We start from the raw sequence: 175,568 nt of genomic DNA on the forward strand, positions 1-175,568 counted from the left end.
TGAACGCCTCGTTGAGGCTGGAGCCGCCGCGCACCTGCTCCAGCGGCCCCTGGGCGACGATGTGGCCGCCGCTCATCACCGACACCCAGTCGCACAGCCGCTCGACGAGGTCCATGACGTGGCTGGAGAAGATGACCGTCGAGCCGGAGGCGGTGAAGCGCCGCAGCACCTCGGTCAGGGTGTTGGAGCTGACCGGGTCGACCCCTTCGAACGGCTCGTCGAGGAAGAGCACGGACGGGTTGTGCAGCAGCGCCGCGGCCAGCCCGATCTTCTTGCGCATGCCGGTGGAGTAGTCGACGACGAGCTTGTCGGCGGCCCCGGTGAGGTCCATCACGTCGAGCAGCTCGCCCGTGCGCTGCTCGACGTCGGCCTTGGGGATGCCGCGCAGCCGGCCGTTGTAGAGCAGCAGCTCGCGGCCCGACAGCCGCTCGAACAGCCGCAGCCCCTCGGGCAGCACGCCGATGCGCGCCTTGACGGCGACCGGGTCGCGCCAGACGTCGAACCCGTCGATCGCGGCCTGGCCGCCGTCGGGCCGCAGCAGGCCCGTGATCATGCTCAGCGTGGTCGTCTTGCCGGCCCCGTTGGGACCGACCAGACCCGCGAAGCTGCCCGCCGGGACCACGAGGTCGACCCCGGCCACCGCGACCTGGGCGCCGTAGCGCTTGTACAGGCCGTGGGAGCGAACCGCATCCGTCATGGATCCACTCTAGGAGGACGGGTTAGCCTAACGCGCATGAGCGCAGCCGCCGATCCCATGCCGGAGATGCCGGACATCCACACCACCGCGGGCAAGATCGCCGACCTGGAGCGAAGGCTCGACGAGGCCGTGCACGCCGGATCGTCGTCGGCGGTGGACAAACAGCACGCCAAGGGCAAGATGACCGCGCGCGAGCGGGTGCTCGCGCTGCTCGACGAGGGCTCGTTCGTGGAGTTCGACGAGTTCGCCCGCCACCGGTCCACGATGTTCGGGCTGGAGAAGCGGCGGCCGTACGGCGACGGCGTCATCACCGGCCACGGCACGATCGACGGCCGCCAGGTCTGCGTGTTCTCCCAGGACGTCACGGTCTTCGGCGGCTCACTCGGCGAGGTGTACGGCGAGAAGATCGTCAAGGTGATCGACCTGGCGCTGAAGACCGGCTGCCCGATCATCGGCATCAACGAGGGCGGCGGCGCGCGCATCCAGGAGGGCGTGGTCGCGCTCGGCCTGTACGCGGAGATCTTCAAGCGGAACGTGCACGCCTCCGGCGTGATCCCGCAGATCTCGCTCATCATGGGCGCCGCGGCCGGCGGCCACGTCTACTCGCCCGCCCTGACCGACTTCGTGGTGATGGTGGACCAGACGTCCCACATGTTCATCACGGGGCCCGACGTGATCAAGACGGTGACCGGCGAGGAGGTCACGTTCGAGGAGCTGGGCGGGGCCCGCGCGCACAACACCAAGTCGGGCGTGGCCCACTACCAGGCCGCCGACGAAGAGGACGCCCTCGACTACGTCAAGGCGCTGCTGTCCTACCTGCCCTCCAACAACCTGGACGAGCCCCCGGCCTTCGCCGCCGCCGCCGACCTGGAGCCCGACCCCGAGCTCGACCTGGTGATCCCCGACTCCCCCAACCAGCCGTACGACATGCACCAGGTGATCGAGCACGTGCTCGACGACGGGGAGTTCCTGGAGGTCCACGCGCTGTTCGCGCCGAACATCGTGGTCGGCTACGGCCGCGTGGACGGCCAGCCGGTCGGGGTCGTCGCCAACCAACCCATGCATTTCGCCGGATGTCTGGATATCGACGCCTCCGAGAAGGCCGCCAGATTTATTCGAACTTGTGATGCCTTTAATATTCCGATCCTGACTTTTGTTGATGTACCGGGATTCCTCCCCGGCACCGATCAGGAATGGAACGGAATCATCCGCCGCGGCGCCAAGCTCCTGTACGCCTACGCCGAGGCCACGGTCCCGCTGGTCACGGTCATCACCCGCAAGGCGTACGGCGGCGCGTACGACGTCATGGGCTCCAAGCACCTCGGCGCGGACGTCAACCTCGCCTGGCCCACCGCCCAGATCGCGGTCATGGGCGCCCAGGGCGCGGTCAACATCCTCTACCGGCGCGAACTGGCGGCCTCCGACGACCCCGACGCCGAGCGCGCCCGGCTCGTCACCGAGTACGAGGACACTTTGGCCAATCCGTACATCGCGGCCGAACGCGGCTATGTGGACTCGGTGATTCGGCCGTCCGAAACCCGGCCCCAAGTTGTCCGGGCACTTCGCGCGCTGCGTAACAAGAGAGCCTCGCTGCCGCCGAAGAAGCATGGGAACATTCCTCTATGAGCGACCACCTGCGCATAGTCCGCGGCGACGCCACGCCCGAGGAGATCGCGGCCGTGGTGGCCGTGCTCGCCACGCGGCGGAGCTCGTACGCCGAACCCGAGAGACCCCGTAGACAAACATGGCGAAACCCCGCCAGAGGTATGCGTAACCCTGGCGCGCCGGGGAAGGCGGCTTGGCGGATGAGCGCACTACCCTAGATAGATCCCGGGAATCGGGTGTCAAGTTCCCCGGGAGTTGGGACTATCTAGAGAAAGTAGGCGTATATAGTCAGCCGATCAACTAACACCGCGGCCTGGAGGACGACATGGCCATCCCAGACCTCATGCCGCATCCTGTGGCAGCCAAGTACGCCGTCCTAGTGGATGTCGGTTATCTCTACGCTGCGGCAGGTGAGGTGCTGCTCGGCGCGAAGGAACGCAAGGAATATCGGGTGGCCGCCGATGAGCTCATCCAGAGTCTACAGAAACATGCAGAGGAACGTATTTCCGGCGAACTTCTGCGGATCTATTGGTATGACGCCGCCCGCGACCGTGTGCCGACCGTCGACCAGCGAGTCATCGCCCAGCTTCCGTGGGTCAAGGTGCGCCTCGGCAACCTCAACGCTCGCGGCCAGCAGAAGGGCGTCGACGCGCAGATCAGGAGCGACCTGGAGGCTCTCGCCCGGCATCACGCGGTGACCGACACGATCCTGCTGGCGGGCGATGAGGACATGGTTCCGGCGGTCGAGGCGGCGCAGGCGTACGGCGTGCGCATCCACCTGTGGGGCGTCGAGCCGCCCTACGGCACCAACCAGGCCGAGCGCCTGGTGTGGGAGTCCGACACGGTGGAGGTGATCTCCGCCGATTTCCTGAGACCCTTTTTCAGTCGCGCTCCGCAGCCGGTTCCGGTCACCCCGCCCGCCGCGGCTCCCTCGCCCGCCCAGGTGTTCGCCGGGCGCGCGCCGGTCAAGCCGCACGCCAAGCCCGGCCAGGTCGCCAAGCTGGGGCCCAGCCGTCCGCGCGTGGAGGACGTCGGCGAGCACGTCGCCCAGAAGTGGATACTCACCCGCGGCCGCGACAACATCCGCGACCTGCTGCCCGGCCCGATACTGCCGACGGTGATCGACACCGAGCTGCTGATCGAGGCGGAGAAGGAGCTCGGGCACTCGCTGCGGCCCTACCCGGAGGCCCGGGTCTGGCTGCGTGACGGGTTCTGGGCGCGCGTCTACCGGGAGTTCGATCTGGGGGTGGGGGTCTCCTCCAAGTAGAGCAGCGTCTCGGCGACCGCCGTACGGGCGTAGAGCACGTACCGGCCGGTTCGGTGCGCGGTGCACAGGCCGGCCTTGCGCAGCGCGGTCAAGTGCTGGTTGACGCCGGGCTCGGAGAGCCCGGCGCGCTGCGCGAGGTCGCGCGTCGAGGCGGGCTGGTCCAGCTCGGCCAGCAGCCGGGCGCGCGTCCTGCCGAGCACGGCGGCCAGCGCCTCTGGCGGGTCCAGCTCGCGGCGCTCCCAGAGCGTCGCGATGCCGCGCGGCGCGTAGCGCACGGTCGGCTGGTACGGCGGCGTCGTGACCGACAGCACCCGCGGCCAGGCGAACACGCACGGCACCAGCAGCAGCCCGAGCCCTCTCAGTGACCGGCGGCCGGACACGTACAGATGCTCCAGCCGCAGCGTGCCGTCGTCCCAGGTGACGGCGTCGTCGAGGTCGGCCAGCATGCGCTGGGCGCCGCCCTCGGCCAGCAGCCGGGCGCGGTGCAGGATCTCGCCCTCCAGCAGCGACCTGATCCGCGGCCAGTACGGCGCCATCGCCGCCTCCCAGTAGCCGGCCACCTCCGCGGCCAGGCGTTCGAGGCCCTGTTCCGGGTCGTCGTAGAGGGCCTGCACCCGTTTCGTCCGGGGACCGCCGATGTGGTCCAGATCTGTGCGGACCCGGGCCGCCGCGCCCCGCATCGTGGCGAGCTCCAGCTCCAGGTCCGGCATGGACGTCGAGGGCGGGGTGCAGGTGAAGCCCGCGATCGAGACGGTGGGCACCGGGACCAGGTCCGACAGCAGCCGCCAGTCCACGTCCTGGAGGCGGCGGCGAACCTGGTCGGCCCAGGGGCGCAGGAGCGGGTGCGCGGCCGGGTTCTTCACCACGCGCGCGCTGGCCACGACCTCGCCGAGTGGGGAGACGGCGAAGCGGATGTTGGCGAGGTCGTGGGCGGTGAACGTCAGGTCGAGGGTCATTGAATTTGCTTGTCACTTAATCGATAGCGGCCTTGCCCGACATTTCAGCATCCTGCCGACATGTCAGCAACCTTGGTGGAAGCTCCGCTCCTGCGGCTTCGCGCGTTCCGCAACCTGTTCGTCGCCGGCGCGATCAGCCAGCTCGGCAGCCAGATCACCTACGTCGCCCTCCCCCTGCTCGCCGTGACCGCCCTCGGGGCGGGCGCGGGCGAGCTCGGGCTGCTCTCGGCGCTCGCCACGCTCACGGCCCTGGTGATCGGGCTGCCCGCAGGGGCCTGGGTGGACCGCGTCCGGCGGCGCCGCCTGATGATCGCGATGGACGCCGCCCGTGCCGTGGCGCTGCTGTCGGTGCCGGTGACCTGGTGGGCCGGGACGTTGTCCATGGCGCAGCTCTACGTGGTGACGGTGCTCGTGGGCGCGGGGTCGCTGCTGTTCGACGTGGCGTCCATGAGCATCGTGCCGGGGCTGGTCGGGCGCGAGCGGCTGACGTCGGCGAACTCGCTGCTCGTGGGCACGGCCGCGGGCATGGACGTCGCCGGGCGCAGCCTTGCCGGGGTGCTGGCCCAGGTCGCGGGCGCGCCGCTGGCCGTGCTGCTGGACGCGCTCAGCTACCTGTGGTCGGCGGCCTGGCTGCGCGGCGTCCCGGAACCGGCCCTCGCGCGGGACGGCTCGGCGGAGGCCGCGGAGTCCCTGCGGGCCCGGATCGCGGAGGGCGTGCGGTTCATCCTCGGCAACCGGGTGCTGGTCGCGGCCCTGGTCCAGGGCACGATGGCGAACCTGGCGTTCCCGCTCTGCTCGGTCCTGCTGCCGGTGCTCGTCGTCGGGCGGCTCGGGTATCCGGAGTGGGTGCTCGGGGCGTACCTGGCGGTGGGCGGGCTCGGCGTGCTCGCCGGGTCGTCGTCGGCCCATCTGCTCGGCCGGCGCTTCGGCACGGGCCGCGCGGTGTGGCTGGTCAGCCTGGCCACCGCCCCGGCCGCGCTGGTGATCCCGCTCCTCGACGCCGGGCCGTGGCTGTGGGCCGCGGCGGCGGCCTGGTTCGTGCTGACGTTCCGTACCGGGGTGAACAACGTGCTGCTGGTGAGCATGCGGCAGCGCGTCACGCCGGACCACCTGCTCGGCCGGATGACGGCCACCATGCGGCTGCTGCTGATGGGCGCGGTCGGCCTCGGCGGGCTGCTGGCCGGGCTGCTGGGCGAGGTGTGGGGGGTGCGCGCGCCGCTCTGGGCGGGTGCGGTGATCATGGCCGTGAGCTGGCTGCCGATCCACTTCTCAGCCCTTCGCCGATCAGGTCCGAATACCGCCGATCGGCCGTACTGACCTGCTGACCTGCGTTTTCACGGTGAGGTCCGATTTCCGCCGGTCGGCACCCGCGGCCCGCGCATAGTCTCGGGGGCATGTCACCCCTAGAGCTCGACTTCGACTCCTGTTACCGGGCGGTCTCCGCCAGGGACTCCCGGTTCGACGGGCGCTTCTACACCGCGGTGACGACCACGCGCATCTACTGCCGGCCGATCTGCCCGGCGCGTACCCCGTCCTCCAGGAACGTGCGCTTCTACCGGCACGCGGCCTCGGCCGAGGCGGCCGGGTTCCGGCCGTGCAAGCGCTGCCGTCCCGAGCTGTCGCCCGGCGATCCCGGCTGGGACCTGCGCGGCGACCTCATCGGCCGGGCCCTGCGGCTGATCGACGACGGAGCCGCCGACGAGCGCGGCGTGGCCGGGCTGGCCCGGCGGCTGCACATCACCGAACGCCACCTGCACCGGCTGTTCGTGGCCGAGCTGGGCGTCGGGCCGCTGGCCGTGGCCCGGACGAAGCGGCTGCTGCTGGCCAAGCAGCTCCTGACGGAGACCGGGCTGCCGGTCACCGAGGTGGCGTTCGCGGCCGGGTTCGGCAGCGTGCGGCAGTTCAACGCCACGATGCGGGAGACGTACGGCTTCACGCCGAGCGAGCTGCGCGCCACGGCCGGACGTCCGGCGGCGCCGCCCGAGCCCGAGGCCGCCGGGCCGGTCACGCTGCGGCTGCGGCTGCACCGCCGCGAGCCGTACGACGTGGCGGGCGTGTTCGGGTTCCTGACCTCGCGCGCCATCCCCGGCCTTGAGGTCGCGGGCCCGGAGTCGTACTCCAGGGTCGTGCCGGGCGGGACGATCACGCTCACCCCCCGGCCGGACCACATCGCGCTCGACGTGGCCCTGGCCGACACCCGGCAGCTCGCCCGCATCGTCGCCCGCTGCCGCCGCCTGCTCGACCTGGACGCCGACCCCGACGCCATCGCCGAGGCGCTCGGCCAGACCTCGCTGGCCCCGCTCGTCGCGGCGCGGCCCGGACTGCGCGTGCCGGGCACGTTCGACGGCTTCGAGCTGGCCGTACGCGCGGTGGTCGGCCAGCAGATCTCGGTGGCCGGAGCCCGTACGCTGCTCGGCCGCATCGTCGCCAGGACCGGCGGTCCCCTCTTCCCCACCGCGGCCGAGCTGCGGGAGGCCGACCTGACGGGCCTCGGCCTGACCAACCGCAGGATCGCCACCCTCGCCGACCTGGCGGGCCGGGTCGCCGACGGCGACATCGACCTCGACGGCGGCCAGGACCCGGCCGAGGCCGTGTCCGAGCTGCTGAAGGTGCCCGGCATCGGCCCCTGGACCGCCAGCTACATCGCGCTGCGGGCGCTGCGCGACCCCGACGCCTGGCCCACGGGCGACCTCGTGCTGAACAAGCGCATGGCCGCCCTGGGCATCCCCGACGACCACATCGAACGGTGGCGGCCCTGGCGGGCCTACGCCGCCCTGCACCTCTGGAGCTCTTCATGATCACCGCCCAGGTCCTGCCGACGCCGATCGGCCCGCTCTCGCTGCTCACCCGCGAGGGAGTCCTCGTCGCGGGCGGCTTCACGGCCGACCCGGCGGAGATGTTCGTCCGCCTCACCCCGGCCCTTCAGTCGGAGGGCCTCGATGTGGTGGACGACCTCGGCGCCCCCGCCGAAGCCGTCCGTGCCTACTTCGACGGCGACCTCGACGCCCTGGACGCCGTCCCGGTCTCGCAGCCCGGCTCCCCCACCCGCAAGCGCCTGCACGAAGCGCTGCGCGAGGTCCGCGCGGGGACGACGGTCTCGTACGCCGAGCTGGCCCAGGCCGCCGGGCTGCCCCGTACCGCCGCCCGCGCCGCCGGCTCCGCCTGCGCCCAGAACCTCATCGCCCCCTTCGTCCCCTGCCACCGCGTCCTGCCCAGCACGGGCGGCTACGGCGGTTACTACTACGGCGTCCCGGTCAAGGAATGGCTCCTCGCCCACGAAAGCGGACAAAACCCCAACTCCCAGTAATTGCCCGAGGTCGCCATCGACAAATTCCTGGAGTTCACTATGGCCATGGGAACACGCGAGCCTAAGAGCAAGTGGGTCCGCCAGTGGGTCGCCGAGAGCAAGGCCGAAGGCGAGGCCCTCGGTGAGGCCAGAGGCGAGGCCCGAGGCGAGGCCCGAGGCGAGGCCAAGGCGATCCTGCGGATCCTGGGGGCACGCGGCATCACGGTGCCGGAGGAGACGGCCGAGCGGATCGGTGAGTGCACCGACCTCGACCTTCTCGGGAGATGGATCGACAGGGCCATCACCGTCGAGACCGCAGAAGAGCTCTTCGACGTGAGCTGAGCACCGCACAGGGCCGACGCGACGATCTCGCGTCGGCCCTGTGCGCGTCCGCGGGGCGATGAGGGGCCGCCGGCGGACGGCTGGCGGCATAGAATGGGGTTCATGCGACGTTAGACGGCGTAGGCATCATTTGCATACGCCTACTAATCGTCGACACGAGCACGAGGAGGGGGTCCCATGCCTCTGGCCGACGACGCCGTGGAAGCGCGTGCCCAGGGGTGGCGCACCCTCGCCGCCCTGCACGCCAAGATCGAGGACAGGCTGGAGAAGGCGCTGCAGAAGGCGCACGGCCTGAGCGTGAGCGAGTACACGGTGCTCGACGTCCTGGCCCGCCAGGACGGCTGGCACATGCGCATGCAGCAGCTCGCCCGCGCGGTCGTGCTCAGCCAGAGCGCCACGACCCGGCTGGTCACCCGGCTGGAGAAGCGCGGCCTGCTCAAGCGCTACCTGTGCGAGGACGACCGGCGCGGCATCTACTCCGAGGTCACCCCCGGCGGCCGCGACCTGCTGACCGCCGCGGGCCCGACGCACGACAGCGTGCTGAAGGAGGTGCTGGCGGAGGCGGCCGGGCAGCCCGAGCTGGCACCGCTGGCCGCGGTGATCGCCTAGCCCGGCACCGGCTCGCCCTCCCGTCAGGGCTTCACGTTGCTCTGGATCTCGCCGACCGGCACGTCCCGGGTCGCCCCCGCCTCGACCGGCGCGAACTGGAACGGCACCGCGTCACCCGTCGTCTCCACCGGCCATGACGTGGTGACGGTGAGCCGGTACGCCTCGCGCGGCTGGTCGATCGAGGCCCGAAGGTAACGCACGCCGCAGGTGAACGAGGCCCCCTTGGCGTACGGGCGTCCGGCCGCCCCGCAGCCCTCCTCGTGCACCTCCGCCCGGTCCTTCGTGGTGCCCGGGTCGATCTTGATGCTCTTCAGCGTGGCCACCACGGTCACGCTCATGACGCCCGGGATCTCCGCGGTCACCGATCTGCGCCGCTCGCCCAGGCCCTCCAGCCAGACCCAGGTGGGCAGGTTGACGAAGCTCTTGGCGTCGGGGCTCAGTTTGATCGTGGGCTCGGGCACGGTCAGGGACGCCCTGGCGATCTCGGCGAGCTCCCGGATCGTGATCCCGGCGGGCGGCGTCGTGCCCGGCGGCACGAACACGAACGGGTCGAGCGCCGCGAAGCAGACCTGGCCCTTCGGGTCGGAGGCGTCGTACGCCGGGCCCCACCAGCGTCCGTCCTTGCCGACCTTGTCCTTGAACTGCTTGAGGAACTCCTGGAACCCCTCCTCGGAGGCGTCCTTGGTGTACCTGAACCAGTAGTCGCGCAGGCCCTCCTGCGACTTCAGCATCTCGGCGCCCGTCATGCCGGGCTCGTACCAGCAGGGGCGTTTGAGGACGTATCCGTCCGTGTTGCCGCCCTTGGCGCCGTTGCCGGAGATGACGATCCTGGAGTTGCGCAGCTCGATCCCTCTGGTCCGGCCGTGCTCGATGGGGCTGCCGGCCGTCTCGCCGGGGTCGTCGAGCTGGCCCAGCAGCATCAGGGCCGCGGTGGCCAGCGAGATCACGCGGTTCATCGCGCGCACCCTTCCTTGTCATAGAGGAATTCCCGGATCCGCCACACGCCGTCGTCGCCGCGGTGCGCGAGGGCCCTCTGGAGGTAGGGGGCGCGCATGATGGAGGGCTGGGGCGAGACGGCCTCGCCGCTGCTCGCGCTGATCACGCGGGCCTTCGACTCGTCCACGCAGGTGTCGATCTGCGCGCCCTTGTCCAGCACCTTCGTGACCCGCAGGCCGTACAGTCTGGCGACGCCCTGCACCCTTCTGTCCTCCTCGGTGTACCGGCGTACTCCGTCATACGCCTGGCGCACCGCCTGGAGTTCGAGATCCAGATCCTTCAGGTATCGATCGCTTCCGGAGACCATCACCTTGCGGGAGGCGAGGTACCAGTCGGTGATCACCCGCATGAGCGGGTCACGCCGGGCGGGCCAGTCGATGTCGACCCGCAGCTTCCCGCCGCCGACCTCGACCGTCTCGACGCCGGGCGCGTCCGCGGAGGGCCGCGCCGTCGTGGTCGCCGTCGCGGGCGCCGCCGCCGTCGCGGTCGCCGCGCTGGTCCCGGACGGACCCGGCTGCGGCGTGTACGGCCGCTCGGCCTGCCCGCACCCCGCCGCCAGCAGGACGAGCGCGATCATCGTCATACGTCTCATGCGGACGACTCCCTCACCACGTGGATGCGCCACGAGGGCAGCAGTTCCTCGATCAACGCCTCGGTCTCCGGGGCCATCCCGCCGCCGTACGGGTGGGAGGCGGCCCTGCGGGTCAGCACCTCGACCACGGCCCGCATGCGGACGGCGTCGCCGGTGGCGGAGGTGGCCCGCAGCAGGTCGCGCCAGAGCCCCTCGTCGTCGGTCGCCAGCAGCAACGCCGCGCGGACGGCCGCCACCGCCGCGTCCGGCTCGTCCTGGGCCAGCCGCAGCTCGCACAGCCGGTGGGCCGCGTCGGCCACGCCGGCCGCGACGTCGTACTCCAGGTCGTCGGCCGCCAGCCAGGCGTACCGGCCGGACGGGCGGTTGGCCAGGAGCGGGCCGCGTACCAGGCCGAGCGCCTTCTCCAGCAGGACGGTGCGGGCCGTCGGGTCGTGCTGGGAGCGGCGGACCAGCTCGCGGAACAGGGCCCAGTCCGTACGGACCTCGGGGCCGAGCCTGAGCCGCCCGGCCTCGTCGACGTGCAGGTGCTCGGGGCCGAGCCAGTCGGCGACGCGGGCGATGGTGGCGTCCCTGACCATGGTCTGGACGCCGCGCGGCCACAACACGCCCCCGAGCACGACGGGGTGCACGCCGCCGGGGTGCGTGGCCAGGTAGATCAGCAGCTCGGTGGCCAGCGCCATGCGGCCCTCTTCGAGGGGCGCGAGCCCGGCGATCTCGATCGGGCCGAGCATCCTGATCTCGACGGCGGGCGGGTGCAGGCCCTCCAGCGGCTCGGCCTCGGGGTAGGTCTCGCCGTCGAGCCGTCCGGCGGTGCGGAAGAGGTCGATCAGCGCCTTGTAGTGGCGGCGCGGCAGGAGCTGGGCCTCGACCTCGAAGCCCAGCTCGGCGATGCGCGCCTTGCCGTCGTCGCCGATTTCCAGCGTCCAGGTGGCGTGCGGGACGTCGCCGGCCAGGACGTACCCTGCGGTGTCCCGGCGGGCCAGCAGCGCCAGGCGGCGGGCCTCCTCGTGCGTGGGCGCCACGGCCGACAGCAGGTAGTGGGCGTCGCGCGGGCTGCCGGAGACGCGTCCGGTCAGCACCTCCCGGCGCGGCGCGGCGGTCGCCTCCAGCTCGGGCAGCACCTCGGCCAGGCTGCCGACGGCCCTGATCCGGTCGGGGGCGATGGCGGTCAGCTCCTCGCCGAACCCGACGAGCGTGATGCGCATGCGGTCGGACCAGCGGTTGGTGGCCAGCTCGACGGCGAGTGCGGCCAGCGCCGCGGTGGTCTGCGGGCCGCGGATGTTGATCAGGCCCTGCGCGGCCTCCAGGTCGATCAGCACCCGGCCGCTCGCGTCCGTGCCGATCGAGACCAGCCCCGGGTACGGCGCGCCGCCCGCCTGCTCCTCCAGCAGCCGGCCTTCGTGGGCGGGCAGGCGCCACACCTGGCCGCCGTCCTGGGCCGTCCACGGCTCGGGCGGGTCGTCGTCCGGCGGGTGGATCCACAGGTCGAGCGTGCGCGGGGACAGGTGAGCGCCGTAGACGGTGGGCGGGGTGCGGTGCTGGGCGGCCAGCTCGGCGCCGAGCAGCCGCAGCCCGATGTCGAGGATGCGCGCGCCCGGCGCGTCGCCGCCCAGCCTGAGCGCGACCTCGGCCTGGGCGGCGTCGTCGCGCGGCCGGACGATCCGGCGTCCGAACGCCCTGCGCCACAACTGCTCCCGCCGCCTCCTGGCCAGCAGGGCCAGCAGCCCGGCGGCGGCCAGCGAGGCCCCGGCCAGGTAGTCGATCAGGTCGAGGCTCTGGGCCTGCCTGATGGTGATCTCGGGCTGGTCCTGCCGGACGTCGGGCTTGCGGTGCCTGGCCTGGTCCTTCTCGCTCTTCTCGGCGGTCTTGCCCTCCGTGGCCTTCTTGGCGGCGTGGTGGCGGGCGTCGGGCTGGGCGCGGGTGTGGGCCACGCCGGGGTGCTCGCGCAGCGTCTGCTCGCGGGACTGGCCGGCCGGGACGATGTGCACGTTCCTGGCGTCGTCCGGCATGTCGAGCACCCAGCCGGGCCTGATCAGGTCGGCCATGCGCAGACGGGTGCCGTCCGGCTGCTCCTTGGCCTGGTTGAGTCGGTAAATTTCGGGATATCGGCGGCCGTCTCCCAGGCACTTCTCCGCGATCTCCCACAGGCTCTCGTGGTGCCTCCCGTGCGGGGGCTGCACGACGTACACCTTCTTGGTCTTGTGGGTCTCCAGCGTCTGCTCGACGATCGGCGCGGAGTAGGCGACCGCGGTCACCGGCGGCGCGGCGGGCGGCGCGGCCATCCGCGCGATGGGCGCGATCATGGCCCCGGCCGTGAACAGCAGCAGCACCGCGCCGACGAGCTTGTTGGCCAGCGCCTGCGTGCCGCCCGACAGCGGTACGCGGGCGGGCATCCCGACCCTTCGGACGCCTGCGTACACCTCGACCAGCACGCACACGAAGAGCTGGAACCAGGCCAGCCACACCAGCAGCACCAGGACGGCCTGGATCGTGCTCGGCCCGGCCTCGGCGGTGAAGAACCGCAGGTCGAGCATCTCGGACGTGACCGGCGGCCCGGCGAACCTGAGCAGCGCGTACGGCACCCCGCCCACCAGCGCCACCAGCGCCACCAGCGCCGCGAGCCCGGCGAGCACGTCGCCGAAGGTCCGCCTGGCCGGGATGCGCGCAGGCGGCCGCCTGGGCTGGTGCCGCCCCGGGGGGCGCGCCGGCTCCCGCGTCGGCTCTCGCGTCGGCATCGCCGCTCCCTTCTTCCGTCCAGCGTCCTGCCTCGTGCGTTGCCCCGGCCACCGAGTGGCGGGAATCGGTCTACCTGGCTTCCGGGGCGGCCGTGGCCTCGCCGTTCATCTCCGAGCCCGGGAACCCGAGCGCCCCGAGGAAGAACGCCTCCCACCGCACCGAGACGCTGACCGTCACCCGGTCCTGCTGGACCGAGCAGGAGCCGCGGGCCACGCCGTCGCCGCCCTGGGCCGCGACGATCTCGTCGGCCCTGGCGCAGACCTGCCCCTCGTCCAGCAGGGCGACCTCGCCGCCGGTGCGCAGGCGGTCGACGTCGATCTTGTCCGCGCCCGCCCGCGCGGCCTGCTCGGCGACGTCGGCGGCGCGCAGCCGGGCGTTGATCGCCGCGCCGCCGTCGACCAGCAGCCCGGCCAGGAGGAACACCACGACCGAGAAGAGCACGGTGAAGACCGACATGGACCCCCGCTCCCCCGCCTTCACGGCTCCCTCCTGACGAGCTGCTCAAGGGGCACCACGGCGGTGCCCGTCAGCCGCTTGGTGCCGCCGAACCCGAGGAAGCCGAGGTCGAGCTCGCAGGTCACCTCCGCCTGGACCTGGCCGCCCGCCTCCCAGGTGGATCCGTCCAGGTTCACGGCGGTGGCGCCGCACTTGTCGTCCAGTGAGCTCTTGGCGGTGCTCTCCGCCGCGGCGCCGGCGTCGTCGAAGCTCCGCTGCACGGACGCGGCCCGCGCGGCGTCCCTGGCCGCGCCGTTGACCCGCCCCTGCGTCTCCACCAGCACCCCCGCCCCGACCAGGAACATGAGGAACAGCAGGAAGACGGGGGCGAGCATCACCGTCTCCACGGCCATCGAGCCGCGCTCGCCCGGCTTCATCGGCAGTCATCACCGCCGTTGTCGGGACGGAAGCACTCGATCGGCCCGCCCGCGGTCGCCGTGATCGTGAACGTGAGCGGCGGCAGCAGCGGCACGACCTGCACGGCGCTGCCCGTGACCGTGACGAAGCGCTGGTCGGGGTCGCGCTCGGAGGTGGTGGCCGCGGCGTTCTCCAGCAGCCGCGGGCCGACCGCCTTGACGATGTCGGTGGCCTTCGCCGTGGCCGCGCCCTGCCAGTCGCCCGAGTCGAACGGCGCCGACCTGGCCACCCGCGCGCCTTCCCTGGCCGCCGCCTCGGCGATCTGGCGTCCGTGGAACCAGAGCGCGACCTGCACGACGAGGAGCGCGACCGCGAGGATGACCGGCATCAGCAACGCCAGCTCGATCACGGTCGCGCCCCGCTCACGAGTCTCCGCCACCACCGCCGCCGCCACCGCCGAACGTGCCCTGGATCTCGCTGGACTTCTGCTCGACCAGGGTCTTGATCAGCGTGGCCAGCCCGAGCGCGACGCCCGCGATGATGGCCGTGATGATCACCCATTCGACGGCGGAGGCGCCCCTGCTGGGCGCGGTGCGGGCGCGCTGGATCCGCACCCCCAGGTAGGCGGTGAGATAGACGATCCATGGATGGTTCATCAGGCCCCCAACATCTTCATCGCGGCGGGAAAACTGAGAAAGATCACGAAACCGGCGCACAGGAGGAGCTGGGCCACGAGCATCGACTGCGAACGCTCGCCCGCGCGTCCCTCGATCTCGGCCAGTTCGCGCCGGCGCAGGGTGGCGGCTCTGGCGGTGAGCGAGGCGCGCACCTTGGCGCCGTCGTCGGCCACCAGGCCGAGCGCGGCCGACAGGTCGCGCAGCTCGTCGACGTTGATCTCCTCGCCGAGCTGGCCGAGCGCCTGCCACGGGGTGATGCCGACGATCCGGGCGCCGCCGAGCGCGTCGCGGATGCGGCCCATCGCCCAGTTGGGCTGCTCGCCGCTGACCGACACGGCCATCATCAGCGCCTCGGGGACGCCGCGCCCGCCCGCCAGGTTCATCGAGACCAGGTCGAGGAAGGCGCCCACGACGTGCCGGAAGTCGCGCCGCATGGCAGCGGCCTCCTTGCGGATCTGCAGGTCGGGCAGGAAGAAGAAGAGCAGCGCCACGAGCACGGCCGACCAGAACGGCACCGTGAACGACACGCCCCACCCCATGAGCGCCAGCCAGCCGAGCAGGATCGGGAAGGCCAGCAGGCCGCTCGCGGCGAGCAGCACCTTGGTGGCCAGGAACGCCTCGAACGAGCGTCCGAGCAGGGCCAGGTCGGACTTGACCGAGCGGGCCTCCCAGCCGCGGGCGCCGTAGAGGCGGGCCAGGCGGGCGCCGAGACCGCGGCGGAAGGCGCTGACCTCCTCCTCGGGCAGCAGGAGCTGGATGCGCGGGGCGTCGGCGTCCTCGCGCACGGCGTCGAGCGCCAGCAGCCGCGCCACCAGCCCGGGACGGGCCGGGAACAAGGCGCGTACCAGCACGAACAGGCCGAGGCCGAGCACCGCCCCGGCCAGCACGCCCTCAACCATGACCGCCTCCCATCAGCAGCCGGGTCGGCTTGTCGAACCTGGCCAGCCGCCGCATCCACGCGAACCCGGCGCCGAACAGGCCGCCGACGACCACGAGCACGGCCTGGCCGAGGGCGGAGCCGTACTCGCTGACGTAGGAGGGGTTGAACAGGATGAGCAGCCCGGCGAAGACCAGCGCCGTGATCACCACGATTTGCACGCTGCGCCTGGTCGCACGGCGTTCGGCCTCGACGCGGCGGCGCATGTCGAGCTCCTCGCGGGCCGAGACGGCCAGCGCGCCGAGCACGTCGCGCAGGCCGGGGCCGCGCAGCCGGGAGTTGAGGATGAGCGCGGCGATCACCAGGTCGGCCGAGGGGTCGTCGAGCTCGTCGGCGAAGCGGGACAGCGCCTCCGGCAGCGCCATCCGGGTGTGCAGGCGGTCGACCATGGCCCGCAGGTGGGGCCGGAGCGTGGGCGCGGCGGCCCTGATCGAGGACGGGATGGCCTGCTCCAGCCCGGCCGCCCCGGCGATGGTGTCGCGCAGCGACTCGGTCCAGGCGGCCAGCCCTTCCAGGCGGCGCATGGCGGCGCGCTCCTCGGCCGCGCCGCCGGACAGTCCGCGCCAGGCGAACACCAGCAGCACCGTGCCCACCGCCATGACCGGCCAGCCCGTGACCACCAGGACCAGGCCGGCGGACACCGCGGCGACGGCGGTGCGGGTGGTCAGCATCTTGACGAGCGGGCGTCTGGGCTGGGACGGACGGCGGCGCAGGCCGTACAGGGCCAGGAAGAACAGGAAGAGGCCGCCGCCGGCGGCCGCGCCCGCCACCATCGCGAGCGGGTCGAGGTCGAACGCCATCCTCACCAGCCTCCCGGGTTGTAGCCGTGGGCGACGAGCTCCTCCAGGCACGAGACCGGCGCGTGCGGGACGCCCGCGCCGTCGGGACCGGGCGCGAACACCTCGCTCGACAGCACGCGGCCGTCGCAGCCGTTGACCTCGCGGATGCTGGAGACGTAGCGGCGCAGGGTGCCGCCGACGTGGTAGTCGTTCCGCTTCTCGATGAAGACGACGAAGTCGATCGCGCCCGCGATGAGCATGTGGGTGGCGTCGATGGGCAGGCGCTCGGCGGCCTGGAGGGCGTAGGTGGCGATGCGGTTGAAGACCTCCATGCTGGAGTTGGCGTGGATCGTCGACAGCGAGCCGTCGTTGCCCTGGGTCATCGCGTTGAGCATGGTGACGATCTCGTCGCCCAGCACCTCGCCGACGATGACGCGGCTGGGGTTCATCCGCAGCGAGCGCCTGACCAGCTCGGCCATGGAGATCTCGCCCTGGCCCTCGGAGTTGGGCAGGCGCTGCTCGAAGGCGACCACGTTGGGGTGGAGCTCGGGGAACTGGTCGAGGCCCAGCTCAAGAGCGCGTTCGACGGTGATCAGCCGCTCGCTGGGCGGGATCTCGTTGGCCAGCGCCCGCAGCAGGGTGGTCTTGCCGGCGTTGGTGGACCCGGCGATCATGAGGTTCTTGCGGGCCGCGACGGCGGCCGTCAGGAACCTTCCGATCTCCGGGCTGATCGTGCCGTTGCCGGTCAGGTCGGACAGGAAGACCTTGCCGAGGCGGGAGCGGCGGATCGACACGGCCGGGCGCACGGTGACGTCCATGACCGCGCTCAGCCGGGAGCCGTCGGGCAGCCGCAGGTCGAGCTGGGGGTTGGCGGTGTCGAACGGCCTGCTGGACAGCCCGGAGTAGGCCGCCAGGATCTGGATCAGCTCGACCAGCTCGTCGTCGGACTCGGCGACCGGGTCGTGCATGAGCTCCTGGCCGTCGGCGTAGCTGACGAACACGCGGTCGCAGCCGTTGATGTCGATGTTCTCGACCTCGGGGTCGTCGAGCAGCGGCTGGAGGCGGCCGACGCCGAACAGGGCGGCGTGGATGCCGGCCGCGAGGGCCTCCTCCTCCTCGATGGTGGGCGGCGTGCGGCCGAGGCCGATCTCGTTGCGCGCGTGCTCCTCCAGCACCTGCGAGATCAGCGCCCTGGCGAACTGGCGCTCGTCCTCGCCGGACATCGGCGGGACGCCGCTCGCCTGGTCGATGCGGCGCTGCTGGGCCAGCCGGTCGCCGACCTCCTGGCGGAACCGCTTGACGAGCGAGTGGTCGATCATCGGTGGCTCACCAGCCTCGCGGCGAGGTCGCGGGCCGTGCGGATGAGCAGGGACCGGTCGAGCCGGCCGCCCCACTGCCCGCGCAGCAGCTCGGCGCCCTTCGGGTCGTGGGCCAGCCCGTGGACGAACTGGACGATGGGTCCGACGATCCTGCGCACGTCCTCGATCGAGGCCCGGTAGTTGCGCGGGTCGGCGATCACGACGACGCCGTGCGCCTTGGTGATCTGGAGGCGTTCGCGCAGGTGGGCGACGTGGTCGAGGGTCGCCCTGGTGAGCAGGAGCACCTGCTCGGCCTCGGCGAGGAGGTCGGCGAGCTGCGGGTGGGAGCCCAGGCGGCCGCAGTCGGCGATCACGTCGGCGTCGGGGATGGCGGCCAGCGACCTGCCCAGCGGGCCCCAGAGCCAGGTGAGCCCCGCCGCCTGCTCGCCGTGGGTCAGCCCGGCCAGCACGTCGAGCCCGCCGATGATCTTCTGCGTGTGCTGGTGGATCTGGGCGGGTTCGAGGCCCCTGCGGGCGGTCGCGCCGAGCGTGAGCAGGCCCTTGCCCGGGTTGAGCACGCCGCCGTCGGCGGCGGGCAGCCGGTAGGCGAGGTCGCCGCCGGCCGGGTCGCACTCGGCCAGCAGCACGGGCCGCGGCCACACCGCCGCGAGGGCGGTGGCCGCGGTGGTCACGCCGGGCGCGCCCTTGTCGGCGGCCAGAACGATCAGCGCCACGTCAGCGCGCTCCCGGGAGCTCGGCCACCGCGATCTCTCCGCTGGAGGCATAGGCGAGTATTTGCGGTGAGTCCGACGAATCGACGATCACGGTGATCTGCCCGGAATTACCGCCGGTCCGGTTCTTGTCGCCGGCGCTGAACACGAGCGCGCTCTCGGCGAGTACGCGACTTTGCCCCTGAGCCGTCCGGTTCGGCACGTACACGACCTGGACGCGGTCGCCCTGTTCAATGCCGGCGGGCATTTGGCCGGGTTTGAGGGCGAGACCGACGGTGGCCTTTCCCGGGCCCAGTTCGTCGCTGGCCTTGCTGCCCATCCGGTTGGTCAGCAGGGTGCCCGGCAGGATCGTGACCGCGGCGAAGCTGCTGGTCACCTCCGAGCGCCGGGACCAGGGGACGTAGTCGACGCCCGTGTCCGAGGCGATCTTGACCTCTTCGAGCATTCCGTCGTCGAACTTCTGGCCCGCTCCGACCTGCTGGGTGATCCTGATGGCGGAGACGCGGTCGCCGCTGCGCAGCACGAGCAGCGTGGTGGCCAGCGCTCCGCCGAGTATGAGCAGGACCGCCAGCGCGGCGAGGGCCGGCTTGCGTTCGCGTGGGGGCACGGGGAGCTTGCGCGAGGCCGGGCCGGACAACCCCGCCGCCGCGTTGTCGGCGGCAGGTTTTTCACTGGTCCTCATGGGTGGGGGGCTCCCATTGTGAAATGCGGAATTCACGCCCATTATGTGGGGCGCCCGGGTGAGGCGTGGGCGGAATGCGAGGACCCATGCTTGTTTCGCAGGTGGCACGATGTCAACCCGGAATAATCGATGCCTATTGTCTCTACCACGTTGACTAATACCGATTTATCAGCATGCTGGTCACAGTTTTATCTTGAGTCGCAGTAATCACAGCTTTTTCAGGCTTGATCGTGACGGTCGGCGCGCGGGTCATCCACAGAACCGCGTTCTCATGCCGGTGGCGTCAACCGGGACGCCTACTCTCGCTTCTGGCGCTACCTTGGCGCCCGAGGTCGAGCGAGGAGACGGCACATGCGGATCATGCTCACCGTGCTCGGCGAGCAGGGCGACCGTGACGTCGTGATCGACGGCGACGGCGGCGCCACTGTGGCCGGGGTGACCGAGGCGCTGAGCGGGCGCACGTCCATGGCGAAGGTCGTCCACCTGCCGCGGACGCGTGCGCCCTACGGCCTGGCGCCCGAGGCCGGTGGGCGGGGCGCGGCCGAGACGCGCATCCCCCGTCCGCGCGTCCCCGACCGGCTCGACGTCCCCGCCGCCCTTCCCGGCGACTCCGGGGCGCTGCTCTGGCGTGACGGGCGTCCGCTCGATCCGCGGGCACCGGCGGCGGCCGTGCTGCGCGACGGCGACAAGGTCACGCTCGACCCGCGCCTGGCCCGCGCCACCGTGGTCGAGGAGCCCGGCGGGGTGGCCGAGATCCGCGTGATCGGCGGCCCGGCGGCGGGGGCGGTCCACCGGCTGGGGCTGGGCGTGCACGTCATCGGGTCCGACCCGACCTGCGCGATGGCCGTCGCCGATCCCCTCCTGGCCGCCGAGGCCGTCGCCGTGCGCGTGACGCCTGACGCGATCACCGTCGAGCGGGCGCACCGGCAGAGCTCGGGGCAGACCTCCAGGCTGAAGCTGAAGGGGCGGTGGGCCGAGGAGGTCGCCGAGCTGACCGCGCGGGTCGCCGAGCGGGAGGCGGCCGAGCTCGCCGCCGAGCAGGGCGACATGCCCGAGCTCGACGGCAGGGCGCTCACCGGGCCCGCCGAGTGGCCCGACCAGGCGGTGCTGACCTGCGGGTCCTCCGTGTTCGTGCTGACCTCCATCGAGCCGAAGGACGCCCACCTCGCTCCCAGGGGGGAGGGCGGCCTCGCCTACAACCGGCCGCCCAGGCTGCGCCGCCCCGAGCCGGAGCGCAGGTTCGTCAAGCCCAAGGAGCCGACCAGGTCCGAGGGCATGCGGCTGCAGTTGCTGGCCGCGCTCCTGCCCGCCGTGCTCGGCGTGACGCTGGCGTTCGCCCTGCACGCCCCCTACTACCTGCTCGTCGCCCTGATGACGCCGATCATCATGATCGGCCAGTGGTTCAGCGACCGTCGCCACGGCAGGAAGAAGCACAAGCAGGCGCTCAAGGAGTTCGGCGAACGCGTCCGGGCCTACGACGAGGAGGTGGAGCGGGCCAGGGCCGCCGACGAGGCCGCGCGCAGGTCCGACGCGCCCGACCCGGCCCAGGTCCTGCTCACGGCGACCGGGCCGCGCCGGCGTCTGTGGGAGCGCCGCAGCCACGACGCCGACTCGCTGCGGCTGCGCGTCGGCCTCGCCGACCTGCCCGCCAACCTCGACCTGTCGGAGGAGCAGGGCGGCCCGATCGAGCCGCCGCTCTGCCGCGCCGTGCCGGTGGCGCTGGCCATGCGCCGGCTCGGCGTCGCCGGCGTCACCGGCCCGCGCGGGGCCGCGACCAGCCTGGCCGGCTGGCTGATCGCCCAGGCCGCCACCCTGCACAGCCCGCGCGACCTGGCCATCGTGGTCGTGTCCGCGCGCGCCGACGGCGAACGCCGCTGGGGCTGGACCCGCTGGCTGCCGCACTGCGCCCCGCGATCGGGCGAAGACTGCGTGGCCCTGGTCGGCACCGACCCCGAGTCGGCCGCCCGCCGCGTCGCCGAGCTGGCCGCGCTCATCGACGAGCGCCAGAACACCGCCATCCCCGAGTTCGGCAAGATCCCCACAGGCTGGGACGATCTGGGCGGCCCCGAGAAGCCCAGCTTCTCCTCCTACGACGTCCGTCCCCACGACGTCCTGGTGATCCTCGACGGCGCCCAGATCCTGCGCGGCCTGCCCAACATGCCCCAGGTCCTGCGGCAGGGCCCCCGGTCCGGGGTGTTCACCCTCGCCATCGACGACGACCAGCGGCTGCTGCCCGAGGAGTGCCAGACGGTGGCGGCGTGCGGCTCCGACGGCCTCGTCCGCCTGCTCGGCGGGGGGCTCGACGTGATCGGGCCGGTGCTGGGCGACCTCGTCTCGTCCGCCTGGTGCGACCGGCTGGCCAGGGCCCTGTCCCCCATCCGCGACGTGAGCCGGGACGATCCGTCGGGCAACCTGCCCGGAGCCGTCCGCCTGCTCGACCTGATGGGCATGCCCGACCCGTCCGGCAAGGAACTGGCCGCCCGCTGGCGGGCCCGCGGCACGACCGAGGCGCTGATCGGCGTCGGCCCCGACGGCCCGTTCTCGGTCGACCTCAAGCTCGACGGTCCCCACGGGCTGATCGCCGGCACCACCGGGGCGGGCAAGTCCGAGCTGCTCCAGACGCTGATCTGCTCGCTGGCGGTGGCCAACCGGCCCGACCAGCTCACGTTCGTGCTGATCGACTACAAGGGCGGCGCGGCCTTCAAGGAGTGCGTACGCCTGCCGCACACCGTCGGCATGGTCAGCGACCTCGACGGGCACCTGACCCAGCGGGCCCTCGACTCGCTGGCGGCCGAGATCCGGCGCAGGGAACGCCTGCTGCTGGCGGCGGGCGCCAAGGACATCGACGACTACGCCGGCCAGGCCCCCATGCCGCGCCTGGTGCTGATCATCGACGAGTTCGCCGCGCTGGTGGCCGAGCTGCCCGACTTCGTGGCCGGCCTGGTGGACATCGCGCGGCGGGGCCGTTCGCTGGGCATCCACCTGATCCTGGCCACCCAGCGGCCGGCCGGCGTGGTCACGCCCGACATCCAGGCCAACACCTCGCTGCGGATCGCGCTGCGGGTGACCGAGCCCGCCGAGTCCACCGACGTCATCGACCTGCCCGACGCGGCCGCGATCTCCAAGTCCACCCCTGGCCGGTGTTACGTGCGGTCGGGGGTGGGGGCGGCGATCGCCGTCCAGACAGCCAGGGTGGGCGGGCGCAGCCCCGCGCGGGTTCCGTCCGCCGGGGGGCCGGCCGGGCGGGTGCGGGTGCTCGACGTGGACTGGCGCTCGCTCGGCAGGCCGCTGCCGCCGCCTCCGGAGCCGGCCGAGGAGTCGGCGGACACCGATCTCGGCCTGGTCGCCGACGCGCTCGTCGAGGCGGGGCGGTTGGCGGGCGTCCCGGCCCAGCCGAGCCCGTGGCTCGACCCCCTGCCCACCCACCTGGTGCTCGACCTGCCCGACAACCCGCCCTCGCCCGCCTCGCCGGAGGGGGCCGGCGGCGGGTTCGAGGAGGTGGCGCCGCTGGCGTTCGGGGTGACCGACCGTCCGTGGCGGCAGGATCGGTGCCCGCTGGCGCTCGACCTGGCCGACGGCGGCCACCTGCTGATCGCGGGCTCCCCGCGGAGCGGCCGCTCGACGGCGTTGCGGACCATCGCGGGCGCCATCGCGGCCCATACGTCGCCCGCCGACGTGCACGTCCACGCGGTGGACTGCGGCTCGGGGGCGCTCCTGCCCGTCATGGCGATGCCCCACTGCGGCGCCGTCGTCACCCGCGACCAGATCGAACGCGTGGAGCGGCTGCTCGGCCGCCTGCGCGCCGAGGTGGGCCGCCGCCAGCAACTGCTGGCCGAGGCGGGCCACGCCTCGCTGGCCGAATACCGCCAGGCCGGTCACCGCCTGCCGTGGCTGGTGTTCATGCTCGACCGCTGGGAGGGCTTCGTCGCCGCGTTCGAGAGCTACGACTACGGCCGCCTGATCGAAGCCCTGCTCCAGCTCCTGCGCGAGGGCCCGGCCGTGGGGTTGCGCGCGGTGGTCACCAGCGACCGGTCCGGCCTGCTCGGCCAGGTCTCGACGGTCTTCGACGACCGCCTGCTGCTGCGCCTGTCCGACACGTCCGACTACGGGCTGGCCGGGTTCCCGATGAAGGGCCTGCCCGCGTCCATGCCTCCGGGGCGCGCCCTGTCGCTGGGCGAGCACGGCATCACCGAACACCACATCGCCCTCCTCTCCGCCGACCCCGCGGGCCCCGCCCAGGTCGCCGCCCTGCAGGCCCTGGCCCGCAGCGCGACCCCGCAGGCCGCGGGGCACGGGGGGCGCGGGGAGCGCGGCGGGCGGCGCGGGGAGGGCGAACAGCCGCTGCGCGTCGACGCGCTGCCGATGCGGGTCACCGCGTCCCAGACGATGGACCTCGATCCGGCGTTCACTCCTCCGTCACCGCTGTGGGCGCTGGTCGGCGCGGGTGGGGACGCGCTCACCCCGCTCGGCGTCGACCTGCTGGCCCACGGGCCGGGCGCGGTGATCGCGGGGCCGTCGCGGTCGGGGCGGTCGTCCGTCCTGGTGACGGCGGCGCGGTCGCTCATCGCCGCCGGCACGCCGGTCGTCGCCGTGGCTCCCCGACGGAGCCCGCTGCGCGACCTGGCGGACGCCGTGGCCGTCCTCGACGGGAACGCCGCCAACCTCCCCGAACTGGTCGCCGACCTGGGCCAGTACGTCGTGGTCGTGGACGACGCCGAACTGGTCGACCCGGACTCACCGCTGGGCACGTCCTTGGAGGAGGTCCTCCGCTCGGGCAGGGACGGCGATCACGGCCTGCTGATCGCCGGCTCCACCGGTGACCTGGCGGTCGCCTATCGCGGCTTCGTGGCCGAGACCCGCAAGTCGCGTACGGGCGTGCTGCTGTCTGTCCAGGGCCCGACCGACGGCGACCTGTTCAGCATCCGACTGCCCCGCGGGGCGGGCGGCGGCCCTCCCGGACGCGGCCTCCTGGTCACCACCGGCAACATCACCCCCATCCAAACAGCCCTCCCAGACACCCCCTGACCCACCCACCGAACCATCCACCCGTGTGAGCCGCCCTGGCGACGGTGGCCATCCCGGTGTCTGGGGATCAAGCTCATCGGACAGGAAGGCGTACCTGCCTGAGATTCCCGCCCCTCCAACCCGGGCCCGACCGGCGGTGATTGACGTTCGGAATCAGGTCCATCGGAGGGGGCGTGTACTCGCGTACCCGTTTCGGGCCAGCCTTGCCGAGACCAACCGCGGGTGAGTCACACAGGTCTGGCGGCCCTTGTCTGACCTCCAGGATGGGCGCGCTCGTCGGACGGGAGGTGGTACAGGCCCGTGCCGCTCTGCGCCGGTCTTCCTGGTTCCCGACGCGTACGGCCGCGGGGATGCGGTGGGTGGGGTCAGGAGTCGTCGGCGGGGAGGGTGTACATGCGGACGAACAGGGGGCGGGCGTCGGGTGGGGCCTCGTCCGCGGGGTGGCTGTATTTCAGGAGGAGGGCCACGTAGGCGTCGTGGAACTCCCTGAGCTCGTCCTTGGTCATGCGGGCGAGGCCCCGGGAGCCCTTCACCCAGTCGGGGTCGGTCTGGAAGGCGGCGGGGACGCGGTCCAGCAGGGCGCGGTCCTCCTCCAGCCCGATCCGGTGGAACTCGGTCAGGACCGCCTGGTCCTCCGGGCCGAGGTCGCCGGGGTCGGGGAGGCGGATGTCCCTGGGGAGTTCGGCGCGGCGCCACCAGCGTTCGCGGCCGGAGGAGCGTTCGGGGATCTCCTCGATGAAGCCGTACTTCTCCAGTTGGCGCAGGTGGTAGCTGGTGGTGCCGGTCTTGGCGCCGAGCAGCTCGCCGAGGGTGGTGGAGGTGGCCGGGCCGTGGATGTTCAGGTGGGTCAGCATGCGGCGGCGCATGGGATGGGCCAGGGCCTTGAGCCGGTCGGGATCGTGGAGCACCAGGGGCTCGTCGTCCTTCATGAGGAGCAGGCTAGTCCTTGAGGACGATATCTGCAGACATGTCTTTGCCGAGACCTCTCTGCAGACTACTGTCGGCAGTATGCGAAACGTCTTCACGGCCTCTGCCGCCGTCTCCCTCAGCGCCGTCGCCGGCGTCCTGTTATGGCTCAGTACGCCCGGACTGGGTCGTGCCACCCCCGCCGCCGACCTCACGTCGAGCACCGCAACGACAGCCGATCTCGTTCGGAAGGCCGCAACGGTGGGTGAGGGACGGCGCGCCGCTGGGGCTGGGTCGGGCCTACCCGATAGCGCAGGCCCGGTGGCTCCGAGCGGCCTCGCGGCTCTTGCTGGCCCGCCGGTTCCAGGCAGCCTTGCGGCTCCCCGTGGCCTGGTGGCTCCCGGTGGTCTCGCGGTTCCGGGTGACCTGACGGTCCATGAGGTGACGTTCCGCGGCAGCGGCGGGCTGGAGTTGCACGGCAGCGTGATCAGCCCGGCCGTCAGCGCGATCAGCCCCTCAGGCGCCGGCAGCGCGGCCCAGTCCGGCAGTACGCCCCAGGTCGGAGGTATAGCCCAGATCGGAGATGCGGCCCAGGTCGACCTTAAGGGCCAGTCTGGAAACACGGTCCAGGTCGAAGGCCCGGCCGGGGAGGGGCGGAGTGGCGCGGCAGGGGAGGGCTCGAAGGGGGCGGGCGGGCAGGGTCGGAACAGCGCAACCGGAGAGAGCCGGGACAACCCGTCTGGGGAGGGCTGGAACGGCCCAGGCGGGCGGAGCTCGAACGTTGCCCGTGGGCGGGTTGGGGTTGTGTTGGTGCATGGGGCGGGGACGGGGACGTCTCGGGAGAAGCTGCTGGGTGAGGCCGTCGCCTTCGCCCGGCAGGGCCTGACGGTGCTGATCTACGACAAGCGCTCGGTCGGCTATTCGCTGTTCCATCGGTCGTACGCGCAACTCGCTGACGACGCGCTCGGCGCGGTCGCGGCGCTGCGCAAGGAGCCTGGGGTCGATCCTGGCAAGGTCGGCATCTGGGGACTCAGCGAGGGCGGGTGGGTGGCGCCGCTCGCCGCCTCGAAGTCCAAGAACATCGCGTTCGTGGTGGTGGTCGGGGCCAACGCGTTACAGCCCCTGCGGCAGCAGACGTGGGCCGTGGCGGCCGGGTTGCGCAAGGCGGGGGTCGGCGGGTCGCTGGTCGATCACGCCGAGCCGAAGCTGTACCGGGTGATCGCGGACGGGGACATGTTCCCCGAGCCCTACTACGATCCCGAGCCGGTCCTGGCCGCGGTGCGGCAGCCGGTGCTGGCGATCTGGGGCGTCCACGACCTGCTGACCCCGCCCCGCGAGACGCCGCCGCTGTTCCGCGCGGCGTTGGAGAAGGGCGGCAACAGGCGGTACACGTTCCGGTTCTTCGAGAAGGCCGATCATGCTGCTCATCTGACTCCGGACGGCGGCGTCACGCGTCTGCCCGAGCTTGCTCCCGGGTACGCCGAGCTGGTGGGCGGCTGGGTGGCGAAGGCGACCTCGGGTCAGGCTCCGGTCGCGGAGGTGTCGGGTCCTGCACCCGTCCAGGCGGACGACTCCGTCGGGACGCCGCCTCCCGCGTGGTGGGAGTCGGCCTTCGCGCAGACGGCGGTCCTGGTGCTGTTCGTGGTCGGGTTCGCCGGATACCCGACGGTCGCCGTGATCCGCCGGATCCGCCGGATCCTCCGGCGCGGCGCGGCCCGGGGCACGCCGGGCAAGGGGACGGCAGGCAAGGGCACACCAGGCACGCAGATGGCGGGCAAGGGGGCTGTGGCGGCTCGGGTGGTCAGTGCTGGGGGGCTTGCGGTGGCGGTCGGCGGGTTCGTCTACCTGTTCTATCTGATGTCCACCGGCGGGAAGCTGGCCGCGCCCGGGCCGATGCTCCTCGGCAGGCCGCTCGTCTGGCTGGCGCTGCAGGCCGTGGCGGTGGCCACCGTCGTGGCGACGGTGCCGGCGGCGCGCAGGTGGCGGCGGGAACGCGCGACCGGCGAGCGGGTACGGCTGGGCCTGCTCGTCGCGGCGGGTGTGGCCTTCGTTCCGTGGGCGTTCTATTGGGGTTTGCTACTTCCGTAGAGGTTCATGACACAAGAGCGTTCTATGCTGATCCCTGCGATACGGGGAGAGGTGAGATGCAGACCCGGAAGGACCTCTACCAGGCTCATCGGCTGATGCAGCAGCGCCTGGGCATGGCGTTGCTGCAGGCTGAGCCCGATGTGCCGGAGACGCCCATGCGGCGGCTCAACGTCGCGATGTTCTGCGGCGTGCTCGTGGGCGTGCTCATCGCGGCGGTGTTCGGGATCTGGGGGCTGCTCAAGCCCGGCGGGGCGACGAACCTGACCGAGGCCGGCCAGCTCCTGGTCGAGGAGGAGACCGGCGCCACCTACGTCTACAGCCAGGAGCAGGCGCGGCTGCTGCCGACGGCGAACTACGTCTCGGCGCTGCTGCTGCTCGACGCGACCGACTTCAAGGTGCGCAACGTCTCGGCCGCGTCGCTGGCGACGCTGCCGCGCGGGCCGCTGGTGGGCATCGCGGGCGCGCCGGACAGCCTTCCGGCCCGCGAGAAGCTGGTGAAGGGCCCGTGGTCGGCCTGCGTGACCGAGCCGGCGCAGGCCGCCGGGGCGCGGGGGCCGTACGTCACGCTGGTGGGCGGGCAGGACGTCGGCGGGACCCCTGTGGGCGGCGACGCGCTGGTCGTCACGGACGGCCAGCAGGGCTGGGTGGTCTGGAACGACCGGCGCATGAAGGTGACCGAAACGGGGGTGCGCGCGCTCAACGCGCATCCCAGAAGAGTGCCCTCCACCTGGATCAACGCGATCCCGCCCGGCCCCGACTTCATGCCACCGGCCTTCGCCGGCCTGGGCCGGCGCGCCGTCGCCCCCGGGGGCGGCAGGGGGGCGATCGGTCAGGTCTACACCGTGAAGGGCATGGGCGGGGCTCCCGACCGCTGGTACGTGCTGCTCGCCGACGGGCTCGCCCCCGTCAACCTCACCCAGGCGACGCTGCTGCTCGCCGACCCGAGGACCAAGGCCGCGTACGGCAGGCGCGCCGCCGTCCCGCTGGAGATCGACGCCGCCACGGCGAACGGCAGGGCCTCCCGCCAGAGCCTCACGGTCGGCGGCCTGCCGACGAGCCTGCCCAGAACGATCACGTCCTCGGCGGCGCTGTGCGCGGTGTACGCCGACACGCAGAACGGCTCCGCGCAGGCGAAGATCACGGTCGGCGCGACGATGACCATCCCCGTGCCCGCGGCCCGGAGCGACCAGGAGCACTTCGACCAGGTGCTGCTGCCCGCCGGCGGCGCGGCGCTGGGCGGCCTGCTGCCCGGGGACGGCCAGAAGGCGTTCATGCAGACCTACTTCCTGCTCACCGACCAGGGCAGGAAGTTCCCGCTGCAGACCGGGGACCAGATCAACAAGCTGGGGTACGGCGCCGAGGACGTCACGCCGGTGCCCTACAACCTCGTCCACCTGATCCCGGAGGGGCCGGCGCTCGATCCGGCGGCGGCGCGCTCACCGGTGCAGGTCACGGCCCAGTGAGCCACGCCCCGGCCCGCCACCGGGCCGGGGCGGCCTGACCCGGGACAGCGGGCCGGAGCAGCGAACCAGAGCAGCGGGCCGGGACAGCGGGCCGGAGCAGCGGGCTGGAGCAGCCGGACGAGGTGCGGGTCAGGGTCAGGGTCAGATGAGGCCGCCGGCCGACATGCCGGGCATGCTCGGCATGCCGCCGTTCTTGCGCTGCAGCGAACCGGGCCTCTCCTCCCCGTTGCTGACGTACTCAAGGTCGCTGGGCCCGAAGTCGGCATGCGGGCGGCCCTTGTCGATGACCTGGGTCATCGTGGCGCACAGGCCGTTCACGGCGACCAGGATGCCCGCGAGCATGGCGGCGGACTTGACGTTCTTGCCGACGATGCCCCTGAGGATCTGGGCGAGCGCGATCAGGATGCCGTTGATCTGCCCCCGCATCACCACGGCGACGAAGATCGGGACGATGAAGGTCAGCCATTTCGCGGCGGCGAGGGCCGTCGTGATCGCGGCCACCAGACAGGCGACGTAGACGGCGTAGTGGTAGAGCGTGGCGATCGTGTCCATGCCGCTGGAGACGTTCTCGAAGTAGGTCGACGCCGCCGTCACCTGCTTGGCGAAGGCGTCCGCGGACGACTTGAACGTCTCCCAGGCCGGCCCCGTCCAGTACTCCTTGGTGGCGACCTCCTCGGAGAGCTTGACGACCGCTTCGCCGATGGCCTGGAAGTTCATCCCGTCCTTGCCGTCGACGGGCGCGAGCCAGTCCAGGGCCGCCTTCGCCACGGCGCCGGGGTTGGACACGAGGGTGCCGACCATGATCGCGACATTCCTGGCCAGCGGATAGTCGAACAGCACCACGGCGTTCGCGGCCACCACACCGGCCGCGGCGAGGATCAGCCAGCGGTCTTCTTCGTATGCCATGTCGTCTTCCTTCTCACTCGCCGAGGACCGGCGGCGCGATGTCCATGTCGTCGAGCCAGTCGTTCTCGTCGCCGCGCACGTACTCCGGCTTGTCCCGCTCGCGGTTCTGCTCGTTGCCGGCCGCGCCGCCCGACATGGGCATGAACGGCATGCCCGACATGCCGGCCGCGCCGGCGCCGCGCAGGCCGCCGGCGGCCGCTCCCGCGCCCGTGGTGGTCCCGCCGGGGCTCGACGAGCCGCCGTAGCCGCCCGCCGTGGGGTAATCGATGGGACGGCCGTTCAGGTTGCCGGTGCTGGGAATGGCGGAGTTCAGGGCGTTGGGGTCCAGACCGGACAGCTTGGTCTGGGACGGGTCCGGGAGCGCGTTCTTGAGGTCCGGGACGCCGGTGTTGTGGTTGAGCTGGTCCTCGATGGACGGCGTCTTGGGCAGGTTCGCGTTGATGGCGTTGGGGTCGGGCAGGTTGTGGTCGGGGAGCTTGTTGTCCGGCAGCTTGTTGTCCGGGAGCTTGTCGTCCGGCAGCTTGTCGTCGGGGAGCTTGTCCTCGGGGAACTTCTTGTCCGGCAGCTTGTCGTCAGGGAGCTTGTAGTCCTGCAGCTTGTCGTCGGGGAACTTCTTGTCCGACAGCTTGTCGTCGGGCAGGTTCATCGGCGGCAGGCCGCCGCCGGGGCCGCCGCCCAGCTTGCTCGGATCGATGCCGCCGCCGGGGGGCGTGCCGTCGCCGTACTCCTTGATCAGGCCGTCGTTGTCCTTGTCGACCTTCTCGTAGTTCTTCTCCAGCTTCTCCAGCGCCGTCTTGTAGTCCTTCAGGACGGTCCTGGCCATGGCGACCGTGTCGCTCGCGCCGTTCTTGATCTGCTCGTGGGCGTAGGAGAGGCCGAGGCCGACGATGCCGAACCCGGGGGATTCGACGTGGATCCCCTTCGTGTTCGTCTCGATCTTGCCCATGCCCGGTTCCTGGTCGGCGATGTCGCTGCCCAGTTTGCTGATCTTCTTGTCGGTGAACCGGATCGTGGCCCCGCCGAGGCCCGCCGGGGATAGTCCCAGGCTGGCGGCGGAGTTCTCCCCTGCGCCCATCTGACCCTCCCTGTCCGAAAACTGCGTTTTGCACAGTCCTGGCTACGATATCGACAAATATCAACTTTTAGCGTGAACACTTTGCGAATGATCTAGACTGGCCGTTGATCAGGATGGCAGCCTTTCCCACATGCGGATCAAGACCCTGATTGTGGGCGTGTGCGGCATCGCCGCGCTCCCCCTCACCGGTACGAGCGCGGCCGCCGCCAGCGCCGCCGTCGTCCACCAGCTTCCGTTCCCGTGCGGCGAGACCTGGACCGGCGACAGCAACGACAGCAGCGCGCACACCGGCGGCTACGAGATCGACTTCAACGGCTCGTACAACGACGGCAACGCCGACATGGGCCGTACCGTGGTGGCCTCGGCGGCCGGCAAGGTGATCATGTCGGAGTACCGGACCGCCGACGGCTTCGGCAACGTGGTCAAGATCCGGCACGCCGACGGCAGCGTCTCGCTGTACGCCCACATGAAGAAGCGCACGGTCTCCGCGGGCGCGAACGTCGCGCAGGGCCAGCAGATCGGCCAGGTGGGCAACACCTCGGCCAAGTACAAGGGCATCATCGCCCACCTGCACTACGAGCAGCGCACGTCGTCGGGCACGATCGTGGCGGCCAGGTTCAACGGCACCACCTTCGGCTACAGCCACCAGACGCTGAAGTCCAACAACTGCCAGGGCGGCGGCGGCACGCCCGCGCCCGCGAACCCGGGCAAGCCCAGCACCGGCGGCGGCGGCAACCCGTACTCGGCCGAGCAGGTCTGCGGCGCGGGCTACAAGCAGATCGACTCCGCGCCGCTCGGCAACCAGGGCCGGGTCGTCCTGCTGTACTCGGCCTCCACGGGCCAGAACTGCGTCACCACGCTGCGCAACAGCGGCTCGGGCAAGGCGGCCGTGCGGGCCTACCTGGAGGTCAAGGGCAAGGCCAGGAGCACCGACGCGGGCAGCTACCAGTACTACGCCGGTCCGGTCCGGGCCAAGGCCCTGCGTACCTGCGTGAAGTGGGGCGGCGCGATCGGCGCGAACGCCTACGACAGCCCCTTCGAGCACTGCGACTGACGCGACCGCGCGTCCATGAGCGGGGCGGCGCCTCCGGGCGCCCCCCGCACCCGCCTTCCCCGCGCGGGGAAGGGCCTGCGGGCAGGCAGGGGGCCGCGCGCCAAGAGCGGGCCGGTCGCGAGGATCGGCCCGCGGGCGCGGTGCGGCGGCTCCGGGCGCCGGGCGAGCGCGCAGTGCGGCCTCAGGCGAGCGTGCTCGGCGTGGTGCCCTCCGGGCCGCCCCACACGTCGTCGTCCTCGGCGAGCCAGGTCGAGTTCTCGCTGTCGTGCTTCTCGCCGCTCTCGCCGCCACGAGCGGGCATTCCGCCCATCATGCCGGGAGAGACGAACCCCGCGCCGCCGCCGGCGCCGCGCATGGCGGCGCCCGCCGCCCCGCCCTCGCCCGCTCCGAGGCCGCCTCCGGCTCCCGATCCCACGCCGCCGCCGTAGGGCGAGCCGCCCGTGGTCGTCGAGGGGTAGGCGCCGTTGGGCATGCCCGACAGGGACGGGTCGTACCCGGCCAGCTTCGTGGTGCCGTCGCCGGTGCCCGACGGCAGGCCGGCGGTCGAAGTCGTCGGCGCGGCGCCCAGCGAGGCGCCGTTCAGGGCCGAGGTGTCGGCCCCGCCGTACGGGTTGTCCCCCGCGTCGTAGCCCTGGATGCCGCCGACGTTCACGCCGGAGCCGTTCGTGCCGGAGCCGTCGGGATAGTGGACCGCCGGGTAGGCGCCCGCTCCCCCGTCACCCGGCATCTTGCCGTCGATGTACCCGGGGCCGCCCGGCACCGCGTCAGGACCGAACGAGGAGACGGGGATGTTGCCCGCCCCGCCCTTGCCGTTCAGGTCCGGCGCGCCCGGCACGCCTCCGCCGCCGGTGTTGAAGTCCGGCAGCTCGGGGACGCTCGGGTCCGGCAGCGCGGTCTGGACCTCGACGGGCAACTGCTTGTAGTGCTCGACGATGCGCTCGTTGACCTTCTTGAGGTGCTCGACGGCCCGCTTGTCGCCCCGGTAGAACCGGTAGAACGGCACCCGCCCGGCCCAGTCGACGTCGCGGTCCGTGCGCGAGTCGTGGTCCATCGACTCGACCACGTTGGCCTGCGCCCATTGCAGCGTCTCGCCGTACCCGTGGACCGGGCGGCCCATCTCGCCGAGCTTCCTGGCCAGCTCGCGCACGCTGGCGTGCAGCGTCTGGAGCTGCTTCTGCGTCTCGACGGCGGCCGGGCCCGTGTAGTTCTCGGCCAGTTCGGCCGCCTTGGTCTTCAGGTCGCCGGCGAAGCCGTTCAGCAGCGTCTCGGCCCGCGTGTAGTAGAGGCCGGCGAGCTTCACCGACTCCGGGTCGGTGGCGTCGATCCAGTCCTTGACCTTGTCGAGCGTGTCGCTGAACAGGCTGCCCATGAACGACACGTCCGGGGTGGAGGTGTCGACCGGGCCGGTGTTGTAGACGAGCTTGAACGTCTGCTTCTTGGGTTCGGCCATGGGTGTCAGGCCTCCCGCCGCGCGGCGGCTTCCTCGGTCGCCTGCTCGGCGCCGCCGGACGCCTTCGAGATGTCGAGCAGCGCCTCCACCGTGCTGTCGCCCTGCCCGACCATGGCGGCGTACAGGCCGCTGGTGGAGCCGGGCTCGCCGATCAGCTGGGAGTAGGCCGAGTTGACCGCCAGCGCGAAGTGCATGGCGGCCGGCCACTCGCCCATCTGGTTCTGGCTGAGCGCGCAGTAGCGCTGGAGGTCGGGCAGCGAGCCGGCGCCCTCGGGCAGCTTCGGCCCGGGGGTCGGCTGCCCCGGCGCGGTCAGGTACTGCGTCACCGGCGGGAGCGTGGGTGTCTTCAGCTTCTTGAGCAGCTCGCCCAGCTCGCCGGCGATGCGCTTGATCTCCGTGCGGTTGGTGTAGTTGTCCTTGTCCCCGTCGAGGCCGGGCCAGTTGGGGTCCAGTTCGAGCGCCATGGCCGCCTCCTTAGCCGATCACCGGTGAGATGGAGCCCTCGTGGTGGCTCCACACGTCGTTGTCCTCCTTCAGGAGGGTCGAGGTCTCGACCTGTCCCTCCTCGGGCGCCGCTCCGGCGCCGCCGCCGAACGGCATGAACGGCATGCCGGCGCCGCCCATCGCGCCCGTCCTGGCCGCCGCCGCGGGCGCGCTGCCCTGGACGTACGAGCCGGGGCCGCCGATCACCGCGGGCGTCCCCGCCGACGGCGAGGGGTAGGCGGGCTGGGTCACGAGCGGCTGGTTCGGGGTGCCGGGGTACCCGGGGGTGGTGGTCGGGTGGTACCCGGCGGTCTCGGTGGCGCGCGGGTCGCGGACGTCCACGTCCTGCGACTGGGTGGCGCGGTCGCCGGTGGTGTTGTTGTCGAGCACGGGCGGCGTGGTGCCGTCGCCGGTGGTGGCCGAGCCGCCGGTCCCCGATCCGGTGTCCTGGCCGCCCGGCCGGTCGGAGCCGGGGGTGTCCGTCCCGGGGGTGTCCGGCCGGTCGGTGCCCGGGTTGTCGCCGCCGGGGCTCTGGTCCCCTGGGCGGGGGTCGGTGCCGTTGCCGCCGTCGTGGCCGCCGGTGCCGCCGGTCCCGTCGCCGCCCGAGCCGCCTGACCCGCCCGACCCTCCGGAGCCGCCGTGCGTGCCGGAGCCGGTCGAGCCGCCCGTGCCGCCGCTGTCATGGCCGCCGCCGGTCCAGTACGCGCCCTTCCGGTACGGCGAGAGGTCGGTGAGCGGCATGTCCCGTTCGGGAGCCGGCGCCTCGGCGGGCTTCACCTCGGGCAGCTCGACGACGACGCTCTCCGGGATCTGGAAGTCGTACAGGTCGACGATGTGGTTGTTGAGCTTCTCCAGCGCCCGCCGGGCCACGTCGGCCTGCATCTCGGCGGGCGACTTGGTGGGGCCCGGCGCGGGCTCCGGCACGTGGTGCGAGGTCAGGGGCCCGAGCACCGGCGGCGTGTACGACGGCGACGGCGTCGCGGACGGCGGCTTCGGCGCCGCGCCCGGCGAGGGCGCGGGGACCGCCGTCTTCTGGTTCTTGGCGGCCTCGACCTCTTCGATCGCCTTGGGCAGGTAGTCGCGCCCGTAGAGGATCAGCGCCTCGGACATCTTGTCCATGGCCTCGGCGATCTCGTGCCCGGAGGCGTTGAGCAGCTGGAGCGCCCGCTGCGCCTGGGCGGAGGTGTCCGACCGCCAGGCGCCGGACAGATCCTTGCCGATCTGGGGCAGCGCGTCGGCCACCCCGCGGATGACCTTGGCCACCTGCTTGTAGGACAGGCCCCGGTCGTGCACCTCCATGGCGGAGGTGGCCTTGAGCCATCCCTCGATCTGCTCCCGCGACGCGGTGACCGGCTCGCTCTTCGGCCGCCGGGAATTGTCACGGATGTCGACCTTGCGCTCAGCCAACGCTGCTCACTCTCGGACCGGGTTCGTCTTGGCGTAACTGTCGGCGCTGTCCCTGATCGCCTTGACCAGTTTCTGGCAGCACTCGACGTAGTCCTGGTACAGGGCGGTCAGCAGCGCTCCGCGGCCCTCCATCGACACCTGGCCACCGGGGTCCGCGCCGGTGCTGCCGACGCTGTGCGCGAGGGCGCTGGCCGCCGGCCACCGCCCGATGTGCTCCTCGCCCAGCGCGAAGTACCTCGTGAGGGTCTCCACCGAGCCGGTGACGCCGTCCCTGTTGCCGCCGGCGCCCTGCGTGAGCGCCAGGGCGATCTCCAGGTCGTCGGCGATGGCCCGCATCTTGCCCACGTTGTAGTAGAGCTCGGCGTCGGTGTCGTCGAGCCCAGGCCACGGTTCGGGTTCGAGCCCGGCCATGATCCTCCCCCTAACCCGGCTCGGCCACCGTGCGGGTGGCCGAGCAACAAACGTCAGCCGTCGTACCAGATGGACTTGTTGCGGTTCTCGGCCGCGCGGTAGTTCTCGTTCGCGATCTGGACGGCCTTCTGCAGCTCGTCCAGCTGCCCGCGCATCTGGGCGGCCGCGGCCTGCCACTTCTGCTCGTGCTGCCGGAAGAACTGCTCGGCGCCCTCCGGGCCCTCCCAATGGCCGGCCAGGTCGTTCTTCAGCCGGGTCATCAGGTCTTCGGTGGCCTTCTCGAAGGAACCGACGATCTTGACGAAGTCGCCCTGGGCGAGCTCCATGTGCCCAAAGTTGACTTTGGTGAAGTCGAGCTCAGCGGACACCGCGGTCCCCCTCCTACTTGATGTCGACGTTGATCAGGGACTCGACGCGGCCCATACCGGCCTGGACGTCCTGGTCGGCCGCGGAGTAGACGACCGCGTTGACGCCCATCTTGTCGGCGATCCCCTCCAGGTCGGTCCGTACGTTCCGCATGGAGTTGTCCCAGTTGATCATGGCGTTCTTGAACCGGGCCGCCGCCGGGCCGAGCCATCCGGTGTTGAGGAGACCGTTGGCGGTCGTCTCAACCGACACCCTCAGACCCTCGATGTACTGGGCGGTGTCCACCACGTGGCCAGAGGCCACCTTGATCTGGCTCGGGCTTGCCCCAAAGAATTCGGACACTCGTCACCTCCGTAACGATCATTTCGGTCGCTTACCCATATAAGCACCAAAGCCCCCAGGAGTAACAGCGGGCTCAATGGCCAAGATGTAACAACTTCTCGACATGTCAGCAAACGCCCTGGTCAATCACAGGTCCAGTTCGCGGCGGATTCTGTCGAGTTCTCCCATAACGTCATCGAAGGCCCGTTCGTAGCTGGCCTCGGCCTTCCGGACCTCGCGCAGCGCCCGGTCGGGGTTCTCCAGCATGCGCATCGGGTTGCCGTGCACGCCGAACAGCTCGGTCAACAGCGCGTCGGCCTGCCGTTGCAGGTCGGCGGTCGCCGCCGCGACGGCGTCCTTGATCCGCTCCGACAGCTCGGCCGCGCTCAGCCGCATCGCCTTCGGATGGATGTCCAGGGTGCGCAGGCCCTCCTGGGCGTACTCGACGACGATCAGGTGCCCTTCGTCCTCTCCCCTGCCCACCAGGTCGGACATGGCCTTCTGCAGCTCCTCGGACTTGCTGAGCTGCTCGTCCATGGTGTTCAGGAGCCGGTCCATGTCGATGTTGCCGAAGTCCCCGAAATCCGTCACCGACACCATCCCTCCCATAGGGCACATCCGTGCGAGTTAACCACAATCAGGGCTCCCTCATGGTCACTTCGGGCGGAGCCGGCTAACCGGCCAGGCCGCGTACCCAGGCGTAGACCTCCAGCACCCCGAGCGCGAGCGGCACCAGCGCGACGATCAGCGCCCATTCGGTGATGTCGGCGGCCCTGCCCCAGAACGGCGAGGGCCTGCCGCCGGGCAGCCACACGCCCATGCCGACGACCACCATGGCCGCCCACAGCAGCCCGAGCACCACGGCCACCGAGGCCACGCCGCCCACGCCGATCCCGACGGACACGGCCACCGCGCCGAGCGCGGCCAGCCCGACCAGCAGCAGCCACAGCCGCTGCCCGACGCCCTGGAACACCCGGGCCCGCATGATCTGCGTGAACGCCAGCACCAGGGACATCGCCACCGAGATCCACCGGCCGTCCGCGACGAACAGCGCGTGCGCCCCGGCCCCGACCAGCGCGACGCCGACGACCATGCCGGTCGCGTACCGCCGCGCCGCGCCGGTGCGCTCCAGCACCGAGGCGCTGTCGAGCCGCTGGTTGTCGCCGCGCAGCTCCTCGGCGTTGGTGGGCATGACCGGCAGCGGCACGCGGGCCAGCCGGAACGACAACACGGGCACCAGCGGACTGAGCGCCATCACGACGGCCGCGCCCACGGCCGCCACGCCCGCGGGCGACGCCCCGGTCACCATGACGACGGCCGCGCAGACCGCGCCGGTCATCGAGGCGATGGCCGTGCCGAGGAAGCCCGGCACGCCGTCCGCGATCGCGGTGCCGCCGAGCGTGGCCACCAGCGCGGTGCAGGCCAGGGCCCCGAGGAGTTGCGGCGCGCCGACGGTCATCAGCCCGCCGCCGGCCGCCGGGGCCAGCAGCCCGGCCAGGAACGCGTACGGGAGGGCGGCGTAGCCGATCAGCGCGCCGGAGGCCGAGTCGCCGACCGCCCGCGAGATGGCCATCCCCACGCCGACGACCAGCAGCGCGAGCGACCCGGCCACGATCGCGGTCACCATCGGGGTCAGGCCGCCGAAGGCCAGCGCCACGGCGCCGGCGACGAGCAGCCCGCAGGCCGCCCCGCCGCCGAGCCCGCGGGTCAGGTCGGGCGACCACTTGCCCTTGCCCTCGCGCACGCCGGTGGCGACCACGTCGGCGACGTCGTCGAACCTGGTCGGCGGCAGCGACACCGCGCGCGGGCGCAGGTAGAGGATCTCGCCGTCCAGCACGCCCAGCGCGCCGAGGCTCTGTCCCAGGTCGAAGGGCGGGCCACCGAGCCGCTGAAGCGTCCAGCCGGGCGCGGTGGCGATGTCGCCGCCCAGCTCGCCCATGGCTCTGAGCAGCCCCGGAAGGACGTGCGGCAGCGGGATGTCGGCGGGCAGTGCCAGGTCGGCCTTCCTGCGCGGCCCTACCACCGTCACGTGGCACAGCGGCGGGAGCGGAGCGGGCACCTGGTGCAACGCGCCCTGCTGTGGAGGGGGGATTTCGGCCAGCGATGTCACAAACACAACATAGCGAGACAGAGTTAACTCAGACCTCAACTCGGACGTTCGGCACATCTGGTAAGAAGGTTCTTCCGAGCACCAGAAGGGCCTGTCACAAGGGTGAGCATCGTCGTAGTACGGCGCCCGGAGCGCCGCCCCAGCCCGAAGCCGCCGCGCGGTGAGATCCTGCTGGAGTCCCCACCGGAGATCCCCGAGGTCCAGTCGCAAGGCATGATGGCGGTGCTGACGTACCTGCCGATGGTGGCGGGCGCGGCGGCGATGGGCCTGATGTTCACCGCCGGGGGCACCAACGCCAACCCCATCATGTACGTCGCCAGCGGCCTGTTCGCGTTCTCGATGGTCGGCATGACGGTCGGCCAGATGGGCCGCCAGGCCGGCGAGCGCAAGGCCCGGCTCAACGGCGCCCGCCGCGACTACTTCCGCTACCTGGCGCAGATCCGCAAGAAGGTGCGCAAGGCCGCCATCCAGCAGCGCGAGGCCCTGGAGTGGAGCGGCCCGGCCCCCGACACCCTGTGGTGGACCGCGATGGGCCCGCGCCTGTGGGAGCGCCGCCCCCGCGACGAGGACTTCAGCACCGTACGCCTCGGCACCGGCATCCAGAAGCTGGCCGTCCAGCTCATCCCCCCGGACTCCAAGCCGGTCGAGGACCTGGACGCCCTGTCGGCCGGCGCGCTGCGCCGCTTCATCCGCACCCACTCGACCGTCGAACGCCTCCCGGTCGCCGTCGCACTGCACTCCTTCGCCCGCATCAAGCTGGACGGCGACCCCGCCCTGGTCCGCGACCTGGTCCGGGCCATGATCGCGCAGATGGCCGTCTTCCACTCCCCCGACGACATGCGGATCATGGTGTGCGCGAGCAAGGAGTGGATGAGCCACTGGGAATGGGTCAAGTGGCTGCCGCACGCGCTGCACCCCGAGGAGACCGACGGCGCCGGCCAGGTCAGGCTCATGGCCGAGAACCTGGCCCAGCTCGACCGCCTGGTGGGCGCGGAGCTGAAGGAGCGGGCCCGCTTCAAGCCGGGCGCCTCGCCGGACGCGCTGCCGTACCACGTGCTCATCCTGGACGGCGGGCACGTGCCGCAGGACTCGCAGCTCGGCGCGGACGCCATCGACGGCGTCACCGTGATCGACCTGTCGAACTCGGCCGGGACCGTCGAGGAGCGCAGCACGCTGCGGCTGCGCATCGACGCGGCCGGCTTCCACATGGTCAAGCTGGACCACGCCGGCCGCGAGAACACCAACCGGCTCGGCGACCCCGACGCGCTGGACTACCTGCGCGCCGAGGGGCTGGCCCGCCAGCTCGCGCCGCTGCGCGCCTCCACGGCCAAGGGCGGCGACGCCCAGGACGTGCTGGCGGTGAACACGACGCTGACCGAGCTGCTCGGCGTCGGCGACCCGACCCGGCTGGAGCCGTCGGTGACCTGGCGGCCCCGCGCGGGCCGGAACCGGCTGCGGGTGCCGATCGGCCTCGGCGCCGACGGCCGGCTGGTCGAGCTGGACATCAAGGAGTCCGCCCAGGGCGGCATGGGCCCGCACGGCCTGGTGATCGGCGCGACCGGCTCGGGCAAGAGCGAGCTGCTGCGCACGCTGGTGCTCGGCCTGGCGGTCACGCACTCCTCGGAGATCCTCAACTTCGTGCTCGTGGACTTCAAGGGCGGCGCGACCTTCCTCGGCCTGGACGGCCTCTCGCACGTCTCCGCGGTCATCACGAACCTGGAGGACGAGCTGCCGCTCGTGGACCGCATGCACGACGCCCTGCACGGCGAGATGGTCCGCCGCCAGGAGCTGCTGCGCGCGGCCGGCAACTACGCCTCCCTGCGCGACTACGAGAAGGCCCGCGAGCAGGGCGCCAACCTGCGCCCGCTGCCCACGCTGTTCGTCATCCTGGACGAGTTCAGCGAGCTGCTGACGGCCAAGCCCGAGTTCATCGACCTGTTCGTGATGATCGGCCGGCTCGGGCGCTCGCTCGGCGTGCACCTGCTGCTGGCCTCGCAGCGGCTGGAGGAGGGACGGCTGCGCGGGCTCGACACGCACCTTTCGTACCGGATCGGTCTGCGGACGTTCTCGGCCATGGAGAGCCGGGTCGTGCTGGGGGTGGCCGACGCCTACGAGCTGCCGTCCGCGCCGGGCAACGGGTACCTGAAGTTCGACACCACCGGCATGACCCGCTTCAAGGCCGCGTACGTGTCCGGCCCCCACCAGGTCGACCCGCGGCACGTCGCCACCACCGACGGCTCGGTGACGGTCCGGGAGATCGTCGAGTACGGCCCGGACTTCGTGCCCGTCCCGATGGTGGAGGAGCAGCCCGAGGACCCCGCGGCGCAGGAGGAGAGCAACAAGGCGCAGCAGAGCCTCCTGGACATCGTCGTCGGCCGCCTGGTGGGCCAGGGGCCGCCCGCGCACCGCATCTGGCTGCCGCCGCTGGCCGAGCCGCCCACGCTGGCGCACCTGCTGCCGCCGCTGTCGGTCACGCCCGAGCTGGGGCTGTCCACGGCCGGGTGGACCGGCCGCGGGCGGTTGCAGGCCGTGGTGGGGATCATCGACCGGCCGTTCGAGCAGCGGCGGGACCCGTACTGGCTGGACCTGTCCGGCGCGGCCGGGCACGTGGGCGTGGCCGGCGGCCCGCAGAGCGGCAAGAGCACGGTGCTGCGCACGCTGATCACCAGCATGGCGCTCACGCACACCCCCCGCGAGGTGCAGTTCTACTGCCTGGACTTCGGCGGCGGCGCGCTGGCCTCCCTGGAGGGGCTGCCGCACGTCGGCGGCGTGGCCTCCAGGCTGGACGCCGACCGGGTGCGCCGCACGGTGGCCGAGATCGCCTCCATCCTGCGCGACCGGGAGCGGGAGTTCACCGAGAACGGCGTCGACTCCATGAGCACCTACCGCAGGCGGGTCGCCGACGGCTCGCTCCAGGGCGACGGCTGGGGCGACATCTTCCTCGTCGTGGACGGCTGGCTGACGATCCGCCAGGACTTCGAGGCCCTGGAGCCGGTCATCACCGACCTGGCGGCGCGCGGCCTCGGCTACGGCATCCACGTGGTGGCGGCCACCGGCAAGTGGTCGGAGTTCCGGCCCGGCATCCGGGACCTGTTCGGCACGCGGGTGGAGCTCAAGCTCGGCGACGCGTACGAGTCGGAGATCAACAGGAAGAAGTCGCTGGCCGTGCCGGAAGGCGTGCCAGGACGCGGCCTGACCAAGGACGGCCTGCACTTCCTCGGCGCGCTGCCCAGGATCGACGGCGTGCAGGACTCCGACGACCTGGCCGCCGGCCTCCAGGGCCTGGTCCAGGCCATCGGGGACTCCTGGCAGGGCCCGCCCGCCAAGCAGGTCAGGCTGCTGCCGTCGGTGCTGCCCGCCGCGTCGCTGCCGGGCGTGGAGGAGACCGGCAAGTCGCGGATCGCGATCGGCGTGGACGAGGCCGCCCTCGCGCCCGTCCTGATCGACTTCGACGCCGACCCGCACTTCGTCGTCGTCGGCGACACCGAGAGCGGCAAGTCCAACATGCTCAAGGTGATCGCCGAGAACGTCGTCGCCCGGCACACGCCGCGCGAGGCCATGATGATCGTGATCGACTACCGCCGGTCGCTGCTGGACACGGCGGTCAGCGAGAACCGCATCGGCTACGCCGCCTCCAGCGCCGCCGCGCTCGAACTGGTCAACGACGCCCGCAACGCCCTGCTCAAGCGCCTGCCGCCGGCCAACCTCACGCCCGAGCAGCTGCGCGCCCGCGACTGGTGGAAGGGCTCCGACCTGTACATCGTGGTCGACGACTACGACCTGGTGGCCACGTCCAACAACCCGCTGCTGCCGCTGGTCGAGCTGCTGCCGCAGGCCCGTGACATCGGACTGCACCTGATCATGTCGCGGGCCATGGGCGGCCTGGGCCGGGCCATGTTCGACCCGGTGATCCAGCGCATCAAGGACATGGCCAGCCCCGCGGTGATCCTGTCCGGCAGCAGGGACGAGGGCTTCCTGTTCGGCAACGTACGCGCCCAGCCGCAGCCTCCGGGACGCGGCTTCGTGGTGGACAGAAGGTTCGGCTCGCGGCTGGCGCAGACGGCGTTCTGGCCACCGGCGGAGGAGGAGTGATGGCAGGACTGGACATCCACTTCGAGGCCCTGGACGACTGCCGCATCGCGGCCAAGACCGTCGCGGGCAAGTTCGGCGACCTGGCGGAGAGCTACCCCGCCGGCGCCGCCGACTCCTCGATCTTCGGCAAGCTGGCCGACTCCGCGGCCCTCGCCACCGCCGTGGACCAGGTGGAGAGCGTCGCCGACCGCGAGTTCGGCAAGGCCAAGAGCCTCGTCCAGAGCGTCGAACGGGCCCTGGACCTGGTGGAGAGCAACGTGCGGAAGGCGAACTCCCCGGCATGAGCGCACCGGAGGCGATCAACGCCCTGCCCGGCGGTCCCACGCTGGCCGCGCTGGCCGCGCAGGTGAGCGGCGACCCGGGCGCGATCCGCGGCATCGCCAAGCGCTGGCGTACGGCCGCGGGCAAGGTGCTCGCCGACTCCGGCGAGCTCGGCAGCGCCGTCACCACCGTGGACCTGGCCTGGGAGGGCGACTCGGCGGACGCGTTCGTCCGCTACATGGGGGACTACGGCAGGGCCGGGCAGGGCCTGCACGACGCGCTCAACTCCTGCGCCGACGCGCTCGACGCCGCCGCCGGCGTGCTGGAGAGCTCCCAGCGCCAGGTGGACGGCATCTGCGACCGCCTGCTCACCCGTGTCCAGAACTACCGGACGGCCAACCCCGACGCCAAGCAGGAGGACCTGGACGCCGAGATCGGCCGCCTGGTGCGCGAGGAGACCGAGAACGCCAGGAAACCGGTCAAGGACGCCAAGGACGCCGTCACCGACGCCAAGAACGCCATCGGCACGGCGCTGGGCGAGCGCGCGACGACCTTCGCCAAGATCAAGGCGGCGGGCGACCAGGAGTTCGTGCCGGACGCCGGGCACCGGTTCGACTGGCGGCGTACCCAGAGCTACACCTCGCCCTATTCGGGCACCGGCGGCAGCCCCGTCATCGGCGGCTACGGCCCGAGCGGCCCGCCCCCTCCCGCGGGCGGCGGCCCGGCGCCCACGGGCAGGGTGAAGCAGTGGATCGAGGAGGCCGTCGGCATCCTCAAGGAGCAGGGCTACCCGGTCGAGAAGATGAACGTCGACGACATCTGGATGATCATCCAGCACGAGTCCGGCGGGAACCCGCACGCGATCAACCTGTGGGACTCCAACGCCGCCGCCGGCCACCCCTCCAAGGGCCTCATGCAGACGATCGACCCGACCTTCAACGCCCACGCCCTGGACGGCCACCGGGACATCTACAACCCGGTGGACAACATCATCGCGGGCGTGCGCTACTCGATCGAGCGCTACGGCAGTGTGTCCGCGGTGCCGGGGGTCGTCGGCATGAAGACCGGCTCCGGCTACCGCGGATACTGAACCCTGGAGCCGTTCGGATCTCGGGCCGTCGCGCCGCAGGATCCCGGGACCGGGCCTCGCCCGCCCAGCGGTGAGCGAGGCTCGGTCGAGGACCGTTCTTCGCCGGCGAGGTCTTCACACGCCACGCCCGACGGCCCTGGTAGGGCCGTCGGGCGTGGCGCGGGTGATCCTGCCGATCTCCACTCCGTACGGGGCCTAGCCGCAGTTCGCCCAGTCGGCGCTGGTGCTGCCCGAGCCCGCGCTACCGGCGTAACGCACGCACTTGCCCTTGGCGGCGAGCTTCACCGGGCCGGCGTAGTACTCGTAGTTGCCGCGGTCGGTGCTGCTCGTGCCGCCCTGCACCTCCAGGGTCGCGCTGACCGGGGTCGCCTTGCCGACGTCGGGGCCGGACTTCAGGGTGACCACGCAGTTCTGACCGGTGCTGCTGTTGTAGAGCTGGTACGTCGTGCCGCCGGCGAACGGGGCCGACCGCTGCACCACGAAACCGGATCCGCAGACCTGGACCGGCGTGTAGGGGTTCGGCTTCGACGTGGCCGGAGGCGTGGACGTCTTCGTGGGCTCCGGCTCCTGGGTGGGCTTCTGCGTGGGCGGCTCCGGCGCCTGCGTGGGCTTCTGCGTCGGGGTCGGGGTCTGGGTCGGCTGCTGCGTGACCGTCGGGGTGGGCGTCGCAGTGGGCGTGGCGGTGGGCGTGCCGGTGGCCGTCGGGGTGGGCGACGGCGTCGGCTCCTCGGTCGGCCTGTCCGTGGGCTTCCCGGTCGGCTTGTCCGTGGGCTTGCCGGTCGGCTTCTGGGTGGGCGTCTCGGTCGGCTGCTGCGTCTGCGTCGCGGACGGGGTCGGCGTGACCGTCTTGGTGACCGTGGCCGTCGGCTCGGGCTCCTTGGTGGTCTTCCGCTCCTGCGCGGTCGGCTGGATCGTCGGGACCGTCAGCTGCTGGGCCGCCGTCGGGGTCGGCACCGTGGTCAGCACCGGCACCTGCGGGGTGTCGGCGGAGGTGTCGTCGTCCGGCAGCACCAGCGGGCCCACGCCGTCGTCGTCGGGGGACGGCGTGGTCGCCCAGGGGGCGGTGACCTCGGGCTGGGGCTGCGTGGGCACGGCGGTGACCGCCTTCTGGGCCGCCGCCGCCTCGCCCGAGGAGGGCGAGGCCGAGCCCGCCGCGGCGGCGGGCTCGAAGGTGACGTTGGAGGAGTAGCGGCTCGCGCCCCACAGGCCGATCGCCGACAGCAGCATGACCGCGACCACACCGGCGACCAGGCCGAGGGGGAACGGCTTGCGCGCCGGTCCGGTGCTGCCCGCACCGGCCATCGCGGGCTGGGCCGACTCCACGGACGGGCTCTGCGGTCCGGACGGCGGCCCCCAGGCGGCCTGCACAGGCACCGGCGGGTACTGCACCGGGACGCCCTGCACCGGCTCGTCGTTCACGGGAAGGTGCTGCATCGGGCCGGGTTGCATGGGGCCGGGCTGCATGGGGCCGGGCTGCATGGGCTCATGCCCCATCGGGCCCTGCGGCGGCACACCGGGCACGAACGGGCCGGGCTGCATCGGGTCGTGCGCCATCGGACCGTTCGGGATCGGCCCGTTGAAGATCGGGCCGTTCAGGACAGGACCGTTCGCCATCGGGCCGTTCGGGATCGGGCCGTTCGGGATCGGCGCGCCTTCGATGGCCAGGGGCAGCACCGGGGGCTGGCCCGGCATCGGGGGCTGGCCCGGCATCGGGGGCTGGCCGTCGATCAGGGTGACGAGGTCCGCCGGGTCGGACGGCGGCATCTGGGACGGCGGCATCTGCGACAGCGGCCCCTGCACGGGCACGCCCTCGATCGGCGCCTCCGGCATGGGAGCCTTGTCGTCCCCCAGCAGGCGCAGCAGCGCCGTGTAGGTCGTGGGCCGGCCGGACACGTCCTTGGACAGCGCCGCGAGGACGGTCTGGCGCAGCGGCTCGGGCAGCCCGCCCACCTCGGGCTCGTCCGTGAGCACGGCGTGCGCGTCCTGGCCGAACGGCGCGGAGCCGGTGGCGGCGAACACCACGGTCGCCGCCCAGGCGAAGACGTCGGCGTAGGGCCCGTACTGCAGGCCGTTGAGCTGCTCGGGGGCGCGGTAGCCGATCTCGCCGGCCGGGTCGCCGATCTCGATGTCGGTGACGCGCAGACCCTCGCCGGTGAGGATCACGTTGTTCGGGGTGAGTCCGCGGTGCGCGAATCCGGCCAGGTGCACCGCGGTCAGCGCGGTGAGCATGCCGACCGCCACGCGTTCGAGCGCGTCGCCGGTCAGGGGGCCGTCGGCGGCGACGGTCTCGGCCAGCGAACGTCCCTCGACGTGCTCACGTACGACGTAGAGCAGGCCGTCCTGGACGCCTGCGTCGAGCGTGCGGGCCACGTACGAGCTGGACACCCGGCTGACGTCCTTGAGCCGGGTCACGAAGTCCGGGTCGGCCGCGGGGTCCACGGTCAGCGTCTTGATGGCGACCGGATCGGCGTCCTCGGACTCCTTGCCCAGATGAACGGCGCCACGCGGGCCCTGTCCCAACAGGCTCACGATCTCGTGATCGCCGATCCGCTCCGGTACTGCTGCCTGGGGGGAGTCCTTCTCCACCATGACCGTCCTTTCAGGAGTCCGTCATGATCAGAGACATTTAACCAAATAAGCCCCATAAGCATCAGCAGTTTCGGGCGCCCACTCTTACAGTTAACCGTCAATTCTCCCGATATCCGGCGACGAGCCGGGACGCCAGCGCCGCCTGCGTCCCATGGGCACGAACACCCAGGCCGCCAGCACCAGCCCGACCAGCGAGAACCCGCCCGCCGCGACCACCGTCGCGACCTCCATCGACCGCTCGTCCGGCGGCACGGCCTTGCGCACGACGGTCGCGGGCAGCGGCGGCGGCACCGGCGGCGCCACGGCCACCTGCTCCGACGGCAGCACCGCGGTCACCGCGAGCAGCGGGTTCACCATCCCGGCGCCGGTGCCCGTCCCGGACGCGCCGTCGGCGGTCAGCGTGATGCGCCTGCGCACCTGAAGCTGCGTCAGCCCGGGATGCCGCGCGCGGACGAGCGCCACCACGCCCGTCACGTACGGGGCGGCGTAACTGGTGCCCTTCAGCGCGGACTGGTACCCCTTGAGCGGCCAGGTCGAGCTGACCCCCTCTCCCGGGCCGAGCACGGCGACCGCGTTGGGGTTGGAGAACGTCGAGCGCCCGCCGTCCGGGGTCGCCGAGCCCACAGACAGCACCCCGTCGTAGGCGGCGGGGTAGGACGGGGTCGACGTGCCGTCGTCCTTGGTGAGGTTGCCGGCGGCGGCGACGATCACCACGTCCCGCTCCAGCGCGTAGTCGACGGCCGCCTTCAGGTCGGGGGTGTCGGGGGCGTCGATGGAGAGGTTGATGACGTCGGCGTGCTCGTCCACGGCCGTCTTGATGGCCTTGGCCAGCAGGCCCACGTCACCCCTGTCACCGGCGACCTGCTTGATCGACAGCAGGTCGACGCCGGGGGCGACGCCGTGGAAGGGGATGTCCTTGCGCGGCAGGGCGGCGATGATCCCGGCGACCGCCGTGCCGTGGCCGACGCAGTCGCGGAAGCCGGTGTTGGTGAGATCGGCCTTGCCGCTCAGCCGGATCTGCGGGTGGGTCTCGTCCACGCCGCTGTCGATGACGGCGACCGTGACGCCCCGGCCCGTGGTCAGCGGCCACACCTTCTCCGCGTTGACCCGCCGCTGCGCCCAGGTCTCGGCGATCGCCATGGTGGCCTTCTTGGGCGTGCACCTCACGGGCGCGGCCTGCGCCGGCGCCGCCGCGAACTGCAGGGCGAGCACGCTCGCCGCCAAGGCGCGACCAATCATGGAGAAAGAGCGTAGCCTGCCCGATCCGGGAGGAAAGCTCCCCTCAGGACGGAAGAAGCCCCGGCGGCGGGCCAGGGCCCCTGTCCGTGCTCACTGCGTGGCGGACTCGATGTTCGTCCTGTACGTGTTGATGACCCGCGACGCCTCGCCCAGTTCCTGGTTCATCCGCACGAAGGCCGCGCGGTAGCTCTGCCAGGCGTCTTTGAACTTATTGGCCCCGGGGCCCGTCCAGGCGGTGCCGACCTTGGCCGCCTCACGATCGAGCGCGGTCATGATGTTGTTGAGCGCCTCGGACTGCTGGGTGAACTGGCTGGCCATCTGCTGCATTTCCGCGGGGTTGCCGCCGAGCATACTCTGGCTCATGCATACCTCCTGGGACTGGTGAAAGCGCCCTCACCATAAAGCGGCCCACCACCCGTCGCCCCCGTTATGCCGAGCGGCTATGGTCGTCCAGAGGATTATTCGGATCTAAGGAGTGATCCGCTCATGCGCGAGGTCGTGGTGACGGGTGGCGGCACCGGGATCGGTTACGCCGTCGCGGAGGCGTTCGCCGCCCTCGGCGACCGCGTCACGATCACCGGCCGGCGCGAGCACGTGCTGAAGGAGGCCGCCGCGCGGCTGGGGGCGGCGTACGTGCCGTTCGACGCCGCGAGCCCGGCCGCCGTCCAGGGCGCGCTCGGCAGCCTGCCCTCCCACGTGGACGTCCTGGTCAACAACGCCGGGGGCAACACGAACCTGGAACGCGAGCAGTCCGGCGACCTGGCGGACGTCGCCGAGGCGTGGTGGGCCAACCTCAACGCCAACCTGCTGTCCGCCGTGCTGGTCACGACCGCGCTCGCGCCGCGCATGGGCGAGGGCGGCCGGATCGTCTCCATCGGCTCGATCGCCGCGCGCGGCACCGGGTCCGGCTCGTACGGCGCCGCCAAGGCCGCCGTCGAGTCCTGGACCGCCGACCTGGCCGCCGAGCTGGGCCCGCGGGGCATCACCGCCAACGTCGTGGCGCCCGGCCTGGTGATGGAGACCGAGTTCTTCCGCGGCAGGCTCACGGAGGAGAGCGTCAGGGCCCGCGTGCGGAACACGCGTAACGGCCGCCCTGGCACCCCCTCCGACGTGGCCGATACCGTTCTCTTTCTGGCGTCCGCGGGAGCCGGGCACATGACGGGGCAGGTGCTGCATCTGAACGGCGGCGCGTACCTCGGCCGCTGAGCACTCACGAGGACCACGAGGAAGGGACGAAGGTCGGTGCGGAAGGTTCTGATCGCCAATCGCGGCGAGATCGCCGTACGGGTGGCCCGCGCGTGCACGGACGCGGGGATCGGCAGCGTGGCCGTCTACGCCGACCAAGACATCGACGCCCTGCACGTCAGGGTGGCCGACGAGGCGTACGCGCTGGGCGGGCAGTCCCCCGCCGAGACCTACCTCGACATCGCCAAGCTGCTCGACGTCGCCGCGCGCTCCGGCGCCGACGCGGTCCATCCCGGCTACGGCTTCCTGGCCGAGAACGCCTCGTTCGCGCAGGCCGTCATCGACGCCGGTCTCACCTGGATCGGGCCGCCCCCGGCCGCCATCGCGGCGCTGGGCGACAAGGTGCAGGCCAGGCACATCGCGCAGAAGGTCGGCGCGCCGCTGGTGGCCGGCACCAAGGACCCGGTCTCCGGCGCCGAGGAGGTCGTGGCGTTCGCTGAGCAGCACGGGCTGCCGATCGCGATCAAGGCCGCGTACGGCGGCGGCGGCCGCGGCATCAAGGTCGCGCGCAGGCTGGAGGAGGTCGCCGAGCTGTACGAGTCCGCCGTGCGCGAGGCCGTGGCCGCCTTCGGCAGGGGCGAGTGCTTCGTGGAGCGCTACCTCGACCGTCCCCGGCACGTCGAGACCCAGTGCCTGGCCGACCGCGCGGGCAACGTGGTCGTGGTCAGCACCCGCGACTGCTCCCTCCAGCGCCGCCACCAGAAGCTGGTGGAGGAGGCGCCCGCGCCGTTCCTGTCGCCGGAGCAGATCGACATCCTCTACACCAGCTCCAAGGCCATCCTGAAGGAGGCCGGCTACGTCGGCGCCGGCACCTGCGAGTTCCTCGTCGGCCAGGACGGCACGATCTCCTTCCTGGAGGTCAACACCCGCCTGCAGGTCGAGCACCCGGTGAGCGAGGAGGTCGCGGGCGTCGACCTGGTGCGCGAGATGTTCCGGATCGCCGACGGCGAGCTCCTGGGCTACGACGACCCGGCCCTGCGCGGCCACTCGATCGAGTTCCGGATCAACGCCGAGGACGCCGGCCGCAACTTCCTGCCCGCCCCCGGCACGCTGACCGCCATGCGCGCCCCGGCCGGGCCCGGCGTCCGCCTCGACGCGGGTTACGAGGCCGGGATGACGGTGCCGCAGACGTTCGACTCGCTGGTGGCCAAGCTGATCGTCACCGGGCGCACCCGTCACGAGGCCCTCGACCGGGCCCGGCGGGCGCTGGCCGAGTTCGAGATCGACGGCATGCCGACCGTGCTGCCCTTCCACCGGGCGGTCGTGACCGACCCGGCGTTCACGTCCGAGCCGTTCGCCGTGCACACGCGGTGGATCGAGACCGAGTGGGACAACCCGGTCGAGCCGTACGCGGGCGAGGTGGCCGCGACTCCGGCCGCCCCGGCGGCGCGGGAGACGGTGACGGTCGAGGTCGGCGGCAAGCGCCTTGAGGTGGTGCTCCCGGCCGGGCTCGGCATGGCCGGGCCCGCGCCCGCCGCGGCCAAGGCGCCGCGGCGCTCCGGCGGCGCGCGGAAGCACGCGACGGCCGGCGGCGACGCGCTGGTCAGCCCGATGCAGGGCACGATCGTCAAGGTCGTCGCGACCGACGGCGACGTGGTGAGCGAGGGCGACACGGTGGTCGTGCTGGAGGCCATGAAGATGGAGCAGCCGCTGACGGCCCACAAGTCGGGCACCGTCACGGGCCTGTCGGCCGCCGTCGGCCAGACCGTCACGTCGGGCGCCACGATCTGCGAGATCAAGGACGCCTGAGCCCGCTCCCCTGTGCCGGTGCGCCGTCGCGGGCAGGTAACGTGCCCAGTGAGGAACTTTGCCGACCGCCCGTTCGTCCTCATGGGCGAAGGAGGCTTGCTGCCAATGACCCATTCGCTGCGCCGAGCAGGGGCCGCGATCGCGGCTCTGATCGCCGGGCTGTTCGTCGTTCTTGCGCTGTCCCCTGCCGCCAACGCGGCGGCGCCACCTGACGCACAAACCGTGGTGCAAAACTGGAAGAAGGCCCCGCTCTACGTGGTGTCGGGCTCCCCCTTGAGCTCCAGCCAGCAGAGTGACATCAACGACGCGCTGAAGGACGCCGACAGCAAGATCTACGCTGTCGCGCTGCCCGACGGCACCTTTGACAACTCGACCGTGGGGCCGTACCTCTCGTCCCTGGGCAAGGCGCTGGTCGAGGCCGGTCGTCCCAAGGTGACAGTGGTGGTGTTCGACGGCGAGACGATGTTCGCCGGGTCCAACGCCCTGCGGAACAACCTCGCCGGCCAGCTGGTCAAGCTCTCGGTGAACGCCAACTCGGGCGACATCGTCGCGGGCGTGAAGGACTTCGCCAACCGGGTCGACGCGGCGGGCAAGAACGACCGCAGCGGCGCCCTCAGCCCCAGCAGCCAGGCCAACCCCGGCGCCGGCGGCCAGTTCGCGCTGGTGGCCCTGCTCGGCCTGCTGGTGGTCGGCGGCGGCGGCTACTTCCTCTACTCCAAGAACAAGAAGAAGAAGCGCGCCATCCAGGAGGCCAAGGACCTCGCCGCGGTCAAGCAGACCGTGGAGGAGGACGTCACCAAGCTGGGTGAGGAGATCACCGAGCTCGACACCGACGTCACCCTGGCCGGCCAGGGCGGCGGGCACATCACCGAGTGGCAGCAGGCGCTCGACTCCTACGAGAAGGCCAAGGTCCAGCTCAACGCGGTCCAGCGGCCCGACCAGGTCCGCGAGGTCACCCAGACCCTTGAGGACGGCCGTTACGCGCTGGCCGTGGTGAAGGCCAAGGTCAACAACCAGCCGATCCCCGAGCGGCGCGCCCCCTGCTTCTTCAACCCGCAGCACGGCCCGTCGGCCCGTGACGTGCGCTGGGCCCCGCCCGGCGGCGCGGTGCGCGACGTCCCGGCCTGCAAGATGGACGCCGAGGCCGTCGAGCGCGGCTTCGACCCGCAGATGCGCGAGGTCATGGTCGACGGTCACCGTCGCCCCTACTACGACGCGGGCCCGGCCTACCAGCCGTACGCCTACGGCTACTACGGCGGCTTCGGCGACATCATGACCGGCATGTTCATCGGCACGATGATGGGCAGCATGTTCCACGGCGGCTGGGGCGGCGGCGGCTACGGCGCCGGCTACGCCGAGGGCTACCAGGACGGCGGCGGAGGCGACCTCGGCGGCGGTGACTTCGGCGGCGGAGGCGACTTCGGCGGCGGAGGCGGCGGCTGGGGCGACTTCGGCGGCGGAGGCGACTTCGGCGGTGGCGACTTCGGCGGCGGCGACTGGTAAACCCTGCGCCGACCCTGACGGGCGCGCCCTCCCTTTCCGGAGGGCGCGCCCTTTTCGCGTTCCGGCTCGCGGGCCGCGCCGAGTCCGGTCAGGGGATCCGGCCTGGTTCGTCCACCACGCCTGCCGCCAGGTCGGCGCTGGCGTAGAACGTGCCCTTGCGGGCCAGCACCTCGCCGTGGAGGACCTCGTCCTCAAGGGTGTCCACGCGCCTGCCGAGGAAACGGTAGGTCGCGGAGTCCAGCACCAGGTACGACCGCGAGACGATCCGGCCCTGCGCGTCCCGCGTCGATCCCCCGGGGACGGAGCCGGCGGGCTCGTAGGCGATGCCGATCCCCGCCCGGCCCGCCGCGTCCCGCACGCCGAGGTCCACCCGCACCCCGGGCAGCTCGGCCAGCGCGCGGAAGATGGCGGCCTCGACCTTCGGCGGCATGGGGACGCCCGCGTCGAGGTAGACCGACAGCACGCGGAACGCCCGCGCGTCCGGATGTTCGGGCTCCGCGCCCTTCGGCAGGGTCGACCAGTGCCGGTCGCCCCTGACGTGATCCAGCAGCGCGGCGGGGTCGGTGGGGAGGTCGGCGAGCTTGGCCGCGTACTGGCGGGGGGTCAGGTCGTCGTCGTCCGGTTCGGGGGTGATGTCCTGGAAGCCCAGGGCGCCACCGTTCTGGCGGACCGCCTGGCGGGTGCCGTCGTACCGGGTCCAGTACTCCTGGACCGTGCCCTGCTCCTCGCCGGGCTGCTTGACCAGTTCCTTCCGGTACAACCACTGGTCGGGGCGCGGCTCTTGGTGCTTGCGGCGTCCCTCGGCCACCAGGGCGGCTTGGCGCAGCACCGTCTCGGCGCGTACCGGCATGGTGGTCACGGCGTTCGGCGGGGGCGGGGCCGGGGTGCGGGAACCGTTCACCGCCACGAGCACGGCGGCGGCGACCGTCGCGGCGGCCAGCAACGACGGCACCGCCCAGAACCGGCGCCTCTTCCGGGCCGGGACCGGAGCCGGGGTTGACGCCGGGGCGAGGGCTCGGGCGCGCACGGCGCGCAGGCGGTCGGCGTCGGGTTCGGGGGCGTCCGCACGCAGCTCGCGCAGGAGCGTGAGGTCATCGTCCACGGCCGGGGTCCTCCTCGTCGGTGTCGTGGCTGGCTGAGGGCGCGGCGTCGCGGACGGCCGGTGGGGCGGCGTCGCGGACGGCTGAGGGCGCGGCGTCGCGGGCCGTCGGCGGGGCGGGGTCGTGGAGGGCTGACGGGTCGATGCCGCCCAGGGCAGCGCGGGTCTTCCTCCTGGCGCGGTGCAGGCGCGAACGCACGGTCCCGATCGGGACGCCGAGCGCGCGGGCGACCTCCTCGTAGCTGAGGTCCGCCCAGGCGATCATCAGCAGCACCTCGCGGTCCTGCTGCGACAGCGTCGCGAGCGCCCCCGCCAGCTCGCGGTGCGCCGCCCCGGCCGACACGCGGGCCGCCACCCTGTCGGCGTAGCTCTCGGCCACCGCGTCGAGGCCCGTCCTGGCCAGGGCCCGGTAGGCCCTGATCTCGGTACGGCGGTGCTTGCCGATCAGGTTGGCGGCGATGCCGTACAGCCAGGGACGGGCGTCGCGGTGGGCGGTGTCGTAGCGGGCGAGACGGCGGAAGGCGTCCAGGAACGTCTCGGCCACGATGTCGTCGGCCAGCGAATCGCCCAGGCGGCGGGTGACGTATCTGTGGAGCGCGGGGGCGTGCCGGTCGTACAACGCCGAGAAGGCGGCGGGGTCGTTGCGGGCACGTCTGATCACCTCCGCGTCGTCCACCTCGGTGTCCTGCGTCAAACTCTCGGCTCCGTTCTTCGGGCTGAACACCCCCTTTCACCCGACAGGACGGATCCGGTTCTCGCGTGAGCCCTCCAAGGGCTTCGCCAATGGGCGGCGCTTCGCGCGACATGGGCTCAGACTGCGTCCATGCGGGGCAGGCCCCCACACCCCCGCGGGGCCCTACCTGTCCCCGCACCCCTCGGACGAACCCGGCTGCTAAGCGGCAGACGCCTGCTCTCAGAGGTTGAACTCGCCCTGGCTGGCGCCGTGCAGGAACGCCTTCCACTCCGCGGGAGTGAAGATCAGCGCCGGGCCATGCGGGTTCTTGCTGTCACGGACGGCGATGATCCCGGGGAGGTTGGTCGCGACCTCGACACACTGTCCTGTGTCGGCGCTGGCGCTGGACTTGCGCCATTACGCATCATCAAGGTTCAGCTGGCCCATTTGGCTATCGCACCCTCTATCGCCTGTCGAGTGACGTTCTTCGGCTGTGCGTGCGCTCTGATGTTGTCATACCTCCGTTTCAAACGCGCGACTGCGTCATGGTCGCCTGACACCTGCCCGGACAGCAGCGAGTCCGCCGAGACCACCTCGGAGCCGTCGCGCAAGCGCGCCAGCGCGAACGCGCTCACCATGCCGGCTGTGCAGCCAGCCGTGTGCGAGAGCATCTGAACAGTGATCTGAGGATGCTCGGTGAGCTCCAGCAGATGACGCAGTTGCCCGACCAGGACACCGGCCCCGCCGAAGGGCCGATGGAGCACTCCTTCCTCGATGACTGCGAGAAGGGATGGCGGGTTGGCTGCCTGGAAGATGCCGATGCGCTGTATTCGCGCCTGGACCTGCTCTTCCACCTGCTCCGGTGGCCCTGTACCCGCGAAGACAGCGCGAGCGTAGTCCACCGTCTGGAGCATGCCGGGGATCACGAGCGGATCCCGCGAGTACATGATGACGGCCTGCGGTTCGATCTCCTCGACCCAGCGTGCGAACCAGCCCAGCGCGGGCGACTGGGAGATGCGTTCGTGGAGGCCGGTGAAATGGCCGTCGGCGCCGAACGCCTTGTCCACCTCGCGCGCGAATTCCAGCGTGGGAGCCCGTCGGCCTTTCTCGACATGACTGACGAGTGATTCGTGGCAGAGAATGCGTAGCGCAAGTGCGGATTGCGTCATTCCAGCCGCTTTACGGCGGTCCGCGAGGTCGCGGGCGAAACGCGCTCTGGGTGACAGATGGTCGCCGACGCCGAGGGGCATGGCGTCTCCGCAGGTCAAGAGCAAGATAATTGCCTTTCGGCAGGCTACTGCGACCCCCTTCCGGCAATCCGATGAATGACAGGCGTCGCTGCTTGTCGGGCAGGTTTCGCGGGGTGTGGGCGCCGCGCGATCGCGTGCTCGTACTGGATCCGGGCGACAACGTTTTCGTCGCGCCACCAACGGTTCCGGGCCTCCGGTGCATTCAGGGTGAATGCATGACGCTGGGCCACGATGAGCGCGGACGGTTCGGCGTTTGGCTGGACGACGTCGATCCGCTGGTTCGGGACGACGCGCTCACGGTCGTCTCGGAACTGGCGCCCAACGCGGTCAGGCATGTGCTGCCCGGCCCCGGACGTGACCGGGTCGCGGTGCTGCTCGGGGTCGTGGTCGGAGCCGGGTTCGTACGGCTCGAAGTGGTCGCCCCAGGGGACGGCAGAGCGAGAACCGCGCTCCGGCCCTCTGGACGCAGGGTCCTTGCGCGAGTCAGGAGCGGCCCGCACGGCCACCGCGTCGTATGGGCCGACCTGGAAAGGACCGCGCCTAGCGGACCACCCGGTACGTCAGATGGGTGACCAGGGCGGTGCCCGTGGGCGGGGCGGCGGGGGTGAGGGTGATGTCGCCGGCGTCGGCCAGGAGGCGTTCGCCGCGGCCGAGGATCACCGGCGCGACGTGCAGCCGGAGCTCGTCGATGAGGCCGGCGGCCAGGTACTGGTTGACGGTGGCGGCGCCGCCGGCGATGGCGATGTCACGGTCCCCCGCGGCCTCCTGCGCCATGGCGAAGGCGGCCTCGATGCCGTCCGTGACGAAGAAGAACGTCGTGCCGCCCTTCATGGGCAGCGGCTCGCGCGGGTGGTGGGTGAGGACGAACACCGGCGCGTGGTACGGCGGCTCCTCCCCCCACCAGCCGGTCCAGTTCGGGTCGAAGGCGCCGCGGCCGGGGTCGAACATGTTGCGGCCCATGATGAACGCCCCGGCCGCCGTGATGGCCTCGATGACCTCGGCGTGCTTCTCGGGCTCCTCGAACATCCACTCGTGCAGCCGGTCGCCCACGCCGTCGCCGAACGGCTGCTCCAGGCTCTGGTTCGGCCCCGCCACGTAGCCGTCGACGGACATCCCCATGTCGCACGTGACCTTGCTCATCCTGGTTCGTCTCCTGTTGTCCGTGGCGCCCGTCCGGCGCCTTCACCAGGGAGTCGGAGCCGACACCGGGCTCTCTACACGGTGAGCGGAAATTTCCTGGAACGGGGTGGGAGGAGTCGAATCGGAGGAGGTCGGGTAGGTTCGGCGGTTAGGAAAGTTTCCTAATTGAGGAGTTGCCCATGAGACTCGCCGTGATCGGGGGCGGTTCGACCTACACCCCCGAGCTCATCGACGGCTTCGCCAGGCTGCGCGACGAGCTGCCGCTCACCGAGATCGCCCTGATCGACCCGGACGCCACGCGGCTCGACCTGGTGGCGGGCGTGTCCCGCAGAATGTTGCGCAGGGCCGGGCACCCGGCGAAGGTGATCGCCACCGCCGACGTGGCCGCGGGCGTGGCGGGCGCGGACGCCGTGCTCTTCCAGCTCAGGGTGGGCGGCCAGGCCGCCCGGAACGTGGACGAGACGCTGCCGCTGGAGTGCGGCTGCGTCGGCCAGGAGACGACGGGCGCGGGCGGGCTCGCCAAGGCCCTGCGCACGGTCCCGGTCGTGCTGGAACTGGCCGAGCAGGTACGCGCCCACGCCCCCGGCGCCTGGATCGTCGACTTCACCAACCCGGTCGGCATCGTCACCAGGGCGCTGCTGGACGCCGGGCACCGCTCGATCGGCCTGTGCAACGTGGCCATCGGGTTCCAGCGCCGCTTCGCCCGGCACCTCGGCGTGCCGCCGGAGCGGGTCGCGCTCGGCCACGTCGGGCTCAACCACCTGACGTGGGAGCGGTCGGTCGTGGTGGACGGCGTGGACGTGCTGCCGCGGCTGCTCGCCGAGCACGGGCAGGAGCTGGCCGACGACATCGGCCTGCCGGTCGGGCTGCTGCGCAGGCTCCAGGTGGTCCCGTCCTACTACCTGCGCTACTTCTACGCCCACGACCTGGTGGTGGGCGAGCAGCGGGCCAAGCCGTCGCGCGCGGCCGAGGTCGCGGCGATGGAGCAGCAACTGCTGGAGCTGTACGCGGACCCGGCCGTGGACACCAAGCCGGACCTGCTGGACAAGCGGGGCGGCGCCTACTACTCCGAGGCCGCCGTCGCGCTGATCGCCTCGCTGCTCGGCGACCGGGGCGACGTCCAGGTGGTCAACGCCCGCAACGACGGGACGCTGCCGTTCCTGCGCGACGAGGCGGTCATCGAGGTCCCGGCCAGGGTCTCGGCGTCCGGGGCTGCGCCGCTGCCGGTCGATCCGGTGGAGCCGCTGTACGCGGGCCTGATCGCCAACGTCTCGGCGTACGAGGAGCTGGCGCTCGACGCGGCGCTGCACGGCGGCGCGGACCGGGTGCGCAACGCGCTGCTGGCCCATCCGCTGATCGGCCAGGAGGCCATTGCCGACGAGCTGACCGGCCTGCTGCTGGCGGCGAACGAGCGGTACCTGCCATGGTGATCATCGCCGTGGACGCGGGCAACAGCAAGACGCACGTCGTCGTGCTCTCGGGCGACGGCACGATCCTGGCCCAGGGCGACGGCGGGCCGTTCGAGCCGCAGACGGTCGGCGTCCCAGCGGCCGTGGACGTCGTGGAGGAGGCCGTGCGGCGGGCGCTCGGACCGGCGGCCGCTCCCCCGTACGCCGACCAGCTCTACGCCTACCTGGCCGGGGCCGACCTGCCGGTGGAGGAGGAGGCGCTCGCGGCCGAGTTCCGCGCCCGCGGGATGGCGGCCGACGTCGTCGTGGGCAACGACAGCTTCGCGCTGCTGCGTTCGGGGGCGTCCGGGCCCAGCGGCGTCGCGGTGGTGTGCGGCGCGGGCATCAACGCGGTCGGCGTCTCGCCCACGGGCGGGGTGGCCCGCTTCCCCGCGCTCGGCCGGATCAGCGGCGACTGGGGCGGTGGCGGCGGCCTGGCCGAGGAGGCGTTGTGGCACGCCATCCGCGCCGAGGACGGCCGGGGCGCGCCGACCGCCCTCGCCGGCCTGATCAAGGAGCACTTCGGCACGCGGACGGTCGAGGAGGTGGTGCTCGGGGTGCATTTCGGGCAGATCCAGCGGCATCACCTGACCGCGCTCGCGCCGAAGGTGTTCGAGGCCGCCGCGTCGGCTGACGCCATCGCGTTCGAGCTGGTCAGCCGGCTGGCCGACGAGATCGTGGTGATGGCCGAGGTGTGCCTGCGCCGCCTGGACCTGCTGGAGACGCCGACGGAGGTCGTGCTGGGCGGCGGCGTGCTGCACGCGCGCATCCCGCTGCTGGTCGCGATGCTGGAGGAGCGGTTCGCCGTACGGGCCCCGCTGGCCAAGCAGGTGATCCCGGACCAGCCGCCGATCGTCGGGGCCGCGCTGAACGGCCTGGACCGCATCGGGGCCTCCGAGGAGGCCAAGGCCCGTCTCCGAGCGCAGTTTCAGAAGGTCCGGGCAGCGCTCTGAGAGTCCGAGCGCCGTTCTAGAGAGGTATTGACGCACGTAGGGCGGTAAGTCTAGAGTCAGCCGCCAACCGTCTGGAAGGTATCCGGACGGTTGGCGGTCAAGGAGGCCACCCATGTCCACCACCCCCAGCCGACGTGAGGTTCTTCGACGTATCGGACTCACCGCCCTGACGGCGGGCCCTGGCGCGGGGCTGCTCGCCGCGTGCGCCACCGGACGCTCCGCCGCTCCGGCCGCCTCCACCTCGGCCGCGCCCACCTCGGCCGCCAACCCCCTCGGCGTGGACGCCGCCAGGCAGCTGGAAGTCGTGATCTTCAGCGGCGGCAACGGCGACGGCTACGCGACCGGCCTGCACGAGGCCCTCTACAGCAAGGCGTACAAGACCGCCAAGATCAAGCATGTGCCCACCCAGAAGGTCGGCACGCAACTGCGCCCCCGCTTCATCAGCGGCGACGCGCCCGACGTGGTCAACAACTCTGGCCCCGACGCCCTCGACCTGCAGTCGCTCGTCGCCGAAGGGCACCTCGCCGACCTGACGCCGCTGTTCGAGGCCACCTCCCTGGCGGACCCGGCCAAGAAGGTGCGCGACACCCTGGTCGGCGGCGTCTACGAGAACTCGCTGATCGACGGCGTGCCCCGGGTGCTGCAGTACACGGTCGCCCACCGCGCCCTGTGGTACAACGCCAAGCTGTTCGACCAGCGCGGCTGGCAGGCGCCGAAGACGTGGGCGGAGTTCAACGCCCTCGGCGAGGAGGCCAAGAAGGCGGGCATCGCGCTGTTCGCCTACCCGGGCCAGGTCGGCCCCTTCTACCAGCTCTGGAACCTGGTCTACAGCGCCGCCAAGGTCGGCGGCAACAAGGTGATCGTCGACATCGACAACCTCGCCGACGGCGCCTGGCAGGCCGAGCCCGTACGGCAGGCCGTCGCGGCGTGGGCGCAGGTGCAGCGCGACTTCGGCGACAAGGCGTACTTCGGGCTCGACCACACCCAGACGCAGGTCAAGCACCTGCAGGACAAGGTGCTGTTCTACCCCTGCGGCTCCTGGCTGGAGAACGAGATGGCCAAGGACCGCCCGGCCTCCTTCGAGTACGCGATCGCCCCGGTGCCCAGCATCACCGCGGCCGACGCGATGCCGTACGAGGCGATCATGATCGGGGTGAGCGAGGCGTTCTTCGTAGCGGCCAAGGGCAGAAACCCGCAGGGCGGGCTGGAGTACCTGCGCCTGATGCTGTCGCGGGAGGGCGCGCGCGGCTACACCGAGCTGACCAGGAACCTCACCGTCGTCAACGGCGTCGTGGACGGCCTCGACCTGACCTCGGCCGTGCGCAGCGCGGCCAGGGCCCAGGAGGCGGCCGGGACGAACATCATCACCGACGCCCGCTTCGAGGGCTGGTACAAGGAGCTGTTCGACCACGGGCAGGTCCAGACCAACTCGGTGATGTCCGGACGCATCACCCCCGAGCAGTTCTGCGCGAACATGCAGAAGAAGGCCGACGAGCTCAAGGCCGACTCCGCGATCGCCAAGCAGACCAGGAGCGTCTGAGCGATGAGGCGGCACGGCTTCGTCGCGGGCTTCCTCGCCCTGCCCGTGGTCCTCTACGCGGTCTTCGTGATCAGCCCGTACGTCCAGGCGTTCCAGATCGCGCTGACCGACTGGCGCGGGGTGTCGGCGAACCTGAACTTCGTCGGCCTGGACAACTTCCGGCGGATGCTCGGCAACGACACGTTCTGGCAGGCGGTCCGCAACCACGCGGTCCTGCTGGTCACGCTGCCGCTGGTGACCGTCGCGCTCGCGCTGGTCTTCGCGTACCTGCTCGGCGACTCGGCGGGCACGCCGGGGGCCCGGGTCTACCGGGTGATCTTCTTCCTGCCGCAGGTGCTGGCGGTCGCGGTGGTCGGGGTGCTGTTCAAGGCCGTCTACCGGCCGGACGCGAGCGGCGTGCTGAACGGCGCGCTGGCGAAGCTGGGCGTCGAGCCGGTCGGCTGGCTGACCGACCAGAACCTGGCGCTGTGGTCGATCATCGCGGTGATGGTGTGGCAGGCGGTCGGCTTCTACGTCGTGCTGTTCTCGGCCGGGATGGCGGCCATCCCGAAGGACGTGTTCGAGGCGGCCGCCCTCGACGGCGCCGGGCGGCTGCGCACGTTCTTCTCCATCACGCTGCCCCTGGTGTGGGACACCGTCCAGGTGGCCTGGGTCTATCTGGGGATCGCCGCGTTCGACGGGTTCGCGCTGGTCAACGTCCTGTCGGTGGAGCAGGGCGGGCCGGACGGCGCGACCACCGTGCTGGCCACGGAGATCTACAAGAACGCCTTCTCCTACTCCCGGTTCGGCTACGCCTCGGCCATGGGCGTGGCGCTGTTCTTCCTGACCCTCACCTTCGCCGCGCTGACGTTGCGCGTGACCCGCCGCCAGAAGGTCGTCTACTGAAATGTTCCGAAAAATCAGCATCCAGGCTGTTCTTGGCCTCTGGGCGCTGCTCATCGTCGCCCCGCTGCTGTGGACCCTGCTGGCCTCCTTCAAGAGCAACGCCGAGATCTTCGGCGACGCCCTGCAACTGCCCGGCGAGCTGCGCTGGGACAACTGGGCGCGGGCCTGGGAGCGGGCCAGCATCGGCCGCTACCTGCTCAACACGGTCATCGTGGTCTTCTTCGGCGTGGCCGGGACGATGCTGCTCAGCTCGATGGCCGCGTACGTGCTGGCCCGCTACCGCTTCCCGGGCAACCGGCTGGTCTACTTCCTGTTCGTCTCCGGCATGGCCTTCCCGGTCTTCCTGGCGCTCGTGCCGCTGTTCTTCGTGGTGGACGGGCTCGGGCTGCTCAACAGCCACGTCGGCCTGGTCCTGGTCTACATCGCCTACTCGCTGCCGTTCACGGTGTTCTTCCTGACGTCCTTCTTCAGGGCGCTGCCGGACGCGGTGGCCGAGGCGGCGATGATCGACGGAGCCTCGCACACCCGCACGTTCTTCCAGGTCATGCTGCCCATGGCCCGCCCGGCGCTGGTCAGCCTGACCATCTTCAACGTGCTCGGCCAGTGGAACCAGTACCTCATCCCGCTGGTCCTGCTGCCCGGCGACAAGAGCCTGTGGGTCATCACCCAGGGCGTGGCCGACATCTCCACCATCGCCGGGTACGAGGCCGACTGGCCCGGACTGTTCGCCGCGCTCAGCATGACGGTGCTTCCGGTCGTGCTGATCTATATCGTCTTCCAGCGACATATCCAGTCCGGGCTGACCTCAGGAGCGCTGAAGTAGGAATGTCTTCAGGAAACCCCACCGTCTTCCGCACGCTCAACGAGCGCGCCGCGCTCACCCTGCTCCTTGAGCACGGCGGCCTCACCCGCGCCGAGCTGGAACTGCACACGGGCCTGTCCAAGGCGTCGGCGGCCGAGGTGCTGCGCAGGCTGGAGAACAGCGGGCTGGCCAGGAAGGCCGGCCTCAAGCCGGGCAACGCCGGGCCGGCCGCGCAGATGTGGCAGCTCGACGGCTCCGCCGCGCGCGTCGCGGGGGTCGATCTCACCACGAGCTCGATGGAGGTGTCGGTCGCCGACCTGACCGGCCGGGTGCTCGGCACCCATCGCGCCGAGGCGACCGGCGACGCCCGGCGGCTGCTGGCCGAGACGGTCCGCGCGGCCGGCTTCGAGCTGGACGAGCTCGACCAGGTCGTGGTGGGCGTGCCGGGCGTGGTGGAGGCCGACGGGCGGCGGCTGCGTCAGGCCGTGCAGCTGTCGGGCTGGTCCGGCCTGGACGACCTGCCGGCCAACGTGCGCCTGGAGAACGACGTCAACCTGGTCGCCATCCGCGAGCTCCAGGAGCACGACGACAGCAGTTTCGTGCTGTTCTGGGTGGGCGGCGGGGTCGGCGCGGGGGTCGTGCTCGACGGCGCGCTCTGGCGGGGCGTCACCGGGCGCGGCGGCGAGGTCGGCTCGGTCATCGTGCCCGACCCGGTCACCACCGGCCGCCGCTACGGGCCGGACGGCGGTCCGCTCGGCGCGCTGCTCGGCGCCGAGCCGCTGGCCGCGCTGGCGCAGGCGCACGGCCTGTCCGGCGACCCCGCGCTCACCGCCGTGAGCCGGACGCTGGCCGAGGCCCCGCAGGGCTTCCTCGACGACGCCGCCGCGCGGGTGGCGCTCGGCGTGACGGCCGCGATCGGGGTGCTGGACCCGGGCCTGGTCGTGCTGGCCGGGCCCCTGTGCGTCGCGGGAGGCGAGCCGCTCAGGGCGCGGGTCGCCGACCGTCTGGCCTCGACGCCGCTGGTGCCGGCGACCGTCGCCCTCAGCGCCGTCCGCGGCAACGCCGTGCTCGGCGGCGCTCTCTGCTACGCCCTGGACCTGACCCGCGATCGGGTCTTCCAAGCCGGTACGGCCGGTCGTACCGGTGAAGCCAACCCCTAAGGACGCACATGTTGAGAACCCTCGTGATCGCCGCTCATCCCGACGAGCCCGAGATCTACGCGGGCGGCACGGCCGCGCTGCTGGCCCGGGCCGGCCACGCGGTGAAGTTTCTGACGCTCACCAACGGCGACGCCGGGCACCACGAGCTGGAGCGCGGCCCGCTGGCGCGCCGCCGCGCCGAGGAGGCGTGGCGCGCGGCCGACGCGCTGGGCGTGGTGGACTACGAGATCTTCGACGTGCACGACGGCATGCTGGAACCCACCGTCGAGCTGCGGTTGCGGGTGCTGGCGCAGATCCGCGCCTGGCGGCCCGACCTGGTGATCGCCCTGCACGCCGACGGCGGCGGCCACCCCGACAACCGGGCCGCCGGGCAACTGGCCGCGCACGCGGTCGAGTTCGCGATGACGCGCAACCTGGAGGTGGGCAAGCCGGCCCTGAAGCGCATGCCGGTGTGCCTGCTGATGACGGACTACGCCTCCGCCCCCGTGCACCGGCCCGACGTGGTGGTGGACGTGTCCTCGGCGCTGACGGCCAAGCTCGACGCGTGCCTGGCCCACGCCTCCCAGTTCCTGGAGTTCGCGCCGTGGCAGCGGGGCTTCCTGGACCAGGCTCCCCCGCCCGGTGACGTGGCCGCCGGACGGGCGTTCGTGCTCGAACACTGGGCGGAGTTCCTGAAGGAGGAGACCTTCCAGTTCGCCGGTTACGGCAGGAAGGCCGACCGGGAGGAGATCGGCCGCCTGCTCGCCGGGGCCGCCGTCCCGGCCGCGTAGCCGCCCGGCGTCAGCCGGTGTAGTTCTTGCCGGGGGGCCTGCCGGGGATCGGCTTGGCTATGGCGGCGACGGGGATGAAGAAGCAGATCTGGCTGATCGCCAGGACGAGCGTCCACAGGGCCTTGTCGTCGTAGTGGGCGGCCGCCCTGGCGTACAGCTCGTCGGGGACGCGTTCCCCTGCCGGGTTCGCGGCGAGGACGGCCTCCACCAGCTCCAGCGCCACCCGTTCGGCGCCGGAGAAGTAGGGGGCGTCCCGCCACGACGCCACGGCGGCCAGGCGCTCGTCCGGCTCCCCCGCCCGGCGCAGCAGGTCGGCCTGCCGGACCGTGTGGTACGTGCTGCCGGCGATCTGCCCGGCGCGCAGCTGCACCAGGCCGACGGTGCTCCCCGGGATCGCACCGTTGCGGGTGGCCCTGGTCATGGCCATGGCGATCTCTCCCAGCTCGGGGAAGAACCTGGAGGGATCGGGCAGACGCGACTGGAGGTTCTCCTGCTCGGTCGTCGTGGACATCGGCTCCCCTTCTTCTGCGGTCGGGTCTCGGCGGTCCGACGACGCAGCGTCCGGGAATGTGAGGGTCAGGCCGCCGTCCAGGGGTGGAGTTTGTCGGGGTTGCGCACCGCCCACAGCCGGTTGATCCGGCCCTGCGCCACGTCGAACGCCACGACCATCACGGTGACGCCGTCGCGCTGGGCCACCAGGCCGGGGCGGCCGTTGACGGTGCGCTCCAGCAGCGTCATGGCCGGCGCCCTGGTGGCGATCTCGACGGCGTAGCGGGCCACCCGTGCGGCGCCCTCGATCGGCCGCGGCACGGCGCTGACCACGCCGCCGCCGTCGGCGACGCCGACCACGCCGGGGTCGAGCAGGGCGATGAGGGCGTCGATGTCCTTGGCCTCCCACGCCTGCTTGAACTCGCGGACGATGCCGGCCTGCCGGGCCGCCGGCGTCGCCGAGGTCCGCGCGGCGTCGATGCGGTGCCGGGCGGAGGAGGCCAGCTTGCGGCAGGCGGCCGGGGTGCGGCCGACGATCTCGGCCACCTCGGCGAAGGGGTAGCGGAAGACGTCGTGCAGGACGAACGCCACCCGCTCGGCCGGCGTCATCGACTCCAGCACGACGAGGAAGGCCATGTTGACCGACTCGTCCAGGGTCACCCGGTCGGCCGGGTCGTCGCCGGCCCATTCCGTGCGGTCGGGCAGCGGCTCGGGGATCCACTCGCCCACGTAGCGCTCGCGGCGGGCGCGGGCCGAGCCGAGCACGTCCAGGCAGATGCGGCCGGCGACCCTGGTCAGCCAGGCGCCCGGCGACTCGATGGCCTCCCGCTGGCCGGGGGACATGGCGTACCAGCGGGTGTAGGTCTCCTGGACGACGTCCTCGGCGTCGGCCAGCGAGCCGAGGAGGCGGTAGGCGAGGTTGACGAGCTGCCGGCGCTCGCTCATGATCGCGTCCAGGCCGGGGTCGGGTGCGGTGGTCATGATGTGGACGACTCCCTTAGTCGCTTTTGCCCTAGTGTGTCCGACGAGACGGCGCCCCCGGATGTGAGGTCACCGCGCCACCTCACATTTCCGGCGGTCACGTCGTCGGACTTCTCGAAGGCAAGCCCCGCGAGCGGACCGCCGTCCCGGCGGTCGAGGAGTACCCCATGTTGCTACGTGTCGCGATCATCCTGCAGACCCTGGCTCTGTTCGCCGCGCCGGTCACCGCCGGGCTGCTGTTGTCGGTGCCCAACGGGCAGCCGATGCACAGCGCCGCCGCGTACACGGTGTTCGTCGTGGCGGTGCTGCACCTGGTGGCCGCGATCCTGGCGTGGCGGCCGGGCGGCGGCCCGCCGAAGCCGATCATGCACGCGGCCGGGTTCCTGGTGCTGGTCAGCGCCCAGGTCGCGCTGGGCATCGCGCAGGTGACGGCCCTGCACGTGCCGCTGGGCGTGCTGCTGTTCGCCGGCAGCGTGCTTCAGCTCAGCCGGGTCTGGACGGCGCGGTCCAGCGACCGGGACAGCCGCACGCTCTCCTCCGTGTAGCCGAGAGCTGCGTAGAACCGGCGGGCGGTGACGTTGGCGGCGCCCGTCTCCAGGGTGAGGTGGCGCAGCCCCTGCTCGCGGGCCCAGTCCTCGGCCGCCGCCATGAGCCGGCGGCCCAGCCCCGCGCGGACGGCGTCCGGGGCGACGGCCAGCTCGCCGACGTAGGCGTCCTCGTCGCCGGTGAAGTGCCGCTGCCGGTCCACCGAGACGACGCCGACGACCCGGGAGCCGCGCACGGCGACGAAGACCGCTCCCCGTCGTTCCTGCGCCGCGGCGACGGACCCGGCGAGCCACCGCTCCGCCGCCCGTACGGCCGCGCCGGGGTCCCGCCAGGCCGCGACCCCCTCCGCCAGCCGCGGAGCCAGCGCCAGCACCCCCGGCCGGTCCTCCTCGCGGAAGGGCCGGATGCGGACGTGCGCCTGAGCCATGTCCTCCATGCCGAGCAGCATGACAGGCCGGACCGGCGGGAAAAAAGGGCTCACCGCGCCGCCCGTCGCCTCAGCGCGGGTCGCCGGTGAGGATCCAGAGGTGGCCGAACGGGTCGCGGAGGCGGCCGGAGCGCAGGCCGTAGGGCCGGTTCTCGATCGGCACGACCGTCCGCGCGCCCTGGGCGGTCATGCGCTCGCCGACGGCGTCCGGGTCGCCGACGACGATCTCCAGGAGCACCGGGGAGCCGCCCAGGTCGTCCGGCGAGAGCCAGCCCCAGTCGGCGACGGCGGGCGAGACCCGGAACGCGGCGCCGCCGAGGCGGTGCTCGATGACGGTGGGCCGCCCGTCGTCGCCCGGTGCGGCGCGGAACACCTCCTCGGCATCCAGGGTGTCCCGGTAGAAGGCGGAGGCCCGGTCGGGGTCGGGCACGATGAGGCGGGGAACGAAGTGCAGGTCCATGCGGCCATCGTGGCGGCGCGCGGCGACCGGGGTCTTGAACATATGGGCACGGACCACGACGGACGCCGGGCTCGGGCATCAGTGGGGGGCCGGGCGGGCGGGCCTGGGCGTCAGTGCGGGGCCGGGGAAGGCCGGGCGGGCGGGCCTTCGGCGCGTAGCCATTCGGTGGGCGTGCAACCGGCCATGGCGCGCCACTCCCTGGTCAGGTGCGCCTGGTCGGCGAAGCCCGAGGCGGCGGCCACCTCGGCGAGCGCCGTCCGTCCGGAGCGCGCGGCGGCCACGAGCCGGCGCCGGGCGGCCTCGAAGCGGACGAGCCGCTGGTACTCCTTCGGCGTCACCCCGAACTCGTCGCGCACCGCCCCGCTCAGGTGGCGCCGCGAGCACCCGAGGAGCCGGGCGGCCTCCTCGACCCGGGCCGTCCCGGACAGGGCCGCGAGCGTGGCCCGCGAGGTGCGCCGGGCGGCGCGGTCGCCGTGGCGGGCCAGCCCCGCGAGCAGGCGGTGTTCGACCAGGGCGCGGCGCTGGGCCCAGGACCGGCAGCCCGCCAGCCGCTCCGGCAGGTCGGCCAGCGCCGGGACGACGTCGGCGAGGTCGGCCACCTCCCCGGCCAGCGCCGCGGCGGGGACCCCGAGCAGGGCGGCGGCGCCCGGCGGGGTGAGCGTCAGCCACACCCCGCGCGTGCCTCCCCGCTGCCGCAGCTCGGCCGCGTCGAGGTGCAGCCCGGCCACGGCGGCCCGCAGCCGCCGCCCCGGCCCCGGCCGGCCGAGCCAGGCGATGTCGACCGGGCCGTCCTCGGGGATCGTGACCGACAGCGTGGACGACGGCAGCCCGCGATGCACCCCGCCCGAACCGGGCCCGAGGTCGTAGGCGGCCAGCGTCGTCACGTACGGCGACAACGCGGCGGGCATTCCATCGGCGCTCACCCCGCCACGGTACGTCCCGCCGGCCGCGCGCCGGTCCCCAGGTCCGGCGCGCGGGTGACGGGCGGGCCGGTCGGGGTAGCGGCCAGGGCATGCACACACTCGTCAAGGGACTGATCGCGGGAGCGGCGGGCACCACGGCGCTCAACACCGTCTCCTACCTGGACATGCTCGTCCGGGCGCGGGCCGCGAGCAGCACGCCGCGGCAGGCCGTGGCGAAGCTGTCCGACCTGGCGCACGCCGACCTCGGCGACGGCGACAGGGCCGCCAACCGCACGGAGGCGCTGGGCTCGCTCATGGGGTACGCGACCGGCGTCGCCTCGGCCATCGCCTACGGCTTCCTGTCGGGACGGCGCAGGTCGTGGCCGGTCGGGGTGCTGGCGCTCACCGCCCTGGCCATGTCCGGCTCGAACGTGCCGCTGACGTTGCTCGACGTCACCCATCCGAGCGAGTGGCCGGCGGGCGCGTGGGTGTCCGACGTCGTCCCGCACCTGGCGTACGGGATCACGGCGTACGCGGCGTACGAGCTGATGCGCTGACCTGGGCGCATCCGGCGGATTCTGTCGGTGGCGCCGGGCATGATCGAGCCGTCCGACCGCGTCCGCACGGAAATGGAGATCAGGTTGTCCCCGACGCATCCGCAGGTGATCGGCCACGCCTTCCTCAAGGCCCTCTACGACGACGGCTACTACCCCGACCACGTCGTCGACAAGGGCAGGGCCGTCCTGCTGCGCCTGTGCGAACGCGTCGAGACCGAGCGGCCCGGCGACCTGGCCTCCCTCTACGCGCTGACGCACGCCGCCACGGAGGAGTTCAACGCGCTCGACGAGGAGTTCCACGAGGCCGGCAGCGAGATCGAGACCGTCGCGCGCGAGGCGATCGCCGAGGAGTTCTGGTTCGTGGCCACCACCTACGGCTTCCCGGAGGCCGACGTCGAGGAGCTGATCGCCACCCGCGAGTGGTGAGGCGTCAAACCCGGGTGGTGAGCCGGGCGTAGGCGGCGGGCGGCATGCCGACGGCGGCCGTGAAGTCGCGGGTCAGGTGGGCCTGGTCGGTGTAGCCCAGCTCGGCGGCGAGGGTGGCGAGCGTGGCGAGGTCGAGGCCCTGCTGCACGCGTTCGGCGGCCTCGTGCAGCCGGAAGCGGCGGATCACCCATTTGGGGCCGATACCGACATAGTCCCGGAACAGCCGTTGCAGCGAGCGCACCGACCGGCCGGCTCGGGCGGCCAGCTCGTCGACCCTGGTCACGGTCACGTCGTGCTCGGCCAGCGCCACCAGCGCCGCGGCCTCCTCGGCCAGCGGGTCCGGCGCCGGCCCGAGCGCCAGCAGGAACGCCTCCACCAGCGCGATGGCGGCGTCCGGGCCGGGCTCGGCCAGCACGCCCTCGACCAGCGCAGGGCCGGCGGCCGGGAACATCTCGCCGATCTCCACGAACCGGCCGGTGAGCTCGGACACCGGGCCGCCGAGGAGCGTCCGGAAGCCGCCGGGGCGGAAGCGGGTGCCGAGCGCGCGGCCGGTGCCCCGCATCGTGTACGAGAACCCGCCGTCGATCACCCCCGCGATCCGGTGGAAGTCCTCGACGATCGTCATGTTCACGGTCGGGTGCGACAGGATGCGCTGCTCGTACGGCTCGGCGAGGCCGGTCCAGGTGACGACCCAGAAGTGGTCGACGTACGCCGCCAGCTCCGGCGACGGCGCCCGGCGCGCGAAGTCGAAGGCGGCCAGCCCCGCGTAGGGGTCGACCCAGCCGCGCTGTCGCGTTTCTACAAGCCGCGCCCGAGGCAGGCGGGACATCATGTCTGCCATGGAAGACATGATGCCGCTGATGACGCGTGCCACCCACCGGACCGCCGGCCTGGTGGCCGCGGTGCGGCCCGAGCAGTTCGGGTCCCCGACGCCGTGCGCGGAGTTCGACGTCAAGGCGCTGGTCGGCCACCTGGAGTGGGTGGCGGAGATGTTCGCGTCGCTGGCGCACGGCGGGGAGCGCACCGAGCAGGGCCCGTACGCGGGCGACTTCCCCGAGCGCGCCGAGCGCATGCTGGCCGCCTGGTCGCGGCCGCAGGCGTGGGAGGGCGCCTGCGCCGCGCTGGGCGGCCTGCCGATGACCATGGTGGCCCACATGTGGCTGGTCGACATGGTCGTGCACGGCTGGGACCTGGCCAGGGCCACCGGCCAGGCGTACGAGCCGGACGCCGAGGCCGTCGCCCGCGCGCTGGGGTTCACGGAGCAGTCGGTGGAGATGGGCCGGCAGAAGGGGGCGTTCGGGCCGCCGGTGGCGGTGCCGAACGACGCCCCGCCGTTCGACCGGCTGCTCGGGCTGATCGGCCGCGACCCGGCCTGGAAGCCCTGACCGGCGTACCCGATCAGGGAACACCGGGTCAGCGGGCGGCGGGAACGGGCCGCACGCCCTCCCCGACGGGCACGGCCCGCCGCCGGGCGGCGAAGAGCGCCGCGGCGATGTACAGAACCTGCTCCGGGACGCGCTCCCACAGCGGCGTGGCCTCCCCGCCCGCGAAGGGCACCTCGGAGACCGCCGCGTAGACGTTCGCCGGGAGCAGGCCGACGAACAGCAGGGCCAGGCAGATCCCGGCCGCCCGGCGGGTGGCGGGCAGCACCAGCCCGATGGCCGCGGCCAGCTCCAGCACGCCGGTCAGGTAGACCATGGCGGCGGGGAATGGCACGAAGGGCGGCACCATGCGCACCAGGTCGCCGTGGTTCGGCATGAAGGTCACCCCTTCGGGGACGAAGTGCGCGCTTCCCGTCATGACCAACATGACGGCCAGCCCGTGCGCCGCGGACGCCTGCCACGTGCCGAACCGCCGCACGCCGAGCGCGCCCAGCAGCCGGAAGCCCAGCGTGGCCGCCAAGAGAACGATCACCGTCACCGGAGCACCCCATTAGATAGTACCGTTATCCGAACTTGGATAACGATACTATCTAATATGAACGCAGGCAAGCGCGGACGCCAAGAAGCCGTGCGGGTCAGGACGACCCGCACGGCTTCGCGCGCGTTGGGAAGGGGACGGCTAGATGCCGATGGCGGCCTCGGGCTGCATGAGGCGGCGGGCCGCCTCGGTGATCGAGCCCGACAGCGACGGGTAGACCGCGAACGAGTGGGCGACCTGGTCGACCGTCAGCCGCTGCTGGACGGCCAGCGACACGGCGAGGATCAGCTCCGAGGCGCGCGGGGCAACGACCACGCCGCCGAGCACGATGCCGGTGTGGGGGCGGCAGAACAGCTTGACGAAGCCGTCGTTGAAGCCCTGCATCTTGGCCCGCGCGTTGGTGGCCAGCGGCAGCTTGACCACGTTCGCGTCGATCTCGCCCGCCTCGATCGAGCGCTGCGCCACGCCGACGGCCGCGATCTCGGGGTCGGTGAAGATGTTGGAGGCCACCGTGGCCAGCCGCAGCGGCTGGACGGCCTCGCCCAGCGCGTGCCACACGGCGATACGGCCCTGCATGGCGGCGACCGAGGCCAGCATGAGCACGCCGGTGCAGTCGCCGGCCGCGTAGACGCCGGGCGCGGAGGTGCGCGAGACCTTGTCGACCTTGACGAAGCCGTTGCGGTCGAGCTGCACGCCGGCCTCCTCCAGGCCGATGCCGCCGGTGTTGGGGACCATGCCGACCGTCATCAGCGCATGCGAGCCCTCGGCCGTGCGGCCGTCCTCCAGGGTCACCACCACGCCGTCGGCCGTGCGCTTGACGGAGGAGGCGCGCGAGCGGCCCATGACGTTCATGCCGCGCCGCCGGTAGACCTCTTCCAGGACCTCGGCGCCGTCGGCGTCCTCGTTGGGCATCATCCGGTCGCGGCTGGAGACCAGCGTGACCTCCGCGCCGAGCGAGCGGTAGGCGCCGGCGAACTCCGCGCCGGTCACGCCGGAGCCGACCACGATCAGGTGCTCGGGCAGCTCCTCCAGGTCGTAGAGCTGCCGCCAGGTGAGGATGCGCTCGCCGTCGGGCTCGGCCCCCGGCAGCACGCGCGGCGTCGCGCCGGTGGCCACGAGCACCACGTCGGCCCTGATCGTACGGTCGCCCGCGCGCACGACCTGCGGATCGACCAGCCGCCCCCGGGCCTTGATGATCTCGACGCCCTCGGCCTCGACCCGGGTCGCGATGTCGGCCGACTGGGCCTGGGCCAGCTCCTTGACCCGCTTGTTGACCAGCGGCAGGTCGACGCCCACCACGCCGGCGTCGCCGTCGGGGCCGCCCGAGAACGACACGCCGAGCGAGGGCGCGTCGAGAAGGGCCTGCTTGCGGACGGAGGTGGCGATCAGCGTCTTGGACGGCACGCAGTCGGTGAGCACGCAGGCCCCGCCCGGCCCGTCCTGCTCGACCATCGTGACCTGTGCGCCTAGTTGGGCGGCCACCAGCGCCGCTTCGTAGCCGCCCGGCCCGCCACCAATGATCACGATCCTCGTCACGTGTCCCATTCTCCCGCACGTGCCCCCGGAAGCCGCAACCGGCCCATGACGGGACCACGTTCCGGCGGACATGGGGGACACATGGGCCTTCCGTGCCCGGCTTGATGGACCGACACGCCGGGTCAGCGTGGCAGGATGGCGCGGTAGCTGGATGACGAGCGGCACCCGGCGAGAGGGGTGGATCGTGGCGTGGCTTTCGGATCAATCAGGGAAGCCGAATGATCTACGGCTTTACGGCTCCTACGGGATGAACATGGACCCCGAGCAGATGGCCATGCGCGCCCCGCACTCCCCGATCTGGGGTGTCGGCTGGCTGACGGGGTGGCGGCTGACCTTCGGGCGCACCGACAGCAAGTGGGAGAGCTCGCTCGCCACCATCGTGGAGGATCCCGACGAGCACGTCTTCGTCGTGCTCTACGACGTGCCCGAGTGGGAGGAGACCTCGCTCGACCAGTGGGAGGGCGCGGTCCGCGGGGCCTACCACAAGGTGCGGCTGCGGGTGCAGACCCTCGACGGCGAGGTCGTCGCCTGGTTCTACGTGCTCGACGGCTACGAGGGCGGCCTGCCCTCGGCCCGCTACCTGTGCAACCTGGCCGACGCGGCCGAGCGCGCGGGCGCCCCCGACGACTACGTCAAGGAGCTTCGGGAGCGCCCCTGCACCTCGGCGCCCTAGCGGAGCGGCTCGTCCTTGGTCTCGCGCAGCACGAAGACGTACACGAGCGTGGAGATCAGCGCCAGGGCGGACATGTACCACGGGAACATCCCCGGGTTGCCGGCCTTCTGCAGCGCGGTGCCGATCAGCGGCGCGGTGCCGCCGAAGATCGCCACGGTCAGCGAGTACGGGAACCCGGCCCCCGCCGCCCGCACCCGGGTCGGGAACAGCTCCGAGTTCACCGCGGCCGAGACCGAGGTGAAGCAGCCCAGGAACACCATGCCGATCATCTGCACGACGAGCAGGCTGGCGAAGGAGTCGGTGAGCAGGCCGAGCAGCGGCACCGGCAGGATCAGGAACCCGAGCCCGAACGCGATCAGCATCGGCTTGCGCCCGATCTTGTCCGACAGCAGGCCGAGCAGCGGCTGCAGCAGCATGAAGAACACCAGCGAGATCGTGCCGACCTGGAGCGACTCGGCCTTGTCGAACGAGACGGTGATCTGCGCGTAGGTGGGCAGGAAGCTGGTCCAGGTGTAGTAGGCGACGGTGCCCGCGATCGTGATGCCGACGATGGTGAGCGCCGACTTCGGGTGGTGCTTGAGGAACTCGAACATGCCCGGCCGCTTGACCTCGCCCCGCTGGATCTCCTCGGCGACCGCCGAGGTCTCGTCGGCGCCCTTGCGGATCCACAGGCCGACCAGGCTGAGCAGCGCGCCCACCAGGAACGGGATGCGCCAGCCGTAGGAGCTCATGTCCTCCTTGACCAGCGTCGAGGTGAGCACCGCGGCCAGGCCGGAGGCGATGAGCTGGCCGATGGTGGTGCTGACGTACTGGAAGGAGGAGAACAGGCCGCGGCGGCGCGGCGGGGCCGACTCGACGAGGAACGTGGTGGCGGCGGCGAACTCACCGCCCACCGACAGGCCCTGGATCAGCCGGGCCAGCGTCAGGATGACCGGCGACAGCAGGCCCACGGCCTCGTAGGTGGGGGTCAGGCCGAGCAGCAGCGAGCCGCCGCCCATCAGGATGATGGTGAAGGTCATCGCGGACTTGCGGCCGTACCGGTCGGCGAACGCGCCCACCAGCAGGCCGCCGAGGGGCCGCATGAAGAAGCCCACCGCGAACACCGCGAACGAGCTCAGCAACGGCACCAGGCTGTTGCCGGAGCTGTCGGGGAAGATCTGCGCCGAGAAGACCGTGGCCAGGAACGTGTAGGCGTACCAGTCGTACCACTCGACCACGTTGCCGATGCTGGCCGCCATGAGCTGACGGACCCTGCTCTTCGGTATGCCGAGCGGCGATTGCGCGACGGGGGAGGTCGACACGGCATGTGCTCCTTTTGCTGACACCTGGAGTGATGGCTTACTGTGCATTCGGAAGACCGAAACAGTCAAATGTCTGGGCAATTATTTACAAACCCGACACGGAAGCGGTTGCAGGTGGACGTTCTCGACCGGCGGCTCGTGGCCGCGCTGCAGGTGAGCCCGCGCGCCTCGTGGGGCGAGATCGGCAGGGTGATCGGCGAGCACGAACGCACGGTCGCCCGCCGCCTCCAGCGGCTCATCTCCGACGGCGTCGTCCGCGTCACGGCGATCTACGACGACCTGCGCACCGGCCACGGCCGCCCGGCGCACCTGCACGTCCAGGTGCGGCCCGGCACGGCGGCCCAGGTGGCCAGATCGCTCACCGACCGGCGCGACACGCGGTCGGTCTACGCGCTGACCGGGGCCGCCGACCTGGCCTGCGAGCTGGTGCCGCCGTCCCGGCAGGACCTGCACACCATCCTGGCCCACGACATCAGCGAGATTGACGGCGTGCTCCAGACGCAGACCCAGGTCGTGCTGCACACGTTCACCACCGTGGCCGAGTGGCACGCGCCCTTCCTCACCGAGCGGGAGGTGGCCGAGCTGCGCCCCGCGCCGCCGCCCCCCGACCTGCCCGACGAGGACGGCCTGTCGCCGCTGGAGCAGGAGATCGCCGAGCTGCTGGCGGCCGACGGCCGGGCCGCCTTCACCACGATCGCCGAACGGCTCGACCTGTCCGTGCCGACCGCGCGCCGGCGGGTCGGCTCGCTCATCGACCGGCGGTTACTGCTGCCGCGCGCCGAGGTCGAGCCCGCGCTGCTCGGGCTGGAGGTCGAGGCCATGCTCTGGCTGAAGGTGCGGCCGTACGGGCTGGGCGAGACCGGCCGGCGCCTGGCCGAGCACCCCAACGTGCGTTACTGCGCCGCCACCTCGGGCACCCACTCCCTCATCGTGCAGGTGGCGGTGGCCCACGAGGCGGACCTCTATCGTTTCATGACCGACGTGCTCGGCCGGCTCGACGAGATCACCGACAGCGACCTCACCCTCATCACCCGCGCCTTCAAGCGCGGCCACCTGCACAAGTCCGGACTGCTCACCCTGGAGAAGACGCCATGACACCTGCCGAGAACGAAGTCGCCGACCTGTGCGTGGAGCTGATCCGCGTCGACAGCAGCAACTACGGGGACGGCAGCGGCCCCGGCGAGCGGGCCGCGGCCGAGGTCGTCATGGCCAGGCTGGACGAGGTCGGCATCGAGGCGACGTACGTCGAGAGCGAGCCGGGCCGCGGCAACGTGGTCACCCGCGTCGAGGGCACAGACCCGTCGCTGCCCGCGCTGCTCGTCCACGGCCACCTCGACGTGGTGCCCGCCAACGCCGCCGACTGGTCGGTCGACCCCTTCGCCGGCGAGGTCAAGGACGGCTACATCTGGGGCCGCGGCGCCGTGGACATGAAGGACATGGACGCGATGATGCTGGCCGTGCTGCGCCAGATGAAGCGCGAGGGACGCCGTCCGCGCCGCGACATCGTCTTCGCCTGGGTCGCCGACGAGGAGGCCGGCGGCGTGTACGGCGCCAAGTACCTCACGGCCAACAACCGCGAGCTGTTCGAGGGCGTCACCGAGTCCATCAGCGAGGTCGGCGGCTACTCGCTGGAGGTCGACCCGTCGCTGCGGCTGTACCTGATCGAGACCGCCCAGAAGGGCCTGGCCTGGATGAAGCTGGTCGCCGACGGCACCGCAGGTCACGGCTCGATGCTCAACTCCGACAACGCGGTCACCGAGGTCGCCAAGGCCGTGGCCCGGCTCGGCGGGCACGAGTGGCCGCTCACCTACACGCCGACCGTGCGCCAGTTCCTCACCGAGGTCGCCGACGCCTTCGGCCTGCCGTTCGACGAGGACGACCCGGCCCCGCTGCTGGACAGGCTCGGCCCGCTGGTGCGGTTCGTCGGCGCGACGCTGCGCCACACCACCAACCCGACCCAGCTCGACGCCGGCTACAAGTCGAACGTCATCCCCGGCCAGGCCACCGCCGTCGTGGACGGGCGCTTCCTGCCCGGCTTCGAGGAGGAGTTCTTCAAGACCGTCGACTCGCTGATCGGGCCGAACGTGCGCCGCGAGTTCGTGCACCACGACATCGCGCTGGAGACGACGTTCGACGGCGCGCTGGTCGAGTCGATGATCGCGGCGCTGAAGGCCGAGGACCCGACCGCGCGGGCGGTGCCGTACTGCATGTCGGGCGGCACCGACAACAAGACCTTCTTCGCCGACCTCGGCGTGCGCGGGTTCGGGTTCGTGCCGCTGCGGCTGCCCGGCGACATGGACTTCGCCTCGATGTTCCACGGCGTGGACGAGCGGGTGCCGGTGGACGCGCTGCAGTTCGGGGTGCGGGTTCTGGACAGGCTGCTCCTAAACTACTGAGATGTGAGCAACGACGCATACACCCTGGCCGTAGAGGCCGCCGCCGCCCTGACCGGCGCGGCCGGCCTCGACACCTTCGACGTGGCCCTCGTCATGGGGTCGGGGTGGGTCCCCGCCGCCGACGCGATCGGGCAGACCGTGGCCGAGATCCCGTTCACCGATCTGCCCGGCTTCCGCGCCCCCGCCGTGGCCGGGCACGGCGGCAAGATCCGCGTCGTGCGCACACCGTCCGGGCGGCACGCGCTGGTCTTCCTCGGCCGCACGCACCTGTACGAGGGCCTCGGCGTCGACGCGGTCGTCCACGGCGTGCGCACGGCGGCCGCGGCGGGCGTGCGCACGGTCGTGCTAACCAACGCGGCGGGCGGCCTGCGGCCGGAGACCCAGAACGTCGGCGACCCGGTGCTGATCAGCGACCACATCAACCTGACCGGCGCCAACCCGATCACCGGCACCACCTTCATCGACCTCACCGAGGTCTACTCGCGCCGCCTGCGCGCCCTGGTCCGCGAGATCGACCCGACCCTGGCCGACGGCGTCTACGTGGCCTTCCGCGGCCCGACGTACGAGACGCCGGCGGAGATCCGGATGCTGCGCACGCTCGGCGGCGACCTGGTGGGCATGTCCACCGTGCTGGAGGCCATCGCCGCCCGCGAGGCGAACCTGGAGGTGCTCGGCGTCTCCCTGGTCACCAACCCGGGGGCGGGCCTGTCCGGCGAGCCGCTCAACCATGAGGAGGTCCTGGAGGTGGGCCGCGCCACGGCCGCCCGCATGGGCGTGCTGCTGTCCAAGGTGGTGGACCGCCTGTGACCGCCGGCGACGACCGGGTCCCGCCGGAGGCCGAGGGGGACGTGCCGCTCCCGCCCGTGGACGCCGACCTGCTGCGCCGCGCCCGCCAGTGGCTGGCCCAGGACCCCGACCCCGACACCCGGGCCGAGCTGTCCGACCTCCTGGAGGACGACGACCTGCCCGCCCTTCGCGAGCGCTTCCAGGCCAAGCTGGAGTTCGGCACCGCCGGCCTGCGCGGCGAGCTGGGCGCGGGCCCCAACCGGATGAACCGGGTCACCGTCATGCGCGCAGCCGCCGGTCTGGCCGGCGTGCTCGGCGCCGGCAAGCACGTCGTGATCGGCTACGACGCCCGGCACAAGTCCGACGTGTTCGCCAGGGACACCGCCGCCGTCCTGACCGGCGCGGGGCTGCACGTGTCGTTGCTGCCGCGCCCGCTGCCCACGCCGGTGCTGGCCTTCGCCGTACGCCATCTCGGAGCCGACGCGGGCGTGACGGTCACCGCCAGCCACAACCCGCCCAGGGACAACGGCTACAAGGTCTACTGGGGTGACGGCTCGCAGATCGTGCCGCCGGTCGACCGGGAGATCTCGGCCGCCATCGAGGCGGTGGGCCGGGTCGACCAGCTCCCCCTCGACGGTCCGGGCACCCTCACCGAGCTGGGCGAGGACATCGTCGACGACTACATCGACGCGGTGACCGCCCTGCCGCTGGGCGAGGCGCGCGAGCTGCGGGTGGCGTACACGCCGCTGCACGGGGTGGGCTCGGGGACGCTGACGGGGGCCTTCCTCGCGGCGGGCTTCGAGACGCCGATGGCCGTGGAGGAGCAGCGCAACCCCGACCCCGACTTCCCGACGGTGGCCTTCCCCAACCCGGAGGAGCCGGGGGCGATGGACCTGGCGGTCGCGCTGGCCGCCAAGCTCGGCTCCGACCTGGTGCTCGCCAACGACCCCGACGCCGACCGGTGCGCGGTCGGCGTGCCGCTGCCCGACGGCACGTGCCGCATGCTGACCGGCGACGAGGTCGGCGGCCTGCTGGCCGAGCACGTGATCACGCACACCACCGGCGACCGGCTGGTGGCCACCACGATCGTCTCCTCGACCCTGCTGAGCAAGATCGCGCAGGCCCACGGCGTGCGCTACGGCGAGACGCTGACCGGGTTCAAGTGGATCGTCAAGGCGGGCGAGGGCCTGGTCTTCGGCTACGAGGAGGCCATCGGCTACTGCGTCGGCTCCGACGCCGGTCTGCCGGTCCACGACAAGGACGGCATCGGCGCGGCCCTGACCGTGGCCGCCGTCGCCGCCGCCGCCAAGCGCGCCGGCCGCACGCTGCTGGACCTGCTCGACGACCAGGCCGTCCGGTACGGCCTGCACGCGACGTCCCAGCTCAGCTTCCGGGTCGCCGACCTGTCGCTGATCTCCGGCGCGATGGACCGCCTGCGCGCCGCCCCGCCCGCCTCGCTGGGCGACCACACGGTCGAGGCCGTGGACGACCTGAGCCGCGGCGACGGCGGCCTGCCCCCGACCGAGGGCCTGCGCTTCCACCTGTCGGACGGCGGCCGCGTCGTGGTCCGCCCGTCGGGCACCGAGCCCAAGCTGAAGTGCTATCTGGAGGTCGTGGTGCCGGTGACCGGCGAGGTGGCGCAGGTCCGCGCGTCCGCCGCCCGCGACCTCGACGCCCTCAAGGCCGACCTGACCGCCTGCCTGGGCCTGTAAGACCGGTGGGCCCGCGCCGCGGGCCCACCGCCCGGTCACATGTCGGCGCCCGCCGAGAACATGATCGGCCGGACCTCGATCGCCAGGCCCTCGATCTGGCTGTCGGGGATCATCCCGGCCAGCTCGATCGCGCGCTCGCGGCTCTCGCAGTCGACGATGTAGTAGCCGCCCATGTACTCCTTGGCCTCCAGGAAGGGGCCGTCGGTCACGGCCGGCAGGCCGTTGCGGGTGCGGACGACGGCGCTGGTGGACGGGTCGCCGAGCGCCTGCGTGCCGATCATCTCGCCCGACTCCTGGATCGTCTTCATGAACGCGCCGTGGCCGCTCATGATCAGCTCGCGCTGCTCCTCGGTCAGGGTGTCCATGACCTGCTGGTTCACCTGCATGATCAACAGAAACTTCATCGTCTCTCCTCGTGGTCGGGCGAGTCCCGTCGTGCTGGGGTCGGAGCCGGCGCGTCCTTCTCGACATGCCCCGCGAAACTTTTCCGGAAAGCACGTCGAGCGCGCGAGCCGGGCTCCGACCTCCTGGTGAAACCGACGACACCAGGAGGCTGCCGACATGCCGCATCTCACCGAGACCGCCGCCGAGCCCAGGGCCGGGCGGCGCGAATGGGCCGGGCTGGCGGTGCTCGCCCTGCCCACCCTGCTCGTCGCGGTCGACATCAACGCGCTGTTCCTGGCGCTGCCCCGGCTGAGCGTGGAGCTGGGGGCGAGCGCCGTCCAGCAGTTGTGGATCATCGACATCTACGGGTTCATGGTCGCCGGGCTGGTGATCACGATGGGCGGCCTCGGCGACCGCATCGGCCGCCGCCGGCTCCTGCTGATCGGCGCGGCGGCCTTCGGCGTCGCCTCCCTCGTGGCGGCGTACGCGGTCAGCCCCGCCATGCTGATCGCCGCCCGTACGGTGCTGGGCGTCGCCGGCGCCACGCTCATGCCCTCCACGCTCGCGCTCATCACCAACATGTTCCGCGACGCCCGGCAGCGCGGCACGGCCATCGCCGCCTGGGCCACCTGCCAGTTCGCCGGGGCCGCGCTCGGGCCGGTCGTCGGCGGGCTGCTGCTGGAGCACTTCTGGTGGGGGTCGGTGTTCCTGATGGTCGTCCCCGTGATCGCGGTGCTGCTCGTGGGCGGCGTGCTGCTGCTGCCGGAGTTCCGCGACCCGGACGGCGGCCGCATGGACCTGGCCAGCGTCGCGCTGTCGATGCTGGCGATCCTGCCGGTGGTCTGGGGCGTCAAGGAGCTGGCCGCCTCGTCGGCGTCGGCCGGGCCCGGCGCGCCGCTGGCGGCCGTCGTGGTCGGTCTCGCGTTCGGGGCGGCGTTCGTACGGCGGCAGCTCACGCTCGACGCTCCCCTGCTCAACCTGCGCCTGTTCGCCCAGCGTCCGCTCACCCTGATCCTGACCGCGCTCGTGCTGGCGGGCATCGCCATGGCGGGCACCGGGCTCCTGGTCACCCAGTACCTGCAGTCGGTGCTGGGATACACCCCGGCGCAGTCGGCGCTGTGGTTCGCGCCGATGGGGCTCGGCGTCGCGCTGGGGACCACGCTGACCCCGGCCCTCACCCGCCGCGTCGCTCCGCGCGCCGCCGTCATGGGCGGCCTGGCGCTGTCGGCCGCCGGGGCGGCGCTGCTCACGCAGGCCGAGGCCCGGCTGCCGGTGGTGATCACCGCGATCACCGTGCTGGCGCTGGGCACCGGCCCGCTGTTCGCCCTGGGCACGGGGATCGTGGTCGGCTCGGTGCCGCCGGAGAAGGCCGGGTCGGCGGCCTCGCTGGCCGAGTCGGGCAACTTCCTCGGCGGGACGCTCGGCCTGGCCCTGCTCGGCACGGTCGCCGCGGCCGTCTACCACCACGCCCTGCCCGCGCACGTGCCGGACGCGGCCAGGGAGACCCTGGCGGGCGCGGCGGCGGTGGCCGGGACGCTCGCCCCGGCCCAGGCCGCCGAACTGCTGGCGGCCAGTCACGCCGCGTTCTTCAGCGGGATCGTGGCGATCGGCCTGGCGGGCGCGGCCCTGTTCGTGCTGGCCGCGCTGCTGACCTCGCTGCTGCCCCGCGCGAACGCGGCGTGACGGCCGGCTCAGGCCAGGCGGAACTGCAGGTCGATGTCCCAGTTGTTCAGGTCGGGCTCGATCCGCGGGTCCGTCTGGTAGAGCTCCAGGCGGCAGCCCCAGTGCTCGGTGCCGTCCTTCTCGGTCATGTCCCAGGTCAGGCCCTGCTCGGCGGCCCACGTCAGCACCGACTCGATGACGCCGGAGAGCTGGTCGGGGTGGCCGTGGTGGGACTCGGTGACGAAGCGGCCCGCGGGCAGCGTGCCCGCGTGGAACTCGCCCCCGCCCTCCGCCGGGTCGGTGACGGGCGCCGTGACGGGCACGCCCGCCTCCACCACCAGCCGGTCCGCCGGCAGGTCGATGCTGTGGTACCGGAAGAACGGGGCTCCGGCCATCGTGTGCCCGCGCTCGGCGAGCCAGCCGATCATCTCGGCGATCCGGTCTCCGACGAGGCCGAAGCTGGTCATCGTGATGGTCTTGGTGATCCCGAGGTAAGGACGCTCGGGAAGTTCGACGATCTGTGGCATGTGTCTGTCCTCCTTCACCTGTCAGTACGGAGCGGCTGCCCGAAACTCATCGGCAGGCCGGAGAACGGCACGAGCCGGGGATCGAGAAAGGTGGTCATGCCGGTGACGACCCCGCCGCCGATCTCCAGGACTACCAGGGCGAACGCCTGCCCGTCCCGGTACTGGGCGAAGGCGGGCGCGCCGTTCGCCCAGGCCGGCAGCAGGCGGGTGCCCTCGCAGGGCGCTCCGGCGGCCAGCAGGACCGTCCTGGCCGCCTCCCGGCCGCGCAGCCACCACGCGAACGGCGGCATCGACATCGTCGCGTCCTCGTGCAGCAAGGAGACCAGGGCGTCCACGTCGTACCGCTCGAAGGCGGAGACGTAGCGGTCGAGCAGCCTGCCGTCGACCTCGGCGTCCTCCGGGGCGACCGCGGGGAGCCGGGCGCGGGCCCGCTGCAACGCGCTGTTCACGGACGCGACGCTCACCCCCAGCAGCCCCGCCGCCTCGGCGGCCTGCCACTTCAGCACGTCGCGCAGGATGAGCACGGCCCGCTGCCGCGGCGGCAGCCGTTGCAGCGCGGCCACGAACGCCAGCCGCACGCTCTCCCTGGCCACCGCCAGCTCCGCCGGGTCGGCCGGCAGCACGCGCCCGTCGGGCACCGGCCACACCCAGGCGTCGCCGGGCAGCGGATCGCCGAGCGGGTCGCCGGGACGCGCCGCCGGCCCGAGGTCCATCGCCCGCGCCCGCCGCTGCGGCCCGCGCAGCATGTCCAGGCAGACGGACGTGGCGAGCCGGAACAACCACGGGCGCAACGGCCCCCGCCCGGGCTCGTACGTGCGCCACGCCCTGACGAACGTCTCCTGCACCGCGTCCTCGGCCTCGAAGCCCGAGCCGAGCATCCGGTAGCAGTAGCCGGTCAGCTCGACCCGATGGTGTTCCAGCTCGGTCGCCTCCACTAGACCGGGGCCACCTCGATCTGCAGCTCGTGCACCCATTCCGCGCGGTCCTCCGGGCAGTGCAGCGACACCTCTCTCGCCAGGGCGAGCGAGCGGTAGCCGTTCTCCTCGATCCAGTGGGCCAGGGCCTGGAAGGTCGGCCCGACGGCCTCCATCGGGCCGTGGTGGATGATCGTGGCCGCCGTGCCGATCGCGGGCAGGTCCCTGATCTCGAAGTCGTGGCGGGGGTCGGGGTCCACGTTGACCGGCACGCAGGCGTGGACCATGACCGAGCCGTCGTCCTCCTGGCGGTAGTAGGCCAGGCCGGGGCCGACCACCCGGACGTCGGCCCGCTCCACGCGGGCGCAGATCTCCTCGAACAGCGGCCCGATCACCGGGCCGACGTCCTCGCCCTCGTAGCTGGCCGCCCTGGCGCCGAGCTGCGCGACCCGGACCGGGCCGACCTTCTTCAGCACGACTTCCGCGGTTCTCATGTGCCCCTCCGTCTCGATGCTGCGGAGTCTCGCCTCGACGCCGCGCAGCCTGGCCAGGTCGTCGCTGATCCGGGCCTCCAGCTGGGCGCGGCGCAGCCGTACCATGCCGTGCAGCTCCTCGGTGCTGACCTTCTCGTCCAGGATCGTGCGGACCTGTTCCAGCGTGAAGCCGAGGTCCTTGATGGCGACGATCCGGTTGAGCCTGGCCAGTTGGGCGGCCTGGTAGGACCGGTAACCGGTGACCGGGTCCACGTGCGCGGGGCGCAGCAGGCCGATGGCGTCGTAGTGGCGGAGCATGCGTACGGACACGAGCCCCAGCCGAGCGAAATCTCCGATGCTGAACATGTCGGGTCCAGAAGTAGGGGCTCACACGGTGTCAGAGTCAACCTATGGCGATTTCTAGGGACATGGGGTATTTTCCGACGTACAAGCAACCGAACGTTCGTTAGGTCACCATGGACGTGGACGCACTGCTCCGGATCAGGACGGCCGCGGTGCGGCTCTTCGCCCAGCAGGGTTACGCCGCCACCGGCATCAGAGACCTGGCCAGGGCGGTGAACCTGACCAACGCCGGCGTCTACCACCACGTCCACAGCAAGGAAGCCCTGCTGGCCGACCTCATGCGGACCGGCCTGCAAGGGCTGATCGACTCCACCACCCGCGTCCTGGACGGGGCCACGCGTCCCGCCGACCGCCTCGCCCTGCTGATCACCTCGCTCACCGCCCTGCACGCGCTCACCCCCCTGACCAGCCGCGTCATGGACGGCGAGCTCCGCTCCCTGACCCCGGGCTCGCCCGCGCACACCGAGGTCATCGCCCTGCGCGACGCCTACGAGAGCCACTGGAAGAGCGCCCTGGCCGACGGCGTCGCCGAAGGCGTCTTCCACGTCGCCGACCAGAGACTGACCCGCCTCGCCCTCATGTCCATGTGCACCGGCACCAGCGAGTGGTACCGCCCCGACGGGGACTCGACGCTGGAGCAGGTGTGCGCGGAGTTCGTCACGATCGGCCTGGCCGCCGTACGCGCCGCCGGCCCGGTCGTGGCGCCCCTCGATCGACGCCTGCTGCCCGTCTTCCCGTGGGAGCCGCCGGATGCACACCACGATCCCCGACCTGCTGAGGCACGCCGCTAGCACGTACGGCGAGCGCGAGTTCCTCCGTTTCCCCGCTTCCTCACCCGCCCTCCCGGCGGCCTCGCTGAGCTTCGCCGAGGCCGACGCCGTCTCCGACCGCCTGGCCCGCGCGCTGGCCGGCCAGGGGGTACGCCCCGGCGACCGGGTGGCCGTCATGCTGGACAACGAGCCGTGGTGGCCGTTGAGCTGGTTCGCCGTGCTGAAGGCGGGGGCGGTCACCGTCCCCGTGAACGTGCGGTACCAGGCCGCCGACCTGGAGCACGTCCTGCGCGACTCCGGCGCGGTCGCCACCCTGACCGGCGCGGAACACGCCGCGCGCGTGCCGGGCGTGGTACACCTCGTGGACGAGCTGACGGACGGCCCACCTCTCGACATATCCCTCAGCGCGGACAATGTCGCCAATTTTCAGTACACGTCGGGGACGACGGGCTTCCCCAAAGCCTGCCTGCTCACCCACGACTACTGGCTCAGGACCGCCCGCGTCGTCGCCGACCTCGTACGCCTGCGCGACGACGACGTCCTGCTGATCGCCCAGGCGTACTCGTACATGGACCCGCAGTGGACCACCCTGGTCTGCCTGCTCGGCGGCATCCCGCAGGTGGTGCTCCCCCGCTTCTCCGCCTCGGGCTTCTGGCCCGCCGTCCGGGAGCACGGCGCGACCCTCACGTACGTGCTGGGCACCATGCCCCTGCTCATGCACAAGCAGCCGCCGAGCCCCCTCGACCGCGACAACCGGATGCGGCTCGTGCTCTGCTCGGGCATCGCCCCCGGCCTGCACCGCGCGTTCGAGGAGCGCTGGGGCGCGCCCTGGCGCGAGCTGTACGGCTCCACCGAGAGCGGCTGCGACCTGATGGCCGCCCCGGACACCCACGACACCGTCGGCACCGGCGCGCTCGGCACGCCGCCGCCCGGCAAGGAGGTCCGGCTCGACGAGGAGACGGGCGAGATCCTGGTCCGCGGCACGCCCATGATGACCGGCTACTGGAACCACCCCGAGGCCACCGCGCACGCCTTCCGCGGCGGCTGGTACCACACCGGCGACCTCGGCGTCCGCGACGCGCGAGGCCGCATCCGGCACGCAGGGCGGCTGAAGGACATGGTCCGCAGGGGCGGTGAGAACATCTCGTGCGCCGAGGTCGAGAGCGTGCTCGCCGGGCATCCCGCGGTCCTGTCCGCGGCCCTGGTGCCCATCCCCGACGACCTCTTCGGCGAGCTGCCCAAGGCGTTCCTCCAGCTCCGCCCCGGGCACGCCGCCGACGCCCGCACGGCCGCCGCCGTCATCGCCCACGCCAGGGAACGCCTGGCCCGCTTCAAGGTGCCGGCGTACGTGGAGTTCGTGGAGTCGTTCACGCTCACCCCGTCGGCCCGCATCGAGAAGCGCCACCTGCTCCGCCCCGGCCGCGACCAGCGCGCCGCCCCCGCCATCCCCACGGAGGACCCGGCATGATCGACGTGACTGTACGCGACGAGGTGGCCCTGATCACCCTCGCCCGCCCCGAGAAGCTGAACGCCCTGACCGCCGGCATGCGCAAGGAGCTGGCCGCGGCCGTCCGCGCGCACGGCCGCACCGCCAGGGGCATCGTGGTGACCGGCGCCGGCCGGGCGTTCTCGGCGGGCGAGGACATCGCCGAGGCGGCGGGCAAGCCGCTGGAGGCGGAGGTCGAGTCGTTCCACGACATGACCAGGGCCGTGCTGGAGACCCGGGTGCCGGTGGTCGCCGCGGTCAACGGCCTGGCCGTCGGCGGCGCCGCCGAGTGGACGCTCTGCTTCGACGCCCGCGTCGGCGCCCCGGCCGCCGAGTACTTCTTCCCCGAGAACCACCTCGGCCTGTCGATCTCGAACGCCGCCAGCCATCTGCTGCTCCGGCTGGCCGGCGGCCGGGCGCTGCGGCTGGTGCTGGACTCGGCCCGGCTGAGCGCCGCCGACGCGCTGGCGGCCGGGCTGCTGGACGAGCTCGTGCCCGCCGGGGAACTGGTGGAGACGGCGATCGCGCGGGTGCGCCACTGGACCCGTCCGGGCGCCGCCACCGCCGTGCACCTGGGGCTGCTGCGCCCGTCGCCGGCCGAGGTCGAACGCGCCTTCGAGGCCGAGACCGTGGCCGCCCGTCAGGTGGAGCAGTCCGGCTTGGCCCAGGCAGGCATGACCCGCTTCCTGACCCGCCGAACCCCCTGACCTGCCGCCCCCGCTGACCCGCCGAACCCCTGACCAGCCGCACCCGCTGAGTCCCCGAGCCCCAGATCCGCCGCCCCCCGCCCCGCCGGGCCCACTGCGTCCGGCCGGGGGGCGGTCAGGCGATGACGATGGCGGCCACGATCAGGGCGACCGCGACCACGAGGACGGCGATCGAGTCGTAGGACCAGGTGACCTTGACCGGGCCCGCCGGTTCCGAGCGGCGGTGGGCTGCCTCGGCGCGGTCGCGGATCTGGTCGCCCACGAAGTCGGCGTGGGTCTTGCCGGTGAACGCCTCGGCGGCGGCCTGCTCGGCCTTGCTGACCGTGGCCTCGACCCGGAACCGGCCGCCCCGCTGGGGCTTGGGCACGCCGCGCCGCTGCGCCCTGGACCGCTCTCTGGCGCTGCTCATGGGCGTCCACAACCGCAGCACCTGCTCGTCGGCGCCCTCGCCGCCGTAACGGACGGCGATGGAGTGGGTGACCGTCACCTCGCCCACGGACGCCCACGGCAGGAACGTCGTGCGCAGCGGGTTGCGGGCCAGCAGCCCCTCCTCGCCGACCACGGTGGCGGGCCGGACGGCGATCGCGTAGACGAGCGCCGTCATCGCCCCGAGCACGGCCAGCGCCACCATGGACGGCTTGCCGTTGTAGTGGGCCGTCAGGTCCCAGACGTTGAACGCCACGAAGACCAGCCAGGCGCAGCCCAGCACGAACCCGGTCTTGGACCGGTAGGTGTGCTTCACGGCTGCCACTTGATCTGCGCGAACCCCGGCTTGATCACGCCGTTGATCAGCGCCAGCCGCTCGTCGAACGGGAGGAAGGCCGACTTCATCGCGTTGACCGTGAACCACTGGAGGTCGTCCCAGCCGTAGCCGAACGCCTCGGCCAGCTTGGCGAACTCCAGGGACACGCTCGTCGAGCTCATCAGCCGGTTGTCGGTGTTGACGGTGACCCGGAAGTGCAGCCTGCGCAGCAGCCCGATGGGGTGCTCGGCGATCGAGTCGGCGGCCCCGGTCTGGAGGTTGGACGTGGGGCACATCTCCAGCGGGATGCGCTTGTCGCGCACGTACGCCGCCAGCCGCCCCAGCTTGGCCGACCCGTCGCCGGCCACGGTGATGTCGTCGATGATCCGGACGCCGTGGCCCAGCCGGTCGGCGCCGCACCACTGGATGGCCTGCCAGATCGACGGCAGCCCGAACGCCTCGCCGGCGTGGATCGTGAAGTGCGCGTTCTCCCGCTGGAGGTATTCGAAGGCGTCGAGGTGCCGGGTGGGCGGGTAGCCCGCCTCGGCCCCGGCGATGTCGAACCCCACGACGCCGACGTCGCGGTAGCGCACGGCCAGCTCGGCGATCTCCATCGAGCGGGCCATGTGGCGCATCGCGGTCAGCAGCGTGCCGACCCGGATGCCGCGCCCCTGCGAGCCCAGCGTGAATCCTTCGAGCACCGCCTCCACCACCTGGTCGAGGCTCAGCCCCATGGTGGTGTGCTGCTCGGGCGCGAAGCGCACCTCGGCGTAGACCACGCCGTCGTCGGCGAGGTCGCGGGCGCACTCGGCGGCCACCCGGACCAGGGATTCGCGGGTCTGCATGACCGCGACCGTGTGGTCGAAGGTCTCCAGGTAGCGCTCCAGCGACCCGGAGTCGGCGGCCTCCTCGAACCACAGGCGCAGATTGTCGGGGTCGGTGGAGGGCAGCCGCCCGTAGTCGATCTCCCGTGCCAGCTCGACGATCGTCTCGGCGCGCAGCCCGCCGTCGAGGTGATCGTGCAGCAACACCTTGGGAGCCTGCCGGATCTTGTCAAGCGTGGGGCTCATCTGGCCATGATATGAGCACACTCCTCCGCCGCCGCACACGTCGCGCCCGCCTGTGGACAACCCTTCCGGCGCACCCGCGAGCGGCGCCCCGTCAGTCGCGGCCGGCGCTCTCCGGCGTGAAGGCGGGCAGGCACACGGCGACGTACTCGGCGCCGTCGGGGCCCACGCTGTAGCGCACCTTCTCCCCCGGCGAGGTGACCACCGACTGGCCCGCGCCGACCTCGACCGTGCCGCCGTCGTGCTCGACCAGCAGGCTGCCGCGCAGGACCACGGTGTACTCGGTGAACGACGGGGTCTGGGCGGGCTCGGCCCAGCCGGGCGGGGCGGTCATGTGGGCGATCGAGACCTGCTCGTCGCCGCTGTTGACGCGCCCCACGTGCTCGTCGATGATCTTGCCGCCGGGGACGGGGATGCGGGTCGGGCCCTCGATCTTTCTCACCACGGGCTTCAGTGTGCCACGTCGAGCACCAGCCGGCTCGGCGCGGACTGCTCCTTCACCCGGAAGCCGGCCCGGCGGGCGAGCGCCAGGCCGACGCCCACGCGCCCCTCGAAGTCGCCGGTCCTGACGACGTGGGAGACGTTCCTGAGGCCGGCCCGGTAGACGGGCCCGCCCTTCCAGGTGGGGTAGCCGTCGTCGTCGTGCGCGTTGGCGGGGAAGAGGGTGAGCTGCAGGTACGCGCCGCCGTGGACGCCCATGGGCTCGCCGGAGCCGTCCTGGAGGAACTCGTCCACCCATTTCACCTTGTATCCGGGGATGTCGCCCTTGAGGTCGATCACCACCCGGTCGTAGCCGTCGTGGGTCGCGTACCGGACGCCGGTCACCACGGCCGGGTCGAGGCCGTCGCGCTCGACGTCCACCTCGGCGGTGCTGGTGGGGACGTCCGAGGGGGCGCTGCGGGGCGTGGAAGTGCCGGGACCGGTGTCCGCCGGGGTGTCCAGCCGGGCGGACTGCGAGGAGGTGCCGCACGCGGTCAGCACGGCGAGGCAGGCGAGCGGGACGGCGAGGCGAAGACGCGACGACCGGTCGCCGGCCGGGGATGACGGGCGCATGCCCGGTAGATGCCCAGCCCACGGGCCTGCAAGCGGCCTGGCGGCGGATCGGCCCGGGTTTCCCGGGCACTTCCGCGCAGCCGGGACTGCCTCTACGCTGATCAACCTCCAAGGAGTCATACAAGTGAGCAAATCCCACGACTTATCGCCTTTTCTGGCGTCTTTTGGGCCCTCTTTCGCTCGGACGGCCTACCTGCTGACGGGCGACGCGGACCAGGCCCGCGAGCTGGCCACCGCGGCCCTCGTCGCGTCCTGCCGCCGGTGGTCCGCGATCCGCTACCACCGCCCGTCCGACGCGGTGCTGCGCGAGCTGTACGGACGGTTCCTGGGCGCGACGGGCGCGCCCTGGCCGATCCCGGAGGGCCATGTGCTCGCCGGGCTCGCCCCGCGGACCCGCGCGGCCGTCGTCGTCACCTTCCACGACGGACTGAGCCTGCCGCACGCGGCCCAGGTCACGGGCCTGTGGGTCGGCGCGCTGGACGACGAGCTGCGACGGGCCCGCACCCAGCTCCGAGCCACCCACCCGACCCTGTTCGACAACCCCCTGGACCTGCCGGAGGACCCCGCGACACCGTCCGAGGACGGCGACCGGCCGGGAAACGGCGCGACGTCCGCCTCCCCCTGGACGCTCGGCCCCGCTCCCGGGCCCGCCGCCCCGGCGGCGGGCGCCCAGGACGCCGCCCCCGGGGATCCGGCCCTGCGGGCCGCCCTGCTCGGCCTGGCCGCCGGGATGCCGCCCGCCGACCTCGCCGAGACCGTCCTGCGCCGGGTCACGGCGCGGCGCAGGATCCGGGCGTCGGCGTGGACGGTCGCCTCCCTCGGCCTGGTCGCCGCCGTGGTCGCCACGATCGCCGCGGGACTGTCCGCGCTGGCCGACTGCATGGACGAGGCGACGGCCCGCTCCCCCTTCGACCCCGGGACGCGGGCCCCCGGCCAGGAGATCCGCGCCCCGCTGCCCGCCGCGCTCCCCGACCCGGTCCGCTTCGCCTTCCCGGGCTACTGCCGCGACGCCGACGCCGACGTACGCGACCCGCAGCCGTGCGGCCAGTGGGTGCTCACGACCCGCTCGGGCGCGGAATGGCGGCTGCCGAAGGCGCGGGCCGGCTACGACCCGGCCACCGGCGCGTCCATGCCGCTGGCACTCAGCCAGGACGGCCACCGGCTCGCCTACCAGAACCCGCAGGGCCGTTACCTGGTCCACGACCTGCCCACGGGCGTGGTCAAGCGCATCGACGCCACGGCCGGGGACGGCGAGGCGCACATCAGCTCCTCCCCGGACGGCCGCTACTTCGCGCTGTCCTTCGGCGACGCCGACGACAGCGCGGTGCTCGACTTCCGCACGGGCACGACCCGCACGGTACGCGGCGCGGACGTCGAGATCCTGGCCGTCCACGACGACGGCACGCGGGTGGTCGCCGAGCGCCGGGACACCACCTCCGTCCCGGGCCACGCCTCCGTCAGCACGCTCAGGCTGGACGGCGCGGGCGCCCGCGCGAAGGGCTTCCGGATCGACCCCGCCCTCATCGAGCACGGCGCCGCGCTCGCCCCCGACGGCCGCTCCCTGGCCCTGGTGACGGCCGACGACCGGCTGGTCACCATGGACGCCCGCACCGGCCGCGTCAGCGGCCCCCGCCCCCGCCTGGACGTCGACGGCCTCGAAGTGATCAGGGTGGAGCGCTGGCTGAGCCGCGACAAGGTCCTCGTGCGCCTGTGGGACGAGGAGGACGTCTACCTGGTCCAGGTGGACGTGCGCACCGGCGAGAGCGCCGACCTCGGCGACTCGGCGACGGAGTGGATCGACTACTCCGACCCGATCGGCGCCCTGGAGAACTGAGGAAGAGGGCCCCGCCCCCGGCGGAACCCTCTTCCCGGCGGAACGAGGATCAGACGGCCTCGAAGACCTTCACGTCCTCCGCCTCGACCGCGGCGGCCTTGCGCGAGCGCAGCCCGGTGGCCGAGATCACCAGCCCGACCAGGGCCAGCACCAGCGCGACCACGATCGCCGAGCGCAGCGCGCCGATCGACAGCGTCTCGCCGCCCGAGGTCAGCACGGCGGTCACCACGGCCAGCACGATCGCGCCGCCGACCTGGCCGGAGGTGTTGAGCAGGCCGGAGGCCAGGCCCTGCTCGTCGTCGTCCACGCCGTTGGTGGCCTGGATGTTCAGCGAGGGGAAGGACAGGGCGAACGCGATGCCCAGCAGGACCATGCCGGGGAGCACCAGGCCGCCCAGGCTCGGCGTCTCGTCGATGCCGAGGAAGATCGCGTAACCGCCGGCCAGGGCCGCGGCGCCGATGACGATCAGCTTGCCGGTGCCGAACCTGTCGGCGAAGTCGCCCATCTTGGTCGAGCTGACCGCGACGAGCAGGCCCGCGGGCAGGAACGCCAGGGCCGTGCCGAGCGCCGACCAGTGCAGCAGGTTCTGGAAGTACTGCATGGCCACGAACTGGAAGGCCACGTACGAACCCATGAGGATGAGCAGCCCCAGGTTGGCCCGGACGATGTGGCCGGAGCGCAGGATGCCGAGCCGCACCAGCGGGTGCTTCATCCGCAGCTCGGTGAGGACGAACAGGCCGAGCAGCACCGCGACGGCCACCAGCGAGCCGATCGTCTGGAAGGAGGCCCAACCGGCCTCGGGAGCCTGCACGACGGTGAAGACCAGCAGCAGCATCGAGGCGGTGATCAGCACGGCGCCGACGAGGTCGTGGCCGCCCTCGGCCCGCTCCTCCCGGCCCTTCGGCAGCACCTTCAACGCGGCGATCAGCGCGATGATCGCGACCGGCACCGGCATGAGGAGCGTCCACCGCCAGCCGATCTCGGTCAGCAGGCCGGAGAGCACGAGGCCGAGCGAGTAGCCGCTCGCGCCGCAGGCGGTGAAGATGCTCAACGCCTTGTTGCGCTCCGGGCCCTCGGGAAACGTGGTGGTGATGATCGACAAGGCGGCGGGCGCGGTGAACGCGGCGGCCACACCCTTGACGAACCGGGCGGCGATCAGCAGGCCCCCGTCGTCCACGACACCACCCAGCAACGACGCGACGGCGAAGACGCCCAGAGCGACCAGGAACACCCTGCGCCGCCCGAGCAGGTCGGCGGTCCTGCCCCCGAGCAACAGAAGACCGCCATAGCCGAGCACGTAGCCGCTGACCACCCACTGCAGGGAAGACGTGCTGAGGCCCAGATCGTGCTGGATGGCCGGCAGGGCGACACCGACCATGGAGACGTCAAGGGCGTCAAGGAAGATCACTGCACAGAGCACGGCGAGCGCGCCCCAACGGGATGAGGAAGAGGACATGAGTCAGAACAATACATGCGTCAGCATCTAATGCAAGTGCATTTAATGCCGTTGCATGAATCTTCGCGAGATGGTAACCTCCGCGACATGGACGAGGAGTTCGTGGTCGAGACCTGGCATTACGTCCTGGCCAAACACGCGAAGGCCATGTGCGCGCTGGAGCGGGAGCTGGGCGAGCGGCACGGCCTCGGGCCCAGCGAGTTCGAGGTGCTCGACCGGATCGTCCACCACGACAGGAAGCTGCGCATCCAGGAGCTCTGCGAAGAGGTCCACCTGAGCCAGAGCGCCCTGTCCAGGGTCGTGGCCAGGCTGGAGAAGAGCGGGTTCGTCACCCGCGGCACGTGCGACTCCGACCGCCGGGGCGTGTTCGTCTGCATCACCGACGAGGGGCGCGCCCGCTACACCGAGGCGCTGCCCACGCAGCGCGCCGTCCTCGCGGGCGTCTTCACCGACGTGCCCGAGGTCCCCGCCGTCACCACCTAGCCGGTACGAGGCCGGGAAAGGCGGCGGCGGCCGTCCCCGGGCAGGGTCCGGCCGCCGCGCATGAGTGCTTCCGGCGGTCAGCCGATGCGGTCGATGACCAGGGGCAGCAGCTCGCGCCCCGACTCGGCGACCTCGTAGCCGCCCGACAGCGCGTCCAGCGCCCGCTCGAACCTGGCGGTCTCGTCGGCGTGCAGCGTCATCAGCGGCTGGCCCTCGCGCACCAGGTCGCCGGGCTTGGCGTGCAGCACGATCCCGGCCCCGAACGACACCGGGTCCTCCTTGCGCGCCCGTCCGGCGCCGAGCCGCCAGGCGGCCAGCCCCACGGCGTACGCGTCGAGGTGGGCCAGCACGCCGGACGACGGCGCCGCGACCGTCATGGTCTCGGCCGCCCGCGGCAGGACCGCGTCGGGGTTGCCGCCCTGGGCGGAGATCATCCGCCGCCACGCGTCCATGGCCGAGCCGTCGCGCAGCGCGTCGGCCGGGTCCTTGCCGGAGACCCCGGCCGCCGCCAGCATCTCGCGCGCCAGCCGTACGGTCAGCTCGACCACGTCGGACGGCCCGCCGCCGGCCAGCACCTCGATCGACTCCTCGACCTCCAGCGCGTTGCCCACCGCGCGGCCGAGCGGCCGGTCCATGGCCGTCAGCAGGGCGACCGTGCGCACGCCCGCGTCGCTCCCGAGCGCGACCATGGTCTCGGCCAGCTCGCGGGCGCTCTCGGTCGTCTTCATGAACGCCCCGGAGCCCACCTTCACGTCGAGCACCAGCGAGCCGGTGCCCTCGGCGATCTTCTTCGACATGATCGACGAGGCGATCAGCGGGATCGACTCGACGGTGCCGGTGACGTCGCGCAGCGCGTAGAGCTTCTTGTCGGCCGGGGCCAGCCCGGAGCCCGCCGCGCAGACCACCGCGCCGGCCGTGCGCAGGACGTGCAGCATCTGCTCGTTGGAGAGCGAGGCCAGCCAGCCCGGCACGGACTCCAGCTTGTCCAGGGTGCCGCCGGTGTGCCCGAGCCCGCGCCCGGACAGCTGCGGCACGTACGCCCCGCACGCCGCCACCAGGGGCGCCAGCGGCAGCGTGATCTTGTCGCCGACGCCGCCCGTGGAGTGCTTGTCGGCCGTGGGCCGGTCGAGCATCGACCAGTCCATGCGTTCGCCCGACCGGATCATGGCCTGCGTCCAGTCGGCGATCTCGCGCCGGTTCATGCCGTTGAGCAGGATGGCCATGGCCAGGGCGGACATCTGCTCGTCGGCCACGTCACCGCGGGTGTAGGCGGCGATCACCCAGTCGATCTGGGCGGTGGTGAGCTCGCCGCCGTCGCGCTTGGCGCGGATGACCTCGATGGCGTCCATGGTCACGAGCTCCTGCTGAGGTCGTCGGGGCCGAACGCGTACGGCAGGATCTGCGCCATGCGCTTGGGGCCGTCGACGGTCTCGACCAGCAGGTCCTCACCGCCGAACTCGTACAGGAGCTGACGGCAGCGCCCGCACGGCATGAGCAGCTCGCCGTGGCCGTCGACGCAGGTGAAGGCCACCAGCCGGCCGCCGCCCGACATCTGCAGCGCCGAGACCAGCCCGCACTCGGCGCACAGGCCGAGCCCGTAGGAGGCGTTCTCGACGTTGCAGCCGGTGACGATCCGGCCGTCGTCGACGACCGCCGCCGCCCCCACCGGGAACTTGGAGTACGGCGCGTAGGCGTTGCGCATGGCCGTGGCGGCCTCGGCGCGCAGGCCGTCCCAATCGATGTTCAATGTTGATCCCCCCGACGGAAGCGTACGCCGTCGGCCTTGGGCATCCGCAGACGCTGCGAGGCGACCAGGAGCACGAGCAGCGTGAGCACGTGTGGCGTGATGAAGACGAACTCGCCCGGCAGCGTCTCCACGGTCCGCCAGAGCCAGAACAGCAGGAGCGCGCCGACCGCCGCGGCGGCGATCACGGTGTAGTCCTTGACGCCCCTGGCCACGATCTCGGCCGGCTGGCTCGGCGCGACCAGCCTGCGGATCTGCAGCGCGATGTAGACCACCAGCAGCAGCGCGCCGAACAGGAAGAACGTGGTGACCGCGTTGGCCTCGCCGGAGCTGCGCAGTTGCAGGCCGCTGGCGTAGCCGAACAGGGACGAGCCGGCCGCGAGCCCGCCGGGCCGCCAGTTGCCGAAGATCATGGCCGCCAGGCCGATGAAGCCGCGTCCCTGTGTCTGGCCCTCGACGTACTTGTTGGAGACGAAGACCAGGAACACGCCGCCGAGCCCGGCGAACGCGCCGGAGACGACGACCGCGAGGTACTTGATCCGGTAGACGTTCACGCCCAGCGACTCGGCCGCCCACGGGTTCTCCCCCGCCGACCGCAGCCGCAGCCCGAACGACGTGCGCCACAGCACCAGGTACGTCACCGGCAGCAGCAGCACGGCCAGGATGATCAGCGCGTTCACGTCGTGGGTGAGCCCGCGCAGGATGCCGGCCAGGTCGGAGAGCAGGAACCAGTGGGTGCTCTCCAGCTTGCCGAGCAGGTCGGGGCCGTCCGACAGCACGGGCAGGCTCACCTCGGGCGCACCCGAGCTGATCGCCGGCGAGGTGGTGATGCCGGCGCCCTTCGCGCTGGCCGAGGTGCCCTCGCCGTAGAGGACCTCGGACAGGAAGCGGGTGATGCCGGGGCCGAGCAGGTTGATGGCGACGCCGCTGATGATGTGGTCGACGCCGAACGTGACGGTCGCGATGGCGTGGATCAGCCCGCCGAGCGCGCCGCCGAGCAGCCCGGCTACCAGCGCGGCCACGGCGCCCCACTGGTATCCGGCCCAGCCGGCGAACCAGGTGCCGAGCACCATCATGCCTTCGAGGCCGATGTTGACCACGCCGGCCCGCTCGGCCCACAGGCCGCCGAGACCGGCCAGGCCGATCGGCACCGCGAGCAGCAGCGCCGCGTTGAACGTGCCGGAGGAGGTCAGGTCGTCCTGGCCGGAGATGATCCGCACCAGCGACAGCAGCAGGATGAGCGCGGCGACGCCGAGCAGCGCCACATGGTATTTGCCGACCCTGCTCATGCTGCCACCTCAACCGGTCTGTTCGTGTCGAGCTGCCGGGCGGCCCGCTGCTCCTCAAGCCGCATGGCGATGCGGTTGGTCACCTCGTTCGCGATGACCACCAGCAGGACGATGACGCCCTGGATGATCGTGATGACCGACGACGGCACGTCCGCGATCTGCAGCGCGCCCTGCGCCCGGTCGAGGAAGGCGAACAGCAGCGCGGCGATCGCGATGCCGACGGGCTTGTTCCTGCCCAGCAGCGCCACCGCGATGCCGAGGAAGCCGAGGCCGGCGGTGAAGTTGGAGTTGAAGGCGCCCTTGTCGCCGAGGATCTCGGGCAGGCCGATGAGCCCCGCGATCGCGCCGGACAGCACCATGGCCGCGATGACCATCTTCTTCGGGTTGACGCCCGAGGCGAAGGCGGCCGGCCCGTTGAGCCCGCTGGCCTTGACGTTGAAGCCGAAGCGGGTGCGCTCCAGCACGACCCAGACCACCAGGCCGAGCACGACGGCCACGAGCAGGAAGCCCCACACGCCGCCGCCGCGGGTGGGCGCCAGCAGCCCGAACCAGTCGAAGACGAAGTTCAGGTTGGGGAACATGGCCGACTCGGGGAGCTGCGGCGTGGTCGTGGTGAGCTGGCCGGCGGCCCGCTCGCCCGTGAACGGCCCGCGGACCAGGTAGGAGGAGAGAGCGATCGCGACGTAGTTGAGCATGATCGTGGAGATCACCTCGTTCACGCCGCGGGTCACCTTCATCACCGCGGGGATCAGCGCGTACGCGCCGCCGACGACGGCCGCGACGACGATGATCACCAGGATCTGGATCGGCTTCGGCGCGGTGAACGTCGAGCCGACGAAGGCCGCGCAGATGGCCGCGATGCGGTACTGGCCCTCGACGCCGATGTTGAACAGGTTCATGCGGAAGCCGACGGCCACCGCCAGACCCGCGATGAACAGCGGCACCGCCCGGTTGAGGAACGCCGCGATGCCGTTGGACACCGACCGCTCGGTCTCGCCGAAGTTGAAGAAGGCGGCGAACGCGTCGATCGGGCTGGCGCCCGCCGCGGTGATCGCCACGCTGGAGATCGCGATCGCCAGGACGATGGCGACGACGGCGCCTGCGACGGTGAGCAGCGCCCGGTTGAGCCCGGCGGGCATCACGTCTCCTCAGTGCCGGCGATGGCGCCGGTCATGTAGCCGCCAAGCCGCTCGGGCGTGACGTCGGAAGGATCGAGTTCGGCCACGAGCCGGCCGCGCAGGATGACCCTGATCGTGTCGGACAGGCCGATCAGCTCGTCGAGGTCGGCCGAGATCAGCAGCACGGCCAGGCCGGCGGCCCGCGCGTTGCGCAGGTGGTCCCAGATGGCGGCCTGGGCGCCGACGTCCACGCCGCGGGTGGGGTGAGCGGCGATGAGGAACGAGGGCTCGCCGCTCATCTCGCGTCCGACGATCAGCTTCTGCTGGTTGCCGCCGGACAGGGCCAGGGCCAGGGTGTCCACGCTGGGGGTGCGCACGTCGTACTCCTTGACGATGCGCTCGGTGTCGGCCTTGGAGGCGCGGCGGTCGACCCAGATGCCGCTGCGCGCCGGTGGCCTGGTCTGGTGGCCGAGCACCCGGTTCTCCCACAGGGACGCCTCCAGCAGCAGGCCCTGCCGGTGGCGGTCCTCGGGGATGTAGCCGATGCCGGCCTCCCTGCGCTTCAGCGTGGACCAGGCGCTGATGTCCACGCCGCCGAGGGTGATCGTGCCGTGGGCGGGACGCATGCCCATGATCGCCTCGATCAGCTCGGACTGCCCGTTGCCCTCGACGCCGGCGATGCCCAGGATCTGGCCCGCGTGGATGTCGAAGGAGACGTCGTCGAGGATCAGGCGCTTGCCCTCTTCGCGCAGCTTGTCGACGTACAGGTCGACGGAGGTGCCCCGGGGGACGGGACGGAAGCCGTCGGCCTCCATCGTCAGCCGCGACACGCTCAGCGTGACGCTCTCGCGCACGGTGGACTCGCGGGTCTCCGGCGTGGGCAGCTCGCTGCCGACCATCAGCTCGGCGAGCCGGCGGGCGGTCACCTCGGCGGGGTTGACGCTGGCGACGGTGGTGCCGCGGCGGATCACGGTGATCGCGTCGGCGATGTTGAGCACCTCGTCGAGCTTGTGCGAGATGAAGATGACGGTCAGGCCCTCGGCCTTGAGCTCGCGCAGGTTCTCGAACAGCTCCTCGACCTCCTGCGGCACGAGGACCGCCGTCGGCTCGTCGAGGATGAGGATGCGGGCGCCGCGGTAGAGGACCTTGAGGATCTCCACCCGCTGGCGGTCGCCGACGCCGAGGTCCTCCACCAGCGCGTCGGGGTCGACGCGCAGGCCGTGGCTGCTGGCCAGCTCGGCGATGCGGGCCCGCGCCCTGCCGGTGTCGAGCACGCCGGCCCTGGTGGGCTCGGCGCCGAGGACGATGTTCTCCAGCACGGTGAAGTTGTCGGCCAGCATGAAGTGCTGGTGGACCATGCCGATGCCGACGTCGATGGCGTCGCTGGGGGTGCGGAAGCTGACCTCCCGGCCGTTGACCCTGATCGTGCCTTCGTCCGGCTTCTGCATGCCGTAGAGGATCTTCATCAGGGTCGACTTGCCCGCGCCGTTCTCCCCGACGATCGCGTGGACCGTGCCGGGTTCGACGGTGATGCGGATGTCGTGGTTGGCGACGACGCCGGGGAAACGCTTGGTGATGCCCTCCAGCTCTACGGCGGGCTGCACCGCGGCGAGGGTGTCCGAGCTCATTTCGCCTCTCCTAGAGCATGGGGGGCGGACGGGGCGGATAGCCAGAAGGCCCGAAGTGGGGACTCCGGGCCCTCGGTCGTCCGTTCCTACCCAGATTACGGCTTGGACGGAACCGTGATTTTGCCGTCGACGATGTCCTTCTTGGCAGCGTCGAGCTTGTCCTTGATGTCGTCGATCTCGCCACCGGTGGTGGACAGGCCCACACCGTCGACCTTGAGGTCGTAGACGGTGTTGCTGCCGCCCTTGGCGCCGCCCTGGAAGGCCTTGACGAACTCGAAGACGCCGACGTCCACGCGCTTGAGCATCGAGGTCATGATGACCGACTGGAGGTCGGTCTCCTTGACCGTCTGGCGCTGGTCGGAGTCGACGCCGATGGCCTTCTTCTTGGCCGCGGCCGCCGCCTGGAACACGCCGAGGCCGGAGTCGCCGGCGGCGTGGTAGACGATGTCCGCGCCGTCCTGGTACATCTTCTCGGCCGCGACCTTGCCCTTGTCGGGGGCCTTGAAGCCGGAGAAGTCACCGTCGGGGGTGAGGTACTTGATGTCGATCTTGATGTCCGACTTGACGGACTTGGCGCCCATCACGAAGCCCGCCTGGAACTTCTTGATCAGGTCGTTCTCGACGCCGCCCACGAAGCCGACGTGGCCGGCCTTCGACTTGGTCGCGGCCGCGACGCCCGCCAGGTAGGAGCCCTGCTCCTCGGCGAACAGCAGGCCGGTCACGTTCGGGCCGTTGGAGGCCGAGTCGACGACGGCGAACTGCACGTCGGGGTACTCGGCGGCGGTCTTCTTGATGTCGTCGCCGTAGGCGAAGCCGACACCGATGATGGGGTTGTAGCCCGCGTCCGCGAGCTGGCGCAGCAGGTCGCCGCGGTTGGAGCCGTCAGCGGCCGGGCTGAGCTCCTTGATGTCGGCGTTCAGCTCCGTCTTGGCCTTCTCCAGGCCGGCGTAGGCGGCGTCGTTGAACGACTTGTCGCCACGGCCGCCGACGTCGAACGCCAGGCCGACCTTCAGGCCGCCCTTGGGGGCCTCGCTGCTCGCGCCGGAGCTCGGCTGCGTGCTCGCCGAAGTGCCGCCACCATCGCCGCCGCCGCAGGCCGCGGCCGACATGAGCATGACGCCGGCTACCGAGCCGACGGCAATCCTGCTGAATCGCTTGCCGAGCAAGGCGACTCCTTCCATTTCCTCGCCGTCGAACTTCATCGCAGGCGCGAAGAAACGTACGGCACCTGCACGGAAGATAGTTGCTTGACCAGGGCAGACCAAACCGGCACACAGGGTCGCAACCGCTCCGTTATCGACATCAAGCGCGTCCGTGACCTGAATCTGGGTTCAGGCACTTGGGACGGCACCCGGAAAGTTTTGCCCAAGTTTGGTATGGAAGGGCCCCTTGCCGAGCGGTCGATCATGGCAGAGATTCCGATCAACGGTGGAAATTTCGTATCGGAGCCCCGTATGCAGCCTTGGAAGACACTGGCCGTCCCGCTGGTCGCCATTCTCGCCGTGACCTTGGGCGGACCCGCCCCGGCGACGGCCGCCACCCCTGCCCTCAAGATCGAGAACAACGCCACCCAGCCCGTCTTCTCCCGCGCCGACGCCGTCAAGCAGACGGTCTTCGTCGAGGTGGCCGGGACCGACAGCGACGACGACGGGCAGCCCGACCGCGTCGCCATGGACATCCTGCGCCCCAAGGAGACCGACCAGGGCCTCAAGGTCCCGGTGATCATGGAGGCCAGCCCCTACTACGCCCCCGGCAACGACGTGCCCAACCACCCGGTGGACGTCGACGCGAACGGCAACCCGCTGCCCACCCTGAAGTCCCCGTCGAACAAGCTCGCCCCCGAGCCCTTCGACGGCTACTACGACAACTACTTCGTGCCCCGCGGCTACGCCATCGCCCTGGTGGAGAACGTCGGCAGCGCCCGCGCCACCGGCTGCCCGTCCTCCGGCGACCGGAACGAGACCGCCGGCCCGAAGGCCGCCATCGACTGGCTGAACGGCCGCGCCCGCGGCTTCGACGCCGCCGGCAACGAGGTCAGCGCCACCTGGTCCACCGGCAAGGTCGGCATGATCGGCGTCTCCTACAACGGCACGCTGCCCAACGCCGTCGCCTCGACCGGCGTCGAGGGCCTGAAGACGATCGTGCCGATCGCCGCCATCTCCAGCTGGTACGACTACTACCGGGCCAACGGCGGCGTCCTGGCCCCCGGCGGCTACCAGGGCGAGGACCTCGACGTCCTGGCCAAGTTCGTGCTGACCAGGGACAGGGGCTTCGAGGTCTGCGGCGCCAGGATGGACGCGCTGACCGCGGGCCAGGACCGGATCACCGGCGACTACGGCCCCCTCTGGGACGCCCGCAACTACCTCAACGACGTGGACAAGGTGAAGGCCAGCGTCTTCCTCGTGCACGGGCTCAACGACTGGAACGTCAAGACCAAGCAGTTCGCCCAATGGTGGTACGCCCTGGCCGAGCGGCACGTGCCGCGCAAGATCTGGCTGCACCAGGGCACCCACATGAACCCCTTCAACCTGCGCACCGCCGAGTGGCTGCGCCAGTTGCACGGCTGGTTCGACTACTGGCTCCAGGGCATCGACTCGGGCATCATGCGCGAGCCGCAGGCCGACGTGGAGATCGGCGTCGGCGAGTGGCAGCAGCACGCCTCCTGGCCGCTGCCCGGGGCCACCACGGTCGCGCTGCACCCGGCCGCCGGCGAACGTCTCGGCCTGCTGCCCCGGCCGCTGTCGCGCGCGGAGTCCTTCGTGGACCAGAGCGCGCGGACGGCCGAGCAACTGGTGGAGGCGACCGGGCCGGACCCGAACCGGCTGGCGTACCGGACCGGCGAGCTGCCCGCCGACGTGCGCATCTCCGGCACCCCGACGGTCTCGGTACGGGCCTCGTTCAAGGACGGCGCCTCGCCGTACCTGACGGCGTTGCTGGTGGACTACGGCACCGACGTGCGCCCGGACGGCACCCTGCTGTCGACCGGCCAGACCTACTGCTACGGCGAGGGCGTCCCGGGTGACACGGGCTGCACGACGCTGCGGCGGCTGGGCACGGCGACGACCGCGTACAAGATCGTCTCCAGGGGGTGGCTGGACGTGCGCAACCGCCACCGCGCCGACCGCACCGAACCGCTGCGCCCCGGCAAGGAGTACACCTTCACCTGGGACTTCCAGCCCAAGGACTACCTGTTCAAGAAGGGCCACCGGCTGGGCCTGGTGATCATCTCGACCGACCGCGACTACACCCTGCGCTATCCGGCGGGCACCCGGGTCACCGTGTCGCCGGGGCACTCGTCCCTGCGGCTGCCGGTGGTGTTCGGCCGGCTCGCCTGAACCGCCGACGGCCCGCCGCGCGACGCGGCGGGCCGTTCGCTGCGGCGCTCAGGCCATGGCGTTGCTGATGGAGTCGATCGGGCCGACGTCCCACAGCGCGGTCAGCGCGGTGGCGGCCATCACCCGCACGCCCATCGCGATCGCCTTCTCGTCGACGTCGAAGGTGCCCTGGTGGATGTCGTACGTGACGCCGTCGGGCGAGCGCGTGCCCAGCCGGGCGAAGGCGCCGGGGATCGACTCCAGGTACCAGGCGAAGTCCTCGCCGCCGAGCGACTGCTGGGTGGGCACCACCGCGCCGGCGCCGAGCGCCCGCTCGGCCGCCTCGGCCAGCATCTCGACGCTGACCTCGTCGTTGACGACCGGCGGCACGCCGCGCGTGTAGTCCATCACGGCCTCGACGCCGTACGCGCCGGCGACGGACTCCAGCAGGGCCTTGATCAGGTCGGGGGCGGCGTGCCAGGCGTTCTCGTCGAGGCAGCGGATCGTGCCCTCGGCGATGCCGTCGTCGGGGATCGCGTTGGCCGCCGAGCCCGCCTCGACCCGGCCCCAGACGAGGCTGAGCGAGGAGCGCGGGTCGATCCGGCGGGACAGCGCGGCGGGCAGCTCGGTGAGGATCTTGGCCAGGGCGAAGACCAGGTCGGCCGTCAGGTGGGGACGGGCGGTGTGGCCGCCGGGGCCGGAGACCCTGACGACGATCTTGTCGCAGGCCGACGTGATCGGGCCGCTCCGCAGGCCGAGCTGGCCGACGTCGACGCGCGGGTCGCAGTGGAGGCCGAAGATGCGGTCGACGCCGCTGATGCCGCCGTGGGCCATGACCTCAAGGGCGCCGCCGGGCAGCTCCTCGGCGGGCTGGAAGATCAGCCGGACCCGGCCGGGCAGCAGCCCCGCCGCGGCCTGCTGGGCCAGGAAGAGCGCGGTGCCGAGCAGGACGGTGGTGTGCACGTCGTGACCGCAGGCGTGGCACGCGCCGGGGACGGTGGAGCGGTAGGGCACGTCCTTCTCGTCCTGGAGCGGCAGCGCGTCGATGTCGGCCCGCAGCGCGACCGTGGGCCCGTCGCCGCTGCCCACGTCGCAGATGAGGCCGGTGCCGCGCGGCAGCACCGACGGCGTCAGCCCCGCGGCGGTCAGCCGGTCGGCGATGCGCTGGGTCGTGCGGTATTCGGCGAAGGCGAGCTCAGGATGCATGTGAAGGTCGCGACGGAACGCCACCAGCTCCTGCTCGATCTCCGCCAGGAACGCGTCCAGCTCTCCCCGCAGCTCACGTCCCCGCATATGTCACCATCCATCCCGTCGAGGCCGCGCGTCCCACGCACGGACGGCGGCTCATGACGCTCTCGAAAAATTCCATCCTGCGGCAGCCACCTGGTTGAGGCGGCCGCTCGGCGAAAGAAAGCCACACCCGTAGGTTTCGGTGCGAGATCGTCAGCACGGGCTTCGCGTTCATCGGTCGCAGCAGCCCGGGTGCACGGCGGTAAGCCGTGAGCCCGGTGGCGATGCTTCTGACTTTATCGCTCCCGTGCGCCTTCGCGCCGACAGATACACCAAAAGTTGGCCGACGGCATGCCCGTAACCGCAGGTGGTCACGTTCCGCACATGCCTGCCTGATCCGGAAAATAGTCACAAGGGATCATTAGATGGTGACCCGATGTCGCCACTTCCAAACGTGCTCACCGATTTCGAATCCTGTCACCTTCTGTCATGGTCATGACACTTTGGCGCTTGCTGCATTTGTGAAGAATGCGTGTTTCACTCGCTATATGATCACTAATATCCCGTTCGGGGAGAAGTATGCCGGGTTGAGCATCTTCGAGCCGAGCGAGGGGACCCTGGTGGTCGTACCCTCGCTCTCCCTGCCGCAGGACGAGCTGCGCCGCATCACGGCAGCCCGGTCGTACGAGGAGCGCCTGCTCTTCCTCCTCCTGACGCTCCGGGAACCCGGGGTCAAGGTGATCTACCTCTCCTCCGCGCCGATCGATCCCGACATCATCGACTACTACCTCGGCTTCCTCCCCGACCCGGACGACGCCGCCAAGCGCCTGGAGCTCATCAGTCTCGACGAGCCCTGGTCGCAACCCCTCACCCGGACGCTGCTGCGCCGACCCGACGTCCTCGAACGGTTACGGTCGGCGATCGACGCCGACGCCTGGCTGGTGCCGTTCGTCCTCAGCGAGACCGAGGAGGAGCTGGCCGCGTCACTCAACGTCCCCATCTACGGCCCCGCCACCGCGCTGGCCTACTACGGCTCCAAGAGCGGCGCCCGCGAGGTCGGGCACGAGGCCGGCGTGCCCATGGCGCGCGGTTTCGGCGACGTGCACAGCATCATCGCGATCGACGAGGCCATCGACTCGCTGCCGGGCGAGCGGGTGATCGTCAAGCTCAACGACGGCTACTCCGGCCTCGGCAACGCCATCGTCGACAAGGCCGACCGCTCGCTGACCCGATTTTCGGCGGCCGGGGAGACCTGGACGAGCTTCACGACGAAGATCAGGGAGCGCGGCGCGGTGGTGGAGGAGTTCATCGAACATCGCCCGCTCTACTACCCGAGCGCCCTGGCCCGAATCACGCCAGGCGGGCACGCGGCCGTCCTGGCCACCCACGACCAGGTGCTCGGCGGCCCCAACAACGACGTCTACCAGGGCTGCACGTTCCCCGCCGCCCCCGAGTACCGGCACGAGGTGGGCGAGTCGGCCGGGCGCATCGCCGCCATCCTGGCCGAGCGGGGCGTGGTCGGCCTGTTCGGCATGGACTTCTTCGCCCTCAAGGCCGACGCCGGGTACGCCGCGCTGCTGTGCGAGATCAACCTGCGCATCGGCGGCACGACGCACCCGTACGGCGCGGTGGTGCTGACGACCGGCGCCAGGTACGACCCGGCCACCGGCCTGCTCATGGCCGGGGACCAGCCGAAGTACTACACCGCGACCGACAACTGCTCCTCCTCCTGCCTGCGTGGCCGCACGCCGGGCGAGGTCATGCGCACCGCCCGGCGGCTCGGGATCGGCTTCGACGCCGACCGGCGCACGGGCAACGTCTTCCACCTGCTCGGCGCCATCCCCGAGTACGGCAAGCTTGGCTTCACCTCCATCGGCGACTCGCGCGAGGAGGCCGACGAGCTGCACGCGCTCACCCGCCGCCTTCTCTGCGACGCCTGATCCCCGCCTCCCGCAGTCCGCGCCACCCGATCACCGCCAGCACCGCACCGAGGATCACGTTGACCCCGATCAGGATCCCGTGCACGACGTAGAAGCCGGTGGGATGCCCGTCGGCCAAGTTAAACCCGAGGTTGATCCACTCGACGATCATGAACACGCCGAGGATGACGAGGAAACCGGCGATCTTTGGTGACATGGTCATCTCTCCAGTATCGAAGGCGGATCATCCGGGGAATGTGTCGCCACATGGGCATTCACACGGAGCTACGCTGAGACCGCCATGTGGACGAAATTTGTGCCGGTTACGGCACTTCTCGCCGCGGTCACGCTCACGAGCGGGACCGCATCCGCCGCCCCGGCGACACCCGTCGGCGGTGACGCGCTGGGAAGCCGTGGGCTGGTGCAACCCCAAGGCGTCAAGGCGCCTCCCAAGAGCAAGGCTACTTCCTACGTCATCGCGGACGTGGAGACGGGTCAGGTGCTCGCCGCGAAGGACGCGCACGGCCGCTACCTGCCGGCGAGCACGCTCAAGACGCTCACGGCGCTGACGCTGCTGCCGAAGCTGGACAAGAACCGCAGGGTCCGGCCGAGCCAGAACGCCTGCAACCAGGAGGGCACGGCGGTCGGGCTGACGCCCAAGATGACGTACAAGGTCGACGACCTGTTCCGGGCGCTGATGATGTCGTCCGGCAACGACGCGGCCATGGCCCTGGCCGAGACGAACGGCGGCGTGGCCCAGACCATGCGCGACATGAACGCCGAGGCCAGGCGGCTCCAGGCGTACGACACGGTGGCCAAGACGCCGAGCGGCCTCGACAAACCCGGGCAGAGCAGCTCGGCGTACGACTTGGCGCTCATCGCCCGCGCCGGCCTCGCAAACCCCGATTTCCGGCGATATATCAGTACAAAGACGGCCAAGTTTCCGGCGCCCAAGGACTACTACGAGATCAGCAACCACAACAAGCTGCTCTGGCGCTACCAGGGCATGATCGGCGTCAAGAACGGCTGGACGTCCAAGGCGCAGGGCAGCTTCGTCGGCGCGGCCACCCGCGGCGGCCACACGATCCTCGTCACGATCATGCGGCACGAGGGCTACTTCTGGGACGAGGTGGCCAAGCTGCTCGACTGGGGCTTCACGGTCAGGGGCAAGGCGACCCCCGTCGGGCAGCTCGTCGAGCCGGTGCCCGACCAGGTGCGGGCCGCGCCGCAGGCGTCGGCGCCGGGGTCGAGGGTGACGCCGGCCGCCCAGCCGCCGCTGCTGGACACGGCGGCCTCCAAGCAGACCGACTCCACCCGGACGGTCGGCTCGGCCGTCATCGGCGGCGGCCTGCTGTTCGGGCTGGTCTGGCTCGGCTTCGGCATCCGCCGCAAGCGCAACAGGTCCCGCCTCTGACCCCAGGCGTCGCGTCGGGGCCCGGTCAGGGCTCCGAGGTCGGGTGCGGGGTCGTGCCCCTGCACTCGGGGCCGGCCGCCTGGTCCGGGTCGGCCGCCGGCACCTCCAGCGGATCGCCGAGCGACGGGATCGGCGACGGGGACGGCGGCGGGCACAACCCCGTGGTGGACGTCCACGCGGCGGCCAGCAGCACGAGCCTGGCCGAGAAGTTCATCCACACCAGCAACCCCACGATGGCGGCGAACGCGCCGTAGACGGGGTTGCTGAGCGTGGTGCTGAGCAGCAGGCTCGCCACCTGCTTGAGCAGCCCGAACCCGATCGCGCCGAGCAGCGCGCCCCTGACGATGACCTTGAACGGCTCGGCAGGCTTGGCAACCCAGCCGAGCAGGATCACGAACAGCACCCAGTCGGCCACGACGCTCGCCAGCACCACGAAGATCCGGAACCCCTCGGTGCTGAGCAGCGAGTTGTCGCCGAAGACGTGGTCGAGCACCTTGTCCGTGACCGTGGTCGCGGCCCCGGACACCAGCGTGGAGACGACCAGCGTCGCCCCGAGCAGGATGACCGAGATCAGGTCGCGCAGCTTGCCCAGGAAGAAGTTCGGGGGCGGCACCGTGGTCATCGACATCTCGCGCAGCGCCGCGCGCAGCGCGTCCATCGCGCCGAGCCCGGCGTACAGGAGGCCGAGGAGGCCGATGATGCCCGCCGTCGTCCTGGCGCCGGCGATCTGCTCCAGGTTGAGGTCGGCCGCCATGCCGGGGAGCCGTTCGGTGATGGCGGTCTCCAGCGCCTCCCTGGTCGCGCTGCTGGCGTCGAGGGTGAAGCCGAGCACCGCGTACCCGAGCGCGAGCAGCGGGAAGAAGGACAGGAACGAGAAGTAGGTGACCGAGCCGGCCAGCCGGTCGCCGCCCTGGAGCTGGTAGCGGCGCACGGCCCTGACCAGGTGGTCGATCCACAGCCTGCGGACCCGCCAGTGGTCGAGCGTCGTCCGGCCCCAGGCGCGCAGCGACGCGATCCGCTCGTTCAGACTCGTCATCACGCCCTCACCCCCCGCCGGAGGCGGACGATCACCTCGTCACGGCGTCGGCCGATTCTGCCAGTGACGCGAGGACCGCCGCCAGATCCTGATGGAGCATCTGCCCATCTCGCTTGACGACACGCCCGCCGACCAGCACGGTTTCCACGACGCCGGGGTCGGCGTTGAGCACGACGGCGGCGATCGGGTCGTGCGCCGCCGCCATGCCGAGGGTGTCGGTGCGCAGCAGTTGCAGGTCGGCCTGCTTGCCCGGCCGCAGCGAGCCGACGACGTCGCCCAGGCCCACCACCTCGGCCCCCTCGACGGTGGCCATGCGCAGCACGTCGCGGGTGGTGAAGCCAGTGCCGCCGCCGTCCGGCCGGCCGCGCTCCAGCAGGTACGCCGCCCGCATCAGGCTGAACATGTCGCCCGGCGCGCAGCTCACCGTGTCGATGCCGAGCCCGGTCGGGGCGCCCGCCGCCCTGGCCCGCCCGCTGACCGGGTAGCCGAGGCCGAGCGTCATCTCGTCGACCGGCGAGACCGACACGTTGCCGCCGCCGGCCGCGACGCGCTTGAGGTCGTCGTCGGTGTAGCTGTTGGCGTGCACGAACGTGGTCCGCGGCCCGAGCAGGCCGTTCGCCTCCAGGAACGCCAGGCCGCGGGCGGCCTGGTCCGGGCCGCCGACGCCCATGTGCACGGTGACCGGCAGGTCGAGCTCGCGGGCCAGCCGCCATTCGGCCAGCGCGTGTTCCTCCGCCACGATCTCCGGCCCGAGCGCGGCGACGACCATGGTGACCAGGCCGCCGCCCGCGCCGAAGTGCTCCTCGTACACCCTCAGGCCCTCGCGGACGAGCCCGCCCGGCTCGCCCCCGTGGCACCAGCCGAGCACGGCCCTGATCCCCGACTCGCGCAGCGCCCGCACGGTGGCCTCGGTGTGGGCGGGCGAGAGCTGGATGTGGGACCAGTCGAGCAAGGTGGTGATGCCGGTGTCGAGGCACTCCAGCGCGCCGGCGAGGTTGCCCGCGTAGACGTCGGCCGGGCGGTGGGCGGGGGCCAGCTCGCCGAGCACGCGGCTCAGGTAGCCGTCGAAGGCGACGTCGGGGGCGACCGCCCTGATGCCGGCCTGCCAGGTGTGCCGGTGGGTGTCGACGAACCCGGGCAGCACGATCCGCCCGGTCGCGTCGATCACCTCGGCGCCCGGGACGTCGGGCAGGCCGGGGCCCACCTCGGCGAGCACGCCGTCCTCGACGCGCACGTCGACCTGGCCGAGCACCACGGGCTCTGGCTCGGTGTCGATCACGGTGCCGTTCTTGATCAGTAGCGTCGTTGTCATGGCGAAAAGCTTAATGAGAAGCTTTTCAGAAAGCAATCTGCCGATGGGTATTCTCGATGGCGTGAAACCGGATGAGATCGACGCGATGGTGCCGCGCTGGGTGGAGTCCGGGCTGTCGTCGTCGCTGATCGCCGGTCTGGAGCTGAGCAAGCGCCTGTCCAGGCTGCACCTGGTCTTCGAGCAGGCGATCAAGGCGGAGCTGGCAGAGCTGGGGCTGACCTACGCCGAGTTCGACGTGCTGGCCGCGCTCGCCCGTACGCCCGCGCCGCACCGGATGAAGCCGAGCGAGCTGTCCAAGGCGCTGCTGCTCACCTCGGGGGGCACCAGCAACGTGCTCCAGCGGCTGACCGCGGCGGGCTACGTCGAGCGGGAGGCCAACGCGGGCGACGCGCGCAGCCGGTGGGTGCAGCTCACGGCCGAGGGGCATCGGGTGGCCCTGGCGGCCCTCGACGCCTCCTCGCGGGCGCACGAGGAGGTGCTGGCCGGGGTGCCGGAGCAGGACGTCAGAGCCGCCGCCGACGCCCTGCGCGAGGTGCTCGCCCCCGTCGGCCGCCGCCGCTTCCGCTGACCCGCCGCCCCGCTCTCGCCGGCCACTGCCGCTTCCGCCGGCCCGCAGACCCGCCCAGCGCGCCCGCCGGACGCGGCCGTCAGGTCGCGCGCAGGGCGTCAGGTCGCGCGCAGGGCGTGGCGGTCGGCCCAGGAGCGGATCGCCGCCGCGATGGCCTCCGGCTGGTCCTCCGGGGCGTGGTGACCGGCCGGGCCCAGGTGCTCGATCTCCAGGGCCGAGATCGTGCGGGCGCACCAGTCGAGCACCTCGCCCTGGATCAGCAGGGTCGGCGAGGAGTCGAAGGTGAGCAGCAGCTTGGGCACCTCGTCGCTGTTCGCCAGCCACTTGTCGTAGCGCTCGACGGCCTCGGCCACGTCGGCCGGGTCGCCGTCGAGCGGGATCGAGCGCGCCCACTGCAGCAGCGGCCGGCGGCTCTCCCTGGTCGCGTACGCCTCCAGGTACGGCCGCAGCTCCTCCTCGCTCAGCGGGTTCAGCACCCCGCCCGTGTACGCCGTCCGCACCAGGAAGTCGTCGTCGAGCACCAGCCGCTCCCCCGCCTCGCTCCTGATCAGCTCGCTGCGGGCACGCGGGCCCTCGCCCAGCTCGCTCCAGCTCATCGGCCGCACGATGGTCTCGAAGAAGGCCACCCCGCGGACCCGGTCCGGATGCCGCGCCGCCCAGTCGAAGGCCAGCGCGCCGCCCCAGTCGTGGCCGACCAGCACGACGTCCTCCAGGCCGAGCCGGTCGAACCAGGCGTCGAGGTAGCGGGCGTGGTCGGTGAAACGGTAGGCGAGGTCGGGCCGTCCCGAGCGGCCCATGCCGATCAGGTCGGGCGCGAGCAACCGGCCGGGCCCCACCCCGGGCAGCACGTTGCGCCACAGGTGGGAGGAGTTGGGGTTGCCGTGCAGGAAGACGATCGGCACGCCCTCCCCCCGGTCCTCGTAGTACATGGTCGAGTCCAGCACCTCGGCGACAGGCATGACACGTCTCTTTCGTTCGTAGCACTAACGTTTATGTCACTAACGAACTTACATCGTTAGTGCGACTAACGCAACGGGATAGGATCACCGGCATGAGCCACGACATGTCCGACGCCTCCGACCGGGCCGCCCCCGCCCGCCTGCGCGGCCTGCCGAGCCGGCTGCTGGCCCACGTCGCGATGCAGGCCGACCGGCTGGTCAGCGACCGGCTCGCGGGCGCCGACGCGCGCAAGTGGCACTACGCGGTGCTGGTCGCGCTGCGCGAGTCCGGCCCGGCCAGCCAGGCCGAGCTGAGCCGGCTCACCGGCATCTACCGCAGCGACATGGTCGCGCTGCTCAACGAGCTGGCCGAGCGCGGCCTCGTCGAGCGCGCGCCCGACCCCGCCGACCGCCGGCGCAACGTCATCTCCATGACCGAGCTCGGCCGCGACCGGCTCACCCGGCTCGACGGGCTGGTGGACGACGTCCAGGACGAGCTGCTCGCGCCCCTGACCGGCCCCGAGCGCGACCAGCTCGTCGGGCTGCTCGGACGGCTGCGCGACCACCACTCCCGATCGCCTCAATGTTGGGCAAAGACTGGTAAAAGCCGAGGCGTGGGAGCTTGCCGACATACCTCCTGACCAGGGGGAACGCATGGCAGGGCCGCTCCGGTGACCCTAGCCTGTGCTGTGTCGGGACCGAGCCAGGAGGCGTCACCCCCATGACCGAAATCAGCACCGGGCAGATGGTGCGGCTCCAGCGCGAACGAAGGGGCATGAGCACGACCGCGCTGGCGACCCAGTCCGGCTGCACCACCCGGCACATCGAGCTGATCGAACACGGCAAGCGCACCCCGTCGCTGCCCCTTCTCCGCGAGATCGCCAAGGTCCTCGGCGTACGGACCGCCGTGCTCCTGGGCGAGACCCCCCGCGACTCCCACGAGCCCAGCAGGCCGCAGATCCGCGACATCGAGCGCGCCCTGTTCGCCTGCCGCGCCGGCGAGCCCGACCTCGAACCGCCCGACGCCGAGCAGCTGACCGAACGCGTGGCGGCGGCGCGCAACGCCTGGTTCACCTCGGCCCGCCGGTACTCGATCCTGATGGCCGCGCTGCCCTCGCTGGTCTCCGACGCCGAGAGCCTGGCGGCCGAGCGCACCCCCGCGGCCTACCGGACGGCGACGGACGCGTACATGCTGGCCAGGGGGGTGCTCAAGCACCTGCAGCGGGTGGATCTCGCGCACCTGGCCGCCGACCGGGCCATGCGTTACGCCGAGGAGTCGGCCGACCCGCTGATGCTCGCCTGGGCCCACTGGAACCTCGGCCAGTCGATGCTCTCCGACGACATGCACCAGATCGCCCACGACGTGGCCCGGCGCGGCATCGAGATCCTCGACCCCCATGTGGCCGGCGGCGACGTACGGCACATCAAGGCCCTCGGCGCGCTGCACCTGCTGGCCGCCATCAGCGCGGCCAGGGGCGGCGACGACGAGCAGGCCAGGGAGACCGTGCGCGGCGTCGCCACCCGGCTCGCCGAGCGCGCCGACGACCACTCCGACGCCTACGACCTGGCCTTCTTCGGCCCCACCAACGTCGCCATCCACATGGCCAGCATCGAGAACGACACCGGCCGCCCCGAGGCCGTGCTGCGGCTGGCCGACGACATCGACATCCGCAGGACCCCGTCCATCGAGCGGCGCACCACGCATCTGTGCCACGTCGCCCGCGCCTGCGAAGACCTGGGCGACGACGCCGCGAGCCTGGTCTACCTGCTGCGGATCGAGCGCGAGAGCCCCGAGGAGCTCGACCACAAGCTGCTGCTGCGGGAGATGGTGCGCTCGCTGGTGCGCCGGGCGCGGCCGTCGTGGGCGCCGGAGGTGCGCTTCCTCGCCGAACGCCACAACATCGACGTGTGAGGCCGTCCACCGAACTCTGAGTTCGCTGCGGCCGAACCGGGAGATCTGTCGCCGCGGTTCGTCACCGAGCGGGTCCGGGGTGGCACTGTGCGTCCATGACCACAACGCCGAGTGCTGACGTCGTCATGGAACGCCTGCTGGAGGAGGCCATGCGCGAGTTCCCCGGCTGGGCGTTCAGCCGGGGGCGGTCGGGATGGACCGCCGTGTCGGGCGGTGTGCGGCTGACCGGCCGGAGCCTGGCCGCGCTCCGCGCCCGCCTGCGCGTACGGCCACTCGACCGGCGCCTGTGACGACCGGAGGAAGGGCGGCCGACCCGCCGCCCTTCCCGCGTCACAGCTTGGGCAGGAAGCCCACCCGGTCGCGGACCTCGGCCATCGTCCGGCGGGCGACGGCGGCCGCGCGCTCGGCGCCGACGGCCAGCAGGCGGTCGAGCTCGGCCTCGTCGGCCAGCAGCTTCTCCGTGCGCTCCCGGATCGGCGTGAACGTCTCCACGACCGCCTCGGCGACGTCCTTCTTGAACGTGCCGTAGCCCTGGCCCTCGTAGCGGGCGACCAGGTCGGGGATGGGCGTGCCGGTCAGCGCCGACTGGATGCGCAGCAGGTTGGAGATGCCCGGCTTGTTCTCCTCGTCGAACAGCACCTCCGAGCCCGTGTCGGTCACCGCGCGCATGACCTTCTTGCGCAGCGGCCCCGGCTGCTCCAGCACGTCGAGGATGCCCGCCGGGCTGGAGGACGACTTCGACATCTTCGCCGTCGGGTCCTGGAGGTCGGTGATCTTCTCGACCTCCTTGAGGATGAACGGGTCGGGCAGCGTGAACGTGTCGCCGAAGCGGTGGTTGAAGCGCTGGCCCAGGTCGCGGGTGAGCTCCAGGTGCTGCTTCTGGTCGGCCCCCACCGGGACGGCGTTGGCCTGGTAGAGCAGGATGTCGGCGGCCTGCAGGATCGGGTAGGTGAACAGCCCGACGCTGGCCGCGCTCTCGCCGAACTTGGCCGACTTGTCCTTGAACTGCGTCATCCGGGCAGCCTCGCCCATGCCGGTGAGGCAGATCAGGATCCAGGCGAGCTCGGTGTGCTCGCGCACGTGCGACTGCACGAAGACGGTCGAGCGCTCGGCGTCGAGGCCGGCGGCGAAGAGCTGCGCGGCGGCCACCCGGCTGCGCCTGCGCAGTGCGGCGGGCTCGGTCGGCACGGTGATCGCGTGCAGATCGACCACGCAGTAGAAGGCGTCGTGGGTCTCCTGCATGGTGACCCACTGACGGACCGCACCCAGGTAGTTGCCCAGGTGGAATGAGTCCGCGGTGGGCTGGATGCCGGAGAGAACACGAGGTCTGGCCATAGCAGGCAATTGTGTCAGGAATCCTGGTCGGGCGGCGACTCGGCGGCGGCCCGGCGTTTCACCCGCACCCGCGCTATCCGGCGGCCGTCCAGCTCGGTGACGGTCAGCTCGAAGCCCTGGATCTCCACCTGCTCGCCGGCCGCGGGCACGTGCCCCAGCATGGCCATCACGAACCCGCCCAGCGTCTCGTACGGGCCGTCGGGCAGCCGTACGCCGGTCTCGCCGGCGAAGTCGTTGAGGTTGGTCAGGCCGTCGATCTCGATCTCGCCGGCGGGCAGGACGACGACGTCCTCCTCGACGTCGTACTCGTCCCTGATGTCGCCGATCAGCTCCTCGACCAGGTCCTCCATGGTGACGATGCCGGCGGTGCCGCCGTACTCGTCGACCACGATGGCCAGGTGCTGGCCCTCGTCGCGCATCTCGTTCAGGGTGCTCAGCAGGCGCTTGGAGGCGGGCACGAACTTGGCGGGCCGGATCGGCACGACCGCGCTGATGGGCTCCGTACGCCCGATCAGCTGGGGGTCGAGCAGGTCGCGCACGTGCACGAAACCGATGACCTCGTCGTATGAGTCCCGGTAGACGGGGAAGCGGGAGTGCGGGAGCGCGGCGGCCAGGTTCGCGGCCTCGGCCAGCGGCGTCTCGGCGTCCATGAACTCGACCTCGGTGCGGGGCAGCATGACCTCGCGGAGCTGGCGCTTGCCGGCGGCGAACACCTCGGCGATGAGCTTGCGCTCGTCGGCGGTGAGCTCGGCGTGCCCGACGACCATGTCGCGCAGCTCCTCGGTGGTGACCTCCTCGCGGTCGGCCTCCGGGTTGCCGCCGAGCAGCCGGACGACCAGGTCGGTCGACTTCGACAACATCCAGATGACCGGGCGCGACAGGGCGGCGATCCGGTCGAGGAAGGGCGCGACGAACAGCGACAGCCCTTCGGTGCGCTGGAGGGCCAGCCGCTTGGGGGCCAGCTCGCCGAGCACCAGGGAGACGTACGAGATGGCCAGCGTCACCAGCACGAGCCCGAGCACGGGCGCGACCGCCTGCGGCACCCCCCAGCGTTCGAGCACCGGGACGAGCTCCATCCCGAGCCGGTCGGCGCCGAAGGCGGCCGAGAGCATCGTGGCGACGGTCACCCCGATCTGCACCGCCGACAGGAAACGGTTGGGGTCGCGGGCGAGCTTGGCCACGCGCTCGCCCCTCCGGCCGCGCTCGGCGAGCTTGCGGACCTGGCTCTCGCGCAGGGAGACCATCGCGATCTCCGCGCCCGCGAAGAACCCGCCGACCAGGATGAAGAGCAGGACCAGGGCGATGTTCGCCGCGAGGGTGTCAAACATGGTGGTTGGCAGCGTACTCGGCGGGTTTCCCGCGTATGCTGAACGGCAAGCCGTACAAAATCAAACATATGTAAACAGGAGTACACATGAGGCTGTTGGTCACCGGAGGCGCCGGGTACGTCGGCAGCGTCGTCGCCGCGCAGCTCGTCGAGGCGGGGCACGAGGTGACCGTGCTCGACGACCTGTCCACGGGCCACGAGGACGCGGTGCCCGAGGGCGCCCGGTTCGTGCGCGAGTCGATCACGAACGCCCACGACGCGCTCGACGGCATGGACGCCGTGCTGCACTTCGCGGCCAAGTCCCTGGTGGGCGAGTCGGTGCAGAAGCCGGGCCTGTACTGGGCCGCCAATCTCGGCGGCACGCTGGCCCTGCTCGACGCGATGCGCGACAAGGGCGTGCGCCGGATCGTCTTCTCCTCCACGGCGGCCACGTACGGCGAGCCCGAGCGCTCCCCCATCGAGGAGGACGACCCGACGCGCCCGACCAACCCCTACGGCGCCTCCAAGCTGGCCGTGGACACCGCCCTGAGCGCTTATGCGGGCGTCCGCGGGCTCGGCGCGGTGAGCCTGCGCTACTTCAACGTGGCCGGCGCCTACGGCCGCTTCCGCGAGCGCCACACGGTCGAGACCCACCTCATCCCGAACGTGCTCAAGGTGGCCACCGGCGAGCGCGACTCGGTGAGCGTCTTCGGCACCGACTACCCCACCGCCGACGGCACCTGCGTGCGCGACTACGTCCACGTCGGCGACCTGGCGCGGGCGCACCTGCTGGCGCTGGAGGCGGTCGCCGAGGGCGAGCACAAGATCTACAACCTGGGCAGCGGCGCCGGGTTCAGCGTGCAGGAGGTGATCTCGGTCTGCCGCGAGGTCACCGGCCACGAGATCCCGGTCGTCGTCGGCGACCGGCGGCCCGGCGACCCGGCCGTGCTGGTGGCCTCGTCCGCGCGGATCCAGCGCGACCTGGGGTGGAAGGCGGAGCGGGCGGCGCTGCGCGACATCGTCTCCGACGCGTGGACGGCACTTTCCGGGAACGCCTGATGTGGGCGGCGTTTATATGCTGTGATACCCAAATGTGAGGAGCTTTTCACCAAGGGTCACGAAGCTGCTCTTTGGTGCCCTCATCCTGCTGGGCAGCCTTGCCGCGGCGGCCGGGGTGCTCTACGCGACCTCCCAGCCCGCGCCGGCCGCCCAGCCCCTTCCCTCCTGTCAGGGGGCGGACGAGAAGGACGTCTCCCGCCACCAGTAGCCTGTTCGGCCGTGTCACTCCTCCCCGAGAGCGGGCCCGTGCGCGCGCTCACGTACGCCACACTGCTGCGTTCTCTCGGCCGCGGCCTGTTCGTCACGGTGAGCGTGCTGTTCTTCAAACTGTCGGTCGGCCTGTCCGACGGCGAGATCGGGCTGGGGATGACGATCGCCGCGGCCGTCGGGCTCGCCGCCGGGCTGCCCGCCGGGCGGCTGTCCGACCTGGCCGGGCCGCGCGGGGTGCAGATCGCCTTCTCCGCCGCGGGCGGGCTGCTGGTGCCGGTCTACGCGCTGGTGTCGGGGTTCGCCGGGTTCGTCGTGGTGGCCGCCCTGGTGACGTTCGCCGAGGCCGGGGAGGGCACCGCGCGGGCGGCGCTGGTCGGCGGCGCGGTGCCGGCGGCCGACCGGGTGTGGGTGCGGGCGTACCTGCGGGCCGTGACCAACGTCGGCTGGTCGGTCGGCGGGCTCGGGGCGGGCGCGGCGCTGCACTTCGACAGCCGTCCCGTGTACCTGGGGATGATCTTCGGGTGCGCGCTCTGCTACCTCGGCAGCGCGGCGCTGATGTTCCGCGTGCCGCCCGTCGCGCCGGTCCGGCGCAAGGCGGGCGAGCCGGTCTGGATCGTGCTGCGCGACCGGCCGTACGCGGTGCTGGCGCTGCTCAACGCGGTGCTGTTCATGCAGAACGGGCTGCTCACCATCGCCATCCCGCTCTGGGTGGCCGGCCGGACCTCGGCGCCCACCTGGACCGTCGCGGCCGTCGCCATGGTCAACACCGTCACCGTCACGGTCCTGCAGGTGCGGCTCAGCCGCGGCACCGACGACGCGGCCGGCGCGGCCCGCGCCCAGCGCCGCTCGGGCGTGTTCCTGCTGCTGGCCTGCGTGCTGCTGGCCCTGGCCGCCGGGCAGCCGGCCTGGGTGGCGGTGGTCGCCCTGTTCGGCGGCGCGCTGCTGCACGTCTTCGGGGAGCTGCTGCAGGCCGCCGGTTCCTGGGGGTTGTCGTACGAGCTGGCCCCGCCGCACGCCATCGGCCAGTACCAGGGCCTGTACGGGATGGGCCAGCAGGTGTCCAACATCGTCGTGCCCGCCGTCATGACCACGGTCATCGTGGGCTGGGGGCTGCCGGGCTGGCTGCTGTTCGGCGGGGTCTTCCTGGCCGCCGGGCTCGCCGTGCCGCCGGTGACCCGCTGGGCCGGGCGCACCCGCGAGGCCGCGCTCCCCCTCACGACGGCGGACGCGCGCCCCCGCTGAGCCGGGGACGCGCGTCCGAGGTGTCGCGCCTGGTTCAGATGAGGCCGAGCTCGCGGACGGCGTCGCGCTCCTCGGTCAGCTCGCGCACGCTGGCGTCGATGCGCTCGCGGGAGAAGGAGTCGATCTCCAGGCCCTGGATGATCTCGTACCGGCCGTCGACCGAACGCACCGGGAAGGACGAGATGAGCCCCTCGGGCACGCCGTACGAGCCGTCGGAGACCACGGCGGCCGAGGTCCACTCGGTGCCGTTGACCCAGTCGTGGACGTGGTCGATCGCGGCGTTGGCGGCCGAGGCGGCCGAGGAGGCGCCACGGGCCTCGATGATGGCGGCGCCGCGCTTGGCGACCGTCGGGATGAACGTCTCGCGCAGCCACTCGCCCTCGACCTGCTCGGCCGCGATCTTGCCGCCGACCTCGGCGTGGAACAGGTCGGGGTACTGGGTGGCGGAGTGGTTGCCCCAGATGGTCATCTTCTTGATCTCGGTGACCGGGACCTGGAGCTTGGCGGCGAGCTGGGACAGCGCGCGGTTGTGGTCGAGGCGGGTCATCGCGGTGAAACGCTCGGCCGGGACGTCGGGCGCGTGCTGCTGGGCGATGAGCGCGTTGGTGTTGGCCGGGTTGCCCACGACCAGGACGCGGATGTCGTCGGCGGCGTGCTCGTTGATCGCCTTGCCCTGGGGGCCGAAGATGCCGCCGTTGGCGCCGAGCAGGTCGCCGCGCTCCATGCCGGCCTTGCGCGGCATGGCGCCGACCAGCAGGGCGACGTTGGCGCCGGCGAAGGCCACGTTGGCGTCGTCGGTGATCTCGATGCCGGACAGCAGCGGGAACGCGCAGTCGTCGAGCTCCATGGCGGTGCCCTCGGCCGCCTTCACCGCCTGCGGGATCTCCAGCAGGCTCAGCTTGACCGGGACGTCAGCGCCGAGCAGCTGTCCCGACGCGATGCGGAACAGCAGTGCGTAGCCGATCTGACCGGCGGCCCCGGTGACGGTTACCTTGACGGGCGTGGCCATGGCCTTCCCCTAACTCACTGGATGAATTCGTTGGACTTTCGGATGTTACCGCTCGTCATCCGCAGGGCTCCATCGCGGGCACCTTCAGCTCGGGCGTGAAGTCGACCTTGCCGAAGTGGCTGTTCAGGAGCTTCTTGATGGTGCCCTTGCGGTAGAGGTCGGCGATGACGCCCTTGACCGCGGTGCAGGTCTTGGCGTCGCCGTCGCGGATGCCGACCGCGTACCGCTCGTTGTTCAGCTTGGCGCCAATGATCTTGTAACGCATGTTCTCCCGGCTGGCGAACCCGGCCAGGATCAGGTCGTCGCCGGGCACCGCGTCGACCTTGCCCTGCCTGAGCAGGTCCATGCAGGCGGCGTAGTCGCCGGCGGTCACGGGCTCGACCTTCACCTGCTCCTGCACCTCGCGGACCGTCGGGCTGTTGGGGGCGCAGATCTTCTTGCCCTTCAGGTCGGCCAGCGACTCGATGCCCGTTCCGTCGCGGACCAGCACGTCGTGGTGGGCCACGTAGTAGGGCCCGGCGAAGCGGGTCTCGCTCTTGTCCACCGAGTACGTGGCCACCACCAGGTCGACCCGGCCCTCGGACAGCGCGTCGGCCCGGTCGTCCCGGCTGACCCGGGTGAACACGGTCTCCTCGGCCCCGAGCGCGGCGGCCAGGAGCTTGGCCACCTCGACGTCGAACCCGGTGAAGTCGTCGCCGTTCTGCAGGCCGACGCCCGGCAGGTCGCCCTTGACGCCGACGATGATCTTTCCGGTCTGGGCGACCTTGTCCACCACCGAGGCGAACGTGGGGGGCCGCGAGTTCTTCTTCCCCGTCGGCACGGGGGTCACGATCTCGCCCTTGAACGCCAGCGGCGACCAGCCGTTCGCCATCGCCGCGACGGCCACCACCGCCAGCATGACGAGCGCGGCGGCCAGCGCTAGCCACACCTTGAGCCGCCGCCGGCCGCCGGACGGCACAGGCTCGCCGAGCGGCCTCACCACCGGCCCCTGGCCCTGGCCCTGGCCCTGGGGCTGGCCCTGGCCGGACTGCACGGTCTCCCCCCGCCCGGAGACACCGGTCCCGGTGCCGGTCGTGTGCGGAGCACCGGTCGGGTGCGAAGTGCCGGTCGGGTGCGAAGTGCCAGTGGTGTGGGGAGTGCCGGTCGTAGGCGGGGTGCCGGTGCCGGTCGGGTGCGCGGACCTGGTGCCGGTGGTGTGGGGAGTGCCGGTCGGGTGCGGGGTGCCGGTGCCGGTCGTGGCCGGGTGTGCGGGGGCGGGGCCGGACGGGGGGCGGGTGGGGTGGCCGGTGGCCTGCGTGGCGGGCCGTTCGGTGATGGACGTGGCCGACACCCGCGTGAACGGAGTCGTGTCGTCACCGGCCACCTGCACGCCCCTGGTGAGCACCGCCGTCGAGGCCCCGGCCGCCGTGCCGGTCTGCCCGAGCAGGCGCAGCAGGAGCTGGTCGGCCGAGGGACGCTCGTCGGGCGACTTGGCCAGCGCCGAACGCACCACGCCCCGCAGCGGCTCGTGCATCATCTCCACGTCGACCTCGTGGTTCAGGATGCGGTTGAGCACCACGGCGATCGACTTGCCCTCGAAGGCCGCCTTCCCCGTGGCGGCGAAGGCCATGGTCGCGCCCCAGGCGAACACGTCCGTGAAGGGCCCGATGTCGTCGCCGGCGATCTGCTCGGGCGCCATGTAGGCGGGCGTGCCGATCGCGCGGCTGGTGATCGTGCCGGTCGAGTCGATGATGCGGGCGATGCCGAAGTCGACCACGCGCGGCCCGTCGGCGGCGATGAGCACGTTGTCGGGCTTGAAGTCCCGGTGGACGATCGAGGCGTGGTGGATGGCGGTGAGGGCGGTGGCCGTGCCGATGGCCAGCCGGTCGAGCACCGTGCCGCTGAGCGGGCCGTCGGTCTCGACGATGTCGCGCAGCGCCCGCCCGTCGATGTACTCGCTGGCGATGTACGGAGTGTCGCCGTCGAGGTCGGCCTCCATCACCCGCGCGGTGCAGAAGGAGGCCACCCGCTGCGCCGCCTTCAGCTCCCTGGCGAAGCGCGACCTGGCGATCGTGTCGCCGCTGAACTTCACGTGCAGCAGCTTGATCGCGGCCCGCTCGCCCTGCTCGTTGACGCCCAGGTAGACGATCCCCTGGCCGCCCTCGCCGATCCGTCCGGACAGCCGGAACGATCCCAGCAGCGCTGGATCGCCGGCCACCAGCGGCGCGATCTGCGGCATTCGTCTTTCCCCACGTTCACTGAACCCCAACCACGCAAACTTTACGACGCTCAGCAACTTCCCAGGGATCCGTTAACCGTTCGTGACTCACCGGTTTTTGCACAAAGCCCGTACACAGCGTCCATTCGGACCCTGTAACAGCGGTCTTGACTGGTTGGTCCCGCACACGGCTGAGCCGCTGACCCGGGCGTCACGCTGCGGGTCAGCGGCTTGCTGCGATTCCGGCGCCCGGCATGGCGGACGCGGGCGCGGTGGTCACCGCGCCCGTCAGTAGGGCAGGCTCCAGGTGGTGAAGGACTTGCGCAGGTACGGGTTCTTGAACTTCGGGTACGCGACCGTGCTGACGTCGCCGTCCGAGGTGTAGCGCATGTCCGGGTTGTTCTTGAGCCAGTCGAGCCAGGCCGCCGAGCAGAACTGCGCGCAGTCGCCCTTCTTCTCCATGACGCGGATGCGCGGGATGCCGCCCGGGTCGAACGCCTTGCTGAACGGCGACGGCGCGGGCGTGTATCCGGCCAGGAACGCGCCGGCGTGGTTGTAGAGCTTGCCGTGCAGCGCCCACTCCTTCTTGCGCGGCTGGTTGCCGTACGGCAGGGCGATGGAGTTGGGCTTGACCTTGGTCAGGTCGTCGATCTGCTTGGCGATGCCGCCGATCTGGTCCTCCACCTCCTTCTCCGAGCGTCCGTGCAGGTTGACGTGGTCACGGGTGTGGTTGCCGATGTCGAAGCCGTTGTCCTTGAGCCAGCCCAGCGTCTGGGCCTGCTCCTCGCGCCCGGTCTTGCCGAACATGTCACGGGTGACGTAGAAGGTGGCGGCCGGACGGAAGCCCGGGTGCTTGGCGGCCACCTCGCGCAGGATCGCCACGGCGGTGTCCGGCTGCGGCACGCCCATCTCGTTCAGGGTGAGCTGCGAGGGCGAGGAGTCGTCGAACGTCAGGACCACGGGATGCTTGCCCGCCGGGACGTTGATCTTCCCGGTCACCATCTCCGACGCGCTGATCGGGACGTAGTCCTCCTTGACCAGCCGTTCGAGATCGGAGCGGAACTGCTGCGGCGTCCTGTCGTCGGTGGTGGCCGGGTTCTTGATGACCCGGTGGAACATCAGCACCGGGATCTGGCCCAGCTCGTTCGCCTTCACCTTGCGCGCCAGCGCGATCTTGGCCGCCTTGCTCTGCTTCAGCTTGGCCGCGGCCTCGGCCTTGCTGTCGGTGATCTTGGCAGTGTCGGGCGGCGAGTCGCACCCGGTCAGGACGACGGCGGCCGCAAGGAGCCCCGCTCCTGTCAAAATACCCAGTCGCATCCGAACCCCCCGAGACGCGTACGACTGTTACAGGTTGGGCCTTACCCAGGTGATCAACTGCGCCACGCCGCGACCTCGTCAAGGAAGGGTCAGGGATTGCGAAAAGCGTCATGCCCTGCCGAGACCGAGCCGGCCGGCGACCCGGGCCATGAGCTGCGACATCCTCGACGGGAACGCGTCCGGCTCCGGGACGGTGACCGGCCGGACCCGGCCGTTGTGGATGGCGCCGATGCGCCAGCCCTGGCCCGTCCGCACCACGACGACGGTCTGCCGGGACAGCCGCCGCCGGGGCAGCGTGGACCGCCAGGGCATCAGGACGGAGGCCGTGCCGTGCGCGACCGCCACGTCGGGGGTGAGGAAGCGCACCGACTCCAGGTCGCCGACGAGCGCCGACCCGGCCAGGACGCCGCGGAAGAGCTTGTCGTGGTTGAGCTCGTGCGCGCGGCGGCCGCGGGCGATCGTGCCGTCGTAGGAGACGTAGTCGGAGTCGTCGGTGAACAGGGCGCCGAACGCGCGGGCGTCCCCGGCGGTCCAGGCCGCCATGAAGTCGGCGAAGAGCCGCTGGATCTCGGCGGTGTCGGCCGAGGCGGGGGCGGGCGAGGCGGGGGCGGGCGAGGCGAGGGCGGCCGAGGGGCGGGCGGTCGAGCGCATGGCGGTGCCTCCGGAAGTGATATCGTCATTTCGACTGACGAAAAGTACGATATCAGAAAGGTTCGAATGTCGAAACGTGCTGTCATCGGAGAGATCGCCATGGAGCTCCGGCAGCTCCAGCAGAGCTTCGACGCCTTCGACGAGGCCGCCGCGGCCCGGCTCCGCCTCAACCGCACCGACCTGCGCTGCCTGGACGTCGTCCTGGCCGAGGGCCCGGTCGCCGCGGGCGCGCTCAGCCTCGCGCTGAAGCTCAGCCCGGCGGCCGTCACCACCGTCATCGACCGGCTGGAACGCGCGGGCATGGTGGCCCGAGCGCCTGATCCGGGCAACCGCCGCCGCGTCCTGGTCGCCGCCACCGACGCCGCCCGCGCCGCCGAGGCCGAGATCTTCGTCCCGGTCGGCCAGGCGGGCGCGCGGGCGCTGGAGGGTTACGGGCCGGACGAGCTGGCGGTGATCCTCGGCTTCCTGCGCACCGCCCGCAGGGTCCAGGAGGAACAGGCGGCCCGCGTCAGAGATTCGTCCTGAGTCCGGAAAACACGACACAAGGTGTCGGGTTTGCGGTCGAGCATGGTCCCACCGGCCGGCGCAGAACGCGGGCCGGTACGCACGTACAGACAAGGACCTCAATGCGCGAAACCCCGCAGGAGCTCGAAGAGCTGCAGGCGCTCCTCGACGCCTCGCTCTCCCGCTCCACCTCGCACCTGCGCTCGATCGTCACCGAGCGCACCCTGACCGCCGAGCAGCTCACCGGGATCCTGACCGGCATGTGCACCCTCGCCCTGTCCACCGTGACGGCGAAGGGCGAGCCGCGGATCAGCGGCGTCGACGGCCACTTCCTGCACGGCAGGTGGCTCTTCGGCACGGCGCGCGGCGCCGCCAAGGCGCGCCACCTCGCCGCCCGCCCGGCGGTCAGCGCCGCCCACATGCGCGGGGAGGACCTGGGCGTGTTCACCCACGGCAGGGTGGAGACCCTCAACCCGCAGGACGGCGAGCCGGCCGCCGACTGGCCGGCCCTGCTCGCCTACTTGAAGGACTTCTACGGCGCGGACGCCTTCGACTGGGACAACGACGTGGTCTACTACCGGCTGCACCCGAGCTGGATGACCGTCTTCGCCCCCGACCCGGCCAAGCTCACGCCCTGACCGGCCGGCACGGCCCCCGGCCGCAGGCGGAGCGGCCGCGTCACAGGCGGAGCGGCCGCGTCACAGGCGGAGCGGCCGCGTCACAGGTAGAGCCGCAGCAGGTCCTCCTCGCTCTCCCGGCGGACGATGACCCGCGCCTCCCCGTCGCGGACCGCGACGACCGGCGGCCTGGGCACGTGGTTGTAGTTGCTGGCCATCGACCGCTGGTAGGCGCCCGACACCGGGACGGCGAGCAGGTCGCCGGGCCGCACGTCGCCGGGCAGCGCGATGTCCCTGACCAGCACGTCCCCGCTCTCGCAGTGCTTGCCGACCACGGTGAACACGCTGGTGGGGGCGTCGGAGGCGCGGTTGGCCAGGGTGGCGGTGTAGGCGGCGCCGTACATGCCGGGGCGGGGGTTGTCGCTCATGCCGCCGTTCACGCTCACGTACCGGCCCTTGATCGTGCCGATCTCGTACAGGGCGACCGTGGACGGCCCGGCGATCGACCTGCCGGGCTCGACGGCCAGGTGCAGGCCCGCGGTCTCCTTCCTGAGCACGGCGAGCAGCTCGGCGGGCGTGGGCGGGGTGGGGTCGTCCGGGGTGTAGCCGATGCCGAGGCCGCCGCCCAGGTCGAGCCGGGTGACGCCGGTCTCGGCGGCGAAGGCGGCCATCCTGGCGGCGGCGGTGCCGAAGCCGTCCAGCTCGAAGATCTGCGAGCCGATGTGGGAGTGCAGGCCGTACAGCTCCAGGGCGGGCTCTGCGGTCACCTGCGCCACCGCGCGCGCGGCGGCGCCGGCGCTCAGCGAGAAGCCGAACTTGGAGTCCTCCCCGCCGGTGGCGATGAAGGCGTGGGTGTGCGGGTCGACGCCCGGCGTCACCCTGATCATCACCCGCTGCCGGACGCCCAGGGAGGCGGCGATCCCGGCGAGCCTTTCGATCTCGGCGAAGGAGTCGACGACCACGCAGCCGATGCCCCAGGCCACGGCCCGGCGCAGCTCGTCGGCCGACTTGTTGTTGCCGTGGAAGACGACCCGCTCCGGCGGCATCCCGCCGGCCATGGCCACGGCGAGCTCCCCGCCCGTGCAGACGTCGAGGGACAGGCCCAGCTTGTCCAGCCAGCGCACCACCTCGGGGCAGAGGAACGCCTTGCCGCCGTAGTGCACGTCGCCGTCGGGCAGCGCGTCCAGCCAGGCGCGGGCGCGGGCGGTGAAGTCGGCCTCGTCCAGCACGTACGCGGGCGTGCCGTGCACCCGGGCCAGTTCGACCGCGCCGATCCCGCCGAGCCGCAGCTCCCCGTCGTGCCATGTGGCGGTCTGGGGCCAGATGTCCAAACTCATGAGGGGCGAGCGTAAGCAACCGCGAGGGCGCGCAGGGTCCAGCATCGACGGATTCGTTGCTGAGGGTCGCATGCCTTCACGAGGCTTGGTGCCGCCTGACGGCCTGGCCACGATGACATGCCATGCGAACACACCTGGTCATCGCCCTGGTGGCGGCCTGCGCGCTCGGCGCGGGATGCGGGAGGTCCACCTCGGGTGCGGCGACCCCCACGCCGCCCTCCTCGACCGGCAAGAGCGCCAAGGACCTCGTCCCGGACTCCGTACGGAAGTCCGGCGAGCTCCGCATGGCGACCTCGGAAGGCTATCCCCCGATGGAGATGTACAAGCCGGGCACCCAGGAGATGACCGGCGTCGACGCCGACCTGGCCGTGGCGGTCGGCGAGCGGCTCGGGCTGAAGACCCGGATAATCAACGCCTCCTTCGACGGTCTCATCCCCGGCCTGCAGGGCGGCCGGTGGGACATCGCCATGGCCGCGCTCAGCGACCTCGAACAGCGCCGCAAGGCCGTCGACTTCGTCGACTACTTCAACGCCGGCGGCTCGATCATGGTCAAGAAGGGCAACCCCGAGGGCATCAAGACCCTTGAGGACCTGTGCGGCAAGAAGGTCGTCCTGGCCAAGGGCAGCTCCAACCTGGAGATCGGCAAGCGCCAGAACGAGAAGTGCGCCCAGAAGATGGAGATCATGCAGAGCGAGGACGCCCCCACCGGCCTGCTCACCATCGACTCCGGCCGTACCGTCGCCACGATCGTCGACTCCCCCGTGGCCGCCATGTACGCCAAGGAGACCGGCAAGTACGAGGTCCTGGCCGAGCAGTACGACGCCGGCCCCTGGGGCATCGCGATCGACAAGAAGCAGACCGGCCTGCGCGACGCCGTCGCCAAGGCGCTCCAGGAGCTGATCGACAGCGGCGAGTACGGCAAGATCCTGGAGAAGTACGGCACGACGGCCAACGCCGTGCCCAAGGTCACGATCAACACCGGCGCATGATGGAACTCCCGATCGAGGCGGTGAAGCCGCCCAGGCCCGGGCGGCTCGTCGCGGCGGTGGTCGCGGCGCTGGTGATGGCGTGGCTGGCCTACACCGTCATCGTCAACCCCAACCTCCACTGGGACGTCATCGCCGAGTTCCTGCTGGACGGCCGCGTGCTCGGCGGCCTGTGGATCACGATCGCGCTCACCGCGCTGTCCATGGTCATCGGCGTCGCCCTCGGTGTGATCGCCGCCGTCATGCAGCTGTCGGACAGCCCGGTGCTGCGCGGCGCGGCCGGCCTCTACACCTGGTTCTTCCGGGGCACGCCGCTGCTGGTGCAGCTCATCTTCTGGTTCAACATCGGCCTGGTCTTCCCCGAGATCGGGCTCGGCGTGCCGTTCGGCGGCCCGATGTTCCTCCAGTGGCCGGCCAACGAGCTGATCACGCCGTTCACGGCGGCGCTGCTCGGGCTGACCATCAACGAGGGCGCGTACATGGCCGAGATCGTCCGCGCGGGCATCCGTTCGGTGGATCCCGGGCAGCGGGAGGCGGCCGAGTCGCTGGGCATGTCGCACCGGCAGATCCTGCGCAGGGTCGTGCTGCCGCAGGCGATGCGGGTGATCATCCCGCCGACCGGCAACCAGTTCATCTCCATGCTGAAGACCACCTCGATGGTCTCGGTCATCTCCGGCGCGGAGCTGCTGACCGTCTCCCAGCGCATCTACCTGGACAACTTCGAGGTGATCGCGCTGCTGGTGGTCGCCTCCACCTGGTACCTGCTGCTCACCACCGTGGCCACCTTCGGCCAGCGCTCCCTGGAGAGGAGGTTCAGCCGTGGCCACTAGCATGGTGAAGATCGAATCGGTCCGGAAGCGCTTCGGCCAGCTGGAGGTGCTGAAGGGCGTCAGCCTCGACGTGCCGGCCGGCGCGGTGGTCTGCGTGGTGGGCCCGTCCGGGTCCGGCAAGTCGACGCTGTTGCGCTGCGTCAACCGGCTGGAGACGATCGACGCGGGCCGGGTGTGGGTCGACGGCGAGCTCATGGGCTTCAGCGAGCAGGGCGGCAAGCTGCACCTGCTGCGGCCCGGCGAGCTGTGCCGCCAGCGCCAGGAGATCGGCATGGTCTTCCAGCGCTTCCACCTGTTCCCGCACATGACCGCGCTGGAGAACGTCATGGAGGGCCCGTGCACGGTCAAGCGGCTGCCGAAGGCGAAGGCGGCCGAGCGCGCGATGACGCTGCTCGACCGGGTGGGGCTGGCCGACCGGGCCGGCCACTACCCCAGGCAGCTCTCGGGCGGCCAGCAGCAGCGGGTCGCGATCGCGCGCAGCCTGGCCATGGACCCCAAGCTCATGCTGTTCGACGAGCCGACCAGCGCGCTCGACCCCGAGCTGGTGCAGGAGGTGCTGCAGGTCATGCGCGACCTGGCGGCCAGCGGGATGACGATGATCGTGGTGACCCACGAGATGGGCTTCGCCAGAGAGGCGGGCGACCACCTGGTGTTCATCGACGACGGCGTGATCGTGGAGGAGGGGCCGCCCCGCGAGGTGCTGTCCTCGCCGCGGCACGAGCGCACCCGCGCCTTCCTCGGGCAGGTGCTGTGAACGGCTCGCTTCTCAGGGAGGGTTCGGCCACGTGAGCCTCGACATGCTGATCAGCGGTGGCCTCGTGGCCGACGGGACGGGCGCGCCGCTGCGCCGGGCCGACGTCGGCGTCCGGGGTGACCGCCTCGTCCTGCTGACCGGGGACGGCCCGTTCGACGGCGGCGGGGGGCGGGTGATCGACGCCGCCGGGCTGGTGGTCGCGCCGGGGTTCATCGACGTGCACACCCACTCCGACGCGGTCACCCTGCTCGGACAGGCGGGCCGGGAGCTGGCCGCCGCGCCCGTGCTCATGGGCGTCACGGTGGAGATCTGCGGCAACTGCGGGTCGAGCCTGTTCCCGGCGCTGCCCGAGCGGGCGCCGGCGCTGCGCCGGTCGAGCAGGGCCGGCTTCGGCGGCGACATCCCGATCTTTGAGGACTACGACGGGTTCGTCGCGGCGCACGAGCGGGCCCCCCGGTCGAACCACCTGACCTCCCTCGTCGGCCACGGCACCCTGCGGGCCGGCGTGCTCGGCTACGAGGACCGCCCGGCCACCCCCGCCGAGCTCGCCACCATGTGCGCGCTGCTGGACGACGCACTGGCCGCCGGCGCCGCCGGTCTGTCCACCGGCCTCATCTACACCCCCGGCACGTACGGCGACACCGCCGAGGTGGTCGCCCTGGCCCGCGTCGCGGCCCGGCACGGCAAGCCGTACGTCACCCATCTGCGGGACGAGATGTCCCGCGTGGAGGAGGCGCTGGAGGAGGCCGTCGAGATCGCCCGAAGGAGCGGGGCCGCGCTGCACGTCAGCCACCACAAGACGGCCGGCAAGCACGCCTGGGGCAAGACCCTGCGCACGCTCCCCCGCATCGCCGCGCTGCGCGCCCAGGGCATGGACCTCACCTGCGACGTCTACCCCTACACCGAGGGCAGCACGTCGCTGTCGGCGATGTTCCCCCCGTGGGCCAACGACGGCGGCACCGAGGCGCTGCTCGACCGGCTGCGCGACCCCGGCCAGCGCGACCGCATGCGCGCGGCCATCGAGAACGGCGTGCCGGGCTGGGAGAACACGGTCGGCAACGGCGGCTGGGACCGCATCTCGGTCGCCTGCGCCACCCGCCACCCCGAGGCCGAGGGCCGCACGATCGCCGAGCTGGGCGGCGACCCGGTGGACGCGGCGGCCGAGCTGCTGCTCGCCGAGGACGGCGAGGTGACCATCATCAGCCACTCCATGCGCGAGGACGACGTCCAGCGGGTCCTGGCCAGCGAGTTCACCATGATCGGCTCGGACGGCGTGCCCAAGCCGGGCCATCCGCACCCCCGGCTGGCCGGCACCTTCCCCCGGGTGCTCGGCCGCTACTCCCGCGACCAGGGGCTGTTCCCGGTGGAGACCGCCGTCCACAAGATGACCGGCATGGCGGCCGACCGGTTCGGGCTGACGGACCGGGGCGTCGTGCGCGACGGAGCGCACGCCGACCTGGTGCTCTTCGACCCCGCGACGGTGGCCGACGGCGCGACCTACGCCGACCCGCTGCTGCCCCCCGCCGGCCTGCGGGCCGTCGTGGTGGCCGGACGGCTCGCCGTGGAGGACAACAGGCTCACCGAGGACAGACCAGGAAGGATCATCGGGCGGTGAACGACATCACGCTCGCCGTCGCGACGCGGGATCTGGTGACGGGCGAGTTCCACGGCGTCAACGAGGACGCCGAGCTGCCGCTGGCCAGCGTCGGCAAGCTGCTGCTGCTGGCCGAGGTGGCGATGAGCGTCGAGGGCGGCATCCTGGCCCCCGACACGCCCGTGACGCTGCACGACGACGACTACTGCGGCGGCTCCGGGCTGCTCACGTCGCTGTCGGCGCGCGCCTGGACGATCGGCGACCTCGCCCTGCTGACCGCCGCCGTCAGCGACAACACGGCCACGAACGCGCTGCTGCGCACGATCGGCCTGGACCGGGTCAACGCCGCCGCCGCGGCCCTCGGGCTGTCGCGGACCAGGCTGCTCGACCGCATCAGGGAGCCGCGCACCCCGCAGGACCCGCCGACGTTCGCGATCGGCACCGCGGCCGAGCTGTCCGGGCTGGCCGCGCTGCTCGCCGGTCCGGGCGGCTGGCAGGCGCTCATGCGCGGCTGGATGCGTCAGAACACCGACCACGGGCTCGTCCCAGCCCTGGTCAGGCACGATCCCGAGGGCGACTGGCTGGCCAACAAGACCGGCACCGACGAGGGCGTCCGGTCCGACGTCGGCATCATGGACGGCCGCATCGCCTACGCCGTCCTGGCCCACGGCCCGGCGGGCAGCGAGCACGACCTGACCTCCGCCGTACGTCGGGCCGGCCTGGACGTCGCCGCCCGCCTCAGCGCAGCGACGGCTCCAGCGAGTTCCTGAGCTGGGCCGAGGCCGTACGCAGGTAGGCCAGGAACGACCGGGCGGCCGGGTTGGGATTGGTCGGCCGCCTGGCCACGCCGATCCTGCGGAACAGGTTCGGCGTGGTCAGCCGACAGGTGTGCAGGCCGGTCGCGCCCTGCAGGCCGAGGCTCGGCACCAGCGCGACGCCGAGCCCGGCCCGGACCAGGCCGATCGTCACCTCGTAGTGGTCGCTGCGGCAGCGGATCCGCGGCGAGAAGCCCTCCAGCGTGCTGGCCCGTTCCAGGATCGACACCGGGTGCTCGGCGCCGAACGTGGTGATCCACGGCTCCTCGGCCAGGTCCGCCAGCCGCACCTTGGGCCGCTGGGCGGCGGCGTGGCCGGTCGGCAGGACCAGCAGCTGCGGCTCGTCGAACAGGTGGACGACCTCCACCCCCTCCGGGCACTGCCACGGGTCGAGCGCGTGCTCGAAGACCACCAGCACGTCGAGCGCGCCGCGCTCCAGATCGGGCAGCAGCTCGTACGGCTGGCCCTCCACCAGGTCGAGCGCCACCTTGGGATACCGGGAGGCGAAGCGCGACAGCGCCAGCGGCAGCAGCCGGTACCCGGCGGAGGCGAAGAAGCCGATGCGCAGCTCGCCGGCGTCCACCCTGGCCTGGGCGAGCAGATCCTTCTCGGCCGCCTCGATGATGTCGACGACCTCCTGGGCGCGGATGGCCAGGCGGCGTCCCGCCTCGGTCAGCCGCAGGCTCTGGGCGTTGCGCTCGACCAGCCCGACCCCCGCCTCCTGCTCCAGCCGGGACAGCTGGTGGGACACGGCGGACGGCGACAGCTTCAGCACCCTGGCCGCACCGGCGATACTGCCCGTCCTGAACACCTCAAGCAGGACACGCAGCCGGTTACTACTCAACACGGGACCAAGAGTACGAGCTCCCCCACCTCGTTCCGCGCATAAGATGCGACCGGTGATCGACTCCACCCATCTGCCGCCGGTCGAGCTGCGTACCGAGCGCCTGCTGCTGCGGCCCTGGCGCCCCGCCGACCGCGAGCCCTTCGCGGAGCTCAACGCCGATCCCGCCGTCATGGAACACTTCCCCGCCCCGCTCACCCGCGAGCAGAGCGACGCGCTCGCCGCCGCCAGCGACGACCTGATCACCCGTCAGGGCTGGGGACGCTGGGCCCTGGAGCGGCTGGACACCGGCGAGTTCATCGGTTTCACCGGCCTGCACCGGCCCTCGTTCGAGGCGCCCTTCATGCCGGCGGTCGAGATCGCCTGGCGGCTCAACCGCAGGTCGTGGGGGCACGGCTACGCGAGCGAGGCGGCCACCGCCGCGCTCGGCTTCGCCTTCGACCGGCTCGGCCTGGCGGAGGTGGTCTCCTTCACGGCCACGGTCAACACGCGCTCCAGCGCCGTCATGCGCCGCCTCGGCATGGTCCACGACCCCGACGGTGACTTCGACCATCCCGTCCTGCCGCCCGGCCACCGGCTGCGCCGCCACGTCCTGTACCGCCTCACCGCGGACGACTGGCGCCTCAGGGGTGTCAGCGCTTGTTGACGCCGATGGAATGATCGCGATCTGGTGCCGGCCCGTGCCGCCGGCGCAGCGGCTCTCGGCCGTGGAGCCGTTCACGCTGGAGGCGCAGCCGTCGGGGACGGCGCGGGCGGCCCCGGACATGCGAAACGGCCCCTACCGTGCGACGAAGCCGCAGGTAGAGGCCGCTTTTTCTCAAGCAGACATCTTCTTCTTGAGGTTCTCGTCCAGGGCGGCCAGGAAGTCCTGGGTGGTGAGCCACTTGGCGTCGCCGCCGACCAGCATGGCGAGGTCCTTGGTCATCTGACCGCCCTCGACGGTCTCGATGCAGACCTGCTCCAGCTTGTCGGCGAAGTCGGTCACGGCGGGGGTGTTGTCCAGCTTGCCGCGGTGGGCCAGGCCACGCGTCCACGCGAAGATCGAGGCGATCGGGTTCGTGGAGGTGGGGTTGCCCTTCTGGTGCTCGCGGTAGTGGCGGGTCACGGTGCCGTGGGCGGCCTCGGCCTCGACGGTCTGGCCGTCGGGGGTCATGAGGACGGAGGTCATCAGGCCGAGCGAGCCGAAGCCCTGGGCGACGGTGTCGGACTGCACGTCGCCGTCGTAGTTCTTGGCGGCCCAGACGTAGCCGCCCTCCCACTTGAGCGCCGCGGCGACCATGTCGTCGATGAGGCGGTGCTCGTAGGTGAGCCCGGCCTTGTCGAAGTCGGCCTTGAACTCGGTCTCGAAGACCTCGGCGAAGATGTCCTTGAAGCGGCCGTCGTACGCCTTGAGGATGGTGTTCTTCGTCGACAGGTAGACCGGGTAGTTGCGGGCCAGGCCATAGCGCATGGAGGCGCGGGCGAAGTCGCGGATCGACTCGTCGAGGTTGTACATCGCCATGGCGACGCCGCCGCCCGGGAAGTCGTACACGTCGAGCTCGATCGGCTCGGAGCCGTCCTTCGGCGTGTACGTGAGGGTCAGGGTGCCCTCGCCGGGGATGACCAGGTCGGTGGCGCGGTACTGGTCGCCGAAGGCGTGACGGCCGACGACGATCGGCTTGGTCCAGCCGGGCACGAGCCGCGGCACGTTCGACATGATGATCGGCTCACGGAAGATCACGCCGCCGAGGATGTTGCGGATGGTCCCGTTGGGGGACTTCCACATCTTCTTGAGCCCGAACTCCTCGACCCGCGCCTCGTCGGGGGTGATGGTGGCGCACTTCACACCGACGCCGTACTTCTTGATGGCGTTGGCGGCGTCGATGGTGACCTGGTCGTCCGTCGAGTCCCGGTACTCGATCCCCAGGTCGTAGTACTTCAGGTCGACGTCGAGGTAGGGAAGGATCAGCTGGTCCTTGATGAACTGCCAGATGATCCGGGTCATCTCGTCGCCGTCGAGCTCGACGACCGGACCCTCCACCTTGATCTTGGGCATGCGAATGGTTCCCCTTCAATGAATGGATGCGTTGAGGCTATCGGACCGTCCCGTCAACCGGCCAAAAGGGACAGGAGCCAGGCCTTGAACGCGTTGTTGTACAGCGCGAGCGAGGTCAGGGACATGAGGAAGCCGAACGCGATCAGCGTGATGACGTCCGTCTTCTTGTCGCGGACGGCCAGTTGCCCGTCGAACCCGGCGAACCGGAGCGCGGCGGCGACCATCAGCACGCCGCCCAGCGCGAACCCGCCCCAGCGCGGGTCCACCAACAGGATCACGAGCACGGCGGCGACCGCTCCCGCCACGATCAGCGGGAACGGTCCCCAGCGTTCACGTTCGTTCTCTCGGCTCAACGCTCTTCTATTGGCTTCCACTTCTGATCGCGCTCGCCAATGTATTCACTGTCGGGCCGGATCAGCCTGTTGTCGGCATGCTGCTCGATCACGTGCGCGGTCCAGCCGGACATGCGGCTGATCGAGAAGACGGGGGTGAACAGGTCCGTCGGAATGCCAAGGTAGTGGTAGACCGACGCCGCGTAGAAATCGACGTTCGGATAGAGGCCCTTCGTCTCGAAGACGACCTCCTCCATCTCCTTCGACATCCGGTAGTAGGTGTCGTCGCCGGCGGCCTCGGCCAGCTCGGCGGACATGCGGCGCAGGTGCGTCGCGCGCGGGTCCTCGGTCTTGTAGACGCGGTGGCCGAAGCCCATGATCTTCTCGCCCGCGGCGAGCTTGTCGCGCACGGCCTGGGCCACCCCGCCCGGCGGGATCGACTCCAGGGTCTTCATGACCTGCTCGTTCGCGCCGCCGTGCAGCGGGCCCTTGAGCGTGCCGATGGCCGCGACGATGCCCGAGTGCATGTCCGACAGGGTCGCGGCGCAGACGCGGGCGGCGAACGTCGAGGCGTTCATCGTGTGGTCCGCGTGCAGCACCAGGCACTCGTCGAAGATCTCGACCGCGCGCCGCTCGGGGGCGCGTCCGGTGACCTGGAGCAGGAAGTTTCCGGCGATGCTGAGCTCGGGGTCGGCCTCGGGGGCCGCGCCGCCGGTGCGCGCGGCGTGGTAGCGGGCGACCAGCACGGGCTGCTGCGCGGTCAGGCGGGCCGCCTTGCGCAGGTTCGCGTCGGGGGCGGTGGAGTCCTTGTCGGGGTCGTCGGCGCCCGAGAGTGAGACGAGGGAGCGGAGCGCCTCCATGGGTTTCTGCTTCTCGGCGATCTCCGCCACGTTGGCGGCGACCAGCGCGCCGAGCTCCCTGCCCTGGGCCAGGTCGGCGCCGTACGCCGCCAGTTGGGCCCGGTCGGGCAGCCTGCCGTGCTGCAGCAGGTACGCGGTCTCCTCGAACGTCGCTCGGCCGGCCAGATCGTGGATGTCGTATCCACGGTAGAAGAGGCGACCGGCCTTGCCGTCGATGTCGCTCAGCGCTGTGGACGCGGCGACGACATCGGCCAGGCCTTTCGTGGGCTTGTCCGCCATGAGTGTTTCCTCCGCTTATCTTCCTCCGAAGTCTACCCGTGAGCAGGTAAAACCGTCCGCAGAGGTCCAGACCAATTTCACGGGGGATTCTCCTTTCGGCAAAGGAGATTCCGCATCCCCTCGGTTGGGTAAGCCGGAGCTGTAGTAATAGTTACGGCGGGCTACCTGGGGAGGAACTGCCGTGGAGGGGCCGTTCATACGCATCGAGGACACCGGCGACGTGGTCCCGTTGCGCCCCGAGATCACGACGGTCGGGAGAGGCCGGGGTGTGGACATCCGGCTCACCGACCCCAGTGTGTCTCGACTCCATGCCGAGTTCGTCAGACGAGGACCCTACCTGTACGTCGTTGATCTGGGCCTGTCCCGCAACGGCACACGGGTGAACGGCAGGCCGATCGCCCGGAGGGTCCTTGACGACGGAGACGTCGTCTCGTTCGGCGCGGCGCGGGGTCGCATCGGTGGAGTCCCCCGTGAGGACTTCACCCCCGAGGTCGAGCTGCGCAGGGCGGCGGCGCCCGAGCTGACCAGGCGCGAGGTCGATGTGCTGACCTCGCTCTGCAGGCCGGCGCTGTCCGACGAGGCGTTCGTCGCTCCGGCGACGGCGCGCGAGATCGCCGACGACCTGGTCGTGACCGAAGCCGCGGTCAAGCAGCACCTGCTGCGGCTGTACCAGAAGTTCAGGATTCCTGAGGGCACCAACCGCCGCACGCGCCTCGCCAACGAGGTCGTCGCGCTCGGGCTGGTGCGCCCGACCCCTGTGGTGCCACCACAGCGGTCGGCGGGCGCCGCGGCTGAGCAGCAGCCGTCGGCGGCCGGTAGGAGGGCTTCCTAGAGGGAGCCAGATCGCGACCGGGGCTTCGGCGAGGGGTTCCGGCAGCGTCGGAACCATCGAGAGATCACCGTGCCCATCCCTGCTGGGCGCGGAACGGGCGACGGCGGGCGACCGCGGGCCGACAGGCCGGTGGCGCGCGCCCCGCTCGTCGCCGGTCAGGGAACGTGCCGGCGACGCGCGCTGGTGAGCCATGCGCTCGTCGCCGGAGGTCAGCGTTCCTTCACCGGTGTCCTTCGGAGCACCGGGGCCTTTCAGATCAGCCGGGTCTTTCGGATCGCCCGGGTCTTTCAGATCACCCGGAAACCGTGGCTGGGCTTGCTGGTCCTGTTGGCCCGGTCGACGGCGACCGCGTAGTAGTGGTCGCCGCGCTTGCCGTCGGGGTCCGTCCAGCGGATCTGGCGGTCGGCGGGCACGACGGCGACCAGGTTGCGCGCGTCGGCGAAGGCGTTCTGGCCGGCCTCTCCCGGGAACCGGAAGATGGCGAACTGGAACGGCTCGTCCCGGCCGGTGGCGACCACGCGCACCTCGACGCCGCCGGTGCGGCGCAGCGCGTACGCCACCACCGGGCGGCGCGGCGGCTCGCCGTTCGCCAGGCGGGGCAGCACGGGCGCGAGCGCGGGCCGCTGGTAGTGGTCGTTGACGGCGGTCGTGATGGAGGCGAGCCGGTCCACCTTGACGTCGTTGGCGTTGTACCAGATGTCGCCGCTGATCTCGGGGTGGGCGCGGTTGAGGGTCAGGTGCCTGGACAGCTCGTCCGGCTTCTGCCACTCGGCGGCCTGGGCCGGGTCGCCCGCCTTGTACGCCGCCTGCCCGATCCACAGCAGCGTGTTCGTGCCCGCGGCCACGTCCGACCACCACGGGACGAGCTTGGAGTAGTCGGCCGGCGGCTGCCCGATGTACCAGTAGAGCTGCGGCGCGATGTAGTCCAGCCAGCCCTTCTTGACCCAGCCGCGGGTGTCGGCGTGCAGGTTGTCGTAGGACTGGCCGCCGTTGGTCTCGGAGCCGAGCGGGTCGGTGCCCTTGTTGCGCCAGATGCCCGACGGGCTGATGCCCCAGGCGATCTCCGGCTTGGCCGCGAGGACGCGCTGCTGCATCTCGCTGACCATCAGGTCGACGTTGTTGCGCCGCCAGGGGGCCAGGTCGGGGAAGCCGGCGCCGTACTTGGCGAAGGCAGCGCTGTCGTCGAAAGCAGTGGTGTTGGTCGGGTAGAAGTAGTCGTCGAAGTGCAGGCCGTCGATGTCGTAGCGGGTGATCGCGTCCATCATCGCGTCCTGGCAGAACTTGCGGACCTCGGGCATGCCCGGGTTGTAGTAGAGCTTGCCGCCGAACGGCAGGATCCAGTCGGGGTTCTTGCGGCCGGGGTGATCGGGGTGCAGCTTGCTCGGGTCGGGCTGCATCGACACGCGGTAGGGGTTGAACCAGGCGTGGAAGGCCAGGCCGCGCTTGTGGGTCTCCTCCACGGCGAACCCGAGCGGGTCGTAGCCGGGGTCCTGGCCCTGGGTGCCGGTCAGGTACTGCGACCAGGGCTCGAACGGCGACGGCCAGAACGCGTCGGCGGTGGGCCTGATCTGCACGAACACGGAGTTGAGCTTGCGCTGCACGGCCACGTCGAGCCAGGCGAGGTATTCGGCCTTCTGCTCGTCGGCGCTCAGCCCCGGCTTCGAGGGCCAGTTGATGTTGACGACGGAAGCGATCCACATGCCGCGCATCTGACGCAGCGGGGGGACGTAGTCTGCCTGGGCGAAGGCCGGCAGCGGCACGGCGGACGCGGCGGCGGCGAGAGCGAGACCCTTCAGGAGAGTCCTTCTGCTGGGCATGGGGGGTGGCCTCTCGACAATGGTTGTGTCGAGGGCGACGATGACAGAAAATTACCTTCAGATCAACAACCGTGAAGGAAAATGCCGCATGAGCGCAGAGCTGGTCCGACTTGCGATGACGGTGCTCCAGCCGGGGTTCGAAGGGACGTCGCCTCCCGACTGGCTGCGCCGCGCGCTGGGCGAGGGCCTGGGCGGCGTCATCCTGTTCGCCCGCAACTCCATCGGCGAGCAGCTCGTCCGTTCGGTGCGCGCCGAGAACCCCGGCGCGATCGTCGCGATCGACGAGGAGGGCGGCGCGGTCACCCGGCTCGAAGTGCTCGCCGGCAGCTCCTTCCCCGGCAACCGGGCGCTGGGCGTGGCCGACGACGTCGAGCTGACCGAGCGGGTCGGCCGGCAGATCGGCCGGATGCTCGCCGAGCTCGACATCTCCCTCGACTACGCCCCCTCGGCCGACGTGAACGCCAACCCGGAGAACCCGGTCATCGGCGTGCGCTCGTTCGGGCCCGACCCCGAGCTGGTCGCCCGGCACACCGTCGCGTACGTGGCCGGGGTGCAGGGCGCGGGCGTGGCCGCCTGCGCCAAGCACTTCCCCGGGCACGGCGACACGACCACCGACTCCCACCTGGCGCTGCCCACCGTGCACGCCTCGCGGGCGGTGCTCGACGAGCGCGACCTGCCGCCGTTCCGGGCCGCCATCGCGCACGGGGTGCGCTCGATCATGTCCGGCCACCTGCTCGTGCCCGCGCTCGACCCGTCGATGCCGGCCACGCTCAGCCACAGCGCCCTGACCGACCTGCTCAGAGGGGAGCTCGGCTTCGACGGCGTGGTGGTCACCGACGCGATCGAGATGCAGGCCGTGGCCGCTATGTTCGGCCCCGGCGAGATCGCGGTGCGCGCGCTGGCCGCCGGCGCCGACACCATCTGCGCCGGCCGGGCCGACGAGCGGAGCCTGCACGAGATGCGCGACGCCGTCGTCGAGGCGGTGCGCACGGGCCGGCTGGCCGAGGAGCGGCTGGCCGAGGCGGCCGGCCGGGTGCTCGCCCTGTCCGCCTGGTACGCCGAGCGCTCCGAACTGCGCGACAAGGCCCGCGCCGACATCGACGAGGGCGTCGGCCTGGAGGCCGCCAGGGCCGCGCTGACCACGACCGGAACCGCCGTGCTCGACCGGGGGCCGCTGGTCGTGGAGGTCAACACCCGGCTCAACCAGGCGGTCGATCCCGCCACGCCGACCGGCATCGCGGCGGCGCTGGCCGCCCGGCTGCCGAACACCGCCAGGGTGCGCCTCGACCGCGACGGCGAGCTGCCCGCCTTCGACGACCGTCCCGTGGTGCTCGTGGTGCACGACGCGGCCCGGCACCCGTGGGTGCGCGAGGCGCTGGCGCGGGCGCTGGCCGTCCGGCCCGACGCGATCGTGGTGGACACCGGCATCAGCGACGCGCCCGTCGGGGCCGCCCACCTCGCCACGCACGGCATCTCCCGCGTCTCCGCGCAGGCGGCGGCCGAATGGCTGACCCGTTGAACACCGAGCCCGCGAACCCGGTCGCCACCGTGCGGGCGGTGCTGCCGTCGCTGACCCCGGCGGCGCAGGCCATCGGGCGCATCATCCTGGACGACCCCGGGCTGGTCGTGCGGAGCACGATCACCGAGTTCAGCGCGGTGTCGGGCACCAGCGAGGCCACGATCGTGCGCACCGCGCGGGCGCTCGGCTTCGCCGGTTACTCGCAGATGCGCTTCGCGCTGGCCGCCGCCGTGGCCAAGCAGCCCGAACGCCTGGTGCCCGGCGACCTGGCCCCCGACGACCCGCTGACCGACGTGATCGCCAAGGTGGCGCGGGCGGAGTCCGACGCGCTGGCGGACACGGCGGCGCAGCTCGACCCCGACCAGCTCGGCGAGGTCGTCCAGGCCATCGCGGTGGCCCGGCGGGTGGACGTCTACGGCGTGGCGGCCTCGGGGCTGGTGGCCGCCGACATGTCGCAGAAGCTGCTGCGCATCGGCCTGTCCAGCCATCCGTTCAGCGACGCCCACCTGGCCCTGACCAGCGCGGCGCTGCTGCGGGACGGCGACGTGGCGGTGGCCATCAGCTGCAGCGGCGAGACCCCCGATGTGCTGGTCCCGGCCCGTACGGCGGCCGAGGCGGGGGCGCTGATCGTGGCCATCACCAACAACCCGCGCTCGTCGCTGGCCGACCTGGCCAGCCACACGCTGGTGTCGGCCGGCCGGGAGACCGCCTTCCGGCCCGGCGCGCTGGCCAGCCGGATCAGCCAGTTGCTGATCGTCGACTGCATCTTCGTCGGCCTGGCCCAGCGCACCTACGACCGGGCCGAGGCGGCGATCCGGGCCACCCGCGACGCGACCGACCGCTACCGCAACCGGTGACCGGCGACCGGCGTGACGGCGTCAGGCGCGGGTCACCGAGACCTTCGCCAGGTCGGCCTCGATGCGCGCCGCCGCGGCCAGGAGCTCGGGCAGCAGCCCCGTCCTGACCTGGTGCAGGGTGGTACGTCCGGCGTGCGTGGAGACGTTCACGGCGGCGACCGTACGGCCGGCGTGGTCGCGTACGGGCGCGGCGACGGACCGCAGGCCCTCCTCCAGCTCCTGGTCCACCATCGCCCAGCCGCGCAGGCGCACCTGGTCCAGCTCGTCCCGCAGCGCGCCGGGCAGCACGACGGTCCGGGAGGTCAGCCGGCGTAACGCGGCCCGGCCCAGGTAGGCGTCCAGGTCGCCGGGCGGCAGGGCGGACAGCAGCACCCGGCCCATCGACGTGCAGTAGGCCGGGAAGCGGGTGCCGATGCTGATCGACACGCTCATGATCCGGGCGGTGGCGACGCGGGCGACGTACACGACGTCCTCGCCGTCGAGGACCGCGACCGAGGCGGACTCGTGCACCTCGGCGGCCAGCCGTTCCAGGTGCGGGCCGGCGACCTCGGGCAGCGACAGGCCGGACAGGTAGGCGTACCCCAGCTCCAGGACGCGCGGGGTGAGCGCGAACAGCCGGCCGTCGTTGCGCACGTAGCCGAGGTCGGCGAGCGTGATGAGGAAGCGCCTGGCGGCGGCGCGGCTGAGGCCGGTCGCCCGCGCCACCTGGCTGAGCGTCAGCTCGGGCGCCGCGGCGCTGAACGCGCGGATCACCGCCAGCCCTCTGGCCAGCGACTGCACATGATCGACCATGGTGATCCCTTGACAGAAGCCGACAAGGGCGTAGTTTCCGCCATATGGAGCTGTTCGGACAGAGAATACCTGTGCGCATGGCGAACACCTAGGAGCAGCCGTGCGTCGCGCTCTCATCATCCTCGCCGCCCTGCTCCTGGCCGCCTGCGGCGGCCCGCCGGGCACGACGGCGGGAGGCAGGGACAAGGTCAACGCCGGAGTGATCGCGATCGTCGACACCGCGCCCATCCATCTGGGCAGGGCCAAGGGCTTCTTCGCCGAGCAGGGCATCGACCTGACGATCACCCCCGTGCAGGGCGGCGCGGCCAGCATCTCGGGGACGGTCGGCGGGCAGTTCCAGTTCGCCTTCGCCAACACCACCTCCCTGCTGACCGCCAAGCAGCAGGGGCTGGACGTGAAAGTGGTGGCCAACGGCGTCTCCTCGACCGGGCGGCCGGGCGCGGACTTCAGCGCGGTGCTGGTCGAGCCGGACAGCCCGATCAGGTCGGCCAAGGACCTGGCGGGCCGCCGCATCTCGGTCAACCAGCTCAGGAACATCGGCGACACGACCATCCGGGCCTCGGTCCGCAAGGCGGGCGGCGACCCCGACGGCATCGAGTTCGTCGAGCTGCCCTTCCCCGACGCGCCCGCCGCCCTGCGCAGCGGCCGGGTGGACGCCATCTGGGTGGTCGAGCCGTTCGTCAGCCAGGCGATCAGCCAGGGGGCGCGGCCGGTGGCCTGGAACTTCGCCGAGGCGACCCCGCGACTCACCGTCGCCATGTACTTCACCACCGGACGCACCGACTCCGGCCTGACCAGGCGGTTCACCGCGGCGATGCGCAAGTCCCTGGAGTACGCCGACGGCCATCCCGACGAGGTGCGGCAGATCCTCGGGACGTACACGAAGATCGCGCCTGAGGTGATCGCGAAGATCCACCTGCCGAAGTGGCCGGTCGAGGTCGACAAGGCGTCCGTGCAGGCCATCGCCGACCTGGCGCTGGCCGACGGCGTGCTGACGAAGAGGATCGACGTGTCCGCGCTGGTCCCGTGAGGCGCGACCTGCTCCACGGGCTCGCCGGGCTTGGCGGCCTGCTCGCGCTGGTGGAGGCCGTGCCGCGGCTCGGCCTGGTGGACGAGCGGTTCCTGCCCCCGGCCACGCGCATCCTGGGCGCGCTCGCCGCCGAGCTGGCCACCGCCCGGCTCTGGATCGCGCTCGGCGAGACCATGCGCGGCTGGGCGCTCGGGCTGGCGCTGGCGTTCTGCGCGGCGGTCGTGGCCGGCGTGCTGATCGGGACCGTGCCGGGGCTGCGGGCGCTGACCGGCTCGACGGTGGAGTTCCTGCGGCCGATCCCGTCGGTCGCGCTGGTGCCGCTGGCCACGCTGCTGTTCGGCGCCACGCTCGGCTCGACGCTGCTGCTCGTGGTGTACGCCGCCTTCTGGCAGGTGCTCGTCCAGGTCCTGTACGGCGTCGCCGCCGTCGATCCCGTCGCCCACGACACCGCCCGCTCCTACGGGTTGTCGGCCTGGTCGCGGATCAGGCACCTGATGTGGCCGACGGCGCTGCCGTACGTGATGACCGGGCTGCGGCTGGCGGCGGCGGTGGCGTTCATCCTGGCGGTGACGGCCGAGCTGGTGATCGGCAGCCCCGGGCTCGGCGCGGAGATCCAGGTGGCGCAGAGCAGCGGCGCCGTGCCCGACGTGTACGCGCTGATCGTGCTCGCGGGCGGCGTCGGCATCGCGGTCAACGCGGCCGTGCGGCTGCTCGAACGCCGGGTGCTGGCCTGGCATCCGGCCGTGCGCTCGGAGGCGGCGGCGTGAGGGCGCTCAGGCTGGTCGCCCTGCCCGCGGCGCTGGTGCTGCTCTGGTGGGCGGTCGGCGGCAGCACGTTCTACCTGCCGGGCCCGGCCGAGGTGGGCCGGGCCTTCGCCGCGACGTGGTTGTCCCGGCGGCTGCTCGACGACGTGCTGCCGAGCCTCGCCCGGCTGCTGGCGGGCTACGCGGTGGCCGGGCTGCTCGGGGTGGCGCTGGGCGTGCCGATCGGGCTGTCGCGGCGGCTGCGGGCCACGCTGGAACCGGTGCTGGAGTTCTTCAGGGCCATCCCGCCGCCGGTGCTGGTGCCGCTGATCATGCTGCTGGCCGGGATCGACACGGCCATGAAGGTGCTGGTCATCGTGTCGGGCTGTGTGTGGCCCGTCCTGCTCAACACCGTGGAGGGCGTACGGGCGCTGGACGAGGTGCTGTCGGACACCTGCCGCATGTACGGCGTGCGCGGCGCCGCCAGGCTGCGCCGGTTCGTGCTGCGCGGCGCGAGCCCGCAGATCATGACCGGGCTGCGGCAGGCGCTGTCCATCGGGATCATCCTCATGGTCATCAGCGAGATGTTCGGCGGTTCCAGCGGGCTCGGGTTCACGATCGTGCTGTTCCAGCGGCAGTTCCAGATCGCCGAGATGTGGAGCGGCATCCTGCTGCTCGGGCTGCTCGGCCTCGGGCTGTCGCTGCTCTTCCGCCGCCTGGAGCGGTGGGTGCTGGCCTGGTACCACGGCGGCGGTGCCGCCCGTGCTTGAGATCCGCGGGCTGAACAAGGTCTACCGGAGCCCCGGCCGCCGGGTGGAGGCGATCGGCTCGGTCACCTTCGGCGTCGCGGCGGGCGAGCTGGTGTGCGTGGTGGGGCCGTCCGGCTGCGGCAAGACGACGCTGCTGCGGTGCGTGGCCGGGCTGCTGCCGGTCAGCGGGGGCGAGGTGCGGGTGGCCGGCGAGCCGGTGACCGGGCCGCCGCCGCGCATGGCCGTCGTCTTCCAGGAGTACGGCCGCAGCCTGTTCCCCTGGATGACCGTCCGGCAGAACGTCGAGCTGCCGCTGCGGGAGAAGCGGGTGCCGCGCGCGCGGCGGGCGGAGCTGGTGACCGGGTCGCTGGCGGCGGTCGGGCTGGCCGACGTGGCCGGCGCCCATCCGTGGCAGCTCTCGGGCGGCATGCAGCAGCGCGTGGCGATCGCGCGGGCCGTGGCCTACGAGCCGCAGGTCCTGCTCATGGACGAGCCGTTCGCCGCCGTGGACGCGCAGACCAGGGCCGACCTGGAAGACCTGATCCTGCGGCTCTGGCGGGACCTGGAGGTGACCACGCTGTTCGTCACCCACGACATCGACGAGGCCGTCTACCTGGGGCAACGGGTGATCGTGCTGTCGTCGTCGCCGACGTCGGTCATGGAGGACCTGCCCATCGACCTGCCGCGCGACCGGGACCAGCTCACCACCCGGTCGCTGCCGCGTTTCGGCGAGCTGCGCGGGCAGGTCTACCGGCGGATCCAGCAGGCGAGAGGGGCACGATGAGCACAGTGAGGGCGGCGGCGTTCGAGGTGCTGCGGCGGCACGGCCTGACGACGATCTTCGGCAACCCCGGCTCGACCGAGGTGTCGCTGCTGACCGGGCTGCCGGACGACCTCCGCTTCGTGCTCGCGCTGCACGAGGGCTCGGTCGTCGGCATGGCCACCGGCTGGGCCATCGGGCACGCCGAGCCCGCGCTGGCCGTGCTGCACACCACGGCCGGGCTGGGCAACGCGGTGGGCGCCCTGGCCACGGCCCGGGTGAACCGGGCGCCCCTGGTCGTCCTGGTGGGGCAGCAGGACCGGCGGCACCTGGCGCTGGAGCCGTTCCTCGCCGGGCGGCTGGCCGGGCTGGCCGGCGACTACCCGGTGTGGACCGACCAGCCGGTGCGGGCCCAGGACGTGCCGGGCGCGCTGGCCAGGGCCTTTCACGAGGCGGTCACGCACCGGGGCCCCGCGCTGGTCGTGGTGCCGATGGACGACTGGGACGCGCCCTTCGCCGGCGAGACCCCGGCGGCCCCGGCCCGGGTGCTGCGGCCGGCCGCCGTGCCCGACGCCGGCCTGACGCCGCTGGTCGAGCTGCTGGCCGGGGCGCGGTCCCCGGCAGTCGTGGCGGGGGCGGGGGCGTCCTGGGGCCGCTGGTGCGGTTGGCCGAGCGGCTGGCGTGCCCGGTGTTCCAGGAGTCGTTCGGGGCGCTGGCGGGGTTCCCGCAGGACCATCCGCAGTACGCGGGGGTGCTGCCGGCCGACCGGGGGCGGCTGCGGGCCGTGCTCGCGCCGCACGACGTCGTTCTGGCCGTGGGCGCGCCGGTGTTCCGGCAGTACCCGTACGCGCCGGGGCCGCTGGTCGAGCCGGGGACGGCGGTCGCCGTGGTCACCGACGACCCGGCCGAGGCGCACCGGAGCCCGGCCGACCTGGCCGTCCTGGCCCCGCCGGGAGTCGTCTGCGAGCGGCTGGCGGCCCTGCTGCCGGCCCGTCCCGCCGCTCCGGCGGCCGTTCCACCGGCCCCGGCCCCGCAGGCGCCCGGCGGGGAGCCGTTGCGGCCCGCGTACGTGCTGCGCGAGCTGGCCCGGCGGCTGCCCCGCGACGTCGTGCTGCTGGAGGAGACGCCGTCGTCCCGTCCCGACCTGCACCGGCTCGTCCCGGCCAGGAACCCGCTGGGCTTCGTCTCGGCGGCCATGGGCGGGCTCGGGTTCGCCGTGCCGGCCGCGGTCGGCCTGCGCATGGCGCTGCCCGCGCGCCCGGTGGTCGCGGTCGTGGGCGACGGCTCGGCGCTGTACGGCGTGCACGCCCTGTGGAGCGCCGCCCACTACCGGGTGGGCGCGCTGTTCGTCGTGCTCGCCAACGGCCGCTACGCGGTCATGGACCGGCTGGCCGACCGGCAGGGCGGCAAGGCCCCCTGGCCCCCGTTCGCGGAGGTGGACATGGCCGCGCTGGCCAGGTCGCTGGGCTGCCCCGCCCGGCGGGTGGACGGCCCCGCCGAGCTGGGGGCCGTGCTCGACGAGGTGATCCCGTCGCTGGCCGCCCGCGAGGAGCCCCTGCTGCTCGACGTCACCGTGGCCGTGGACCGGGACTTCCAGCCGTGAGCCGGCTCACCAGGCCGGAGGGCGGCGACCGCCGTCGGCCGCCGGGTCGAAGCAGAGCTCGGGGGCGGCGTCCGGCTTGAAGACCTCGTCCAGGGCCCACCGCTCGTACGGGCGGGCGCACGGCGGCGCGCCGGCGATGGCCAGCTCGCGGACGTCGAGGTCCATGACGACGGAGTAGACCGTGAGGCACTGCTCGGCCGGGCCGGCGTCGGGGTCGAGGTGGCGGCAGACGCCGTCGGGGAAGGAATAGTGGTCGCGCAGGGCGGCGACGACGTGTTCGAGGCCGACCGCGCGCTCGGCGGCGGTGTCCTCCAGCAGGTGGCGCACGCGCTCGGCGCGCAGCAGGGTGAGGCCGGACCTGGCCGCCTTCATGTCCTCCAGCGGCAGCTCGGCCTCGAAGTGGTTGGCGTGGGTGAGCAGGCCGTCGCGCGGCAGCAGCGCGCCGAACGTGCCGGGAGCCATCTCCAGGTCGATGGCCTCGCCGCCGGCGTCGGCGACGAGCAGGTTGCCCGAGGAGACGCGCGGCACGTCGAGCACCTTGCGGTGGGCCCGGCTCATGCGGTCGGACTGCAGCACCCCGCGCAGCAGGAAGTGGTACGGGACCCCGGCCCCGGCGTGGTCGCGGTCGGACTGCAGGCGGTTGGCGCACACCCCGAGCCCCGCCGAGTTGAGCCCGGACTTGGCGAGCATGCCCGCCTCGGCCAGCGTGAGCACCGCGAACCCCTCGGTGTCGCGGGTGGCCAGCAGGAAGGTGACCGCGCCCTGCTCGGGATGCCAGTCCCAGTTCTGGGCGAGCAGGGTGTGGCCGTCGCGGGTGTACTTGGGCAGGACGGCCAGCGAGGTGCAGCCGTCGTCGTGGTAGCCGGTGCCGTCGAGCAGCTCGGTACGGGCGTTGAGCGCGGCGATGTGCTCGACCGGCCGGCCCGCGCCCGCCGCCAGGCCCTCCAGCATGGCGGCGATGCTCGGGTCGTACGCCCTGGCCACGTCGAGGAAGGTCTGGCCCCAGCGCAGCACGTCGGCCGAGGACAGGCCGGACTTGTCACGGAAACGCCGCAGGTAGGTCTCGACGCTCCGCGCGACCAGGTCGGCGGTGCGGCGGCCGACCTCGGCCCCCATCTCCTCGTAGGTGCCCTCGACGGCGATGAGCGGGGTTTCCATGAATCGGCCTTCCGTGATGGGGGTGGGGCTCGCTCTTCTTCCCATTCCCCCCATCAGGGCTTCATCCCCCACCAATCAGGAACGCTCGGCGGCCTCCACGACGTTGGACAGCAGCAGCGCGCGGGTCATCGGCCCGACCCCGCCCGGGTTGGGGGTGAGGAAGCCGGCGACCTCCTCGACGTCGGGGGCCACGTCACCGGCGATCTTGCCGTGCACCCTGGAGACGCCCACGTCGAGGACGGCCGCGCCGGGCTTGACCATGTCCCGCGTGATGAGCTCGGGCACGCCGGCCGCGGCCACCACGATGTCGGCGCGGCGGACGTGGGCGGCCAGGTCGTGGGTGCCGGTGTGGCAGAGGGTCACCGTGGCGTTCTCGCTGCGGCGGGTCAGCAGCAGGCCGAGCGAGCGGCCGACGGTGATGCCGCGGCCCACCACGACGACGTCGGCGCCCTTGATCGGCACGTCGTACTCCTGGAGCAGCAGCACGATGCCGTGGGGCGTGCAGGGCAGGGGCGCGTCGACCATGTGGACGAGGCGGCCGAGGTTGACCGGGTGGAGGCCGTCGGCGTCTTTGGCCGGGTCCATGCGCTCCAGCAGCGCCATCGTGTCGATCTGCTTCGGCAGCGGGAGCTGGACGATGTAGCCGGTGCAGGCCGGGGACGCGTTGAGCTCGTCGACGGCCGCCTCGACGTCCTTCTGGGTGGCGGTGGCCGGCAGGTCGACGCGGATGGAGGCGATGCCGACCTCGGCGCAGTCGCGGTGCTTGCCCGCGACGTAGATCTGGCTGCCCGGGTCGTCGCCCACCAGGACGGTGCCCAGGCCGGGCGTGATGCCGCGGTCCTTGAGCGCGGCCACCCGGGTCGCGAGGTCTGCCTTGATCCTGGCGGCTGTCGCCTTGCCGTCGAGTTTCACTGCGCTCATGCCGTCAATCCTTCCATGACTGCCCGGCTTCCCTGCACCGGCCGCGCGTCCGTCCACAGTTTTTCCACAGATGGGAGGCAGGCGGCGTCCGTTGTCCACAGGGAACCGATGACATCGTTGTCATCGATCAAGGAAGGGCATATCGTGTCGGGCGCCGGCACCCTGTCCTACGGAGGTTCCCCTTGCGCGCCCGCTTCCCCCTGTCACGCCTCGGCGGCCTCCGCCGGCCCGGCCCCCAGGCACACGGATGAGCTGCGTACTCGCCGTCGACATCGGCGGCACCAAGCTCGCCGCCGCGCTGGCCGACGAGACCGGCTCCCTGCTGCGCTCCGCCACGCGGCCCACGCCGCGCGCCGACGTCATGTCCGCCCTGGCGGGCCTGGTCGCGGAGGTGACCGGCGAAGGGCCGCCGCCGCACGCCGTCGGCGTCGGCTGCGCGGGCCCGCTCGACCTCACCACGGGCACGGTGAGCCCGGTGAACATGCCGAGCTGGCGCGGCTTCCCGCTGCGCGCGGAGCTGGAGCGGCTGACCGGCCTGCCCGTGGTGCTGGCCGGCGACGCCCAGTGCATGGCGCTCGGCGAGCACTGGCTGGGCGCCGGGCAGGGCAGCGCGTCGCTGCTCGGCGTCGTCGTGTCCACCGGCATCGGCGGCGGCCTGGTGATCGGCGGCGCGCCGCTGCTCGGCCCGGCGGGCAACGCGGGGCACGTCGGCCACATGAGCGTCGATCCCGGCGGCGAGCGCTGCGAGTGCGGCGGCCGGGGCTGCGTCGAGCGCTACTCCAGCGGCCCCAACCTGGCCCGCTGGGCCCTGGAGAACGGCTGGGCGCCCGCCGGCGACCGCGACGCCAGGGCGCTGGCCGCCGACGCCTCCGCCGGGCATCCGGTGGCGCTGGCGGCCTTCGAGCGCGGCGCCAGGGCGCTGGCCGGTCTGATCGCCTCCACGGCGGCGGCGGTCGAGCTCGACACCGTGGTCATCGGCGGCGGCGTGTCGGCGGCCGGCGCGGTGCTGTTCGGCCCGCTGGAGCGGGCGCTCGACGACGTCGCGGGGCTGGCGTTCGTCCGGGCGGTCCGGGTGCGGCCGACCACGCTGGGCGTGCGCGCGGGCCTGGCCGGGGCGGCCCGGCTGGCCTGGCGGCTGTCCGGCTAGTCGCGCTCGGCGAAGCGGGCCTCGCGGCGCTCGATGATCCGGCGGGTGTACGGGATGAGCTCGACGACCCGGCTGCCGAGGTAGGCACCGATGAAGGCGAGGACCAGCAGGACGAACGGGCTGGTCGAGAAGCCGTTCATGGTCACGAAGGCATGCAGGGTCGCGTCGAGCATGGAAACTCCGGGGGAATGAGCACAGCAGGGCGGCAATCAGGGTAACCGGGGAGTGCCGATGCTCGCCGCCAAAACGGATAAAGGGCAACAAGTGGATCTCTTGTTGCCCTTATCCGATGAATCGGTGATCAGTGGAAGAAGTGGCGGGTCCCGGTGAAGTAGAGGGTGACGCCCGCCTGCTCACAGGCGTCGATCACCTCCTGGTCCCGGATCGAGCCGCCCGGCTCCACGATCGCCTTGACCCCGGCCTCGATCAGCACCTGCGGCCCGTCGGCGAACGGGAAGAACGCGTCGGAGGCGGCGACCGAGCCGGCCGCCCGCTCCCCCGCCCGGCTCACCGCGAGGCGGCAGGAGTCGACCCGGTTGACCTGGCCCATGCCCACTCCCACCGTGGCGCCGCCGGCGGCCAGCAGGATCGCGTTCGACTTCACCGAGCGCGAGGCGCGCCAGGCGAAGGCCAGGTCGGCCAGCAGCTCGGGCGAGGCGGCCGCGCCGGTCTTGAGCTCCCACGCCGCCGGGTCGTCGCCGCCGGCGTCGATCCGGTCGACCGCCTGCAGCAGCAGGCCGCCGTCGACGCGGCGGAACTCCAGCGGCTGGGACGGCCCCTCCGGGCAGCGCAGCAGGCGCAGGCTCTTCTTGGCCCGCAGCACCTCCAGCGCCTCCGCGCTGAAGCCGGGGGCCACGACGACCTCGGTGAACACGTCGGCGATCTGCCGGGCCAGCTCGACGGTGACCTCGCGGTTGACCGCGATCACGCCGCCGTAGGCCGAGACGGGGTCGCAGGCGTGGGCCTTGCGGTGGGCCTCGGCCACATCGGCGCCGACGGCGATGCCGCACGGGTTCTGGTGCTTGATGATCGCCACGCACGGCTCGGCGAAGTCCCAGGCCGCCCGCCAGGCCGCGTCGGAGTCGAGGTAGTTGTTGTAGGACATCTCCTTGCCGTGCAGCTGCTCGGCGTTGGCCAGGCCGCCGGAGCCGGCGGTGTAGAGGGCGGCGCGCTGGTGCGGGTTCTCGCCGTAGCGCAGGGTCGCCTTGCGCTCGTACGCGACGCCGGTGAACTCGGGGAACTCCTCCTCCCCGCCTGCGTACGGCCCGGCGAACCAGTTGGCCACGGCCACGTCGTAGGCGGCGGTGTGGGCGTAGGCGACACCGGCCAGGCGGCGGCGCTCGTGCAGCGTGAACCCGCCCTCGTCGAGCGCGGTGAGCACGTCGCCGTAGGCGGCGGGGTCGACCACGACCGCGCAGGTGGCGTGGTTCTTGGCGGCGCCCCTGATCATCGCGGGCCCGCCGATGTCGATCTGCTCGACGCACTCCTCGTCGGAGGCCCCGGAGGCCACCGTCTGCTGGAACGGGTAGAGGTTGACCACCACGAGCTGGAACGGGTCGATCTCCAGCTCGTCGAGCTGGGCCACGTGGCTGGGCTTGGTGAGGTCGGCCAGCAGGCCGGCGTGCACGCGCGGGTGCAGCGTCTTGACCCGGCCGTCAAGGCACTCGGGGAAGCCGGTGAGCTGCTCCACCTTGGTCACCGGGATCCCGTGGGACGCGATCGCGGCGGCCGTGCCGCCTGTCGACACGATCTCCACGCCGGCGCCGTCGAGTGCCCTGGCCAGCTCTTCGAGCCCGGACTTGTCGTAGACAGCGATCAGCGCGCGCCGGATGGCGATGCGAGTCACGTGCTTTCCCCTCCTGGTTGGTTGCCGATGCGGACGGTGCGTCCGCTGACCGTCCAGCCCTCGCGGGCCATCCGGCCGACGATGTCGACGAGCAGGCGGCGCTCGACGGTCTTGATGCGCTCGTGCAGGACCGGCTCGTCGTCATCCGGCAGCACGGGCACCGCCTCCTGGGCGACGATCGGCCCCGTGTCGATCCCGGCGTCGGCCAGCATCACGGTGCAGCCGGTCACCTTCACCCCGTGGGCCAGCGCGTCGCGCACGCCGTGGGCGCCGGGGAAGGACGGCAGCAGCGCCGGATGGGTGTTGAGCACGGGGAACGCGTCGAGCGTGGGCGCACCCAAAATCTTCATGAAGCCCGCCGACACCACCAGGTCGGGCTCGTACGATGCGATCCTGGCGGCAAGAGCGGCATCCCAGTCCGCCCGAGTCGCATGATCGCCCAGCTTTTCAACAAATGTCGGGACATTTGCCCTGGTGGCCCTGGCCAGGCCCTCTATGCCGTCCCGATCCGCGCCCACCGCCACCACGCGCGCACCGTACGACGGGTCGGCGGAAGCGTCCAGCAGGGCCTGTAGGTTGGTTCCAGAGCCGGAGACGAGGACGACGAGCCGCCCAGCCTTTGACACGCACACTCCAAAGAATGGAAACAGGGTGGGGCTGACAGGGTATCTGTTCCTCGCCCGGCGACGCAGAGGAGGTCAGGTGTCGACACCGGTGCAGGCACCGGCGGGTCAGCAGCCCGCCGATTCAGCGGGTCGCCGTGCGATCTGGTTGTCCATCGCGGCGCTGGCCATGACGTTCATGCTGCCGCTCGCCGGCCTGGTCATGGCCCTGTTCGCGCTCATGTCGGGCATCCGCGCGCTGCCGCGGCTGCGCAACGCCCACAAGCCCACGGGCACGGCCGTCGGCGGCATCACGATCTCCTCCATCGCGCTGGCCCTGTCGGCGATGGCCACGGGGATGCAGCTCTACCTGATGGACGAATACTCCGCCTACCAGGAGTGCATGAAGGGCGCGGGCACGGTCTCGGCCCAGGGCGAGTGCTTCACCCAGTTCCGCGACGCCGCGCAGCGCAAGCTGCCGCCCGACGTCCTCCAGCTGCTCGGAGCCATGCAGTCCTAGTCGCGGTCCCAGGCGTAGGGGTCGACGTAGATGACGTGACCGCCGCGGTCGTCGGACTCGTCCACGATGTCCTTGCGCGGCGGGCGGGCCGGGCCGCCTGAGGGCTCGGCCGGGCGCGGGCGGGCCTGGGCCAGGGTCTCGGCCTCGGCGGAGGCGTGCTCGTCCTGCCAGTCGTCCCTGATGACCGGGATCTCCTGGGTGTCGGCCTCGGTGGCGTCCATCCAGTGGCCGGGCAGCGGGCGCGGGTCGGACTCGGCCAGGCCCACCTTGCTGGCCGCCTTGGCGATGGCCGCGCCCGCCTTGCGGACCGGCGCGGCGGCCTTGTCGAGCGGCGCGCGGGCCTTCTTGTTGAGCAGCAGCAGGTTGGCCACGCCCGCCGAGATGCCGGCCGCCACGCCCACCTCCAGGGCCACCGACAGGGCCACCTCCCACGGGGACGGGCCGATCGCCGACAGCCGGCCGCCGCCGATGGGCCCGCCGGACAGCGCGGCCAGCAGGCCGGCGACCAGGCCGGTGGAGACACCGGTCAGGAAGCCCCACAGGGGGGCGGCCTCGTACGAATGCGAGGGCGAGATCCGGGCCACGAACACGCCCGCCACCGCGCCCGCCGCGAACGGCAGCGCGATCACCGCCATCATCCACGCCGGCACGGGCCCGCTCTCGGGCAGCGCGCCCAGCAGCGGCAGGCTCGGCACCGTGCCGAGCTCGACGCCGGTCGGTGCGACCAGCGTGTCCGCGCCGATGGCGAAGCCGGGGCCGGCGATGTAGGAGGAGGCCCAGATCACGGCGTTGAGCAGGTAGAGGAGCTGGAGCAGCAACAGCAGCACGCCGCCGACGAAGCCCGGCGCGAGCACGTCCGACAGGTCTTTGACCTGGCCGAAGTTGAGCACGACCGCGACCAGCACCAGCCCCAGCCCGGACGCCAGCAGCGCCGTGGTGGCGACGGCCGTGCCGACCGTGACCGCCCGCAGCCGCTCGGGCAGCAGCTTGAGCATGATCCGCCACGGGCCGATCATGCGCGCGGTGGCCAGCGAGCCCGCCAGGAAGGCCAGCACGAAGTGGCTGAGCAGCGCCTCGCCGATGAACGGCTGGGTGATCTCGTTGCTCGCCACCAGCGCGATCAGCCCGGCCAGCAGCGCGTAGGGGGCCGCCAGCGAGACGCCGGCCTGGCCGACCAGCGCGAGCTGCGCGCGGCGGCGGGCGTTGGCCTGCTCGCGCGGGCTGTTCTTGGGCAGCCGGGCGGGCAGGCGCAGCCGCAGGTCGGCGTCGCGGGCCATCCACCGGCCGGCGCGGTAGAGCAGGAACGCGGGCAGCACCATCAGCCCGAGGGGCAGCAGCCCGACCCGGCCGCCGGGCATCGCGAACCCCGCGTGGTGCGCGGCCAGCCAGAGCTGCGCCGCCGCGCGGAACACACCGGGCAGGCCGGCGCCGAGCGTGCCGCGCGGCGCGGCGATCCAGCCGACGAGGGTGAGCGTGGTGAGCACGGCCAGGCCGACGCCGAGCGTGCAGGCGGCGGCGAGCATGCCCGACACGGGTAGCGGCCGCCTCGTCTCGTCGTCGTCGGTCGAGACCCCGGGGAGCTTGCCGAGCACCGACTTGGGGGCGGTACGCAACTGGTCGAGAATGGCCGTCACAGATGCGATTTTCTCAATCTTTCCCAACCATCGCTTGGTTGACGCGCCGCAGCGGGTCCACTTTGTCGCCGTGAGCCGCCCGCGAACGCGCCTCTTCGCCGCCGTGAGCCCTCCGCGAACCCGCCTCGCCCCCTTTCCGTGCCCTTTACCCGCCGCCCGGCGGGCCCTGGGACGCCCGGCGGCATGGAAAAGCCCCGCATGGCGGCGGCCAGGCGGGGCTTTTCCATGCGTGACTAGCGGGACTGCATGATCTCGCGCATCAGGCGGGCCGTCTCGGAGGGGGTCTTGCCGACGCGGACGCCGACCTTCTCCAGGGCCTCCTTCTTGGCCTGGGCGGTGCCGGCCGAGCCGGAGACGATGGCGCCGGCGTGGCCCATCGTCTTGCCCTCGGGGGCGGTGAAGCCCGCGACGTAGGCCACGACCGGCTTGGTGACGTGCTGCTCGATGTAGGCCGCGGCCCGCTCCTCGGCGTCGCCGCCGATCTCACCGATCATCACGATCGCGTCGGTGTCGGGGTCGTCCTGGAAGGCCTGGAGCGCGTCGATGTGCGTGGTGCCGATGACCGGGTCGCCGCCGATGCCGACCGCGGTGGAGAAACCGAAGTCGCGCAGCTCGTACATGAGCTGGTAGGTCAGCGTGCCGGACTTCGAGACCAGGCCGATGCGGCCGGCGGTGGTGATGTCGGCGGGGATGATGCCGGCGTTGGACGCGCCGGGCGAGGCGATGCCGGGGCAGTTGGGCCCGATGATGCGGGTCTTGTTGCCCTTGGCCACCGCGTACGCCCAGAACTCGGTCGAGTCGTGGACCGGGATGCCCTCGGTGATCACGACGCAGAGCGGGATCTCGGCGTCGACGGCCTCCTTGACGGCGGCCTTGGTGTGGGCCGGCGGCACGAAGACGACCGACACGTCGGCGCCGGTCTGCTCCATGGCCTCCTTCACCGTGCCGAACACGGGCAGGCCCTCGTGCGTGATGCCCGCCTTGCGGGCGTTGACGCCGCCGACGACCTTCGCGCCGGAGGCGAGCATGCGGCGGGTGTGCTTGGTGCCCTCACCGCCGGTCATGCCCTGAACAATGATCTTGCTGTTCTCGGTCAGCCAGATAGCCATGACTCACGCACCTACCGCAGCGAGCTCGGCGGCCCGCTTGGCCGCGTCGTCCATCGTGTCAACCAGCTCGACCCGCGGGAGCGCGGCGTCGGCCAGGATCTGCCGCCCGAGCTGGGCGTTGTTGCCGTCGAGGCGGACCACCAGCGGGTGCGTCACGGCCTCGCCGCGGCTCTCCAGCAGCTTGAACGCCGAGACGATGCCGTTGGCCACGGCGTCGCAGGCGGTGATGCCGCCGAAGACGTTCACGAAGATCGACTTGACGCTCGGGTCGGAGAGGATGATCTCCAGGCCCGCGGCCATGACCTCGGCCGAGGCGCCGCCGCCGATGTCGAGGAAGTTCGCCGGGGACGGCTTGCCGGGGAACGCCTCGCCCGCGTAGGCCACCACGTCGAGGGTGGACATGACCAGGCCCGCGCCGTTGCCGATGATGCCGACGTTGCCGTCGAGCTTGACGTAGTTGAGGTCCTTCTCCTTGGCCTTGGCCTCCAGAGGGTCCTCGGCGGCCTTGTCGGCCAGCGCCTCGTGGTCGGCCTGGCGGAAGCCGGCGTTCTCGTCGAGGGTGACCTTGCCGTCGAGGGCCTTCACCTGGCCGTCGGCCGACAGGATCATCGGGTTGACCTCGACCAGCGTGGCGTCCTCGTCGACGAAGCAGCACCACAGCTTCTCGATGAGCTCGGCGGCGCCGTCGAGCGACTTCTCGGGCAGCCCGCCGGCCACCGCGATCTCGCGGGCCTTGGCGCGGTCGATGCCGTCGAGGGCCGAGACCGGCACCTTGGCGACCTTCTCGGGCGTGCTGTGGGCGACCTCTTCGATGTCCATGCCGCCGGCGGCGGAGCAGATCGCGAGGAAGGTACGGTTGGCGCGGTCGAGCAGGAAGGAGAAGTAGTACTCCTCCGCGATCGCGCTGGCCTCCTCCACGAGCACCTTGTGGACCGTGTGGCCCTTGATGTCCATGCCGAGGATGGCGGTGGCCTTCTCGACGGCGTCGGCGGCGTCGTCGGCCACCTTCACGCCGCCGGCCTTGCCGCGACCGCCGGTCTTGACCTGGGCCTTGACGACAACGCGGCCGGTCAGCTCCTCAGCCGCCGCCCGCACCTCCTCCACGGTGTTGGCGACGATGCCGCGTGGCACCGGGATGCCGTAGTCAGCGAAGAGCTCCTTCGCCTGATGTTCGAACAGGTCCACGAGGGTCCGTCCTTGCTTATCCGACTGATGTTCGACGGCCCGGGCAACTGCGCTTACGGTCGCGTCCGCTCGCCGCTCGTGTCGGCTTCGTGCCTCGCTCTCTCACGGCGAGCTCCTACGCTCAGGGGTGCGTGCCGGGCGTTTCCGCCAGTGAAGCCTAGCCCCAAGCTTGACCTGCACAGGTCATCGGGGCACGGTTCTTCCGCTATGTGACGGTGATCTCACTTCACCATGTCCCTCTCTGCACCGAAAGTGCACCAATTCGCTGCCTTATGCGGTGTCTGTCGATATATGGTCGTGATCTTCAATTGGCAGGATTCCTGCTCCCCTCATTCTTGATCTGAAGGAATCGGATGAAGCGAATTATCGCGGGCCTGGCCCTGGCCTCCGCGGCGGCGCTCGTGACCGCGACCCCGGCCCAGGCCGCGCCCGCGGATCCGGCGAAGGCGCTGAAGAAGCAGTACGTCGCCGGACACGGCGTACGGTTCACCGAGACGTCCCGCACCTCGATGGACGGCAAGAGCACCGGCGCCACGAAGACGTCCGGCGTTCTGGAGTTCGGCCGGTCCGGAATCGTCGCCTCGGACGTACGCAATCACGCCTCCGGCAAGAGCGCCGACCTGTACGCGGCGCTGATGCCGTCCCGGACGATCACCGTGGGCAAGCACGTATATGCGCAGGGCGGCATTTACAGCGAGGGTCTGCCCGAGGGCAAGAAGTGGGTGCGCTACCCCGACACCGGCCTCCAGATGAGCACCTCCAACCAGATGCTGGACATCTTCGAGCCCAAGGTGCTGAAGGCGCTCGTCTCCCACGCCGCGAGCACCAAGGGCGGCATCTACCGCGGCTCGGTCACGGTGAAGGAGCTCGGCAAGATCTACGGCCAGAACGTCGACAAGAAGGTCGCCAAGGTCAAGGTCTCGTACCTGCTCGCCGTGAACTCCAAGGGCCTGGTCACCAGGGTCGTCAGCGACTGGACCCTCGACTTCGGCATCCTCGGCGCCAGCCACAGCACGACCGAGACCCGCTACACCGGCTGGGGCGCCAAGGTCAAGGTCAAGGCCCCGCCGGCCGACCAGGTGGCCGACATCGCCGACCTCTCCGACGACAGCACCGTTCCGAAGGACATCCCGGACGGCTCACTCAACTCCCTGGGCAACATCAGGTAGCCCCCCTTCTAAGGACACTCATGAAGCGATTGCTCGCGGCCGCGGTGACGGCCGCGGCACTCATCCCGGCCGTCCCCGCACAGGCGGCCGTGGACCCCGTCACCGCACTCAAGCGGCAGTTCGTCCCGGGCCACGGGGTGACGATCTCCGAGACCGCACGGACCGAGTCGAAGCGTCCGCGCGACGGCGAGGTCACCCGCATGGCCGGCTCCGTGGAGTTCGGCGCGTCCGGGCCCGTCGCGGCCGACGTCGTGTTCAGGACGGTCGGCAAGGACGACAGCCGGCAGCGCTGGATCAGCGTCGGCGGCAAGGTGTACGTGCAGGCCGCCGACCTGGCCGACGACCTGCCCATGGGCCGGACGTGGGTGCTCATGGAGCACCTCAAGGGCAAGGTGATCACCTCGGCCCAGCCGGTCGACGTGCTGGCGCCCAAGACGGTCAAGGCCCTGGTCTCGCACGCCTCCGGCGTCAAGGACGGCCTCCGGCGTGGCGCGCTGACCCTCGCGCAGGCGCGCGGGGCCGGCGCGTACGAAGGGTTCTACTACCGGCTGGGCCTGAACGCCCAGGCGCTGCCCGACCACGTCGTGACCGGCCAGGACGTCACGCCTGGCGGGCGGAGCGTCGTCGAGACCCGGCTCTCGGGCTGGGGCGGGAAGGTCAGCGTCAAGGCCCCTCCGGCGGACGAGATCATCACCTACAAGGACTGGGTGGCCGAGAAGCGGGCGAGGGCCGAGAAGCTCCGCCAGGCCATCCCCGACGGTTCCACCAGCTCGCTCGGCCTGTTCGACTGAGCCGCCGAGCTGTCGACAATCCCCCCTCGAACCAAGGACACAACCGCACATGAAGCGAACCCTCACCGGCGTCGCGCTGGCGACGGCCGCCGCCCTGGTGGCCGCCACCCCCGCGCTGCTGGCGGCGCCGGCCCAGGCGGCCGCGCCCAAGAACCCCGTGACCGCCGTGAAGAAGCAGCTCGTCCCCGGCAAGGGGGTGAAGTTCAGCGAGCGCATCAGCATCACCGACGGCACGCGCAGCGAGGTCTTCATCCGGCGCACGGGAACCTTCCAGTTCAGCAGGTCGGGGGTCGCCGCCTCGGACATCACGGGCAAGTTCGCCCTCAACCTGTCCGACCTGGGCGACGAGGCGCCGGAGGAGCTCAAGGCCCTCGCCACGCCCGAGCGCACGATCCGGATCGGCACGACGTCGTACCTGTCCGGCGGCATGTGGACCACGGTCCTGCCCGAGGGCGAGACCTGGTTCAAGGCCCCGCACGGCCCGACGGGCGGCATCACCGGCACGTTCGGCCAGCCGGTGAACGTCGCCGAGCAGGGCACGCTCAAGACCCTGATCAAGACCGCCAAGCCGGTGAGCGGCGGCTACGCCGGCACGATCACCGTCCGCGACCTGCGGAAGATCTCCCCCTGGTACCGGGCGACCGCCATCGACCCGCGCCCCACGGCCAAGGCGCTGAAGAGCGTCATCAGCTGGAAGCTCACCGTGAACGCGGCCGGCCTGCCGGTGCGCCTGGTGGCCACGTTCCCGCAGGCCGCGATCACCGGCTCGGGCTCCAAGAAGGACGGCGTGCGGGTCGACACCCGCTTCACCGGCTGGGGCGGCGCCGTGTCGATCAAGGCTCCGACGGCTGAGGACGTCTCCAGCGAGTTCGAGAACGGCAAGGACGACATCTCCTCCCTCGACCTGCCGTTCGGCGTCAGCGTCGCCAAGTAGCACCCGCCGGCGCCGCGGCCCGCGCCCGTCCCGTCGCCGCTTGGCGGGACAGGCGCGGGCCCGGCCCGCGTCCGCCGGACGTGGGTCAGGCGAGGCGGGAGTCGCGCAGGGCGGCCCACTCCAGCGAGTGCCTGATGCCCTCCTCGACGGTGAACCGCGTCTCCCAGCCGAGCAGCCGCCGCGCCCGGTCGCTGCGGGTGTACGCGCCCGCCACGTCACCGGGCCGGGCGGGCGCCTCGACCACGTCGATCGGCCGGTCGACGACCCGGTTGAACGCCTCGGCCAGCTCGCGGACCGTCGTTCCCGCGCCGGTGCCGAGGTTGATCACATCGGCGTCCAGGGAGTCGAACCGGCGCAGCGCGGCCACGTGCGCGGCGGCCAGGTCCCAGACGTGCACGTAGTCGCGGATGCCCGTGCCGTCGCTGGTCGGGTAGCCGGTGCCGGTGATCGCGAACGGCACGCCGTCCTCGTACGCCTCGATCATCTTGCCCAGGGCGTGGCTGGGACGGCGCAGTTGCAGGCCCGTGCGCATGGCCGGGTCGGCGCCGATCGGGTTGAAGTAGCGCAGCGACAGGATGCGGATCGGCCGGGTGGCGGCGATGTCGGCGAACATGGCCTCGCAGACCGCCTTGGTCCGCGCGTACGGGCTCTGCGGGGCGAGCGGCGAGCTCTCGTCCACGGTGTGGTCGGCGCCCGCCTGGTAGATCGACGCGGACGAGCTGAAGATCATCCGCTCGCAGCCGTTGCGCAGCAGATGGTCGGCGAACTCCAGGCTCTTGGCGACGTTCGCGCGGTAGTAGCCGACCGGGTCCGCGACGGAGTCGGGCACGACGATCAGGGCCGCACAGTGGACGACGGCCTCGATGTCGGGGTGCTCGGCGAAGATCTTGTCGACGAGGGCGCCGTCGCCGATGTCGCCCTCGTAGAAGACCCGTCCGTCGGCGAACTCCCTGCGGCCCGTCACGAGGCTGTCGAGGATCACGGGCTCGATGCCGGCGTCGAGGCACGCCGACCCGATCGTGCTGCCGATATAGCCCGCCCCACCGGTAATCAATACGCGCATGCCCGAACCCTACGGGGATGTCACGGGGGTCGCGCGCCGTCCCGATGATCTTCGTGTGGTCCGGGCCGCGGGGACTTCGGGTCGATCTCCGGCTGGTCATGTCGGCCCAGCCGTGCGACATTTCCTGGTATGGGCAGGGACGTGCCAGTCGTCGTGTTCAGCCGGGACGATCGCCGGAAATATCGGGAAAAGGTGCGTCGATGTCTCGACGTCTTCGCCCAGATGTTGCGCGAGTCCCGCTTCGAGTTCGACCGCCCCCGCGCCGGCCTGGAGATCGAGCTCAACATCGTGGACGCCCGCGGCGAGGCCGCCATGCGCAACGCCCAGGTGCTGGCCGCGATCGAGCAGCCGGACTGGGCCACCGAGCTGGGCCAGTTCAACATCGAGATCAACGTCGAGCCCCGTGAGCTGACCGGCGACGGCCCGCTGCACCTGGAGGCGGACGTACGGAGGCGGCTCAACCACGCCGAGGAGCGCGCCCGCTCGCAGGACGGGCACCTGGTGCTGGTCGGCATCCTGCCCACGCTGCGCGAGCAGGACATCAGCGAGGGCACCCTGTCGGCCAACCCCCGCTACCGCCTGCTCAACGAGCAGATCTTCGCCGCCCGCGGCGAGGATCTGCACCTGTGCATCGAGGGCGTGGAACGCCTCGACACCCACGCCGACAGCGTCGCGCCCGAGGCCGCGTGCACCAGCGTCCAGCTCCACCTCCAGGTGAGCCCGGAGGCGTTCGCGCCGCACTGGAACGCCGCCCAGGTCATCGCGGGCCCCCAGGTCGCCGTCGCGGCCAACTCCCCCTACCTGTTCGGCAAGGAGCTGCACCGGGAGACCAGGATCGCGCTGTTCGAGCAGGCCACCGACACGCGTCCGGCCGAGCTGAAGACCCAGGGCGTGCGGCCGCGGGTGTGGTTCGGGGAACGCTGGATCACCAGCGTCTTCGACCTGTTCGAGGAGAACGTCAGCTACTACCCGGCGCTGCTGCCCCTGTGCGAGGAGGAGGACCCGCGGGCCGAGCTGGACCAGGGACGCATCCCCCAGCTCCACGAGCTGACCCTGCACAACGGCACCATCTACCGCTGGAACCGGCCCGTCTACGCCGTCGTGGACGGCGTGCCGCACCTGCGCGTGGAGAACCGCGTCCTGCCCGCCGGGCCCACGGTCGCCGACATCGCCGCGAACGCCGCGTTCTACTACGGCCTGATGCGCGTGCTCCCGTCGGCCGAGCGGCCGATCTGGAGCCAGATGTCCTTCCGCACCGCCGAGGACAACCTCGCCGCCGCGGCCCGGCACGGCCTGGACGCCCGGCTGTACTGGCCGGGGCTGGGCGAGGTGCCGGCGGCCGAGCTGATCCTGCGGCGGCTGCTGCCCATGGCGCGCGAGGGCCTGGCCGCGTGGGGGGTGCACACGCCGGTCGCCGACCGGCTGCTCGGCATCATCGAGGGACGCTGCCTGACCGGCCGCACGGGCGCGACCTGGCAGGTCGAACGGGTGCGCGCGCAGGGCGGCGACCGCCACGAGGCGTTACGCGCCATGACGTTGGACTACATCGACCGCATGCACGGCAACGATCCGGTGCACACTTGGGACGTGTGAACCTCGTGCGACCCCGCCTCCTCGTCCTGGCCCTCGTCCTGCTGCTGGCCGGCTGCGGCCTCACCCGGCCCGCGTCGAGGGACGTGCAGGGGGCCGACACGTTCGAGGACGACATCCGGGCCGCGCGCACGCTCACCGAGTCGTTCTGGACGGAGTTCTTCGACCAGCAGGGGATGACATATCGGCCTATCGCCGACTTCATTCCCTACTCCGGGAGTTCGGGGCCTTCCTGCGGGGGCGAGCCGTCCGTGCCGAACAACGCCTTCTACTGCCCCGAGGGCCACTTCATCGCCTATGACCAGGCCTGGATGGAGTCCCTGTGGAACGACATGGGCGACGGCTCGGTCTACGTGATCATCCCCCACGAGTTCGGGCACGCCGTCCAGGCCCAGCTCAGGACCGGTTTCGAGCTCAACGTCCAGGCCGAGCTGCAGGCCGACTGCTACGCCGGCGGGACGCTGGCGGCCCTGGTCGGCTCAGGCTCCCTGCGCGCCCAGCCCGGTGACGAGGACGAGCTCATGACCAGCCTGGAGGCCGCCGGCGACCCCACGGACGACTGGCTGAACCCCGCCGCCCACGGCACCGCCGAGCAACGCCAGGCCTCCTTCGCCGGCGGCTACGACGACGGCGTGGGCGCCTGCTGAGGATGTACGCGCGGGTCAACCCAGAGGATGATGTGTCTGATCATGACCTGCCCCTACGGTGGAGGCATGCCACTGGAGGAGATCGGCTGGCTGCGCAGAGGCGCGTGCAGGTCCAGCGACCCTGACCTCTTCTTCCCGCTCGCGCCCTCACCGTTGCAGGAGGCCCGCGCGAAGGCGGTCTGCGCCCGCTGCCCGGTCATCGACGAGTGCCGCTCCTACGCCTTACGGGAGGGCGAGACGGAAGGCATCTGGGGCGGCCTCACCCCCCAGGAACGCCGTCGCACCCGCTTCCCCGCGGGCTGGCGCAACTCCGCCGCCTCCTGACCCACCCCACCGACCACCCCGCCCCCGTCCGCCGTCCGCCGTCCGCACCGGATGGCGTATCCCCCTGTCCCCTGACGCCGTCCCGTCGGACGGTGTGACGCCCCCGCCCTCCTGACTCCGTCCCCGGACGCCGTCCCCGGCTTCATGGTGTGACGCCGTTGTGTTGTGGTGGGACGTAGCCTGCAGGGGTGCTGTTGCGCTCGATCGCCGTCCTCACCGCCGCCAACGTTCTCAACAACAAGATCGCCCCCAGGCTCGCCCCCCTGACGTCCGCCGCCGCCACCGCCGCGCTCGTGGCCATGGCACGCAGGCACGGGGTGTCGTGGCGTGAGCTGGGGTTCGAGAAGGCGTCCCGCGGAGCGGCCGTCGGCGGCGCGCTGGCCGCGGCGGTGGCCGCCGTCTACACCGTGGGCATCGCCGTGCCCCGCACCAGGCCGCTCTTCCACGACGAGCGCGCCCTGTCGCTCTCGCGCGCCCGCGCCCTGGAGGAGGCCCTGCTCCAGGTCCCCCTGGGCACGGTCCTGCTGGAGGAGGTCGGGTTCCGCGGCGCGCTGCACGGCATGCTGGCCCGCCGCCACGGCCCGGCCGCCGCCACGGCGGTCTCCTCGGCCCTGTTCGGCCTCTGGCACATCCTCCCGGCGATCGACATGGCCCGCGCGAACCCGGCGCTCGGCGCGCTGACCGCCGGCGAGCCGGCCGCCCGTCTCGACGTCGCGCGGGTGGTGGCGGGCAGCGTGGTGTCCACGGCGGCGGCGGGGGTGCTCTTCTGTGAGCTCCGGCGGCGCGGCGGGCTGCTGGCGCCGTCGATGCTGCACCTGGCGACCAACTCGCTCGGCTACCTTTTCGCAAGGATCTCGGCGAAACGCTGAAATCATCCCGGATGGGCAACCGGGTTGAGAGTTCTCCTCCGGACCGGGATGAGGTTTCCACCTCGGAAGATGAGGATTCTCCTCCGGGATTTGGAACGGTCCACAATGTGCCCGACTCGATGCTCTAACGTCTCGGCCACGCCCTGCCCGCAAGCACACCACTCAGGGAAGGGCGCTCCCCAAGATCACTATTTCTGATATCTCCGGAGGTACGGAGGTGGTGTTGCATGCGTACGGTGATCGACATCGACACAGGTCTTCTGGAACTGGCCCAGCACGAACTGGGGACCTCGACCGTGAAGGAGACGGTGAACGCGGCCCTGTCGGAGGTCGCAGAAAGGGCCAAACGCCGCGAAGCCTTCGAATACTGGCGCACCCGCGACAATACACATCTTCTGGATCCTTGGATCATGAAGCATGCGTGGTGACCACCGGAGTGGTCTACCTCATCGACAAGAGCGCCCTGGCCCGCATGCCGCATCCAGCGGTCCACCGGGCCCTCGAACCGCTCATCCTCGACAGGACGCTCGCCGTCTGCGAGGTCACGCAACTGGAGGTGCTCTACAGCGCCCGTGACCTCAAAGGCCACGAGCGGGACGCCCGCTACCTGCGGGAGGGCTTCCGCCTGCTGTCCATCGCGCACAAGAAGGTCGGGCCGCGGGCCCTGGAGGTGCAGGCGATGCTCGCCGGCAGGTCGCACCACCGGGCGGCCGGGCCGGGCGACCTGCTGATCGCCGCCTGTGCCGAGGTGCACCAGGCGACGATCCTGCACTACGACCGGTACTTCGACGTCATCTCGGAGGTCACCGGGCAGCCCGCGCTCTGGGTGGTGCCGCCCGGCTCGATCCCCTGAGCCGGGGCGGTCAGACCGGGTCAGGCCAGGCCGGGGTCAGCCAGGTCAGGCCGTGGGCACGACCTGGAAGCCCTCCGCGTAGTGGCCCTCGCCGAAGCCGGCCTGCTCCGCCCAGGCGGCGAAGCGGCCACGGACGAAGTCGACGAAGCCCTCGACGTGGGCGACCTGGCTGACGTGCGACTGCAAGGCCGCGAGCTTGCGGTCCATGACCGCGGTGACGTCCACCCAGTGGTTGGGGGTGGGGCCGCCGTTCAGCCAGACCTCCCTGACCGTCCACGCCTCAAGGCCCTCCTCGCGCAGCAGCTCGGGGAAGGCATAGGGGTTGCGGGCGTCGGGGTAGACCGCGTCGAGCGCGGCCCCGCCCACGGCCCGGTGGTCGGGGTGGCTGGGGGCCACGAACTGGTAGTTGCGGTCGGGGTGGTGGGTGATGACCAAATCGGGGCGTACCTGGCGGATCACCCGGGCGATGTCGCGCCGGAGGTCGAGCGTGGGCACCACGCGGCCGTCGGCGTGGCCGAGGAAGCGCACGTCCGTCACGCCGACGGCCTTGGCCGCGGCGAGCTGCTCGGTCCTGCGGAGCTCGGCCATGCCGGAGTTGTCCAAGGTGCGCTCGTTGCCGCCGGCGTCACCGTCGGTGACGAGCAGGTACGTGACCTCCACGCCCCGCTCCACGAACAGCGCGACGCTTCCCGCCGCCGCGAAGTCGACGTCGTCGGGATGCGCGGTCACGACAAGTACCCGGTTGATCTCGGCTTCCGGCAGCATGGCTTCCCTTCCTGGACCCTGTACGGAGGACAACCGGCACCCCGTCGGAGGCATTCCGGGCGCCGTTTGTCGGTGGCGCGTCTTAACCTAGGTGGGTGCCGACCCAAGTCTCTGTTGACCACCCCTTGCTCGACGGCCTCAACCCCCAGCAGCGCGAGGCCGTGATCCATCATGGCAGCCCCCTGCTCATCGTGGCGGGGGCGGGGTCGGGGAAGACGCGGGTGCTCACCCACCGCATCGCCTACCTGCTGGCCGAGCGCAACGCCCATCCGGGCGAGATCCTCGCCATCACCTTCACCAACAAGGCCGCCCGCGAGATGAAGGAGCGCATCGACAAGCTCGTCGGGCCGCGTTCCAAGGCCATGTGGGTGATGACGTTCCACAGCGCCTGCATGCGCATCCTGCGGCGCGAGGCCAAGCGGCTGGGCTTCCCGTCGAGCTTCTCGATCTACGACCAGGCCGACTCGCAGCGGCTGATGGCGATGGTCTGCAGGGAGATGGAGCTCGACCCGAAGCGCTACCCGCCGCGTTCGTTCTCGGCGCAGGTCAGCAACTTCAAGAACGAGCTGGTCGACTACGAGACCGCGCTCGACAGGGCGGGCTCGCACCTGGAGAAGACGCTCGCGCAGGCGTACAAGGCCTATCAGCTCAAGCTGACCGAGGCCGGCGCGATGGACTTCGACGACATCATCATGAACACGGTGACGTTGTTCCAGCTCTTCCCCGAGGTGGCCGAGCACTACCGGATGCGGTTCAGGCACGTGCTGGTCGACGAGTACCAGGACACCAACCACGCCCAGTACATCCTGATCCGCGAGCTGGTGGGCCATCCCGAGCTGCGCACCGCCGACGGCGACGTCGTGCGTTCGGGCGCCGACATGTCCGAGCTGTGCGTGGTGGGCGACGCCGACCAGTCGATCTACGCCTTCCGCGGCGCGACGATCCGCAACATCCTGGAGTTCGAGCGCGACTACCCCGACGCCCGCACGATCCTGCTGGAGCAGAACTACCGCTCCACCCAGAACATCCTGGCCGCGGCCAACGCGGTGATCGCGCGCAACGAGGGCCGCAAGCCGAAGAACCTCTGGTCCGACCAGGGCGACGGCCCCAAGATCGTGGGCTACGTCGCCGACAACGAGCACGACGAGGCCATGTTCGTGGCCCAGGAGGTCGACCGGCTCAGCGACGAGGAGGGCGTCAAGCCGAGCGAGGTCGCGGTGTTCTACCGGACCAACGCCGCCTCCCGCGTGTTCGAGGAGATCTTCATCCGCACCGGGCTGCCGTACAAGGTGGTCGGGGGCGTGCGCTTCTACGAGCGCAAAGAGGTCAAAGACCTGCTGGCCTACCTGCGGGTGCTGGCCAACCCGGCCGACGTCGTGTCGATGCGGCGCATCCTCAACGTGCCCAAGCGCGGCATCGGCGAGCGGGCCGAGGCGATGATCGAGGCGCTGTCGTCGCGCGAGCGCATCTCGTTCTGGGACGCGCTGCGCCGGGCCGACGAGGCGTACGGCATGGCGACGCGCTCGCTCAACGCGGTGCGCGAGTTCGTGGCGATGCTCGAAGAGCTGATCGCCAAGGCCGAGGGCGTGCCGCCGTCCACGCTGGCCGAGGAGATCCTGGTCGCCACCGGCTACCGCGCCGAGCTGGAGGCCTCCGAAGACCCCCAGGACGAGTCCCGCCTGGAGAACCTCAACGAGCTGGTCTCGGTGGCCTCGGAGTTCGAGGAGGCCAACCCCGAGGGCACGCTGGTGGAGTTCCTGGAGCAGGTGTCGCTGGTCGCCGACGCCGACCAGATCCCCGACGCCGACGGCGGGCAGGGCGTCGTCACGCTGATGACCCTGCACACGGCCAAGGGGCTGGAGTTCCCGGTCGTCTTCCTGACCGCGATGGAGGACGGCGTGTTCCCGCACGTCCGGTCGCTGGGCGAGCCGAAGGAGCTGGAGGAGGAGCGGCGGCTGGCCTACGTCGGCATCACCCGGGCGCAGAAGCGGCTCTACCTCACGCGGGCGGCGGTGCGCAGCTCGTGGGGGTCGCCGTCGTTCAACCCGGCCTCGCGGTTCGTCAACGAGGTGCCGGGGCAGCTCATCGACTGGCGTACCGACCCGGAGAAGTCGGCCTGGAGCGCGGCGACGCGGCGTGAGCCGGCCGCGCGGCCGGCGCCCAGGAGCGGCGGCGGGTCGCGGCAGGTCCTGTCGCTGACGCCCGGCGATCGGGTGACGCACGACAAGTGGGGGCTCGGCACGGTGGTGGCCGTGGACGGGGTGGCGGAGAAGACCAAGGTCAAGATCGACTTCGGCGCCGACGGGGAGAAGACGCTGCTGCTGGCGTACGCCCCCCTGGAGAAGCTCTGACCCTTGGGGGTCACCAGGCGCCCACCCCGCCGGGGCCGGGCGCCCGACGGCGTGGGGCGGATCGAGGCGCTGAGGTGCCGGGCCCTCGACGGCGGGTCGAGGGTGTGAGGCATCTGGTTCGCGGCGGTGAAAGCCGAGCGAGGGCCGGGCGAAGGCCGAGCAAGGGCCGAGCAAGGGCAAGGCGAGGATTGGGCGAGGGCCGAGCAAAGGCCGGGCGAGGCAGGGCGCTTGAGGGCGGCCCTGCCGGTTCGCTGCCGGGTCAGGGCTTGAGGGCGCTGCCCTGCTTCCACTGGGTCCAGTTGAGCTGCCAGTAGCTCCAGCCGTTGCGCCAGTCGAGCTTGCGCTTGGTTCCGGTGATCTTGACGACGTCACCGCGCTGGGCGATGCCGTAGAACCACTTGGCGCCCTGCGGGGTGGCGCGCACGCAGCCGTGGCTCTGGTTGGAGCGGCCGAGGTACTGGTAGTAGCCGGCGCTCTGGTGGACGTACTCGCCGCTGTCGGAGATGCGCACCGCCCAAGGGATCTCCTCCTTGTAGTAGCGCGGGTCCTTGGGGTCGGTCACCCCCATCCAGGACGACGTCATCGTCTCGACGGACTTCTTGCCCATGGTGAGGTGCACGCCGCTGGTGGTGAGGTAGACGTCGACGCCGTTGCGCAGCAGGCCGCCCCGGCCGGCGCTGATCGCGATCTTCTTGGCGATCTTGCCGTCCCGGTAGACCTTCATCTGGTGCCTGCGGGTGTCGACGACCGAGATGTTCGCGGTGCCGACGGCGAAGCGGCGGGTGACGTCCTTGGCCTTGTTGCCGGGGAGCTGGCTGAGGCGCGCGGTGAACAGCACCTTCTGGTGCGGCTTCCAGTACGTCTTCGTCCGGTAGATGACCTTGCGGGCCGACACCCAGCGCCAGGCGCCCTCGACCGGTTTGTCGGCCTGGACCTCCAGCAGCGCCTCTACGGCGGCCTTGTCCTTCACATCCCGGTCGAACGTGACGATGATCGGAAAACCGACGCCGACTTTCTCCGCCGTCTCCGCCATGGGCGTGATGTCGGCGATGTCGAGCTTGACCTTCTTGGCCGGAGCCGCGACGTGGGCAGCCGCGGCGACGCCCACGGAGGCGGTCGTCCGGACCGCCGGGGCCTGCGAGGCTGGCACGCCTTCTGCCGAACAGGCCGCAGCCGAGACCAGTGCGGCCATGGCAAGCAACCGGGGGACGCGATTCAAGGGGGTTACTCCTGGATTATGTGCTTCTCCTTCCATGTGTGACTACTGAGACCCGTGATTCGTCTACGGATCGCCGTAACGACCTTGTAACGGTCCAGGAGGCGGGGTCAGACGAGGCGGCGCGCGGTGGCCCAGCGGGACAGCTCGTGCCGGTTGGAGAGCTGGAGCTTGCGCAGCACGGACGACACGTGCGTCTCCACGGTCTTGACCGAGATGAACAGCTCCTTGGCGATCTCCTTGTACGCGTAGCCGCGGGCGATCAGCCGCAGCACCTCGCGCTCGCGCTGGGTCAGCGAGTCGAGCTCGGGATCGATCGAGGGCGCCTCGGAGGAGGCGAAGGCGTCGAGGACGAACCCGGCCAGCCGCGGCGAGAAGACCGCGTCGCCGTCGGCCACCCGGCGGATGGCGTCGGTGAGCTCCTTGCCGCTGATGTTCTTGGTGACGTAGCCGCGCGCGCCGCCCCTGATGACGCCGATGACGTCCTCGGCGGCGTCGGAGACCGACAGGGCGAGGAAGCGGACCTGCGAGCCGGTGCTGAGGACGCGGCGCAGCACCTCCTGGCCGCCCCCGCCGGGCATGTGCACGTCGAGCAGGACCACGTCGGGCTGGTGCTCGGCGATGGCCTTGACCGCCGTCTCGACGTCCTCCGCCTCGCCCACGACCTCGATCGAGTCGCCCAGCTCCGCGCGTACGCCGGATCTGAACAGCCGGTGGTCGTCGACGATCAACACGCGTGTCATTGCTTGTCCACCTTCATCGTCAGCATCACTTCCGTGCCCTCGCCGGGCTCGGTGCGGACCCTGGCCGTGCCGCCGTGACGTTCCATTCTCCCGATGATGGACTCCCTGATGCCCATTCTGTCGAGGGGCACCGCCTCAAGGTCGAAGCCCTTGCCGCGGTCCTTCACGAAGATGGTCACCTCCAAGCCCTCCACCTCCGCGTAGACGGAGATGGCCGGGCTCTCAGAATATTTGGCCGCGTTGACCATCGCCTGCCTGGACGCCTTGAGCATCGCCGCCAGCTTGCCCTGCGGGTCGAGGTCGATGTCGCCGACGCAGACGACCTCGATGGGCACGCCGTGCGAGTCCTCCTCCTCGGCCGCGATCCGGCGTACGGCGGCGGCCACGGTGGCGTCGGCGTCCTGGGCGGGCTGGTAGAGCCAGTTGCGCAGCTCGCGTTCCTGGGAGCGGGCCAGCCGGGTGACCTCGCGGGGGTCGTGGGAGACGCGCTGGATGAGGGTGAGCGTGTGCAGCACCGAGTCGTGCACCATGGCGGCCACCTCGGCGCGTTCCTCCTGCCGGATGCGCTCGCGCCGTTCGAGCTGCAGTTCCTTCCACAGGCCGGCCAGCCAGGGCGCGGCGATGACCGCGATGCCGCCGACCACGACGACGGTGAACAGCAGGCCGGGCCTGGCCTGGGCCAGCTCGCCCTGGGCGTACAGGAAGCCGGCCGCGCCGATGACGACCAGCGTCACGCCGAGCAGCGTGCGCACCCGGTTGGTCCGGATGCTCTTGGTGGCGCCGCTGACCCAGTTCTTGCGGCGTTCGGGGTCGGCCTGCTGCCACAGGATGAGCGCGCCGATGCCGCCGACGGCGAACGGCAACATGCCGATCCCGCCCTTCGAGGCCCCGGTCAGCCAGCCGAACGCGGCCAGCGCCACGCCGATCGCGCTGAACGCGGCGAGCTGGCTCCAGTCGCGCTGCGGCGGCTGCCCCTCGTACGGCTCACGCGGAGTGATCATCCACAGCACGGCGTAGGCCACCATGCCGACCCCGTCCACGACGCTGAGCAGCACGAACATCAGCCTGATCACGACGGGATCGAGGGAGAGCTGCGCCGCCAGCCCCTGGGCCACGCCGCCGAGCAGGCGGCCCTCCATGGGGCGGAGCATCCGGCGATAGGGTCGATCGCCGGTGGGCTCGGCAAGTGTCTTCTGGTCTGCCATAACATCGCCATCGTCACATGTCGCGGGCACTTCGGGCATCAGGGAACAACCCCCAGGGTCGAGTCAGGGGTCTCCCGGATGCGGCCACCCCGCCCGACGGTCCACGATGGTTCCATGACAGAAGCTCCGCCCAGGCAACCCGCCGCCCCGCCCCGGGAGCTGCGACGCAGCAGCGAAGGGCGCTTCCTCATGGGCGTCTGCGCCGGTCTCGGGCGGCACACCGGCATCGACCCCGTGGTGTTCCGCGTGGCGTTCGCCGTGCTCCTGCTCGGTTCGGGCATCGGGATCTTCCTGTACATCGCGGCGTTCCTGCTGATGAAGGAGCCCAACGGCGGGCCGGGGATCATCGAGCAGTGGACCCGCCGCGACCTCGACGCCGAGGCCGTGATGGCGCTGCTGACGGCGGTGCTCGGGTTCGGCCTCGCGCTCAACCTCGCGACCGTCTGGCTCGACACCGGCACGCTGGTGGTCGGCGTGCTGCTGGCCGTCTCGCTGCTCGCGGCCCATTCCAGAGGCGTCGACCTGCGGGGCCTGGCCCGCTCGATGCCCGAGCGGCTCGGCCGCCGGCGCTCCCCCGACGCGGAGCCGTCCGCGCCGCCCTACGCGCCGCCCGCGGCCACGCCCCGGGTGCGTCCCGCCGAATCGGGCTGGTCCGGCCTCGGCGACACCGTGACGGCTCACCCTGAGTCCCCGGCCCCTGCCCCCAGGCCGACGGCCGCCGCGCACGCCGAAGCCGTGGCCGCGCGGCTGCGGGCGATGTCCGCCGGCCGGCAGGCCGAGACGCCCCGTACGGACCGGCCCGAGACCCCCGAAGCGGGACAGGCGGAGGCCGGCCGGGCCGAGATGTCGAAGATCGAGGCGGCGCAGGCGATGGAGGCCGCCGGCGCCGTGACGGCGGAGCACCGGCTCCCCCAGGACGCGACCCCCCAGGCGCAGGCCCCCGACACGGAGACCCCTGACGCGGAGCCCCCTCACGCGGAGGCCCCTCACGCGGAAATCCCTGACGCGGAGGCCCCTCACGCGGAGGCCCCTCACGCGGAAATCCCTGACGCGGAGGCCCCTCACGCGGAGGCCCCGAAGACGCGGATCGAGGCCGCGCAGCCGCAGCCGCGGCCCCACACTCAGGCTCAGGCGGCGTCGCGGCAGGAGCCGCCCGCCTACCGCCCCCAGCCCAGGACCGCGATCGACTACAGCGGCTACGGCGAGCCCTTCGCCCCGAAGGGCCCCTACCGCCCGCTCGACCCGGCCAGGCGGGCCGGCCAGTCGCCCTACGACCCCGCCCTGTACGGCCGCCCGGCCCCCGCCCCGGCCCCCCGGAAACGACGCCCGAAGTCGTTCATCGGCGTCATCACCATCTTGCTCGCGATCATAGTGGGAGGGATCGTCGTGGCGGTCCAGGCCAGGTCGGCCGCGGGCGTGAGCCCGACCATCGTCGGCGGCGCCGTGCTCATCACCATCGGCGCCGGGCTGCTCATCGCCGCCTGGTGGGGCCGCGGCGCCGGTCTCGTCGCGGCGGGCACCACGGTCGCGCTGCTGATCGGCCTGGGGCTGATGCTGGGCGGCCTGCCGCGCAACTTCGGCGACTCCACCTGGTACCTGACCAAGCCCGCGGAGGCGGGCAAGGTCTACGACGTCGGCGTCGGCGACGGCCGGCTGGACCTGACGGAGCTGAAGGCGCTGCCGGGGACGAGCCTGACGTTCGACGCCCGGGTCTCCGTGGGCGAGCTGACGGTGATCGTGCCGCCGACGGCCAGGGTCGAGGTGCACGCGATGAACAAGGTCGGCGACATCAAGGTCGACCAGTCGATCAGGGGCGGCGTGGACGTCAAGTTCGACAAGGTGCTGGAGCCCGAGGTCGGCTCCGGGGACGAGGAGTTCACGATCGTGCTGAACCTGCGGGGCGGCCTCGGCGACATGGAGGTGCGGCGTGGCGCGTGACGTCGAGCGGGTCCGGCGCCTGCACCGGACCGACTGGATGGCCCTGCTGAGCGGCACGTTGTTCGTGGTGCTCGGCATCCTGGTGGTGACCCGCGTGCTCACGGACGCGCTGCTCCTGGCCGGGCTGACCGTGGTGGGGCTGGCCTTCGCGGGGGTGGTGGCGATCATCGCCCGGGTGGTCCGCGGCAAGTAACCCTTGACCGGGAAAAACACCGGCGTAGTTTCGGGTGTGTCCGCCTTTCCCCCTGCTCCTGAGGGAGGACGTATGCCCCGAATCACCGTCACCGTCGACGGGATCAAGTACGAGGAGGACGTCGAGCCGCGGCTCCTCCTCGTCCATCTACTACGTGAGCGGCTCGGCAGGACCGGCACCCCGGTCGGCTGCGACACCAGCAACTGCGGCGCCTGCACGGTGCTGCTCGACGGCAAGAGCGTGAAGAGCTGCTCCGTCCTCGCCGTGCAGGCCGACGGCGGCGACGTCGTCACCGTCGAGGGCCTGGGCGCGAACGGGTCGATGCACCCGATGCAGCGGGCCTTCCACGAAGAGCACGCGCTGCAGTGCGGCTACTGCACCCCCGGCATGGTCATGGCCGCGATCGACCTGGTCCGGGAGGACCCGGAGCCGTCGGAGGAGTCGATCAGGCACGGGCTGGAGGGCAACCTGTGCCGCTGCACGGGCTACTGCAACATCGTGCGCGCGGTGAAGCGCGGCGCGCAGGAGATGGGGCAGGCGGTGAGGACGCAGTGAGCGAGCTGAGCCCCGAGGCCGTCGCCGGGCAGATCGCCGGCAGCGGCCAGCTCAACGAGCCGGCCGGCGTGCACGAGGTGGGCCGGCCGCGCCGGCGCAAGGAGGACGCCAGGCTGCTGACGGGGCGTACGCGCTGGACGGACAACCTCTCCAGGCCCGGCACGCTGCACGTGATGTTCCTGCGCAGCCCGATGGCCCACGCCCGGATCACCCGGGTGGACGTGTCGGCGGCCCGCGGCCTGCCCGGCGTGGTGGCCGCGTTCAGCGGCCAGGACTTCGCCGCCGAGCAGGGCAGCCTGCCGTGCGCGTGGCCGGTGACCGACGACGTCGTCATCCCCGACCACCCGCCGATGGCCACCTCCGAGGTCCGGTACGTCGGCGAGGCCGTGGCCTGCGTGGTCGCGACCGACCGGTACCGGGCGGCCGACGCGCTGGAGGCCATCGAGGTCGACTACGAGCCGCTGCCCGCGGTGCTCGACATGAGCGAGGCGTTGTCGCCGGACAGCCCGAAGGTGCACGAGGCGGGCAACCAGGCGTTCTCCATGAAGATCACCTCGGGTGACATCGACGCGGCGTTCGAGGGCGCCGCCGTCGTCGTCGACCGGACGTACGTGCAGCAGCGGCTCATCCCGACGGCCATGGAGCCGCGGGCGGTGCTGGTGGACACCGACGGCGACTCGTTCACGATGTGGACCTCCACCCAGATCCCGCACATCCTGCGCGTCATGCTCGCGGTGGTGACCGGCATCCCCGAGCACGACCTGCGGGTGATCGCCCCCGACGTGGGCGGCGGGTTCGGCTCGAAGTTGCAGGTCACCGCCGAGGAGGTGCTCTGCCTGCTGATGGCGCGCCGGCTGGGCCGGCCGGTCAAGTGGACGGAGTCCCGCTCCGAGGGCAACCTGACCGTGCACCACGGCCGCGACCAGCTCCAGCACATCCGCCTCGCGGCCGACGCCGACGGGCGCATCCGAGGGCTCCAGGTCGACCTGCTGGCCGACATGGGCGCGTACCTGATGCTGGTGACGCCGGGGGTGCCGCTGCTCGGGGCGTCCATGTTCAACGCGATCTACAAGATGGACGCCTACGAGTTCGGCTGCCGGGGCGTGTTCACCACCAAGATGCCGACGGACGCCTACCGGGGCGCGGGCCGTCCCGAGGCGACGTTCGGCATCGAGCGGACGATGGACGAGCTCGCCGCCGAGCTGGGCCTGGACCCGCTGGAGGTGCGCCGGCGCAACTGGATCAGGCACGAGGAGTTCCCGTACACGACGATCTCGGGGCTGACCTACGACTCGGGCAACTACGAGGCGGCCACGGAGAAGGCGCTGTCGCTGTTCGGCTACGACAAGCTGCGGGCCGAGCAGGCCGACCGGCGGGACCGGGGCGATCCGGTGCAGCTCGGCATCGGGGTCAGCACGTACACGGAGATGTGCGGGCTGGCGCCGTCGAGGCTGCTCGGGGCGGCCAGGTTCGGGGCGGGCGGCTGGGAGCACGGCTCGGTGCGCATGCTGCCGACCGGCAAGGTCGAGGTCATCACCGGCACGTCCCCGCACGGCCAGGGGCACGTGACGGCGTGGAGCCAGATCGTGGCCGACGCGCTGGGCGTGCCGTTCGAGGACGTGCGGGTGCTGCACGGCGACACGGCCGTCGCGCACAAGGGCATGGACACCTACGGCTCGCGCTCGCTGGTCGTGGGCGGCATCGCCGTGCTGCAGGCGTGCGAGAAGGTCAGGGAGAAGGCCAGGAAGCTGGCCGCCCACCTGCTGGAGTGCTCCCCCGACGACCTGGAGTTCGACGGCGGCGTGTTCAAGGTGCGCGGCACCGGGTCGGGCCGCACGATCCAGGAGCTGGCCTACGCCGCCTTCCAGGCGCACGACCTGCCCGACGGCGTGGAGGCGCGGCTGGACTCCGAGGCCACCTTCGACCCGGACAACTACTCCTTCCCGCACGGCACGCACCTGTGCGCGATGGAGGTGGACACCGAGACGGGCATGACCCGGATCCGCTCGTACGTGGCCGTGGACGACGTCGGCAAGGTGGTCAACCCGCTGATCGTCGAGGGCCAGGTGCACGGCGGCATCGCGCAGGGCGTGGCGCAGGCGCTGTTCGAGGAGGCCGTCTACGACCCCGAGGGCAACCTGCTGACCGCGACCATGGCCGACTACCTGCTGCCGTCGGCGGCCGACCTGCCGTCGTTCACGACGGACCGCACCGAGACCCCCGCGACCGGCAACCCGCTGGGCGTCAAGGGCGTCGGCGAGGCGGGCACGATCGCCTCCACCCCGGCGGTGGTGAACGCGATCGTGGACGCGCTGCGGCCCTACGGCGTCGGCGACATCCGGATGCCGTGCACGCCCGAGCGTGTCTGGCGAGCGCTGGAAGGAGCGCGGCGATGATCCCCGCACCGTTCGACTACGTGCGTCCCGACTCGCTCTCGGCGGCCTGCGCGGAGCTCGCCGCCGACGAGGACGCCAAGGCGCTGGCCGGCGGGCAGTCGTTGCTGCCGTTGTTGCGGTTGCGGCTGGCGTATCCGTCCAAGCTGGTGGACATCGGGCGGCTGCCCGGCCTGAACGGCGTGCACGACCGGGGCGACCACGTCTTCATCGGCGCGCTGGCCACGCACGACGAGGTCATGCGGTCGCCGGTGGTGAACGCCGGCGCCCCGCTGGTGGCGCTGGCCACGGCCAGGGTGGCCGACCCGGCGATCAGGCACCGGGGCACGTTCGGCGGCTCGCTGGCGCACGCCGACCCGGCGGGTGACCTGCCGGCCGTGGTGCTGGCGCTGGACGGCGTGATCGTGGCCGCGTCGGCGCAGGGCGAACGGGAGATCCCGGCCGCCGAGTTCTTCGTCGACTACCTGGAGACGTCTCTGCGCGCCGGGGAGATCCTGGTCGGGGTGAAGCTGCCGAAGCTGGGCGAGGGCTGGGGCTTCCACTACGAGAAGTTCCACCGGACCGCGCAGTCGTGGGCGATCGTCGGCGTGGCGGCCGCGGTCAGGCGTGCCAACGGCTCGATCGCCGAGGCCAGGGTCGCGCTGACGAACATGGGCCCGACCCCGGTGCGCGCCCGCGCGACCGAGACGGCGTTGCGCGGCGTCGAGCTCGGCGACCGGGTGCGGCAGGCGTGCGAGGAGGCGGCGGAGGGCACCTCGCCGCCCGCCGACCTGCACGCCCAGCCCGACTACCGCCGCCACCTGGCCCGGGTGCTGACCCATCGGGCAGTGCGCACGGCCGCCGGGACCCCCTGAGTGAGGCGGGGGGGGCGCGTCCGGGGGCCCCCCCCCCCCCGGTGGGTGGGCAACCACCACGGGAAGGTGGGGTCGATGGGGGTTGGGTGTGAGCCCGGGGTGACATTGCCCGTTGCGGGGGGGCAGGC

169 protein-coding genes and 2 pseudogenes (1 of these 171 running past the window's edge) are annotated in these 175,568 nt (G+C 71.8%); 83 read left to right on the plus strand and 88 right to left on the minus strand.

Going from position 1 to position 175,568, the window contains the following annotated elements; all coding sequences use genetic code 11:
- Window positions 1–697: the 5' portion of an ABC transporter ATP-binding protein gene (locus ACIBQ8_RS20335; protein WP_397192690.1), read on the minus strand. 197 nt of this gene lie to the left of the window's left edge; 697 of the gene's 894 nt are visible here — the first part of the coding sequence; its start codon is at window positions 695–697; the stop codon falls past the left edge of the window.
- Window positions 698–733: 36 nt separating this feature from the next.
- Between ACIBQ8_RS20335 and ACIBQ8_RS20340 the strand changes: the two genes are divergently transcribed.
- From ACIBQ8_RS20340 to ACIBQ8_RS20350, 3 genes are all read left to right on the plus strand, one after another.
- Window positions 734–2,323, plus strand: coding sequence for an acyl-CoA carboxylase subunit beta (locus ACIBQ8_RS20340; protein ID WP_364325929.1), 1,590 nt, complete (start codon window positions 734–736; stop codon window positions 2,321–2,323).
- Window positions 2,320–2,520, plus strand: a complete 201-nt coding sequence (locus tag ACIBQ8_RS20345) for an acyl-CoA carboxylase subunit epsilon (RefSeq protein WP_397170356.1) — start codon at window positions 2,320–2,322, stop codon at window positions 2,518–2,520. Before ACIBQ8_RS20340 ends, ACIBQ8_RS20345 begins: the two co-directional genes overlap by 4 nt.
- Before the next feature lie 107 nt (window positions 2,521–2,627).
- Complete coding sequence (locus ACIBQ8_RS20350) at window positions 2,628–3,569, plus strand: NYN domain-containing protein (protein WP_125632505.1); 942 nt, start codon at window positions 2,628–2,630, stop codon at window positions 3,567–3,569.
- Here the strand turns inward: ACIBQ8_RS20350 and ACIBQ8_RS20355 are convergent.
- Window positions 3,527–4,525: a DUF5937 family protein gene (locus tag ACIBQ8_RS20355; protein WP_397170358.1), complete on the minus strand. Its 999-nt coding sequence runs from the start codon at window positions 4,523–4,525 to the stop codon at window positions 3,527–3,529. The genes ACIBQ8_RS20350 and ACIBQ8_RS20355 overlap by 43 nt on opposite strands.
- Window positions 4,526–4,585: 60 nt before the next feature.
- On the opposite strand from ACIBQ8_RS20355, the gene ACIBQ8_RS20360 reads away from it, so the two are divergent.
- The 5 genes from ACIBQ8_RS20360 (at window position 4,586) to ACIBQ8_RS20380 (ending at window position 8,762) form a co-directional block, all read left to right on the plus strand.
- A complete protein-coding gene (locus ACIBQ8_RS20360) occupies window positions 4,586–5,842 on the plus strand; it encodes an MFS transporter (protein WP_397192691.1) in 1,257 nt (418 codons plus the stop codon).
- 77 nt (window positions 5,843–5,919) lie between these two features.
- Window positions 5,920–7,323: an AlkA N-terminal domain-containing protein gene (locus ACIBQ8_RS20365; protein WP_397170360.1), complete on the plus strand. Its 1,404-nt coding sequence runs from the start codon at window positions 5,920–5,922 to the stop codon at window positions 7,321–7,323.
- Window positions 7,320–7,832 carry a methylated-DNA--[protein]-cysteine S-methyltransferase gene (locus tag ACIBQ8_RS20370; protein WP_397192692.1) on the plus strand — a complete coding sequence of 171 codons (513 nt, stop codon included), beginning with the start codon at window positions 7,320–7,322 and terminating at the stop codon, window positions 7,830–7,832. Before ACIBQ8_RS20365 ends, ACIBQ8_RS20370 begins: the two co-directional genes overlap by 4 nt.
- A complete protein-coding gene (locus ACIBQ8_RS20375) occupies window positions 7,833–8,153 on the plus strand; it encodes a hypothetical protein (protein ID WP_397192693.1) in 321 nt (106 codons plus the stop codon).
- Between the two features lie 177 nt (window positions 8,154–8,330).
- A complete protein-coding gene (locus tag ACIBQ8_RS20380) occupies window positions 8,331–8,762 on the plus strand; it encodes a MarR family winged helix-turn-helix transcriptional regulator (RefSeq protein ID WP_397170364.1) in 432 nt (143 codons plus the stop codon).
- Between the two features lie 23 nt (window positions 8,763–8,785).
- On the opposite strand, the gene ACIBQ8_RS20385 is transcribed toward ACIBQ8_RS20380, so the two are convergent.
- The 12 genes from ACIBQ8_RS20385 to ACIBQ8_RS20440 form a co-directional block, all read right to left on the minus strand.
- Window positions 8,786–9,718: a hypothetical protein gene (locus ACIBQ8_RS20385; RefSeq protein WP_397192694.1), complete on the minus strand. Its 933-nt coding sequence runs from the start codon at window positions 9,716–9,718 to the stop codon at window positions 8,786–8,788.
- Window positions 9,715–10,350: a hypothetical protein gene (locus ACIBQ8_RS20390; protein ID WP_397192695.1), complete on the minus strand. Its 636-nt coding sequence runs from the start codon at window positions 10,348–10,350 to the stop codon at window positions 9,715–9,717. The genes ACIBQ8_RS20385 and ACIBQ8_RS20390 overlap by 4 nt, the downstream gene beginning before the upstream one ends.
- Window positions 10,347–13,085 (minus strand): BTAD domain-containing putative transcriptional regulator, encoded by a 2,739-nt coding sequence (locus tag ACIBQ8_RS20395; RefSeq protein ID WP_397192696.1) that lies wholly within the window; start codon window positions 13,083–13,085, stop codon window positions 10,347–10,349. Before ACIBQ8_RS20395 ends, ACIBQ8_RS20390 begins: the two co-directional genes overlap by 4 nt.
- Before the next feature lie 70 nt (window positions 13,086–13,155).
- Window positions 13,156–13,542, minus strand: a complete 387-nt coding sequence (locus ACIBQ8_RS20400; protein WP_397170372.1) for a pilus assembly protein TadG-related protein — start codon at window positions 13,540–13,542, stop codon at window positions 13,156–13,158.
- 20 nt (window positions 13,543–13,562) lie between these two features.
- Entirely contained in the window at window positions 13,563–13,958 is a 396-nt protein-coding gene (locus ACIBQ8_RS20405; protein WP_397170373.1) for a TadE/TadG family type IV pilus assembly protein, read from the minus strand.
- On the minus strand, window positions 13,955–14,377 hold the full coding sequence (locus ACIBQ8_RS20410) for a TadE/TadG family type IV pilus assembly protein (protein WP_357969999.1): 423 nt from the start codon (window positions 14,375–14,377) through the stop codon (window positions 13,955–13,957). Before ACIBQ8_RS20410 ends, ACIBQ8_RS20405 begins: the two co-directional genes overlap by 4 nt.
- On the minus strand, window positions 14,361–14,594 hold the full coding sequence (locus ACIBQ8_RS20415) for a hypothetical protein (RefSeq protein ID WP_357969997.1): 234 nt from the start codon (window positions 14,592–14,594) through the stop codon (window positions 14,361–14,363). The genes ACIBQ8_RS20410 and ACIBQ8_RS20415 overlap by 17 nt, the downstream gene beginning before the upstream one ends.
- Window positions 14,594–15,514: a type II secretion system protein gene (locus ACIBQ8_RS20420; protein WP_357994571.1), complete on the minus strand. Its 921-nt coding sequence runs from the start codon at window positions 15,512–15,514 to the stop codon at window positions 14,594–14,596. The genes ACIBQ8_RS20415 and ACIBQ8_RS20420 overlap by 1 nt, the downstream gene beginning before the upstream one ends.
- Entirely contained in the window at window positions 15,507–16,352 is an 846-nt protein-coding gene (locus tag ACIBQ8_RS20425) for a type II secretion system F family protein (RefSeq protein WP_397192697.1), read from the minus strand. Before ACIBQ8_RS20425 ends, ACIBQ8_RS20420 begins: the two co-directional genes overlap by 8 nt.
- Before the next feature lie 2 nt (window positions 16,353–16,354).
- On the minus strand, window positions 16,355–17,650 hold the full coding sequence (locus ACIBQ8_RS20430) for a CpaF family protein (RefSeq protein ID WP_397170377.1): 1,296 nt from the start codon (window positions 17,648–17,650) through the stop codon (window positions 16,355–16,357).
- Complete coding sequence (locus ACIBQ8_RS20435; protein ID WP_397192698.1) at window positions 17,647–18,363, minus strand: hypothetical protein; 717 nt, start codon at window positions 18,361–18,363, stop codon at window positions 17,647–17,649. The genes ACIBQ8_RS20430 and ACIBQ8_RS20435 overlap by 4 nt, the downstream gene beginning before the upstream one ends.
- Window position 18,364: 1 nt before the next feature.
- A complete protein-coding gene (locus tag ACIBQ8_RS20440; RefSeq protein WP_397192699.1) occupies window positions 18,365–19,042 on the minus strand; it encodes a hypothetical protein in 678 nt (225 codons plus the stop codon).
- 351 nt (window positions 19,043–19,393) lie between these two features.
- Here ACIBQ8_RS20440 and ACIBQ8_RS20445 point away from each other — a divergent pair, with 351 nt between their 5' ends.
- Window positions 19,394–24,067 carry an FtsK/SpoIIIE domain-containing protein gene (locus ACIBQ8_RS20445; RefSeq protein WP_397192700.1) on the plus strand — a complete coding sequence of 1,558 codons (4,674 nt, stop codon included), beginning with the start codon at window positions 19,394–19,396 and terminating at the stop codon, window positions 24,065–24,067.
- A gap of 365 nt (window positions 24,068–24,432) precedes the next feature.
- Here the strand turns inward: ACIBQ8_RS20445 and ACIBQ8_RS20450 are convergent, their stop codons facing one another.
- Entirely contained in the window at window positions 24,433–24,996 is a 564-nt protein-coding gene (locus ACIBQ8_RS20450; RefSeq protein WP_397170383.1) for an ArsR/SmtB family transcription factor, read from the minus strand.
- A gap of 781 nt (window positions 24,997–25,777) precedes the next feature.
- Here ACIBQ8_RS20450 and ACIBQ8_RS20455 point away from each other — a divergent pair.
- Window positions 25,778–27,061, plus strand: coding sequence for an alpha/beta hydrolase family protein (locus tag ACIBQ8_RS20455; protein WP_397192701.1), 1,284 nt, complete (start codon window positions 25,778–25,780; stop codon window positions 27,059–27,061).
- A 56-nt stretch (window positions 27,062–27,117) separates the two neighbouring features.
- Window positions 27,118–28,524 (plus strand): type VII secretion protein EccB, encoded by a 1,407-nt coding sequence (gene eccB, locus ACIBQ8_RS20460; protein ID WP_397192702.1) that lies wholly within the window; start codon window positions 27,118–27,120, stop codon window positions 28,522–28,524.
- 141 nt (window positions 28,525–28,665) lie between these two features.
- On the opposite strand, the gene ACIBQ8_RS20465 is transcribed toward eccB, so the two are convergent.
- A complete protein-coding gene (locus tag ACIBQ8_RS20465) occupies window positions 28,666–29,430 on the minus strand; it encodes a hypothetical protein (protein ID WP_397170389.1) in 765 nt (254 codons plus the stop codon).
- 13 nt (window positions 29,431–29,443) lie between these two features.
- Window positions 29,444–30,505, minus strand: coding sequence for a hypothetical protein (locus ACIBQ8_RS20470; protein WP_397192703.1), 1,062 nt, complete (start codon window positions 30,503–30,505; stop codon window positions 29,444–29,446).
- 130 nt (window positions 30,506–30,635) lie between these two features.
- Between ACIBQ8_RS20470 and ACIBQ8_RS20475 the strand changes: the two genes are divergently transcribed.
- Window positions 30,636–31,559 carry a M23 family metallopeptidase gene (locus tag ACIBQ8_RS20475; RefSeq protein ID WP_397170393.1) on the plus strand — a complete coding sequence of 308 codons (924 nt, stop codon included), beginning with the start codon at window positions 30,636–30,638 and terminating at the stop codon, window positions 31,557–31,559.
- Window positions 31,560–31,740: 181 nt separating this feature from the next.
- Here ACIBQ8_RS20475 and ACIBQ8_RS20480 read toward each other — a convergent pair whose 3' ends face one another.
- The 8 genes from ACIBQ8_RS20480 to eccD all read right to left on the minus strand — a co-directional run bounded on the left by ACIBQ8_RS20480 (window position 31,741) and on the right by eccD (window position 38,026).
- A complete protein-coding gene (locus ACIBQ8_RS20480; RefSeq protein WP_397192704.1) occupies window positions 31,741–33,009 on the minus strand; it encodes a hypothetical protein in 1,269 nt (422 codons plus the stop codon).
- A 5-nt stretch (window positions 33,010–33,014) separates the two neighbouring features.
- Complete coding sequence (locus ACIBQ8_RS20485; protein ID WP_397170395.1) at window positions 33,015–33,473, minus strand: hypothetical protein; 459 nt, start codon at window positions 33,471–33,473, stop codon at window positions 33,015–33,017.
- Window positions 33,474–33,483: 10 nt separating this feature from the next.
- Window positions 33,484–34,899 (minus strand): hypothetical protein, encoded by a 1,416-nt coding sequence (locus tag ACIBQ8_RS20490; protein WP_397192705.1) that lies wholly within the window; start codon window positions 34,897–34,899, stop codon window positions 33,484–33,486.
- 6 nt (window positions 34,900–34,905) lie between these two features.
- A complete protein-coding gene (locus ACIBQ8_RS20495) occupies window positions 34,906–35,310 on the minus strand; it encodes a hypothetical protein (RefSeq protein WP_397170399.1) in 405 nt (134 codons plus the stop codon).
- A 53-nt stretch (window positions 35,311–35,363) separates the two neighbouring features.
- A complete protein-coding gene (locus ACIBQ8_RS20500) occupies window positions 35,364–35,678 on the minus strand; it encodes a WXG100 family type VII secretion target (protein WP_397170400.1) in 315 nt (104 codons plus the stop codon).
- A gap of 13 nt (window positions 35,679–35,691) precedes the next feature.
- The gene (locus tag ACIBQ8_RS20505; RefSeq protein ID WP_397170402.1) at window positions 35,692–36,018 is read right to left on the minus strand and encodes a WXG100 family type VII secretion target; all 327 of its coding nucleotides are present in this window, start codon (window positions 36,016–36,018) and stop codon (window positions 35,692–35,694) included.
- A gap of 126 nt (window positions 36,019–36,144) precedes the next feature.
- The gene (locus ACIBQ8_RS20510; RefSeq protein WP_397170403.1) at window positions 36,145–36,588 is read right to left on the minus strand and encodes a YbaB/EbfC family DNA-binding protein; all 444 of its coding nucleotides are present in this window, start codon (window positions 36,586–36,588) and stop codon (window positions 36,145–36,147) included.
- Between the two features lie 82 nt (window positions 36,589–36,670).
- Window positions 36,671–38,026 carry a type VII secretion integral membrane protein EccD gene (eccD, locus tag ACIBQ8_RS20515; protein ID WP_397192706.1) on the minus strand — a complete coding sequence of 452 codons (1,356 nt, stop codon included), beginning with the start codon at window positions 38,024–38,026 and terminating at the stop codon, window positions 36,671–36,673.
- Between the two features lie 183 nt (window positions 38,027–38,209).
- On the opposite strand from eccD, the gene eccCa reads away from it, so the two are divergent.
- Genes eccCa through ACIBQ8_RS20530 form a run of 3 tightly spaced genes read left to right on the plus strand, consistent with a single transcriptional unit; the run spans window position 38,210 to window position 43,550 of the window.
- Complete coding sequence (gene eccCa / locus ACIBQ8_RS20520; protein WP_397170406.1) at window positions 38,210–42,199, plus strand: type VII secretion protein EccCa; 3,990 nt, start codon at window positions 38,210–38,212, stop codon at window positions 42,197–42,199.
- Window positions 42,199–42,483 (plus strand): hypothetical protein, encoded by a 285-nt coding sequence (locus ACIBQ8_RS20525; protein ID WP_397170407.1) that lies wholly within the window; start codon window positions 42,199–42,201, stop codon window positions 42,481–42,483. The genes eccCa and ACIBQ8_RS20525 overlap by 1 nt, the downstream gene beginning before the upstream one ends.
- Complete coding sequence (locus tag ACIBQ8_RS20530; protein ID WP_397170409.1) at window positions 42,480–43,550, plus strand: transglycosylase SLT domain-containing protein; 1,071 nt, start codon at window positions 42,480–42,482, stop codon at window positions 43,548–43,550. Before ACIBQ8_RS20525 ends, ACIBQ8_RS20530 begins: the two co-directional genes overlap by 4 nt.
- 195 nt (window positions 43,551–43,745) lie before the next feature.
- Here ACIBQ8_RS20530 and ACIBQ8_RS20535 read toward each other — a convergent pair whose 3' ends face one another.
- The 3 genes from ACIBQ8_RS20535 to ACIBQ8_RS20545 form a co-directional block, all read right to left on the minus strand.
- Window positions 43,746–46,139, minus strand: coding sequence for a serine/threonine protein kinase (locus ACIBQ8_RS20535; RefSeq protein ID WP_397192707.1), 2,394 nt, complete (start codon window positions 46,137–46,139; stop codon window positions 43,746–43,748).
- Between the two features lie 90 nt (window positions 46,140–46,229).
- On the minus strand, window positions 46,230–47,378 hold the full coding sequence (locus ACIBQ8_RS20540; protein WP_397192708.1) for a S8 family serine peptidase: 1,149 nt from the start codon (window positions 47,376–47,378) through the stop codon (window positions 46,230–46,232).
- A 90-nt stretch (window positions 47,379–47,468) separates the two neighbouring features.
- Window positions 47,469–47,741, minus strand: coding sequence for a WXG100 family type VII secretion target (locus tag ACIBQ8_RS20545; protein ID WP_397170414.1), 273 nt, complete (start codon window positions 47,739–47,741; stop codon window positions 47,469–47,471).
- 123 nt (window positions 47,742–47,864) lie between these two features.
- Between ACIBQ8_RS20545 and ACIBQ8_RS20550 the strand changes: the two genes are divergently transcribed.
- The 3 genes from ACIBQ8_RS20550 (at window position 47,865) to ACIBQ8_RS20560 (ending at window position 51,875) form a co-directional block, all read left to right on the plus strand.
- Window positions 47,865–48,584 (plus strand): SDR family NAD(P)-dependent oxidoreductase, encoded by a 720-nt coding sequence (locus ACIBQ8_RS20550; RefSeq protein WP_397170416.1) that lies wholly within the window; start codon window positions 47,865–47,867, stop codon window positions 48,582–48,584.
- A gap of 36 nt (window positions 48,585–48,620) precedes the next feature.
- Complete coding sequence (locus ACIBQ8_RS20555; RefSeq protein WP_397192709.1) at window positions 48,621–50,372, plus strand: acetyl/propionyl/methylcrotonyl-CoA carboxylase subunit alpha; 1,752 nt, start codon at window positions 48,621–48,623, stop codon at window positions 50,370–50,372.
- Window positions 50,373–50,477: 105 nt separating this feature from the next.
- Window positions 50,478–51,875: a hypothetical protein gene (locus tag ACIBQ8_RS20560; RefSeq protein ID WP_397170419.1), complete on the plus strand. Its 1,398-nt coding sequence runs from the start codon at window positions 50,478–50,480 to the stop codon at window positions 51,873–51,875.
- A gap of 88 nt (window positions 51,876–51,963) precedes the next feature.
- On the opposite strand, the gene ACIBQ8_RS20565 is transcribed toward ACIBQ8_RS20560, so the two are convergent.
- From ACIBQ8_RS20565 to ACIBQ8_RS20585, 5 genes and pseudogenes are all read right to left on the minus strand, one after another.
- Entirely contained in the window at window positions 51,964–52,977 is a 1,014-nt protein-coding gene (locus ACIBQ8_RS20565; protein ID WP_397192710.1) for a CU044_5270 family protein, read from the minus strand.
- On the minus strand, window positions 52,967–53,668 hold the full coding sequence (locus tag ACIBQ8_RS20570; protein ID WP_397192711.1) for an RNA polymerase sigma factor: 702 nt from the start codon (window positions 53,666–53,668) through the stop codon (window positions 52,967–52,969). The genes ACIBQ8_RS20565 and ACIBQ8_RS20570 overlap by 11 nt, the downstream gene beginning before the upstream one ends.
- A gap of 219 nt (window positions 53,669–53,887) precedes the next feature.
- A pseudogene (locus ACIBQ8_RS20575) lies at window positions 53,888–54,052 on the minus strand (DUF397 domain-containing protein); the annotation flags it as partial.
- A gap of 29 nt (window positions 54,053–54,081) precedes the next feature.
- Entirely contained in the window at window positions 54,082–54,897 is an 816-nt protein-coding gene (locus ACIBQ8_RS20580; protein WP_397192712.1) for a Scr1 family TA system antitoxin-like transcriptional regulator, read from the minus strand.
- 540 nt (window positions 54,898–55,437) lie between these two features.
- A complete protein-coding gene (locus tag ACIBQ8_RS20585; RefSeq protein ID WP_397170425.1) occupies window positions 55,438–56,037 on the minus strand; it encodes a dihydrofolate reductase family protein in 600 nt (199 codons plus the stop codon).
- A gap of 179 nt (window positions 56,038–56,216) precedes the next feature.
- Here ACIBQ8_RS20585 and ACIBQ8_RS20590 point away from each other — a divergent pair, with 179 nt between their 5' ends.
- The 7 genes from ACIBQ8_RS20590 (at window position 56,217) to ACIBQ8_RS20620 (ending at window position 63,595) form a co-directional block, all read left to right on the plus strand.
- Window positions 56,217–57,467: a 6-phospho-beta-glucosidase gene (locus ACIBQ8_RS20590; protein WP_397192713.1), complete on the plus strand. Its 1,251-nt coding sequence runs from the start codon at window positions 56,217–56,219 to the stop codon at window positions 57,465–57,467.
- A complete protein-coding gene (locus ACIBQ8_RS20595) occupies window positions 57,461–58,438 on the plus strand; it encodes an N-acetylglucosamine kinase (RefSeq protein ID WP_397192714.1) in 978 nt (325 codons plus the stop codon). The genes ACIBQ8_RS20590 and ACIBQ8_RS20595 overlap by 7 nt, the downstream gene beginning before the upstream one ends.
- A gap of 112 nt (window positions 58,439–58,550) precedes the next feature.
- The gene (gene ngcE / locus ACIBQ8_RS20600) at window positions 58,551–59,978 is read left to right on the plus strand and encodes an N-acetylglucosamine/diacetylchitobiose ABC transporter substrate-binding protein (RefSeq protein WP_397192716.1); all 1,428 of its coding nucleotides are present in this window, start codon (window positions 58,551–58,553) and stop codon (window positions 59,976–59,978) included.
- 3 nt (window positions 59,979–59,981) lie between these two features.
- On the plus strand, window positions 59,982–60,863 hold the full coding sequence (locus ACIBQ8_RS20605) for a carbohydrate ABC transporter permease (RefSeq protein ID WP_397170433.1): 882 nt from the start codon (window positions 59,982–59,984) through the stop codon (window positions 60,861–60,863).
- A 1-nt stretch (window position 60,864) separates the two neighbouring features.
- Window positions 60,865–61,686 carry a carbohydrate ABC transporter permease gene (locus ACIBQ8_RS20610; protein ID WP_397170435.1) on the plus strand — a complete coding sequence of 274 codons (822 nt, stop codon included), beginning with the start codon at window positions 60,865–60,867 and terminating at the stop codon, window positions 61,684–61,686.
- Between the two features lie 2 nt (window positions 61,687–61,688).
- Entirely contained in the window at window positions 61,689–62,825 is a 1,137-nt protein-coding gene (locus ACIBQ8_RS20615) for an ROK family protein (RefSeq protein ID WP_397192717.1), read from the plus strand.
- An 8-nt stretch (window positions 62,826–62,833) separates the two neighbouring features.
- Window positions 62,834–63,595 (plus strand): PIG-L deacetylase family protein, encoded by a 762-nt coding sequence (locus tag ACIBQ8_RS20620; RefSeq protein WP_397192719.1) that lies wholly within the window; start codon window positions 62,834–62,836, stop codon window positions 63,593–63,595.
- Between the two features lie 10 nt (window positions 63,596–63,605).
- On the opposite strand, the gene ACIBQ8_RS20625 is transcribed toward ACIBQ8_RS20620, so the two are convergent.
- Both ACIBQ8_RS20625 and sigJ read right to left on the minus strand, forming a co-directional pair.
- A complete protein-coding gene (locus ACIBQ8_RS20625; RefSeq protein WP_397192720.1) occupies window positions 63,606–64,106 on the minus strand; it encodes a carboxymuconolactone decarboxylase family protein in 501 nt (166 codons plus the stop codon).
- Window positions 64,107–64,171: 65 nt separating this feature from the next.
- Window positions 64,172–65,065, minus strand: a complete 894-nt coding sequence (gene sigJ, locus ACIBQ8_RS20630) for an RNA polymerase sigma factor SigJ (protein ID WP_397170442.1) — start codon at window positions 65,063–65,065, stop codon at window positions 64,172–64,174.
- Between the two features lie 167 nt (window positions 65,066–65,232).
- Between sigJ and ACIBQ8_RS20635 the strand changes: the two genes are divergently transcribed.
- The gene (locus tag ACIBQ8_RS20635; protein WP_397192721.1) at window positions 65,233–65,610 is read left to right on the plus strand and encodes a hypothetical protein; all 378 of its coding nucleotides are present in this window, start codon (window positions 65,233–65,235) and stop codon (window positions 65,608–65,610) included.
- On the opposite strand, the gene ACIBQ8_RS20640 is transcribed toward ACIBQ8_RS20635, so the two are convergent.
- The 3 genes from ACIBQ8_RS20640 to ACIBQ8_RS20650 form a co-directional block, all read right to left on the minus strand.
- Window positions 65,544–66,047: a GNAT family N-acetyltransferase gene (locus ACIBQ8_RS20640; RefSeq protein ID WP_397192722.1), complete on the minus strand. Its 504-nt coding sequence runs from the start codon at window positions 66,045–66,047 to the stop codon at window positions 65,544–65,546. The genes ACIBQ8_RS20635 and ACIBQ8_RS20640 overlap by 67 nt on opposite strands.
- Before the next feature lie 61 nt (window positions 66,048–66,108).
- Window positions 66,109–66,498 carry a VOC family protein gene (locus ACIBQ8_RS20645; RefSeq protein WP_397192723.1) on the minus strand — a complete coding sequence of 130 codons (390 nt, stop codon included), beginning with the start codon at window positions 66,496–66,498 and terminating at the stop codon, window positions 66,109–66,111.
- Between the two features lie 110 nt (window positions 66,499–66,608).
- Window positions 66,609–67,421 (minus strand): helix-turn-helix domain-containing protein, encoded by an 813-nt coding sequence (locus tag ACIBQ8_RS20650; RefSeq protein WP_397170448.1) that lies wholly within the window; start codon window positions 67,419–67,421, stop codon window positions 66,609–66,611.
- A gap of 89 nt (window positions 67,422–67,510) precedes the next feature.
- Between ACIBQ8_RS20650 and ACIBQ8_RS20655 the strand changes: the two genes are divergently transcribed.
- Both ACIBQ8_RS20655 and ACIBQ8_RS20660 read left to right on the plus strand, forming a co-directional pair.
- Window positions 67,511–67,957 (plus strand): hypothetical protein, encoded by a 447-nt coding sequence (locus ACIBQ8_RS20655; protein ID WP_397170449.1) that lies wholly within the window; start codon window positions 67,511–67,513, stop codon window positions 67,955–67,957.
- 39 nt (window positions 67,958–67,996) lie between these two features.
- On the plus strand, window positions 67,997–68,383 hold the full coding sequence (locus ACIBQ8_RS20660; RefSeq protein WP_397170450.1) for a DUF5713 family protein: 387 nt from the start codon (window positions 67,997–67,999) through the stop codon (window positions 68,381–68,383).
- A 4-nt stretch (window positions 68,384–68,387) separates the two neighbouring features.
- On the opposite strand, the gene ACIBQ8_RS20665 is transcribed toward ACIBQ8_RS20660, so the two are convergent.
- Window positions 68,388–69,224 carry a DUF6597 domain-containing transcriptional factor gene (locus ACIBQ8_RS20665; RefSeq protein WP_397192724.1) on the minus strand — a complete coding sequence of 279 codons (837 nt, stop codon included), beginning with the start codon at window positions 69,222–69,224 and terminating at the stop codon, window positions 68,388–68,390.
- On the opposite strand from ACIBQ8_RS20665, the gene ACIBQ8_RS20670 reads away from it, so the two are divergent.
- Window positions 69,223–69,768, plus strand: a complete 546-nt coding sequence (locus ACIBQ8_RS20670) for a TIGR03086 family metal-binding protein (RefSeq protein ID WP_397192725.1) — start codon at window positions 69,223–69,225, stop codon at window positions 69,766–69,768. The genes ACIBQ8_RS20665 and ACIBQ8_RS20670 overlap by 2 nt on opposite strands.
- Before the next feature lie 28 nt (window positions 69,769–69,796).
- On the opposite strand, the gene ACIBQ8_RS20675 is transcribed toward ACIBQ8_RS20670, so the two are convergent.
- Window positions 69,797–70,303, minus strand: coding sequence for a hypothetical protein (locus ACIBQ8_RS20675; protein WP_397192726.1), 507 nt, complete (start codon window positions 70,301–70,303; stop codon window positions 69,797–69,799).
- A gap of 141 nt (window positions 70,304–70,444) precedes the next feature.
- A complete protein-coding gene (locus tag ACIBQ8_RS20680; protein ID WP_352325471.1) occupies window positions 70,445–71,839 on the minus strand; it encodes an NAD(P)H-quinone dehydrogenase in 1,395 nt (464 codons plus the stop codon).
- A gap of 253 nt (window positions 71,840–72,092) precedes the next feature.
- Between ACIBQ8_RS20680 and ACIBQ8_RS20685 the strand changes: the two genes are divergently transcribed.
- Window positions 72,093–72,512, plus strand: coding sequence for a gamma-glutamylcyclotransferase (locus ACIBQ8_RS20685; protein WP_352325470.1), 420 nt, complete (start codon window positions 72,093–72,095; stop codon window positions 72,510–72,512).
- On the opposite strand, the gene ACIBQ8_RS20690 is transcribed toward ACIBQ8_RS20685, so the two are convergent.
- Window positions 72,509–73,813, minus strand: coding sequence for an MFS transporter (locus tag ACIBQ8_RS20690; protein WP_397170455.1), 1,305 nt, complete (start codon window positions 73,811–73,813; stop codon window positions 72,509–72,511). The genes ACIBQ8_RS20685 and ACIBQ8_RS20690 overlap by 4 nt on opposite strands.
- A gap of 114 nt (window positions 73,814–73,927) precedes the next feature.
- Here ACIBQ8_RS20690 and ACIBQ8_RS20695 point away from each other — a divergent pair, with 114 nt between their 5' ends.
- Genes ACIBQ8_RS20695 through ACIBQ8_RS20710 form a run of 4 tightly spaced genes read left to right on the plus strand, consistent with a single transcriptional unit; the run spans window position 73,928 to window position 78,707 of the window.
- Window positions 73,928–74,908: an Lrp/AsnC family transcriptional regulator gene (locus ACIBQ8_RS20695; RefSeq protein WP_397170457.1), complete on the plus strand. Its 981-nt coding sequence runs from the start codon at window positions 73,928–73,930 to the stop codon at window positions 74,906–74,908.
- Window positions 74,905–76,209 carry a M20/M25/M40 family metallo-hydrolase gene (locus tag ACIBQ8_RS20700; protein ID WP_397170458.1) on the plus strand — a complete coding sequence of 435 codons (1,305 nt, stop codon included), beginning with the start codon at window positions 74,905–74,907 and terminating at the stop codon, window positions 76,207–76,209. Before ACIBQ8_RS20695 ends, ACIBQ8_RS20700 begins: the two co-directional genes overlap by 4 nt.
- A 3-nt stretch (window positions 76,210–76,212) precedes the next feature.
- Complete coding sequence (locus ACIBQ8_RS20705; protein ID WP_397170460.1) at window positions 76,213–77,016, plus strand: purine-nucleoside phosphorylase; 804 nt, start codon at window positions 76,213–76,215, stop codon at window positions 77,014–77,016.
- 56 nt (window positions 77,017–77,072) lie between these two features.
- Complete coding sequence (locus ACIBQ8_RS20710; protein ID WP_397192761.1) at window positions 77,073–78,707, plus strand: phospho-sugar mutase; 1,635 nt, start codon at window positions 77,073–77,075, stop codon at window positions 78,705–78,707.
- 35 nt (window positions 78,708–78,742) lie between these two features.
- On the opposite strand, the gene ACIBQ8_RS20715 is transcribed toward ACIBQ8_RS20710, so the two are convergent.
- Window positions 78,743–79,111, minus strand: coding sequence for a YciI family protein (locus tag ACIBQ8_RS20715; RefSeq protein ID WP_397170461.1), 369 nt, complete (start codon window positions 79,109–79,111; stop codon window positions 78,743–78,745).
- Between the two features lie 157 nt (window positions 79,112–79,268).
- Between ACIBQ8_RS20715 and ACIBQ8_RS20720 the strand changes: the two genes are divergently transcribed.
- A complete protein-coding gene (locus ACIBQ8_RS20720; RefSeq protein ID WP_397192727.1) occupies window positions 79,269–80,774 on the plus strand; it encodes an MFS transporter in 1,506 nt (501 codons plus the stop codon).
- Between the two features lie 8 nt (window positions 80,775–80,782).
- Here the strand turns inward: ACIBQ8_RS20720 and ACIBQ8_RS20725 are convergent, their stop codons facing one another.
- The 3 genes from ACIBQ8_RS20725 to ACIBQ8_RS20735 are packed head-to-tail and all read right to left on the minus strand — an operon-like array spanning window position 80,783 to window position 83,033.
- Window positions 80,783–81,280 (minus strand): GyrI-like domain-containing protein, encoded by a 498-nt coding sequence (locus ACIBQ8_RS20725; RefSeq protein WP_397192728.1) that lies wholly within the window; start codon window positions 81,278–81,280, stop codon window positions 80,783–80,785.
- Window positions 81,281–81,294: 14 nt separating this feature from the next.
- Window positions 81,295–82,254 carry a sigma-70 family RNA polymerase sigma factor gene (locus ACIBQ8_RS20730; protein WP_397192729.1) on the minus strand — a complete coding sequence of 320 codons (960 nt, stop codon included), beginning with the start codon at window positions 82,252–82,254 and terminating at the stop codon, window positions 81,295–81,297.
- The gene (locus tag ACIBQ8_RS20735; RefSeq protein WP_397170467.1) at window positions 82,215–83,033 is read right to left on the minus strand and encodes a MerR family transcriptional regulator; all 819 of its coding nucleotides are present in this window, start codon (window positions 83,031–83,033) and stop codon (window positions 82,215–82,217) included. Before ACIBQ8_RS20735 ends, ACIBQ8_RS20730 begins: the two co-directional genes overlap by 40 nt.
- Before the next feature lie 110 nt (window positions 83,034–83,143).
- Between ACIBQ8_RS20735 and ACIBQ8_RS20740 the strand changes: the two genes are divergently transcribed.
- The 3 genes from ACIBQ8_RS20740 to ACIBQ8_RS20750 are packed head-to-tail and all read left to right on the plus strand — an operon-like array spanning window position 83,144 to window position 85,993.
- Complete coding sequence (locus tag ACIBQ8_RS20740) at window positions 83,144–83,821, plus strand: TetR/AcrR family transcriptional regulator (protein WP_397192730.1); 678 nt, start codon at window positions 83,144–83,146, stop codon at window positions 83,819–83,821.
- Window positions 83,781–85,268 (plus strand): AMP-binding protein, encoded by a 1,488-nt coding sequence (locus ACIBQ8_RS20745; protein WP_397192731.1) that lies wholly within the window; start codon window positions 83,781–83,783, stop codon window positions 85,266–85,268. Before ACIBQ8_RS20740 ends, ACIBQ8_RS20745 begins: the two co-directional genes overlap by 41 nt.
- The gene (locus ACIBQ8_RS20750) at window positions 85,265–85,993 is read left to right on the plus strand and encodes an enoyl-CoA hydratase/isomerase family protein (protein ID WP_397170471.1); all 729 of its coding nucleotides are present in this window, start codon (window positions 85,265–85,267) and stop codon (window positions 85,991–85,993) included. The genes ACIBQ8_RS20745 and ACIBQ8_RS20750 overlap by 4 nt, the downstream gene beginning before the upstream one ends.
- A gap of 115 nt (window positions 85,994–86,108) precedes the next feature.
- Here the strand turns inward: ACIBQ8_RS20750 and ACIBQ8_RS20755 are convergent, their stop codons facing one another.
- The 4 genes from ACIBQ8_RS20755 to ACIBQ8_RS20770 form a co-directional block, all read right to left on the minus strand.
- Window positions 86,109–86,735 carry a PH domain-containing protein gene (locus tag ACIBQ8_RS20755; RefSeq protein WP_397170473.1) on the minus strand — a complete coding sequence of 209 codons (627 nt, stop codon included), beginning with the start codon at window positions 86,733–86,735 and terminating at the stop codon, window positions 86,109–86,111.
- A complete protein-coding gene (locus ACIBQ8_RS20760; RefSeq protein WP_397170474.1) occupies window positions 86,732–87,805 on the minus strand; it encodes an adenosine deaminase in 1,074 nt (357 codons plus the stop codon). The genes ACIBQ8_RS20755 and ACIBQ8_RS20760 overlap by 4 nt, the downstream gene beginning before the upstream one ends.
- 91 nt (window positions 87,806–87,896) lie before the next feature.
- The gene (locus ACIBQ8_RS20765) at window positions 87,897–88,247 is read right to left on the minus strand and encodes a cupin domain-containing protein (protein ID WP_352324870.1); all 351 of its coding nucleotides are present in this window, start codon (window positions 88,245–88,247) and stop codon (window positions 87,897–87,899) included.
- A 5-nt stretch (window positions 88,248–88,252) separates the two neighbouring features.
- A complete protein-coding gene (locus ACIBQ8_RS20770; protein ID WP_397170476.1) occupies window positions 88,253–88,855 on the minus strand; it encodes a hypothetical protein in 603 nt (200 codons plus the stop codon).
- Window positions 88,856–88,979: 124 nt separating this feature from the next.
- On the opposite strand from ACIBQ8_RS20770, the gene ACIBQ8_RS20775 reads away from it, so the two are divergent.
- Complete coding sequence (locus ACIBQ8_RS20775) at window positions 88,980–90,689, plus strand: hypothetical protein (protein ID WP_397192732.1); 1,710 nt, start codon at window positions 88,980–88,982, stop codon at window positions 90,687–90,689.
- Between the two features lie 49 nt (window positions 90,690–90,738).
- Here ACIBQ8_RS20775 and ACIBQ8_RS20780 read toward each other — a convergent pair whose 3' ends face one another.
- Window positions 90,739–92,097, minus strand: coding sequence for an MFS transporter (locus ACIBQ8_RS20780; RefSeq protein ID WP_397170479.1), 1,359 nt, complete (start codon window positions 92,095–92,097; stop codon window positions 90,739–90,741).
- A gap of 135 nt (window positions 92,098–92,232) precedes the next feature.
- Between ACIBQ8_RS20780 and ACIBQ8_RS20785 the strand changes: the two genes are divergently transcribed.
- Window positions 92,233–92,628, plus strand: a complete 396-nt coding sequence (locus ACIBQ8_RS20785) for a MarR family transcriptional regulator (protein WP_358282389.1) — start codon at window positions 92,233–92,235, stop codon at window positions 92,626–92,628.
- Window positions 92,629–92,705: 77 nt separating this feature from the next.
- On the opposite strand, the gene ACIBQ8_RS20790 is transcribed toward ACIBQ8_RS20785, so the two are convergent.
- From ACIBQ8_RS20790 to ACIBQ8_RS20815, 6 genes are all read right to left on the minus strand, one after another.
- On the minus strand, window positions 92,706–93,977 hold the full coding sequence (locus tag ACIBQ8_RS20790) for a thymidine phosphorylase (RefSeq protein ID WP_397192733.1): 1,272 nt from the start codon (window positions 93,975–93,977) through the stop codon (window positions 92,706–92,708).
- A gap of 2 nt (window positions 93,978–93,979) precedes the next feature.
- Entirely contained in the window at window positions 93,980–94,375 is a 396-nt protein-coding gene (locus ACIBQ8_RS20795) for a cytidine deaminase (protein ID WP_364086124.1), read from the minus strand.
- The gene (locus ACIBQ8_RS20800; RefSeq protein ID WP_397170482.1) at window positions 94,372–95,661 is read right to left on the minus strand and encodes an ABC transporter permease; all 1,290 of its coding nucleotides are present in this window, start codon (window positions 95,659–95,661) and stop codon (window positions 94,372–94,374) included. The genes ACIBQ8_RS20795 and ACIBQ8_RS20800 overlap by 4 nt, the downstream gene beginning before the upstream one ends.
- Window positions 95,658–96,800, minus strand: a complete 1,143-nt coding sequence (locus ACIBQ8_RS20805; RefSeq protein ID WP_364338261.1) for an ABC transporter permease — start codon at window positions 96,798–96,800, stop codon at window positions 95,658–95,660. Before ACIBQ8_RS20805 ends, ACIBQ8_RS20800 begins: the two co-directional genes overlap by 4 nt.
- Complete coding sequence (locus ACIBQ8_RS20810) at window positions 96,800–98,407, minus strand: ABC transporter ATP-binding protein (protein WP_397192734.1); 1,608 nt, start codon at window positions 98,405–98,407, stop codon at window positions 96,800–96,802. Before ACIBQ8_RS20810 ends, ACIBQ8_RS20805 begins: the two co-directional genes overlap by 1 nt.
- Before the next feature lie 95 nt (window positions 98,408–98,502).
- Window positions 98,503–99,573, minus strand: a complete 1,071-nt coding sequence (locus ACIBQ8_RS20815; protein WP_397170486.1) for a BMP family protein — start codon at window positions 99,571–99,573, stop codon at window positions 98,503–98,505.
- A 288-nt stretch (window positions 99,574–99,861) separates the two neighbouring features.
- Between ACIBQ8_RS20815 and ACIBQ8_RS20820 the strand changes: the two genes are divergently transcribed.
- The gene (locus ACIBQ8_RS20820; RefSeq protein WP_397192735.1) at window positions 99,862–101,742 is read left to right on the plus strand and encodes a Xaa-Pro dipeptidyl-peptidase; all 1,881 of its coding nucleotides are present in this window, start codon (window positions 99,862–99,864) and stop codon (window positions 101,740–101,742) included.
- A gap of 48 nt (window positions 101,743–101,790) precedes the next feature.
- Here the strand turns inward: ACIBQ8_RS20820 and ACIBQ8_RS20825 are convergent, their stop codons facing one another.
- Window positions 101,791–103,014, minus strand: coding sequence for a M20 family metallopeptidase (locus ACIBQ8_RS20825; RefSeq protein WP_397170489.1), 1,224 nt, complete (start codon window positions 103,012–103,014; stop codon window positions 101,791–101,793).
- 485 nt (window positions 103,015–103,499) lie between these two features.
- Between ACIBQ8_RS20825 and ACIBQ8_RS20830 the strand changes: the two genes are divergently transcribed.
- Window positions 103,500–104,891: a peptide ligase PGM1-related protein gene (locus ACIBQ8_RS20830; RefSeq protein ID WP_397170490.1), complete on the plus strand. Its 1,392-nt coding sequence runs from the start codon at window positions 103,500–103,502 to the stop codon at window positions 104,889–104,891.
- Here the strand turns inward: ACIBQ8_RS20830 and ACIBQ8_RS20835 are convergent.
- On the minus strand, window positions 104,863–105,093 hold the full coding sequence (locus tag ACIBQ8_RS20835; RefSeq protein WP_352326812.1) for an SCO4848 family membrane protein: 231 nt from the start codon (window positions 105,091–105,093) through the stop codon (window positions 104,863–104,865). The genes ACIBQ8_RS20830 and ACIBQ8_RS20835 overlap by 29 nt on opposite strands.
- Before the next feature lie 198 nt (window positions 105,094–105,291).
- Between ACIBQ8_RS20835 and ACIBQ8_RS20840 the strand changes: the two genes are divergently transcribed.
- Window positions 105,292–106,284 carry a D-alanyl-D-alanine carboxypeptidase family protein gene (locus ACIBQ8_RS20840; RefSeq protein WP_397170492.1) on the plus strand — a complete coding sequence of 331 codons (993 nt, stop codon included), beginning with the start codon at window positions 105,292–105,294 and terminating at the stop codon, window positions 106,282–106,284.
- A gap of 25 nt (window positions 106,285–106,309) precedes the next feature.
- Here ACIBQ8_RS20840 and ACIBQ8_RS20845 read toward each other — a convergent pair whose 3' ends face one another.
- Together ACIBQ8_RS20845 and ACIBQ8_RS20850 are read right to left on the minus strand one after the other, a co-directional pair.
- Entirely contained in the window at window positions 106,310–107,320 is a 1,011-nt protein-coding gene (locus ACIBQ8_RS20845) for a YihY/virulence factor BrkB family protein (protein ID WP_397192736.1), read from the minus strand.
- 31 nt (window positions 107,321–107,351) lie between these two features.
- Window positions 107,352–108,632, minus strand: a complete 1,281-nt coding sequence (locus ACIBQ8_RS20850) for an amidohydrolase family protein (protein WP_397192737.1) — start codon at window positions 108,630–108,632, stop codon at window positions 107,352–107,354.
- A gap of 61 nt (window positions 108,633–108,693) precedes the next feature.
- Here ACIBQ8_RS20850 and ACIBQ8_RS20855 point away from each other — a divergent pair, with 61 nt between their 5' ends.
- Window positions 108,694–109,200 (plus strand): MarR family winged helix-turn-helix transcriptional regulator, encoded by a 507-nt coding sequence (locus ACIBQ8_RS20855; RefSeq protein ID WP_397170497.1) that lies wholly within the window; start codon window positions 108,694–108,696, stop codon window positions 109,198–109,200.
- 98 nt (window positions 109,201–109,298) lie between these two features.
- Here ACIBQ8_RS20855 and ACIBQ8_RS20860 read toward each other — a convergent pair whose 3' ends face one another.
- Entirely contained in the window at window positions 109,299–110,159 is an 861-nt protein-coding gene (locus tag ACIBQ8_RS20860; protein WP_397192738.1) for a haloalkane dehalogenase, read from the minus strand.
- A 92-nt stretch (window positions 110,160–110,251) separates the two neighbouring features.
- Here ACIBQ8_RS20860 and ACIBQ8_RS20865 point away from each other — a divergent pair, with 92 nt between their 5' ends.
- The 3 genes from ACIBQ8_RS20865 (at window position 110,252) to ACIBQ8_RS20875 (ending at window position 112,340) form a co-directional block, all read left to right on the plus strand.
- Window positions 110,252–110,779: a MarR family winged helix-turn-helix transcriptional regulator gene (locus ACIBQ8_RS20865; RefSeq protein WP_397192739.1), complete on the plus strand. Its 528-nt coding sequence runs from the start codon at window positions 110,252–110,254 to the stop codon at window positions 110,777–110,779.
- An 80-nt stretch (window positions 110,780–110,859) separates the two neighbouring features.
- Window positions 110,860–112,050 carry a helix-turn-helix domain-containing protein gene (locus tag ACIBQ8_RS20870; protein ID WP_397170502.1) on the plus strand — a complete coding sequence of 397 codons (1,191 nt, stop codon included), beginning with the start codon at window positions 110,860–110,862 and terminating at the stop codon, window positions 112,048–112,050.
- A 95-nt stretch (window positions 112,051–112,145) separates the two neighbouring features.
- The gene (locus tag ACIBQ8_RS20875; RefSeq protein ID WP_352362042.1) at window positions 112,146–112,340 is read left to right on the plus strand and encodes a hypothetical protein; all 195 of its coding nucleotides are present in this window, start codon (window positions 112,146–112,148) and stop codon (window positions 112,338–112,340) included.
- Window positions 112,341–112,380: 40 nt separating this feature from the next.
- On the opposite strand, the gene trpS is transcribed toward ACIBQ8_RS20875, so the two are convergent.
- Window positions 112,381–113,385 carry a tryptophan--tRNA ligase gene (gene trpS, locus ACIBQ8_RS20880; protein ID WP_397170504.1) on the minus strand — a complete coding sequence of 335 codons (1,005 nt, stop codon included), beginning with the start codon at window positions 113,383–113,385 and terminating at the stop codon, window positions 112,381–112,383.
- Between the two features lie 14 nt (window positions 113,386–113,399).
- On the minus strand, window positions 113,400–114,713 hold the full coding sequence (locus tag ACIBQ8_RS20885; RefSeq protein ID WP_397170506.1) for a hemolysin family protein: 1,314 nt from the start codon (window positions 114,711–114,713) through the stop codon (window positions 113,400–113,402).
- Between the two features lie 86 nt (window positions 114,714–114,799).
- On the opposite strand from ACIBQ8_RS20885, the gene galE (ACIBQ8_RS20890) reads away from it, so the two are divergent.
- Both galE (ACIBQ8_RS20890) and ACIBQ8_RS20895 read left to right on the plus strand, forming a co-directional pair.
- Window positions 114,800–115,750, plus strand: a complete 951-nt coding sequence (gene galE / locus ACIBQ8_RS20890) for a UDP-glucose 4-epimerase GalE (RefSeq protein WP_397170508.1) — start codon at window positions 114,800–114,802, stop codon at window positions 115,748–115,750.
- A gap of 219 nt (window positions 115,751–115,969) precedes the next feature.
- Window positions 115,970–117,202, plus strand: a complete 1,233-nt coding sequence (locus tag ACIBQ8_RS20895) for an MFS transporter (RefSeq protein WP_397192740.1) — start codon at window positions 115,970–115,972, stop codon at window positions 117,200–117,202.
- Window positions 117,203–117,236: 34 nt separating this feature from the next.
- Here ACIBQ8_RS20895 and ACIBQ8_RS20900 read toward each other — a convergent pair whose 3' ends face one another.
- From ACIBQ8_RS20900 to ACIBQ8_RS20915, 4 genes are all read right to left on the minus strand, one after another.
- Complete coding sequence (locus ACIBQ8_RS20900; protein ID WP_352362052.1) at window positions 117,237–118,211, minus strand: malate dehydrogenase; 975 nt, start codon at window positions 118,209–118,211, stop codon at window positions 117,237–117,239.
- Between the two features lie 55 nt (window positions 118,212–118,266).
- The gene (locus ACIBQ8_RS20905; RefSeq protein WP_397192741.1) at window positions 118,267–120,429 is read right to left on the minus strand and encodes a serine/threonine-protein kinase; all 2,163 of its coding nucleotides are present in this window, start codon (window positions 120,427–120,429) and stop codon (window positions 118,267–118,269) included.
- A 267-nt stretch (window positions 120,430–120,696) separates the two neighbouring features.
- Window positions 120,697–121,725, minus strand: a complete 1,029-nt coding sequence (locus ACIBQ8_RS20910; protein WP_397170513.1) for a polysaccharide deacetylase family protein — start codon at window positions 121,723–121,725, stop codon at window positions 120,697–120,699.
- Window positions 121,726–121,833: 108 nt separating this feature from the next.
- Window positions 121,834–122,376: an SgcJ/EcaC family oxidoreductase gene (locus tag ACIBQ8_RS20915; protein ID WP_397192742.1), complete on the minus strand. Its 543-nt coding sequence runs from the start codon at window positions 122,374–122,376 to the stop codon at window positions 121,834–121,836.
- Between the two features lie 66 nt (window positions 122,377–122,442).
- Between ACIBQ8_RS20915 and ACIBQ8_RS20920 the strand changes: the two genes are divergently transcribed.
- Both ACIBQ8_RS20920 and ACIBQ8_RS20925 read left to right on the plus strand, forming a co-directional pair.
- On the plus strand, window positions 122,443–122,901 hold the full coding sequence (locus tag ACIBQ8_RS20920; RefSeq protein WP_397170516.1) for a MarR family winged helix-turn-helix transcriptional regulator: 459 nt from the start codon (window positions 122,443–122,445) through the stop codon (window positions 122,899–122,901).
- A gap of 101 nt (window positions 122,902–123,002) precedes the next feature.
- Window positions 123,003–123,518, plus strand: a complete 516-nt coding sequence (locus ACIBQ8_RS20925) for a pyridoxamine 5'-phosphate oxidase family protein (protein ID WP_397192743.1) — start codon at window positions 123,003–123,005, stop codon at window positions 123,516–123,518.
- An 80-nt stretch (window positions 123,519–123,598) separates the two neighbouring features.
- Here the strand turns inward: ACIBQ8_RS20925 and lysA are convergent, their stop codons facing one another.
- Window positions 123,599–124,834 (minus strand): diaminopimelate decarboxylase, encoded by a 1,236-nt coding sequence (gene lysA, locus ACIBQ8_RS20930; RefSeq protein WP_397170518.1) that lies wholly within the window; start codon window positions 124,832–124,834, stop codon window positions 123,599–123,601.
- Window positions 124,835–124,956: 122 nt separating this feature from the next.
- Between lysA and ACIBQ8_RS20935 the strand changes: the two genes are divergently transcribed.
- From ACIBQ8_RS20935 to ACIBQ8_RS20955, 5 genes are read left to right on the plus strand one after another with little or no spacing between them, the layout of a single operon-like run.
- Complete coding sequence (locus ACIBQ8_RS20935; protein WP_397170519.1) at window positions 124,957–125,823, plus strand: ABC transporter substrate-binding protein; 867 nt, start codon at window positions 124,957–124,959, stop codon at window positions 125,821–125,823.
- Window positions 125,820–126,650 carry an amino acid ABC transporter permease gene (locus ACIBQ8_RS20940; RefSeq protein WP_397170521.1) on the plus strand — a complete coding sequence of 277 codons (831 nt, stop codon included), beginning with the start codon at window positions 125,820–125,822 and terminating at the stop codon, window positions 126,648–126,650. Before ACIBQ8_RS20935 ends, ACIBQ8_RS20940 begins: the two co-directional genes overlap by 4 nt.
- Window position 126,651: 1 nt before the next feature.
- Window positions 126,652–127,404, plus strand: a complete 753-nt coding sequence (locus tag ACIBQ8_RS20945; protein WP_397192762.1) for an amino acid ABC transporter ATP-binding protein — start codon at window positions 126,652–126,654, stop codon at window positions 127,402–127,404.
- Window positions 127,405–127,435: 31 nt separating this feature from the next.
- A complete protein-coding gene (locus ACIBQ8_RS20950) occupies window positions 127,436–129,019 on the plus strand; it encodes an amidohydrolase family protein (protein ID WP_397192744.1) in 1,584 nt (527 codons plus the stop codon).
- Window positions 129,016–129,768, plus strand: coding sequence for a serine hydrolase (locus ACIBQ8_RS20955; RefSeq protein WP_387669120.1), 753 nt, complete (start codon window positions 129,016–129,018; stop codon window positions 129,766–129,768). The genes ACIBQ8_RS20950 and ACIBQ8_RS20955 overlap by 4 nt, the downstream gene beginning before the upstream one ends.
- Here the strand turns inward: ACIBQ8_RS20955 and ACIBQ8_RS20960 are convergent.
- Window positions 129,737–130,660, minus strand: a complete 924-nt coding sequence (locus ACIBQ8_RS20960) for a LysR substrate-binding domain-containing protein (protein ID WP_357969738.1) — start codon at window positions 130,658–130,660, stop codon at window positions 129,737–129,739. The two genes, ACIBQ8_RS20955 and ACIBQ8_RS20960, sit on opposite strands and share 32 nt — an antisense overlap.
- A 52-nt stretch (window positions 130,661–130,712) precedes the next feature.
- On the opposite strand from ACIBQ8_RS20960, the gene ACIBQ8_RS20965 reads away from it, so the two are divergent.
- Window positions 130,713–131,303, plus strand: coding sequence for a GNAT family N-acetyltransferase (locus ACIBQ8_RS20965; protein ID WP_397170527.1), 591 nt, complete (start codon window positions 130,713–130,715; stop codon window positions 131,301–131,303).
- Between the two features lie 171 nt (window positions 131,304–131,474).
- Here ACIBQ8_RS20965 and ACIBQ8_RS20970 read toward each other — a convergent pair whose 3' ends face one another.
- The 3 genes from ACIBQ8_RS20970 to ACIBQ8_RS20980 are packed head-to-tail and all read right to left on the minus strand — an operon-like array spanning window position 131,475 to window position 134,163.
- Window positions 131,475–132,692, minus strand: coding sequence for an NADP-dependent isocitrate dehydrogenase (locus ACIBQ8_RS20970; protein WP_397170528.1), 1,218 nt, complete (start codon window positions 132,690–132,692; stop codon window positions 131,475–131,477).
- Window positions 132,693–132,745: 53 nt separating this feature from the next.
- On the minus strand, window positions 132,746–133,045 hold the full coding sequence (locus ACIBQ8_RS20975) for a DUF3017 domain-containing protein (RefSeq protein WP_397170530.1): 300 nt from the start codon (window positions 133,043–133,045) through the stop codon (window positions 132,746–132,748).
- Window positions 133,042–134,163, minus strand: coding sequence for a citrate/2-methylcitrate synthase (locus tag ACIBQ8_RS20980; RefSeq protein WP_397192745.1), 1,122 nt, complete (start codon window positions 134,161–134,163; stop codon window positions 133,042–133,044). The genes ACIBQ8_RS20975 and ACIBQ8_RS20980 overlap by 4 nt, the downstream gene beginning before the upstream one ends.
- A 181-nt stretch (window positions 134,164–134,344) precedes the next feature.
- Between ACIBQ8_RS20980 and ACIBQ8_RS20985 the strand changes: the two genes are divergently transcribed.
- Window positions 134,345–134,995, plus strand: coding sequence for an FHA domain-containing protein (locus tag ACIBQ8_RS20985; RefSeq protein WP_352362084.1), 651 nt, complete (start codon window positions 134,345–134,347; stop codon window positions 134,993–134,995).
- Window positions 134,996–135,282: 287 nt separating this feature from the next.
- On the opposite strand, the gene ACIBQ8_RS20990 is transcribed toward ACIBQ8_RS20985, so the two are convergent.
- Window positions 135,283–136,812 (minus strand): glycoside hydrolase family 10 protein, encoded by a 1,530-nt coding sequence (locus ACIBQ8_RS20990; RefSeq protein ID WP_397192746.1) that lies wholly within the window; start codon window positions 136,810–136,812, stop codon window positions 135,283–135,285.
- 88 nt (window positions 136,813–136,900) lie between these two features.
- Between ACIBQ8_RS20990 and ACIBQ8_RS20995 the strand changes: the two genes are divergently transcribed.
- Both ACIBQ8_RS20995 and ACIBQ8_RS21000 read left to right on the plus strand, forming a co-directional pair.
- Window positions 136,901–138,331 (plus strand): glycoside hydrolase family 3 protein, encoded by a 1,431-nt coding sequence (locus ACIBQ8_RS20995; RefSeq protein WP_397170534.1) that lies wholly within the window; start codon window positions 136,901–136,903, stop codon window positions 138,329–138,331.
- On the plus strand, window positions 138,316–139,188 hold the full coding sequence (locus ACIBQ8_RS21000; protein WP_352328557.1) for a MurR/RpiR family transcriptional regulator: 873 nt from the start codon (window positions 138,316–138,318) through the stop codon (window positions 139,186–139,188). The genes ACIBQ8_RS20995 and ACIBQ8_RS21000 overlap by 16 nt, the downstream gene beginning before the upstream one ends.
- A 21-nt stretch (window positions 139,189–139,209) precedes the next feature.
- On the opposite strand, the gene ACIBQ8_RS21005 is transcribed toward ACIBQ8_RS21000, so the two are convergent.
- Window positions 139,210–139,980 (minus strand): IclR family transcriptional regulator C-terminal domain-containing protein, encoded by a 771-nt coding sequence (locus ACIBQ8_RS21005; protein ID WP_397170536.1) that lies wholly within the window; start codon window positions 139,978–139,980, stop codon window positions 139,210–139,212.
- Between the two features lie 100 nt (window positions 139,981–140,080).
- Here ACIBQ8_RS21005 and ACIBQ8_RS21010 point away from each other — a divergent pair, with 100 nt between their 5' ends.
- The 6 genes and pseudogenes from ACIBQ8_RS21010 to ACIBQ8_RS21035 all read left to right on the plus strand — a co-directional run bounded on the left by ACIBQ8_RS21010 (window position 140,081) and on the right by ACIBQ8_RS21035 (window position 144,865).
- Window positions 140,081–141,010 carry an ABC transporter substrate-binding protein gene (locus tag ACIBQ8_RS21010; protein ID WP_397192747.1) on the plus strand — a complete coding sequence of 310 codons (930 nt, stop codon included), beginning with the start codon at window positions 140,081–140,083 and terminating at the stop codon, window positions 141,008–141,010.
- Window positions 141,007–141,777 carry an ABC transporter permease gene (locus ACIBQ8_RS21015; RefSeq protein WP_397170540.1) on the plus strand — a complete coding sequence of 257 codons (771 nt, stop codon included), beginning with the start codon at window positions 141,007–141,009 and terminating at the stop codon, window positions 141,775–141,777. Before ACIBQ8_RS21010 ends, ACIBQ8_RS21015 begins: the two co-directional genes overlap by 4 nt.
- Window positions 141,774–142,523, plus strand: a complete 750-nt coding sequence (locus ACIBQ8_RS21020) for an ABC transporter permease (RefSeq protein WP_397192748.1) — start codon at window positions 141,774–141,776, stop codon at window positions 142,521–142,523. The genes ACIBQ8_RS21015 and ACIBQ8_RS21020 overlap by 4 nt, the downstream gene beginning before the upstream one ends.
- A complete protein-coding gene (locus ACIBQ8_RS21025; protein ID WP_397192749.1) occupies window positions 142,516–143,286 on the plus strand; it encodes an ABC transporter ATP-binding protein in 771 nt (256 codons plus the stop codon). Before ACIBQ8_RS21020 ends, ACIBQ8_RS21025 begins: the two co-directional genes overlap by 8 nt.
- Window positions 143,283–143,537: pseudogene (locus tag ACIBQ8_RS21030) on the plus strand (thiamine pyrophosphate-binding protein); the annotation flags it as partial. The gene ACIBQ8_RS21025 and the pseudogene ACIBQ8_RS21030, both read left to right, overlap by 4 nt.
- A gap of 383 nt (window positions 143,538–143,920) precedes the next feature.
- Entirely contained in the window at window positions 143,921–144,865 is a 945-nt protein-coding gene (locus ACIBQ8_RS21035; RefSeq protein ID WP_397192750.1) for a thiamine pyrophosphate-dependent enzyme, read from the plus strand.
- Window positions 144,866–144,871: 6 nt separating this feature from the next.
- Here ACIBQ8_RS21035 and ACIBQ8_RS21040 read toward each other — a convergent pair whose 3' ends face one another.
- Window positions 144,872–146,023 (minus strand): C45 family autoproteolytic acyltransferase/hydolase, encoded by a 1,152-nt coding sequence (locus ACIBQ8_RS21040; protein ID WP_397192751.1) that lies wholly within the window; start codon window positions 146,021–146,023, stop codon window positions 144,872–144,874.
- Window positions 146,024–146,098: 75 nt separating this feature from the next.
- On the minus strand, window positions 146,099–146,944 hold the full coding sequence (locus tag ACIBQ8_RS21045; RefSeq protein WP_358282305.1) for a bifunctional methylenetetrahydrofolate dehydrogenase/methenyltetrahydrofolate cyclohydrolase: 846 nt from the start codon (window positions 146,942–146,944) through the stop codon (window positions 146,099–146,101).
- Between the two features lie 247 nt (window positions 146,945–147,191).
- Between ACIBQ8_RS21045 and ACIBQ8_RS21050 the strand changes: the two genes are divergently transcribed.
- Complete coding sequence (locus ACIBQ8_RS21050; protein WP_397192752.1) at window positions 147,192–148,091, plus strand: ROK family protein; 900 nt, start codon at window positions 147,192–147,194, stop codon at window positions 148,089–148,091.
- Here the strand turns inward: ACIBQ8_RS21050 and ACIBQ8_RS21055 are convergent.
- From ACIBQ8_RS21055 to purN, 3 genes are all read right to left on the minus strand, one after another.
- A complete protein-coding gene (locus tag ACIBQ8_RS21055) occupies window positions 148,088–148,264 on the minus strand; it encodes a hypothetical protein (protein WP_352323910.1) in 177 nt (58 codons plus the stop codon). The genes ACIBQ8_RS21050 and ACIBQ8_RS21055 overlap by 4 nt on opposite strands.
- A gap of 128 nt (window positions 148,265–148,392) precedes the next feature.
- Window positions 148,393–149,937 carry a bifunctional phosphoribosylaminoimidazolecarboxamide formyltransferase/IMP cyclohydrolase gene (purH, locus tag ACIBQ8_RS21060; protein ID WP_397170551.1) on the minus strand — a complete coding sequence of 515 codons (1,545 nt, stop codon included), beginning with the start codon at window positions 149,935–149,937 and terminating at the stop codon, window positions 148,393–148,395.
- Complete coding sequence (purN, locus tag ACIBQ8_RS21065; protein ID WP_397192753.1) at window positions 149,934–150,563, minus strand: phosphoribosylglycinamide formyltransferase; 630 nt, start codon at window positions 150,561–150,563, stop codon at window positions 149,934–149,936. The genes purH and purN overlap by 4 nt, the downstream gene beginning before the upstream one ends.
- A gap of 76 nt (window positions 150,564–150,639) precedes the next feature.
- Here purN and ACIBQ8_RS21070 point away from each other — a divergent pair, with 76 nt between their 5' ends.
- Complete coding sequence (locus ACIBQ8_RS21070) at window positions 150,640–151,059, plus strand: hypothetical protein (protein ID WP_397170552.1); 420 nt, start codon at window positions 150,640–150,642, stop codon at window positions 151,057–151,059.
- On the opposite strand, the gene ACIBQ8_RS21075 is transcribed toward ACIBQ8_RS21070, so the two are convergent.
- From ACIBQ8_RS21075 to sucC, 3 genes are all read right to left on the minus strand, one after another.
- On the minus strand, window positions 151,056–152,693 hold the full coding sequence (locus ACIBQ8_RS21075; protein ID WP_397170553.1) for a DUF6350 family protein: 1,638 nt from the start codon (window positions 152,691–152,693) through the stop codon (window positions 151,056–151,058). The two genes, ACIBQ8_RS21070 and ACIBQ8_RS21075, sit on opposite strands and share 4 nt — an antisense overlap.
- A 233-nt stretch (window positions 152,694–152,926) precedes the next feature.
- Entirely contained in the window at window positions 152,927–153,802 is an 876-nt protein-coding gene (sucD, locus tag ACIBQ8_RS21080) for a succinate--CoA ligase subunit alpha (RefSeq protein WP_125644468.1), read from the minus strand.
- Between the two features lie 3 nt (window positions 153,803–153,805).
- On the minus strand, window positions 153,806–154,987 hold the full coding sequence (gene sucC / locus ACIBQ8_RS21085) for an ADP-forming succinate--CoA ligase subunit beta (protein WP_364338219.1): 1,182 nt from the start codon (window positions 154,985–154,987) through the stop codon (window positions 153,806–153,808).
- Window positions 154,988–155,340: 353 nt separating this feature from the next.
- On the opposite strand from sucC, the gene ACIBQ8_RS21090 reads away from it, so the two are divergent.
- The 3 genes from ACIBQ8_RS21090 to ACIBQ8_RS21100 are packed head-to-tail and all read left to right on the plus strand — an operon-like array spanning window position 155,341 to window position 157,881.
- Window positions 155,341–156,156 carry a hypothetical protein gene (locus ACIBQ8_RS21090; RefSeq protein ID WP_397170555.1) on the plus strand — a complete coding sequence of 272 codons (816 nt, stop codon included), beginning with the start codon at window positions 155,341–155,343 and terminating at the stop codon, window positions 156,154–156,156.
- Between the two features lie 20 nt (window positions 156,157–156,176).
- Entirely contained in the window at window positions 156,177–156,947 is a 771-nt protein-coding gene (locus ACIBQ8_RS21095) for a hypothetical protein (RefSeq protein ID WP_397170556.1), read from the plus strand.
- 49 nt (window positions 156,948–156,996) lie between these two features.
- Window positions 156,997–157,881: a hypothetical protein gene (locus tag ACIBQ8_RS21100; RefSeq protein ID WP_397170557.1), complete on the plus strand. Its 885-nt coding sequence runs from the start codon at window positions 156,997–156,999 to the stop codon at window positions 157,879–157,881.
- 85 nt (window positions 157,882–157,966) lie between these two features.
- On the opposite strand, the gene galE (ACIBQ8_RS21105) is transcribed toward ACIBQ8_RS21100, so the two are convergent.
- Complete coding sequence (galE, locus tag ACIBQ8_RS21105) at window positions 157,967–158,944, minus strand: UDP-glucose 4-epimerase GalE (protein ID WP_352362707.1); 978 nt, start codon at window positions 158,942–158,944, stop codon at window positions 157,967–157,969.
- A gap of 192 nt (window positions 158,945–159,136) precedes the next feature.
- On the opposite strand from galE (ACIBQ8_RS21105), the gene ACIBQ8_RS21110 reads away from it, so the two are divergent.
- The 6 genes from ACIBQ8_RS21110 (at window position 159,137) to ACIBQ8_RS21135 (ending at window position 163,227) form a co-directional block, all read left to right on the plus strand.
- Window positions 159,137–160,537, plus strand: coding sequence for a glutamate--cysteine ligase (locus ACIBQ8_RS21110; protein ID WP_397170558.1), 1,401 nt, complete (start codon window positions 159,137–159,139; stop codon window positions 160,535–160,537).
- Window positions 160,534–161,181, plus strand: a complete 648-nt coding sequence (locus tag ACIBQ8_RS21115; RefSeq protein WP_397192754.1) for a neutral zinc metallopeptidase — start codon at window positions 160,534–160,536, stop codon at window positions 161,179–161,181. The genes ACIBQ8_RS21110 and ACIBQ8_RS21115 overlap by 4 nt, the downstream gene beginning before the upstream one ends.
- A 66-nt stretch (window positions 161,182–161,247) precedes the next feature.
- Window positions 161,248–161,505: a WhiB family transcriptional regulator gene (locus ACIBQ8_RS21120; RefSeq protein ID WP_352323895.1), complete on the plus strand. Its 258-nt coding sequence runs from the start codon at window positions 161,248–161,250 to the stop codon at window positions 161,503–161,505.
- A gap of 188 nt (window positions 161,506–161,693) precedes the next feature.
- Entirely contained in the window at window positions 161,694–162,374 is a 681-nt protein-coding gene (locus tag ACIBQ8_RS21125) for a lysostaphin resistance A-like protein (RefSeq protein WP_397170561.1), read from the plus strand.
- A 227-nt stretch (window positions 162,375–162,601) separates the two neighbouring features.
- Window positions 162,602–162,802, plus strand: coding sequence for a type II toxin-antitoxin system VapB family antitoxin (locus ACIBQ8_RS21130; RefSeq protein WP_397192755.1), 201 nt, complete (start codon window positions 162,602–162,604; stop codon window positions 162,800–162,802).
- The gene (locus ACIBQ8_RS21135; RefSeq protein ID WP_397170564.1) at window positions 162,796–163,227 is read left to right on the plus strand and encodes a PIN domain nuclease; all 432 of its coding nucleotides are present in this window, start codon (window positions 162,796–162,798) and stop codon (window positions 163,225–163,227) included. Before ACIBQ8_RS21130 ends, ACIBQ8_RS21135 begins: the two co-directional genes overlap by 7 nt.
- 45 nt (window positions 163,228–163,272) lie before the next feature.
- On the opposite strand, the gene ACIBQ8_RS21140 is transcribed toward ACIBQ8_RS21135, so the two are convergent.
- A complete protein-coding gene (locus ACIBQ8_RS21140) occupies window positions 163,273–163,992 on the minus strand; it encodes a PIG-L deacetylase family protein (RefSeq protein WP_397170565.1) in 720 nt (239 codons plus the stop codon).
- Between the two features lie 125 nt (window positions 163,993–164,117).
- Between ACIBQ8_RS21140 and pcrA the strand changes: the two genes are divergently transcribed.
- Window positions 164,118–166,343 carry a DNA helicase PcrA gene (gene pcrA, locus ACIBQ8_RS21145; RefSeq protein WP_397170729.1) on the plus strand — a complete coding sequence of 742 codons (2,226 nt, stop codon included), beginning with the start codon at window positions 164,118–164,120 and terminating at the stop codon, window positions 166,341–166,343.
- Between the two features lie 259 nt (window positions 166,344–166,602).
- On the opposite strand, the gene ACIBQ8_RS21150 is transcribed toward pcrA, so the two are convergent.
- The 3 genes from ACIBQ8_RS21150 to ACIBQ8_RS21160 form a co-directional block, all read right to left on the minus strand.
- Window positions 166,603–167,493, minus strand: a complete 891-nt coding sequence (locus tag ACIBQ8_RS21150) for a L,D-transpeptidase (RefSeq protein WP_397170567.1) — start codon at window positions 167,491–167,493, stop codon at window positions 166,603–166,605.
- 176 nt (window positions 167,494–167,669) lie between these two features.
- Window positions 167,670–168,302, minus strand: a complete 633-nt coding sequence (locus tag ACIBQ8_RS21155) for a response regulator transcription factor (RefSeq protein WP_352323887.1) — start codon at window positions 168,300–168,302, stop codon at window positions 167,670–167,672.
- A complete protein-coding gene (locus ACIBQ8_RS21160) occupies window positions 168,299–169,507 on the minus strand; it encodes a PspC domain-containing protein (protein WP_358282268.1) in 1,209 nt (402 codons plus the stop codon). The genes ACIBQ8_RS21155 and ACIBQ8_RS21160 overlap by 4 nt, the downstream gene beginning before the upstream one ends.
- Before the next feature lie 114 nt (window positions 169,508–169,621).
- Here ACIBQ8_RS21160 and ACIBQ8_RS21165 point away from each other — a divergent pair, with 114 nt between their 5' ends.
- The 5 genes from ACIBQ8_RS21165 (at window position 169,622) to ACIBQ8_RS21185 (ending at window position 175,440) form a co-directional block, all read left to right on the plus strand.
- Window positions 169,622–171,445 (plus strand): PspC domain-containing protein, encoded by a 1,824-nt coding sequence (locus tag ACIBQ8_RS21165; RefSeq protein WP_397192756.1) that lies wholly within the window; start codon window positions 169,622–169,624, stop codon window positions 171,443–171,445.
- Entirely contained in the window at window positions 171,435–171,638 is a 204-nt protein-coding gene (locus tag ACIBQ8_RS21170) for a hypothetical protein (RefSeq protein WP_397192757.1), read from the plus strand. The genes ACIBQ8_RS21165 and ACIBQ8_RS21170 overlap by 11 nt, the downstream gene beginning before the upstream one ends.
- 72 nt (window positions 171,639–171,710) lie before the next feature.
- Entirely contained in the window at window positions 171,711–172,193 is a 483-nt protein-coding gene (locus tag ACIBQ8_RS21175) for a (2Fe-2S)-binding protein (RefSeq protein ID WP_352362730.1), read from the plus strand.
- A gap of 32 nt (window positions 172,194–172,225) precedes the next feature.
- On the plus strand, window positions 172,226–174,589 hold the full coding sequence (locus ACIBQ8_RS21180) for a xanthine dehydrogenase family protein molybdopterin-binding subunit (RefSeq protein ID WP_397192763.1): 2,364 nt from the start codon (window positions 172,226–172,228) through the stop codon (window positions 174,587–174,589).
- Complete coding sequence (locus ACIBQ8_RS21185; protein ID WP_397170571.1) at window positions 174,586–175,440, plus strand: FAD binding domain-containing protein; 855 nt, start codon at window positions 174,586–174,588, stop codon at window positions 175,438–175,440. Before ACIBQ8_RS21180 ends, ACIBQ8_RS21185 begins: the two co-directional genes overlap by 4 nt.
- The last annotated feature ends 128 nt before the right edge of the window (window positions 175,441–175,568 follow it).

Origin of the sequence: Nonomuraea sp. NPDC049646 (assembly GCF_044465525.1) — a bacterium.
Lineage (GTDB): Bacteria > Actinomycetota > Actinomycetes > Streptosporangiales > Streptosporangiaceae > Nonomuraea.

What these genes read in the sequence shown, in the direction of transcription:
- ACIBQ8_RS20340 (WP_364325929.1), top strand. Translation starts at nt 734, where the DNA reads ATGAGCGCAGCCGCCGATCCCATGCCGGAGATGCCGGACATCCACACC.
- ACIBQ8_RS20345 (WP_397170356.1), top strand. Translation starts at nt 2,320, where the DNA reads ATGAGCGACCACCTGCGCATAGTCCGCGGCGACGCCACGCCCGAGGAG.
- ACIBQ8_RS20350 (WP_125632505.1), top strand. Translation starts at nt 2,628, where the DNA reads ATGGCCATCCCAGACCTCATGCCGCATCCTGTGGCAGCCAAGTACGCC.
- ACIBQ8_RS20355 (WP_397170358.1), bottom strand. Translation starts at nt 4,525, where the DNA reads ATGACCCTCGACCTGACGTTCACCGCCCACGACCTCGCCAACATCCGC.
- ACIBQ8_RS20360 (WP_397192691.1), top strand. Translation starts at nt 4,586, where the DNA reads ATGTCAGCAACCTTGGTGGAAGCTCCGCTCCTGCGGCTTCGCGCGTTC.
- ACIBQ8_RS20365 (WP_397170360.1), top strand. Translation starts at nt 5,920, where the DNA reads ATGTCACCCCTAGAGCTCGACTTCGACTCCTGTTACCGGGCGGTCTCC.
- ACIBQ8_RS20370 (WP_397192692.1), top strand. Translation starts at nt 7,320, where the DNA reads ATGATCACCGCCCAGGTCCTGCCGACGCCGATCGGCCCGCTCTCGCTG.
- ACIBQ8_RS20380 (WP_397170364.1), top strand. Translation starts at nt 8,331, where the DNA reads ATGCCTCTGGCCGACGACGCCGTGGAAGCGCGTGCCCAGGGGTGGCGC.
- ACIBQ8_RS20385 (WP_397192694.1), bottom strand. Translation starts at nt 9,718, where the DNA reads ATGAACCGCGTGATCTCGCTGGCCACCGCGGCCCTGATGCTGCTGGGC.
- ACIBQ8_RS20390 (WP_397192695.1), bottom strand. Translation starts at nt 10,350, where the DNA reads ATGAGACGTATGACGATGATCGCGCTCGTCCTGCTGGCGGCGGGGTGC.
- ACIBQ8_RS20395 (WP_397192696.1), bottom strand. Translation starts at nt 13,085, where the DNA reads ATGCCGACGCGAGAGCCGACGCGGGAGCCGGCGCGCCCCCCGGGGCGG.
- ACIBQ8_RS20400 (WP_397170372.1), bottom strand. Translation starts at nt 13,542, where the DNA reads ATGTCGGTCTTCACCGTGCTCTTCTCGGTCGTGGTGTTCCTCCTGGCC.
- ACIBQ8_RS20405 (WP_397170373.1), bottom strand. Translation starts at nt 13,958, where the DNA reads ATGAAGCCGGGCGAGCGCGGCTCGATGGCCGTGGAGACGGTGATGCTC.
- ACIBQ8_RS20415 (WP_357969997.1), bottom strand. Translation starts at nt 14,594, where the DNA reads ATGAACCATCCATGGATCGTCTATCTCACCGCCTACCTGGGGGTGCGG.
- ACIBQ8_RS20420 (WP_357994571.1), bottom strand. Translation starts at nt 15,514, where the DNA reads ATGGTTGAGGGCGTGCTGGCCGGGGCGGTGCTCGGCCTCGGCCTGTTC.
- ACIBQ8_RS20425 (WP_397192697.1), bottom strand. Translation starts at nt 16,352, where the DNA reads ATGGCGTTCGACCTCGACCCGCTCGCGATGGTGGCGGGCGCGGCCGCC.
- ACIBQ8_RS20430 (WP_397170377.1), bottom strand. Translation starts at nt 17,650, where the DNA reads ATGATCGACCACTCGCTCGTCAAGCGGTTCCGCCAGGAGGTCGGCGAC.
- ACIBQ8_RS20440 (WP_397192699.1), bottom strand. Translation starts at nt 19,042, where the DNA reads ATGAGGACCAGTGAAAAACCTGCCGCCGACAACGCGGCGGCGGGGTTG.
- ACIBQ8_RS20445 (WP_397192700.1), top strand. Translation starts at nt 19,394, where the DNA reads ATGCGGATCATGCTCACCGTGCTCGGCGAGCAGGGCGACCGTGACGTC.
- ACIBQ8_RS20450 (WP_397170383.1), bottom strand. Translation starts at nt 24,996, where the DNA reads ATGAAGGACGACGAGCCCCTGGTGCTCCACGATCCCGACCGGCTCAAG.
- eccB (WP_397192702.1), top strand. Translation starts at nt 27,118, where the DNA reads ATGCAGACCCGGAAGGACCTCTACCAGGCTCATCGGCTGATGCAGCAG.
- ACIBQ8_RS20465 (WP_397170389.1), bottom strand. Translation starts at nt 29,430, where the DNA reads ATGGCATACGAAGAAGACCGCTGGCTGATCCTCGCCGCGGCCGGTGTG.
- ACIBQ8_RS20470 (WP_397192703.1), bottom strand. Translation starts at nt 30,505, where the DNA reads ATGGGCGCAGGGGAGAACTCCGCCGCCAGCCTGGGACTATCCCCGGCG.
- ACIBQ8_RS20475 (WP_397170393.1), top strand. Translation starts at nt 30,636, where the DNA reads ATGCGGATCAAGACCCTGATTGTGGGCGTGTGCGGCATCGCCGCGCTC.
- ACIBQ8_RS20480 (WP_397192704.1), bottom strand. Translation starts at nt 33,009, where the DNA reads ATGGCCGAACCCAAGAAGCAGACGTTCAAGCTCGTCTACAACACCGGC.
- ACIBQ8_RS20485 (WP_397170395.1), bottom strand. Translation starts at nt 33,473, where the DNA reads ATGGCGCTCGAACTGGACCCCAACTGGCCCGGCCTCGACGGGGACAAG.
- ACIBQ8_RS20495 (WP_397170399.1), bottom strand. Translation starts at nt 35,310, where the DNA reads ATGGCCGGGCTCGAACCCGAACCGTGGCCTGGGCTCGACGACACCGAC.
- ACIBQ8_RS20525 (WP_397170407.1), top strand. Translation starts at nt 42,199, where the DNA reads ATGGCAGGACTGGACATCCACTTCGAGGCCCTGGACGACTGCCGCATC.
- ACIBQ8_RS20530 (WP_397170409.1), top strand. Translation starts at nt 42,480, where the DNA reads ATGAGCGCACCGGAGGCGATCAACGCCCTGCCCGGCGGTCCCACGCTG.
- ACIBQ8_RS20535 (WP_397192707.1), bottom strand. Translation starts at nt 46,139, where the DNA reads ATGGTGGAGAAGGACTCCCCCCAGGCAGCAGTACCGGAGCGGATCGGC.
- ACIBQ8_RS20540 (WP_397192708.1), bottom strand. Translation starts at nt 47,378, where the DNA reads ATGATTGGTCGCGCCTTGGCGGCGAGCGTGCTCGCCCTGCAGTTCGCG.
- ACIBQ8_RS20545 (WP_397170414.1), bottom strand. Translation starts at nt 47,741, where the DNA reads ATGAGCCAGAGTATGCTCGGCGGCAACCCCGCGGAAATGCAGCAGATG.
- ACIBQ8_RS20550 (WP_397170416.1), top strand. Translation starts at nt 47,865, where the DNA reads ATGCGCGAGGTCGTGGTGACGGGTGGCGGCACCGGGATCGGTTACGCC.
- ACIBQ8_RS20560 (WP_397170419.1), top strand. Translation starts at nt 50,478, where the DNA reads ATGACCCATTCGCTGCGCCGAGCAGGGGCCGCGATCGCGGCTCTGATC.
- ACIBQ8_RS20580 (WP_397192712.1), bottom strand. Translation starts at nt 54,897, where the DNA reads ATGCCCCTCGGCGTCGGCGACCATCTGTCACCCAGAGCGCGTTTCGCC.
- ACIBQ8_RS20585 (WP_397170425.1), bottom strand. Translation starts at nt 56,037, where the DNA reads ATGAGCAAGGTCACGTGCGACATGGGGATGTCCGTCGACGGCTACGTG.
- ACIBQ8_RS20590 (WP_397192713.1), top strand. Translation starts at nt 56,217, where the DNA reads ATGAGACTCGCCGTGATCGGGGGCGGTTCGACCTACACCCCCGAGCTC.
- ACIBQ8_RS20595 (WP_397192714.1), top strand. Translation starts at nt 57,461, where the DNA reads ATGGTGATCATCGCCGTGGACGCGGGCAACAGCAAGACGCACGTCGTC.
- ngcE (WP_397192716.1), top strand. Translation starts at nt 58,551, where the DNA reads ATGTCCACCACCCCCAGCCGACGTGAGGTTCTTCGACGTATCGGACTC.
- ACIBQ8_RS20605 (WP_397170433.1), top strand. Translation starts at nt 59,982, where the DNA reads ATGAGGCGGCACGGCTTCGTCGCGGGCTTCCTCGCCCTGCCCGTGGTC.
- ACIBQ8_RS20610 (WP_397170435.1), top strand. Translation starts at nt 60,865, where the DNA reads ATGTTCCGAAAAATCAGCATCCAGGCTGTTCTTGGCCTCTGGGCGCTG.
- ACIBQ8_RS20615 (WP_397192717.1), top strand. Translation starts at nt 61,689, where the DNA reads ATGTCTTCAGGAAACCCCACCGTCTTCCGCACGCTCAACGAGCGCGCC.
- ACIBQ8_RS20620 (WP_397192719.1), top strand. Translation starts at nt 62,834, where the DNA reads ATGTTGAGAACCCTCGTGATCGCCGCTCATCCCGACGAGCCCGAGATC.
- ACIBQ8_RS20625 (WP_397192720.1), bottom strand. Translation starts at nt 64,106, where the DNA reads ATGTCCACGACGACCGAGCAGGAGAACCTCCAGTCGCGTCTGCCCGAT.
- sigJ (WP_397170442.1), bottom strand. Translation starts at nt 65,065, where the DNA reads ATGACCACCGCACCCGACCCCGGCCTGGACGCGATCATGAGCGAGCGC.
- ACIBQ8_RS20635 (WP_397192721.1), top strand. Translation starts at nt 65,233, where the DNA reads ATGTTGCTACGTGTCGCGATCATCCTGCAGACCCTGGCTCTGTTCGCC.
- ACIBQ8_RS20640 (WP_397192722.1), bottom strand. Translation starts at nt 66,047, where the DNA reads ATGGAGGACATGGCTCAGGCGCACGTCCGCATCCGGCCCTTCCGCGAG.
- ACIBQ8_RS20645 (WP_397192723.1), bottom strand. Translation starts at nt 66,498, where the DNA reads ATGGACCTGCACTTCGTTCCCCGCCTCATCGTGCCCGACCCCGACCGG.
- ACIBQ8_RS20655 (WP_397170449.1), top strand. Translation starts at nt 67,511, where the DNA reads ATGCACACACTCGTCAAGGGACTGATCGCGGGAGCGGCGGGCACCACG.
- ACIBQ8_RS20660 (WP_397170450.1), top strand. Translation starts at nt 67,997, where the DNA reads ATGATCGAGCCGTCCGACCGCGTCCGCACGGAAATGGAGATCAGGTTG.
- ACIBQ8_RS20670 (WP_397192725.1), top strand. Translation starts at nt 69,223, where the DNA reads ATGGAAGACATGATGCCGCTGATGACGCGTGCCACCCACCGGACCGCC.
- ACIBQ8_RS20665 (WP_397192724.1), bottom strand. Translation starts at nt 69,224, where the DNA reads ATGGCAGACATGATGTCCCGCCTGCCTCGGGCGCGGCTTGTAGAAACG.
- ACIBQ8_RS20685 (WP_352325470.1), top strand. Translation starts at nt 72,093, where the DNA reads ATGGACCCCGAGCAGATGGCCATGCGCGCCCCGCACTCCCCGATCTGG.
- ACIBQ8_RS20700 (WP_397170458.1), top strand. Translation starts at nt 74,905, where the DNA reads ATGACACCTGCCGAGAACGAAGTCGCCGACCTGTGCGTGGAGCTGATC.
- ACIBQ8_RS20715 (WP_397170461.1), bottom strand. Translation starts at nt 79,111, where the DNA reads ATGAAGTTTCTGTTGATCATGCAGGTGAACCAGCAGGTCATGGACACC.
- ACIBQ8_RS20720 (WP_397192727.1), top strand. Translation starts at nt 79,269, where the DNA reads ATGCCGCATCTCACCGAGACCGCCGCCGAGCCCAGGGCCGGGCGGCGC.
- ACIBQ8_RS20725 (WP_397192728.1), bottom strand. Translation starts at nt 81,280, where the DNA reads ATGCCACAGATCGTCGAACTTCCCGAGCGTCCTTACCTCGGGATCACC.
- ACIBQ8_RS20730 (WP_397192729.1), bottom strand. Translation starts at nt 82,254, where the DNA reads ATGGGTGCACGAGCTGCAGATCGAGGTGGCCCCGGTCTAGTGGAGGCG.
- ACIBQ8_RS20735 (WP_397170467.1), bottom strand. Translation starts at nt 83,033, where the DNA reads ATGTTCAGCATCGGAGATTTCGCTCGGCTGGGGCTCGTGTCCGTACGC.
- ACIBQ8_RS20740 (WP_397192730.1), top strand. Translation starts at nt 83,144, where the DNA reads ATGGACGTGGACGCACTGCTCCGGATCAGGACGGCCGCGGTGCGGCTC.
- ACIBQ8_RS20745 (WP_397192731.1), top strand. Translation starts at nt 83,781, where the DNA reads ATGCACACCACGATCCCCGACCTGCTGAGGCACGCCGCTAGCACGTAC.
- ACIBQ8_RS20750 (WP_397170471.1), top strand. Translation starts at nt 85,265, where the DNA reads ATGATCGACGTGACTGTACGCGACGAGGTGGCCCTGATCACCCTCGCC.
- ACIBQ8_RS20760 (WP_397170474.1), bottom strand. Translation starts at nt 87,805, where the DNA reads ATGAGCCCCACGCTTGACAAGATCCGGCAGGCTCCCAAGGTGTTGCTG.
- ACIBQ8_RS20770 (WP_397170476.1), bottom strand. Translation starts at nt 88,855, where the DNA reads ATGCGCCCGTCATCCCCGGCCGGCGACCGGTCGTCGCGTCTTCGCCTC.
- ACIBQ8_RS20785 (WP_358282389.1), top strand. Translation starts at nt 92,233, where the DNA reads ATGGACGAGGAGTTCGTGGTCGAGACCTGGCATTACGTCCTGGCCAAA.
- ACIBQ8_RS20790 (WP_397192733.1), bottom strand. Translation starts at nt 93,977, where the DNA reads ATGGACGCCATCGAGGTCATCCGCGCCAAGCGCGACGGCGGCGAGCTC.
- ACIBQ8_RS20800 (WP_397170482.1), bottom strand. Translation starts at nt 95,661, where the DNA reads ATGAGCAGGGTCGGCAAATACCATGTGGCGCTGCTCGGCGTCGCCGCG.
- ACIBQ8_RS20805 (WP_364338261.1), bottom strand. Translation starts at nt 96,800, where the DNA reads ATGCCCGCCGGGCTCAACCGGGCGCTGCTCACCGTCGCAGGCGCCGTC.
- ACIBQ8_RS20810 (WP_397192734.1), bottom strand. Translation starts at nt 98,407, where the DNA reads ATGAGCTCGGACACCCTCGCCGCGGTGCAGCCCGCCGTAGAGCTGGAG.
- ACIBQ8_RS20820 (WP_397192735.1), top strand. Translation starts at nt 99,862, where the DNA reads ATGCAGCCTTGGAAGACACTGGCCGTCCCGCTGGTCGCCATTCTCGCC.
- ACIBQ8_RS20825 (WP_397170489.1), bottom strand. Translation starts at nt 103,014, where the DNA reads ATGCGGGGACGTGAGCTGCGGGGAGAGCTGGACGCGTTCCTGGCGGAG.
- ACIBQ8_RS20830 (WP_397170490.1), top strand. Translation starts at nt 103,500, where the DNA reads ATGATCACTAATATCCCGTTCGGGGAGAAGTATGCCGGGTTGAGCATC.
- ACIBQ8_RS20835 (WP_352326812.1), bottom strand. Translation starts at nt 105,093, where the DNA reads ATGACCATGTCACCAAAGATCGCCGGTTTCCTCGTCATCCTCGGCGTG.
- ACIBQ8_RS20845 (WP_397192736.1), bottom strand. Translation starts at nt 107,320, where the DNA reads ATGACGAGTCTGAACGAGCGGATCGCGTCGCTGCGCGCCTGGGGCCGG.
- ACIBQ8_RS20850 (WP_397192737.1), bottom strand. Translation starts at nt 108,632, where the DNA reads ATGACAACGACGCTACTGATCAAGAACGGCACCGTGATCGACACCGAG.
- ACIBQ8_RS20860 (WP_397192738.1), bottom strand. Translation starts at nt 110,159, where the DNA reads ATGCCTGTCGCCGAGGTGCTGGACTCGACCATGTACTACGAGGACCGG.
- ACIBQ8_RS20865 (WP_397192739.1), top strand. Translation starts at nt 110,252, where the DNA reads ATGAGCCACGACATGTCCGACGCCTCCGACCGGGCCGCCCCCGCCCGC.
- ACIBQ8_RS20870 (WP_397170502.1), top strand. Translation starts at nt 110,860, where the DNA reads ATGACCGAAATCAGCACCGGGCAGATGGTGCGGCTCCAGCGCGAACGA.
- ACIBQ8_RS20875 (WP_352362042.1), top strand. Translation starts at nt 112,146, where the DNA reads ATGACCACAACGCCGAGTGCTGACGTCGTCATGGAACGCCTGCTGGAG.
- trpS (WP_397170504.1), bottom strand. Translation starts at nt 113,385, where the DNA reads ATGGCCAGACCTCGTGTTCTCTCCGGCATCCAGCCCACCGCGGACTCA.
- ACIBQ8_RS20885 (WP_397170506.1), bottom strand. Translation starts at nt 114,713, where the DNA reads ATGTTTGACACCCTCGCGGCGAACATCGCCCTGGTCCTGCTCTTCATC.
- galE (WP_397170508.1), top strand. Translation starts at nt 114,800, where the DNA reads ATGAGGCTGTTGGTCACCGGAGGCGCCGGGTACGTCGGCAGCGTCGTC.
- ACIBQ8_RS20900 (WP_352362052.1), bottom strand. Translation starts at nt 118,211, where the DNA reads ATGGCCACGCCCGTCAAGGTAACCGTCACCGGGGCCGCCGGTCAGATC.
- ACIBQ8_RS20905 (WP_397192741.1), bottom strand. Translation starts at nt 120,429, where the DNA reads ATGCCGCAGATCGCGCCGCTGGTGGCCGGCGATCCAGCGCTGCTGGGA.
- ACIBQ8_RS20910 (WP_397170513.1), bottom strand. Translation starts at nt 121,725, where the DNA reads ATGCGACTGGGTATTTTGACAGGAGCGGGGCTCCTTGCGGCCGCCGTC.
- ACIBQ8_RS20915 (WP_397192742.1), bottom strand. Translation starts at nt 122,376, where the DNA reads ATGCGCTCGACCGCCCGCCCCTCGGCCGCCCTCGCCTCGCCCGCCCCC.
- ACIBQ8_RS20920 (WP_397170516.1), top strand. Translation starts at nt 122,443, where the DNA reads ATGTCGAAACGTGCTGTCATCGGAGAGATCGCCATGGAGCTCCGGCAG.
- ACIBQ8_RS20925 (WP_397192743.1), top strand. Translation starts at nt 123,003, where the DNA reads ATGCGCGAAACCCCGCAGGAGCTCGAAGAGCTGCAGGCGCTCCTCGAC.
- lysA (WP_397170518.1), bottom strand. Translation starts at nt 124,834, where the DNA reads ATGAGTTTGGACATCTGGCCCCAGACCGCCACATGGCACGACGGGGAG.
- ACIBQ8_RS20935 (WP_397170519.1), top strand. Translation starts at nt 124,957, where the DNA reads ATGCGAACACACCTGGTCATCGCCCTGGTGGCGGCCTGCGCGCTCGGC.
- ACIBQ8_RS20940 (WP_397170521.1), top strand. Translation starts at nt 125,820, where the DNA reads ATGATGGAACTCCCGATCGAGGCGGTGAAGCCGCCCAGGCCCGGGCGG.
- ACIBQ8_RS20945 (WP_397192762.1), top strand. Translation starts at nt 126,652, where the DNA reads ATGGTGAAGATCGAATCGGTCCGGAAGCGCTTCGGCCAGCTGGAGGTG.
- ACIBQ8_RS20970 (WP_397170528.1), bottom strand. Translation starts at nt 132,692, where the DNA reads ATGCCCAAGATCAAGGTGGAGGGTCCGGTCGTCGAGCTCGACGGCGAC.
- ACIBQ8_RS20980 (WP_397192745.1), bottom strand. Translation starts at nt 134,163, where the DNA reads ATGGCGGACAAGCCCACGAAAGGCCTGGCCGATGTCGTCGCCGCGTCC.
- ACIBQ8_RS20990 (WP_397192746.1), bottom strand. Translation starts at nt 136,812, where the DNA reads ATGCCCAGCAGAAGGACTCTCCTGAAGGGTCTCGCTCTCGCCGCCGCC.
- ACIBQ8_RS20995 (WP_397170534.1), top strand. Translation starts at nt 136,901, where the DNA reads ATGAGCGCAGAGCTGGTCCGACTTGCGATGACGGTGCTCCAGCCGGGG.
- ACIBQ8_RS21000 (WP_352328557.1), top strand. Translation starts at nt 138,316, where the DNA reads ATGGCTGACCCGTTGAACACCGAGCCCGCGAACCCGGTCGCCACCGTG.
- ACIBQ8_RS21005 (WP_397170536.1), bottom strand. Translation starts at nt 139,980, where the DNA reads ATGGTCGATCATGTGCAGTCGCTGGCCAGAGGGCTGGCGGTGATCCGC.
- ACIBQ8_RS21040 (WP_397192751.1), bottom strand. Translation starts at nt 146,023, where the DNA reads ATGGAAACCCCGCTCATCGCCGTCGAGGGCACCTACGAGGAGATGGGG.
- ACIBQ8_RS21045 (WP_358282305.1), bottom strand. Translation starts at nt 146,944, where the DNA reads ATGAGCGCAGTGAAACTCGACGGCAAGGCGACAGCCGCCAGGATCAAG.
- ACIBQ8_RS21050 (WP_397192752.1), top strand. Translation starts at nt 147,192, where the DNA reads ATGAGCTGCGTACTCGCCGTCGACATCGGCGGCACCAAGCTCGCCGCC.
- ACIBQ8_RS21055 (WP_352323910.1), bottom strand. Translation starts at nt 148,264, where the DNA reads ATGCTCGACGCGACCCTGCATGCCTTCGTGACCATGAACGGCTTCTCG.
- sucD (WP_125644468.1), bottom strand. Translation starts at nt 153,802, where the DNA reads ATGGCTATCTGGCTGACCGAGAACAGCAAGATCATTGTTCAGGGCATG.
- ACIBQ8_RS21090 (WP_397170555.1), top strand. Translation starts at nt 155,341, where the DNA reads ATGAAGCGAATTATCGCGGGCCTGGCCCTGGCCTCCGCGGCGGCGCTC.
- ACIBQ8_RS21095 (WP_397170556.1), top strand. Translation starts at nt 156,177, where the DNA reads ATGAAGCGATTGCTCGCGGCCGCGGTGACGGCCGCGGCACTCATCCCG.
- ACIBQ8_RS21100 (WP_397170557.1), top strand. Translation starts at nt 156,997, where the DNA reads ATGAAGCGAACCCTCACCGGCGTCGCGCTGGCGACGGCCGCCGCCCTG.
- galE (WP_352362707.1), bottom strand. Translation starts at nt 158,944, where the DNA reads ATGCGCGTATTGATTACCGGTGGGGCGGGCTATATCGGCAGCACGATC.
- ACIBQ8_RS21120 (WP_352323895.1), top strand. Translation starts at nt 161,248, where the DNA reads ATGCCACTGGAGGAGATCGGCTGGCTGCGCAGAGGCGCGTGCAGGTCC.
- ACIBQ8_RS21130 (WP_397192755.1), top strand. Translation starts at nt 162,602, where the DNA reads ATGCGTACGGTGATCGACATCGACACAGGTCTTCTGGAACTGGCCCAG.
- ACIBQ8_RS21140 (WP_397170565.1), bottom strand. Translation starts at nt 163,992, where the DNA reads ATGCTGCCGGAAGCCGAGATCAACCGGGTACTTGTCGTGACCGCGCAT.
- ACIBQ8_RS21155 (WP_352323887.1), bottom strand. Translation starts at nt 168,302, where the DNA reads ATGACACGCGTGTTGATCGTCGACGACCACCGGCTGTTCAGATCCGGC.
- ACIBQ8_RS21160 (WP_358282268.1), bottom strand. Translation starts at nt 169,507, where the DNA reads ATGGCAGACCAGAAGACACTTGCCGAGCCCACCGGCGATCGACCCTAT.
- ACIBQ8_RS21165 (WP_397192756.1), top strand. Translation starts at nt 169,622, where the DNA reads ATGACAGAAGCTCCGCCCAGGCAACCCGCCGCCCCGCCCCGGGAGCTG.
- ACIBQ8_RS21175 (WP_352362730.1), top strand. Translation starts at nt 171,711, where the DNA reads ATGCCCCGAATCACCGTCACCGTCGACGGGATCAAGTACGAGGAGGAC.
- ACIBQ8_RS21185 (WP_397170571.1), top strand. Translation starts at nt 174,586, where the DNA reads ATGATCCCCGCACCGTTCGACTACGTGCGTCCCGACTCGCTCTCGGCG.